Raw genomic sequence first — 230,686 nt, forward strand, 5'->3', positions numbered from 1 at the left:
TTTACAGCATCTACTAACCTTTGGATGTCATGTTTAATTGTTGCATAGTTTTCTTCACTTGTTATATATTCTTCAGATCGATTTTTAATCTGTCTTTCTTGTGAATCAATTTCTCGATCTTTATATTGAATAGCATCTCCCAAATCCTCTATAACTCGGTTTAATTTCTTTTCTTCACGCCGCTTTTCATCCAAGAGAGAACCTAGTTCTTCTAACTGTGAATTTTTATTCTTTTTCTCTTCTTTTAGCTCAGTTAAATAATGCTTCAATTGAGTTGCCTCAATAATTTTTTCCTTTTCTTTTTCATACTGAGTAAAGGTTTCTTGATAATTTCTAAAAGTTTCGACCTTTTGCTTCCAATCAGCACGTTCTTCATTCAACAGATTCCAATCCAACTGAATCTTGTCCCTTTTTTCTTCAAGTTCCATCTTTTCATTAATTAGATTGTCATACTTACTTTTTTGCCACTCTCTCTCATTTTCTTTTATCAAAAAGGCTTCTGCATCTTTTAATGACTCATGTCTGCGAAACAACGTACTGTTTCTACCTGTTAATTCAATTATTTCATTTGATAGATTGCTAATTTTATCCCCAACGCTTTTAAGCTCATTTTCTACTTGTGTTTGATAATTTTTCAAAACTTTTTCACTTAATATAACACGTTTTTCCTCTTGTGGACCTCTTATGCCTTTTGTATCAATAAGCACACCATTTTGTATCAATGGTTTTTCAGTTTCAAAAAAGCTCTTAATCCACCAAAGTGCTTTTACCGCAAATGGATAAAGATTATTGCTTAAATTATCTTTTATCTTTACATGTTTATCTGGAAGGTTTGTAATCGTTTTTTCTGGAACAACATTTGGTAATGGAATATGGTATAAATCATTTGGTGCAAAGAAATCTTTTTTGTTAACAAACAACGTGTATTTTATCGTATCAAACAACTCTTCGTCATTCGGCTTAGCTGTGTCATCTAGTTCTACAAGCTCACGCAAAGGATAGACTTCTATATTTCGCTTTTTAAAATACTGAATAGCCACTTCTTGACGAGGACTATAAACTCGATTGTTTCTTAGATTGTCATATTCCTTATCTAAACTTTCTTTTTTATTTTCAAGACTCCCTTTTTCATCTTTTGCAGCTTCTAATCGTTGTTCATTTAGCTTCATCTCTCTTTGCACAACTTGACTACTACTATATGCTTTAATAAGTTTACGCACTTCTTGTTCCCTAGCACTGTCCTGGTCAATCTTTATTTTTAGTTCAGCAATTTGTTGAGTTAATTCATCTAATTTTTGTTTATTACTTTCTAACGATTGTTGCTGTTCTTCCATTGAAACATTAATGGAAACACATTTTTCCTCCGCATGAATTAAAGCTTCATTTACTTCTTCTTCGGTCATGCCAATCCGTTCTACTTTATTCGTAATTTCCTCTATTTCTTTGGAGATAGCTTCCATTTTGTCTTTATGGCTAGTTATCTCCTCCTGCAAACGTGTTAACTCATCGTCCAACGTGCGTTCGCGTGATTCCATTTGAGAGATTGCCGTCTGAAACTGTTCAAGCTTTTCTCTATGTTCCGCTTGTGAGATTACATCTTGCTGTTTCGCTGTAATTTTCTCTTCTTTGTCTGATTTTAGTGTTTTTATTTGATCTCTTAAAGTATTTATTTTATTAAGGTGATGCTTCTCCAACCATTTCAAAGCTGAAATATACTGTTTAAATCCTTCTTCTAATCGCCTGTTTCGACTATAATACCTGTCTAACTCTGTTTTCTTCTGATTTAAATGAAGTTTGTTAAGACTTTGTTTACTCTCTGCCACTTGCAAGGTCTGTTCCGTATCTCTAACGAGTTCTTTGCTTTCTTCCCAGTTTTTCTGGATTTTATCAATGCCATTCATTTCACTGAATATACGGAATCGTTCTTCTGGATGCATCACTGCAAACTGGTTTACCTCTTTTTGATACCAAATTAAATAGAATTCATCCGGGTCAATAGCATATTTAGAGTGAATCTGATTTTTATATTCAGTAAAGTTAAAATTACGATCGCCAGAAGTATACTTTGTCTCCCGCTCCCATCTATCTATGTTCTCTCCCTCTTGTATATAAAATTCTTTTTTTACTGGGTCACCCGGCTTCTGTTCCAGATCTAACCGAAACTGAACAAACTCTGGCGCATCAACCTTGATTTTCCCATCATTTTTAAAAAGCAATTCAATCTTTGCTCGCCACGTTTGGTCTTTTGGAAGGTTGTTTGACTTTAATCCTTCAAGATCAACCTTACTTGAATAAAGAACACCACCCATACAAAATGTAACCGTTGATTTCCCAGCACCATTTGGTCCAGATATTAGAATATGGTCATCTTTATCAGAAAAATCCATAACTGTCGGCGTGTAATCCCGTACACCTGAAAATTTAAGTCTCCATGGAATCATTATTTGCACTCCCATTCATGTTGTAACGTTTAAAGAACCGCAGGACATCATCCATGTGCAACTGATTTGATTGACTAAACTCGGTGTATCTTCTTAAGAAAGAATCTGAAAACAAATTAGCTCCGATCGATGTAAGTTGATAGGCTTCTTCCTCAGAATTTGTATCATACACTTCAATTGCCCCAATCTTTTTCAGTGGATCCAAGTTAGCTTGAATTTTTCTTGTTACTTGTAATGATTCATGGCCAAAACTATTAATTAATTGGGAAAAGAGTGTATACTCATTCTGCAGTACTTCTTGATGATAAAAAATAAACATGAGAATAGCTAAACTTTCTTTGTTTAATAATGTTTTCGCTTGTTTGGCGGGTACGCGCATGAGTGCTATTACTTGGTTTCTTCGCTCATCATAAATCACTTTCATGTAACGACTAATCGCTTGGTTTACCCGTTTGAGAAAAGAGAAAAAAGCTTGTTCATCATCTGAAATTCCAACTATTTTTTCTACTTCCTTACGTGAAAGGCCAAAATTCCCACTTCGAATGGTAGCTGATGATGAAAAAAGGATTTGCATAAATGCAAGCTCTTCCTCTGTAGTCAAAAAACCTTTGATTGATTGTAGGGCTGCTAGTGGATTAACGTTCGCGCTTTCTTCCTCGTTTTCTAATTCCATATGTTCCTTGTTCATCCTCACTCCACCTCCAGTCGCGCTGATCTTTGTTATCGTACATTTCCTTGTTCGCATGTTCATCAATGGCTGCTTTTTTATTAGCTACCAATGCTGAAACGCCAATTAATCCGTTGGCTATGTCACTCCATCTAGATGATCCAGAACGAATAATTAGCTCATCAAGTCCCGCTTCTTCTACTTCCTCTAGATAGGCTTCAATACGCTCTGTGTGTATCATTTGTTTCGTTATTTGCCATTTTGAATCGCCCATTATTTCTTCCAACTGTTCTTCCATTATTTCTTCTGTATCCGGAATTTCTTCATCCACTTTTTCCTCTATCTCTTCTGTAATAGGTTCATAGTTTTCAATATAGTTAATCCCCTCATCAATTGCCATCGGTGATATCGGACTAGCGAATTTCACTGGTGCCCATAGACCATCTATTTCTTCGTCCTTGTATTGCCCTTGTTCCATAAAACTTAAAATTTGATGTGCATTCGGAATTTCAGAACCAAGGGGAGGATCAAATGATTTTACGATGAACGTTCGAAACGCTTCCGGTTGAATTCTATGGTTAAAATCCGTTTCTTGCAGGTGAGCAAACTTAAGAATTTTATTAATTGTCCCAAGGCTGATTTTTGTTCCATCACTAATAGCTGCTGTCCCTCGTTGTTTAATGTCGGAAAACACAAGCTCTTGATCAACTGTTTCAAACTTATCCATACGTTCTGCCATCTTACCTTCAAGTTCTGTCATAAGATGATGAATCACTTCTACTTGTGTTAATGCATTTCGGTCTGCTAAATACTCAAGCTGTCTTTCATGGAGGAGCAATACAGCTTCTTCTACATTTTTAATCATACTAGCAAGCTTATTACCACCAGAGATGCCTTTATCATCATAAGCTTCACTTAATTCTGCATCTCTTTTTGCTTGAAACAGGGACCTTGCCACATCATCATTAAGATAATATGCAAGCGAATCATTAGCTAAACGAATAAGTACATCCATCATTCGTTTTCCTACATCACGCATTTTTATTCTTTTTGTTGTTTTTGCCACCCAATTAAATTTCCCCAAAACGAACACGAGGTGTTTCATATAACTTTGCGTAATTACTTCGTCATAGCCATACATATTACGATAGCGATAAAATAACGTCTCCTCACTTTCAATAGGTTCTGCAATACCGAGTGCTTCTTGATTAATAATATGTAACACTCGGAGGAAACGTAGTACGTGGATTGGTGACTGAAAATACTCCTTATCACTTAATTCTGTTAACACACCTGATAGTTGGGCAATATCACGCATCGATTGTAGTAGCTCAGGTTTATCATCTGTAACGTCAAAGATCGAAATTAATGATTGATCCACTTTTTCCACAGCTCTACTCCTCCAATTTCTTGTTCTTGCTCTTCTTTACTCCTTTGTATCGATTGTTGGTATTTGCTTGCAAAAGTTCCCCATTCAGTTTCCACGGTTAATGGCGGTACAATCCATTTTATTAAGACTTGTTCATCTTGTATTAGCTCATATAATTGCTCTGCGATCGTGTAACCTGCTTCATCAACATCCGTCCAAATAATAACTTGACTGACACAGGTTGTTAGTTGCGAAATTAATTGCCTATGTGCAGACCGTACTTGTCCATCCACACCTAATACGAAACTTTTCGTATCTCTTAAAAACTTTTCTTCGTAAGCCACCCGTGTTAACACACCTCTGTTTTCCACTAACCATAACACATCTGCTTTCGTAGTAAACTTTTCTAAAAAAACAGCTAGATCAGTCGTTGCGTGAACAGTACCATAACTATACTCCACGTGATTCCCTTTCATTGGTCCAGTGAAAAATAGTGGTGTAATTGTCCCCATACTTGCTAGACCTAACAACTGTATTGGACGATGAAGTTGTTTTTCTGTTTCTTCAATAAAATCCTTTTTATAAGCATCAAATTTTTTTGACCCACCGATTGTCCGATAATAGGTAGCACCAATCTGTTTCCAATCAAAATATTTTTCCGTGCATGCTAGTTGATATAAAGCAATCAAAAAATGGAGGAATACTACTTGTTTCCTCAAACGCCAAGTCGGATGAATACGTTCTATTAATTTAGTTTCTCCAGTTAAGACTTTATCTGTCTCACTTGCTATTTTATCTAATTGGATTGCTAATAACGAAACAACGTCTGCACGCTGGTCTTGTTTAATGCGTAAAATAGTGCTGTGCTTCGCAACATCCCAACACTTTTTCCAATCAAGTATCCAATTTCTGGTTTCTTTTGCTGCTTCTGCTTGTATCTTTAAACTTAGCTGATAAAGCACGAAGCCCATACGATATCGTTCTGTTTTTACAGTTCTTTCATCTTTTTCTAAACGAATTTCACGAATAATCCAGCCATAACGAATCCATTCATAAGTTTCATCGGAAAGATCTATCTGCTTCTTCGTTTTTGGACTATTGAAACCATTAGTTAGTTTGGTTGGAATGGTATCTATATGGTGTAGATCCGGATCCGTAGCTTTTCCTACCATTAGCCTTGCTACTATCTTTCTTGTTCGTGTCGTTCGCTTTATTATTGGTATATGGATAATGTCATTCTGCTCATACGCATCATTGACATGTATGCTTTCATTTTTTAATGCGATATGGTGCTGCAAGTAATAATGTAACGCTTCAGAAACCAAGGTACAAACCTCCCTATGATTCTTTTATTTTACCATAGGAAAAGATAATAATACGATTGGGATGGACAGGGAAATTCAAGGAATTACTGATGAAGGTAAGTGGTACCTTTTTATTTTATTTGTGCATATGTAATATGCCTAAGCTTAATGAAAGCTTTTAAGCATTTTTTTATAGAAAATTAGAGAAATGAAGGAGTAAAAATAGTTCTCCAAGTTAACAAACAGGAGATTTAATAAAACCAGAACATTTAAACAATCAAAATTAAGTCTTCTGATTCCTAGTCTCCTGTTATTACTTTTCACTTCACTTTATAGAAATAAGCGCCAATATCCAATATCTTTTTCAAGCTATCTGTCATTCAAACCGCTCATATTCAAACACCGCTTGCACAGTGGCAGTGACCTTTACGTGGCCTTCTTGCACAGGTGTGGTTACGGCATCCGTCGTTGCACTTAGCACTTCAGCAGTATAACGCGGACGTTGGAGTTGAACGTTTTCTTCAGTGAGGCGTAATGGAATGCGGTTGATTGATAAACCTAGCGAGTGCGCCATATTCTCTGCTTTTTTCCGTGCATTCAAGGTCGCGTCTTGGAGCGCTTCTTGATAGATAACCGTTGAATTAGCCAGTTCGTATTCCACTTCATTAATCACATTAGCCCCATTCTGTGTTGCAACATCAAGAACCTCGCCCACTTTCGTCAGATCATTTACCACAACCGTAAACAGATGGCTAACCTGATACCCCCGAAACACTTTTTGGTTATCTGGGTAATCATACATCGGCTGGATCGTATATGCAGCAGTCTCAATTTGATCGTTAGCAATCCCAATCGCTGCAAGCGCGTCAATAACTTGATTAGCAAGGATCGCATTTTGTTGTTGGGCAGTTTGGACTTGCTTATCTTCGGTTACCACACCAAAAGATACACGCGCTTGGTCAGGCCTCGCCAACACCTCACTTTTCCCCACTACACTTACGGTATAATCTTGCATACGGGTGGACGATTTGAATGAGCGATTTGGATAACCATACGGATAGGAATACAGTTGATTTGCCTGATTAGGAACGTACATTGGGTGCATCAATGCCGAACATCCTTTCTTAAATCGTTTTGATATACATCAGAACATCAGTTAAATTAGCATATTCTTGCATGATGCAACGCGTGCCTAATTTGTATTGTAATAATTATCTACAAGTTCTCAAAAATAACTAGCATTAAAAAAAACAATTATATATTCTTAATTTTGTTCAATAGCAGCACCTATAACTGAACTACGAATAAAAGGAACATTCTTGTATTTTTCTAATTCCTTTGGTGTGCCTGTAACAATAGCGCCATTCAGTGTAATTTCACCGTTTTTCATATTATGCTTTGTAGTTTCAAATATTTTTTCTAATTCCTTCTCATCTTTTTTGTAAATCAAGTAATTTGAGAACTCACCTAAATGAATATCACTTATTTCCTCTGAATATGGATATGTTGGAAAATTTACTCTAACTCCGTAAGCATCTGTTGCTGAAACAGTCTTCGAATCTCCACCATTATTACCTTCCTCTAATTGCTTTAATTCTGAATTTGATACATTATTGACCCATAGCCATTTTACGGTTTTATTTTGTTCACCAAATGCTTCGATTAATTTTGTTATTGTAATTGGACGATTAAATGATAAGGCCACTTCAATAATTTTATTAGGATCCATTTTCACAGCCTTATCTAAGTCTTTTGGTAGTGTTTCATAAGAAATGTTAGGATAATAGAAACTAGCAACTTTTTGATTACTAAAGTTATTATGTTTAATGTTTCGTTTTTCACTAGTTTTCGCATCTATATTTATTAATCCACTTTCATTATCGATCATCTTAATTTCTCCAACCGCTGGAATACTTGTTGTTGTTTTATCCCAAACAATATATTGATCACCCAGTTGTTTATGATAAGTTGTTATAACATCAATGCTAAACAAATTATAATTGTATCTTTCTGAATAACTAGTAACATTTGCTCCCTGAACAACTCCATACATTTCTTTATAATTGTCTCTTTTTTCTTCGATAATAAAACGACTTCCTGTGATAATAGAATAAATTAATAATGCTGCACTGAATAATGAAAGTAAGATAGTAATAATGATATATTTTCTTCTTGACCGCTTTATCATTTGTTGAAACGGCGTATTATGATTTTCGTTAGGTAGTTGTGTCATCTGTAGTTACCTCCTTATATATTTTCAACAACTTCTTTCTGGCACGAAATAAATTAGTCTTCACGTAACTTATTTTTTTCCCTATTATGTGCGAGATTTCTTCATAAGATAATTCCGAATAATACTTTAGTAGTAATAACTCCTGGTATAATGGCTTTAACTTCCCTAAAGCGTATTTTAAATCTTGAGCACGTTCTTTTTGAAGAAATTCTAATTCTGGTTCCTCTTTCGTATCGGATTGTATTACTGCCTCGTCTATAATAAAATCTAATTTATTTTGCTTTCGGCATTGATCCAGATGATAATTTAAAGCTACACGGATTAGCCAACTTCGTATTTTTGTTGATTTAATGGTAGGATAGTAGATTAAAAATTTACAGGCTGTTTCTTGGACTGCATCTTCTGCATCAACTTTATGTATTCCTTTTTTTATTAGATATTTATAAACGATATCAAGCTCTTTCTGTAACTCTTTATTAAAATCATCATGCAATAACCTCTCCTCCTATATACAAGACGATTACATACATAAAAAGTTTACATTTTTTTTATTTTTTTCTTACAGTATTATGTGTAAAAGTATTTATCCTTTATTTAGAAACCACATCCTCTAAACAACAAAAAGAAGGGTTATAGACAAGTTTACCAATCCATGAATAGTCCCATACTTTGCTTTAACATTATTTATAGTAAGGTTTATATGGCCAAAATCAAAGCGCAGAAACATTTTTACAACATGTATCTAGCGTGATTGAACAGCAACTTCAGGAATTGGATGAAAGCGATGTAGTTGTATTAACTAAATTAGAAGACTATACACTTTCTGTACAGGGGAACAATCTTACAACAGATATAACCATTTCAAATTCTCAGATATTAAACTCACCATACGCGTTAGACAAATATATATGGACAGAACTGAGGAAAAAAGGTGTAGAAAGTAAAGAAGCAAATGGAAACTATTTAGGATACGTATTTATGTGAGTGGAGGAGCTTCCCCCACTCTTTTTTGAATTAATTAAATGTTTTTCAAATACAGCAAAACATTACTTACTGCTTTTTCTGCTTGATCAATACAATCTGGAATACCTAAACCTTCAAATGAGCCACCTGCAAGATAAACACCAGGTAATTGTTTTTCCATTTCTAGCTTTATTGTTTTCATTCGTTGCTTATGCCCTACTGTATATTGTGGCATTGCATTTTTCCAGCGTGACACAACTGTAAAATATGGCTCAGCATCGATGGCCATTGTTTTATATAAATCTTTTAAAACGACTTGCTTGATTGTTTCATCTGATTCATCTACAATTTCTTCCTTTCCTGCTTTACCAACATAACAACGAAGCAATGCATAACCTTCTGGTACAGTATGTGGCCATTTTTTATGTGTCCACGTACAAGCGGTTATCGTATAATCGTTGTTTCTTGAAACGACAAATCCAGTACCATCAATATCCTTTATAATTGATGATTTCGGAAATGCCATCGCAACTGTCGCAACTGATGTTGAAGGCATCACTTTAAAATCATCAAAAAGTGTGTAATTTAAAAACATCTTAGGTAAAGAAGCGTGAGGAGTTGATACAATAACACTATCCGCTTCTATTTTTTCACCGTTACTTAATGTTAACGTATAAGAGTCTTCCTCATTTTTATTAATGTTTTCTACTTTTAAACCCTTTAAAACCTTTATAACATCTAGTTTTTCTTCGATAGCCTCAACCAACGATTCGAGTCCGGTTGTTAAGGTTTGGAACATCCCTGTACGTTTAGCCATTTTTTGTTGTTTAGGTTGTTTTGGCATTGTCTTTTTTATGCCGAAAATTAAACTGCGGTATTTTTGTTCAATCGTATAAAATTGTGGGAAAGTTGACATTAAGCTTAACTGATCAATATCTCCAGCATAAATCCCTGATAGCAGAGGCTCAATTAAGTTTTCAACAACTTCACTTCCAAGCCGTCTTCTAAAAAATTGCCCTAATGATTGATCACCAGTTGTCTTAGATTTTGGTAAAAGAATATCCATTGCTGCCCTAGCCTTTCCAGATGGACTAAATAGCTCTGAAAAAGCAAATGGTACCATTTTCGTAGGAACGCCCATAATCGCACCACCAGGCATTGGGTGCAGTTTTCCATTTACTAATACGAACGATTGACCAGAGCTATTATAAACGAGCTTGTCATCAAGCGCGACTTCCTTAGCTAAGCGTGATGCACTCTTTTTTCTACCTAAAAAGGAATCGGGACCTGCTTCAATTAGAAAGCCATCTTTTTTGATCGTTTTGATTTTTCCACCCAGACGATCACTAGCCTCAATCAGTTCTACCTCAATAGGGAGTTTCTTTTCTTTTATTTGTTTTTGGAGGTAATAGGCAGAGCTTAAACCTGCAATTCCACCTCCAATTATGACTACTTTTTTCTTAATAATTATCGCCTTCCTTTTATTCGTTTCCTAGCTAAATACTTCTAAATGATTATATTTTATCTAGTAAATAAAGTTTATAGACAAAAAAAGAGCCGTTCAGTGACATAAAACACATCAATAAAAGAATTAACTTATATGAAACTTGCAACTAATTATTATGATGAAAATCACAATAAATAACTATTACACCCCATAAAATAGAATCGTAGACTAGAAGGAGGACTAGTGATGTACAATAGAGACTTTAATGAAAATCCATTTATTGTTATATGGGAGTTAACAAGAGCGTGTGAATTAAAATGTTTACACTGTAGAGCAGAAGCACAATATCATCGCGATCCACGAGAATTATCATTTGAAGAAGGAAAAAAATTAATTGATCAAATTTATGAACTGGACAGTCCAATGCTTGTATTTACTGGGGGAGATCCATTAATGAGAGCAGACGTATATGATATTGCTGACTATGCCATAAAAAAGGGAATCAGAGTTTCTATGACCCCTAGTGCTACACCAAATGTGACCAAAAAAGCGATACAGAAAGCAAAAGAAGTAGGTTTATCAAGGTGGGCATTTAGTTTAGATGGTCCGACTGCAGAAGTGCATGATCATTTTAGAGGAACGACTGGTTCATTTGACTTAACGACAAATGCTATTAACTACTTACATGAATTAGAAATTCCTGTTCAGATTAATACAGTTATATCAAGATATAATTATGATATGCTTGACGATATGGCACAACTAGTTGAAAAACTAAACTGTGTCCTTTGGAGCGTGTTCTTCCTAGTACCAACTGGCCGTGGGAAAGTAGATGATATGATTACTCCAGTTGAACACGAAAAAGTATTCCGATGGTTATATGATTTAAGCAAACGTGTATCGTTTGATATCAAAACGACGGCTGCACAACACTACAGAAGAGTAGTCATTCAATCAAAAATGAGAGAAAATAAAAATCCTGAACAAGATATTCGTTATAAGGATGCTTTGATGCAGGGAACAACAGGGGGAATAGACGGATTAGGTCGCGCTCCAAAAGGGGTTAATGATGGTAATGGCTTTGTATTTATCTCTCATATAGGCGATGTGTATCCAAGTGGATTACTACCGATAAAAGCTGGAAATGTAAGAGAGACACCCTTAGGTGAAATTTATAGAGAATCAGAGATTTTTAAAAATTTAAGAAATCCAAATAAATTTAAAGGAAAATGCGGGGTTTGCGAATTTAGATTTGTTTGTGGGGGCTCTAGGTCAAGAGCGTATGCCCTGACGGGAGATTACATGGAAAGCGAACCGTTTTGTGTGTATATTCCTAAAGTGTTAAGAAATAAGAAGAAAATGCATCGAAAAACATGAAATTTAACTGATTGAAAAATTTAGAGATCCATGTATTTGAATATGGTTGCACCTATCAAGGTCCGTCAAATGATTTGGATGGTTTAAATTGAGCAATCATTAAAATTTGCATTAAGATAGAAACCGACCTTTTTTATTTGAAAAAGGTCGGTTTAAACTAAGCTTTATTTAAGAGATTTCTTTAACAATCTGAGTAATCCCTTCACTTATTGGTGTAGATGAGCGGCCAAGTAATTTTTCGAAGTCATTGCTTTCGACTTCAAGCGTACCGTCTCTAATCCCTTTTTGGATTTTAACAAGAAAATGAATAAGGGAATCTGGTAGATCTATACTCTTCATAATATCTGCATAAGTATTGTCATCAACTTGTTGTACAGCTACTTCTTTACCCAGTACATTACTAAGAGCTGATACAAACTCTTCCTGTGTGTATAATTGTCCGGAAAGCTCGTAGATAGTGTTTTCATGCCCATTACCAGTCAACACCTCAGCTGCAGCCTCTGCATAATCTTGTTGTAATGCCCAACCTACCTTACCGCTTCCTGCTGATGTTACCCAAGGAGCACCTGCTAGAACACTTTGAATACTTGATATTTCATTTTCCAAGTACCAATTATTTCTTAAAAAAGAATAAGGAATACCTGTTTTCAGGATAGCTTCTTCTGTTGCTTTATGCGTTGGAGCAAGGAAGTTCTTACTCTCTGTTGCATTCGCTATACTAGTATAAGCAATAAATTTAACTCCAGCACGGCTAGCCGCAGCTACTGCATTCGAGTGTTGTCGTATTCTTGTTTCATTATCTCCATCCGCAGAAATAATAAGCAAACGATCAACGCCCGTAAAAGCCGCATCAAGTGTTTCTGGATGATCAAAATCACCCTGTCTTACCTCTATTCCTCGATCCTGTAATCTAGCAGCCTTCTCTGGATTACGAATCACTAACAGTTAATTGGTTTACAGATACCTTTTTTAATAAACCCTCCACAATTTTCGAACCTAATTTTCCTGTCGCTCCTGTAACTAATAATTTCATAATTCATTCTTCCTTATTTTAATAGTCTAGCCATATCCACTGTAAATAGTTTGCTACCACTAACAACAAGCTACAGCATCCATGACTATTAAAGTATAATTACAATTTCATAGTTTCTAAGTTTGTCCTTTATCTTAAGGTTTTTAAAGCACCACTCCACGCAACAACTTCCTCAAGCATGGTCGTAACATTGTTTAGATGTAAATCTTGTGGTCTAAAATCTGTCCCATTTTCAAAGTCTGTAAATAAACTTAAGGTTGGATGTGTGCGGACATCCGCAACTTTTTGTTCTGCAAGAATTCCTCGAAGATGTTCAGCTGCACGCACTCCACCAGTTGAACCATAACTTACGATGCCTGCAGCTTTGTTATACCAGGCTTCACGTGCAGAATCAATTGCGTTTTTCAATGCACCAGTAATACTGTGATTGTATTCTTGAACAATAAAAACAAATCCATCTAAGTTAGACAATTTTTCATTCCAAGCTACAATCCCTTGTTCTGAACCATCGGTTGTTCCTAAAAACGGTAAATGATAATCTGCAATATCAACTATTTCATAGTTTACATCTCCACGTTGATCAGCAATTTTTTTCACCCATTCTCCTACTTTTGGACTTACTCGCCCTTGACGTGTGCTTCCTAAAATAATACCAATGTTTAATTTTTCATTTCCCATTGTTATTTCCTCCTTATTTTGATTTCCGAAAAATTTATCTAATAATCCCATTATTTGCACCACCTAAATTTATATTGTCTACTTCTTGTTGTTAACATGTCCTTCATTCTTTACCCAAGACTAATTGTTTCCGATAAAGAGAACACACCTAAATATCCTTCAGTTATTTTTTAACTGTTAACCAAATACGATTTCCTGAAGGATCTGAAGTTACGATAGAACCATTTTCTTCTGTAAAGGTTGCTCCAATATCCTTCAACTGTGAAATAATTTTATTTTTCTTTTCCTCACTTGAAAGTATTAGGGTAAATGATTCTAGTCCGACACTGTTAGAAGGAGGTGTAGGTGCACCTACGCCATTCCAAGTATTTAATCCAATATGGTGATGGTATTTACCATCCGAAATAAAAATTGCCTGAGTACCAAATCGGTTTACTACTTCAAATCCAAGTCCCTTACAATAAAACTCTTCTGTCTTTTTTAATTCCGAGACATGCAAATGGATATGTCCCATGACCGTTTCATTCGGTAGACCTTTCCATAACTGCTGTTTCTGGGTAGATAAGAGGTCAGGTAAATTCAATGGATCAACTGTCATTTCTACCTCTCCATTACTCCAATTCCATTCAGAAGGATCCCGATCCACATAGATTTCTATTCCGTTTCCATCTGGATCAGATAAATAAAGTGCTTCACTCACAAGATGATCAGAGGAACCTAACTGAATGCCATTTTCCACAAAATGCTGCACCATGCTGGATAAATCGGCTCGCTTAGGCAAAAGGAGAGCAAAGTGATATAATCCTGTCGTCCTTCCTTGTTTTGGAATTATATAATCTGGTTGTTCTACTGATAATAATGCTGTCTTTCCATCCGCACTAAATATAGCAGACTTTGACGTTTGTTCCAGCACCTTAAAGCCAATAACTTCTTTATAGAAAGCGATAGAACGTTCTAAATGTTGTATCTTTAGGTTTACTTGACCTACAAATGTATTAGGTTCACGATGGAAATTCATTTTAGTTACCTCCAGATAATTTTTAAGGTTTATTAAAATGTTTTATCAGTTAGTTACTTTATGTAAGTAAGTATATTATTATAATAAAGTATAGTCAAGTAAATTTTTAATAAAAAATAATTTAATTATTTGTCTAAGCAAGTTATAATATATAGTAAGGAGTTGATTTAGATTGGATAAGTCGATTTGTCCTAGATTTGAAAAAGCTATGGGGCTTTTAAGCCAAAGATGGACAGGGTTAATCATTTACCAGCTTTTATCTGGTCCGCAGCGATTTTGCAATATAGAATCATCAATCGGTGTAAGTGGTAGGGTCCTTTCAGAAAGGTTAAAGGATCTTGAGAACGAAGGAATTGTAAAACGAGAAGTTTTCCCCGAAACTCCAGTTCGAATCGAGTATTCATTAACTGAAAAGGGCATTGCCCTTGAACCGCTTATGCAAGAGATGGAAAAGTGGTCAAAAAACTGGTTAGAAGCATAAGATATATTTCATAGGATACATTTGCGTGGAATTTCTCCCCCTTTTGTATCCTTTTCAATTTAGCATTATTATTCCTTCCTTGATTCTCCATGATATCTCCTCTTTCCTACAATTAGTAAAAATGCCTAACTCTCGTGTAGACTTATGCAAACCCAGATCAAGTTCTTTCATAACCTTATTGATTTTTCTGGATTTTCCTCCCACAAGCGTTGTGCTTCCTCTAGGTAACTAATCGTTGAATTTATGATATCTACTAACGGCTTATAGGATGCATTCGTATATCCTTTAGTTCGATATAAATCTCTTAACGTTCTATATCTGCTACAATTCAATTATAGATATCAAAAACGACTAAACAGAATTAGCTTAGTCGATAATTTAGCTAATTCTAATTAGTCGTTTTACCAATTGTACTATTCACCTAAAAATATTCTTATTTTGTGAAAATTTTTTCTATGCATTGTGGTTAAACATATTAGGTCGTTAATATTTTTAGTTTACTTTTATATTTAAACCTTTAATGATAGTTCCCTTTAAATTATCCTTTTCTCCATCCCAGTGTAAAACTACTAATAAACGTTTGACTCCTTCTCCATGAAGCGAAAATGAGTTACCATTTATGGTCTTATCCTAAAGAATTGCACCTATCCCTTTTTCTTCATACACTAGGTAATAAATACTTTTAGGTTGATTACCTTCTATTTTTATGGATATCGATTCATTGGATTGAATCTCAGCTTTTGGTATACCCTTAGTAAACTTGTTAACATTTATATTCTCACTACTTAACAGTGTATCGCTGGAACAATTATTAACGGCAAGACACTCTTTAATTAATTTAGATGAAAGTTCTTCTCCATCAACTAAAAAGGTTATATTTTCACTTTCAATTTATTTTCCAGCAATATACCATCATACTCTTAATTATCATCTCTAGTTTCAATCTTTGTTGCTCTCATTTTAGATAATCCGCACATAGAAGAAAGTAGTTTACTTATAAAGTATAAGAATCCCTGAATCATTCGGAAAGGGATTTACCTTCTTATGTAATTCATTATTTTCAATATCAATTTCTGTTTGGTCATCTGATTATTTTTCTTCATGGGTTGGTTGACAATAGCTGTAGTAATTATATCTATGCTATGTCTGCACTTTCGGCTGTAGCAGGTACTATAGCAGCTTTCACCACCTTCGCATTAGGAATATCTGGTATTACATCTTAATTTAATGTGTTCCAAGAATGTAGATCTCTCTCTACATTCTTATTATGTTTAAACCTGCATCGTCAATACCTTTACGGATTTTTACGTTATAATCTTTTATTTCTTTTTCATTTAATTTTAAAGGATATTTTTTAAGAACAAAAAGTTTTCGTGGATATTCAGAAATAAATAGAAAATATCTTCGCTCATCTTCTTTCACCATTTTAATATCAGACCATTTATTTTTTGTTACTAAATCACTAAACTCTCTTGTAAAACCTTCATCCGAAATGGTAATTTTACAAACTGTATTGTTATATTGATTTTTAGATTGTTTTATTTTTTCAATATTCATTAAATTTCTATTATATAAATAACGATAACAGATGACATAAGTGGCTATGAAAAGTGGGGTATCATATAGCAGGTAATATAGTTCATAACCCATAAAAAATATAATCGTTTCACAAACAAAAATCGTAAATAATGTAATTAGAAAGCAAGTACCTACTTTTTCTTTTTTATAAGAAGAAAAGTCCTCTAAAAATGCTTTATAAATCATTAACGAATCTTCTAATTCAAGTTTAAATTGAGCAATGATATTATCATATCCTTTCTTTTTTAGATACTTTATATAATACTAAAAAGTAGATTATATTGATGAAGAGTATGATGATATGTCAACTCTGATTGAGCGTGTTTCCAACTACTGATTCATTGCACGAGATTTGGACGGTTTAAATTGAGCGACTATATATTTTGAAACAAGTCCTTGTTCTTTCATAATTCGTCCAATTCGACGTCGTGAAACAGTCCAACCATGATAATTCTTCTTATCGAATTCCTCCTCTTAATAACTTTTCAATTATATTTCATACTGTTTATTCCATTAATTTATTCGTTAGCAAAACAAATACGATGCTTTTTGAAAAAGTTTTCGTTTAAGTACCATTTAGAATTATCTTTTAAAAATTAATAGATCATTCATAGCTAAAATTAATATTGATCAATAATGGAATTAGCAATATTAATGGCATCTTGTTTTGTTAATGTGTTGTTGGTTTTGTGATACGTATTTTTTTTAAACGTTACCATTCCTATTTTGTAAATTATACTTGTTTCAACAAAATTAGGATGTCTCCAAATTAAAGACTTCTCCTCTAATAATTCGTTATTGTGGTAATAACCAGTAATATTGTTATCTAATTTTACGGCTTGGTTTCCATCTACTATATCATGTGAGTACTCGTATACCGCTACTTTTACATGCTTATCTTCACCAAAATATGCTAATGATACCTCACCAAGTGTATCATTAATATGCATGGACACTTCTTCAACATTAAAAGGAATAGCATTTACAGAAGGGGCTATTACATATTCTCTTATATCATCAGAAGTTGATCGATATACTTTCTTGATATCCGGAATTTCCCTAACAAGTGTTTCAAGGGGTGAATCGCCGTATTTTTCTTCAAGTCTTAAAGTGTTATCGCAAGCACTTAGCACAAATAAAACTAATAATGAATAGATAAAAAATTGTTTTTTCATTATTTCTCTCCTCTCTGAGCAGACGTAAGAAACTTCCAGTTCATTTCATTTTTTTATAACTTTTTTCAAAAAGAAGCCTTAGACATAGCTTCTTTACTATATTTAAAGCTATTATTGAATTGGGCTGCTGCACCCACGCTCCCATCAATCTTACTTCATAAAAAATTTGCGCTTTTTACCATAATTTGAATTTAATATTGATCAATAATGGAATTAGCAATATTAATGGCATCTTGTTTTGTTAATGCGTTGTCGGTGTTGTGATAGGTATTTTTTTTAAACGTTACCAAACCTATTTTGTAAAATACACCAGTTACAACAAAGTTAGGGTGCCTCCAACGTAAAGACTTTATCTTTAATAATTCGTCATTGTTGTAATAACCAGTAATATTGTTATCTAATTTTACAGCTTGGTTTCCATCGGCTATATCTCCTCTGTACTCGTATACCGCTACTTTTACATGCTTATCTTCACCAAAATATGCTAACGATACCGCATCAATTGTATCATTAATATGCATGGACACTTCTTCAACATTAAAAGGAATAGCATTTACAGAAGGGGCTATTATATATTCTCTTATATCATTAGAAGTTGATCGATACACTTTCTTGATATCCGGAATTTCCCTAACTAGGGTTTCAATGGGTGAACCTCCGGGTTTTTCTTCAAGTCTTAAAGTGTTATCGCAAGCACTTAGCACAAATAAAACTAACAATGAATAGATAAAAAAATGTTTTTTCATTATTTCTCTCCTCACTAAACATTCACCATCATACCAAAAGCCTTTTTTATATTCTTATTCTCTGACTTTCGATTATTGAATTGGCTATTTTAATAGTATCTCCCTTGATTCTTCATGATACCTCTTCTCTTTCCTACAATTAGTGAAAATTTATAAAAATTCCTAACTCTCGTGTAGCCTTATTATGCAAACCCAGACCCAAGTTCTTTCATGAATTGAACTACATTATTCATAGCCTGATCATATAATCTTATTGATTTTTCTGGATTTTCCTCCCACAAGCGTTGTGCTTCCTCTAAGTAACTAATCGTTGAATTTATAAAATCTACTAACGGCTTACAGGAAGCATTCGTATATCCTTTAGTTCGATATAGAACGCTTAACTTTTGTTCTATGTCTGCGGGATAATCAATTTTATAATCCTTTCCTTTTGTTATGGGTCCGCCGTTTTTCAAACCTTCAATACTTGCTTTTATCGCAGCTAATTCTTGATATGGTTCAGGTTCGTTTGGAATAGTGGGATCATCTCCCCAAGGCCAAATAGCTATCGATTTACCTTCTTGAAAAATGCCGATACCATTTACATAATAGATAACTCCATATTTATCATCAATATAATCTACTTCCACGCCATCCGTAACTAGTTCGTAATTGTCATATATCTCTACAATCTCTTGGTAACGTGACTCATCAAATGGAATGATTTTGCCTTCTTCTGGTGATTCTGTTGTTTTTTCTGATTCCTTTTCGTCTTCTTCGTTCGTTGTTACCTGCTGATTTTCTTCAATTGGATGGTTATCTGTATCTAATGTATTTTGTTTGTTAAGCCCACCCAGAGATAGATACAACATTCCAAATAAAAGCACCACTCCAACTGCAACTTCTGAAAAAACAATTGTCCATCCTTTTCTCCTAACATCTTTACGTCTTTTACTGTCTTGTTCTCTTGCAACTTTCATAAGGTTTTCATGTATTTCTTCTTGCTTTTTTGTACTAAAGTCTTTTTCATAATCAGGTTCGGGAAAAGAACGGATTTCATCAATTAACTCTTTAAAATGCTTGTTCTCTGTCATCCTGTAGCTCCTCCTTTTTTTCCTTCAATACTTTTAAAGCACGGTGTGGTATGTCAACACTAAATTGGACACATTTTTAAAGGTTAACCGACTTGTATTCAGTAGGTGTTAAGTAATCTAGGGATCCATGAATTCGAATATGATTAAACCAATGAACATAATCAAACAGTTCAAGGTCAAGTTCGTGTTGGTCAGTAAAATAAGCCCCTTTGACAAACTCTGTTTTGATAGTCTTGAATGTAGCTTCTGCAACGGCATTGTCATACGGCGTTCCTTTCTCGCTCAAAGAACGCTCAATACCAAACGTTTCTAACGCTTGGTCAATCAGCTGGTTTTTAAATTCGCTACCTCTATCCGTGTGGAACAATTCAAGGTGATGAAGATTGTACGGAACGGATGCAAAGGCGCGTTGAACTAAAGCAGCACTTTTATGAGGTCCTGCACTGTGACCAATAATTTCACGATTATATAAATCTACTAAAACGCAAATATAATGCCATTTCTGCCCAACCTTCACGTAGGTTAAATCGCTTACAATTACTTTTAATTCTTCATCTTGGTCAAATGCTCGATTGAGCGTGTTTCCAACTACTGATTCATTGCACGATGATTTGGACGGTTTAAATTGAGCGACTGTATATTTTGAGACAAGTCCTTGTTCTTTCATGATTCGTCCAATTCGACGTCGTGACACAACCCAGCCAAGTTTTTTTAACTCAACCTTAATCTTTCGTTGACCATAGTTATGACGACTTTTCTTAAAAATAGCAACAATCAGATCTGTTAATTCTTGATTCTGATCATCACGAATTTTTGCTTCGTAATAATACGTACTTCGGGCAATTTGCAGGACGTCGCACATTGCTGATACCGAGTATTTGTGACGGTTATTTCGGATCACATCTACTTTCGTCCCATGATCAGCGCGGCCTGCTTTAAAATATCATTTTCCATGGCCAACTTTTGATTTTCTTTACGAAGTTTGATTAATTCTTCTTGTTCCGGTGTGCGATTATCTTTTTCCTGAAACGATCCACTATCATGATACTGACGAACCCACTTATCAAAGGATGAAGGGGTTAATTCATAGTCTTTAATTATTTCGGCACGGGGTTTACCAGATGCATGCAATTGTACCATCTGTTCTTTGAATTCTTTAGAAAAGCTTCGTCTCATTCTTCTGGTCATTTTTAAAAACTCCTTGGCTTTTATTTGAACCAAGTCTAACTGACCTTAACTAACTTGTCCAATTAAGTGTAACCGATTCAGTGATAAGTAATACGAACTTTGCTTTGGGGCCAATGAAGAACATCTGACGTTTCAGCAATCGTCAATTCTTTAATCGCACGAAGAATAATTACATCTCGATAGGATGGTTTTAAGGAATGGATCACTTGGTATAAATGCTGTTTTCTTTCGTCTAAGTATAAGAATATATCAGGTGTTTTTTCATCTTTCATCTCATAATATTCTTGTGCTATTTGCTGTTTTAAACGTTCTCTTTTTCGTTTCCTTAGTTCATCAATACCTACGTTTCTAGCAATTGATAGAAGCCATGTTTTAGGACTAGACTGTTCCTTATAGGTATCTACTCCTTTAATTGCTTTAATGAATACCTCTTGAACAAGATCATCTATATCTCCAGATCCGATATAATAAAGTAAAAAATGGTAGATATCTTTATTGTAGGCATAAAACCATTCAGATATTTTACTACTGGTCGTCATGCATTTTTCCTCCCTTATTAATAAGACGGAAGAAACTTTCATTTATTTCACTTTTTTATAATTTTTCTCATAAAAAAAGCCTTAGACATAGTTTTTTATACTATATCTAAGAGAGGATTATTAAAATTGGTGTTGCTATACCTAAAACTCTGCGCCTTGCAATTTGTTCTTATGTCAAACAAATACAAAAAAGCTTCTTCCTTTTAATTAGGAAAGAGGCGTATAAGTTGCTCGTATGGTTCCACAACTATTTCACGCAAAAAAAGCGACATCCCAACGATTTAACTCGCTAGTATTCGCTATATCAAAATACCGGTGGTCGGGGTCGAACCGACACTCCAGAAGGAACACGATTTTGAGTCGTGCGCGTCTGCCAATTCCGCCACACCGGCATAATATTATGGAGGCGGTAACCGGATTTGAACCGGTGATAAAGGTTTTGCAGACCTCTGCCTTACCACTTGGCTATACCGCCATAATTAAAAAAATGGAGCGAAAGACGGGATTCGAACCCGCGACCCCCACCTTGGCAAGGTGGTGTTCTACCACTGAACTACTTTCGCTTAAAATGGCTGGGCTAGCTGGATTCGAACCAGCGCATGACGGTACCAAAAACCGTTGCCTTACCGCTTGGCTATAGCCCAATATGGGGCGACCGGTGGGGATTGAACCCACGTATGCCGGAACCACAATCCGGTGCGTTAACCACTTCGCCACGACCGCCATAATTAGAAAAGCAGGGGTAGTAGGAATCGAACCCACACCGGAGGTTTTGGAGACCTCTGTTCTACCGTTAAACTATACCCCTATATGTTATAAAATTATTAAAATGAAATTAAAATGGTGGAGGGAGTAGGACTCGAACCTACGAACCCGATGGGAGCGGATTTACAGTCCGCCGCGTTTGGCCAACTTCGCTATCCCTCCAAATAAGTGGTGGCTCGGGACGGAATCGAACCGCCGACACACGGATTTTCAGTCCGTTGCTCTACCGACTGAGCTACCGAGCCATCAAGGATAAGTATAATGTATATTAGTGGCGGTCCGGACGGGACTCGAACCCGCGACCTCCTGCGTGACAGGCAGGCATTCTAACCAACTGAACTACCGGACCAATTTTTGGTTGCGGGGATAGGATTTGAACCTATGACCTTCGGGTTATGAGCCCGACGAGCTACCAGACTGCTCCACCCCGCGGTGATGTAGAATATGATATTCTACTAAATAGTATTTAGATTACTTCATGGTGGAGGATGCAGGGCTCGAACCTGCGACCCCCTGCTTGTAAGGCAGGTGCTCTCCCAGCTGAGCTAATCCTCCAAAGTGGTGACCCGTACGGGATTCGAACCCGTGTTACCGCCGTGAAAGGGCGGTGTCTTAACCACTTGACCAACGGGCCTATACAAATAATATATGTATAAGTGGCGGAGAGCGAGGGATTCGAACCCTCGAAACCGCGGTAGCGGTTTACACGATTTCCAATCGTGCTCCTTCGACCACTCGGACAGCTCTCCATTATGGCTCCACAGGTAGGATTCGAACCTACGACCGATCGGTTAACAGCCGATTGCTCTACCACTGAGCTACTGTGGAATGGAAACATGCCTGGCGATGTCCTACTCTTGCAGGGGCAAGGCCCCAACTACCATCGGCGTTGAAGAGCTTAACTACTGTGTTCGGCATGGGAACAGGTGTGACCTCTTCGCTATTATCACCAGATCTTTTGCTTTTATCCAAGTGCGATATAATAATTTTAATGACACAGAATATTATACCTGTTTTTTTAAAAAAAGCAAGAGGTAAATTAAAATTTATACCTTCAAAACTAGATAAGACAGACAAGTATTCATATCATATATAATCTAGCTACAACTCCCAGCAACTAGCGTAACTTCCTTCACCTCCGTACGATAAGTTAACATCAATTCGCTATGCTCATTGTGTTTCCTTTATCTCCTACGGTTCAGTCCAGTTTGTACGTTGCTAAACGGTCGTTTTCGCTTTTTAAATATAGTTAAGTCCTCGATCGATTAGTATTCGTCAGCTACACGTGTCACCACGCTTCCACCTCGAACCTATCTACCTCATCGTCTCTGAGGGATCTTACTCTAAAAGATGGGAAGTCTCATCTTGAGGGGGGCTTCATCATTGGTTCATGCAAACCAATGTTTTATCCGGTATTAGCCCCGGTTTCCCGGAGTTATCCCAGTCTTACAGGTAGGTTGCCCACGTGTTACTCACCCGTCCGCCGCTCATTCCACAAGCGCACACCCCCGAAGGGTGATTGCTTGCTTCCTGCGCTCGACTTGCATGTATTAGGCACGCCGCCAGCGTTCGTCCTGAGCCAAGATCAAACTCTCCATAAAATTGCTTGCACATGGATGTGCTGATGCTGATGTTGCAACACGGATGTTGCGAACCTATTCAGCGATCATTGAGTTTGCTTACTCATTACTTGACTAGCATGTTACTTCTTAACATATTGGTTGTTTTGTTCAGTTTTCAAAGATCAAATACTCACCGTCTGTTTGCGACAGCTTTTATATTATATAACTTTCAAAATTAAAAGTCAAGAACTTTTTTCAAAAACTTTTCTTTTAATTTTGTTTGTTTCGCGTTAAAGCGACCAATTTAATATAGCATGATAGACTAATTCGTGTCAACAACTATTTTTTTAAGCACCCGCTTTAAGCGACAGGAATTAATATACCATGCAAACCTATCATTGGTCAATACTTTTTTTCATATTTTCAAATAAACAATTTACACGAAACACTATATCATTCTTTGACACGGTATTTGCGATGAAAAATAGACTTCCCTTTTGTTTCTACATGCACTACCTCTATTAAATCCTTATCTACTAAGTAATCAATCATTGTACTCAAATCCAATTCATATAATTGTATAGATGGATGAACCTTTAATTCACCAAAGCTCCACGCTTCATCAGAAGATCGCATAACATCTAATAAATGAGATGCAGATAATTTCGCATGCTTCCATAATGAAAAATCAATAGCGATAAGCATTAACTCAACACGCTTTTCGATTGTTTCCTTGCTCTGAATAAGTTCAAGATATAATTTATGGACTCCAGGATTAATCTGTTTAATTTGATTCCAGACAATCACTTCTGGATGATAACCATGTTCAATAATAGATAGTCTTCCCAGACTGTGCAAAGAACTTAACACCTTACTATAAGCATCGAAGTAATGCTTTGATGAAAATAGATCTTTTGCTTCACTATAATTCCTTGTTAGCTTGGCAAATTCCATCGCTAATTTCAACTGTCTTTTTTCAGTTGGGAAATCTTCTAATTGTTCTTTCAATTGAGCAATATATTCATTACGATCAAATAAAACTTTTCCATCCATTATCCACTCTAGTGCACGTCGATAAGAACTGGTATCAATCCAATGGTTTAAAAGCTTTTCTTCTACAATATGCATGGCTGCTGTTTTTTCTCCAAATTGATAATGCTTTACATACCAAGGATCCGTTGCTTCTGTAACAACAATTAATAGAATAACATCAAAGTTATCTGTTACTGGACTAATTCGCTTTTTCTTTTCATATATAAGTACACCAAGTGTATGGGCATTGCTTGCTCGTTCTTGATAAATGGGACGTAATACATCATCCATCCGATTATCCCCCAGTCCATAATTTTATAACAATATTAATTTCATCATTGATTTCAACAAATCCTAGTTACATTCCTGTTTATTTTTTTAAAAACAAAACGACTAAGTTTTGTATAAGAAGTTTAGCCTTTTATATTCATGCATTTTATTCATTCGAAGAAAATTACTTTTAATACTATACAAGAGGTTAAGGTCCTTGACAAGTATATCGAAGAAAGAATATAGAGGAAAAATTTATCATGCAAATAAAAAACCCTTTCTTGCCTGTTGGCTTAGAAAGGGTAAAATATTAATGTTTAGTTTTACAATCTGGACAGGTTCCGTATATCTCCATTCTATGGTGACTAACATCAAAACCAGTTACCTGCTCTGCAAGTGATTCTACTTCATCTAACGTTGGATAATGAAAGTCCATAATCTTCCCGCATGTTTCACAAATAATATGATAATGTTTAGCGGTATTATAATCAAAACGACTGGAAGCATCACCATAAGTCAGCTCTTGTACAAGTCCAATTTCACGAAAAACTCGCAGATTATTGTACACGGTAGCTACACTCATATTCGGAAACTTTCCTTCAAGTGCTTTATAAATATCATCTGCGGTTGGGTGAATTTCTGCATTTATTAGATATTCTAGTACCGCATGACGTTGTGGTGTAATCCGTACGCCAGATTCTTTTAATCTGTCTACCGCTTCTTGAAGCTTCATCTCACTCATCGTCATGCACCTCACTTTCAAAAAGTTAATTGTATACTTTTTTGTTCTACTACAATTATCACTTTATAATTCTTATAATTAGTGTAACCGCTATGTAAACATTCTGTCAATAAAAGTATTATATCTTTATACAAAAAACTTTCACTCCATTGTTTCAAATAATACCTCATTCTCTTTACTAATCTGATTAATATATCTTGCTACAACAAATAAATAATCAGATAATCGATTTAAATAAGTCAAAACAATAGGAGAGATCTCTTCCTTTAAAGCAACTACCATTCGTTCTACTCTTCGAATAATCGTACGAGCTTGATGAAACCCTGCCGCTGCAGGGTGCCCACCAGGTAAGATAAATTGACGAATGGGGGGAAGCTTTTCTTGCCAGGTATCGATTTGTTTTTCTAGGATAGCTACATGCCTGGATTGCAGTTGCCAAACGACTTCCTTGCCCTTTGGTGTAGCAAGTTCGGAACCAACATGAAATAACAGCTGCTGTACTTGCTGCATTTCTTCACGAAAATGCCGTGCAACAGCATTAGACCAACTTAATTCTTCATCATTCAGCTGACTAATTGCAAAACCAATGACAGCATTTGCCTCGTCACAAGTTCCGTATGCTTCCACTCGTATATCATTTTTCGGTACTCGTTTTCCATATATAAGAGAGGTTGTCCCATTATCTCCAGTTCTTGTGTAAATCCGCATGATCTAATAGCCCCTATCTGGATCAATCACATTGATACATAGTTCTCTATTATTTAGATACGAACGTAAATTTTGCTCAAAAATATCAATTGCTCGCGGAATATAATTAGGTGATTTTCCTGATACATGTGGCGTCATGGTCACTTTTGGATGCTCCCAAAGTGGGTGATCACTTGGTAACGGCTCCTGTTCAAAAACATCTAAAATGGCATGTGCAATTTGTTCTTGATCTAATGCCATAATTAATGTTTCACTCTGTACAGCATCACCTCTACCCATATTCAAAAATATTGCATTTGGTTTCATTGCTTTAAAGTGATCCTGTTTATAAAAATAGAGCGTATCAGCTGTACTAGGTAAAATGGATACAACGAAATCAGCTTGTTTTAAAGCAAGTTCTAAGTGATCGGTTGTGTAGACTTCATCAAATTGAGCTTTCTCTTCTCCACTTCGAGATACACCAATTGTTTTCATACGGAATGCTTTCGCAATTCGAGCCAGCTCTTCCCCGATGACACCAGAACCCACAATCGTCATTGTCCGATTTGATATTTCTTTAAATGGAACGGTTTGATCCCACTTTTGTGCAAGTTGGTTACGCCTAAATGTTTCATTCTGTCTATATACATGCAATAGCATGGAAATCGCATATTCTGCCATTTGTATTTTATGGATACCTTTTGCATTTGTAACTTTAATACCTCGTGCTTTAATATGTCGAAAAGGCATTTCATCCATTCCAGCAGATATAACCATAATCCACTTCAACTGCTCAGCTTGTTCGATATGAAAAGCAATCAAATCTTCCCCATAAGTTACGATTATATCTGCTTTAGGTAAATCCACTTCTGCTTGCTCTATATTTTCATAAAATACAAAGGTCGCACTTGGAAAATTCGCTTTTAACCTCTCACGCATTTCTTCTGTTAAAATAGTCGTTGATACAATATACATAAAAAACCTCCTCAGCTATTGTTTAAATTAATGATAATCTTTTCCCTTTATTTTTAAAAGCATAACACGTTTTAACCATTTGAAAACAGATTGTAAAAAGATAAAAAGCGCAAGGATGATGCCCCTGCGCTTTTTTGGAAGGAAAGAGAAGGTTTTGTTCTTCCCTTTTAGTATATTCCATTGTTTCTAAACGGTATAGCCGCTTCACCTAAATTCATTTATTTAATCGAGATTTTCTTTAATAAATTGTAATGCTTCTTCTGTGTGGCCATCTACCTTCACATCACGAAATATTTTTTGAACGATGCCATTTTTATCGATAATAAAGGTAGAGCGCTCATTCCCCCAGTATTGTTTATCTGGTTTTTTCTTCAGTTTCCATACACCAAAGCTTTCTGCTAATTGATGGTCTTCATCAACAATTAAGGTGAATGGCAAGTCGTGTTTTTCTTTAAAGGTTTGATGACTTTCCGCTGAATCTGGACTTACTCCAATAATGGTTGCATTTAAGTCTTTGAAGCTTTTATGATTATCTCTAAAATCGCATGCTTCTGTTGTACAGCCTGGTGTACTATCCTTAGGATAAAAATAAAGCACTACATTTTCCCCTTGATAGTCACTTAATTTGACGCTTTCCCCTTCGCTTGTCTTACACTGCATCTCTGGTACAGATTGTCCCACTTCAATAGTCAATGCTATCGCCTCCTCATCTAGCTTTCTTATGTTTAGGGTAACCAAAAACGACTGAACTTACAAATCATTCATCTTGTCTGTTGGCTATCTTTTTATTTGCTTGTACAAATTCTTTATGCTGTCCAATTTTAAAAATAAAGGCTGCAGGAAGAATATAACCGATCAACGCTTCGATCAAGGCAATGATTCTCCCCCAACCGATTGGTGTAATATCCCCATACCCTACCGTCATTAATGTTACACCACTAAAGTAAAAAGCGTGTGCAAATGCTTCAATTAAACTAAATTCCTCTGGCGGATTACTAAACTCAATTAATAAAATATCATGTATCGATAACCAAAAATAAATAAAGCCAAAGCCGATTAATACAACTACATACACAAGTAACAATGAAACAAAGATTTGATAAGAAAAATAACTACTTTGATAGGTTTTACTAGTAACAAATGAATAGACACTCATCACAATGAGAGCGAACATCATCATTACTGCAACCGTGGCTACTGTCATATTGTCCTCCTACTTTGTTATTCCACATTATTTTCTACTTTTAGTTTACGATAAAGAAAAAGCGGTAATGACTAAAGCCATGAATTTATTCACTCATAGCTAAGCGTAATATCTTCTCTCCTCTTTTTTTCTTTTTTTACACGGATGCTATAATAGAATAGATTAAAACATTGGAGGGTAAGACATGAATATTTCAACATCAAAAAGCTTACATACTGAAGCGCAACAGCATATCGTTGGTGGAGTGAACTCCCCATCCCGCGCGTATAAAGGTGTTGGTGGTGGCACACCTGTTTATATGGAAAAAGGAGAAGGAGCATACTTTTGGGATGTGGATGGCAATAAGTATATTGACTATTTAGCTGCATATGGTCCAATTATTACTGGACATGCTCATCCACATATTACAGGCGCCATTACACAAGCAGCACAAAAAGGTGTACTATATGGTACTCCTACAGCACTAGAAAATAAGTTTGCAAAAATGTTAAAAGAAGCAATTCCTTCATTAGATAAAGTGCGTTTCGTTAATTCAGGTACCGAAGCAGTCATGACAACTATCCGTGTTGCACGTGCTTACACCAATAGAGAAAAAATCATTAAATTTGCAGGATGTTATCATGGCCATTCAGATATAGTACTTGTCCAAGCGGGATCCGGTCCATCTACACTAGGAAATCCAGACTCTGCTGGCGTAACAAAAGGAACAGCACAAGAAGTGATCACAGTTCCATTCAATGACATCGAGGCATATAAGGAAGCTTTAAATCGTTGGGGAGATCAAGTAGCAGCTGTACTTGTTGAACCAATTGTAGGGAATTTTGGAATCGTCGAACCTAACCCTGGTTTTTTACAAGAGGTCAATCGTCTTACACATGAAGCGGGGGCACTTGTTATTTATGACGAAGTAATTACAGCATTCCGCTTTACTTATGGTAGTGCGCAACAAATCGTAGGTGTAGAACCAGACATGACAGCAATGGGTAAAATTATCGGTGGTGGTTTACCAATCGGTGCTTATGGCGGTAAAAAAGAAATCATGGAACAAGTTGCACCTCTAGGACCTGCCTATCAAGCAGGTACGATGGCTGGTAATCCAGCTTCTATGTCTGCAGGTATTGCTTGCTTAGAAGTTTTACAAAAAGAAAACACGTACGAAAAATTAGATCAATTAGGAGAAATGCTTGAAACAGGTATTTTGGAACGGGCGCAAAAACATGGGATTACATTAACGATTAACCGCTTAAAAGGCGCAATGACTGTCTACTTCACAGATGAAAAGGTTGAAAATTATACGCAAGCAGAAGCAAGTGATAGCGAGATGTTCGGTAAGTTCTTCCATCTCATGCTACAACAAGGGATTAATCTTGCTCCATCAAAATTTGAAGCATGGTTCCTAACGATCGCCCATACAGAAGGAGATATCAGACAAACACTTGACGCTGTCGACCATGCTTTTTCACAACTAGCAACAGACTAATAATTATACATGAATAGCGGTTTAAATATCTTTTCTTCTATTAAATTCGATTATTTATACAAAATTATGAATATTTATTTAATTTTGAATTGATTATTTCACAAATCTATGCTACTATTGTTCTGAAAATTATTATTTTCGTTTCATGCTTTTATAATTGTCAATTTGTATGACTTCCCTTCAAAGCATGAAGACTTGGCCTTTACACATTTAGTGTAAAGGTCCTTTTTTCATTCAAAAAATAAAAAAGGATTTAACCTTCCTTCTATTTATCTTTTTATTTAAAATAAAATTCACATAGTATAATCGCTTCTTTTGGTATATTTGTATATAATAGTTTATATAATGATAGAACGGCTAGAATTGATATAACTATTATTTAAAGGAGGAAACGGCAGTTCTGCCATTTTGCTTATGAAATTAGGAGCTAGAATGTTAAAATCAGGATTAGCTATTGCTATTGCCTTGTATGCTGCTGAATTAATTGGTTTTCCATCATCTGTTTTTGCTGGAATAGCAGCATTATTCGCCATTCAACCGTCGATTTATCAATCCTTTCAAACAATCATTGAACAATTACAAGCAAATATTATTGGTGTTAGTATAGCAACCTTAATGGCCTACACGTTAGGTATTGATCCATTTGTTATTGGTTTTACAGCTATTGTTGTTATTGGAGCTTGTCGTTATTTTAAGATGGGAGAAGGAACAGTATCTATTGCATTAATTGCAGTTATTGCAGTAATGGATACAACAGATATGGCTGTTTATCAATTTGCACTTTTACGTTTTTCATCTTTATTATTAGGAATTTTTTCTGCATTTATTGTGAACTTAGTTTTCTTACCACCTAAGTATGAAACAAATCTGTTTAAACAAATTGATCGAATTACCTCAGATATATTACAGTGGTTACGTATTACAACAAGACATTTATCAGATGATCCATCATTAAAAGGGGAAATTGCTCGAATTCAACAAGAAGTACGCCGTATGGATCAAACCTATCTACTATTTTCTGAAGAGCGAATTTACCTGAAGAAAAACAGATTAGCAAAGGCAAGAAAATTAATCGTTTTTCGACAGCTAATCGCTACTACACGTAAAAGTTTTGATGTTTTAAAAGCATTTCATCATTTAGATGAACAGATTAAATCTATTCCTACAAATTTTCAAAATGCAGTTGTTCAGGAGCTAGATCGCGTCATTCATTCACATGAACGTCTTCTACTAAGTTTTATGGGGAGAATTAAACGTAAAAATAGACAGTCGCTTCAGGATATAACAGATCCTGACATTCCTCATTTAGTGGAGACATTGATTCAAATGTATGAAGACAAAGGGGAAAATCGGTTAATCTTTTTACCACTCGCCTCACAGCTTATGGAGTATCACTATCATTTACAGCATTTACAAACATTGCTGCATAGTTATGAGAAATATCATCATAATGAAAAAATTGATATTTTTGAAACCAGATGGCGTAGAAGCAATTAATAACAACAAAGTACACAGTTGCCTCAGCTATCAATCTATATTTTCTAACTAAAAACAAGCCTGGGACAAAACAACATTTTTCAAGAGATATTCGAACATTTATTTTAATGTATCAGAACAAACACCGCTGTGGAAATTCACTCCCTTTCCGCAGGCACGGCTTCAGCTAACTCCTTAAAGCGAAAAACGCTTTAAGGAGTGGATCTTCAGCTCGTGCTGTTCCTGCAGGAGTGTCGTGTATTTCCACAGCTAAATTATTACCTCTACCGAAAAAAACGAACTTTAAATTTGAAGTGACCCTAAAAGTTCGAAACGGTTTGCAACTTGAGTAAAATGGGTTCGGTATTGCACAGGACTCATTTCTTTCTTTTAAACTTTTGTCTAAACTTCTTTATTATTGCTACCTATTTAGATGTGAGTTGATTTGGATCATCTAACTGCTGTACTTGATAAAGGTTATAGTAATTACCTTGTTGTTTCATTAACACATCATGTGTTCCTTCTTCTATTACCTGTCCATCTTCAATTAACACGATCCTATCCGCATGTGTAATTGTCGATAAACGATGAGCAACAATAAAGGTTGTACGATTAGATGCTAATTTTTCCAAAGCTTCTTGGATAAGGTACTCACTTTCTAAGTCCAATGCAGAAGTCGCTTCATCTAAAATAAGAATTGGTGGGTTTTTTAAAAACACACGTGCAATGGCAATTCGTTGTTTCTGTCCGCCTGATAATTTCACGCCTCTTTCCCCTACTAAGGTATCATAACCATTAACAAGCTGTTTAATAAATTCGTGTGCATTTGCCATTTTAGCCGCTGCAATAACTTCTTCATCCGTTGCATCTGGTTTACCCATTCGAATATTCATGGCAATGGATTCACTAAATAAAATATTATCTTGCAGTACCATTCCTATTTTATCTCGTAATGAACGTGCTTGAACATCACGGATATCTGTTCCATCGATTCGAATCGCACCGCTTGTAACATCATAAAAGCGAGGTATTAAACTAATAATGGTTGATTTACCACCACCGCTCATACCAACAAGAGCAATTGTTTCTCCCTGTTTAACATCTAGTGATACATCCTTTAAGACGATTTCTTCCTCTTCTTCATATTGAAAAGAAACATGATCGAACGTGATATCCCCTTTTATACTAGTTATTTCTTTTGCATTCGGTTTATCTTTAATATCATATGTTTCATCTAATAACTCATACACACGATCCATAGAAGCAATCGATTGCACCAATACCGTTGAGGAACTAATTAATCGTCGTAATGGGCTATACACACGATCCATATACCCAACGAAGGCAGCAATTGTACCGACAGTTAGATTACCTGTAATGGCAAAATAACCAGCAAATGCAATAACTAACAATGGTGCTAGATCAGTGATTGTATTCATTACTGCAAACGTTTTTGCATTCCAAATCGTATGATCTATGGCTCGATCTAAGAAATTTCGATTCTGTTTATCAAATTGTTGCTCTTCATACCCTTCTAATGCAAAGCTTCTGGTGACAGGAATACCTTGCACACGTTCATGTAAATGACCTTGTACTTGAGCAAGTGCTTGAGACCGATCACGTGTAAGGTTTCTTAATTTACCATAAAATATCTTAACCGACAGTCCATATAATGGAAATAAAGCAATAGCAACAATGGTTAGTCGTATATCCATAGAAAGCATAATGCCAATTGCGATCAAAATCGTTACCATATCTAGCCATATATTCATTAATCCAGTCATGACAAAATTCTTCGTTTGTTCCACATCATGGATTACACGGGAGATGATTTCTCCGGTTTTTGTTTGTGAATAGAATTTAAGACTAAGTTTTTGAATATGATCAAAAAGTTTTTCTCTAATATCATATAAAATTTTATTTCCTGTCCATTGTGCTAGGTATTGTCGATAATATTCAATAGGCGGGCGCAGGACAACAAAAATAAGAAACGCGCCTCCCACAATAATAAATAACTGTTCTAGCTTTTCTGCTTGTGTTAAAGTATTTGCAACAACTATATTATCTATCACATACTTAACAATTAACGGCATCAATAGTGGAATGCCGAATTTAACTACTCCTATTAAAATTGTCACCATAATTCGCCATTTATACGGCTTTACAAATTCAAAATAACGCTTAATACTATCCAAAAAAACACCCCTCACTCTTGCTTCCATATAAAAACCTTGTCCAATACAGACAAGGATAGTTGCCATACATATTTATGAACGATAGGTTAAAAACCGTTCATACCATTGATCAATTACTTCATGGGAAAATGGACCTTTTCGCTGGCGAATCCAATATTGCAAATAACCAACATTATTTTTTAAAATACGATTTAATACTTCTGGGTAATGCATTTGTTCCTTATGTACAGCATATTCATCTTCATCTAATAACTTATACGTCATGTCTGGAAAAACCTTTATATCTAAATCATAATCAATATACTTAACTGCTTGTTCTTCAAATACGAATGGTGAACTAATATTACAGTAATAATGAATACCATCTTGACGAAGCATACCAATGATATTAAACCAATGTTTTGTATAAAAAAAACATATGGCTGGTTCTCTAGTAATCCAAGAACGTCCATTACTTTCTGTAACTAATGTTTTGTCATTTGCTCCTATGATCATATTACTTGTTGATTTCAAAACAGTGGTATCCTTCCATACACGATGGAGCTGACCATTATGTTTATAGCTCTTTATTTGTATGGATGTACCTGGTTCTTGGCCAGTCATCCTATCTTCCTTCCTGTACTTGTTATCATTTTATTATATATTATAACTTTTCTTATAGCTAAAAGGAAATAATAAATACTAAAGTTTTTACAACAAACATTTTTTATTTCTATAAAAAGAAGCATCCTACCATTTAAGGTGGATGCTTCTTCTCTTTAGGTCCTGATTTTGCAGTATGGGATGTGCCTATACCGCTATTTAGTCCTTGTCAGACTAAAGGTGTATTACTTGTTTTGTTGAGACTTTTGGTTTTGTCTGCTTACTTCTTGTGCATCAGTTTCTGCAGCAAACTCAGTTCCATATTGTCCTTGAGCTTGTTTCGCTTGTTGGTTTTGTTGCTTCACTTTAGAAATGTTTGTTCCTGCAGTTGTTTTGTTTGGCATTTTGTTTTGTTTTTTAGCCATCTCATATCACCTCCGCAACATTTAATTTGTCCAATTTCAAAAAGCTTATCCAAATAAATTAAAGGAAATTAACGGGAATGTTTTTTTAAGTAGTCCATTAACTTTTGAAATGGCACTGGAAAAGGATACGTTGTCAATGCATCAAGCGAAAGAAATAATTGATCGTTTATCGATCCTTTTGCATTCTCCACACGAAAAAAACGCACATCTAATTCCCAAATGACATGAGAGAAAACATGTTTTATTTTCGGTAATGTTTCTTGTTTGTGAATGGTTAAGTGATATTTCTGTTCTACCCAGGTTGCAAGATGTTCCTCATCAACATCTTGTTTTAAAACCATAGGAAATTGCCACATATTAGCCAACAATCCTTCATTTGGTCGTTGTTCAATGAAAAATCGACCTTTTTCGTCTTGTAATACACACGTGTAATAAGAAAGTTTTTTTTGCTTTTTGGCTTTTGATTTAACAGGATAAGCTTGTTCAACCCCATTGTGAAAGGCTTGACAATGTGTCTGTACTGGACAAAGCAAACAGGATGGTGATTTTGGTGTACATACTAACGCGCCTAATTCCATTAAACCTTGGTTAAAGCCTGAAGGATCTTTATCAGAAATTAGATCACGCACTGCCTCTTCAAAAATGCGTCTTGTACGAGCTTTTGCAATGTCATCATCAATCATTAAAATGCGGGACAGCACACGCATTACATTTCCATCTACTGCGGGTTGAGGTATATCATAAGCAATACTTAAAATTGCTCCTGTTGTATATGGGCCAACGCCTTTCAATTCACTTAAGCGTTTCGGATCATTCGGGATGATGCCATTATACGTTGTCGATACTTCTCTGACAGCTTGTTGTAAATTCCGAGCTCGGGAATAATAACCGAGACCTTCCCAAGCCTTTAATACTTCTTGTTCATCAGCATTAGCCAAAGCTTCTACAGACGGAAATTTTTCTATAAAGTGGTTGAAGTATGGAATAACTGTATCAACTTTTGTTTGTTGAAGCATTATTTCAGAAACCCACACTTTGTATGGATCTTGATCTTCTCTCCAAGGCAGTATTCGTTTTTGGTTGTGAAACCAATTAATTAAGTCTTCTTGAAATGTATCTTTATCAATTTTTTGTAACTTTTTAGTTAAATTACTATCTTTCACTTTCTATTCCCCTTCGTGTTACACTAATATTAAAACTAGGATTTTTTAATACAATGTGTAGTTATTAATTTAAAAAGGTATATGTTTATTCTATCCAATCCAAACTAAAAGTTAAATAAAGGAGGACACCAAAGATGGATACTGGTACCCATATTGCTATGGGCATTGCCCTAGGCGGAATTGCCACTATAGATCCAGCAGTACAACAAGATCCAATGTTGTATCAAACAGTTATGATTGGAACAATTGTTGGCTCACATGCTCCTGACTTTGATACAGTATTAAAACTTAAGAACAATGCAGTATATATTCGACATCATCGTGGAATAACACATTCTATCCCCTCTGTGATCCTATTAGGATTACTTATTTCTGGAATAATTCATCTGTTTGTTCCATCCGTCTCCTTTCTTCATCTTTGGTTATGGACATTTTTAGCTGTTTTTCTTCATGTATTTGTTGATATTTTTAATGCATATGGTACACAGGCATACCGACCATTTACTCACCGATGGGTGGCTTATGGATTTATCAATACGTTCGATCCGTTTATTTTTGCTATGCATGTTATTGGTATTGCTGCTTGGGTGCTAGGTGCTGATCCGATCCCAACTTGGTTACTTATATATAGTATATTGATTGGCTATTATATACAACGTTATTTATATAAAAAAGCATTAATAAAAAAGATCACACAATACTATGGAAAAGTCGAAGGTATTGCAACATCACCAACGATCCGTCAAAATATTTGGCGTCTTGCAATCACAACAGAAGATAGCTTCTACGTTGCACGGGCTGTTGATGGTAACATTCAAATTGTTGATCGATTCCATCGAATTCCTTTACCAAATAATAAATTAATTGCAACAGCAAAACAAGATAAAAACGTTGCAGCGTTTTTATCCTTTTCCCCCGTTTATCGTTGGGAAATAAATATGTATGATGATTTTAAAGAGGTTCGCTTTGTTGATCTTAGGTATCGTTCTAAAGGTCACTACCCTTTTGTAGCCGTAGTAAAGATCGATGACAATTTAAAAATTATCAGTTCCTATACTGGTTGGGTATTTTCTGAAGAGAAATTACAAAACAAATTAGTTACAGACGATAATTCAAGTTTATCTTAGTAAAAACTGACTATTGTTTTCTTGTATAGATAAACAGCTTTCTGCGGAAACTAGTTAATGCACAATTAAAAGTGCAAATTAACTCTAAACGGAGAGATAATCATGCGTAATAAGCAAAAAGATTTTCCGATTAGAAAGCAAACTAATTTGAACCCTAGGGCTAAAGCTGATAATCACGCCCTTCGTCCAAATGGATCAATTAATACGACACCACAAGAACGTATGGGTAGAGGTGAAGATAATCATGTATCGTCTTAACCGTAACGAATCTAATCCATTTCAATCACCACGTGCAAATCCTAAGCATGCTTCTCGTCAAGTGAATGGAGAAACAGAGCCTAGCCAATTGCAAAAAATCATAAAAGTCCAAACAAGAAAAAGGACCTAATTTAAAAGCATGTCGTCATTATCTAATGATGGCATGCTTTTTCCAATTATCTGAAGTAATCAATGGACGGCATCTCCTTATCTATAGTACACTATACTTTGATAATCATTAGGGGGCTATAGGTATGATAAAATTATTCGCTACCGATTTGGATGGTACACTTTTACAAAATTACAGCACCATTTTAGAAGAGGATAAACAGGCAATACAACTATTACATGATCACAATGTAGAATTAGCAATAGCAACAGGTCGAGCAGATAATGAGATACAAGAAATTTATCGACAATTAGCTTTAAATGGCCATCGCGTTAGTCAAAATGGTAGCTTCGTACATAATAGTAACAATCACTTGCTACTTGAACAGACTTTTCCCAATCATATAAGCCAAGCTCTTTTTCATGCAATAGAAGAAAACGGGATTAACTATCTTATTTCCACTGCTGAACAGACATTATTAAAAGAAAAGACTCCTTTTTTCAAAAAATATGAAGACGTGTTTTTCTTTCCTTTGGTAGAACATCGTGAATTTGATACTGAAATTGGAAACAGTATTATTCCTTCTAAATTTATGATTGTTGGTGAAACACATGAAATCACTACTGTTCAGAAGCAATTAGATCAACAATTTAATGGTGAAGTAGAAAGTTATTTATCTGATCCCGGTTGTGTTGATATTGTACCTAAAGGGATAAATAAAGGGAATGCTTTAACGCAATTATTAGAAACCATAGAAATTAAACCTGAAGAAATCGCTGTTATTGGTGACTCTTTTAATGACATTTCGATGTTGCAAATGACACCACATAGCTATGCGATTTCTACTGCTGATCCAGAGGTAAAGCAACATGCCGCTCATATCGTTGACCATGTACATCAAGCAGTATCAGATTTACAAGCAAAAGAATTGCTCTAATAAATAGAAATGTGGAGTTAAGTATCTCTTTACTCCACATTTCTTAAATAAATTTCTATAAATTTTTCAATAATCTCAAAGGAAAAACCTTTTTGATAAAGCGAAGCCTTTACTTTATGTTGTAATTCAAATCCATCCCATTTTCGTTGATGTTTTCTCAAAATCTTTTCTCCTTGGTAAACAACTGCTTGCCATTCTTGATCCTCATCTTTATTATTGTTAGATTGTCCAATTGCTTCGGTAATTACGTCTTGCGTAAAACCTTTCTGTAATAAGCTTTGTTTTATTTTATTCAACTGTTGCTTAAAAGAAGCTTTATTGCTCTGACTTTGTTTCTTTGTAATTAATTTACTCGCCTTTTCTACTTGTTGATCAAATGAATAATGCATAAGTCCCGTTTCAGCAGCCTGTACAGGAACACCCTTTTCTATTAATTCCTTTTTTATTAATAAAGGGCCTTTACTTGTTGTTTGAACTTTTGTTCGCACAAAAGCCTCGGCAAATAACTGATCATCAAGCCATTTTTCTTCTTTCAATCGCTTAAGAATCACTTGAATTTGTTCTTCGTCCAACTCTTTTTTTAGTAAATAATCATACATTTCTTTTGAAGATCGCATTCTGTAGCTTAGAAATTGTAAAGCAAGGGAATACCCTTTATGTAAATTATCTTTTTTAATGAGTGTATCGATTACTGTTTGATCCATTTCCATTCCTTTATGGATATGTTCAGCAATCAATGTATCTTCCTCCACACTGAAGGCATAGGACTCCTTACCATTTTGTTCTAAGAAAACATTAAAACGATGATTATTCTTTTTTTGTGTCGTAATTCGAGATATTTTTTGCATATACGTCACCTCATTAATAAGTTTAACATGAATTCTGTTATAGGAGGATTATAATGAAAATAGTAATTGCAGGCGGAACTGGTTTTGTGGGATCACAATTAACAGCATTACTTACAGATCAAGGGCATCAAGTTTTTATACTCACTCGTTCACCGGAGAATTTTACAAACAAACCTTCTGTTACTTATGTTGGCTGGTTAAATGAAAAGGATAAACCTGAAGAAGTACTAAAGGATTGTAAAGCAATTATTAATCTGGCAGGTGAATCCTTGTTTGGTTATTGGACAGAAGAAAAGAAAAAACGTATTCTTGATAGCCGGATAAATGCCACAAAAAACATTATTCATTTAATTAAATCCATGGAAAAACAACCAGAAGTATTGGTAAACGCCTCTGCTGTAGGTTATTATGGGACATCGGATGAACAGATTTTCACTGAGAAAACTACCCATCCTGGTGACGATTTCTTAGCTTATGTGACAAACGAATGGGAAAAGACTGCTCAACACGCAGAAGTACTTGGTATTCGTGTTGTCTATGCACGATTAGGAATTGTTTTAGGTGATAATGGGACACTGCCGTTAATGGAATTGCCATACAAATACTTTGTCGGAGGACCAATTGGCCCTGGTGAACAATGGCTATCATGGGTTCATATCAATGATGTTGTTCGATTACTTTTATTTGCAATTGAGAAAAAGCAGATAAAAGGACCATTAAATATTACTGCTCCAACTCCCGTCCGTAATAAAGATTTTAGTGTGCAATTAGCTAAGCTATTACATCGTCCAAACATTATAAGAATACCTTCTTTTGTTATTCGAACCGTTCTTGGGGAAATGAGTATGTTAGTTGTTCGAGGACAAGCAGTATTACCTAATAAAGCATTATCATATGGCTATTCATTTCAATATCCGAACTTACAGACGGCTTTAGCGTCCATATTGATAAAGCATGATTAATTCATTTGCTATAACGATAAAAGGTATGAAACGATCTTACTGTTGCATACCTTTTATTCATATTATTGAATATTTTTTACGACATGCCGTAAACTATTGGAAGCAGCTTTACGAAAGTAGCAATAAATATGTCGATTGTTCTAGACCATCTCTTCTCGCTAATAGTTCAGATACATCTTCTTTTGCTTCTTCAATAGTGGAACCAAACCCATAACCTACTATTTCCCCGTCTAGTTCTAATTCTAAAGCCGCTTGCCAGATATTTATCTTATTATCCTGATGATAGTTGTATGTAACAATCCAATCTTGTCTCTTACAGATGTAATCAGGTTTTATCATCTTAATTACCTTGTCTATAACTACTTCTTTATGTAGTCCCGAATATATCATCAAGCAGCCAATCATACACTACCCTCCCTCGTTGTTCTTATACAGAATATTTTACTATAAGTTCCATAACAGAACAACAGATACCCCACTTTTCTTTTTCATCATGATAGGATTACGACATAGAAATAGATAGCGAGTGATACTATGATATTAAATCAATTACCGGCAAACATTAAATATTATCGAAATAGAAATAATTGGACACAACAACAACTTGCTAATGAATTAAACATTTCACGATCAGTAATTGCCAAATGGGAAAATGGCGATGTTACACCTGACTTACACGCTGTTGTTAAATTAAGTATACTTTTTAATCAACCGATTGATTATTTAATTGGAATAGGCTCAAAAACAGCGCATCAATTAAGTGAATTTCAACAGTTATACCAAGCGAAAGCAGAAGAACCAGATGTCTATAATAACGAATTGGCGGAAATTTTAGATTATCTTACAAAGCATCCAATGCTAAAAGAGCAAATACAAGAGATGCAACATATACCAATAAAAAAACAAAAGGCAATACATCGTATGCTTAAAAGTATCATCGCTGAATCCAAACGTCTTTAGTTCTATTTAAATGAATCTCCTTTTTTCAAAAACAAAACTCCCTTTTTAAAATAAAGGGAGTTTTTATGTTATATACTATATATAAGTGCTTTTACTAACCGCTTTACCCTTACTTTTCTTTCACCAAATACTTACAGCTTTTTCCGCCTTTTGCAATACATTCAACACGTTCTACTTGATCTGTACCGAGTACTTCTTTAAATAACTTTAATTCACACTCACATGGTTTATCGTATCGATCAGCAATAGCAATTATTGGACAATTGTATTGAGCAAAACTGAATTCTTCATCATTTTTAGTATCAATGTATTCAGCCATATAGCCACTTTCGTTTTGTACATCAACTAAATCTTTTACTTTTTCTTTTAAAGTATCTTCATCATATATTCGACGAACATACTTTTTTCTCATTCGATTTTCACGATTTTCAAATAATTTATCTATTGCGTCTGTTCCCATACTTTCTTGAATATCTCGTAGAATTTCCACTGCTATTTTGTCATAACTATTCGGAAATATCTTTTCACCTTCATTAGTCAATGAATAGAAAATAACTGGACGACCCATAGGCTGTCTTACCGTACGAGAACTAATTAAATGCTCACCCTCAAGCTTTACTAGATGCTTTCTGACAGCCATTTCTGTAATATCTAAATGTTTTTTTAAGCCACTAACAGAAAGTTCCTTCTTTTTTTTCAATAATTCTAATATTGCTTGTCGAGTTGACACTTCCTTTGACATATCCAACACCTACCCTTACTTACTATATTACCTAAAAAAGATTGTGAAGTAAATAACAAACTATGGGTTTTTATATTAAAAAGTTGACAAAGTTGTGAATAGACGTTACTTTTATTACGCAAATTAGAAAAGTTGATAGAAAAAGAAGGTGTTTCTTATCGGTATCGTAGTTGTCGAAATATGCGAGAGTAATTTACTCCAAACAATAAATGCTGAGAACCTGTTTGAATCAGAGTATCCTGAAGTTGCTGTTCTAGTAAGTGACTGTCTAAATTTCTGTGGATTATGTCGCTTAAAACCATATGCACTGGTTAATGGTAAACGTATTCGCGGGAAAGATGTTGACGATTGTATTCAAAAAATAAGACAAGCTATTGAAGAGGAACTGGCTCTCTATCAGTAAAAACCTTCTATTTTCAGATTAATACAGCGGAACTTTGGAAGCTGCGGCGTTCTACCTCCGCAGCTTTTTTAAAACCTAACTTATTCATTTCCATCTTTAACAATACGTCCTCAAGAATCTTCTTCTTTTTTTTCATTCAAATGGAGTTTTTTTAATATATCAATGATTTCTTGTTCCTTTTCTTCACTTTCTAACCCTTCAATTCCATAATAGTAACCACTGATTCGCTTTTTTTTCCATACGATAGTACCTGTCATTTTCACTTTTTCTTGCCCAAGCATGAAAGAAATTTCTAACAAATAGTTTTTCTTATCTAATGGTAAATCTAGATCTGTCCCTATTTTCATTCCACCTGGACTCAAGTCAATAATTTGTAAATTTCCTGCATCTGATCTATGTAATTTATCTTGTTCTATATTATCTATTAAAATGACAAAGGTACCATTAATCGGTTTGGGGAACTGATAGCGTAATGATTCCTGACGTCTGTATCGCATGTAATTCATCCTTTTATATAAATCTTCTTTAATAACTAGATAAGTATTCGGCTACCATTCGTTTAACTAACTTAACAATAAACACGACTATAATTTAACATATCAAATAAGTCCGTTATAGCTAATTACTTGTTTCATACTTCTTTACTAATTTATAACACATTGATGATTTATTGGAAACCTATTTAATTTTATTATTACTAATAAAAAAACATCATTCCCAGTACAAACCCATACTTCAAATGATGTTTTTTATATTTTCTACAATTTAAATTCTTTTACTAGTTTGTTTAATTCTTCTGCCGTTTGTGCCAATTGATTAGACCCGTCTACAATACCTTCCATTACACTTGATGCCTGTTCGGCTGATGCAGAGGTTTCTTCTACACCGGCTGCTGATTCCTCTGATATGGAAGCAATCTCATGGATGGAAGTATTCATTTGATCACTGTCTTTTGCCATTTGAATTAAATTAGTTGTCATCATTTGAATATTTGTTGTAACTGTGTTTATTGCATCTTTGATCGACTTAAAGGTAGTTCCCGTATCTCGTATTTGTCGTGTGCCTTGCTCCACTTCTTGATAGCCTGTTTCTAGCGTTGTTGTTACGATGGACGATTCCTTTTGTATATTCGCTGCAATTGCCGTAATATCCTCAACTGAATGACTTACCTGTTCTGCTAATTTACGTACTTCATCAGCAACAACTGCAAAACCTTTTCCATGTTCTCCTGCTCTAGCTGCCTCTATCGCTGCATTTAATGAAAGTAGATTGGTTTGATCTGCAATCTTCTTGATTACAGAAACAAGTTTAGTAATTTCCCTAGATTGTAAATCTAGATCACGCACTTTTTCTACTGCCTCTTTTACAATGGAATCAATATTTGTCATTTGCTCCACTGATGCTTCCATTAATTTATTACCATCTTCCGTTTCTTTTTCCACTTCAACAGTAGTTTGACTGATTTTTTTACCACTTTGACTGGCTTCTGTTATTTGGGTTGTAAACTTCTTCATTGTATGTGCAAGATCTCCTGCATTGTCAGCTTGTGTTTCTGTACCTGAAGCTAATTCTTCCATGGTAGCTGCAATTTGTTCCGAACCGTTCTTTACCTCACTAGAAGATTGTGCTAAAGCTTTACTTTGTTCACTAACCGTACTTGCTGTTTTATTAATTCGTTGAACGATGTGCTTAAGATTGGTTTGCATCACATTCATCGAATCTCCTAATTTGCTGATTTCATCTTTCCCATGATATGCTAATGGATCTGTTGTTAAATTACCATTAGCAATATCGTTGCTCATCTTTACTACTTCTCCCATTTTTTTAGAAACAAATCGGCTGACAAAGAATAACATTATGCTACCAATTATAAAAGAAAGTATCATAGAAATAGCCAAGGTCATAGAAACAGACTGTTGACTATCTAATACATTCGTAACTGCTTCCTCTCTCTCATCATTGACCGTATTCCTTAATACATCTAAATACGTCAAAGATTCATTTGTTAAATCCCTAAATTTATTTGTGTAAAAAGCGAATGCGTTTCCTTCAGTTACATATGCACCAGCTATGTCATTTAAAAATAAGTTGTCTATTTTGTCATTAACCTTCTCTACACTCTCCATTAACAATCTTTGTTGACTCGTATCAAGTCTTTCTCGTATATGATTAAATAACGTATCTACCTTTTCTTGATTTTTTTTATATTCTTTTATGTACGTGTCACTTCCATTTTGAGCATAGCTAAGTGCAGACATAGATTTAGCTCTAATTTCTGATCCTATCTCTGTAATAGCAATCGCTCTACTCCCCCGTCGATCCAAAGCGTTTACTTCATCCCCAACAGTAGATACTGATTTTCCTATAAATCCTGCAGAAATCATTAATAATATCAAAATAATAGAAAAAATAATTCCGAACTTCCCGCCAATTGATTTATTTCTCATACCGATAAAAGGGATATATCCTAATTTACTTAACCATTTTGACTTTTTCTTTTTGTTTGTTTTCTTATTAGATGATTTTTTTCTATGTAGTTTAAGTCGTTTCATTTAATTTGCCTCCCTATTACTAATAAATATCATAAAAAAAGCCCACCAAAAGAATGGTGAACTTTTACGTAAATAGAATTTTCCTTTTTACGCTCATTCAATTCTTTTCGGTAGCCCGGCGATCTTAGTTAAATCAACAGTAGACCCGTGGCTTTGCGTCCTTATTTTTCAATAAGTTTGCCTTTTTCATTATATTTTGCTAATTGTATTACACATTTTTATTATAGTTAAAAATAACTAATTTCACAATTGAATTTTGTTAAATAAACGAAGTATAGGAGTAATTTCCTATACCATTTTTCGTTTAATATTGCCATAATGTATTTATACTTTTTTAACTAAAAATTAATATATATCAATTGCTAAATTTAATGTTATACGTTAATATACAATATATAGGCTCAACGGAGATAAGAATGCCTATATATTGTATTTTTAGTATGGGATGATTACAAAAACTATTAAAACACCTGAGAACTTGGCTATTAGTCAAGTTTTTCTAATCATTTATACATATTATCAATTTGTACAGGAGGATATATGATGACAACTGTAATGAACCATGATATCCAACATGTATTGGAACAACTTTCTCAGTTATCCAACACATACAACATGGATACTACTCAAATCGAAGAACAGATTAAGCAACTACCCAACACCTCTAAAGACCCTAGTCAAGAGGCGCTTTTTTATGCACTAAATCGCATCTCTATGGATCAACCTAATTGGACATTTGTAGCTGCACACTTCTATTTAGCACAAATCTACCAAGAGGTAGCTCAAAATCGAAACTATGATTCAATCAATAAATACGGTAACTTATACAACCTGATTACCATATTAACAGATAAAGGAATCTATGCCCCTTCTATTTTAGAAACATATACAAAAGAAGAAATTAATGTGCTTGAACGTGAAATAGATTCAGAGCGTGATAAGCTGTTTAACTATATTGGTTTATTTTTACTAACAGATCGTTATTTAGCACGTGACCATAATCGTCACTTATATGAGCTTCCACAGGAACGATTTATGATTATTGCGATGACGCTAATGCAAAATGAAGTTGCTGACAAACGAATTGAACTTGTAAAAGAAGCGTATTGGGCATTGAGCAACTTATATATGACGGTAGCTACACCAACACTAGCGAATGCTGGTAAAAACTATGGACAATTATCCTCCTGTTTCATTGATACAGTTGATGATTCACTAGATGGTATTTATTTAAATAACTGGGATATTGCTAGATTAAGCAAAGATGGTGGCGGAATTGGTATTTACTACGGTAAAGTACGTGCACTAGGATCTGATATTAAAAAGTTTAAAGGGAACTCCTCAGGAGTTGTACCATGGATTCGTCTATTAAATGATACTGCTGTCAGTGTAGACCAATTAGGCCAGCGTCAAGGTGCGGTAGCTATCTATTTAGACGTTTTTCATAAGGATATTATGAATGGTTTCCTTGATTTAAAAACAAATAATGGGGATGAAAGACGAAAAGCCCATGATATTTTCACAGGTGTGTCTATTCCTGACCTATTTATGGAACAACTAAAGGTTACGGATGAGAGCGGAAAAAGCATTGGAGAATGGCACACATTCTGCCCACATCAAGTAAAGCAAATAATGGGTTGGAAAGATGAACACGGTAATGCACTTGGTTTAGAAGATTTCTATGATGAAACAGATCAGAAATATTTTACTGAAAAATATAATGAAGCTGTGAATCATCCTTTATTACCAAGAAAAACATATCGTGCAATGGACATCATGGCCCGCATTATGGTTGCTCAACTTGAAACAGGAACACCATATATGTTCTATCGTGATGAAGTAAACCGTCAAAATCCGAATAAACATAACCGTGGTATTGGAAGAACATCTATTTATTCTAGTAATCTATGTACTGAAATCGCACAGAATATGTCAACAACAACGATTGTACGTGAATACCAAGATGAAGATGAAAACATCGTTATTGTACGTAAGCCAGGTGAATTTGTCGTTTGTAACCTATCTTCTGTAAACCTACCTAATGCTGTACGTGCAAATGTATTAGAGCGTCTGATCCGTATCCAAGTACGAATGCTTGATAATGTGATTGACCTTAATACGATTAGTGTCGGGCAAGCGCAAGTAACGAATAGAAAGTATCGTGCAGTTGGTCTAGGAACCTTTGGATGGCATCACCTGCTTGCATTAGAGCATATCCATTGGGAGTCCAATGAAGCAGTATCATTTGCTGATAAAGTATATGAGGATATTGCCTACTATACGATTCAAGCTTCCATGGAATTAGCGAAAGAAAAAGGCACCTATCGTGCATTCTCTGGATCTGAATGGGAAACAGGTCGCTACTTTGAGCGAAAGGGCTATGATAATGAACGCTGGGAATCACTAAAAACAGCTGTAGCTAAAAATGGTATTCGTAATGGTTGGTTAATGGCTGTTGCACCAAACTCATCAACAGCAAAAATTGGTGGATCTACTGATGGAATTGATCCGTTATACGCAGTGGAGTTTGCAGAAGAAAAGAAAAATTTCAAATTTAAGGTCACTGCACCAGACTTAGACCATGTCACCTATAATTACTACCGTCGTGCACGTCATGATCTTGATCAAACCTGGAGCATTAAACAGAACGCAGCAAGACAACGTCATATTGACCAAGGGATTAGCTTTAACCTTTACGTACGACATGATATAAAAGCAAGAGATCTATTGAATTTACATCTTTCTGCTTGGGAAAACGGCTTAAAAACAACTTATTATGTACGAAGCACCTCTCAAACAGAAATTGATGAATGTGAAGCTTGTCATAGCTAACTTATTGATAATATTAAATCAAAAATGTGGAGTTGTTATACAGACAGCTCCTATCCTTATTTTAATAGGAGGAAGATAGTATGGTACAAATTGATCAACCATTAACGAAGATAAAATTACTTAATCCTACTTACCCAAACAAATCTACTGGAATAATCAATGGAGAATCTTCCGGGTTATTAAATTGGAATGATATCGCTTATCCACAAATGTATGATCTTTATCAAACATTATTATCAAATTTTTGGAAAGCGCAAGAAATTAATATGCAAGATGACATTAAACAATGGGATTATCTAACAGAAACAGAGAAAGATGTCTTCCTACGTATTAATACCCAACTTGCATCATTAGATAGTCTACAAACACCTACTATGTCACACGTAATGGATTATGTAACAGACTCAAGTTTTAAGGCTATATTTGCAGTTATTTCCCAACAAGAAGCTGTTCATAATGAATCTTATTCTTATATCTTGAGTTCGCTTGTTCCACTACGAGAGCAAAACGAGCGTTTTGATCAAGCAAAAGATGACCCGATTGTGCAAAAACGAAACCAATTAATTTTAGATAGTTATGATGCTTTTCGTGAAAAGCCAACACCACAACGATTATTTGAATTAGCGATTAATTCCATTAACTTAGAAGGTATTTATTTTTATGCTGGATTTGCTTTCTTTTATCACTTAGCTCGTCAACAAAAAATGTTAAAGACAAGTACAATGATCAGCTACATTCAGCGTGATGAAATGCAACATGCTTACTTCATTTCACAGTTTATCCGCATTTTACTAACAGAAAATCCGGAATTAAACACCGAAGAAAATATTCAATACGCTTATCAAACAATTGATAAAGCTGTTCAAAATGAAAAGGAATGGGCAAATTATATCCTGAAAGACATCGATGGAATTGATCTAGATGAATTCCATGGCTATGTGGAATACCTTGCAAACAAGCGTCTTCGCCAAATTGGTTTAGACAATTATTACAAAGAACGTGAGAATCCAATGGCATGGATCCACGTATTTAGTGATGAAATGTTAAACGAAACAAAATCAGACTTTTTCGAGCAAAAATCTCGTACGTATACAAAAGTATCTTCTTCTAATGGGTTTGATGAATTGTAAGGGAGGCCATGAGTATGAAAGCTGCCATCATTTATACATCAGTAACTGGTAATACAGAGGTGCTAGCGGAGAGCATTTATCTCGGCATGCGGAAGCAACAAATCATTCCTGACTTTATTGCTATTGATGAATTAGATTATGATACACTTCCTACCTACGATCTTATCGCGATAGGAACGTATACATGGGACAATGGGGATCTTCCAATGGAAATGGAAGACTTATTCATTGCCTTTGAAGATAAAGACATGAAGCATGTTACTACTGGAGTATTCGGTACTGGTGATAGTTTCTATCCTTATTATTGTGGGGCAGTAGATTTATTCCGTGATATGCTTTATGTGCATACCAACTTAGCTGTTACGTTAAAAGTTGAGTTAACCCCTCAGCAAGATGACATCATTCGTTGCGAGAAATTTTGTGACCGACTCGCAAGACCATTAGTTGCTGTGTAATCAATAATAAACAGTTACGTTAATGATAACGTAACTGTTTATTATATTTATAGTTATTTAATCAAAATTAATAGGCAAAAATGTTATAAATATTAATAAACAATATAGCCAAAATAGCTATATTAAATATTTTTTCCACTTGTTTATTGGTTATTTTATGAACAAAGTGCGTACCAATAAGTCCACCAACAATCCCGCCAATAATCATATAAGGTAACATGGATAAATCATAATTACCGATCTCGGTTGTCACACCCGCTAACACTAGGGCAGATAATTGCGAGAAAAAGATAATAAATATAGAATTACATGCTGCATTTTTTGCATCCATCGAAAATAAAAGACTTAATATAGCCACATTTAAAGGTCCACCACCAATACCTAAAAAAGAGGAAAGTAATCCAAGTAAAATACCAATAGATAAAATAACAGCCCTATTCGTCACTGTGTATCTTCTTATGACATGCTTATATTTGAAATAGATAAAGATCAATAATAATAATATTGCTAGTAATATGGATTGAAAAATTCCGATCCCTTTTGAAATCCCAAGACTCATGACAAAATAATTAAAGACTGCTTTTCCTATAAAACCACCTAAGATTGATCCACCAGCAATCAACGCACTATTCATTTTATCAATGGTTACATCCATTTTCCTCATCTTAATTAAAGATACAGTAGCCATCGAAAATACAGTAGCGGCGGAAAGAATTCCGATCGTTGACAAGTCATAATGCCCAAAGAAATCTAGCAAAGGCTTAATAATAACACCGCCACCTAAACCTGCTATAGCTCCAAGTGTTGTGGCGAATAATCCAATAATAAAATACAAAACAAACATACGATCATCCCCTAAAAAACAATTCCATTAAAAAATTAAAAGATATTTTTTTACAAACACGTTGTTATACATCAGCCACACACCTAAAGCCTAGATTTCCAGAAGAGCTATCTGGTGTGTTTGATGACCGGGCTGCAACTCGATACCTGTTACAATAGGAATAATGACACAGATAAGAACCACCTCGAATCGAACGCGTTTGACCAGATAGTGGGCCTTTTGGATCCATTGTTTGGCTATAATCGTACGTTGCATCAAACCAATCAGCACACCATTCCCACACGTTTCCTGACACATTGTATAGGCCATACTCATTTGGTGGATAGCTATCGACTGGAGCAGTACCAAAAAAACCATCCTTTTTATTATTATATGTAGGAAAGGTTCCTTGCCAAATATTACATCGATGCTCTCCATTTGGCGTTAATTCATTTCCCCAAGCATATCTTTTTTTAACTAACCCACCACGTGCCGCGTATTCCCACTCTGCTTCTGTCGGTAAACGCTTGCCTGCCCAATTACAATACGCAACTGCATCATTCCATGTAACATGTGTGACTGGGTGGTCCATACGATCTTCAATGGAAGAACCTTTTCCTTCTGGTTGATACCAGTAAGCATCTTTAACTGGTAACCACCATTGTTGTGGCGGTGCAATTAACTCCACTTTCTCTATATCTACAAATTGATAAAATACAAATGACCAACCATATTTTTCTGTTTCTGTAACATAATTCGTCTCTTTAATAAACGCATCAAATGCTTTATTTGTAACAGCATAAGGATCCATATAAAAAGGAGACACTTCGACCTGTTTTACAGGCTGTTCTCCATCTTGTACAAACCCTTCATTAAAGGCATCTCCCATCAAGAAATGACCACCTGATAGCAAAATCATATCGCTCTTATTTCTAATTGAGTTGCGTTTACATTGCTGTTCTAAGGTATATTCTACCTTTTTATCGCTCTCTCTCCTCGCTGAACAACATGGCTTTTGACTTCTAGTATCCATATAAAACACCTTCATTTAATCAATATTCATTTCACACAAAATGTTTCATCCTTTTATTATATACTACTTATTTAGCGGTTTCATTAAAAAATCAGTCATTTAACTCATATATATTACATTTACTTTTATACAAGTAAATTGTGATTTCTATCATAGAATCTATTTATCTTTCCGATCATAATTAATTAGCAACAGAATTAAACTTTTTTCATACATTTCATAGCTTTTCCAAGGACTATATCCCAGTTTATTGTAAAATCTAACAAGAGTGGTCCAGTCAATAACAATTTCATTAATATCACGTTGTCGTAAAAAAGCAATTCCGTATTAAAGTTAAGGCTCTTATTTTTAAAACTTCACCAGTAAATTTAAGTGAATTTACTGGTGAAGTTTAGTTATTAGTTCAATTAAATATAAATTTAAAATATAAAGTGTACAACGTTCATTTTTTTAATATTACTTTTATAATTTTGCCATTTAATGAATTTTGTAGGCTACCGATTCTTTGTAACGGTAAAATGAATGTATTATAAGGTTTATTTGTATCATCCGTAAGTGAAACTTCCTTATCATCTATAAACAAACGTGTTTTATGGAGAGTAGTTATTATTTTTAAATTTATTTTTTTGTTGGCCTCAAGCTTATGATTAAAAGCATATCTATTATTCTCATACTTATAACCAATAAACCCCTCTTCATCTACAGCGTATATTGTTCCATAGTTATCAGTTTCCATTAAAATTTGAATTTGTTTTGTATCCGTTAACTCAAACTCCACTTCTAGATGAGCAACAGGTCCAATCAGACTTAATGGCAACTCAAAAAAACTATTGTTACCATTAAATTGAGCGCCATTCTTTAACAATATATTATTTGTTTTTTTAATATGATAATCGTTGCCGCTATAATCTGCAAGACCTTCTAAAAAGTTGTAATGCAGTATCGTGTTTGTTTTTGATCTTATCTTAAAACGGGGATTTGTACTTGGTGCATACATCGTTTTTAAGCTCAATGCTTGAAACGCCTCAAATGATCTTGAAAGTTCAGTGCCCCAATTTTTTTGTGCGAGGATAGGTAGTGCACTAAATATTCTATCAAACATATCATAACTTGTTATTCCATTTTCAACTGTATCTATCTGATCATTCCAAAGCCCAAATGCACCTCCAAGAAGTTGAGGATGAGATTCATTTATTACAGTTCCATTATTAAACCTATTCGGTTGATATTGGAAGTATAAATTTTCTAAATTTAAGTAGTCATGATAATAATCAGCGCCTGGGACTATATAAGTTTGTTCATCATCTATATTTATAATATTAAATCCTTGTTCAAGCATCATTTCGGGATTTGCCCAATCGGTATTCCACACATTCATTTGAATATTTTTTGAGGTAACAGGTGTTTTTCCTGTTTTACTGGTTAAGCTTCCCCATATTCTTGGTATTCTTTTTTTATCATCTCGTATAAAACGAAGCATCTCATCTACATATCTTCTATAAACTTCCGTTTCACCATAATATTCATCACTTCCAATATGAATAGGAACATAACCAATAACCGGGTTCTTTCCATCAAGATATTCATTGTACATTGATTGAATAAAAGAAACAGTTTCCTCATGGTCGAGATCTAGCATTGCAGCTCTTTCCATTTCACCCTTACCATTAACAACCTTCCCCTTATACATCAACTCCGGCCTGACTTTAACGAAGGAAAGAGCGTGCCCAGGTGTATCAAACTCAGGGACAATTGTTACCCCATATTTTCTCGAATCTTCAATTAAATTTTTAAACTCTTTTTTTGTGTAATAACCATCTTTTGCAGTGAGTGTGCTATCATTTCCCTCTATATCCGACTCCAATCTGAAGCCTGTGTATGCATTTTTAATAACATCTGTAATGTTCATATAATCATCTAGAAATATAGCATTGTCATTAAGATGAATCTGAAAATCATTCATTTTATAATAACTCATTGTTTTCATTAGATAATATATATAATCCAATTTTACAAATTTCCGCCCGACATCCAGCATAAATCCTCTGATTGAATACTTTGGATAGTCTCGAATATATCCGTTGTTCACCTTATAATTACAACTGGTTTTCAGCATTTGATGCAGTGTACGGGTTGCATAAAAAGCACCGGTATAATTCTCAGCATATATTGTAATGGTGTTATTCTCTATTACAATGCCATAACCTTCCTTATTATAATTATTCTGATCATCGTATTCAAAATTAATTAAGCTCTTTACGTTTTTATTTTTCGTTTTTAAATTAATACCAATCTCTTTAACATCATTTATAAGCATCTGTGCAGCAACTTTAAAACGTTCATCTTTTACAACAACACAGGTTTCATCGTTTACATGTGTTGTTCCTTCCAAACCGTACCATTCGGCCAACTCAGGAATGACCCTAGGTGGGGGATTGCTCCCTTGATTTTTATATTTCCCCTCAATCAAAACACTGTATTCCTTTTGAATTACCTGCACGCCAGTCATTAATTCCAATGTGATTTTCACACATTTATCATGCAAAGGTTGATAAACATTACCCTTAAGGTCAATAACTGGAAGGGCAGTACTCCCTACTATTTGTAATTCTCCATTAACGGGATCAGGTATATTCAATTTCATTTTTTCACAATTATACTCTATCTTGTCTATATCATTTAATGAGTTAATTTTATTACCACGAGTATATTTTTTGGACATTTTAATCACCCTTTAACCTGTAATAACCTCTTACTCTTTTCACTCATAATCTTCAACTTCATCTTTAAGTCTATATAACTCCTTTTTCAGCTCTTTCACTATCTCTGAATAAGCTGGATCATTATAAACGTTATTGAGTTCATAGTAATCTTGTTCCAGATCAAATAATTCCCATGTAGGCGTTCTGGGTTCATCCATTGCATCCGTAACTCCCAAAGATTCTCCATAATAGTAAATAAGCTTGTAACGATGAGTGCGTAATCCATAATGAGCACCAACTCGATGTTCAATACTTAAGTGTTCCCAGTAACGATAATACATAGAAGTTTGCCACTCACGCGGTGTATTGCCTTCTAAAATTGGCCGCAGGCTTGTACCTTGCATATCATCAGGTATATCAATACCTGCATAATCCAGAAATGTTTCCGGGAAATCAACATTCAAAGCAAAATCTTTCGTTACAGATCCGGGTTTTATAGCCCGTGGGTAACGAACAATAAAAGGCATTCGCAAGGATTCTTCATACATAAAACGCTTGTCATACCATCCATGATCACCGAGAAAAAATCCTTGATCTGATGTATACACAACAATGGTATCATTTGTTAATTCTTCTTCATCAAGGTAATTAAGGAGGCGGCCTACATTATCGTCAATAGACGCTACACATCGCAAATAATCCTTAATGTAGCGTTGATAATACCAACTCTTTAATTCTGCAGCTGATAAATTTTCCGGAGGTTTATCCTTCACATCACGTTCCGTCAGATCTCGCTCAATCCGCATTCTTGCCTCTTTGGCAGCTTCAGCTCTGTTCTCATAATCATCATGAAATGTCGGAGGTTCAGGTATATTAATGTCCTCATACATATGCGCATGTTTCTCATCCGGGTCCCACGGTCGATGCGGAGCTTTGTGATGGCACATTAGCATGAACGGCTTTTCCTTGTCTCGCTGCTTCAACCACTCAATAGACATATCGGTTACAAGATCTGTCGCATAACCTTTAAAGACTTTTTCCTCACCCATTTCATACATGACCGGGTCAAAGTATTCCCCTTGATTAGGAAATACATTCCAATAGTCGAATCCAATTGGATCAGCATTACCACCAGCACCAAGATGCCATTTACCAATGATGGCTGTTTGATAACCACTCGATTTCATTAATTTTTGAACAGTTGTTTGACGCCCGTCAATTTCATCTCCAAGTGTTTTAACGCCATTTTTATGGTTATATAATCCCGTTAAAATACTTGCTCTACTTGGTGTGCATATCGCATTGGTACAGAAGCAATTGTCAAATCTTATTCCTTCATTTGCTATGCGGTCTAAATGGGGTGTCTTGTTAATCTTACTGTCATAACAACTCATCGCATGAGATGCGTGATCGTCACTCATAATGAATAAAATATTGGGTCTCTTTTTTTCGCTCATTTTTACACTCCTAACATTCTATTTCAAATAACCAGGTCACTTATTTGACTGATGATTGAACATCAACTTTTTTAAAGGCTTTGTATGATGACCACATAATAATATAAGCAGGAACGCTTAATCCAAAAAACAGAATTAATCCAGGTATAAAAAGCATTAATAAACAGGCACTCATTAGTACTAGAACAGTTATTAAAAAAATGACTGGATGAGATACAATAATTAAAAATGTATATTTAAAATAACTCATTATTTTCAAATCATAATGTACAAGGACTGGAAACAGGAACAAACCCGTTATTCCATAAATAAACAAGATAATTAAAACCGTATACGAAAGTGTTAGAAACATAATATTGTCTTGTGTGTGAAAGAATTTAAAATCAACATAAGTGATCACCCCTACGGTCAGGTAAAAATAACCAATAATATTGGATTTTACAAATTCTTTTTTAAAAGTACTATGATAAACATTCCAAACGGAAGTTATATGTTTATGCTTTAACCACTGGCGTATAACTGAAAACAGACTAACAGTAGCTGGAAACATCCCCAATATAAATAATCCCATTGTAGAATATGCTACCCATAACAAATTGATATAAGCCAAGCTCACAATCCAATTTCCAATATTACTAATAAAAGTGTATAATCTTTTATCTTCCATAATCCGCTCTTCCACACCTTTCAAACCAAAACAATTACACTTAATACTACACAACCAAACATTTACAGATGATTATCCCTTTACTGCTCCAGACAAACCGTCTATGAAATATCGTTGGAAGAATACGAATAAAATAATAACAGGAATAATTGCAATGGATGATCCAGCTGCAATACCTGTCCAATCTACAATATTTTCTCCTCGCAATGTATACAATCCAACTGCCAGTGGTCGTAGTGAAGCGTTACTTAAAGTTAATACCAAAGGTAATAAAAATGAATTCCATGTCCAAACAAATTGCATTATAACAACACTACCAATTATTGGAGATGACAACGGCAACATAACACGCGTGAATATTTGTATAAAGCTACTTCCATCTATAATTGCTGCTTCTTCCATTTCTTTAGGGACACTTCTAAAGAAACTGGCAAATAACAAAACAAAAATAACATGTCCACCACCTGCTTCAGCGAGAATAATACCTAACAAAGAATCCATCAGACCTAAACTTTTAATTAATTGAAAAATAGGTATCATGGAGAACTCAAGTGGTATAAAAATACTTGCTCCCAATATAGCAATAAAGATTTTTTTACCTGGGAAAGAATATCTTCCAAGAGCATAACCACACGTTGAAGTAATTACTAAAATGATTAATATAGCCGATGCAGTTATGATAACAGAGTTTAAAAAGTACTGGCTGAAGTTTGCTTCATTCCATGCACGTATAAAGTTTGAAAAGTCTAGAGAATTAGGTATTAAACTCAATCCACTTTCAAAAAATTCACTCTTACTCTTGAAAGAGGCGGATAACATCCAAACAAAAGGATAAATCCAAATAAATGAAAATACGATTAAAATCAAATGTTTTAATATTTTACTCAAATTGTTCATTTACTCACCCTCCTCTGTGTATTATTGGACCTTCTGATCAGCGTTGTAGTAATAGCTATAATTGCAATTGTCAAAGCAAAAAGTGTTGCTGCTGCGGATGCATACCCTAATCTTGGCAAACCCATTTCACTAGAAAAAGCAAATCTATAAATATAAGTAGAAATTACATCTGTTGAATAAGAAGGGCCACCGTTAGTCATCGTCTTTATTAAATCAAAAGCTCTTAAAGTAGATGATATATTCACCAACAAGATAACAGCACCTATTGGAATTATTTGTGGTAAAGTAACATAAAAAAACTTTTGTAAAACACCAGCCCCATCAATTTCTGCAGCTTCAAGCAATTGCCTTGGGACTCCTTGTAATGCAGCCAACCAATAAATCATATTCATCCCAAGATTTTTCCATACAAAAACTGCAATAACTGCAAACATAGCCCATTTTGAACTTCCTAACCAATTAATAGTACTCTCAACAAAAGGCAAGTTTGATAAAGCAGCATTGACTGCTCCATCTGAACCCCAAATATATACCATAATTATTCCCACAATTGATGCAGTTGTTATAACAGGTATAAATATAATTGTTCGATATGCAGTAGCAAACTTTAATTTAGGATTATTTACAATTAGTGCTGCTATTAGCGAAAATATCATTAATGGGGGGACAGAACCGGCCATGAAAACAAAACTATTACCATAAGATTTCCAAAAATAACTATCTGTAACTAATTCCTTGAAATTATCCAATCCAATAAACGTAGCATTACCTAAACCTGACCAATCCATCATTGAATTATATATATTCATAACAATAGGCCATCCTTGAAATGCAGCGTAAAAAATTAGATTAGGAGTAATAAATAACCAACACCAAAATACTAGATTTTTTTTATTTTTTAATTTTGACTTATTAACTGCGACATATGTGTCACTCATAATTATCTTCTACTCCTTTCAAAAGGGAGTGACGGGTGCCAAACCCGTCACCATTATTATCTAATTCAACTTATCATATTCTTCGATCGTATAATCCTCCATCAGATTCCAGTTTGTAAATTCAAAATCTGATTTTGATACATCATTCCCTTTATCTTGAGCTTTTTTAATTGCTTCTGACAACGCATCATCAATTTTATTAGAGTAATCCTCTAAAGATTTTTCCGCATCTTCTATCGAGCCCGAAACTAAACTTCCCATAATATCACCGAAATTAGGGAAAACATCATTATATTCGGCAAAAACTGCTGAAGTATCTGGATTACGAACAATAGGATCAGGAACCAGAGCACCATATTCATCCACAATTGCTTTAAAGTCAAGCAGTTCTTGGATTTCTATATACTCTTCGTCAATTCCTTTTACAACAGAAAAAGAATCACCTTTCTTAGCCCTGGCTTTTTGAAAGTAATCTCCACCGTAAAGTTCTTCTAAATACAAAGCTGCTTCTTCAGGATGCTCTGAGTTGCTATAAATACCTAACCAAGGTTTAGGATTTTTAATTGGTAATGATCCTTTACGACCGGATTCAGGTAGTGGTGGTGACATTACTCCGAAATCAAGATCGGGATTTTCATTTTTCCATACACCTATAGACCAAGCTCCTTGAACTAGAAACCCTGCTTGTCCTTGCGCAAACAGATCTCTTGCTTCAGGTGCACTTATACTCATCGTTTTAGGATGAAAGCTTCCGTCATCTACTAAACTATCAATTAAGTTATATACTCCAGTGACTGGCTCTGCATCATATCCCGGTTCTCCAGTTGCCATATTTATAGGGGATGTTTTGTTAATACCACTTCCAGCAAGCGATGCCCAGTTCCGAACAATTTGCTGCCACCTGATTGTTTGTTTGCCACCTTCAATCATCCCATAGAAATCCCCATTACCTTCTTCAGTAATTTTTTTCGCAGCCTCACGAAACTCAGCGTACGTCTTCGGTGGATTTTCAGGATCTAATCCAACTTTTTCAAACAATTCCTTGTTATAGAAAACCAATCCATCAGGCATTTCTTTTGCTTCAGGAACTGCATATAATTTGCCATCAATTGTTGTTTTGCGTAAGGCACCATCAACAAAGAGATCTTTAAAATCATCACCTATATAAGGATCAATTGACTGGTACCAACCATCTTCAACCACTGTCGAGAGTTCCATACCATTTGGAACAGGAAATAAATCAGGTGCTTCTCCAGATTGTATAGATGTTAAGATTGTATTTTTAAATTGATCTGCGGTTAACTGTGTGTATTCAATTTCAATATTTGGGTGTTTTTCCATGAATTTTTTATGAAACTCTTCTCTTATATCCTTAACACTATCACTCCAATCCGAGATCTTTAGGGTTACCTTTCCATCAGAGTCAGTCTCATCCTTGTCCCCCCCACAAGCTGTTATAACTAACAACACAAAAATCAATACAAAAAAAGTAATAAACTTTACTCCACTCCGCAAATTGATTCCTCCTCATGAATTATTACGTGTTACTTATAAATATTCTAAAATGTACACACTTATGTAAGTTGTCTAAGATCTCTTGTTTTTTTTTATATATTTAAAGCGACAAATTACGTAATTGCCCATTTCCAATTTAAAATGAATAGGTTTAACCTCAGAATTACAAATAATTTGATATCTTATTTGGTTTATAGTTCATTCTTTTAATTATGTTAACTGGTATATTGTGATTTCTATCATAGAATCTATTTGTCTTTCCGATCATAATTAATCTTACATTCATACATTAAGGAGTTATTTTGATGAGCAATGATAAAGCTACTTTACAGAGCAATCGTATAACAGGAATTATGTGGAAAACTGTTTCGGAATCATGTAATCTTGCGTGTGATTATTGTTATTATAGTCGTTGCAACGGTAGAGCAGGTAAAATTAAACGAATTGATGATTCATTGTTAGAAAAAGTAATTAAAGAATATATGGAAATGTCAAGCGGATTGGTTACCTTTGCATGGCAAGGGGGAGAACCATTATTAGCTGGTATAGATTTTTTCAAAAAAGTTGTCTATCTACAATCAAAATATGCACCAAAAAATACGATTATTAGTAATTCAATTCAGACGAATGGAACGTTAATCAATAAAGAATGGGCTACGTTTTTTAAGCAATATAATTTTTTAGTTGGAGTCAGTTTGGACGGCCCAGAACATATTAATGATGCTAGAAGGGTAACGAGCTCTGGAAAGGGCAGTTTTAAAGCAATTATGAAGGGTATTCAACATTTAAAAAATGAACAAGTTCCTTTTAATATCTTGACGGTTTTACACGAAAACAATATTTCTAAAGCAACTGAATTAATGCATTTCTACCAAGAACAAGGATTTGAATATATACAATTCATTCCTTGTATGGATTTCCAGTCTCAAAATATTGAACAACCTGGGGATTTCTTGATTACTCCTAAACAGTACGGTGATTTCTTATGTGAAGCATTTGATATATGGTATAACAATGGTGATCCTAAAATCTCCATTCGATTCTTTGATAATATTTTAGCTGTTAATTTGCATCAACCAGCGGAAATGTGTATGCATTTAGAAGCTTGTCCTAAAACACTTATATTAGAACAAAATGGTGATGCTTATCCTTGTGACTTCTATATTCATGACGAGTATCGTTTAGGTAATATTGGGGATGATTCCTTAGAAACTATCCTGCAAAATGAACGTTGGGATAAGTTCTCTGCAATGAAACCTTCACTTCCAGAAAAATGCAAAAACTGTGAGTTTCTAAACCTATGTCATGGTGGTTGCCCAAGAAATCGTCAAAAGGATAACAATACAATGAGTGTAGAATATTTTTGTGAAAGTTATAAGCAGATTTATCGTTATGCTCAAGACCGTATTCAAGAAGTAGCGAAAAATGTAAAGAGAATGAGTATAAAGGATTACTACCATTCTGGACGGAAGTTACCAGGAAGGAATGATACTTGTATTTGTGGGAGTGGTAAAAAGTTCAAAAAATGTTGTCATCAACTGTTGTCATAGAATCGCTTCTTTGAAACAAAAACATCAATGAAGTTGCTTTTAGTATTAAAAACTACATAAAGAACGAGTATGAGTAACACCACGTTACTACATACTCGTTTTTTAATTAAATCAATTATTTAGCTATCTTGTCTTCTTTTACGGATATAATAGAATGCCACAAAAGCACCCATTACTACAAAGACAAAACCGAGAAGCATCCAATTATACATTGGTGTTGCTGTATTTGGAAGTTCTTCATCTGTATCTTCTGATCCATTACCTTCTGAATCTTGATCAGCTTTTTCCAATTCATCCATCGCTGTCTGTAATGCATTTATTGCAGTATCCAATTCTTCTTCTGTTTCAATTGTATCGATATCTGCATCTGCTTTTGCTATGGCTGTCTGTAATGCTTCATAAGAATCACTTGTGTATGTGCCATCATCTGAGATTTCTTTTGCTTTTTTAAGCAATGCTTCTAGTGCGGACACATCCACTTCTGGATCTGGGTCTGGTTCAACAACTTCCTCTAAGCCATCCATTGCTGCTTGTAATGCATCTACAGCTGTATCTACATCTGCTTCTGTTTCAACAGCTTCTAATGCTGCTTTCGCATCTGCAATTGCTGTTTGTAATGCACTAAATGATGCTTCCGTGTAAACTTCATCATCATTTGAGATTGCTTCCGCTGTTTCGATTAAGTCTTCTAGTTCTTTCGTATTCACTTCTGGTTCACTTACTTCTTCTAAATCATCCATTGCTGCTTGCAATGCATCTACAGCTGTCTCTACATCTGCTTCCGTTTCAACTGTTTCTAATGCATCTTTCGCATCTGTAATCGCTGTTTGTAATGCGTCAAATGATGCCTCTGTGTAAACCTCATCGTCATTAGAAATTGCTTCGGCTGTAGTAATTAGATCTTCTAGTTCCTTCGTATCTACTTCTGAATCTGCTGTTACTTTTTCAATACGAAGATTATCTAAGATAAAGGTACCCTCACCAGTATGCATGTTTACACTAGTTCCATCGTTAAAGATCCCAATGTATGTTTGACCATTATCTGAACCGGTTACTGTAATTTCCGCAGTCTTCGTTTCAGTTGATGCTGGTAATAATTCATTCACGTTGACACCTGCTGCACTATCTATATTCTTCACATCAATTTCTTGATCTCCAGAGATAACACGATAAGATCCAGCAGTTGTTTGATAATCAAATGATACGTTGTACTCGACACCTGGTTCAAAACGGAAATGTTGTGGAATAGTACGGTACACTAAGCCATTGTTTCCATTATTCACTTTCACAGACCAGTTTCCTTCAATAACATCATCGACTACTTTCGCATCAGCCCAGCCTTTTTGTGTATATGGTGCATGTTTTTCAGATAAGTGTATTCGATTGTCTGTAACCCCTTGTATATTTCCAATAACAAACGGGTAGATACCTTGTACGACCGTTTCAAAATCTTGTTCAAATACATCATCAGAAACGAAATTGTTTAATGATTTCTGTACAATACGGATATCATCAAACTTCGTATCTCCATCACCAGCTTCACGGCTAAGTGTCAATGCCGCAGTGTCACTTTCCGCAGTAAAGCTTACATGCATGCGTTGCATCTTACTATTGTAACCATCATTAGTTGCATGTGAATCTGCTTTGACATAGTTCTTTTGTAAGCTGCGCAATGCATAATTACTTACATCTTCTTCTCCACCAGTTACCTCAATAGAAGCTTTCACATCACTACTGTTTTCTACATATACTTCAGCTACATAGTCTTTACCTGGTACTAGATCCGTTAATGTACGTGTAACTGATGTGCCCTCAGATGGACTATCGAAATTTAGGTAGTAATCTCCACTACTTAAATTACGCGCATCACCTGTTTGACTTGTGCGAACCACACTAACAGCTTCTTCATCACCAGAAACAGTTGTGTGCTCGTCATCAATGGTACCAGTATTAAATCCAGAATCATGTACGTGATTACCGGTACTCCATTCATCAATTTGGACTTCTTCTACTTCACCAGCTACGACAATATAAGGAGTCGCTGCTTCAGCTGTTAAAGTAACTTGATTGTCTACTACATCTACTTCTTGCTTATTTTGTCTACCTTGATCAGTTAATTGGTATACTTCCACCGTAGATACATTGTTATATTCATCTGGAAGTGTCCAAGTAGACTCTCCACCTTCTAAATTCCAGTGATATAATTTTTCAGAATCTGGGGTTGGTGTTTCGAAATCTTGTTCTACCCAAGGTAACAAATACGTATCACCATTAAGAATAACATTATCATTAAGTGTAATGATACGCTCTCTTGAGTCATCTTTTCTCCTTACAACTACAACATCCTCATTGCTTGGGTCTTCTAACCTAATTTCTTTTTCCAAGTTCGTTGCGTTTCTATCTCCCTCAACGGTTTCCCAGTTCATTACATAGTATTTCTGTAAAAATTTCGTTGGTACATTTGTCTTAAATGTACGACGAATGAAATTGTCAAAGTTCTTATCAGATTGCCAGCCTTCAAATCCTCCAAGTTCAAAGCCACCGAGTAATGGATGATCAGCAGTACCACCTTTTTCTGGCCAATTTAATACCCAGGAATCTTTTTGATGGTTACTGATAAAGCGAAGCACTTCAGAGTTAATTCCTTTACTAGCCGCTCCACCGTAGTTTTTATCCGTAGCCCAGTGTTGCCACGTAGAATGATTTGGAATAGCCGTACCAAACTCTGTAGTAACACGTAAGCCTCGTTCTACAAATTGTTCAACTACTCGATTAGATTCCCATTGATCTTGATACCAAACATCTAAATAAACAAAATCAAGATCTGGAGCAACCGCTTCTAATTCATCTAGTCTTTCTGCACGACTACCTGAATATAGATCATATAATTTATTAATCGTATAAGATTGGTCTAACCAACCCCATCCTTTGGAATTTGGACCATTGATTAAGTCATCATTAAAGGCATCTGCTTCTGGATAAGTTTCTTGTGCATTAATATGGACACCTAATTCTGCATTGTATTTATGCCCTTCTTCAATTAATGTACTTAAATCAGCTTCGCCACCCATACGTTCACCTACGTCACCGTAATCAGGGTGCGCACTATCATGCCCTTCATTTCCATAACCTTTCAATAGCACAGCTTGACCTAAACCATCTGTTGCAAGAGCAACCTTTTTAATATTATCCAACGTTTTAAGGAAAGGCTGTTGTGCTTGAGAACCGAAGTTCATCGCGATACGTGTTGTTACATTGTCATTAACATTTTCCCAATCAGGGATCTCTTGCATAATGTCACGATAAGCAATTGCACCATCTTGCCAATCTACCGTACTATCATTATTTAAATCTTCCGCAATGGTAATTTTAATCGTCTGTGGATTAGACGAAGGCTCCGGCATAAACTCTCGGTGATAGAATAGTTTACTAGAACCGATTCCCATTGCTTTTTCACCAGCTTCATTCTCATAGCGATTAGCAACTAAATTACGATAACCATTCACTTCAGAACTTGACCAAATAGTTGCACTTAATTCATCATTAGATAGAATAGCTGTATAATACTTACTTGTAGATCCGATTCGTTCCATTTCAGAATCGACAGTAACATCAACGTCACCTGGTTTGGTAACATCACTACTTAAATTAGTAAGCTTAGCTTTAGCACTTGCTTCACTAGCATTTACTGAAATGAAATTCATATCTGCAAATTCAATTGTTTCAATGATGGTATCACCAGCATTATTAATTTCCTCAAAGTGATAAATAACATCATTTCCATCCACTTTTAATGAAAGTTTAAATGTAGCATCAAGGCCATTGGTAGAGCTTTCAACAGATAATGTGTATATTGCTTCATTTTCGCTGACCTTTTCAAATTGTACTTCTGGATAGTATAGAATGTCATTTATTCTTAAACCATAAGCAGGCGTTTCTTGACCATTCATTACTTTGTCGTCTACTTGATATTGAATTACACGTGGAAATATCTCATCTATAACCACATCCATGTAATTTGAGCTTATTACATTCTCCACTGGTGGTGTGTCAGGTTCATCCGGGGCTGAATTTGATTCTCCGATTTCAAAGAGAATTTGACTGTTTTGATTCCCAAATTGCCCCAACTTGATTGCTTCTTTAGCATCTACTAAACTTTCAGCGGATTCATCCAAGTTTACTGTACCGAATAAGTCTTCACCATTTAATGTTACATCCAAAGTCGCTCCACTATAGTCAATTTTAATCGTGTATTCGTTTCCGGGTACCGGTAAAGGAACATCAGGTCTGTTCCTTAGATAATCTCCTTCTCCATCAACTTTGTATTGATGAAACCACCCACCAGCATCATATCCTACAAATACAAAATTGTTTGCATCTTTATAATGCGGCATAAAACCAAATCTCGTTGATGAACCCTCTGTTTCAGGAACAAAAGTATATTCCATTGTTCCTGTTTCTTTTGCTTGTGCATCTTTTTCTCTAAATATAGCAGCATCTGCTCCATTATCGTTTCCTTCACCTGTTCCAAGTCTAGTATAAATGCTTGAACCTTGTTCAACAATTTCATTTACTTCATTTCCTACTGTTGAAGCGGTTTCCCAAGGATTCACTACTCCTAGCTCAATAAGTACTTGACTATCCTGACTACCAAACTTTCCTAATTTAAGTGCTTCTTTAGCATCAACTAAACTTTCAACGGACTCATCTAAATTTACCGTACCAAACAAATCTTCTCCATTTAAAGTAACATTCAAACTAGAACCACTATAATCAATTTGAATGCTATATTCCTTACCAGGTTCAGGTAAAGCCGTGTCTGGTCTATCTCTTAAATAATCCCCTTCTCCATCAACTTTATATTGATGGAACCATCCTCCAGCGTCATACCCTACAAACACATAGTTGTTTGCATCTTCAAAGTGTGGATAAAATCCAAATCTTGTTGATGAACCTTCTGTTTCAGGAATAAACGTATATTCCATTGTTCCTGATTCTTTTGCTTGTGCATCTTCTTCTCTAAATACAGCGGCATTTGCGCCATTATCGTTTCCTTCTCCAGTTCCAAGCCTTACGTATCTTCTTCCATTTTGTTCAACTATTTCATTTACTTCATTTCCTCCAGTTGAGACAGTAATCCATGGATTAGATACACTTTCCGCGTTTACATTTAAAGAATTGAAATTAGTTAAGTAATACGGAAAGATTAATAACATAACGAGAATTAAATTTAGTGACTTTTTGATGCGCTTATTTTTCAATTTAGTTCCTCCTTTAATCGATCTTTCCTTAGTCTTACTGCTGTTCCCCCCTTTTTTAATTTATTTATATATAATTAACCTTTAATTAGTAAGCGCTACCAATAAGGTTAATAACCGATAATTAGTATTTACAAAATGAATTGGTCTTGTCCATATAGAACTTATCTTCGTAGATTTGAAAATTTGTGATGTTTTTCTTAGCGGATTTTTGAAATATATAAATGTCTACTTATACATCTCTTGGTGATTTTATAATAAATATATGTATGTGGTTTTAATTTGATATCTAGCATTTTTTATAAATCATAGTAATATCAATGAGGAAGAACACTAATGTCAACTAGGTGTTTAAAAAAACACCTAGTTATTTCATTAGTTTAAGTTATTGTTTTACAAGATATGATTGAGACATGTCTTCGGCTGTTTTCCAACAATGAGTTGTTTTCCGTCCGTATATCCTTCTTCACGTCCTGTTAATTGTTTAATTAGAAATTGCCTTAATACATTAATTCGACTTTCATATCTCAGATTATCAATCTCATTTTTTAATTCATAAGGATCCTCTTCAAGATTAAAGTATTGTTCATTACCAGTTTGTGAAAACCAAATATATTTTTCTTTTCCATTCGTGACATAATGGTAAGAATCTATCCCATAAGCGTGTTCTCCATGCAAAAACTCACGTAATGTAGAAGGTTGGTCATTTAATATTGGTATTAAACTTTTTCCATCTACACTTTTAGGAATATCTGCACCAGCTATATCAAGTAGTGTTGGCATAATATCTCTTAGTTCTACCACTTGGTCAACAGTACTACCCTGCTTAAATCCTAATAAATTGCCTGGGTCATTTAAGATAAACGGAACATGTGCACTACCTTCATATGGAAGTGCTTTAGCAAAGCGATTATGATCGCCTAGCAATTCTCCATGATCAGAGGTAAATAAGATAATCGTATTATCTAACACACCATATTCCTGCATTGCATTGATCAATCTACCTATCTCATAATCAATATGACTAATTAATGCATAATAAGCAGCTCTAGCTCTTCTCAAACGAGAGCTAGGGACATTGCCTTTTTTAGCTGTTGGCATTAACCCATCGTTTGTCGGATCCTCTGTATTTGCCCACTCTCCAATATATGGATCATCAATATCACTATTCAAATATTGATCAAAGAAGAACTTCGGTGGATCAAATGGTGGGTGAGGACGCACAAAGGATGTCTTTAAGAAGAACGGTTTTGAAGGGTCACGCTTCCTTAAAAAATCAATCGATTGTTGAACAGTCCAATTTGTTGGGTGATACTTTTCTTCCAATTCCCATGGTCTTGCCATTGTGGAGGAATTACAATCTAGGCCCAAATCTGTAATATCATATTCATAACCCTTTTTATCTCTAAACCAATTTAAATAATCATCGCAATATTCAAATGTCTCTGTTGTTTTCACTTCATTTTTAAATCGATTATAATGCATATAGCCATCATGCAATGTAATGTTATGAAAGCCCATTAACTTTCTAGTTGGATATACATGCATTTTACCTACGCATTGCGTATGATATCCTGCTTTAGCTAATTCTCCTGGTAAAGTATGCTCATAATTCCAAGGAATCCTATCTTCATATCCCACTCTTCCATGTGATTCCTGACTCATCCCTGTTAGCACGGCTGCTCTTGCTGGAACACAAGTAGGTGTTGCTGAATAAGCATTTGAGAAAACAACCCCTTTTTGAGCAAGCTCGTCTAGGTTAGGCGTTTCAATAACAGGGTGGTTAAGCATACTTAAACAATCATAACGCATCTGGTCAACCATCAATAACATAATATTAGGTTTCATTGTCTCACCTTTCAAACATAAAATTTAAACTATTATCAATTAAAAGAATAATATAATTGCATCCTTACTAAATACTCAAATGAATTTTCTGTTGTAATTCCATAGTAAGAATAAAAGTCCTGATAAACCAAATAATTGGATAAATAATTCCGCTCTTCCTACTGTTTTTTGCCCGTAAATAACTAAAAATAAGCAAAAGAGAAAGAAGAAGATTTTAATAATACGTATTACTTTATCTTTCATCTCAATTTACCCCCTAATAGTTCGGTTAGAATCCAAAATTATTTTAAGGTGGTTATTTACAATAATAAATAGGCATTACTTATACGTCTGTTAGATATTAAAATAATAAATTTGTATGCGTACACACTAACTTCACAGTATACTATTGTCAAGAATTTTAAAAATAATCCTTTTAGCTAATTTTATTTACTTACTATAACTAATTCTAGATACTATCCCTTTAATCCTCCAACAGTCATTCCTTGTGTTAATCTTTTTTGTACAATGATATATAAGATAATCGTTGGCAACATGGCAATAACCATTCCCGCATACATCGGACCATAGTTAACTGCGGCACGTTCTGCTGCCATCAAATTCAATAATCCAACTGGTAATGTCTTATTATCCCCTGGCATTAAGGTCAATGCTAAGATATATTCATTCCAGAATAATAAGAAGTTGAATAAAATAACAATAATGATACTAGGCTTGGCCATCGGAAACATAACCGAGATCATCGTACGGAAATAGCCCGCCCCATCGATACTTGCAGCTTCCTCAAAATCAGAAGGCAACGTTTGGAAATAACTCGATAATAAAAAGATGGTAAACGGTAACGCCGTTGATGCATAAATCACCGCAAGAATAAATCGATTGTTTAAAAAGAATGGATCGCCAATGATCATCTTAATGGCGCTATCCCAATCTAGTAACATTAAGAAGATTGGAACCGCGATATAACTTACATTAATGAATAATCCTGCTTTTACGACTGAATTTAAAACATTACTTCCTCTAAACCTAAATCTTGACAACACATACGCTGCCGGTAAGGCTACCACTAGTAGAATTCCTAATGATAACGCGGTTACAATGACAGAGTTTAAAAGATACTCCCCCATCTGTGCTTCCACAAATGCCTCGACAAAGTTCTGGATATAAACGCCATCTGGTAAAGACCATGGATTCTCATAAAACTCAGCGTTCTGTTTAATTGAAGCGAAAAACACCCACGCTACTGGTACAATAATGGTAACGGCCAATGTGATTAAAGCTACATAGTTAAATAGTCTAAAAAGTGTATCGGTGCTTAGACCTTTTGTTTTTTTCATCTCTGTTTTTACCTCCTTAATACTCTAGCACATCGCGTTTTGTAATTCTGCTGACGATGGCAGCGAGGGCAAATGAAAAGGTAAAGACGACAACGCCAATCGCCATACCATAACCAAATGTGGAATTTGTATACGCTTGGTCATACATATATGATAGGAAAACTTCAGTGGATCCGTTTGGTCCGCCACCTGTCATTGCTTTTACTAATAGAAAACTTAAGTTAATCGTACTAATAATAAAGAATGTTAAAGTGGTTCGAATATTATTCCAAATTAATGGAAGCGTAATGCTAAAGAATTGAGTAATTCCGTTCGCACCTTCTAGCGAAGCAGCCTCATAATAACTAGCTGGAATACTTGCCATACCCGACATGTACATTACCATGTAATAACCAATGGCTTGCCACACTAAGGCACCTGCAATACTGTAAATAACAATTTCCTGATCGCCTAACCATAGTTGTTCAAAGCTATCTAAGCTTAAAACGCCAAATATACTATTTAATAACCCACTCTTTGGATCATAGATTGCGGAAAATATCCCTGCAATAACAACAATCGATAGAATATTAGGAATATAGAAAATGATTCGGAAGAAATTTCCTCCCTTTACTTGTTCTTTTGTTAAAACAGCTGCAAAGAACACAGCAAATATCAATGTAATAATAGCCACAAGTACAATTAATAGAATGGAATTCTGAAAGGATTGAATAAAATCCATATCATTCCATAAGACTTTAAAGTTTTCTAAACCTACAAATTCTCTTGTGTTCGAAAATCCTCCCCATCGATACATGGACATTCGAAAGACTTCAATGGTTGGTGTGATCATAAATGTTGCGAGTAAAATCAATGCTGGTGCTACACAAACCGTAATAAATATGTTTCTTGACCCTTTTTTGTTCAAAGCTTACACCTCTTTGTAAAATAAATAAAACGGTGAGTATAATACTCACCGTTTTACTTATATAATTATGCATCATTTAGGACGCAAACGGCTTAGTTCATTGCATCTCTTAACTTATCACTAGTTTCTTCAATATTTGATTGCCATTCTTCTAGAGAAACTTGGCCAGATATTACGCCATCAATAGATTTATAAAGTGAATCGTGCATATTCACACCAGGTACTGGTTCTGTTGAAGCAAAACCACCCATAGCAGGAAGCGCACCTTGCTCATCATAAATGCTATAGAATAATTTTTTATTACCTTCTAATTGATCTGTAATACCATTAATTGGTTGTACCGCACCAGCTTCTAAGAAAATAGAAGCGGCTTTATCAGAATACATGAAAGTAAGAAATTCTTTCGCAGCATCTTTGTTTTCAGCAGCTTTTGGAATCCACATTTGCTCAAAGAAAGTAAACGCATAACGGTCGCCACCTTCACTAAATGCTGGAGCTGGCATCATACCCCAATCAAATCCTTCTGCTCTTGGTGCTTCAGACATTTCACCTACTACCCATGTACCATTTGGCATGAATAGTGCTTCATTGTCTAAAATCATTTGTTGGTTTTTCGTAAAGTCGTTAGGGTTTGCATTCGCTACTGTATTTGGATGTGTGTAATCACCCAAGTTAGCAATTGTTTTTAATACTTGTTTTGCTTCTTCTGTTTCCCAAATACCATCTTCATAAGTCATAGCTGAGTTATAAAAATCAGGTCCACCCGCAGCATACATTAAAGATGGAATTAATGAATCAAAATAACCTGCAACTGGGTAAGTGAATAATGAAATATCTTCATCTTTAGCTTTATCACCTAAAGCAAACATTTCATCCCAAGTAGCTGGTGTGTCCCAACCTTTTTCTTCTAATAGATTTGCATCGTAGAATAATCCAGTTGGACTATAGAACATTGGAGCTAAGTAAGTTTTACCATCAGCGTATGGATTAGTAGCTAGTGTATCAGTAAAACCATCAAGTAGTTTTTCTTCTACTGTTACATCTTCCCCAGCAACTGTCATACCAAAAACATCAGTAATTTCTTCTAAACCATTTTCTTTAATTAGAGTATCAGTTAAACCTTCTTCTCTACCTGTTGCTAATAAGAACACATCAGGATATTCACCTGCTTGTAAGTTTGGACGAACTACTTCTTCAAGATTCTTCTCAACTGTCAATTCAACAGTCACATTTTCATTTAATTCTTCATATGCTTCTTTAATTTTTTCCCACATTTCTGCACCATATGCAGATTCTAATGCAGCAACTTTTAGTGTTACTTCTTCTGTTTCTGTTTCTCCATTATCTGTTGGTGTTTCTGCTTCCTCATTATCGTCCGTATTCCCACAAGCTGCTAAAACTAGTGAAAAAACGATTAGCCCGATAGTGAGTAGAAAATTTTTAAGTTTCAAAATAAGACCCCTCCTAAAATTTTTTTCTTTACACTCATATATTACCTCTAATTAAGCGCTTCCACAATAAACATCTTGTTATTTTTTTTAAATATATTGCTGTTTATAGAATAAAAATACGTTTTTTTTATCATTTTAAGCTTGAAAACCTAAATTCACAAAGAGGTGATAGAATCAAAGTGACCCTAACACCTTTTACATATATACATTTACCTATATTGTGTTTTAAATTTCAAACCACTTATAGCCCATAGGTTCTAGTGTCACATCAACTTTTGAACCATTATCCTTCCATACAGTCGTTTGCTGTGTATCATACGAATTATTAATTACAACAAATGAACCTACTTCTGGGAAAGCCACACACTCTATTTGAACATTTGAAGTATACCATTTTTTTAATAAATTCTCCTGTGAAGCAACCCAGTACATTGATCTTAGTAGTAATCGTGTATTTTCTGGACTAAAAGGTAAACCTGCGATGTAAACAGAGCGTCCTGATCCAAATTGATTAACTGCTAATGTTACATCAGAATCATCCATATCAAGTACCACAGCTTCTGAATTAGCTTGGTATACATTTTTCATTCCTTCTCCAAAATTAATTGGCGTATGTTGTTCTTCTAAAATGAAATGATTTTTATCATAAAGTGTATTATATTTATTTGTATTTAAACTATAGCCAGTTTCTTTTTGAACTCCCAAAACATCTGACAATTGAAAGAATCTACCTTGGCTTTGATATGCTGTTGGCTCCCCAACACCAATGAATCCTCCACCATTATATACCCACTCTTTTATAGTAGATACAACTTCCTCATCTACCCAAGCTTTGCCGCCACTCCAAGCAGTATTTGCATCACCAGCATTGATAATGACACCAATTTCATCAGGTATGCCATGTTTTTTTATATCATCAAAACTAATGAAGTCTACATCAAATGGCATACCGCTTAGGCTTTCAAGGATTCCATAGTAAGAATAACATTGTTTATACCAAATCGCATGATGTACATGGTGACTCATCCACTTTCTAATTCCTCCCCAACTATTGAGAATGGCTACCTTAAATGGAGCTTTGTAAGCATTTGTTCCTTTAGAATTGGAATGAATTTCTCTAAATTCATCTGTTATCTCTTCTACACGATCTACAAAATCAGGAAACTTTAGTGCTAGACTTAAATAACCCCCGTACCCCATTCTTTGTATTGGGCTTTGTAAAATAGCTCTTCTTGCTTGCAGCCAATTTTGGTTTGCTTCACCAACTGGGTCGCCGCCTTCTTTAAAGGTATCTGGAAAGAAATAAGGCAAAAACCTTCCTTCTGTATACGTAACATGGGGAATGTCTGAAATCATCCTTAATGTTACACCGTCACCTACTGATCCAACGACAGCATCAAGCCCTATGTCTTTGAAGTATTTACCATAAGGTTCTGTACCGGCCCAATGATCACCAAGAAACATCATTGCTTCTTTACCGTAATCATGTATAATATCTACACATTCTTTTGCAAGTTCACTAATGAAGCGTTGCTGGAAATCAATCCAATCTAAAAATTGTTTAGAAGGGGTTCGAAATGGAGAGTTATAATAACCTTCATCAACAAAATCTTCTGGACGAAGTTTATATCCCTTTTCTTTTTCAAATGCTTGTAATGCAAGTGGACTAACCGTTGCGCCATACCCAAACCAATCAACATACTTTTGTTCTGCAGCATCATTAAATACTAGCGTGAAATTATAAAAAAATGTAGTAATTCTTACGACATCTGTATCTTCATGATCATCTAACCATGTTTTTAAGTTGTCTAATATATGTTTTCGTGTCTTAGGATATCGTGGATCATAAGGAATGTGATGTTCACTATCCCATTGATTTGTTACATGATTATACAAATGTACAGGATCCCATAGCTGATATGCTAAGAAATTCACTGTGTAAATGTGCCATTTTTTCACCCGATAAATGGCTACTTCTTTCGTTTCTTCATTGTAAGTCCAGTGTTCAGTTGGTATTACTTCACCCGTAGTCCTATCAATTACTTCCCACCATTTTTTTATATCATGATCGGTATCAGGAATAACTTGTTCATCAAAGTACCCTTTCATAATAGGAATAAGTACCTTTTCTGAATGTGCTGTTATCGGTTCAGACATTAAATAAAAGTGCTGTCTTTCATCCGGATTTGCTTTTGCCCATTCTTGATCTCCTCTAGTAAAAAAATATTTAGAATAAACTTTACTCGCCATATGTTTTACTTCTGGAGTAAGCTTGGTACCATCAGAATCACGAACCGCATCTGCTCCCCATCTATCAATAATATTAGCTATTTTAGTTTCTAAGCCTTCTTCAGCAGGTAATGTAACTCGACCTTTATCAATCATTGTTTCTTTCCTCCTAATAAAAATTTAGACAATATATTATCATTTAAGTTAAATGAACGGTATAAAAGACATATGTACAGACTATGCTATTTTTAATCTTATATCATTAACATATTTGTCATCTTTAACAACTTTTTTGTTATAATGAACTAAACTTGTTTTATTTATATTAAATCATGCTATCTTAATCTATAGAGGCTTTGTATTCTGCATGATTACACCGTTATCCTATATGTTTTTTAAAAAATTCGGATACGTGTAAATGCTACGGTATTCAAAGGTAATTTAAATATACTATGCACTAACTCCATTAGGGAGGAATTATTAAATGACAACGCACCGCTATTCAATTATAGAGGCCAACAAACAAGATAATTTCACTCTTTTATTTGCATCTAAGTTAAAATATAGCCCGGAATGGGCAGGTATCATGCATACACATCCATTTACTGAAATATTTTATATTATTAAAGGAAAAGGAATCATTACTACAAATCAGCATCAGTTTGAAGTAAGTGAGAATAATGTTGTCATTGTTAATCCAAATGTAGAGCATATGGAAGCTTCTTCTTCAAAAGATCCACTTGAATTTATTATCATTGGAATTGAAGGGCTAAACTTTACAGACTTATCTGAAGACGGTGATTCTTTTAGTTTTCATAAATTATCTAATCAACAAAATGATGTAAAATTTTATTTTCAATCCATATATAATGAAGCACAAGAGCAATTGACAAATTACGAGAATGTTTGTCACTATTTATTAGGTGCATTAATCATGAAGTTAAAACGACAATTAAAACTTAAAATAGAAGCAGAAAATCAGACAAAATTAAGAAAAGAAATCGCCCAAGCAAAACAGTATATCTACCAACATTTCAAAGAAAACATTACATTAGATATACTATCTAAACTTACTCATTTAAATAAATTTTATTTGTCACATACTTTTAAAAATGAAATTGGACGTACACCTATCGAATATTTGAACTATTGTCGTATTGAGGAAGCTAAAGTGCTTTTATCAACAACGAACTATAGTATTTCACAAATTGCTACAGTCATAGGGTACTCATCTCAATCTTATTTTTCAGAAGTATTTAAAAAGTATGAGTCAACATCCCCATCAGAATTTCGTAAAAATCTTTTACAGACAAATGATAGGACAAGGAGTTAACTCCTTGTCCTTTATTTTTTAGTTTGATAGATTTTTATATTTTCTTACCGGAAAAAGTGCAGCTAAACCAATGATTACTAAAGCAATACCTAAAAGCATCCAATTATACATTGGTGTTGCTGTGTTAGGAAGTTCTTCATCGGTATCCTCTGAACCATTGCCTTCTGAATCCTCATCGGCCTTTTCCAGTTCATCCATTGCTGCTTGTAATGCATTAATTGCAGTATCTAATTCTGCTTCTGTTTCAATCGTATCAATATCTGCATCCGCTTTTGCTATGGCTGTCTGTAATGCTTCATATGAATCACTTGTGTATGTGCCATCATCATTGGAGATAGCTTTTACTTTTTTAAGCAATGCTTCTAATGCTGTCACATCCACTTCTGGGTCTGGGTCTGGGTCTGGGTCTGGGTCTGGGTCTGGATTTGGATTTGGATCTACAACAACTTCCTCTAATTGATCCATTGCTGCTTGTAATGCATCTACAGCTGTATCTACATCTGATTCCGTTTCAACCGCTTCTAATGCATCCTTCGCATCTGCAATTGCTGTTTGTAAGACGTCAAATGATGCTTTCGTATATATTTCATCATCATTTGTGATTGCTTCTGCTGTTGTAATTAAATTTTGTAATTCAGTAGTATCTACTTCTGGTTGACTCATATTGACATCCTTATAGGCAATCAATGGAGTAATATGAGCTGATGGGCTTGTTGGCGACCCTTCATTGACCAATTCTATTCTTAAGAAATCTCCTTTTTCTACTTCTACTTCGATTGGTTCAACATCAGCTGGTGTACCATCATTTGGTAGAATATAAGAATCACTAATTGGTTCACCATTTAAGGTAAAAGTAAGCACTACATCGCCACCACTATTTGGTGCCATCCGTAAATATGGTTCTCCATCCTTTAACGACAGTTTGATTACCCCAGTTTTAGGAACATTATAAGCCATCGAGTGACCTTGTTCATCATTAGATTTTGTTAATGAATCAACTAATAAACCATGTGTTTCTTCCGTGATTGGATCATTGATACCACCTTGAAGTCCTACTGCCGCCCAATTCTTTCCGTCCCATGTAGCATACTGTGAACTAAATGATGTCATATTAATGTACTCACCATTTACCTTCTTCTGTGCATACCAAACATTTCCTTGTTGTCCATTGACAAAATCAAATGCATAATGGTAATGATTTTTAACTGTAATTGTATAAGTATTTTCCTTACCATTTTGTGCGGTGATTTTCATCAACATTCCGTCAGAAAGGACACCTTCAGTAACCTCATTATTTCCATCAAATACTTTTACGTCTGCTGCTGAGTCGACACTGATGCCATTTTTGAATTCTTCTACATCTGTTGGGTTATTTTCTAGTATTGGAACAAATATTTTTTTACTTTCTTCATCAACCATATAAACAGAATTCATTAATTGATTATTAAAGTTAGTGAATACGGTATATGTTTTTTCAGTATCACCGTGAGAAAACCTAAATGCAAATCCTGGTTTTACTACGTCATTTGAATCCATCACATTCCCATCTTTATCTAATACCTCAACTTCTAACGCTGTGTCATATGAAATGGCATTTAGGAAGTCTTCAACTGTTACATCATTTCCGATTCCTATGATATCTGTACCATCAATTGTGTATTTATCGGAATAAATTTTAACCGACACAACATCTGATTCATAAGCACCGATATCTGGTGTTCCAGTTACTTCATAACCGAAGAAATCTTCTCCACCATTGTTAGCAATATATTTCCCATTATTTATTGCTGGAGAAGTGTCTTTCAATTGATACCCGCTAAAAGCTGATCTATCATGTGTTAGCGTTACACCAGGACCATTCCCTGTTGTAGCGGTTGGTGCGGAACCTGGATCAACCAATTGAGGATCTGCGGTAATTGCAAATTCATCAGATTCAGGTGTGTTCGTATAATTATAGTAAATATTATTACTATATGTTATATTCGAATTCTTCGTCCAATTCTCTTCTTTTGGATCACCCGCATTGTAAATAATATTATTTTCAACAACGGCGATACCACCTGTCATACCATCCCGAATAAATGGTACTCCTTCTTTTATATAGAAAGTGTTGTTGTAAAAATGAGCTAATGCATTTGAAGGAAGGTTCAATACTCCACTCAAATCATTTTGACTAATATTATAACGGAAAACACTGTTGACGACATAATCTCTACCACAACAAATCATTATTGCGCCACCAGCATTGTTATAACTATAGTTATACTGATAAATTGTACCGTCTCCCCAGTCAGCATCCCACGCTTGACCATCTTGATTATAATTGGTATCAAATGCTTCATTGTATTGAAAAACTGCATTTTTAGATTTCCAAGGCCAAATACCTGCTGCAACCTTACCAAATGATGTTTCCGAATACACTTCATCATTTATCTCCCTAGCAGCACCATCTGAAACATTATATTCTACCAATGGTCGATCAAGGTACATGGTTGTAATCGCGTCCCCACCAGGATCCTTGATATAGTTGTTTCGAATAACAACGTTACTTGATCCGTATTTCTCCATGAGATCGTCAGGAAGTTCACCAATACCTTTAAAATGAGAGGAATATGCAGTATACCCTACGGCAATTCCCCATCGACTTGTATTTTTAACAACATTGTTCTCAATCCGAACATCATTATATCTGGGTATACCTGTTTCTGCTTCATTGGTTGGCTTAAATATAGTGAAGTAAATCCCACCGTTATTCATATGTTTATCATAAACATTACCATGAACATCATGGATATTTAAATCGTTTAAATAAATGTGATTCAATGTCCCTTTATTTTGGGCTACTGCAGCAACACCCGTACGATTCATCTTATCTAAATCACTGTATCCTTCATCTAAATTTGACGCATTTGAAATGTCTAAGTTGTTAATCTCAATGTATTCCACATCGTATAGTAAGATAGAAGAAGAGACATACCCTTTATATTTATGACCCGGATTATCCAACACAGTACCATAATTTTGATACCAAATTCCTTGGCCATTTGTTTGTATTTGGGGATTTTCACCTTCTCCATATTTGTCTATAACAATTGGTGATCCCTCTGCTCCACTTCCTTGAATGTGTAAATAACCATCATTAAAAACGGAACCTGCTTCTAAAAGCACCTTATCACCTGGCTGTAATTCCAATTCATTAATTTTCCTCAGGCTATAAAAAGCACTGTCCTCGGATTTACCATCATTGCTATCACGTCCATTAAGTGTACTAACATAATATGTTGTACCACTCTCTTCCCCTGACGCCGCATGTACTTCCAATACAGGTGCATAGTTGGTTAAGACTAAAAGCATGATTAATAAAATATTTATTATTCGTTTTAGCATATTATTCCACCCCCTCAGAAGAGTCTTCATATCCTACTCTTATTTCAGCTGCACTACCAAACAACGTTGGTTCTTGCTGTGTTGCGCTCTCTATTGCTTGTAATTTGATGTATCTTGCTTGAACTGTATCAAAATACGCATACTTGGTTTTATTATTTACTTCCCAAGAATCAGTATATGTTGATACTTTGTTCCACTCATCTGTCTCATTTTCTTTTACGAAAACAGCGTACTTTGTAAATATCCCATTTATTCCACCTGATTGGCGAGGCACATATCTTAACATAGCAATTGGCTTAACTTCCTGTAAATCAAGACTTACCCAGATGTTATCTTGACTAGTACCGGACCATGCAGTATGCCATATTGTGGATGTATCCCCATCAAGAGCAAGAGCTGGTCCTTCACCGGATTGCTGACTTCCTGCACTTGCAACCACGCCATCTGTGGCATATTCTGTATAATTTTTCTTTAAATGAATCGTATAATGTTTCTCTGATCCATTAAAGAATGTTGCAGTTAAAACATCACCATCTTGGATTACATCCTCATTGTTTAATGACGTATCACCATTTTTAACTTGAAGAGATGTACTTGTAGATTTTTTTATATTACCTATAAACTCAGCTAATGTAGTATTGTCAGGTACATCAACTATTTTATCTTCTAAAATCGTGTACGCATCTGATAAAATCTTTTCAACATTTTCTTCTGATCCATCCACTTCATGAATACCAATATCCGGAATCAAACCTATCGGATTATTAAAATAGTCTACTGTTGTATTATTTGAGATATACGTTCCTTGATTGACTACAGGAGAATTCTCAGAAACTTTATATCCAGCAAAAGCATCAATTGGATGAATAACCCCAGCAGTTGTTTCTGGTGCGGAACCAGGATTTAAAAATTGAGGATCATCTGTGATGGCATATTCATCATTACTAGGTGTTGTTTCATAACCAAAATATAAATTGTTAGTGAATTGCTTGTTATTATTTGGATTCCATTCATCATTAGGGTTATTCGTACTAACATTGTAAAAAATATTATTTGCTAGATAACCTTCTCCAGTCCTTTTTCCAGCACTTGGATGATGTATCCTTGTGGCACGATCACCATCAATATAGAAAATATTATTATATATTTTTGCCATAGGATTACTTTGGAATGTAATAAAAGATTTTAAATCATTCTGACTAATATTGTATCTGAATGTTCCATTTATTGATTGGTACAAGCAAACAAGTAGTGCGCCACCACCATTATTATGGCTGTAATTATATTGATAAATCGTGCCATCGGAGTAGTCAATATCCCAGGCTTGTCCATCTCCATTCCCTTCACCTACCGTATCAAATACTTCATTATATTCGAATACAGCATCTTTTGTCTTCCATGGCCAAATTCCAGCACTAAATGACTGCCAATAACCGGAGTATCCATCATCTAGATCAGCTCCAGTAGTATCGGCTACATTATTCTTAATCAATGGTTGATACGCATACATTGCTACAATCCCATCATTACCGATATCTTGCACATAATTTCCTTGTATTAAGATATCTGTATGTCCATACTTTTGAGCATTCTGATCACTGATTTCAGCATTGGTGAATTTATCAAATTGATAGGTGTAACCTACAACGATTCCCGCTCTATGCACATCTTTGACATGGTTATTCGTAATCTTAATATCTTGATATCTTGCAATACCAGTGGTTTCTTCATTTTCAGGTTGTAAAACATTAAATTGTATCCCGCCATTATTCATATGTTTATTTTCCAAATTACCAGCTACATCATGAATGAATAAATTATCCAAATAAATATGTTCCATCGTTCCATCATTTTGTGCAATGCCAGCTACTCCTGTACGATCCATCCTATCATTTAGTTGCTCTTCTTTAGACAACATATACTCCCAATCATCAGATTGATTGGTAATCTCTATATTACTCACTTCAATGAAGTCTGAATCATAGAATAATAGAGTAGATGAGACGTATCCTTTATATTTGTGGCCAGGGTTATCTAGCTGCTTGCCATAATCTTGATACCAAACACCTTCACCATTTCCATTAATGATTGGTCTATCTCCCTCACCGTAACTACTTAAGACTATTGGATTGTCTACAGTTCCATGCACATCTTTAAAATGGATAAACCCATTAAAAACGGAACCAGATTCAAGTAAAATTCGATCTCCTGGCTGTAGTGTTATTTCTTTTAACTTATCTAATGTCTCCCATGCTGTCTCAGGAGTCGATGCATCATGTTGATTATCTCCATTCACACTACTAATGTAATAATCTCTGCCATTGTTGTTTGCTGCTTGAGTTATATTTGAAGATACAAATACATGCCCTTGCGAAAAAAACAATAATAGTGTTAAAAAACAGACAACTATTTTTTTCATTTTCATCCTATCTGTCCTCCTTATTCTAGTTACTACAGGTGTGATTATTTGAAATCATAATTTAACTATTACTATTGATTAAGTTGTTCTTTTGTAAATGCATATATTTCATCCATATTTCCTTGTACATTTAGTTGCTTTACTTTCTCTTTTACTATTTGGTTATACTTTTCTTCGCGCAATATTTTAAGGACATTGTCTCTTACTAAGTCATATGGTGTGTAATCGTAATCTACTCTATCCTTACAGCGAATCAAGTATAAACTACCATTTTGATCTATCACCTGCGTTGAATTCCCAATTGCTAAACCTTCAGCTAATTGTAAAACATCTCCCATTTCTTTTGCTCTCGCTGACACCTCCCCAGATAATATTTCTATGTCTTTATAATAAGACTCTAAGCTTGGATAGTTTGGTAAAAGTGATTGAATGGTTTTATTGTCTGTTAGATTTTTAGAAAGGTTCATTAAATCACTTTTCAACATATCTACCTCACTTTGTCCAAGTTCTAGAGCGGCATAGTATATCTTAATAAATTCAATGGTGATATCATCATGTTTAACAAACATTTTATCTTTATTTGCGTGGTAATAACTCTTTGCCTCTTCTTCTGGAATGGTCATCCCCTCATTATCCAAATCATTTGTATACATTTTCTGAAGGCCATCCATTTCATATTCAAGATATAAATCAAGCGTAAATTCTGCTAGACCATAAACAGGCTCACCATTTTTAATTTTTTCTGCTCTCATCTGATTTTCTTGCTCAAATCTTTGTATTAAATCATTATAATTAATTGCCTCCACATAACCTTTTTCCTTAGCGATTCCGTACGTAGCATGTATATATTTAAGTGAATCTATCGCATTTTCCGTTACCATCTTATAAGGTAATTCACCGTCATATTGTTGCTCCCAGAAATCGCTGTCTACCTCAGCTCCGTAATTTTTATAAAAGTGTTGTGTAACACCATATTTTTCTTTGCTTACTGCTTGAAGAAATTCTTCCTTTTGTATCTTTTCATCACCAATGACTAAATCTAGCTTTTTATTTCCATTCATGATAAATACAATAAGAATTACCCCAACTATAATCACAGATAAACTAGTGATAACCATTATTTTCTTTTTCATGATTATCTCCTTTCATATTACAAGAATGACTTGTTTAGAAATTTTTTCTATAAAACATTGCCTTGACTATAAGTTTAGTTTTATTAAAACGCTTTCACAATAACTTTTTTGTTCTATTTATCTATTTTTTTGCTATATATATCCATGGATAAATTTAAGTGAAAAATAAAATAATATAAAAAAGATACTATCCAGCGATGTGTTGGATAGTATCATCTTGATTTTCTGTATTATATTTGCTTTAATTCTTAGTCTCTTTTCACTTTTCTTGTTGAACGCAATGCAATAATCGCTCCCAAGATTGTAATCAATAATCCTAAAACAATCCAATTATAAGTTGCTGTTGCTGTATTCGGTAATTTTTCATCACCATCTTGAGTAGAATCTGCATTATCCTCTGGAGTTGATTCTTGTTCATTGTCAGATGAATCATCGCCTGAAGTATCTTCTTCCGTGTCTTCCTCTACTAAACGATCGATTGCTGCTTGTAACGCTTTAACTGCTTTTTCTAGTGCTGTTTCGGTTTCAATATTTTCTAATGCTGTTTCTGCATCTTTGATTGCTTTTACTAATGCATCGTAGGAAGACACTGTGTATACTTCATTATCATTTGAAATTGCTTTGGCATGTTTAAGCAATTTTTCTAATGCAGTAACATCAATTTCTGTATCTGGTTTTGAATCTGTTACCTCATTTAACTCATCGATTGCTGTTTGCAATTTATTCATTGCATCAGATAATGCTTCTTCTGTTTCTATATTAGGCAACGTTGTTTCTGCTAAAGTTATTGCTTCTTGCAATGCCTGATAAGAATTCTCGGTATATACATTATCAGCATTTGATATTGCTTTAGCTGTTTTGATTAGATCTTCTAATGCTGCTACATCTACTTCCGGTTCAGCGTTTTCTGGAATCTCAGAATCATTATACGCTTCTATCGCACTGTTCATCTCTTCTACTGCATTACTTACATCCTGTAACGTTACTAAATCATTAGCAAGCACAGCTTCTGCCCAATTGATCTTATTTACTAAAGTATTGCGTGCATCTGTTGGGTACTGACCTGGTTTAGTACCTTCGACCGTATCATTCAGACGGGTTTTTGCTTCCGCAACAGTAGTTTTTAACTTAGAAGTATCTAAATTAAATTGGATATTGTATGTTATCGTATCTGTACCGTCTTCCGATGTTGCTATAACTTTAGCTGTAGCAGGAGCTGTCACACTAGGAACAACAGTAACACTAGTGTTATTTGCACTAGTTGCAGAGACCTGCGGTAAATCAGCCAAGCTGCTTACCTCTACATCATATTCATATGTTTCATCCGTTTTATTGAATTTATCAAGAATACTTTCACCATCTAATTCAATATCAGAAACATTTACTTTATTACTAGTTTTTGGTGTTTTAGAAAATATTTTTAACTCTGTAATTGCTAATCCCATATTATCTTGAGCTGTCATGTCTACTCTTATAGCAGAAGTTTTCACCATATCAAACGTGTAAGTGTTCGCTTCTCCTGTCGTTGGTGAAGTAGGATCACTTTGTAAGTTAGTTACATCGACCCAGTTATCACCTGACTTATATTGAATATTCAAGGATTCTGGATAAGATGTACCGTGGTCTTTAAACCAATGAATTTCTACATTATCCACGTTATATTCTTCTGGTGCATAATCACCAAAAGTTATAGACACCCAATCACCTAAGCGTGCTTCATTTTGCCAATTTGTCCATCTGTTATGTGGCTGTGCTTCATAAGAAATAACATCATCATTAATTGCTTCAATTCTATCACTTGATCCAGGTCCTGTGTTTGTAAATGAAGCTTCAGCTTTCGGATATTCATAACCGTTTTTTGCTCGACTGATATTTTTTTCATTTTCAATTTCATCTGTTACGCTTATTTGGGCTTTTGCTTTTAGATTAGTACCTTTTATCGCACCCTCTAGTTCAAACACCCCAACATCATTCAGCTTATTAGATGGAATATCTCCCCACGAAACTTCTTTCTTTTCTTCCGTGCCATCGCTGAAATACACAGTTACTTTATCTGGTAACTCTGGTATTTGATTTTTCAATATAGCTGTAGTAACGTTCTCAACAGCTATTTCCCCTTTAACAACTATTTTAGCTCTTGCCTGAATAGTTGTTCCTTGGACATTACCGAAAACAGTAAATGAACCTAAGTTAGCGTATTGGTCCTCTTCAACAGCTTGCCAGTCTACCTCTACTTCTCTTGGAAGACCAATATCATATTGTGCTTTAACTGTTTTTGGCAAAGTAGGAGATTTGCCTTTTTCAGTGATAACAGTAACTGGTTCTAAACTTTCAATGTGTTTTTCAGCAGTATTCTTTGCAATCTTAAACGTTAAAGCAGAAGAAGTAATTGTCTCACCTTTATAATCTATTGTTGCAGTAACACTTACTTCTCCGTCTTGAAGCGCATAAAGTTTGTTGTCTTCAATCTTAATTATATCTTTATCAAATTGGTAAGTTGGGTTTAAGTTTGTTAGATCAATAACTTCTTCACTTTCCAGCATACCTGTTACTTGAAGATCAATCAGATCATCTTCTGTTATTTCGGTTTTGTCTACTTGAATTTCTACAGATTCTAGTTTAGGCTCTCCAGTTTCTACTTCAATAACATATTCTGCATCAACTAAACCATTTTCTGAAGTTACATAAACTTTAGCAACACCTGGCATATGAAACACAGGTAGTATCGTAACTGTAGCGTTGTCTGCTCCTTCAGCGTTTATCTCTGGAATGTCACTACCATATGGTAAAGTTAACTCATAATTATGCTTTTTCGGATCAAAATTAGATAATGCTTGTCCATTAACAGTTAAATTACTAAGTTCTGCTGTATCACCCATAGGAATTTTATTCACATAAACCTCAACTTCAGTTAATGCAACAAAATTATCCTTCTCGGATGGTGTCATATGAAACTTAAGTTTATCTGTTGAAACAGGATCAAATCTTATTTCGTTTTTTTTCACTACATATGGTGATGGATTTGTCTGATTTTTCACGTCCTGCCATTCAGCCCCATCCCAAAATTGCACATCGACACTACTTGGAATAACAGTCGCTCGATCTGTAAAAACAAACAAATCTAAATTATCAATATTATATGATTGTCCAAAGTCAACTGTAATAGCATCCCCTTGATCACGTGGAGTCCTTGACCAACTTGACCATCTATTCTTTGGTGAATCATCATAACTTTTAATACCATCGTTTATTTGATTTACATCGTCGCCTGAACTTGTATAGGTTGCCTCAAGTTTGGGATAAGTTGTCCCATTTTCAGGCAACATTATATTTACTAATTCTCCATCACTTGTTACTCTAACATGTGCCTTTGCCTTAAGGGGAGTTTCAGCAATGCTACCTTCAACAACAAATTTACCTTCTGTATTTAAACTTTCATTTGGTATCTCATCCCATGTAACATTTACTGTTTTAGTTGTATCATCACTATATAATAGAGTAACTTTATTAGGTAGTACTGGTTCAACACCAACATTTGTTGCTGTTGAATATGGTTTTACCGCCACCACATCTTTAACAGTAACAACTGCTTTAGCTTTTTTCGAAATTCCTTCTACGTTTCCTTCTACAGTAAACTTGCCTATTTCATTATAAAGAGACGAGTCAATATCTTCCCATGTAACATTTCTTGTATCAACGGAAGAATCACTGTAATAAACCGAAATGGTAGAAGGTAATTCAGGTGCAACATCTACATTAGTCGTTACATTTACCATGTCTACTCCGACTACCGTTTTATCATCGTCTTTATTCTTGGCTACTGTAAATACTCGAATAGAGTCTCCAGATAACCCTGATGCTGAAGCATTTAATACAATCTCACCAGACTTTTCATCTGATTGAAGTATAGCTAACGCTTTTCCACTAAATGCTTTACGTTTGTTAGCTTTATATCTTTCAACACTTGCAGCATTACCATTATCTACACCAACCAATGACCCGTTGCCGCTTACATCAAAATGAACTAAATTTTCGGCATTAGGTACAATTGTTCCTTTATCATCAACTACATCCACTGTGATGAAGGATAAATCATTTCCATCTGCATCAATCACTTGTCTATCAGCAGTTAATCTAACTGCAGCAGGTTCACCAGCAGTCACTACTTCATCACGAGCAATAACGTTTCCATTTTCATCCTTTGCTACCGCTTCTAATTCTCCTGCTTCAAATGGTACAGCCCACTCTAAATAGGTATCACCTTCCGCGGTCTCTTTGTATGTTGAACCCCATGACGTCGTTTTTGTTTCATAGGATCGTTCTCCTATTGATTTACCGTTTAAAAACAATTCTACACTGTGAGCATTGGTATACGCCAGAACTCTAACTGTTTCACCTTTCTCCCAGTTCCAATGTGGTAATAAATGTACCATAGGTTCTTCTGTCCATTGACTTTGATAATAATAAAAAATATCTTTAGGGAAACCGGCTGTATCCACTGCACCAAAATAAGAACTCTTAGCCGGATACGTATTATAATACGGTGTAGGCTCACCTATATAGTCAAAGCCTGTCCAGATAAATTGTCCAGCAATGTGTTTTAAATCTCTATCTCTTACCCAAGCATCCTCAGCTGTTCTTCCCCATCCTACATAATCATTGTCATAGGAAGATTGCTGTAAGTCAGCATACTTTGTACTAGAATTATATTCGTATGGATGTGTGTAAATTCCTCTTGAACGTGTTGCCGAAGAAGTCTCAGAACCGTACAGTTTCCATTCTGGATATTGTTCATGATAAGGAGCATAATTGTTTTCACTGTAATTCAAACCAACTACATCAACTATATTAAATATTTCCTTAATATTTTCATTAACTGGTGTAGGGTTAACTTTATCTCCTCTTGTTTTATCCTCACCAATTGTTGTTGGTCTTGTTGTATCAATCTCCTTTACCCAACGAACTAAATCCTTTGCAGTTTGTACCCCTCTATCACTTGTAGAATCATAGATTTCATTACCAATTGACCACATAATAATAGATGGCTCATTCTTTCCTCTGTCAACCATTTCTTTAATATCATGCTCTGCCCATTCAGAGAAGAATCTACCATAATCATATGTTTTCTTTGATTGATTCCATGTGTCAAATGCCTCTTCCACAACAAGTAGACCTAAGAAATTAGCTGCTTCTAAAAGTTCTGGTGAAGCAGGATTATGAGTTACTCTAATTGCATTAACTCCCATATCTTTCATGATCTGCATTTGACGCTCAACCGCACGTGCATTGGTGGCGGCACCTAGAGCACCTAAATCATGGTGCATAGAGGCACCTTTTAACTTCATATATTCCCCATTCAAAGAAAAACCTTCAGCAGAATCAAATTCAAAAAATCTAACCCCAAATTTAGTTTTATAGGTATCCAAAATTTGCTCATTACTAATGACCTCTGTAACAAGTTGATATCTATATGGATTGTCAATATCCCATAGGACAGGGTTGCTAATTGTTGTATTATCTTCGAAATGTGTCGTTGCACCGGCATCAATTGTTTTCGGATCCGATTGAACAGTTGCAACCTCGGTTCCATCTTTATCATAAATAGTTGATTTTACTGTAACTTCTGCATTATCAGCCGTTTCATTGTTTATTTCTGTCTCAATATTCACATTTGCTTTTCCCTGTTTGTAAGCTGTTTCTAAATCTGGTGTTGTAACAAATGTGCCGTACCTTGCAACATGAATCGGTTCTGTTACGGTAAGATGTACATTTCTATAAATACCACTACCTGAATACCATCGACTACTAGGTTGAATATTTTTCACTTTAACTACCAGCACATTTTCCCTGCCATCAGTATGTAGTAGATCAGTGATATCATAAGAGAAAGCATTATATCCATATGGATAATTTCCTACTACTTCGCCATTCAAGTAGGTTGTACTATCCATATAAACACCATCAAAATCAATTGAAATCTGCTTTCCTTCCATAGATGAAGGAAGGGTAAACGTTTTACGATACCAACCAATTCCACCATCTAAAAATCCACCTTCATGTGTAGCTTTAGAGTTTGGATTAAAATCTAATTCAATACTCCAATCATGTGGTAGGTTTAATTGACGCCAAGAAGAATCATCAAAGTCAGGATTTTGAGCCCCTTGAATACTTCCTTCGGTTTCTCTTTTAAATCGCCAATCTTTATTAAAATTAAGTTGCCTTTCACCTGAATAATCTACTTTATTATCCAATGTAGACGACACCATATCATTTGACGTCTCTAGTCCTTGTCCATAAATCGCAGGGGCAAAAATAGATTGTAACAAAACTACAATTAAACTAATATTCACAAACTTACTTTTCATTTCACCATTCCTTTTTTAAAGATTTAATCTTCTGATGTAAATGACTTCCAGAATATAGTCGAGATGATTCAAACAGAAATGTATCATTAAGAATGGCGTGTGCTTGGCCTTCTCTCACATTTCCTAACCTTTCATTGATTTTGAATGACGAAAGTACATACCCCCTTTCAGTAACTACCGAAAAATAAACACCATCAGTGATAACGTTTTCAACTAACGAAAAAATGACAGCAAAAATATCATCAAATCCTTCTCTAATTTCGAGGTACCCATTTGAATATATCTATGCTGTCATTCTCTGACCAAAAAAATTTAGTTTTCTTATGTATTAAGTTTTATTACCAAAATAGTAATCTGCCAATATTTACCCTAAGATTACATAGTTTCTATTAAATTGTCAATATAGCTTTTTTACTATTCCTATTAAACGGATAAAATGACAACAGAAATACTTTGAAATCAATTCTCTAACTCTAGAGAGTTCAAATTTTAGTATAACTGCTGCCACTCTATAAATGGATATTTTTTACTGTTTTATTTTATTACTTTTTACTTAAAAATAACTTTCTTCTATAGAATAGATACCATATGCCACCCATAATTATGGATAGCAATCCAATTACTATCCAGTTGTACATTGGTGTAGCTGTGTTTGGTAATTCATCATCATCTTCTTCACTAGATTGTTTCTGGTTTTCCCCATTTTCGTCTTTTGATGAATCCTCATCTTCGTCTTCGGTATTTGATGAATCTCCACTCTCATTGGTATCGTCATTAGGATCTGACTCGCTTACCTCTTCTAATCCATCCATTGCTGTTTGTAAGGCGGCTACAGCTCCGGCTAATTCTTGTTCTGTTTCAATAGAATCTAGCACAGACTTTGCATCGGTAATCGCTGTTTGTAAGCTTGCAAAGGTTGTTTCCGTATACTTATCATCTTCATTTGAGATGGCTTCGGCTGTTGCAATCAAATCCTCTAATTCTTTCGTGTCCACTTCTGGATCTGGTTCGCTTACGTCTTCTAATCCATCCATTGCTGCTTGTAAGGCGGCTACAGTTTCCGCTAATTCTTGTTCTGTTTCAATAGAATCTAGCACAGACTTTGCATCGGTAATCGCTGTTTGTAAGCTTGCAAAGGTTGTTTCCGTATACTTATCATCTTCGTTTGAGATCGCTTCAGCCGTTACGATTAAATCTTCTAATTCTGTTGTATCTACTTCTGGATCTGGTTCGCTTACCTCTTCTAATCCATCCATTGCTGCTTGTAAGGCGGCTAATGAAGTAGTAACTGCATCGTCTGTTTTGTCACTTTCTAGGATTTCTTCTGCACTTACAATTGCGTTTTGCAACAATTGATAAGACTCTTCTGTATATACACCATTGTCATTCGTTATAGCTTTTGCTGACTTTATTAAATCTTCCAATTCTGTTATTTTTGAATCATTAAAGATTTGCACCTCTTTTATCGATGCCCACCAATTTGAAGGAGCAACTCCTGATATCGTTATTCTCACATATCGAGCATCTTGTGTAGGTAAAGTAACAATTGTGTCTCCTGAATTGTTTGATGATCCCTCTCTAATTACTTTAGTGAACGTCTCATTATCTGTTGACAGTTCAATATCGTATTCATACGTACGACTTAATTGTTCATTAAAGAAAATCTCTATCTTGTTCATTTGTTTCACTGCACCAAGATCAACCTGCCACCACTGTGGTAGGGTTCCATCAGTAGCTGCCCATCGCGTATTACGATCCCCGTCGTTTGCATGGGATGCTAGATTGTTCTCTGGATTTGTTTGCTCACTGCTAAATGATACCGGTTGATTTAGTGCGAGATTTGGTGAATTTGGTTTGACATTGATTACATAAGTGTTTCTCTTTACATTCCCAACTTTATCAACTGCAACAACTACAAGCTGATGTTCTCCAATTTTATTATCTAAATCAATGACTGTATCTTCTTTATATGCTTCACCATCAAATGTAGCTAATACATAAGCAAGACCACTTTCTAGATCATTGGCTTCCCATGTAAACTGAGCTTTTTCAGTTTCAGTCAACGTTATCTCATCTTCAAAATCAACACCATTGACTTTCGTGATGATAGTTGGTGCTGTTTGATCACCTGCGCCTTCATCTGCAATTAATTTTGCATTTGCCCAGTTAGCATGGTCACTTCCTACTCCATTTCCACCACCTGTAACAATCAATTTCAACTCATTAACACCTTCAACATTGACATCTACAAACTTTGCATCATCTTCATAGGTTATTAACTCGCTATTAAAAAGTTTTTCTCCATCTCCCCAAATTTCAAAACCTACACTACCTGTGCTGGTTATTTCATCATCAACTCCAATTTCTGAGGTGAATCTTGAGTAATTTCCACCAATGTTATAAACGATTTCAGATGGAGCATGTACACCCAAGCCTTTTTGATAAGTGATTCCATTAATAGTTAGAGGATTTCCATCGCCGGCTAAATCTTCACCAACACTACTGTCTTTTTCAACCGGACCCCAGCCATTATCTGCACTTTCCCATTCTAAATCACTTAACCACTTTGCTCCGTCAGGTAAAGGTGGGACTACTTTTATATTAGTTCTTGCATTTATAGCATGTGATTCGTCCTCCATCGTGAAATCCGCTCGAGCTATGAATGTGTGATCTCCCATTGAAACTTGCTCGTTCGCTGTCACTGTAAATGTTGCTGTTATTTTTTCATTACTATCCACTTTTTCAAATAATATAGGTGTATCTTCTTCTACTGTAAATCCTTCAGGTAAATTCAATGTAAGATTCACATCTTCCATCATAACCTTTCCTGCATTCTCTAAAGTAGCTGTGACTTTTACTGGTTTACCTGGTATTACAGTAGTAAGGTCTTCAACAGTCATTTTCGCCTGTGGTAAAGATACTCCTACATCGTTGGCAGTGATTTGAATAGTATCTGATACCAATCCATCCGAAGAAGCAGTAACCTCTATGGTTCCCGGAGCTCCTGTTGATTTGACTAAAATCATATTTGCTCCATTTACAGCTTTGATACTAGGTCCTCCAATTAATTCACCTGGACCAGATATTTGAAAATCCACCTCGTTTGTTGAGTATGGAACAACCGTACCGTTTTCATCTTTAATATAAAATTCAATGCTAGTAATATCGCTTCCATTACCATCAATGGTTGACGCATCCGTTTTTAACTCTAATGCTGATGGATTTTCAGGTTCTTCAACGACATGAGTTGCGACAACTTTGCCATCAATAAGCCCTTCAGCCTTAATTTTTGATGTATTGTGTGCATTTAGATTAAATTCAAAATGCGGATGTGCCACATTAATATCTTCTGGATCTTTAGTTGCAAATTCAGTCCATTTTGTTCCATTCCAGGTGGAAAAACGAACCTGGTCCGTATTACTAAAGACAGTTACATTTGTAGGCGAATCAGGAGTCCAGTAATTCGCTATAAATACCATCGGATTCACTGAACCATCATAATTCACATCAGCTGATTGACTTTTACTCCAGTAATAAGCGAATTTTGGAATTCTCCCTGCATCTGTTAATCCATGTGGTCTAACAACAGAAATTTGGTGATGATGGTCATGCATTTCCCAAACCAAACTACCATGCACATAACTCTCATCACGACCAAGCTCGGTCATCTTCTGTATAGCTAGGGCATGATTAATTAACCGTTCCTCATCTGCATCTCTCCACGTTTCATACATATGTCCTGTATGCTCCGTATTTATTAAACCATAACTATCCGGATCTGGAGAACCATTGTGCAATCCTTGGTTTTTCCACTGTTCTTCCGTATAAGCGTTACGTCCATATACATCAAAAATATTGTTATCCGTATTATAATTCCTTCCCATGGATGTAGCACGCGTTGGATCTTCTTGATGCGCGATATTGTTAAGTTCTGTTTCTAACGCAACATCCTGCTGCATTTCATTAATACCCGCTCCCCAAATTACAATACTTGGATGATTACGCGCAACACGTATCGTTGCATATAATGCATCTTTGTTACTTTGTCGCCACTCTTCACCAAAAGAAGCAGGGTTTATATTCCCCCAACCAGCAATTTCAACCCATTGCATCACACCAAGCTCATCCGCAGCATCCATAAAAGCATCATCATATAAATAATGAGCATCTCTAACAAAGTTTGCCCCTGCATCTTTCACACGCTTTACGTCCAGATAATGCTGATTATTTGGAACTGCGTCACCAATATAAGGCCAATCTTGATGTTGGTTTACTCCATAAATTTTTACATGTTGATCATTTAAAAAGAACCCATCCGACTTTGTCCATTCTGTTTTTCGAATGCCAAAAGTCGTTTCATAGTTATCTACAATTGTTTCCCCTTGGTACACTTCTGTTTTAACTTGATACAAATATGGATTCCAAGGTGACCATAAATTTGGGTTATTTACGTTCATTTCATGAGTAAATTCTTTCACTTCATTTTTGCCTATTGTTATGGCACTTTCCACTGTTTCAATTATTTGATCGTTTGCATCAACAATCGTTGATACCACAGTCGTTTCAATTGATGATGCATTAGAATTATTCACCCAAGTTTGAACCTTTACATCAGCTGACTGTTCGCTTATGTTTGAACTAGTAACAAATACACCACCATTCTCTTCCCAATTGTTGTTCCAAGAATGAATGGCTTCTGGTACATGAAGCTTATCTGTTTTAATTAAATAAACATCACGGAAAATCCCACCAAACATATTAAACCCTATATAAGAACCATCTGGTTTTTCTGGTGCGACTTGCTCTTGGTAAGTATTATCAACTTTTACAGCAATAATATTTTTCTCACCAAAATCAACGTAATCTGTAATATCATAATTAAATGGCGTATAGCCACCATAATGTGTATCTAGTTTCTTTCCATTAATATATACTTCCGTTGTTGTTTTGGCACCTTCAAAATATACATTTATTTTTTTTGACTGATCATTTTCACTTAAGGTTATTTCCTTACGATACCAACCAATTCCTCGATACCATGTACTAGCCATATAATCTGTTTGCTTAAACGTATGTGGAAGCACAACTGAATCCCATGACGAATCATCAAAGTCAACTGCCTCTGCCCCTTGAATATCGCCTCTATGAAACTTCCATCCAATATTAATGTTTTCTTTTACTCTATTCGTGTCTTTTGATACATATTGCTCAGCATTTGTTACATTCACAAAGAATAGTTGTAAAAATAAAATAAATAGAAAGGATATAAAAATTGGCCGTTTATTCATATTTAAAAATTCTCCTTTAAATTACATAATCAAAAATCGAACTATTTTATTACTTATTTTTCCTATTCATTACTAAAAAAAGTGACAGTAGAAATACTTTCAAATCAAATTCTCTGTCTACTGAGATGTTTTATTTGAGTATATCTGCTGCCACACGATGATGGATTTATTCTGTTTATTAGTTTCTATTTAATAATGTTTTTCTTCTATAAAGCAGTAACCCGCTAGCTATCGTTATTAAAAGTAATCCAATTAACATCCAATTGTACATTGGTGTCGCGGTGTTCGGTAATTCATTATCGTCTCCATTACTAGATTGTTCTTGATTTTCACCATTTTCGTCTTCCGTATTTGATGAATTCTCATTCTCATCTTCGGTATTTGATGAATCACCATTCTCATCGGTGTTATCATCGGAATCTTGTTCACTCGCTTCTTCTAGGCCATCAATTGCTCCTTGTAATGCGGCAACTGCATTTGTTACATCTTCTTCCGTTTCAATGGATTCTACCGCTGATTTTGCATCAGCAATTGCTGTTTGCAACGCTTGGAATGATTCCTCGGTATAAGATCCATCTGCATTGGAGATATTCTCTGCTGTTGTGATGATTGTTTCCAAAGCTGTAACATCCAATGCTTCAACTGTTACGGTAATTTCATCTGTGAATTCCCCATTTGCAGTTACTTTAATGGTTGCAGTTCCTGGATTTACTGAAGTTACTATTCCATCTTCATCAACAGTAGCTACATCCGTGTTAGTACTTTCCCATTGTAGATCCAAAATAGTTGCATCTATAGGATTTACTGAAGTTGACAGTTGAATCGTTTTTCCACCTTCAACTAAATTTACATTACTTTGATCGATTTCCACGCTATTAGGAGATACTCCAATTCCAATTGTAGTATCAATTGTGGAAGACTCAGAATCTTTTTCAAAAGATTCTCCTTTCACACTATATATATCTAGTTGATTAGCAAAAGCTACGTTCATGTCATATTGATTATCCTCTAACTCTGGTACAGTACCTTCAAACACAAAACTACCATTTTGTTCTACTAAGTCAAATGCTATTGTTTTATCTCCAATTGTGCCTACTAATTGTTTTTCACCCATAAGCATGACATAATCATCAAATTGCGCTTCTACCTTTATCGTATCACCAGATTTATAAAGCGATTTATCGTTGTCCGTTACTTCAAATGAAACTAAATTTGGCTTTTCATTGTCTTTGTATTTCTTCCACTTTAAAAACTCCGGATTGAATTTTATAAAGTCCATATTGGTATTACCCGTCGCTTCATAAAATAGTCCAATCTCACCGTTTTCTAAGTTAGTTAGACTTGAATAACCATAGTGACCCTCTTTAACAAGTTGTTCATATTTCCAATCAAATGCATATTTTGTTTCACCATTTTCATAGGTTCCATCTTCTTCAATTAATCCAACTCTTACTTTTCCATTAATTCGTTGCGAAGAATTACCTGCACTTGAGAAAATTACTGCTTCTTTCCCATCAATTTGACCATTGTAACGAATGGCTGACATTTGACTATACGGTGCTACCAAATCTTCTTCTACAACAACTTCAGAATGCCACGTTTCTCCACCATCAAAGCTTGTTGCAATACGTGCATAGCCTGAGAAGTTTCTCATAAACATTTTAAGCTGACCATCTGGCATTTCTACTACTTGAGCTTCTGTAATTTCATAGGATGAATTACTAAAATCCTTTTCATTAATTGTCTGACCATTACCAACATCTCTACCTTCATTCGGAGATTCTCCTCGGTGCCAAGTTTCACCATGGTCATCACTATATACAACTGCACTCGCTTGCTTTCCAGCATCATTTAAAAAGTATACAGGCATTACGAGTCTACCTTTGTTAGGCCCTTGTGTAAGTTGTATTCCATTTCCTGGTCCAGTTCCTAAGAAACTCATCCACTCTTCTTTCACTTCATCATTTAGATCAATTGGGCCTGTCCAAGTCTCTCCTTCATCATCACTATAGTAAAGCTCAAGATATGATGTTAGATAAGCTTTTAACGGTGTAGTCGCACTAAATACATTATCAATTTTTTCATCATTTAAATATAGATTTCTCTTTTGATCAACTGAATAATCTGTTGGATTATTACTAGCATCGTATACAACACCATTATCTCTTATTGTAAACTCATTTCCATCTTCATCAGTGAGAAGCATATATTTCTCACCATCAATTGTCTTAAAACCAGACCCTTTTTTAGCAGACCAGAATCCTCCACCTTGAGGAAAACCATCCACAAGCGCGAAAATTCTCTCATTTGTTTTATCTTGTAACAGTGTTAAATCAATATTAGATGCCTGATCAGGATAATTGTTTACAATAATCCCATCTTCTTCCCATGTATCCCCTTGGTCAAAACTTCTTCGAACAGCAGCATCAATATTGGCTGGTGAATCTCCTCCATGATTTACTCTGCGGTCAATACCAGCAATTAAAGTATTATCTTCTGTATATAGTAATGCCGGTATACGATAATTATTCGAATCCATAAAACCTGGGTAGAACACACTATCAGGTTCTGTTATTAAAGCATCTTCAGGTAACGGATTTAATTTTTTCTCTTGATCTGTTTCCCCTGTAATATCAAGTAAAACTTGATCATTAAGTGGTTGATTATAAACTTCTGCAAAATCTATATCTCCACTAAAAGGATATTCATTCGATCCAGCAGCTCTGTCTGTACGACCTAACTGGGCACTGTCAGGTTGATAAATATTACTTAAAAACTTCACCGGTGATTGGGTATCTTCCATAATTAATTCGCCATCTACGAAATATTTATAGCCTTTATCTTTGTCTACTACCATTGCAACAGTATGCACCGCACCAACTTCAAGTTTTGCATTTGAATGAACATGGATATTTTCCTTGGCGGTATCAGGTTTTTCTAATCGATTTTCACTACCTAGTGTTGTCGGTGTGACATACATATGGAAATGCCCATCACGTACATCACTATTACTTAGTGAAAATAGTGACATAATTGATGAACCAGTATTTCGGAATCTAACAATAATTGTACCTTCATCTAAACTTTTCAAATCATCAACATTCTCGTTTAAATTTGTAAAATATCCATCACCAATCCTTTCATTCTCAACTCTTAAGATAGGCTCTGGTAAATCACTGTCTTCAACCGCAAGCGCTTCCATTGAAGGTGATAGATTAACTAACACTACTGCAATGGAACAAATAATCATAAATAAATTTTTAATCTTGTACATCCTTTGACCTCCTTGAAGTTTAAATTTCGAGTCTTTGTGTAACTTTTTTGTTTAAAAAATATTCAGAAAGTTCTTGCTATCACCTCCTCAAATTATTAAATGAGATTATTTTATAAAAAATTATAATTAATATAATTGACAACGGATACAAATAAACACAAGTTTTTTTATTACGAAAGACGGTTAACGGGCATGATTTTTCATGCCCGTTATTCATCTTTCCATTACACTTTTACATTTGCTTTAATTACTTCATATACCTTGTTCTGATGGAGATAGAAACCGCCGCTCCCATAACAATAAGTATGAAACCAATCATCAACAAATTGTACGTAGAAGTTGCTGTATCAGGAAGTTCACTGTCTTCATTTTCTTGACTTTGTTCTCCATCATCAGCTCCATCTTCATCATCAGAAGGTTTATCAGTTGGATCTCCTTCAGATGGTTGTTCATCAGCTTCCTCTAGGCCATTTATTGCATGTTGTAATGCTTCTATGCTATTGGCTAGTTCTTCTTCTGATTTAATCGTTGTCAATGCAATTTCTGCAGTTGCAATGGCATCTTGTAATGCTTGATATGATGCTTCCGTGTAATCTTCGAGTGAGTAGTCTTTTGCTGTTTTAATTAAATCTTTTAGTTCTTTCGTTTCCACTTCTGGCTCTGGCTTTTCTACTTGTTTCAAACCTTCTATAGCTGCTTGTAAATTATTCACTGCTGTATTTAGATCCTCTTCTGACTCAATTGTCTCTAATGATGCTTCAGCAGCTACGATCGCATCTTGTAAAGCTTGGAAAGATGGTGTTGTATAGGTGCCATCTTCATTCGAATAACCATTTGCTTCCACTATTAACTGTTCTAATTCTGTTGTATCAACTACTTTATCGATTCCGTCATCTGATACGGCTAAGATTTCATGAATTTTCGGAACAACAGGTTCATCCCATTCTAATCGAACTTCAAGAACATGATCAAAATCTGATGTATCAATAACATTAAATGATTTTGATAACTTACCTGCATGCTTCCAGCCATCCAAATCCCTAATTGAAACAGTAGCATTAGAGATACCTGTTGGATTCTGTAAGATAATAAGTTGCTCTAAATCCGTCTTTGTTGTAAGTTTATAGTTTAAATAACCGGAATCTGCCTTATCTTCTGGCATATAAAAAGTAGATAATTTTTTATCAATTACATAGTTAGCACTATTGTCATTTTTTCCTTTAGGTTCAACTTGGAGCTCTAAACTCTCATTTTCACTTCCATTTATCCCATTATTAATAATAATCTCATTTAAAGCTAACCATTTACTATTCTCTTCTGTTGATATTAGTCTTACGTATCTAGCATCAATAGAATCAACTTCTGTACGTAAATATCGATATGGCGCTTCATGATCAGGGAAGTTTTGATCACGATCGTTTGGATTGCTAAATGTATGGATAGTCTTCCATTCTTCTCCATCCATAGACAACTGTAATTCACCTTGTCTAAAATAATCGTTTTCACCGTCATTAATCGCTACAGCAGCATGTTTTACATTTATAACTCTTCCCAAATCAATTTGTACATATTTCCCTTTACTTTGCGCACTATTAAACCAAACTTTGGATTCTAGTTCTCCATCATAGACGTTTTCTATGTCTCCTGCGTATGTGCCTCCATAATTATGACTAGCTGAAGGAGCTTCTACAATACTTGGCTTAACAGATAACTTATTTAAATTAAATGAAACAGGTGTATCATTTTTATTGATGACTCGAATATAAGCCGCATTCGGATAAGGAGATTCTAAAGAGATTTCCTCCCATTCGACGCCATTCTCTGATGTCTCAATTACTACACCATCATTGCTGCTACTTTCTAATCCAATATCTTCGATTCGTTCAATCGCTGGTAATTTTATACCAATATAATCTGATGGTTCCAATGTAATATCATCCACATTTGTGATTTCAATAGATGAATTAGTTTTATTGATTTCTTCCTCTTGTAAATCTATTACATTTGTATAGATTGATGGTTTGTTTTGGTCACCATTAACCGTAAATTCTCTGACTGACGTCCAAAGATCTGGTTTTCCACCTGGGATTCCAGCATGAGTCAGTTTATATCGTACATATCTAGCTTCAATATCCAAATTGTTTTCTTTAATATGGTAGCCGGATTTTTCTTCTGTAATAGAATTCCAATCTTCTCCATCATTTGAATACTCTAGCATACCTCTTTGGAAGATATCATGATCCTCATCGTTTCTTCCTTGAATAATTTCAATACTATTTACGGTTACTTTATTTCCTAAATCAACTCCATACCAATCGCCATTTTCCTGTAATGTTTTAAAGTACACTAGTGTATCTTTGTCGCCATCAATCATATTATTTATATCTGGATGAGAACCGTAAGATGTCATCGGTACGGGAACAATCACATCCGAATTTATCGACTTATAAATTTCCGAGTCTAATTTCCGAATTAATTCATTAGCAAATGGAACAAGTCGCTTTGCTCCAGATTCAACAATTTGATCTTCTGCATTGATTACTGGTCTAGTAAATTTTTTTGATTCCGCCATGGCACTTGATGCCTTAGATAGCGATTCCCATGCTGCACTAATATCCCCTTTTTCTAAAGCAAAAGCGGCATTTATAGCATGCTTATCAGCCTGTACAACATAGTCAAGACTATTTAACCAAGGCGTAATTTCTTCTACCATATTTTCATTTTTATTTTTCTCTTTAAATACAGAGATGGCGTTTAATATTTTGTCAAATTCATCTATTAATTGTGTACCTACCGTATCTATTGATTTTGATTTTGAAAAATTATCTAAAAATAGATTTAGTTCTTCTTTTATATTTTCTGATTCTCCTACAGTAACACCTCGGCTATTTGGAGAAGGATCACTTAAGTGATGGGCAATTGTTCTGAATTCATCTGCAACTTCAGGCTGAATATATTTAAATGAATCTAACCAACTTTGCTCATCATTGAATTCATCAACATTCCATGTGTAATCAGCTACTCCAAACAAAGCAACCTTTGATAATTCCGCTTGTTCTAATGGATTTGATACAATACCAGAGAAATTATGTGTATTAGGTTCTAACATTCCTACTTTACCTAAAAGTAATCGATTCTTTTTATATCCATTAACTGGCCAATTAAACCAAATATATGGATCTCTACCTATTATATCTTTTACCCATTGATTATCTTCTGTATTAACACCACCGATAACGTCACGACCTGTCCACATGACTTCGACGTTATCTGGAACATTTCTTAGTGCTTGCAGATACGGTTTTCCACTTTCACCTGTCCATGCTTGATTATAGAAAGGAGGACAGTAAACTAATGATTTTACATCACCTTTAGAATCTACCCAATCCGCAACATCAGTAATAAGCTGTACATGTTCATCTGTATCGTTTAATGCTTGGTTTAAACTAATGTCATCAAGGAATAACCCAAACTGTCGAACGCCTACATCATACAATTGTTCAAGCTTTGTTAATAAGGTGTCCAATTCGTTATCATAATCATCCCAATCAATCATACTAAAACCAGGGTGGATCGCCCAAATAAACTGAGTTTTTGATTCGTGTCCGACATCTACTAATTCTTTTACCTTAGCTAACTCATCTTCTGGATAAAGCGTTCTCCACTTTCTGTTATGATATGGATCATCTTTTGGCGCAAAAATATAGGAGTTCATTTTAAATTGACCACCATATCTCATTAGGCTTATCCGATCTTCATGAGACCATGGGAAGCCATAAAACCCTTCAATAAATCCTCGCCATTTTGAATCTGCATAATCTTCGAACATGACTGATTCAATTTCTTTCCCAGGCATTTGATTGAAAATCATTTGTAACGTTGCTAGTCCGTAATAAGATGCATCGGTTGTGTCACCTAGAATTGCAATGGTTCCATTTTCCTCAAGATTTTTATCAGCTCTTAAGATATAGGCATCTATCTCATGATATAAGGATGCATTATAATCAATATCAGAAGAAAAATAGCTGTCTACATACTCTCCAGACCCTTTTGTACCAATAATTATATTCGTTTTATTGGATACGGTTTCATTAGATTCAGTAAAAGTAATCGACTTAGATGCTAGTATTTTTTTCACAAAATTCTCAGTTGATTCATCTATAGTTGACTCAATCACAAGATTTACCTGATTTGTTATCGTAAAGCTTTCTCCAAGATATTCTTCCTTTTGTGGCAATGGATAAATTTCATATGAGCCACTTTCTTCTGCTTGAGCATTTTCTATAGCAGCAATATAAGTTAAATTTGAAAAGTTACTTACTACTAGTAAAAATACTGTTAGGAGAATGAATAATTTTTTTTGCATCTTTGACATCCTTTCTAGTATTAAAGAAATTCTACTCCCGATAATTCTTCTCCTGCATAATTTTAAATTTTTGCATCATTTTCTTTTTTTTAATAATTAAAGGATTTATTTACTATTTTATGTAAGCTCTTTCAATAAAATAGATGGATAACGGGAATGATATTCATCATACCCGTTATCCTATTTTACTACTGATTTAGTATTTATTATTTAACAGCTCTTCTCCTTCTGATAACAATAAATACCATCGCTCCCAAAGTAACTAGAAGTAAACCAAGGCTTATCCAGTTATAGATAGATGTGGCAGTATCAGGAAGTTCACTATCTTCATTTTCTTGACTTTGTTCTCCCTCATCATCTTCTTCATCAGAAGGTTTATCTGTTGGATCCCCTTCAGATGGTTGTTCATCAGCTTCCTCTAGATCATTTATTGCATGTTGTAATGCTTCTATGCTATTGGCTAGTTCTTCTTCTGATGCAATCGTTGTCAATGCATTTTCTGCAATTGCAATGGCATCTTGTAATGCTTGATATGATGCTTCCGTGTAATCTTCGAGTGAGTAGTCTTTTGCTGTTTTAATTAAATCTTTTAGTTCTTTCGTTTCCACTTCTGGCTCTGGCTTTTCTACTTGTTTCAAACCTTCTATAGCTGCTTGTAAATTATTCACTGCTGTATTTAGATCCTCTTCTGACTCAATTGTCTCTAATGACGCATCAGCAGCTACGATCGCATCTTGTAGTGCTTGGAAAGATGCTGTTGTATAGGAGCCATCTTCATTAGAATAACCATTCGCTTCCGTTATTAACTGTTCCAATTCTGTTGTATCAACTGGCTGCTGTATTTCGCCAACTGGGCTAAGCTTATAACTATAAGAATACTCTTGGTCAGCATAAAGTGTAAATTCAGGGTGCGGTCTAGCTCCCCAACTATTATCTCCGCCTACTCCCATTTGCTTGTAGTTTAATCTTAAGGTAATATCATCACGTCTTGTTAGCTTATATGGATGTGAGGCACTATCCAAATCATGCGGTGTATAGTGTAGTGCATTGACTTCCAGTAATGGTAAACCTTCTGCTTTTAACCCCACACCATTTTCATTTGTTAATGTGACCCAACGAACATCCGTTTTATTCCCTGTTTCTTGTGGTTCAATCTGTGAAACAAACTGTTCGTCAACAGTACCACTATATTGACCAACAAAAGCACCTTTCTTTCTATCCCAGTAGTTTGACTGTGGCCCGCGGCCATACCATGTCATGGTTTCAAACCCTTCAGGGATTGTTAACATCATACCTACCTCTGGAATTTCTGGAAGATTATTACCCGGGTTTAATGTTGTATCAACAACTACTTCTCCACTTCCATAAATAGTATAAGTTACACTATATTGCGACACATTTGAGGTTGGCAAGCTCGCTTCAACAACAAGTTCGATAGCTTTTGAATTTAATTCATTTACGGACACATTTTGTATTTCCCAATTTTGCCCAGCTGTTCTCCATGTTCCTGTGCGACCTGGCATACCATTACCTTGATCGTTATCATTAGGTGCTCTCCAGAAATTCGGGGTTGGACCATCTTTAATAATTTCTACCCCATTGTAATGATAGTTGGAAATTGTCCCCTGTTCTTTATCAAATACAATATCAAAATAGTCACCCTTAACGGTTAACAAATTACCATCTTCAGTTACTTCCATTGGATTCATATTCGTTTCATCAATGGATTCTGTTTCTCTATCTGAAAGCTTCATTTGTCCTCTAGCAATTTCATGTCCTTTATCTGCCCAATTAGTTGATTCTGATAGATAGAAGCTAACATTAACAAAATATTCTGCACCTGATTCGAATTCATTTTGATTGAAAGGTATTGTTACAACTTCACTTTCACCTGGTGCAATATCCATATTCGATAGTTGCTTTGTTTCTACAACTTTTCCGTCTTTTTGTAAGCTCCACTCTGCGTTAAACTCATTTAAATTGGTAAATAGATAATCATTTTTGATTTCCACAGTACCTTGGTCTAAATCAACTGGGTTTACTTTAATGTTTTGGTATACTTTTTTAACTTCCCATAACTCTGGCTGAACTGTCCGATCAGGGAACACTGCACCATTGGCACTGAAGTTTCCATCATTTGGATTATCACCCCAATCGCCTCCGGTTGCGTAGAATTCATCTTGTGTAAATTCAACTTCATTAAATTTGTCTAGGTCCATCCACAATACCGTATGCTCATCTGGTTGACGTTGATCATCATTCAGTTCATTCAATGACAACGCTTTATCATAAATTCTAACTTGATCAATTGAGCCACTTAGCAAGCGACCTTTATGTTGCGAGTTTCTACCTATATTTATAGGATAACCATTGTTATTTAATTCTCCAGAAACCTGCATTTCACCCTTAAGCTCACCATCTACATATAACTTAATGGCACTTTGATCATAGACTCCTGCAACATGGTGCCAATTACCGTCATACCAGTCACTAGGTATTTGTGCAGATACTGTTTTCCAATAATCGGTATAAACAAAGAACTCTAGTTTTTCACCATTTTGTTTTATGGCAAATTGTGTATCACCTTTTCCAACAAACGGACTATGTGTATCTGTTGAATCAGGCTTTACCCATGCCTCTACAGTTAATTCATCTCGTAAATTCAATTTTGGTGTATTTGGAAGTGTTATATATCCGTCTACACCTTTTCCATTTACACCATCAACCATATCTCCGTGAAGATCACCAGTTATATTATTTTGACTGGCATCGGTTGTTGTAAATTGTTTAGGAACCGGCCACGTTAACGCCTGATCTACCCAATCCCAAATAAAACCACCTTGTAAATTTGGATATTTCTCAAAGACATCCATATACTGATATAGATTTCCAATACTATTACCCATCGCATGTGCATATTCAACAAGGATAAATGGTTTATCACTACCTGATTTCCCGTAGCTTTCTACATATTCAACACTTGAGTACATCTGACTTTGAACATCTGTCCATCGGTTATCACCTTCATAGTTTACTAACCTAGTAGGGTCATTCTCTCTTGTCCAGTCTGCCATATGTTTAAAGTTGTCACCTGATCCTGCTTCATTCCCTAGAGACCAGATCAGTACAGATGGATGATTTTTATCCCTTTCAACCATATTTCTCATTCTATCAATGGAAGCTTCTTTCCATCTTGAATCACTTGCTGGAAGTTGACCTCTAGCACCGTGTGATTCAAGGTTTGCTTCATCCATAATATATAAACCATATTCATCGGCAAGTTCATAAAATCTTACATCGTTTGGATAATGTGACGTTCTTACCGCATTTACATTAAATTGTTTCATTAACTTAATATCTTCAATCATGGTCTCTTCGCTGAGCGTTCTACCTGTATCCGGGTCAATTTCGTGCCTGTCAAACCCTTTAAACATGATTGGCTCACCATTTATTTTCATTTGACCATCTATAATTTCAAATTCACGGAAACCTACTCTAGTACTTTCGGTTTCAATTAATTCTCCTGATGCGTCTTTTAAACTTAATACAAGCGTATATAAGTTAGGCTTTTCTGCAGACCATTTTAGTGGGTCTTGTACAAGCTGATCTTTTGTAACGGTAACCTCTTGTTTTCCGTCAAAGGTAGCATCCATTGTAATTGGATCATCTAATACAGGATTTTCACCTTCATCATATAACATTGCTTCGACTGTATGATCTTCAGCATTACTTGTAGCATAATTTGTTACATCTACTTCCACTCCAAGTGTTGCATCTTTATACGCTTCGTCTAAATCTGTTGTCACCGTAAAATCACGCATATGCGTTTTTGGTGTGGAATATAGATAAACATCTCTGAAAATACCGCTTAAGCGAATAAAGTCTTGGTCTTCCATCCAGCTAGCATCAGACCAACGATAAACTTCTATGGCTAATGTATTTTCACCTTCTTGTAAGTATTCAGTTAAATCAAATTCATCCACCGTAAAGCTGTCTTCGGCATAACCTACTTTTTCACCATTTACCCAAATATAAAATGCTGATTCAACACCTTGTAGTGAAATGAACACTTGGCGTTCATCCCAGTCTTTAGGAACTGTGAATGTCGTTCGGTATGAACCAACTGGATTATACTTTGTTGGTGCTTCTGGTGGATCGGGATTTTCTACACCAGTCCAAGGATAAGTTACATTTGTATAAATAGGTGAACCATAACCTTCTAGTTGCCAGCTACTAGGCACCTTAATTTTATCCCAATCGCTAATGTCATAATCTATTTCATAGAAATTAGCAGGTCGAGACGCAGGGTTTTTTGACCAATTAAAGTCCCATTCGCCATTAAGTGATTTGTAATAAGGCGATTGTTCACGCTCTCCCTCAAGTGCTAAATCAACAGTATCATAAGGCATTAATGTAGCATGAGCTGGCTCTCTATTTACTTCGAATATTTCTGGATTATTGTTCCATTCTGGGTTGTCGGTTGAAGATTTAAATACATTTGGTGCTAAGAGGAATAACATGAAACTACATAAAATTAAACTGAAAAGATATCTCCTTTTCACTCTTAAAACACTCCTTTGTTTTTAAGTAGCATGTATATTAAATTAAACTATTTATGAAGAGTGCAATATCTGTTTTGATAGAGGTAGATGTACTAGTGCATGTAAAGTATAATCTAAAATTTAGAAATAACGAGCATGTATAAGACTTAATCTATATCATGCTCGTTATTCTTCACTTAATTAATGCTACATTATTTTACTTAAACCTGTCTTTGTTTACGGATATAATAGAATGCCACAAAAGCACCCATTACTACAAAGACAAAACCGATAAGCATCCAATTATACATTGGTGTTGCTGTGTTAGGAAGTTCTTCATCAGTATCTTCTGATCCATTATCTTCTGAATCTTGATCAGCTTTTTCCAATTCATCCATCGCTGTCTGTAATGCATTTATTGCAGTATCCAATTCTTCTTCTGTTTCAATTGTATCGATATCTGCATCTGCTTTTGCTATGGCTGTCTGTAATGCTTCATAAGAATCACTTGTGTATGTGCCATCATCTGAGATTTCTTTTGCTTCTTTAAGCAATGCTTCTAGTACGGACACATCCACTTCTGGATCTGGGTCTGGCTCAACAACTTCCTCTAAGCCATCTATTGCTACTTGTAATGCATCTACAGCTGTATCTACATCTGCTTCTGTTTCAACAGCTTCTAATGCCGCTTTCGCATCTGCAATTGCTGCTTGCAATGCTTCAAACGATGCTTCCGTGTAAGCTTCATCATCATTTGAGATTGCTTCTGCTGTTTCGATTAAGTCTTCTAGTTCTTTCGTATCCACTTCTGGTTCACTTACTTCTTCTAAATCATCCATTGCTGCTTGCAATGCATCTACAGCTGCCTCTACATCTGCTTCCGTTTCAACTGTTTCTAATGCATCATTCGCATCTGCAATCGCTGTTTGTAATGCGTCAAATGATGCCTCTGTGTAAACGTCATCGTCATTAGAAATTGCTTCTGCTGTAGTAATTAAATCTTCTAGTTCCTTCGTATCTACTTCTGGATCTGCTGTTACTTTTTCAATGCGAAGATTATCTAGGATAAAGGTACCTTCACCAGTATGCATGTTTAAAGCAGTTCCATCGTTAAAAATTCCAATGTATGTTTGGCCATTGTCTGAACCGGTTACTGTAATTTCAGCAGTTTTCGTTTCAGTTGATGCAGGCAGTACTTCGTTTACACTTAAGCCAGATACATTAGTAATGTTCTTCTCATCAATCGCTTGATCTCCCGATATGATGCGATAAGATCCAGCAGTTGTTTGATAATCAAATGCTACGTTGTATTCTACGCCTGGTTCAAAATGGAAGTGTTGTGGAATGGTGCGATACACTAAGCCACTATTTCCAGTATTCACTTTCACAGACCAGTTTCCTTCGATAACATCATCGACTACTTTCGCGTCAGCCCAGCCTTTTTGTGTATATGGTGCGTGCTTTTCAGCTAAGTGAATTCTGTTATCTTGTACATTTTCTGTATTACCAATAACAAACGGGTAGATACCTTGTACGACTGTTTCAAAATCTTGTTCAAATACATCATCAGAAACGAAATTGTTTAATGATTTCTGTACAATACGGATATCATCAAACTTCGTATCTCCGTTACCTGCTTCACGGCTAAGTGTCAATGCCGCAGTGTCACTTTCCGCAGTAAAGCTTACATGCATGCGTTGCATCTTACTATTGTAACCATCATTAGTTGCATGAGAGTCAGCTTTAATGTAGTTCTTTTGTAAGCTGCGAAGAGTGTAATTGCTTACATCTTCTGTGCCACCAGTTACCTCAATAGAAGCTTTGACATCACTACTATTTTCTACATATACCTCAGCTACATAGTCTTTACCTGGTACTAGATCCGTTAGCGTACGTGTAACCGTTGTGTCTTCAGATGGACTAGCAAAGTTTAGATAGTAATCTCCACTACTTAAACTACGTCCATCACCTGTTTGACTTGTACGAACCACGCTTACTGCTTCCTCATCACCAGAAACGGTTGTGTGCTCGTCATTAACCGTACCAGTATTAAATCCTGTATCATGTACATGAGCACCCGTACTCCACTCATCTACTTGTACTTCTTCAACCTCACCAGCTACGACAATATAAGGAGTCGCTGCTTCAGCTGTTAAAGTAACTTGATTATCTACTACATCTACTTCTTGCTTACCTTGTCTACCTTGATCGGTTAATTGGTATACTTCCACTGTAGATACATTGTTATATTCATCTGGAAGTGTCCAAGTAGACTCTCCACCTTCTAAATTCCAGTGATATAATTTTTCAGAATCTGGTGTTGGTGTTTCGAAATCTTGTTCTACCCATGGGATTAAGTATTTGTCACCATCAAGCACGACATTATCATTGAGTGTAATGGTACGCTCTCTTGAGTCGTCTTTTCTAGTTACAACTACAACATCCCCATTGTTTGGATCTTCTAATTTAATTTCTTTTTCCAAGTTCGTTGCGTTTCTATCACCCTCAACCGTTTCCCAATTCATTACATAGTACTTTTGTAAGAATTTCGTTGGTACATTTGTTTTGAATGTACGACGGATGAAATGATCGAAGTTTTTGTCGGACTGCCATCCTTCAAATCCACCCAGTTCAAAACCGCCAAGTAATGGATGATCCGCAGTACCACCTTTTTCCGGCCAATTTAGTACCCAAGAATCTTTTTGATGGTTACTGATAAAGCGAAGCACCTCAGAGTTAATTCCTTTACTAGCCGCTCCACCATAGTTCTTATCAGTAGCCCAGTGTTGCCACGTAGAATGGTTCGGTATAGCCGTACCAAACTCTGTAGTAACACGTAAGCCTCGTTCTACAAATTGTTCAACTACTCGATTAGATTCCCATTGATCTTGATACCAAACATCTAAATAAACAAAATCAAGATCTGGAGCAACCGCTTCCAATTGATCTAATCGTTTAGCACGTGCGCCTGAAGCTAAATCATTAATCTTATCAATAACATAACCTTGGTCAATCCAACCCCATCCTCTCGATCCTGGTCCATGGATTAAATCTTCACTAAAGGCATCTGCTTCTGGATAAGATTCTTGTGCATTAATATGAACACCTAATTCAGCATTGAATTTATGCCCTTCTTCAATTAATGTACTTAAATCAGCTTCGCCACCCATACGCTCACCTACGTCACCGTAATCTGGGTGTGCACTATCGTGTCCTTCATTTCCGTAACCTTTCAATAGTACAGCTTGGCCTAAACCATCTGTAGCAAGAGCAACCTTTTTAATATTATCCAATGTTTTAAGGAAAGGTTGTTGTGCTTGAGAACCAAAGTTCATCGCGATACGTGTTGTTACATTGTCATTAACATTTTCCCAATCAGGAATATCATGCATAATATCACGATAAGCAATCGCACCATCTTGCCAATCTACCTTACTATCACTATTCAGATCTTCAGCGATGGTAATTTTAATTGTCTGTGGATTAGACGAAGGCTCCGGCATAAACTCTCGGTGATAGAATAGTTTACTAGAACCGATCCCCATTGCTTTTTCGCCAGCTTCGTTTTCATAGCGATTAGCAACTAAATTACGGTGTCCGTTCACTTCAGAACTTGACCATACGCCAGCACTCAAATCACCATTAGTTAAAAATGCAGTGTAGTATGTATTAGATGATCCAATGTTCTCCATAGAATCATTAACAGCTACATCTACATCACCAGGCTTTGTTACGTCACTACTTAGATTAGTAAGTCTTGCTTTAGCATTTGCTTCACTAGCATTTACTGAAATGAAATTCATATCTGCAAATTCAATTGTTTCAATGATGGTATCACCAGCATTATTAATTTCCTCAAAGTGATAAATAACATCATTGTCTTTTACTTCTAAAGAAACCTTAAATAATGCATCAAGACCTTCAAATTCATCTTTTACTGTTAATGTATATAGCGCTTTGCTATCATTAATTTTTTCATAACTAACTTCTGGATAGTAAAGCATACCATTTACCTTCAGCCCATAAGCAGAAGACTCTTGACCATTCATTACTTTGTCACCGACTTGGTATTCGATAACACGAGGGAATATTTGATCAATTGTTACATCCATATATTCCGAACTTAATGTATCTTCAACTGACGGTGTAGTAGGAGGTTCAGGTGGTAAATACTCGGTAATTTCAATATTACCTATAGTAATGTTAGCGCTACCACGACTCTTTTCAAAACCTATTTTACCAGCTGCATCAACGCCTCCTGGTTGCGACCAAGAATCAATTTTCTCTCCATCGATGTAAAGTGTTGCTAAGTCATCAATGAATTTTACACTTAATCGATACGTTTGATCAGCTTCAAGTGCCACCCCAGTTGTCATAGATGTCCATGCATTTGAAGGACCAAAAATTTCACTGAAATACTGATCATTTGAATCGCCTGTACCAACGTACTTATAGGCAGATGAGCTTTGCACACGATAAATAATACCAAAACGATTTAAATCAGTATCTGGTGTTATATCAGCTTCAAACACACCATCTCTAATATCTTCTACCTGATCATAGACAATTTTGTTTTTACCAGTAGATGTAACACCAAAAGTTACTGTTCCATCTTCATTATAAGTTAAGCTAGAATCACCTTGTATGGACTTAAAGTCACCTTCTACAAGATCATTGTCTGTAATATCTACAAGGTCACCATTGTCTGGGTCTGTAGGTGGATCTGTTGGATCTGTTGGATCTGTTGGTTCAGAAGTTTCACCTAATTGGATAAGCATCTGAGTATTATCTGACCCATATCTTCCTAATTTTAATGCTTCAGGAAAATCAACAAGATTAGTAACATCCTCATTTAAGTCTACAGGTCCAAATAAATCTTCATCATTAAGAGAAACGTTTAATGATGTTCCGCTGTAGTCAACTTTAAGTGTATACTCATTTCCTGGTTCTGGCAACGACACATCTGGTCTATCTCCCAAATAATCACCATTCCCATTTAATTTATACTCATAAAACCAACCTCCAGCATCATAGCCTACAAATACAAAGTTATCTGTATCTTTATAATGGGGGAAGAATCCAAATCTTGATTTTGAACCTTCTGTTTCTGGAATAAATGTGTATTCCATTGTTCCGGTTTCTTGTGCTTCTGTGCCATCCTCTTGAAAGACAGCTACATTTTCTCCATTATCATTTCCTTCTCCCGTACCTAACCTTACATAAGTATTTCCATCTTTCTCCACTACTTCATTCACTTCATTTCCACCATTTGAAATGGTCGTCCAAGGTGAAGTAGTTTCTGCAGCATAAGCTACAAGATTTGCAAAATTGGCTAAGTAAGTCGGTGCAACTATCATAATAGCCAGAAATACTATTGAAGCCTTCTTAAAAACCTGTTTCATTGTTAACCTCCTTTTTATTTTAAAACTTCATACAGTTTGAGGTTACTATCACCTTAAAATTATCACAATAAATATATTGTTATTTTTTTTAGCTATATTGTCATTTTTGTATGCGTTTACATAGTTCGACATAAAGCGACATTTTTATGATCTAAAAAACAGATATAAATGGATAAATCTTGACAAATAAGGTATAAAAAAAATAAATTAAATTGATAGATAAGCAATGTTAAAATAATGTAAAACAGGACGTGCTAAAATAGCACATCCTGTATCACACATTAATTATATTTCTTCTTAAACATGAAAACCAAAGACCCAATAACAAGTAATAACATTCCTACTAATAAAAAGTTAAAGATATCGCTCGCTGTGTCTGGTAATTCCTTATCTTCATCTAAATCATTGACATTATCTGATACATTAGTTAATGCAGATAGTGCTTGATTTAAATGACTTGTTGCTTGATCTACTTCTTCTTGAGAAACCTCATCTTTACCTAATATTTCATTTGCTGCTAATAAAGCTGTAGCAAAGCCATTCCAACTATCTACCGTATAGTCTGACTCTACCTTTTCTTGTGCAACAGATATGGCTTTTTCTAATTCGGATTTATCTACGTCAACTTCTTCGGCCTTTTTTTCTAATTGTTTAATCGCCTTCTCCAAAGTTGACACCGCATCGTCTACGGCTTCTTGAGTAGCCTTGTCCTTGTCTAATAGCTCGTTCGCTTCTGCCAAAGCAGTGGCAAACGTTTTCCAACTATCTACAGTAAAATCTGACTCTACTTTTTCCTTTGCAATAGATACGGTTTTTTCTAACTTAGACTTATCTACCTCAACTTCTTCAGGCTTTTCTTCTAATTGTTTGATTGCTTCATCTAAGTATCTTACGGCTTTATCTATTTCTTCTTGTGATGCAGTGTCATTCGCTAACACTACCTCAGCATCTGTAATTGCTTCTTCTAAAACCTGAACCGATGCTTCCGTCTTGTTTGTTGTATCTATAGACGTCGCTTCTTGCACTTTGTTTGTAAGAGCACTTTTATCCACTACATTCTTTTTGTACAGATTAAACTCTGCACCAGATCCAAGTTCCTGATCTACATCAGCTCCAGCTGAAACAATTCTAAAATTAATGTAGGATGCTTCAACTGGTTCTTCGAAATTAACGTATTTGACCGTATTATCAAAGTCATCTCCGTCATTCCAATCCATTTCAGCTCTCATGACTAATACAGCATCTTCTGAACTATTACCAGCGTAAAGCTCAAACACATTTACTCTTCCATTGTATTGATTTTTACCTGTATAGCTTTTATCTTGTCTTGGTAGATAGGAGAACCCTTCCAAGGTTAGTTTTTCACCTAAATCAACCTCTACGTCATACGGCCATTCCATAGGTGTATCCCCCGTCCAATCGGAATGCCAGTGGGTAGATTGGTCTCCATCAAACATTTGCTCAATTGGTGATTGGGCATAACTACTGCTTGCTGTATAGCTCCAATCGTTTCTGTCATAAGCTTTCACATTCTCTGGGATTTCTCCACCAACAAGAGGTATCTCTTGTTCATCTTCGTTATCTTTTTTGATTTTTTCTACTTTTATTTCATGAATCGTAGGTGCTTTTCCATCTTCCCACTCTATCTTTATATCAAGAATATTTTCAATGTCGCTAGTATCATAGTAGCTATAACCAGAATCAACTGTGCCAAGCTCGGTCCAACCATCAGTTGTACGAACAGAAACAGTACCATTAGATAGTTTGGTTGGATCCTCTAATAGTGTAATACCTGTAATTTCTTTTTCTACCTCACCAACGTGATACAAAACCTCACCAGCATCTTCATTTGTTGGTTTGAATTTTGTCGTTAGTTTTCCATCAATGATATTCTCTACACCACGACCAATAGAAGCATCTGATTCAGTTGTAATGGTAGGGTCATTTATTTCTGGAAACAGTTCGCCATCATTAATTACAATCTCTTGCATTTTAAGCCAATTACCTGTTCCAACTTTTGTCCGAGTAATTTTAAAGCGTAAAAACTTTGCATTTTTGTCTAAGTTTCTCACTTCTTTATAACGATATGGCACTTCTAGATTGGTGAATACATCTGCTACACCATCTTCATCGGTTTCTTCCCCTGCATTAGGTCCATCTTGGTTTCCGATAGTCATTACAGTATCCCATTTTTCTCCATCCAATGATGCTTCTATCACAGCATGTCGTGGGAAATCCCCTTCTCCTTCTCCGACATATAGCTTTAGGCTTTCCAATGGGATAACTTGACCTAAATCATAAGTAATATGCTGCCCTTTCGATTGGGCACTATCTGTCCATGTATAGGTCGATAAATCTCCATCTAATAAATTTAACGGAGATGACTCCCAAAAACCAAGGTTTGTTTCAAGTACTGATTTTTCTTCCACCTCATAAGATAACACCTTAAAGTTATCCAAACTAAAGGTAATGGATTCTGATCCTTTATTGATTAATCTCACATACCTTGCATCCTGCGTTTCAGTTGCATCTTTAACTGTGTTCCACTCCATACCATTTAGGGAGGACTGTAGTGTTATCCCCTCTATTGATGGTGCTTCAATGCTTGTTACATCCTTAATTCTACTTAATTTAACTCCAACATACTCATTTGAATCTAATGTAACCTTATTGGTTCCATCAATAGTGGTCATTGCAAGCTCTTCCGTAAGTGGTAAATCTTTATATTCTTCCACGTTTGTGAATATACTTGCTGCATTTTTCTTTTTTTGCATATCCATTGCTTCTTCAAATTGTGTTGCAATTTGGTTCTCTAAATTATTGGTAAATGGTTGAAGTCTTTTAGCTGCTGGTTTTGCCTTCATTGTTCCATCTATCAAAGGACGATCATAGTTAAGGCTTTGAGCACGCAATGCTGATGCTCTAGAATAACTGTTCCACACCGCTTCTTTATCACCATCTTCAACACCAATTGAAGCATCCAAGTATTCTATATCAGCAAGAACCATATCTCGTAATGCTTTTACAAATGGCTCTAACTCCTCTTTTAAATCCTCATTCTTAGTTGTTGCTAAAAATTCATCACCAGCATCTGCAATCTCTTGTAACTCTTCAATTAATAAAGGAGCTTCATCTTTTATAGAATCGCCGTCATTAATTTTTGTTGTTATCGTATTTAACAAATCTTTAATGTCTTCACTTTCTTCAAGTTGTATGACACTATCAGCTTCTGACATATGTTTTGCTAGTGTATGGAATGCTTCAGTAGCATTTGGTTCCACATACTTCATACTGTCATTCCAACTTTTCTCGTCATTAAATGATTCTGTATTCCATGTGTAGTCTGCTACGGCAAAAATTGATACCTTTGATGCTTCCGCCTCTTGCATTGGATTTGTTACTACTCCAGCAAGATTTTCAATACCTGGCTCTAGCATTTCACCTTTACCTAAAAACACTTGAGACATTTCATAATCATTTACAGGCCAATTCAACCAGAATAAAGGGTCTCTTCTTTCTACGCCGTTATTATCTCTTGTTTTAAAACGATCAATTGTATATTGTGAAACGTCCCCCATGGTACTTTCACCAGTCCAAAAAATCTGGATGTTATCAGGAAATCCTGCTTCTAATTTATTTAACTCTCTTCCACCATCCCATGCCCAACCAGAATTATATGCTGCTGGACAATACAAGATATCATAGACATCTCCTTTTTCATCTGCCCACTTAGCAACAGCATCCATTAATTCAACGACATAATCTAGGGGAAGGGCACCAACATCATCACCTAAAACACCAAATTGCCTAACACCCACATCATATAATTGATCAAATTTATAAAGTAATTTCTCCGTATTTTCTTCAAGTAAATCCATTGCCGCTTGTTTCCCTTGGGTACGAGCAATATGTGCAACTTCACCTAATGGAGAGATCGTCCATACAAATCTAGTTTTTGTTTCATTTCCTACTTTAGCTAATTCTCTAAGCTCTTCCAATTTTTCTTCTGGATATGGCTCATCCCATTTTGCCCGATGATATGGGTCATCTTTAGGAGCAAATATATAAGAATTCATTTTAAATTGACCACCGAACTGCATTAAAGATTCCCTATCTTCATTACTCCATGGAATACCATAAAAGCCTTCTATAAAACCTCTGATTTTTGTATTTGCATAGTCTTTGATACTTAAGTTTCGAACGATTTTATCCGGACTCTGTGACAAAATGGCCCCTAAAGAAACCACACCATAAAAACTAGCATCTGTATCTTTACCAAGAATGGTAATCATGTTATCCTTTATCTCTAATTGATAGGCATCTATTTTGCTATAGTCCATACCTTCTTTATCAATATTTTCTTTAGCATACGTATCAACCGGTCCATCTGAACCTTCCGTTCCAACTAACAGATTAATCTTATTATCTGATATTTCAGTTCCAACTGTTGGTGCTTCGAGGCCATTATTTTGAAATATATTAACAACCTTTTGTTTAGTAGCATCATCAATGGTTTGATCATAAATCACTTGAATCTCACTATCCAATGTAACGGTTCCCTCATTGTAAGATAAATGATGTGGGCTAGGATAAATCTCATATTCCGTTAAATCAGTCTCAGCTACACCTATTAATGGTGCTTGTATTCCTGATAGTAAACTTAGTATTAAGGTGCATATGATTGTTAAATTAAACCAACGTTTTTTCTTCATACGTTTCACCACTTCCTCTCCTTAATTAAACATTCTTGGAGTATTCACTACTTTTTACCAACAATAAATTGTATTATTTTAAACCTCCTTTTCATTTTTAATTGCACATACACTTCCGAGGCTACTATTACCAAAAATTTCACACAATAAAGATATTGCTATTTTTTTTAGTGTGGTTGCTATTTTGTATGCGCTTACATATTTCGATTTTATATAACACTTTTTTTAGTCAAAAAGGTACAAAACATATTAAATTTTATATAATGAGCAAGTGTCTTCTTCCTTTTTCACAAACTAAATAAGGGTGGTAAGAAATACATACCGCCCTTAAAAAATAAGATTAGTTAATACAACAAATAAATGATTACATCTCTATTAGTATACCCGTTTTATCATCCTGTTGTTTTAAACGTGGATAAATGATACATTCTTTGTCTTCCTTTTCCTTCTTTTGTACCTCTGTTAATAACGCATCTAATCCTGATGAAAATGCTATGTTGGCACTTTGTTCCCAACCATTCTCTTTCTCGCTTTGTGTAGGAAGAAGTAATCCGTCACTTAACAATAGTAGTCCCTTCACTTTATTAAGTTGAATGGTTCCACATTCTAACTGGTCAACGCTTTCTTGACTACCGTCTAATATCCTATACCCCTGAGAAGTATTATACTTCTCACGGTTTTCCAATAAAATTGGATTTACCAATTCTCTGAGTTTGCTAAGTTCAACTTCTTGTCCGAATTCTTTACGAAGTTCAGTAATTTTATTTATTGCGATCTGATCAAAGAAATGAACCATATCGTAGGTAACCATTCTAATTTCATCATTATCAAATTTCAAAAACAACATACAGTCCCCTGCATGAACATAATCAAAACAGGAATGATCCTCATTAAATTGAATACCAATGATTCCAGTTGTACTTCTTTTACGCTTTGGAATATATTCAATTTTTGGCATATGTAACTGTTCTATTTTGTTTTGATAATAAGATATCACTTTTTTATTTAATTCTTTGTTTGCTCTCTTGATACATTCAGATAAAGAGCGCTGTTCTTTTTCTTCTAATAAAAACGATTGAAAAGTTTCTGATGCCAATTTACCAGGGATTCCTCCATCTAACCCTGTTGCACCATCAATTGCTGCATAAATATTTGCATGTTCATTTATAACAAAACAATCTTCATTAATTGCTCTTGACCCTTTCTGATAAACCTTCGTTATATTCATAAAGAATTTCTCCTTTTTATATTAAATGTTACATTCATTATTCGTAAGAGGTAAAAAAATCTCCTTATAGTAGAGAGCGTATTATACTTTAGAATCTCTGTCTACTTATAAGAAGATGAATGTTTATTTTTTTTGTTATTTTTCCATCACTGTCTGGTTTGTTGAAGATTGAAATGGTGTTTTATTTTCATTATTTAGTTGTTTTTTACTTTTAACAAAAAAGGCTAATATCAAACCAACTACAGAAATGACGCCAGCTACAATAAAGGAAACATTTACTCCATGTATAACCCCGTTAATGCCTTGGGAAGGATTCGCACTATTGGTCATCACTGAGACTAATAAAGCCGTTCCCATCGCTCCAGCTATTTGACGCATTGTATTATTCATTGCTGTACCGTGTGGAATGAGGTGAGGTGGTAATTGATTTAAACCTGCTGTAGTAACTGGCATCATTACCATTGAAATTCCAAACATTCGACAAGCATGCATGATGGTTAAGTAAGTTATGGTAGTTTCAGTTGATAGATCTGAAAAAGCAAATGTAGATAACGTAACAATTGTTAAACCAATGATTGCCAGCCACCTTGCTCCAAACTTATCAAATAATCGCCCAGTAATAGGATTCATTAAGCCCATAATAATTGCACCTGGCATTAACATTAATCCAGATTGAGTAGCAGTATAGCCTAACATATCTTGTGTTAATAATGGTAAAATGACTGCCCCACCAATCATTGCAATAAATACAACCATTCCTAATACAGTAGTAATAGTGAATACTTTATTTTTAAATACTTGAAAATTAAGAATGGGTTGCTCCAATTTAGATTGGCGCAGAATAAATGTTGACAAACTTATAGCACCAACAATTAACGAGATAACTACTGGCCAACTACTCCAACCCGTATTACCAGCTATACTAAATCCATATAACAAGCCACCAAATCCAAACGTAGATAAAATAATTGACAAACTATCCAGTTTTGGAAATTTACGCTCTGTTACATTTTTCAAGATGAAATAAGCAACAATGATATCAATAATCACAATTGGTAAAATGACAAAAAACAAGCTTCTCCATGGGAATTGATCAATTAACCACCCAGATAAGGTTGGACCAATTGCTGGTGCAAAAGCAATAACCAAACCAAACATCCCCATTGCTCTTCCACGTTTTTCTATAGGAAAAATCAAAAATAAAATTGTCTGCATCAAAGGCATCATAATACCAGCTCCTGATGCTTGTAAAATACGCCCCACCATTAAGTAAGAAAAACCTGGAGCAACCGCACACACCAATGTCCCTAATCCAAATAACCCCATTGCTGATAAGAATAATCTTCTTGTTGTGAATTTTTCAATTAAAAATGCTGTAATTGGTATCATGATCCCATTGATAAGCATAAAAATAGATTGCAGCCATTGGACTGTATTTGGTTCTAATTGTAAATCCGTCATGATTTTTGGTAATGCTGTTGCGAGTAACGTTTGATTTAAAATTGCTACAAACGCACCAGAAATTAATACAATCAATAACGGCACTTTGTTAATTGATTTCATGTCATCTGTTTGATCTATATTGTTAGTCATTCATCATCCTTCTTTCTACTATATACTTTACTGCTTTAACAGCAAGTTGTGTGATTCATTGACTTGTATGAAAGATTTATATATTCATTTATTAAAAATAGTTGCATAATACAACTAAATAATTGTATTATACAACTATAACCTTGTCAATTTATTTTATTTAGTGTAAAACTAAAATGAAGGATACAGTATGTAATAAAAATAGTAAAGAAAACAAATAAGGTGATGTAAAAGATGAGTAAAGACTCTATTGAATCGATTGAAGTCGAAATGGCCGTTTTAACTAGAAGAATAACCATGCTTACAGCTGAAAGAAAAAAAGCTTTTGATCGCTCCGCCTATTTACTTTTACAAGCATTAGCTAATCACGGAGAAACGGGAGTGAAAAAATTAGCCACTATCTTACAATTAGATATTTCTACTGTAAGTAGGCAGGCCGCTATATTAGAACAAAAACAATTCATCACAAAAATTGCTAATCCAGAAGATAAAAGATCTTATTATTATCAAATTAACAATAATGGTAAACGGACATTGCACGCTTACAAACAAAAAAGAATGACCTTTTTCTCAGAGTTGTTAGCAAATTGGTCAGAAAAAGACCGTGAAAATTTCAGTGAATTATTAGAAAAGTTCAATAAAACAGCACATGCTTATTATCATAAAAAGAAATAAAATTACAATAGAAACATATAAGTAGAATGAGGTGATAAGATGTTCGGTGTTAATATTTTAGGCTTTTTAATCCTTCTAATAACCTATATTGGTATTCCAGTTGCTATTATATTATTATTAAAATGGATATATCAAATTAAAAAGAATAGCGATTATCAAGTAGAACAAAACAATCGAATTATACAGTTATTAAAAAGAATGGATAATGAATCATAATTTAAATGGGATAGTAGTGTGATGGTATATCATTTATATAGCATTCTATCCAAAGGAAATTGTTCAAACCAGAATCTATATTTTCAAGAAAACTAGCCTAATAGAATAATCTTGATCTATTAGACTAGTTTTTTATTTAATATTATTCTATAAAATTATGAATATAACTTAGAAAATATCCTTAGATATATTCACAAACCCCTTTGTTCTCCCTCAAACAATTATTTGAGGATTTTATAATGAATAAGAAATATTTTATTTAGCTGTAACTCCACCATCAACAGGTAATTCAATACCAGTAATGTGACTTGCTTCATCTGATGCTAAAAATAAAACTGCATTTGCTACTTCTTCAGCATTACCTAGGTTTGGAAGTGCCACCTGGGATAAGAAATATTCTTTATATTTTGGATCCTCCATAGATGCGGCACTCATTGGTGTAACGATATATCCAGGATGCACAGAATTCACACGAATATTTTTCTTTCCAAAGTCAACTGCTGCTGCTTTTGAAATGGAGCGAACTGCACCTTTAGAAGCTGTATACGCTCCAGCACCAGCCATACCAATTAAAGCTGAAATGGATGAAATATTAACAATTGATCCTCCATTATTTTTTTCCATATATGGAACAGCTAATTGCATGCCAAACATCACACTATTAACATTAATTTGATATGCTTTAGCCCAATCTTGTTCTGTTTGTTCCATAAAAGGTTTAGGTAATGAAATTCCAGCGTTATTTACTAAAATATCCAAATTAGTAAATGCATCGATTGTTTTTGTAAATACTTGCTCCCAATCTTCTTTTGAAGAAACATCATGTTTTAAAGCAAGCGCTTTCCCGCCATTCGCTTTAATCTGCTCTTCTACTGACTTTACAGCTTCATAATCAATGTCTGTTGCTACTACGATCGCACCTTCTTTTGCAAATCGAACGGCTTCTTCTTTACCCATGCCACTTCCTGCTCCAGTTATTACTGCAATTTTGTTTTCTAACCTCATTACAACCACCCCAAAAAATTAAATTATGATAGTTAAACTATCATAATTTAATTTTACACATCCCTTATTCAATTTGCAAACTTTAACAATTTAAAAGTATAATAAATGAGCAAAGGGGGAGTACGAATGGCAAAAGGTACACGAGCACATAATAAATGGCAACGATATCAAACCATTGTCTCAGCAGCAGAGGAATTATTTATCAAACATGGATTAGATACGGTTCAAATGAAAGATGTAGCAAGCGCAGCCGGAATTGGAATTGCTACATTATTTCGCTATTTTCCAAAAAAAGATCAATTGATTGTAGCTGTTGCAACAAAGAACTTAAAACGTACAATGGATGACTTATCAGTAATCGTTCAAGCAAATAAAACTGCCTATCAGCGACTAGAAGATGTGCTAGATTATTTGTTTAAGAAACAAACAACAAACAAACATGCCGCTATTAAATTCCGAGAAGCCTTTGAAAGTTATGCATCATTTACAAAAGAACCAATTGCAGACATACATGATTATATTGATATCCAAAAACAGATCATACAAATCCTTCAACCCGTTATAGAGGATGGAGAAAATGATGGTACTATCAGAAAGGACATACCAATAAAGGACACGATCACAACAATCATTAATGCATATGGTACTTTTGCAAGCAATATTATACTAAAAGAATCGATAACCTATACAGAGGCTCATTTTACACCAGAACGACAACAACAGATTTTAAAGGATATACTTCTTAGCTATGTGCGCCCTTCAAATTAATACATCTTTATTTATTTCATAGTAGTGCAAAAGTGGCTTAAACCATAAACACAAAATAGACTACACCTCATTCTGTAGTCTACATCATTTACTCAATCTATTTTTTAGCACAATAAAATGGAGCATAGGGGGCTCGAACCCCTGACCTCTTGCATGCCATGCAAGCGCTCTCCCAGCTGAGCTAATGCCCCAGATATACATTTAGATCGTAGAACAATCCAATAGGTAAAAACTTGACTTCATTATAGCTATTTTTTAGAAAAAAAACAATTATTAATGAATCCTTTTTTTCCTTTTTATCGTATACTTATTATAGTCATTTGGAGGTGGTAGGGTATGGCAGAAACTTTTTCATTGTTGGCACCATTAATTGCCTTAGAATTAATTCTTGCAATTGTAGCGGTTATAGCTTGGTTTAAAACAGAAAAAACAAATGGCCCACGTTGGCTATGGTTAATTATTATTTTATTATTACAAATAATCGGGCCTATTCTATTCTTTGTGATTGGAAGGAGGCAACAGTAATCTTATGTTTAATGTACAACATGTAACAAAGAAATTTAATGACACCCCTGTTGTAAATGATATTTCTTTTCGTTTGGAATCCGGAAAATGTGTTGCATTACTCGGAGCAAATGGGGCTGGGAAAACAACCACATTACGCATGTTATCTGGATTATTGAAACCCAGTAATGGAACGATTGAATTTGAAGGAATGAAACTAGGTGCTGACATTCGTGAACATATTGGTTATCTACCACAGCATCCTGTTTTTCACGCTTGGATGACTGGAAAAGAATTTTTAATATTTGTTGGTCAGCTTGCTAATTTAACCAAAGTAAAAGCGACGGAACTTGCTGATTATTATTTAGAACGTGTTGGCATTTCAGAAGCAAAAAATCAACGTATTAGCAAATATTCTGGCGGAATGAAACAAAGGTTAGGAATTGCTCAGGCATTGATTCACAGGCCAAAAATGATCATGTTAGATGAACCTGTCTCTTCTCTAGATCCAATTGGTCGTAGAGAGGTTCTAACACTGATGCAAGAGTTGAAAGAACAAACTACTATTTTATTCTCGACACATATTCTAAGTGATGCAGAAGAAGTTAGTGATGATTTATTACTCATGCACCACGGCCAAATTGTTGAAGCAGGTAGCTTAAACGAATTACGTCATAAACATCAAACATCGAAAATTCACCTGTCTTTTAAAGTAAAAAATGAAAACTACCTCACGGATATTTCGAAGTTACCTGGTGTTACAAAGTGTTTTATAGATGGGGATAACATTATTTGTATTGTTAAAGATATGGAATTAGCACGACAAGCTTTATTGGCAAGAGTATCAGCAAAAGAATGGCCACTTACTAAATTTGAAGTCAGTCGAACATCACTAGAAGACTTATTTATGAAGGTGGTGAAGGATTAATGCAATGGCGTACAATTTTCCGAAAAGAAATGCTAGAATATTGGCGGAATTTTAGTTGGGTATGGGTACCAATTGTTTTTATCATTCTTGCTATTATGGATCCTTTAACTACTTATTATATGCCTATTATTTTAGATAAAGTTGGCGGTCTTCCTGAAGGTGCCGTATTTGAAATGCCAGACATCACCGCAGTTGATGCATTTATGATGAGCTTAAGTGAATATAGTATGTTTGGAGTGCTTGTTATTGTGTTGATTACTATGGGGACGATTGCAGGTGAAAGAAAAAGTGGTGTAGTCGAGCTAATTTTAGTAAAACCTGTACACTACGCAACATATATCACAAGTAAATGGGCTGCTAAATTAACCGTTATATTAGCTTCCACTTGCATTGGGCTACTAACTAGCTGGTACTATATTAATTTATTATTTGGGGATATTTCCTTTATCTCAGTAATAGAAGCTATTGCTTTTTATAGCCTATGGTTCATGCTTGTTGTAACAATTACTATGTTCTTTAATTGTTTATTTAAATCATCTGGGATTGTTTTTGGTGCATCAATTGGAACATTGTTAAGTTTGTCTGCCATTTATCGTGTTTTCTCACATAAACTTACTTGGTTCCCAAATAGCTTAAGTGGTCATATTGGTGAAATGCTGCAGACCGATACGATCTCGAATACACTGTGGGGTGCATCATTTGTAACAATCCTGTGTATTATAGTTATCCTTTTTATTTCTGTTCTCATTTTCAGAAAAAAAGAATTAGCATAAAAAGAGGAAGCTTCTGGTATAAGAAGCTTCCTCTTTAATAAAACAAGCAAATTAATTTAACTTTTTATCATGAGGTTTATCATGTTGCTCTTCTGTCACTTCTGAAAATAAACTACCTGATTTATTAGTTAGAGAAGGTGTGTCTGTAAAGGTCATTCCCATTAATTTTTTAAACTCCCCAACTGTTAAAGGTTTCGCATCAGGCATTAACTCATAACCAATTCTTCCATTTGGTTCAATTGTTGCGTTCTTAATATCAGAAATATTAGCTATACCTTGTTGGCGTAATTGCATTTCTAATTTATCAACTGTAATTCGTAGCTTTTTTAAATTATTTATATTTAATTGACCTTGTTCTATTACAGAGATTGATTTACCAGTAATAAACTTTTCAACCGTATTGGATTTAACTTGGAGATACTCAATTAATACAAGAACCGTAATGAAAATAGTAATTGTAATAATGGTTTTCAACACACTATCTTCAATAATTGGTTGAACAATAATTGATCCAATGGAAATCATTACAATTGTTGTTGTAACTGACATTTGCGCTATAGATTTTCTGCCTGCTAATCGTAATATTAAAAATCCAGAAAGAACCATGATTATCGCTTTCCATACAAAACCCATACGTTGTTCTCCTTCAATCTTTTGTTATGCTTACTATTTTCATTATAAACTTGACTATTCGAGGAAAATATTTCTTTTTAGTAAAAACAGTGTATGATTACTTAAGTTAGTAAGGAACAATCTCCCTTTTTTAAAGCCTATTTGTCTCTGCGCATTGGCAAGGTACAGCAACGAAATGACCCGCCTGATTTAATAATTTCACTAAAAGGTACTTCAATAACTGAAAAGCCATGTGTCTGAAGTGCATGATTGACAACTTTATTTTCTGGTAAGCTAATAACGGTATTATTTCCAATCGATAATACATTTGTACCTAATGTAAATTGCTCATCTTTAGATACCTCAATGATAACATCATAATGCTGTTTGATTTTTTCTAAATCTTTTTCCGTGAATGCATGAGGATAAATAAGTACGGTATTTGATGAAATACAGTTAAATGCACAATCTAAATGTAAAATTTGATCTGAAATTGTTAATGGTATAATTTGATGGTTAGGTAATTCTTTTTCTAACATGTTGATTGCTTCTATGGTTGTTCGTTCACTTACACCTATCCAAATGGTTTGTCCATCAATAATCACATCTCCTCCTTCTATGGAAGAGATATCAATTGATTGAAACGGAGTCTTTTGATGATCTAATTGCTTCTTTAATTCGTTAACTTCAGGAACTCTAATTTGACGTTGCATACTTGATGTATAAAATGTTTCCCCAATACAAAAACCAATATCACGTGTGAAAACTTGTTCATATAAATCAGGGTTTGGACTAAGTTCTAATACCTGAATGTGTTGATTTTTTAATGTTTGTACAAATGCCTCATGTTGTGCCATGGCTATACTTACATCAATGTTCTCAGACTCATAATGCTTTTGTGTTTCATTTATAATTTTCCCTATTTTCATATAAGCCGGTGAACAAACAATGACTTTTTGTAACTGATCATACTCTGTTTCACAACTCACCTTTTCTGTCCATATCTTTGAATTTGTTTGCAAAAACATGACCTCCCTTTTTTGTCTATATCTCTTTATCTTCTTTTAGTATAACAAATATTATCGGAATGGTTTGATAAGTAAACGTTCTAAACCCGAATTCGTAACGTTATAATTGTCTCCATCTGTTGTTATGACTATATCTCCCGCTTTAGCAGTAGAATATATAGTAGCACCAACTGCTAATAAATGATCAACAGTGACGCGAACTGGATGACCATAGGTGTTATCCTTCCCATATGATAAAATAGCGATTTCTGGATCAACCGCTTGCAAAAAGGCAAATGAACTAGAAGTATCTGAACCATGGTGTGCAACTTTAAGAATTTCGGCATCAACATCTGTTCGTTGCATTATTTTCAATTCTTGTTTTTTTTCTACGTCACTCATTAATAAAAAATCGATGTTATCCATTGTCAATTGTAAAGCTAAAGAAGACTGATTGTTTGTTTTTAATATCGAATTTGCATTTAATACAATTAATGAAGTATTATCTGATAATGCCTTTACAGTATTCAATTTGACAATATGTAATGGTATATTCTTTTTCTTAATATTACGGAAATAACGATGATAAGTCCTTGTATAATAAAATTTCCCACTATCCCATATTTCTTTAATTGGAAATTGATTAATAATTGGTAGTAGGCCCCCGATATGGTCAATGTCTGGATGGGTTGCAATTAATAAATCTAATTCTTGTACCTTTTGTTCTTCTAAATAATCAAGTACCTTTGCACTTGCCTCAGGTGGCCCACCATCAATTAAAATATGTTCTTGTTCTGGTGTTTGTATTAAGATACTGTCCCCCTGACCAACATTAATAAAATGGACTTCCATTACACCTTCACTTGCTTGAACAGTCTCTATTTGTAATTGTAAAAGTAAAACAATTATAAACAGAATCTTAAAATGCGTTTTTCTCACAAATTTTTCCCTCCTATCATTAGAAAACATCGTATCATTCATAGCATAAGTAAATTTTTAATTTTTATGAATCCATGAGGTTCTATCTATTAGGGGAATTAGCACGCATTGTTTGTTTAACATTAATTAATAAAAAAAGAATGCCACAACAAGGTGACATTCTTTTTACTATTTATGCTTTTTTTACTTGAATCTGATTATCGACTAATTCAACTTGGATATCAATCACTTGTTCGTCTTCTAATAATAGATCTGTAATGCCATCTTCTACTATATCCTGGATCACACGGCGTAGTGGGCGTGCACCGAATCTTGGATCATAACCTTTCGTTGCAAGATATTGTTTTGCTTCATCTGAAACAGTAATTGAATATCCTTGTTCTTGAACATTCTCTTCTAATTCAGCTAGCATAATATCCACAATTTGAATAAGATCTCGTTCATGCAACTCATTAAATGGAATGATTGCATCAAAACGATTTAAGAATTCTGGTTTAAAGTAATCATTTAGTGATTCTAGCGTAGATACTGCTTCATTACGATCACTATTAAAACCAACTGTAATGTTTTTGACACCACTTCCAGCATTACTTGTCATAATAATTACCGTATCTTTAAAACTAACTTTTCTACCATGACTATCTGTTAAATGACCGTCTTCCATAATTTGAAGGAACATATGCTGTACATCTGGATGAGCTTTTTCGATTTCATCTAATAAAATCAAACTATACGGATTACGACGTACCCTTTCTGTTAACTGCCCAGCTTCTTCATGTCCAACGTATCCTGGTGGTGAACCGATTATTTTTGATACCGCATGTTTTTCCATGTATTCACTCATATCAAGACGAATGAGCGCATCTTTTGTACCAAATAGTTCCTCTGCTAAAGCTTTCGTTAATTCTGTTTTTCCGACACCAGTTGGACCTATAAATAAGAACGAACCAATTGGACGATACTTAGATTTTAATCCAGCACGGCTTCTACGAACTGCTTTTGCTACTTTTTCAACAGCGTTATGCTGTCCAATTACTTTCTTACCTAAGTTCTCAGCAAGATGTTGCATTTTTGATTGTTCATCCGCTTGAATTTTTCGTACGGGAATTCCTGTTTTTTCTTCAACAATAAGTTGAATATCTTCAACTGTAACAGCTACTTGTTTCTCTTCTGTTGACTCGTTTAATTTTTTCTCTAGTAACAACTCTTGATGTCTTAGGTTGGCAGCACGTTCATAATCTTCTTTTTCTGCTGCTTCTTGTTTCTCTTTTGCAATATTATCTAGCTGTTTCTGTATTGTTTCTTTATCCGAACCAGCATAGGTAAGATTCTGACGAGAACCAGCCTCATCAATAAGATCAATTGCTTTATCAGGTAAGAATCGATCTTGTAAATAACGTTTTGATAAGGTAACTGCTCCTTCAATAGCTTCATCTGTATAAGATACATGATGATACGATTCATAACGTTCTTGTAAACCTTGTAATATTTGAATAGCTTCTTCCATACTTGGCTCTTTCACCATAATCGGTTGAAAACGACGTTCTAGAGCGGCATCTTTTTCAATTTGACGATACTCTTTCAAGGTTGTTGCACCTATTAATTGCAATTCGCCACGTGCTAGCGCAGGTTTTAAAATATTTCCTGCGTCCATTTGTGAGCTTTCTGCTGTACCAGCCCCAACTAATAGATGGATTTCATCAACAAATAAAATAACATTTTTACGTGTTTGTAGTTCAGAAACTAATTGTTTCATGCGCTCTTCAAATTGTCCTCGAACCCCTGTATTAGCAACTAATGAGGCTACATCTAGTAAATAAATTTCTTTATTCAATAATTTTGATGGTACATTCCCTTCCGCAATCTTCAATGCAAGTCCTTCTGCAATTGCTGTTTTACCTACACCAGGTTCCCCTATTAATACTGGATTATTTTTGTTTCTTCTATTTAGAGTTTCCATCACACGTTTGATTTCTTTATCGCGACCAATAACAGGATCAATAATACCTGCTTTTGCTGCGTGAGATAAATTACTTCCTAGTTCATCCAATAATCCCGATTGATTGGAACCATTTTGCGCTTCTTCATTTGTAGCTGAGCCCGTAAAAAAGTCTTGAAAACCTGGTTGTCCTTGTCCTTGTCCACCAAAGAAACCTGATGGATTTTTCGCATTTTGTTGTATTTCTTTAAAGCAAGTTTCACAAACATGCATTTGTTGTGTTTGACTATTAAATCGAAGGGTTACATTAATATTAGCTGGACGAATGCCACAATGTTGACATTTCATAAGATTCTCCTCCTTCAACTAAAAGCTTAATTAGATCAAAATTTGATCTGACTATCTTTGACCTTTGATCCTATTATAATCTGACCTATTTTGACTTTCAAGTATTTTGCTTTTATTTTTCTTCTTATCTGTCCAAAAATAAGTTTAAGACAATGGATACGTCATTAATATTCACCTCGAAGAATACATATATTGTAATCATTTTTATAATTTAAAGGAATAAATAATCTATTAATATACCATACTGATAACAAGGAGGAGATTATTATGTTTATAGCATATAGCCTATATATAGTGACTTTTATTGTTACGTTTTTAGTTAGTTATTATTATATTAATTATGCAACGGTAACTACTACCATTCGACTTCATATTAATATTGTTGTTGCTAGTGTAATGCAACTATCTATTTATTCACTTTCCATATTTGGTTGGTTTTTATACACATTCCCTAATAGTGAATCGCATGTATTTATTGGACTTCAACTAGGATATTGTTTTTTCCTAATTAGTGAAGTTTGTTTAATTGGATTAGCCTTGTACAAGTTTAAAAGGACAGAAATGATTCATCTAGCAAAGCATACTTGGCGTATTTGCAAAAAAAATTACTTAAAAATTTATAAAAGCATTCGATCATAAAATCACAGGTTCATTAATAAGGAGTTTTCGAAAAAAAAGAAGAGGCGCTTAGTAGCGCCTCTTCTTTTTTATAAAAGTTTGTATTATTTTAGTACTTATACACATCTGTGAAAGGTTTTATACCGTTTGTTTTTCCCGTTGACGTAATTCAACTCGACGGATTTTACCAGAAGTGGTTTTTGGTAATTCATTAATAAATTCAATTTTTCTAGGATATTTATATGGTGCTGTCATTTGCTTCACATGATTTTGTAATGTTTTTACTAATGTTGGATCATTTTGATCGACATTATCTTGCAATACAATATATGCTTTAACTACATTTCCTCTAATCTCATCGGGACTAGCAACTACTGCACATTCTTTTACAGACGGATGCTTAACTAATGAATCCTCTACTTCAAATGGTCCAATTGTATAACCAGAACTTACAATAATATCATCGCTTCTACCTTCAAACCAGAAATATCCCTCATCATCAAGCATTGCTTGATCACCCGTCACAAAATAATTACCACGTCCTGCCTTCTTCGAACGTTCTTCATCTTTATAATAACCTTTGAATAAAGCAGGTGTATCTAAAGGAATAGCAATATCGCCAACTGTACCAACTGGGACTGGATTAGCATCTTCATTAATTAATACAACCTCATTTCCGGGTGTAGGTTTACCCATTGAACCTGGCTTTACTTTCATACCTTTAAGAAAACCTAAAAGTAACGTACTTTCCGTCTGCCCATATCCGTCACGAACCGTAACATTGAAATATCGTTGGAAAATATCTATTACTTCTCTGTTTAAAGGTTCACCAGCCGAAACTGCACTATGCAAAGCTGGAAGTTGATATTCAGTTAAGTTATCTACTTTTGCCATCAAACGATATTCCGTTGGCGTACAACACAATACATTAATTTGTTGTTCTTGCAACAATTGCAAATATTTTTTCGGATTAAACTTTCCATTATAAACAAAACCCGTTGCCCCTGATCCTAGTACAGATAAGAGCGGGCTCCAAACCCATTTTTGCCAACCTGGAGCTGCTGTTGCCCAAACAATATCATCTTCCTTGATACATAACCAATTAACAGATGCAGTCTTCAAATGAGCAAACCCCCATGCATGTGTATGCATGACTCCTTTTGGATTGCCTGTTGTACCAGATGTATATGGCAAAAAGGCAAGATCATCCCGTGACGTATCTGCCATTACTAACTCTTCTGAAGCTTCTTCTTTCCACTCATCGATTGGAATCCAGTCCTTCACTCTTGCTCCAACTGTAAATTTTTCCAATACATTTATTTGATCAATTTCACTAAATTGATCAACAAATGGATAATAACTAACAATTGCCTTAACCTCACCATGAGTAATGCGGTATTGCAGATCCTTCGTTCTAAGCATTTCAGAACTTGGTATAATCACAATCCCTGTCTTCAATGCTGCAAGATAGACTTCATATGTCTCAATTAAACGTGGCATCATTACAAGAATCTTATCACCTTTTTGTAGTCCTCTTTCCAAAAATATGTTTCCAATTTTATTTGCATTATATAGTAATTGTTGATAAGTTACATGTTTTTCTAATCCATTATCGTCCTGCCATATAATTGCAGTACGATTTGGATCCTGTGCGTATTTCTCCATTTCCATTGCAATATTGTACTTTTCTGGAGCTATTAAATCTTGTTTTTTCATTATTCACCCTTCTTTATTTGTATGACGGAAGAAACAATCATACAATTTAGTAGTAGGTACTAATTGTATGTCATTATATCAGATTTTAATCCTTGTTTTCAATATAAAACAAAAATATCTTATTTGATTTATATAAGATAACCAGATAAAGTTAGATAATTATTCCTCATTTTCACTTTGGTATGTTATGATGAGAAGTAATTAAAAGGGAGGTTTTTCTATGCAACTTACCATTATGTCTAATAAAAAATCAAAAGCGGTCGAAACATTAAACATGTATGTATACAAACAAAGTAAAGTGATCGAAACAGTTGATAAAAATAACAACTATTATTACCTTGTTTTTTATCATAATGACTTTATTAATGGTGTAAAAACAACAAAAATAAAGCTTGGCTCTCATATTCATCGCACCTTCACGAATGGAATACAATTACAAGGTGACCACCCTTTTATTAATGAACTGATAGAAAAAGAAACATTTTCTTGTCTTCGATTTAACCAACTGTACAAAAAATTACAACAACATTATTCTCCAATTGAAACTGCATTAATCTTATCTTTTTTTGATACGTATACTTCTCCCGATTCTATACAAAAACTACTTAAAAAAACCTTTTACACTTACAGAAGAAATGGAAAAATGCGTAAAGCATTACAAGTGTTATATGTGCTAAAACAAGTTGATCCCACTGATACTTTCGCATTGGATATGATTGGAAAATTAGAGTTTCAAACATACAAAGAAGCCTATCAACAACTAGACACTTTAGAAAAGTACGATCCTATTAACTTTGAGTCCTTTTGTTTTGATCAACTAGATCAGCCCGATGCACAAAGCATGTTAATTAATTTTTATAGTAAAAATAACCGTAAATTAGACGCTAATGTAATTAGCATATTTCTATTAAAACAACAATTTGATCAAACGCTTTTGAATGAACTAAAGGCTTCAATCAGCCAGTGGAGTATTGAATCACAAATAAATTTGTTATTCGATTTAAACCAGCACCATTCCCATCCTTCTTTCATAAAAGAACTTACATCAAAATTACTAGGATCTTCTTATCACAAAGAAGTCACGTCTTTTCTGATTGAACATGACTATCTACCAACAGCAGAAGAGGTAGAACAAGTTATCCACCATTTAAATCATACAGATTCAAATCAACTGGCAAATTATTTCCATCAATCAAGAAAAAAACTATTACAACTACGCCAACAATTATCCAAAAAACAATTAGAACAAATCATTACACCCTTTATCAAATCATTCTTACCAAAGTATAGCCTTTCAGAAATACATGAATGGATTAAAGTTTTTCAACAAGAAAATGAACAATTTCTTATTGAAAAAACAATAAATGACATGGAGCAACTTCAAGATGATCCAGATCATCAATATAAACTCGGAGAATTATATGCTTCATTTGATCAGCCTGATAAAGCTATTGAATGTTTTAAGTGGGAAGTAGAGCTTGATCCACTCAATACAAAAGCAATTAAAGGCATTGTAAAGCTCTCAAAAAAGATTGGTAATAATGCCGAAGCCGCTGTCTATCAAGATTTATTAATCCAAACTCAAAAATATGTATAATCTGTAAAATAAAAATCCGAACTGTGATTCGAATATTATTTCGAATTCGTTCGGATTTTTATGCCTTTACATACCATAAATCGCTTTTGGTAATTTATCTTTCATTACTAAATCATCCAATGATCGAAAAGTGTAGCCTTGCTTTCTTAAATCATCAATAAAATATTCTAATGCTTCAGCGTTATCAGCCGATACTGTATGCAATAAAATAACTGCACCAGGATGAATTTGATCCATTATTTGTTGATAAGAAGCCTTCCACCCTTTTTGCTTATCTGTTTGCCAATCAACAAAGGCTAACGACCAAAATACATGTGTATAACCAAGCTCATTTGCCCATTGAATTGTTTGAGCATTGAAGGTTCCTTTTGGTGGACGCACATATTGTAGTGTCTCTAAATTAGTAATGGAAGCAACCGCTCTATCTAATAGAGATAGCTCCTCTTTCATTTTTTCTTTTGAGATGGAGGTGAAATCAGCGTGATGATTCGAATGGTTGCCAATTATATGCCCATCTTTCACCATGCGTTTAATTAGATCTGGTGCACTTCGAACATAGTGACCAGTAACAAAAAATGTTGCCGGTACTTCTTTCTCATTTAACACATCTAATACATGTTCAGTATAGCCTTCTTCATAACCATTATCAAAAGTTAAATAAACGACTTTATCACCTGATTGATCCATATAATATCCACCATTGTCTTCTAAAATATCCCCATATTTACCTACTTCTGGCGGCTGGTGATTTGTTCCTTTTTTATACCCCCACCCAAAACTTTCAGCGGTCACAAAACCAGGACTTGAAGCCACTAACATAACTATTGCACTTATAATAATCATCCGTTTTTTAAGCATAACAATCACCCGTTTTTTCTTTTAGTGTACCAATTAACGAGTAATTTATTCTTTAGATTTAGAATGCTTACAACCAGGTAGAGATGGCGAAATCTATATGGATCAATGGCCAGTACATAGAGTTTGTTTTCATAAAAAAGAGTCACCAAAGATGCGCACTGATCATTTATTAACTTTTTAAAGTATTAATGCAGCAATCCAACCGAAAATAAATAGTGGTATATTAAAATGTAAAAAGGTTGGTACACAAGTATCCCAAATATGATGATGTCTACCATCAGCATTCAAGCCTGATGTCGGCCCCAACGTACTTTCACTAGCAGGTGAACCAGCATCACCTAGCGCACCAGAAGTGCCTATTAAAGCAGCTGTTGCCAAAGGTGAGAAGCCAGTTGCTATACAAATCGGAACATATAAAGCTGCAATAATCGGAATTGTTCCAAATGATGAGCCAATTCCCATTGTAATAACAAGACCAACAGATAGCAGAACAAATGCAATCAAAGCTTTGTTACTACTTAAGAAGCCAGAACTTGCATCAATTAAAGCGGTAATTGCTTCTGTTTCTTCTAAAATATGTCCAAACCCAGAGGCAATTAACATGACAAAAGCAATTGTACCCATCATGGTAACTCCTTCAGTAATCACCTTATCTCCTTGATTAAATGGAATAACTAAAAATACAAACATCAATACAAGTCCTGTCAGCGCACCAAGAATCAAATTCCCTGTAACAAGTTGAACAGTCAATGCACCAATAATCGCAAGTATAGTTAAAAGATGATCACGGTTAAACGTAATTATATTATTTTCTTCCTCTATTTCGTTTTCTAGATCATTAATCGGTTGTTTTACAGGTTTTCGATACGTAATAAACACAGCAATGAATAAGCCGATAATCATTCCAGAACCGGGAATAAGAAGAGATAAATTAACTTGATTCATTGAAATCATCATACCATTCGTTCTCATACCTTCAACAATCGTTTCATGAAACAACAGACCATATCCGGCAGGAATCATGATATATGGTGCTTTTAAACCAAAAGTTAAAGCAGTAGCTATTGCACGTCTATCCACTTGCATTTGATTAAATAATTTTAATAATGGCGGTATTAATATAGGAATGAATGCGATATGAACAGGTACAACATTTTGTGATAATGAAGCTATTGCAGCAATTGCCAATACAATCATTGTTCGTTTGCCAGTTAATACACGAACTAAATAACGAACGAGAACATTGGTAATGCCTGTATAACTTATCGCTACGGCAAATGCACCAAGTAAAATATAGCTTAAAGCAGTTTTCGCCTGTCCACCCATCCCTTCAATAAGTAGGTTCATGCTTTCTACTAAGGTTAAACCAGACATTAATCCAGCAACAAGTCCAGCAGCTAATATGGCAATAATGACATGCACTCTAGCTAGACTCAAGATGATCATCACTAATACAGATATAACAACTACCCAAGACATTTTATATCCTCCAAACATTTTATCAATCTAACGCTTTACCATAATAAAGCATGAAGTCAAAAAAAGCAATCCTAAAATTTTAGGAATTGCTTTTTGATGAGGTTATTTTTCTTGTAATGCTTGCTCCATTTTTTCGATTAATTCAAGTAATTGATCAACATCTTCAACAGATGTGTTCGTAGGATCAAGTTGATCTAATTGATCTAAAAATGTTTGTAATTGTGTTTTTAATTGAATTATTTTTGCATCTTGTACCATTATATACTCCTTTTTCTCAGGGTTCTTGTAACATTATACCCGGTTATCAGACAAAATGAAATGCTGGCTCAAGAATTAGATGTTCATTTATGCTATAATGAATCCGATCCGTGTTAATGGAGGGAAAGATAATGAACACAAAAGAAATACTAGCATTCATTAAAAGTGTATTAGAAACCAATACTGCTCAAATTATCATTGGCGGAATAACTATTTTTGCCTTGGTTATTGTTTTACGACGAATTATTCGTTCTTTCTTTAAACGAACAAGATTTATTGATGATAAAAAAGAAAAGACGATTGAATCTATGCTAAATTCTGTCATCAAGTATGTTGCAACGATCGGGTTTATTTTCTATATTTTATCTGTCTTTGAAATTGAAGTAGGTAGTATGTTGGCCGGTGCTGGTGTACTTGGTATTGTTATTGGTTTTGGTGCACAAAGTCTCATGAAAGATCTCTTTGCTGGTATTTTTCTATTATATGAAAAACAATTACAGCAAGGTGATTGGATCAAGGTCAATCATACATTTGAAGGTCTAGTAGAGGAAATTGGTTTTCGCGTTATCAAAGTTAGACAGTGGTCTGGTACATTAGTGACAATTAGTAGTGGCCAAATACAAACGATAGAAAATTACAATATGAATAAAATGCGCGTCATTGAAAGTGTAACAGTAAGTTTCTATGAGGACCCGAAAAAAATATTTTTAATCCTTGAACAAACATGTGAGCGATTAAATCAAGAGTTAGGCTCTTACTTAAAAAAAGATTTAACTGGTAGCCCAATCGAACCCTTTACACTTTATGGAATGGGTTCATTAAATGATAATTATCGTGGATACCAATATACAATAACAGGACTGTGTGAAGACTTAGTCTACTTTACAGCAGCAAAAGAAACACGTCGTATGATGGCTGAAGCCATGTTCGAACATGGCATTCAGATGGCTGAACAACATATTGATATGCGTACAAATGATGGGAATAAGGAGTAGTCCTAATATTAGGCCTACTCCTTATTTTAATTCAAATGAAAAGGATACATAGTCTTGAATAGGAATCCAAGCGCCAACACCTTGTTTCGTAACATTTTTAATAACTATTCTTTTCTTTGAACCTTTTAATTCAATATATATCTCTCCATAAGTAATAAAACCCTTCTCACTTACAGCTGGAGCAAATGCATGTAATTTACCTGTTTTATTAACAGGTACCGAATAAGTATTTGCCTTTTTTGTATCTTTTCCTATGATCGTATGAAAAGATAACGGTAATTTCGTGTTCTGTTTCGCCTTTAATAATATTAGCTTTTTTATTTGGTCCTGTTTATCTATTTTAGTAGTTAATGCTCCTTTAATATGGGCTTCCTTTAATTGATTATAGCTTATTGTCTTATTGACATCATTTCCAGTATTCGTCAATTTATTCGTATTTATTTGTTGATATTCCCAGTTGATTTGTGTTTTATCAGAGGTGTAATTTAATGGCCAATGTCCCATATAAATACTTCCACGATACCCGAAAGCAAAGGGAGAAGTTTTAATTGAAGTTTCATTTAGCATTTGTATTAAATCTGGATTTTCAATTGCTATATCTGACTCTTCTATTAGTTCTTTTACAAATTCACTTGGTTCTAATATGATCTCATCTTCCGTTGAATTCGAATACGTATTTTCATTAGTAATCGATAATACATGATTCGGTATTTCTAAATCCTTTTCTTGCGCAGTAACTGGCGTAGAAAAAAAGGATAATACGATGAAACTGACTATTAATGTTATTATTTTAGAATGCTGCATATTCCTCTATCCCTTCCTACAAAGTCGTACTCCGTTGTATTATTCGTTGTAAATAGAAAAATATACAAACCTTTAACTAAACAATCATTCGTTGATCTAGACGAGTAGCTATTTTTTTCGCGGTTGGTTCAAATAATTGAATAGATGGTCCTATACCAAACAAGATAATAAATGTCCCTATACCTATCGGACCTTCGATAGTAAATGCAATAACAAATGCGAGTGCTTCTGTTAATGTCTTTGCTATTGTGGTGCTTAAATGAAACCTTTGTTGTAGTGACACCATTAATCCATCTACTGGATTAAGAGGAAATTTAGGCTGCAAATATAATGAAACACCCAGACCTAGTATCAATACACCTGTAAGTAAAAAGAGCAACTGAACAAAGAAACCACTGATCTCCCATGAATCCATAACAATCAAAAGCCAGAAATCAATCATAAAACCAATGATAAGAACAGTAACTATTGCAAAATAATCTGGTTTCATTTTTACAATACCAGCATTAACTAACATTAAGATCAATCCAATAATAATAACCCAATTACCTACTGTAAAACCTGTTATTCCTGCCAACCCAACATTTAATGCATCCCAGGCACCTGCTCCAAGATCAGCCTTAATTGTCATTGAAACTCCAAACGAGAGCACAACCAATCCTAGAATAAAAAATAATATCCTTGCTTGTGTATTCCTCAATAAAGCACCCTCCTCTTTACAATCAAAGCCTAAATAAATCCATCTTACTATGTAATAAAATCAAGTTAAACTAATTATACCATTAAAAATAAAGAGCCTAAGAATAAGGCTCTTTATTTTTATATACTTAATTGTATTGTTTCGAGGCTCTCTTCGATCTCGATACTATCTTCAACGGAGCGAACCATCGAACAATTTTTCCGTGCGATAGCTAAATTTTTATAAAGTTTTTCGTTACTTAAATTTTTCCCTTTTATAATATAATGTAATTTTATTTTTTCAATTTTATTTGCTTCATCTGGATTTCTAGTTACATCTGTTTGAATAACAAAATCCTCAATCTTCACATGTTGTTTTTCTAAGATTTTCATAAATACAGATGCACTACACCCCGCAATGGATGCTACCATTAATTGATATGGACGATAACCATAATCTTCATTACCCGAAATATCTAACACTCCGTATGGAAGATCTACCCTTACACCAGCTTCTTTAAATTGAAATTCCATCAATACCAACTCCTTTGATAAATCTATATTTATGCTTCCCGTTATTATTTACTATAACACATTCTAGAACATAAATTTGAATTGATCTTTTTTATTTTATAAATTAAAGTGGTTTTAGGTTAGAGTGAATTGGAGTGTTATATATGTTCTCAGAAAAAGTACGCTTTTGGGTATTGATTAGTTTTGTTACCGTATCAGGATTTTCTCAAGGAATGCTATTACCTTTGCTAGCAATTATTTTAGAACAGATGGGTGTTCCTTCCTCAGTAAATGGTCTACATGCAACAGGACTATATATCGGTGTACTTATTGCATCTCCATTTATGGAAAAACCGTTACAAAAACTAGGATACAAGCCTATTATTCTTATAGGAGGATTCCTCGTACTTGGTTCTTTATTCGTTTTTCCTATTTGGCAAGCACTTTGGTTTTGGTTCATTTTACGACTTTTAATCGGTATTGGAGATCATATGCTTCACTTTGCTACCCAAACATGGATTACTTCTACAGCAGCACCAGAAAAAAGAGGAAAAATCATTGCTTTTTATGGATTATTTTTCAGTCTAGGGTTCTCAATTGGCCCTTTAATGACAAGACTACTTGTCATTCATCAAAGTTTACCCTTCGTCGTATCTGCTATTTTTTGCCTTGTGATCTGGCTATTAATGCTATTTATTCGTAATGAGTATGTCAATACGAACGATGGTGTGGAGATGGTTGAAGTCTCGTCGTCAATTGGACGCTTTATCAAAACAGGTAAATTAGCATGGGTAGCATTATTAGCACCATTTGTTTATGGATTACTCGAATCCACATTGCATGGTATATTTCCTGTGTATGGTTTGCGCATTGGACATGATGTGGATATATTATCAGTTGTAATTCCTTTATTCTCCTTTGCTAGTTTACTCACTCAAATTCCGCTTGGCATATTGAGCGATAAAATTGGACGAAAAAAAATGTTATTAGCTATTATTAGCTTAGGTATTGGTATATTTGTTATTGGTGCACAAATAGAACATTCTATTATTGGATTATTCTTTACCTTTGCTTTTGCCGGCATGTTATTAGGATCCCTTTATTCACTTGGCGTTTCCTTTATGGCTGATTTACTTCCTAAAACATTACTTCCGGCAGGAAACATTATGTGTGGGATCGCTTTTAGTATTGGTAGTATTACAGGCCCGTATCTTGGTGGTCTATTTATTGATCTGTTCCCTAACATTTCTTTCTTCTACGTTATTGTTATTTTATTAGTTCTTGTTGTTGTAGCTATCGGTGCTAAAAAAGAAACAGGAGACACGATGACTGCTTAGTCATTACATCTCCTGTTCTTTTTTACATTTACCACGTTGTCAACAATTGAACTTCCATTGGTTTACACTTCACTTTCATGTCCTCATTCCACATAGCGACTAAAACGTTTTTCTAGCATTTCCTGAAAGGCAGAAATAAAAATACATAGTGGCCAATAAATCAGTGCAACAGTAATATACATCGTAAGTGAATCAAAAGATCTACCACTAACAATCTGTGCTTTTTGAAACATTTCAGGTACTGTTATAACTGCAGCTAGTGAAGTAGCCTTTACTAAATCTAGAAAGACATTGGTTAATGGTGGAATAGCTATTCTAGCAGCTTGAGGCAAGATAATTCCACCCAACGTTCGCCAGTACGGAATACCTAATGTTGTAGCTGCTTCCCATTGACCTGAATCAATGCTGTTTAAAGATGCACGATTGATTTCTGCGATATATGCAGCACTATTCAAACCAAAACCTATTACTGCAGCTTGAAAAGCCGTCAGTTCAATTCCCACTTCTGGGAGCCCCAAATATAGAACATATAAAAATACAAGGATTGGGGTCCCTCTCATAAACGAAATATACACTCTTGCTGGCCAACGTAATAAACGACGATTAGCATTTCTTCCTAAAGCTAAGAACAGCCCCAACAATAATCCTAATCCCATGGAAAGAAATGCAACAGCAATTGTCATTGGTAACCCACTAAGAACAAAAGGTAAATTATCAATTGCTAATTTCACATCAAAAACATTTGCTACCTTATCCATCGAAACTATCCCCCTTTACACATATAAGTTTCGTCCTACATTTCTTTAAGCTCATTTATAAAATGAAAATTATTTTATTATTCAGAATAATAACTACATTTTTTTAACCTGTTTGTCATTTGATTTTATTAGTAGCCAGTAACCAATCGATTAAACAATTTGTTATACCAATTTATAAAACTGAATATAACAGTTAATCTTCTTTATTTCAACAATTATGTAACTGTTACAAAAAAATATTTCACCTGTTTAATATTTTTTATCTATTTTGATTGTAATTATCATTGTCAATATCTATTAAATTGTCATACATTCTTTATTAAAATGTGATCTAACACACTTGCGTTTTTTTCTTAATAGAATATGCTAGTATTATAGATTTTTTTATAATAATTTTAATTTAACTAAATAAAGTTTAAATGAAAAACATTATCAAAAAGGGGTTTGAACGATTGTGCACATCCATTCTATTATCAATTACAAAACAAGGTGGTTCTCATGAAGGAGTTTTTTATAATTATTATTAATAATATAACGTCTGTAGCATTTTTAAAAAGGCATTATGAATTAATTGCAGCAGTCTTTAGTGGTTTACTTATACTAGTAGCATGGCTAACAAAGCATAACATCCCACATACTTTATGGATCATTTTAATGTTAACAGCTTTTATTGTTGGTGGTTACGCTAAAGCAAAGGAAGGTATATATGATACCTTTCAACATCGAACCTTGAACGTGGAACTGCTAATGATTTTAGCAGCTATTGGATCAGCTTCGATTGGTTATTGGGAAGAAGGCGCCATTCTTATTTTTATTTTTTCTTTATCAGGCGCACTAGAAACATATACAATGCAAAAAAGCGAAAAAGAATTATCGTCTTTAATAAAGTTACAACCAAAGCAAGCACTCATGATTAGAAATGGTGTTGAACAACTCGTCCCTGTGAATGAACTACGTATTGATGATACGATATTAATAAAACCTGGTGAGCGTGTTCCAGCAGACGGTAAAATTGAAAAAGGAACTTCTTCGCTTGATGAAAGTCCATTAACTGGGGAGCCCTTCCCTGTTACAAAAGGAAAAAATGAAGAAGTTTATGCAGGTACAGTAAACTTAAACGGAAGCTTATATATAAAAATCACAAAACAATCAAAAGATTCCTTCGTCCAACAAATTATTGAATTAGTACAAACAGCCCAACAACAGAAATCACCATCACAATTATTTATTGAACGTTTTGAAAGTACGTATGTCAAAGTCGTATTAATTAGCGTTGGTATCATGCTCTTTTTACCTCATTACTTAGTTGGATGGAGTTGGGTAGACACCTTTTACCGAGCAATGGTTTTACTTGTTGTAGCATCACCGTGCGCACTAGTTGCATCCATTATGCCCGCAAGCTTGTCTGCTATCTCAAATGGAGCAAGAAATGGTATTTTATTTAAAGGCGGTGTACACATTGAGCAGTTAAGTAAAATCAACGCTATTGCATTTGATAAAACAGGGACACTCACAAATGGAAAACCTACTGTAACAGACACTTTTTTTGATCCATCTGTAAATACAGAAGAAGTACTTTCAATTATTGCAACAATTGAAAAAGAATCGAATCATCCTTTAGCAGAAGCTATCGTTACCTATTGCAGAACGTATAATATTAAATCAGATCTACCTCTTGATCATATGCGCGAAGAATCAGGGAAGGGTGTATATGCTACTTACGGAGATAATCGCTGGGTAATAGGTAGTGAAAAATTATTTACCAAGAATGATCAGTCTTTATCTTTTATTGAACAAGGGGAAGCATTTGCAAAGCAAGCCAAATCTATTGTTTACATTGGTAAGGATGAAAAAATAATTGGATTAATTGCACTAAAGGATGAAGTAAGACAAGATACGAAACAAGCAATTCAAGCCTTTAAAAAAGCGGGTATTTATACGGTTATGTTAACAGGAGATAATGATAGTACCGCTCAAGCAATAGCACAAGAAACAACTATTGATTCTTTTATTGCTTTGTGCATGCCAAAGGATAAACAAGAACACATTAACAAATTAAGACAGACACACGATTCGATCGCCATGATTGGTGATGGAATAAATGACGCACCAGCATTAGCAACAGCAGATGTGGGAATTGCAATGGGAGCAGGTACGGATGTTTCAATCGAAGCAGCTGATATCATTTTAATGAAAAACCAATTGAATAAAATTGTTCATGCTAGACAACTTTCCAAGCGAATGAATCGAATTGTAAAGCAAAATATCTTTTTTTCTATTAGTGTGATTCTTACCCTTATTCTCGCAAACTTCACACAGTGGATAGATTTACCACTAGGTGTAATAGGTCATGAAGGAAGTACCATTCTTGTTATTTTAAACGGTTTGCGTCTGTTAAAATAACCATTATCTATAACTATTAAACCAAAAAAACGCCACTTTTCCGTTTTAAGTGGCGTTTCATTTAATTTTTTTATTTATATTACTTCGCTCTTTTAATATCGCGTTTATTTCTCCACCAGTAATAATAATCATACCAGAGATAAAGAACCAAATCATCAATACAATCACACTACCAAGACTACCGTATGTGGCAGAATAGTTCCCAAGTGTAGTAACATAATAAGAAAATGCTAGTGAAACAAGCTGCCATCCAATTGTTGCAAAAATCGCTCCTACAGTCACATTTCTTAAATGCACTCGCTTGTTAGGTGCAAGCATATATAGAGCTAAAAGTACAACGAATAGAACAAATGAGGATATCACCCAACGTAAGGTATTCCATATTTCAATAAATCCCTCAGATAAACCAAAAAATGAAAACAGATAAACACCAATTTGGCGTCCAAAGATCGGCAGAAGAAAAGCCATAATAATAACCAGTAACATCGCAACGGTTAAAACAACTGCTATCAATCTAGAAACAATAAAAGACCGATTTTCCTCTACATCATACGCTTTATTGAATGCTCGCATAATTGCATTAATCCCATTTGACGCCGACCAAAGCGCACCAATGATACCAATAGACAACAATCCACCATTTCGCTGATTTGCAATATGATCAATGTTACCTTCAATTAATTCCAATATTTCAGAAGGTGCATATGCAGAAAAAAAACTTATAATATCCACATTATCAACTGGTATATATCCAATTAATGTGACTAGAAATATCAGAAAGGGGAATAGAGATAACAATAAAAAGTAAGCTAACTGTGCAGATAGTCCAGGTACATCATCTTGACTAATCCGCTTAAACAGTTGTTTAAGAAATACAATTATCTGTTGCATACCCATCCCCCTTTATCCTACATTATAATCTTAATAATCTTTATTTACTGTTTCATATGCTTAGTATATCTAATCGTTACTACCTTTTATGTCTGTTTGGTCCATTATTTTTTGAAATTCATTTATAAAATACACCGATGTATCAAAACCTCTTATTATTGATGTAGAAACAGATTGATATTGATTTCTAATTTCAGCAATAAAATCCGATGGATGGTGCATGAAATATGTTGTTTTTCGATTAACTTTCTTCAACTTCTGATTAACCATCATACGCGTATCTGGATCAAATAGTGTGAGTGCACCACCGACTACAGCACCAACAATAATCCCTTTGGCTAATAGGTTTTTTTTCAAAATTACACACCTCGTTCTTTTTTTATTTCCGCCAACAATGCTCTACATCCTCTGTCTATGAGTTGATAGGTATAATCAAAATTTTTAGTGAAATAAGGATCTGGAACATTTTCTTCATTTGCTTTCTCCACATAATCCATTAATTTTGCGACTTTTACACCATCAACCTCTTTGCGAATTACTTCAAGGTCATGCATATTTTGCTCATCCATCGCAATAATATAATCAAATTCATCCCAATCCTTTTTATCTACCTGTCTGGCTTTCATTCCTTCATAAGCAATATTTTTTTGATCAAGTATTTTTCTTGTTCCTTCATGAGGAGGTAAACCGACATGCCAATTTCCAATCCCTGCTGAATCCACATTGAATTGCTCCTGAATCCCTTCTTCTTCTAATAATCGGCGAAACATCGCTTCTGCCATCGGAGATCTACAAATATTTCCTAAACAAATAAATAATACATTTATCATATCTATACCACCTATTCCATTAAATTACCCCTATTATACTGAAAAAAACACTTTTTTAAAAATTTATCCTTCAAAAGTTTAGATAGTAATCAATTAAGAACCATATTTTTTTATTAACATTAAATATAATTAAGATGCTTCACTCGTTGGTTAATAGCTATTTCGATTGATAGTTGAATTTGTTTAGATATTGTATTGTGCTTCATATTGTTGTATTGCTCTGGTGTTAATAGATCACATATGGGAATACATACATGCGCGTTTTTAACTTTATTTTGATTTTCCTCTAAAATGTTATATGTTCCATCAATGGCGATAGGAACAATCGGAACATTTGCTTTTGTAGCTAGGCGAAGACTTCATGATTTAAATGAATGAATGGTTGACTAAAAGGGACATGTGCAAAAATACGTTTTACCGTTAGCAAATTCGAAATACTTTTTATAACTAAGAAACCTGCATATATATAAATACCGATTGTTTTAAAACCTATACACCTCTTTAATTCATTCCTTTAAATTTTATATTCTTTTCTTTGTAAATTAATTTTTAAAGAGATGGAAAGCATGAAGGTTTTCGTACAAATATACAGATGTTACAATGGCTCCAAGAAATACTATGAAAGGATGATCAATGTGCACATAGGAAGTAAAGGATGGTATGTAGAGCAATTAAAAAGCATTGGCGTTCGCCGTTTAGAAGGTAGAAAAATTGAGAAATTTAAATTACCTGTACTCGCAAACTTGTTAGAGGAAAAACAAAATTAAATTTACCAAAGAGGTCAGCTGTATAGCTACCTCTTTTTTGCTAAAACTAGAACAATAAAAAGGAATTACCGTATGATTTTTTGTTCAAAGTTAAGATACCTTCGACATAACCTGCTGTAATACCCCCATAAAATAAATGCAATTTAAGAATAATTATGTATGAAATATGAACACCATTGGAGGAAACATCATGTTTTCAAATGCTGAAATCGGAATAGACTTAGGAACTGCAAACATTCTTGTATATACAAAATCAAAAGGAATTGTATTAAATGAACCTTCAGTCGTTGCAATTAATTCTCAAAATAATCAAGTAGTTGCTGTTGGTAAAGAAGCAAAAGAAATGGTTGGAAAAACTCCACGACACATCATCCCAATTCGTCCTTTAAAAGATGGCGTAATTGCTGATTATGATATCACTGCACAAATGTTAAAAGAGATTTTAAAAAAAGTAAGTAAAAAAGCAGGCATATCTATGCGTAAGCCTACGGTAGTTGTATGTACACCATCCGGAAGTACTTCAGTGGAACGCAGAGCAATTCATAACGCAGTAAAAAGTTATGGCGCGAAAGAAGTACATTTAATCGAGGAACCAATTGCAGCAGCGATCGGCTCTGACCTTCCTGTGGATGAACCAATCGCCAGTGTTATTGTCGATATTGGTGGTGGAACTAGTGAAGTGGCTATTATATCATTCGGAGGAGTTGTATCTTGTAAATCAGTAAGAACCGGTGGCGATAAAATGGACGAAGAAATTATTCAGTACATTCGTCGACATTTTAATATATTAATTGGTGAAAGTACTGCTGAACATATTAAGATGGAAATTGGCTATGCATTAATTGATCACCCCGAAGAATCTATGGAAGTAAGAGGGCGTGATCTTGTTACTGGTTTACCTCGAGTTATTACTGTCACATCAACACAAGTACAAGACGCAATTCAAGAATCGCTACTATCTATTTTAGAAACGGTTCATGCAACATTAGAAAGTTGTCCACCAGAATTAAGTGGGGACATTGTGGATCATGGCATAACTATTACCGGTGGTGGTTCCCTAATAAAAGGAATGCAGGAATGGCTAGCTAATAAGATTCATGTCCCTGTTCATCTAGCGCCTAATCCATTAGAATCAGTTGCAATCGGAACAGGAAAATCATTAAAAATGATTCAAAAACTACAAAAAGCTAAAAAGTAAAAAAAGAAAAAAATACACAACTAAATATATCTATTTATAAAAAATATCCGAACGATTTTTTCAAATCTGGTTCGGATATTTTTTATTTACTATATAGTTGTGTCGCTTCTTATTTTGTTTGAACAGTAATCACTGTTGTTTCACCCATTGTAACAGATTTAGATTCTTCTTTATCAATAGATGCTGTTTCATTGGTGATTACAAGCGGTGTAATGGTAGAAGCAGCCTTTTCTGCGATAAAATCCAAATCAACAGTAATTAATTTATCTCCTGCTTGAACTTTATCACCTTGTTTTACATGTGCTTCAAATCCTTCTCCCTCTAAAGTAACTGTTTCTAAACCAATGTGTAATAAATATTCCACACCAGCTTCAGACAAAATTCCTACCGCATGCTTTGTTGGAAATAAATTAACAACTTCACCTGAAACAGGTGCAACAAATGTACCATCTGTAGGCTTAATCGCAATACCATCACCCATCATTTTTTCTGAAAATGTTGGGTCTGGTACTTCCTCTAATGAAACAAGCTCACCTGTCGCTGGAGCAAGTACAATTTCTTTATTGGCTGTTTCTTCTTTTTTTCCAAACATTTTTTTAAACATCAAAATCTCTCCTCTAAATAAATTAGTAATACTTATCAGTAATATTTTCACCTTTTATAATCTATACCCCATATCAGAATATTACAAGCCTATTTTTTCTGCAAGTCAGTTAAATGATGATAATAAAGCTTTTAATTGTGTAACTTCCTCACGGGATAACGTAACCCCTTTTCCCATTTTTTCATGATCTGGAGCCCAATCTCTTAAATCATATTTCGGATCACGATCATTCCAAGAAATCAAATTTAATTCTTTACGCCAACCTGTATTTGATTCAGAAAGAACACCAATAGTTTTAACAATTTCATATTTTATATTCGCCATTCTAATCCACCTTTACCTTTGATATACTATATAAAAATACATAAGGAGTAATAAAATGTCCAAAATCATTTCATTAGACAGTGAAACGAAGCAAGAATTAATAAAAAGAATACAGTATCATTTTGAAATGACACAAGATCAAGAAATCAGTGAATTATTTGCTTCCTTTATGCTTGATTTCATCTTAAAAGAGATTGCACCATTTATATACAATCAGGCGATTGAAGATGCATATGCACACGTAACAGAGAAGCTTGAAGACCTATTTGAAATTCAAAAAGATACAAAGCTATAAAAAACTAAATTTCATGTTAAACATAATAACAATCAATACGTAAAAATTTAAATTATTCGATTGTCCATTCTGCCAAGCTGTCAATCGTATATGTTGGTTGCGTATCAATTGTCTCTAACTCCGCTTTTGTTGTTACACCAGAATGGACAAGTAACGAATCAATCCCAGCGTTAATACCTGCAAGTATGTCGGTATGATAGTTATCACCAATCATAATTGTCTCATCTTTATTTGTACCTAACACTTCTAAAGCTTGTTCTACAATAATTGATTCTGGTTTTCCGATAAATTTTGGTTCTACACCTGTTGTTACCGATAAAACAGAAATTAATGATCCTGCTCCTGGTAAGAAACCACGCTCAGTTGGCAACGCCACATCGCCATTTGTTGCTACAAAGTTAGCTCCTTTGCGTATCTCTAATGCCCCAATTTCTAGTTTTTCATATGAAATTGACCGATCTAACCCCATCACAACAAAATCTACATTACTATCTGTTATTATTAATCCTTTTTCCTCTAATGCCTGATACAGTCCCTCTTCACCAATTGGATAAACACGTGCTTTAGGCTTTTGTTCAGCAATATATGCAGCTGTTGCCATACTTGTCGTAAATACATGGTCTTCTGTCGCTGGTACATCCATCTTTTGTAGCTTTTCAGCCACATCTTTTGGATGTTTTGTTGAATTATTGGTTAAAAATAAATATGGTAACTTTCGCTTATTTAATTCTTTAACAAATGTAATAGCCTCATCAATCTTTTCCGTCCCTTTATAAACTGTTCCATCTAAATCAATCAAAAAACCTTTGTACTGCTTCATTGTAAACCTCCGCATAAATTTTATAAAATATTTGTTATTTTCAGAATACATGGTACTATAGTACATAACTAAAAAAATTATAAACGTTTTGGTGATACAATGTAAAATAGTTTATCTAGATTTATTTACATGATATTGTATAATAAGGTGTTAAATTTCGTTTTTCGTTTTACTTATGCTATCTTTTAATAATAAATAATTTTTAAAAGATGGTATTTCAATTGATTTAATTATATAAAAAAAGTGAGGTAGTAATAGGCAATGACATTTCACACGCCAAAAGCAGTAATTGTTATTTTCGGAGCAACAGGGGATTTAGCTAATCGCAAATTATATCCCTCTTTATACCGCTTATACCGAAATGGTAAGCTTTCGGAGAACTTCGCAGTGATTGGTGTAGCAAGAAGACCACTTACAAATGAAGATTTTCGTAATAATATAAAAAAATCTATTGAGGATTTTGATGATCCTCAAATTAATCCGGATGATTTCGCTTCACATTTCCACTATAATCCATTCGATGTTCAAGATCTTACACATTATCAAAAATTAAATGCATTTATTAATGAGTTGGATCAAAAGCACGAAACAAACGGAAATCGATTATTTTATCTAGCAATGGCACCAAACTTCTTTGGAACGATCGCAGCTAATTTAAAATCACAGGGAGTTACGAATAATACTGGTTGGACACGCCTTATTATCGAAAAGCCATTTGGTCACAATTTCGAAACAGCTCAACAGTTAAACAATCAAATTCGTCATGCATTTGATGAGGATCAAATTTATCGTATTGATCACTATTTAGGCAAAGATATGATTCAAAATATTGAAGTGGTTCGATTCGCCAATGCTTTATTTGAACCTTTATGGAACAATCAATACATCTCTAATATTCAAGTAACTTCTAGTGAAACACTTGGTGTAGAAGAACGCGGACGTTATTATGATGAATCTGGTGCTCTACGAGACATGGTTCAAAATCATATGCTTCAAATGGTTTCTCTGCTAGCAATGGAACCACCTGCCAGACTAAACCCTGACGACATACGCTATGAAAAAGTAAAAGTATTACGCAGCTTAAAACCAATTAGTGAGAATGATGTCGATCAATACTTCGTTCGCGGACAATACGATCGTGGCGAAATTAACGGACAAGAACTAAATGCATATCGTGAAAGTAACGGTGTTGATCCGGAATCTAATACAGAAACTTATGTAGCAGCTAAATTTATGGTAGACAATTTCCGTTGGGCCGGCGTTCCATTTTATGTAAGAACAGGTAAGCGTATGGCTAAAAAAGCAACTGAAATCGTTGTACAATTTAAAGATTTACCTATTAATTTATATAAAGAAAAAGGGGATACGATTGATCCTAATCTTCTAGTTATTCAAGCACACCCAAATGAAGGAATTACACTACACTTGAATGCTAAAAAAGGGGATTATGATACAACAAGTAAGCCTATAACAATGCATTATGATAAAAACAATGCGAAAGATAGCTATACACCAGAAGCGTATGAAGTATTATTAAATGATTGCTTGCATGGCGATTCAACCAACTTCGTACACTGGGATGAAGTGGCTCTTTCTTGGAAATATATAGATATTGTTACAAAGGCATGGGAAGAGACAAAAGCACCTTTCCCAAACTATACTTCAGGAATGAACGGGCCAAAAGCAGCTGATGAATTATTAGGAGCTGCCGGGCATCATTGGTGGGATATTTAAGTACTACTAAAAATGACGTTGGTGAGTAAACGCACCAACGTCATTTCTTGATTTTGATCCATTAAGACTGCATTTCAATCATTTCTATTTTCTACCAAAATTATTCAATAAATATTATTCCGGAAAAAAAGTAGAAGCTATTAAGTATAGCTTCTACTTTTTATGGACAATAACTTTATATAACTTTCCTAACTCTTGCTAGGATTAATCTAGCCATTCTGTATGAAAAATACCTTCTTTATCAAGACGTTGATACGTATGAGCTCCAAAGTAATCACGTTGTGCTTGTAATAAGTTTGCAGGAAGCGTTTCGGTACGATAGCTATCATAATAAGCTAATGCACTTGCAAACCCTGGAACTGGGATACCACGTTCCATCGCGATAGCAAGTACCTTACGAAGAGATGACTGATATGTTTCAACAATCTCTTTAAAGTATGGATCAAGTAAAAGATTTGCCAATGCCGGATCACGATCATAAGCTTCTTTAATTTTCTGTAAGAATTGCGCACGGATAATACATCCACCACGGAAAATCATTGCAATATCTCCGTAACGTAAATTCCAATCATTCTCCTCAGACGCTGCACGCATTTGCGCGAAGCCTTGCGCGTAAGAAACGATCTTACTCATATAAAGAGCTTTACGAATTGCTTCTACTAATTCATCTTCATCTCCCTCATACGCCTTATCTTGAGCGGATGGCCCTTGAAGAATTTTACTTGCTTTTACACGTTCTTCTTTCATTGCTGAAATAAAACGAGCAAACACAGATTCTGTAATTACAGGTAATGGAACTCCTAAATCTAATGAACTTTGACTTGTCCATTTCCCTGTTCCTTTTTGACCAGCAGTATCTAGAATCACATCTACCATTGGCTTTCCTGTTTCATCGTCTTTCTTCGTAAAGATATCTGCAGTAATCTCAATCAGATAACTATCTAACTCTCCTTTATTCCAATCCGCAAACACTTGATGTAATTTCTCTGCATCATAACCTAGAACATGCTTCATAATAAAATATGCTTCACCAATTAATTGCATATCACCATATTCAATTCCATTGTGTACCATTTTCACATAATGTCCCGCTCCGTTTGGACCAATATAAGTAACACAAGGTTCACCTTCTACTTTAGCAGAAATAGCTTCTAGAATCGGCGCTACAAAATCATAAGCTTCTTTTTGTCCTCCTGGCATAATGGAAGGTCCTTTTAACGCTCCTTCTTCTCCACCAGATACACCTGTTCCAATAAAATGGATACCAGATTGATCTAATTCCTTATTTCTTCTAATAGTATCTTGATAGAATGTATTACCACCATCAATGATAATATCTCCTTCATCTAATAATGGTTTTAAGGATTCAATCGTAGCATCTGTTGCAGGTCCTGCTTTCACCATTAGCATAATTTTACGAGGTTTTTCTAATGAATTTACAAATTCCTCAATTGTTTCAGCGCCTACAAAATTTTTATCTTTTGCTTCATTATTCAAGAATTCTTCTGTTTTTTGATATGTTCTGTTGAATACGGCAACACCGTATCCTCTGCTTTCTACGTTTAATGCGAGGTTTTTCCCCATGACAGCTAGGCCAATTACCCCAAATTGCTGTTTTGCCATTTTGTTCGCTCCTTTATTATGTATTCCTTTTTCTATCATACGTGGAAATGCGTCTCCATGCAACTCATACCCCACTTACTAACTTATACTAAAACATAGTATCATGCAATATTGAATTTTTTGAAAAGTTCAATTATTTCATTAACCATTTATTAATTGCTTGAGCAACACCATCTTTTGTATGATGTGTAGTAACCCAATCTGCTACTTTCTTCACTTCATCTTGCGCATTCTCCATTGCTATACCAAGTCCTGCTTCTTCAATCATCTTAATATCATTTAAACTATCGCCCATTGCCATTACTTGGTTCATCTTGATATCTAATTTTTTGCAAAGCTTCTCAATTGCTCGGGCTTTATTAATACCCATTGCATTGACTTCAATATTTGTCGGGCTTGAATTACTTAACTCTATATCAGTTTCACTCGAAAGTTCTTCAATAATCTCATCCCTATCAATGCTCTCCTTTATATCAAAACCATACTTTAACCAAGTATATTCGTTAAAATTTTGCGGTTGTTCATTTCTCCACACTTTATCAGTAGAAACTAACCAAGTCCACGGACTGTAAGCTTGATGAATTTGTTGATATTTATTTAGCGCCTCTATCGGTAAAGGATTTCGATCTAACAGTTCACCATCTGTTGACCAAATTTCTGCACCATTTACTGTAATAAGATACTTAACACCTAATGTTGACGCATAGTTGCAACACGTACTATAATGTCTCCCTGTTGCAAAAACAACCTCTATGCCCTTTTCTATCGCTCGTTTGATTGCTTGCTCATTTTCTTTTGAGACTGTATGATCCGTATGTAAGACAGTACCATCCATATCTAATGCAATTAAACGAATATCCATTTTTTCCATAAATACTCCTCCTTCATTACTACTATAGCAACTATACCATGAATGGACAGTTTATATGTAAACATACACTTGACAAAATTAAATACATATCAGATAATGAAATGTAAAGCTTCGCCAAGTACTATGAAGCAAGTTAAAAATTATGGCATCTGCCAATGTTTTTTAGTGTATATAAAATGGAACATTATATACAAATAGCAAGACTTATTCACACTGGATCGACTTCGGAGTCGTAAGAATATAAGAGAGGTAGGGCTTATATTGTTTAGGTTAAAAGCATCCAGGTGGAACATACCGCGGCAATTTAATCAATAAATAATTAAATTAGAATTTTTTATACTTGTGAAATTGGTAAGTTAATCTATAAGGGATACGCAATTGCGTATCCCTTTTCCATTTCTCTTCATTATCTATTGACGATCATATCTGAAACTGTTAATATTCTTTTATTGATTAAAAAATTATATAATGCTATGAATATTATGGGTTACACTATAATAGGAGCAACTTCTGGAGAGTTCGTTCAAACGACGCCGAAGGATTCACAATCTCAGGCAACCGGACAGAAGACATAACACAATTATATGAATTCTGTTATTGTCACTGTGATTGAAGAACATTCTTCAATCTTTTTTTATTGACAACAATTAATAATGAGGTGAAAAAACAAATGGAAAAACGTGCTGTAGTAAGTGTTCTTGGGAAGGATCAAGTTGGCATTATTGCAAAAGTTACAAACGTGTTAGCTAATAATCAAATGAATATCCTTGATATTAGTCAGACGATATTACAAGATTTCTTTACGATGATTATGCTTGTAGATATTAGAAATACAGACGATTTGGACAACTTGTTAAAAGATTTTAAAGTAATTGAAAAAGAACTTGAAGTTACAATCAGTATTCAGCTTGAAGACGTATTTAATGCAATGCATCGTGTATAAAGGAGTGGATTAAAATGACAGTAGCCTTTACAGAAATACAAGAAACCATTCGCATGGTACAAATGGAAAGTCTAGATATCCGTACAGTAACAATGGGCATAAGTCTCAGAGATTGTGCAGATTCAGATTTTAAAAAAGTTCAGGAAAACGTTTATAACAAAATTACATCCTATGCAGCAAATTTAAGACCTATTGCTGAGCAAGTAGAAAAAGAATATGGTATTCCAATTATTAATAAGCGTATTGCGATCACACCAATAGCCGAAATTCTAGGTAACCATTCACGAGAAGAAGCAATTGAACTAGCAAAAACATTAGATCAAGCAGCAAAAAAACTTGAAGTTGACTTTATTGGTGGTTTTTCTGCGCTCGTACATAAAGGCATTGGTAAAGGAGACCAAACTTTACTCGACGCCCTACCTGAAGCATTAAGCGTAACAGAACGGGTTTGTGCTTCTGTTTCGATTGGTACCACCCGAACTGGTATTAATATGGATGCCGTAAAGCAGTTGGGAACAATCATTAAACAAACGGCTGAAAATACAAAAGATAACAGTAGTATTGGCTGCGCAAAATTTGTTGCCTTCTGTAATCCAGTTGAAGACAACCCATTTATGGCTGGTGCTTTTCATGGCGCTGGAGAAGGGGAAGCCGTATTAAGCGTTGGCGTAAGTGGCCCAGGGGTTGTTCTTAACGCATTAAAACGTTATCCAAATGTTGATCTAGGTGAAGTATCAGATATTATTAAGAAAACCGCATTTAAAATCACACGAGCTGGTGAACTACTTGGTCGTGAAGTTGCAAAACGGTTAGATGTTTCATTTGGTATTATGGATTTATCCTTAGCACCAACCAATGCAATGAATGATAGTGTTGCAGAAATATTGGAAGAAATTGGTCTAGAACGTGTTGGTACACACGGTACGATCGCTGCACTAGCTTTAATGAATGATGCTGTCAAAAAAGGCGGAGCAATGGCTAGCTCTTATGTTGGTGGGTTGAGTGGTGCATTCATCCCTGTTAGTGAAGATAATGGAATGATCAAAGGAATAGAAGATAATGCTCTTTCCTTATCAAAACTAGAAGCAATGACATGCGTATGTTCAGTCGGATTGGATATGATTGCACTAACTGGTGACGCAACACCAGAAACATTATCAGCAATTATAGCGGATGAAGCTGCAATTGGTATGATCAATAAGAAAACCACAGCTGTACGTGTTATTCCTGTAATAGGAAAAACAGAAGGAGATACGGTAGAATTTGGTGGATTATTAGGTCGTGCTCCAGTAATGGGTGTTAATCCATATAGTTCAGCAAAAATGATTCAAAGAGGCGGACGCATTCCTGCCCCATTACAAGCTTTAATTAACTAATTAAGATAGTAGCAATATCTGCTTTATACTTTTTCTTTTTCAAAAAACAGTTAGCTTTTAACAAGCTAACTGTTTTTTAAACTTATTTTATTTCTTCTAACAATTCATATGCTTCTTCTTTTGATTGCACCTTTAATAATTTGTTACGAAAGGTATCATCCATTAACTTACGTGATAACATTTGTAATATCTTTAAATGCGCATCGCCTTCTGCATGTGTTGGAACAGCAATCATAAAGATGAGCTTAGCCATTGATCCATCCAAACTAAACCAATCTACACCTTCCGATTTCATTCCAAAAACAACACGAGGCTTTGTAACAGCATCAGATTTTGCATGTGGAATGGCAACATTCATTCCAATCCCAGTAGTGCTCTCTTCTTCACGACCTAGAATAGCTTTTTTATAAATCTGTTCTGATGTTACAGCTCCATTCTTTTGAAGCTTTTCAATCATTTCATCAATAACGTCATCTCTGGTATCAGCTTTTAATTCCGTATCAATTAAATCTAATGTTAAAATATCTGTTAGTTTGTTAATTTCAACTGGTTGATCTTTCTCATTCCCATTTTTAACCTCTTGTACTTCATCAGTATTTCTATTTGATTCTATCTCACTTCTTTTATTCCCGTTTGCTACAAAGTTAGTGTTAGGAGAACCGACATCTTTTTTTAGTAATTTAATCATAAATGCAGCAACAAATGAACCAATGGTAATAGCTACGAAGAACATCAGTACATTATCAACCGCACCTAAGATGCCAACAATCGGTCCACCATGTGCAACTCTATCTCCTACACTGCTTAACATTGCTATAACTGATCCTGTCATTGAACCAACCATTATACTTGGGATGACACGTAATGGATCCTGCGCCGCAAATGGAATCGCACCTTCCGTTATGCCGAAAAAACCCATTGTTAGTGAGGCTTTCCCTGCTTCGCGTTGACCCACTTCAAATTTTTCTTTGAACATTAGCGTTGCGATACCAAGACCAATTGGTGGAACCGCGATAGCAACTGCAATCGGCCCCATAATTTCATAATTCCCTTCGGCGATCATTGCAGAACCAAATAAGAAAGCAACCTTATTTACTGGTCCACCCATATCAAAGGAAATCATCGCACCCAAAATCAGTGCTAATAATATAGAACTTGTACCTTGCATGCCCGCTAACCAATTTGTTAAGGATTCAAATACTTGTGCTACTGGCGCACCAATTAAAAGGACAAATGCTAAACCTACAATAATAGACGATAAGACCGGTATAATAATGATCGGCATGATAGGTTGTACCATTTTTGGTACTTTTATTTTCTTAATCCATAAAGCAATATAACCAGCTAAGAAACCAGCAATGATACCTCCCAAGAAGCCTGCACCTGCCTCACTCCCGTAAAAACTACCGTTTGCAGCAATAAAACCACCAATCATACCTGGCGCTAGACCTGGTCGATCAGCAATACTATAGGCAATATAACCAGCTAAAATCGGCACCATAAAACTAAAGGAAGCTGCACCTATCTGTTCAATTGTCTTCCAAATAGAGTCTTCTGGTATTTTAATACCACCTTCACCAGGTACACCACCCACGGTTAGTGCGATTGCAATCAGTAAACCACCTACCACAATAAAAGGGATCATAAATGATACACCATTCATCAAATGACGATAAATTGGATTTTGTTTATCATTATCAGCACGAGTTGGCATTTTTGCTGCTTTTTTATCAGCATTTGAATCACCTTGATAAACATGGGCTTGGCCATCACTAATTTGTTTAATTAATTTTTCTGGATTACGTATTCCTTCTTGTACGCCTACCGCAACAAGCTTTTTGCCAATAAATCGATCCTTATTTACTGTTTTATCCGCTGCGATAATGACACCGTCTGCTTCCTCAATGTCTTTAGCGGATAATTCATTTTCTACACCAATAGATCCTTGTGTCTCTATTATCATATCAATATTTAAATCAGCTGCAGCTTTTTGTAAGTTTTCAGCAGCCATATAGGTATGAGCAATACCATTCGGACACGAAGTAATCGCTACCATTTTCATAACTAATCCTCCTAATCATTTAATTCATATTACATCATTATTTTATCCTATAATAGATAGAATAAAGAGATATTCTATTTCCGTTTAATGTGGCAAAAATAATTATTTGATTATTCAGTATTTTTATTTCAAAAAAATTTATATATTAGTTAAGAACTGTTCTTTATTTTTTTCTTTTACTAATTTTTGCACAAGTGACGGTTGTTCAGCGAGAAGCGTAAGTCTTTGAAATAGCGCCCTTCGATTGATATCATTTTCATTTTTTACCGCTAACATGAACACTAATGATACATTTTCTCCATCCCATTCAATTGGTTGTTTCAATGTAGCCACAGCAATAGTGGACTGTTTAACTAAACCGGGATCACCATGCGGAATTGCAATACCACCACCTATAGTAGTTGCAGAAGTTCTTTCTCTTAACAGCGCTTGGTGAGCGTAGTCCGCTTCGACAAATCCATTCGTATACAATTGGTTAGCAAGGTGTTCAATTAACTCAAAACGGTGTGTACTATCCATTTGTAAAAAAACAAAAGCAGGATCGATAAAGGTTCGAAGACGTGATCCTTTCTTTTGTCTTCGTGATTGTTCATTTCTTTCTAACATCTTCATTACTTTGTTCTCATCAGATTGATTAAATAATGGTGACACAACGACGTTATCTTGCTTTACTGACTCTATTGGACTAGTAGTTATAATTAAATCTACATTATTCTTTTTCATAAACGAGTGTAGTTCTCTTTTCGCTAAAGTAGCTAGAATCTCTACATCAGTAAATCTACTTTCAATTTTAGAACGAAGAATTTCAGCAACACCAATTCCCATATGACAGACAATCACAATCTTTGTTTTGGCTCGTTTTTTATGTTGAATTCGTTCAATTGCTGCTTGATAATGTAAAGTTAAGTAAGCAATTTCATCTTCAGGTATATCAGATATTAATGGATGCTTCATATCTTGTAAAACAAAGACAAGCATATCAAACATATATGCATACATCTTCTTAATATCTTGAATTAAGGGATTTTGAACGAGTAAACCAAACTTCAAGCGGTTTAATGTCGTATATAAATGAATGCGCAATCCTTCCATTAATGTGTGGTCTTGTTCAAACGGTATTAATGAAATAATCGTTAATCGTTTAGTTAATTCATCCGCAATATTAATTGCTTGTTCTTCCGTTTTCCTATCAAGAGAATGTGGTGAGTTTTCTTGATGTGCATATATTTTTGCCCCTAGAATATGAATTGTAAAGTAAAGGATCTCATCATCAGAAAATGTTAACTGAAACGTATCTGAGATTTTTAAAAGTAATTGTTCAACCCATTTATACTCTTGTTTTGACTTCATATAAATCTTTTCTTTATCCGTTAGTATCACAGGCTTTTTCATTTTTGTCCTTTTAATCATCAATAATAAATGAATGGTGATATCCTCAAGGCTTTCATCTGTGAAGAACAATATGTTTTTTTCTTGAAATTTTTTTAACTCTTTTCTAATAATCTCTAATTCATACGCTAGAAAATATCGATAAATAAAAGGTGGGGAAGCTTTTGTTTCCGTTCGTAATTGGTCTAAAGTAGCTAAAGCCTCCCGTTTATTTTGTTCTGATCCTTTTAGAAAAATCCCAATTCGTTGCTTAGTTACTAACTGGATGCCTTTTTCAGCAAACCATTTATCAAGAGTATGTAGTACTTTTTTTATGGTTGTCTTTGTAACATAAAAATCCTTAGCCAAATGTTGAATCGAAGCGTTGGATATCTCCATCAATAATTGATAGGCTAAATATAATAGGTCTTCATCCGTTAAGTCTTTCTGAACAGCCTGTTCATTGTTTATTTGTAAAAAATGATGTAATTGAGCTATTTCTTCTTGCTTTATTGCTAATCCGATTCCTACACCAGGTTTACGAATTAGCCTTGCTTCATATTTACTTTCTAAAAAAGCTTCAATCGCATTACAATCATTTCTAACCGTTTTTTCCGAACACGCTAACCACTTTGCCATTTCTCTTATCAAGATATACTTTTTTTCGAATGATAAAAGAATTCGCAACATTTCCTTTTGTCTTACATTCAAATGCTTCACCTACTCTGTTTCCCATTTTCATCTTCAATTACCTTATCATATAGCATTTAGAATGAGAAATTTAAAATTTTCCAAATACAAAGGAAACATTCTTTTTTAACATATGTAATTTTCTTTAGTTAGTCATGCTATACTTATATTAGTAAGCGAGGGATCATTAATGAAAAGAATGAATAAAAGTATGTTGTTTATTACTGTTTTTGTTTTCACTGGTTGTACTATCATGGCGTGGGTGGACGCCGTCTGGATGCCAGATTACGAAATAAAATCTGCGATTAAAGTCGTTTTATTTTTACTTTTGCCTATTAGCTACGCTTTAATGGATAAGGATACATCATTCATCCAATTGTTTGTTTTTAAAAAAAAGACCATATTATTCCCGATTCTTCTAGGATTAGGGGTCTATGTGTTCATTGTAAGTGCGTACTTTTTAATCGGACCTTTCTTTGATTTATCTAATATTACTTCATCACTTGAATCTAATATCGGCGTTTCTAGTAGTAATTTTGTTTTTGTTGCTTTATATATTTCTTTTATTAACTCACTTTTAGAAGAATTTTTCTTCCGTGGATTTGCTTTTTTATCTTTAAAACAGGTTACTAGTCGAAAATTTGCTTATTTGTTTAGTGCAAGTCTTTTTTCTATTTATCATGTTGCGCTTATGCTACGTTGGTTTAATATTGGATTATTTATACTGTTAATTATAAGTTTATTTATGGCTGGTTTATTATTTAATTGGCTAAATGAGAAGCATGAGAACATTTATACCTCTTGGTTTGTTCATATGGCCGCTAATTTTGCTATTAATACAATTGGATTTATTCTATTTGATATCATTTAATTATTGTCTCTTAATGATTTTTTCGTAAAAAAATGCAAATTGTTGAAATTAAGTTTAAAAAAAGTATCGAATTTGAGAAATAGTTCACATAATGTTCATTCTATCTTTTTTTATAATCTGGTATATTATTGTAGAGAAATATACTAACATTTATATTGGAGGTTACTATGAAAAAAAATCGTTGGCTTATCGCATTATCAGCTATTGCGATTCATCTATCAATTGGTTCAGTCTACGCATATAGTGTATTTAAAAACCCTATGTCTGATGCGCTAGGTTGGAACAGTAAAGAAGTTACGCTTTCCTTTACAATTGCTATCGCTTTTTTAGGTCTTTCTGCAGCAACATTGGGAAAACTTGTAGAGAAGTGGGGCCCAAGAAAGTCTGCCATGATTGCAGCTATTTTATTTTCCTCTGGACTAATTGGAGCAAGCTTTGCTATTAGTCAAGAGTCACTTACACTTTATTATTTAACGTATGGTGTACTAGGAGGAATTGGTTTAGGTGTTGGATACATCGCTCCCGTTTCTACATTAGTTAAATGGTTCCCTGATCGACGTGGTCTTGCAACAGGTATGGCAGTTATGGGATTCGGTGCAGGTTCATTAATTGCTAGTCCAGTTGCAGCGGAATTAATTTCAGTAGTTGGTTTATCTAAAACTTTTCTTATTCTAGGGCTTACCTATCTTGTATTGATGGTAGCTGGTGCATCTTATATTGTTCGTCCACCTGAAGGTTATTTACCAAAAGGAATGGAAGAAGGGGCACAAACAAACAAAAAGAAAAAAATCAAAACAGATTTGTCTCAATTGACAGCAAATGAAGCAATTAAAACAAATCGATTCTGGCTTCTTTGGGTTATGATGTTTATCAATATTTCTTCCGGAATTATGCTTATTTCAATCGCTTCACCACTTGGACAAGAAAAAGTTGGTATGTCTGTTGTTGCAGCTGCTTCAATGGTAGGTATCATGGGATTTTTTAATGGACTTGGAAGAATTGGTTGGTCATCTATTTCCGATTACTTAGGTCGAAGTAATGTATTTACCCTGTTCTTTAGCGTACAATTTATTTTGTTCCTATTACTACCTAATATTACAAATCCAATATTATTCCAGCTATTTATCTTTATCATTCTTTCTATGTATGGTGGTGGCTTTGCTTGCTTACCTGCATTTATTGGTGATTTGTTTGGTACAAAGCAACTTGGCGCTATTCATGGTTATTTACTAACTGCATGGTCATGCGCAGGCATATTTGGTCCAATGCTTGTTGCTACTATTAACGATGCTACACAAAGCTATAATGTGACTTTCTATATATTTGCCATCTTACTTGTGGTAGCACTTGCAACATCTGTTGTTATGCGTCTTAGTATCAATAGTGAGAAAAAGAAAAATGCAGAAGTAACACAATCTGCTTAAAAGAAAACAGGTACCTATTAAAGGTGCCTGTTTTTTTATCTTGATGCACATACTCTTTCCTTAGTCCTCATATATTCTGCAATAATTACCGGTCGGTATTTTTCAGAAAATAAATGACACTAAAAAAATTAAAAGGGAGCAAATCTATGCTCCCTTTTAAAATATTATTTAATGATTTTTCTCTGCCTCCATTGCAATTTCTTTTGTTTGATGGATCGTACCAAAGGGATGCTCAGGTGGGGCATAAATGGAGTAAAGTTTTAATGGCGTTTTACCTGTATTAACTAGATTATGCCACGCACCGGCTGGAACCATAATCGCATCGTCATCTGTTACATAACGTCTAAAATCCAGCTGATTTGGCCCATTGCCCATTAAAACAAGACCTTGCCCTTCCTCTATTCGTAAAAATTGATCTGTATTTGGATGTGTTTCTAAACCAATATCTTCGCCTACCCCGATACACATTAAAGTAACTTGCAGATGTGTCCCTGTCCATATAGCACTGCGAAATGTTTTATTCCTTTTAGTAGCTTCATCGATATTTAACACGTAAGGACGTCCACCATAATCTTTACCCATCGATTGCATTGTATAAGGGTTAGCTTGTTGATAGGGTTGATTCGAATTAGCATAGTTAACGTATGGGTTCATCACAGGTACCCATTGTGTTTGATACATAAATGGATTATAATACACCTTTTTTCCTCCTCATTTCAGCATTTCCATTTATTCTATGCAAATGCCTAACAAAATGGAAATAGATAAAACAAGAATGGGCGAAAAATGAGCCGTCTTTAAAATTAGTTTCCCTACATCATCACTACTCTCTAAATAAAAAAAATACAAGTGGGAAATCCACTTGTATTTTCTAATAGATATTAAATTGCTTCAGCATTTCTTTCACGATAAATAACTGTTCCTGTTTTCCCAAGTATAGCATCTTTTGCTCGTTCTAAAGAAGAGATAATAGCTTTACGTTCTTTCTTAGATTCAACAAACTTAAGTGCTGCTTCTACTTTAGGTAACATACTTCCTGGAGGAAACTGTCCTTCTTCAATATATTGTCTTGCTTCTTCAATAGACATAGAATCTAAGGATTGTTGATTTGGTTTACCAAAATTAATAGCTACTTGATCAACCGCTGTTAAAATGAATAAGAAATCTACATCTAATGCTTCTGCAAGGCACTCACTAGCAAAGTCCTTATCGATTACTGCTTCAATACCTACTAAACGATCATTATCTCTGATAACAGGAATACCTCCTCCACCAGCACCAATAACAATATGACCAGAAGCTACTAAATCTTTCATCACGTCTTTTTCAACTACTTCAATAGGTGCTGGAGATGGAATTACTTTTCGGTAACCACGTCCAGAGTCTTCAATATAGGTATCGCCTGTTTCATTCATTAATCGCTCTGCATCTTCTTTTGAATAAAATGGTCCAATTGGCTTGGTTGGATTTTCAAAAGCTGGATCTTTTGGATCAACGACTACTTGACTAACGATAGATGCTACTGATTTTACCATACCACGATTAGCAAGCTCTTCTCTTAATGCATTTTGCAAATGGAAACCAATATACCCCTGACTCATGGCTCCTGACTCAGCAAAAGGCATTTTTGTTTCTTCGCCTTTTTCTTCAGCATATTTTCCAAAAGCTAAGTTGATCGCACCTACTTGAGGTCCATTTCCATGTGAGATAATAACATCATGGCCTTGTTCAATCATATCAACAATAGGTTTTGCAGCATTTCCTGCTAATTCTCGTTGCTCTTTTGCATTTTCTCCTAACGCATTACCACCCAATGCGATTAATATCTTACTCATGATGTTCACCTCGATATTCTTTTGCAAATTCAAGTAGTGCTTTTTCAAAGCAACCCATTGGTGGATGTACAATTCCTGCACCTACTTGTCCAACGCCTGCTTCCTTATGTGCCATACCTGTATTGATAACGGGGAGTACATTTGTATCAATAACTTTTCTGATATCAATACCATATGCTCCACCACGGAAGTTTAATGTTGGGATAGAATAATTTGTATTTTCGCCAACCGTAATATCGTACATTTGTTCACTGTATGCAATAGCATCTTCTACTTGTCCACCAACAAATTGTACAATTGCTGGTGATCCACCCATAGCAAATCCACCAATACCCATTGTTTCGGTAATTGTACTGTCTCCTAAGTCTGGAGCAGCATCACCTTCTGCATAACCAGGGAAGAATAATCCTTTAACGAAATTAGCTGGTGCAGTAAACCATGTTTTCTCACCAAGTCCACTTACACGAATTCCAAAATCAACACCATTTCGACTCATGGTTGTAACAACTGTTGAATGAGGAATACCGTGTGCTGCATCTAACGCTGATTTACAAGCTGGCATAGACAAGTTTAAGAAATAATGTTCATTTTCTTTAATGAAGCGAATAACTTGTCGTAATTCCTCTTGATTAACATCTGTTTGTAAGAAATAATCAATAATTTCACGATAGAACAGGCTAGTTGATGCTTTGTTTCTATTATGACACTCATCACCCATGTGTAAGGATTGGGAAGTTATTGTTTTTAGATCAATTCCATCTACTAATGCAAGTGCCTTTTTCAATACAGGCGCAAATACAGTTTCGATCCATTTTAATCGATCTAATACTTCTTTAGAATTAGCGCCAAAACGTAGTACTTTACCTAACCCTTCGTTAACTGTACAATATGCTCGATTTCCATGTACTCGATTTTCAATAACATGTACAGGCATAGAAGGAGATATAATACCAGCCATTGGTCCAACAGCAGCATGTTCATTTGCAGGTGCAAATTCTATTTCACCAGATGCGGCTAGTTTTTCTGCTTCTGATTCATCATTCGCTAACCCTTCATATATTAAAGCACCAATAATTGCACCTTTGGCCGGTCCACACATACGATCCCAAGTAATTGGTGGTCCAGAATGAAGAATTTTTTTCGGATGCATACCTGGAATAACATTTACTGCTTGATCAATATCTATCAAAAATGGATGTGCATCTTTAATTCGTTTAATAGCCTCTTGATTGGCTTCCTCTACTTTTTCATTATCTTGTAGATAATCAAGCGCTTCGATCAATTCCACGTTTCCACCAGCGGGTGGTCTCCAATCTAATTGAACAGATTCTACATTCTGTAAATCTAAATCTTCTTTAAACTTCGATGTACCGATATTTATTACTTTAAGTGACTGGTTAAAAATTTCTCCTATTTGACTCATTTACATAACCTCCTTTTTAGCAATCACACATGCAAGCTTACTTGCCATTTCGTTTGAGCTTGCAACAAACACACCTGCATCTCTCAATTTTTCCTCTTGGCTTTGATATCCTTGCTTATCTGTAAATGTTCCGCAGATATAAGCAACGACTGATAAATGACGTCCTGCATCTTCTGCTGTTTTTATTGCTTCTTTAATTGTTTCTATCGATTCTCCTACAGGGTCTTCATGTGATCCATAACCTAGTTCGAAATCTAACAGTAGTACAGCTGTTTCAGGATCTTTTGCTTCCTGTAAGATGCGATCATTTCTTAAAGAAGGCTCTATCATTGGGTGTGGTTTACCTTTTGTGAAATCATCATCACCCATATCAAGCAAGCTATGTCCTTCACTAATATCTATATCTGCAATCTTTTCTTCCGCTTTTTTAGCAACATTACTTTTTACTTTTTCACCCATTGAGCGAAGAATAGAAAGTGCTTCTGAAGTTAACGTTCCACCACAGAATAATCCTCTAACATAGCTTTGTTCTTTCGTTAATTTACTTATTTCATTGTTGGTCCAATTAATACTCTCTTGATCCAATGCAGCAGTGATTTCTGCTTCTGGTTTTAGTAATTTAACTGATTGACGTGCAGCTTCAATTAAAGTAGCTGCAAACGTTGCGCCTACTGATTCAACAGCTTCACGATCACCATCAAGGAATCCCACTACAACTGGTTTGGAAATATTTTTTATTTCCGCTAAAATCTTATCTTGGACCGCTTTTGCTGGCGGTTTTGAAATCAATGTAATTACTTTTGTTTGTTCGTCTTCATCCAGAGCTTTTAATCCTTCTAACATCATGATACCGCCGATATCCTCATGTAAATCACGTCCACCAGTTCCAATTGCCTGAGTAATGCCATAACCCATACGATCAATTTGTACAGACACTTCTTGTAAACCAGTACCCGATGCAGCGACTAAACCAATACCACCTTGTTTAACTTGGTTTGCAAAGCATAATCCAGCGTGATTAACAATTGCAGTACCACAATCTGGCCCCATAACAAATAGTCCTTTTTGACGACCAAGTTCTTTTAGACTTTTTTCATCCTCAATGGAAACATTATCACTAAACAACATAACGTGTAGTCCATTATTTAAGGCCTGGCGGGCTTCTCTTGCAGCATATTCTCCTGGTACTGATATAATTGCCATGTTTGCATCTGGAACAGCATTCATTGCTCCATTAAATGTTTTAACTGGTTCATTACCATTTTTAGATTTTTTCTGTTTTTTCGCATTTAATGCTTCATCAATATATGCAATTGTTTCTTCCACCACATCATCTGACTCTGCTTTAACAGCGATAATTAAATCATTTTCAGTTGCATCTGAAACTTCATCTGTCATAAGTCCAATATTCTCTAATAACTCTTTGTTCATTTGAGTTGCCATAGATACAACCGCTTCTTCTACGCCTTCTTTATTTAAAATCTTACCTGATAGCGACATTAAAGTAACCGAATCATGATAAGCATTTTTTTCAATGATAACTTTCGATGCCATCTTCTTTTCCTCCTAGTAAATACAAATTTCTGATCATTCGATAACCGGTTACAACACCAACCAACATGTCTGTTCCTGATGTAGAACCAATACTTAATACTTGCTCCATATCTTTTTTACTTACATTCTCAGCTTTTATTATTATTTGTCTTAAGCCTTCATTGGTAGAGCCCTGTAAACAATGCTTTAACATATAATAACTAACCGTTGTTGTTCTACTTTTAATAAGATCTAACCATGCTTGCCTTTCACTCATAATCTCAGATATGGGATATCCATCATAAGCTTGCAACACAGTTAATAAACCAGTTAAAAAGTCATCACCGGAAGGAGTTAAACCAATTCCTAACCCGATGAAACCTTTTAATTGTTTTGGATCGTATGATCGTTGAAATAAGATCAAGCAATCCATCAGTGCACGTTGATGAATTGTAAGTTTACTGTTTACGTTCGCTTTCTGCTGATTAAATAGATATTGATAAGCATTTAAAATGCCTGCTTGTTTTCCATCCAAAGCTAAAAACATATCTATCTTATCTATTACTTTTCCGAATTTGTTTGGAGAGTAGGAGAGCTTTTCTATCTTAACTCTCCTACTTATTGCCTTTTCAAAATCAATGATGTGCTCTCCGACTGATAGTTGATAATTTCCGATTAAAAATACCTTTTTACTCTGTTTTAAAGATACATTCCATGCTTTGAAATTTACATCATTGGTTGTTTTCATCATATCGGGTGACTGCACAATATCCTTTGATGCTACCGAAATAAGTCGATCTTCTGTCTCTGTATGAATATTGATTACGCGATCAAATACACTGTGAACTTCTCCAACTAACTCATCTTTTTTCTTAGAAGATAAATAATGTTTTAATTCATCGTCAATTTGATTCACATATAGATACATAAAATAACCTTCTCTAGTTATTGGTTAATTGATCTTTTTCATCTGGGTGGTTATAGAAATGGAATGCTAATAAACCAATTGCCATAGAGATATAACCTAGTGCAGCAGTAGAACCTGTACCTAATCCTATTTCGGCTGCATGAATGAAACCAAAGTAGGAAAGAACGGCTGTAATTAAACTATACACAGCTGCAACTTTAAAGTTTCTATCGATTAGATAAATAACTATTGTAATTAACATCATAGATACCAAAATATCTGAGGAACCTAATGTACTCCAACCTTCATAATACACACCATTGTTTTTCAATACGTTAAATCCAATTTCAGAAGCACTCGTTCCTGCTGCTGTTAAGGCATTGTCTACTTGTAAGATGACATAACTTGCTATAAATGGCATTAAACCTAATATCATAGCAGGTATATGTTTTGGATCTGCAGTTGAATATGCTTGAGCACCAATTGTCATGGAAATGTAAACTAAAATTGGTAGTAATGCTACTAATGGAATAACAGACATAACGAGTGGTAACAAGCCAACAAATGCAATAGCAATAATTCCAATACCAGTTGCTAATGAATAACCAACACGTGCGCCAGCTTTTTTCCATCCAGGGTGTCCAATATAAATAATTGTTGGGTATGGACTTCCTAATCCAGCACCAAGTAAAGTCAATAATCCTGGTACAAGTAATGTTTTACCAGTTGGATAATTGTCTCCTCCTACTTCAGCACTTTCAATATTGTCAAGACTTTCTAAGAAATCATAAATTGCTAATGGAATAGCTGCTGCTAAGAATGGTGATAAATATGCAAACCCTTCAACTAAATGACTAATTGCTACTGAAGGTAGTGAAATGGAAAAGCCACTTGCTGCTTCTTTTACAGCTGCAAAATCCATATAACCAGTAACCCAAGCTAGTGTCATACCAATAATAATTGCTAGTAAACCCGCTGGAATATTACCTGGTAATTTTTTATGTGCAATCCAGCCACCTAGTACAATAACTAATGTTAATAAACCAATATATGGTGTACTAAAGATTTCTCCCATTGGATTCATTGCAATAAATGTTAGCGCAATACCTGCTAATGACCCTAACAGTGCTGCTCGTGGAACATACTTTTGAATATATGGTCCAACAAGTGCTCCGATTGTCATAATAATCCCTTGAACAAGGTTCCATGCAATACCAGTTGACCAAGCAATCACCCAATCTTGCGTTTGTGCATAGACAGGTAACATGACACCAAATGCTACGATGAAATAGTGTGGTACACTTAATCCGTAAGGTAATGCTGTCACACTATCTTTACCATTCTCAAGCGATTTTCTTCTTGCTTGGATAGCAAAGATAATTCCTCCTAAACCAATTGCAACGGCTGTACCTGGTACGATATTTCCATAAATAATATCTCCAGGCATATTAATTGCCGCCAATAAACCAATAGCAGCTAAAAAGTTTGTTAATACATTACTAAATAAGCCAAAAAAACCATTAACGTCACCTTTGACAAACCAAGGTGTTCCATGTGACTTTGTCGTCATGTCAATTCCTCCTTATTTTAAGACCTCTAATACGTTAGTAGATGGAGCAGTCCATCCAAAAATACCACCTTGTTGATTAATCATACGAATAGAATCTTCATGATCCTTTGCATCAAAAGCTGCACAACAATCTTCTAACATAAGACATTCATACCCACGATCATTTGCCTCACGAATCGTTGTTTGAACACAAACATGTGTAGTTACTCCGGCAACTAGTAATGTTTCAATATTTTTATTTTTCAAAATAAGGTCTAAATCAGTTTGATAAAATGCACCTTTTCCTGGTTTATCAAGAACAACTTCACCTTCAACTGGTTGTAATTCATCGACAATATCATGTCCATACTCTCCACGTACCAAAATTCTTCCCATTGGTCCCTGTTTACCAATGTTTCCACCACGTGCTTGTTTACTTGGTGGTACATCTGAAAGATCTGGACGATGTCCTTCACGTGTATGAATAACAAGCATATCCTTTTCACGTGCTGTTTCTAACATTTTTTTCACATCTGGAATAATAACATTTGTAGTTGATACATCATTTCCTAATTGTTCACCGAAACCGCCAGGAGATAAGAAATCACGTTGCATATCAATGATTACCAATGCTGTTTTGTCCAAATCAAATTCAAAATTATAAGGTTTTGCTTCTACTGAATATTGTTTACTCATTCTTTATTCCTCCATTACTGTTTTTTTATATTTAAAATACATACTAAGCAAAATAAGACTAACTACGGCATAACTTATTGCCATTTCAGATCCTACACCGAATCCTACTGTCTCATAGTGAATTACCCCAAAGAAAGATAGTATTACACCAACAAGTGCCACAATTGCTGCAAAGTTAAATTTCTGATCAATAATGAATGCCAAAATACTAGACCAAATCATCCCTATGACGATGGCACCCGATCCTAAGGTAACTAAGCCACTAAATTCTAAGCCTGCTTCGGCAATCGTACCATAGCCGACTGTCGCGGCATCAGTTCCTGCAGCAGTTAAAGCATTACTAATAATATTCTTCCCCCAATCCGCTAACCACGGAATCAGTGCTAAAATAACAGCTGGGGCATACTTTGATTCAACTTGCTGAAATGCTTGTGCACCAATAACTAAACCAACATAAATAAGAATAGGTAATATAGCTTCTAACGGTATAATTGTTAATAAGAAGGAGATAAGTCCAAACCATGTAATAAACAGAATCGTGGTTCCTGTTAACCATGTATAGCCAATTCTTGCTCCAGCTTCTTTCCAACCTGCATGTCCAATAAATACAGCCGTAGGAAATGGACTACCAAATAAGCTGGCTAATATACTTGTTGATCCGTCAGCAATCATTGCTGCTCTCGTGTTATAATAATCTCCCGCTACCTCAGCACTTTCAATATTGTCAATCGTCTCAAACATGTTGTAAATACCTAATGGTATAGCTGCTACAATAAACGGAGCGGCCTCAGAGAAACCGTTAACAATCCTTTCAATTGAAAACGTCGGGATTCCTATTTGGATGTCACTTGCGGAACTTATCATTGTTGAGAAATCCATATAACCTGTTATCCACCCAATAGTAGTACCAATAATAATTGCTACTAAACCAACTGGTAGTCTAAATGGAAACGTCACCTTACCAAACCAACCTAATAGAATAATTGCTAATGAGACAAATCCAATATAAGATAAGTCAAATGTTTGCATTGCAGGGGTCATAACGATAAATGTAATCGAAGCACCTGCAAGAGAGCCTAACATAGCCGCACGAGGTAAAATATTTCTTATTTTTGGTCCAATAATGGAACCTAGTAACTCAATCATTCCTTCAATTATTCCCCACGCTAGACCTGCAAACCAAGCAATATAAGGATCGCCCGTCTCTCTGAAAACAGGACCCATAATTAAGTAAACAATTAAAAACATGTGTGGGACACTTGTTCCCGAAGGTAGTGCAGTTACAGTGTTTCTTTGTTCTTTTTTGGCTAATCCATAAGCCATCCAACTATAAATCATACTGCTAGCAAAAATAGATAAGCCAACAGCCGGTAGGATAGATCCGAATGTAATATCAGCAGGAATGCCAACACCTACTAGTAGTCCTGCCATTACAAGTAAATTCGTTAGGTTATTGGTGAATAATCCAAAAAAACCATCAATATCTGATCTTTGCCATAATTTAATCTTGTTATTAAACGCTTTCATTGCCTCCCTCCTTCAACAAGCTCTAAAAACATGATAGGATTCAATTCCCTTCTCTATCATTGCAGTTTGATTATAACAAGTTAATAACCAATAAACATTGTTACTTTTAAACAAAAAAATAAATGTTCTTTGTCACTTTTTGTCGATCACAACTGTTTTAAACCTTTAATTTTCCAACAAGATAAAAATAATCCGTTATTAACACGGATTACTTTTGTCCTTATTAAATTTTTTTGAGTAAAAAGGCTTACACATCGTGCACCTTTAAACATTTAAATATTGATATAATTTACAGGCTACAGCTATCTCCGTAAAAGCATGGCCATCATCTAATGTCAACCCAAGTTCTTTCAGTTTGTTTACACGGTAACGCAATGAATTGTAGTGAATATACATGTCATCTGCAGTTTTTTGAAGATTCCCTTTATGCTTAACTAAATAAAAAAGTGTACCTAATAAATCCATATCACGCTGCTGATCATAATCAATCACTATACCTATTTTATCGTTCATATAATCTTTTAGACTGTTTTGGTCATTGACCAGATGAAATAATTTATACAAGCCTAAATCTCTATAAAATTCAACAAAAGACCCTGACCGTTGTGTTGAATAGTAGATATGATGGACAAGCAACGCATGATCATAGGCTACCTTTACTTGATTCATTTGGTATATAGGATCAGAAATACTAACCCCCATTTCACCATAATCTTTAAGTGAAGCAATAATCTCGTTTCCAGCTCTTTTTAATCTTTCAGTTAGCCTTGTTTCAAATGCCACACTTATAAAGCATAATAGCTCATCATTGTAATAAATCACTTTACAATTCTGAATAGGTACATCAAAAATGCTAGAGATAATTCGAGGTATCCTTTCAGAATCTAAAATTTTGTAATAGCTAGAAAGTCGTTTACTACTGTCATCAATATTAGATTTAATAAGCATGATCACATTCGGAAAATTAAAACTCCATCGAAAAACCTTTGCCTTTTCTATAATCTCTGCTTGTGACTGATATCGACCATTCATTATGTCTCGCACGAAGCTATCTAAATAATTTCTTTCTTTTTCTATTATAGTTTGCTCCGTTTGTAGTAAAAATGCTAATAAAATAATTGCCTGTTCAATAATAATCTCTATATGTTCCGTTGTCTCTTTATTTTGATCAAATAATACAACTAAATAACCTAATTTTTTTCTACCTGCTGCAATAGATTGAATATACAACTGATTTGTTTGGTAAACTTTTTCATCAATTTTTAAGATATCCTGTGTTTCATTATTTGAGTGTGGCGCGTCTATAACACGGTAGAAATTCTCTTTATTAATAGCAAGTGAATCATAATTAAACGGAATAGAAGAAGCGACACAGTTTAGGCTATTATCCAAAATAACAATAGATCCACCAGTAATTTTCGAGACATATTCAACAAACTTCTCCATATTTGCACCTTGTAAAAGTAATGTATGTAACTGATGTGAAATGTTCTCGCGGAATTCAAGCATATTTGTTTTCATACCAAGCAAGGTGGTTAAAATGTGATTGGTTAATGTAGATAAATTCGCTTTTTCAGGTAATATTATAATTGGGAGATGATAATGATTGGCTTGTTCTATCATATATTCTGGTACTTTTTTTATATATCGCCCTAATTTAATTGCTACACCAGCTAATCCTTTTTCTGCTAACTTAGGGATAAAAGACCTCATTGCTTCCTCATCATTTACTATTGGATAAAGTGTAGTAAATAATAAACCCTCACGATCAATATACGGAAATATATCAGGAACTTCCATAACGTATACGTTTTGAATTTTTCGATTTATTCCTTTATGACCAGCTATCATTTTTACATCAGAAAATGCTTTCATATGAAGTACACTATCAATGGATACAGACATTGCCGTTCCCCCAGTCTCTTTTGTTTTTTAAACCATTATTCAGTTCATTTTCTTTCGGTTTGGATACCTTTCACTTTGCTAATTATTTTATTATGATTAAATATAATTCCCAAAATATTCTTTGTTAAAATTATCACTTGTTATTTAATATTTTCTAATGTACCATATACTATTAGTAAAGTGAAAGAGAGGGATATAAGATGAAAAAAGTACATATTTTCAACCATTCTTTAATTCAACATAAGCTTGGTATTGTACGTGATAAAAATACAGGTCCTAAAGAATTTCGTGAGTTAGTCGAAGAAATCTCTAAACTAATGGCATATGAAATTACACTGGATTTGCCATTAATGGATGTTGAAATTGAAACACCCGTTTGCTCTACAACAGTTAAACGTTTAAGTGGTAAGAAGTTGGGTATTGTACCAATTATGCGTGCAGGACTAGGAATGGTGGACGGTATCCTTAGTTTAATACCTGTTGCAAAAGTAGGGCATATCGGATTATACCGTGACCCTGAAACACTAGAAGCTATAGAATATTATGCTAAATTACCTGAAGATATTGGCGAGCGTGAACTTATTGTAGTTGATCCAATGCTAGCTACAGGTGGTTCAGCAGCTGCCGCTATTAGCGCAATTAAAAAAAGAGGTGCAAAAAACATCAAGTTCATTTGCCTTATTGCTGCGCAAGAAGGTATTGACAAAATACATGAGGAGCACCCAGAAATTCCAATCTATACAGGTTCTATCGATAACGGATTAAATGAAAAAAGCTACATCACACCAGGATTTGGTGACGCTGGCGACCGTTTATATGGTACAAAATAAGGAACTATATTAAATTTAAAATGAAATGAGATTTATCATGAACATAAATGATAAATCTCATTTTTCATTTTAAGTGAACAATTATTCTTGGATGTAGACTAATTTAATTATTTAATTGTTCGAATATGAAAAACAAAATAATAATGCTTATACAAGGCAATTAGGATTAACAACATTTTTAACCAAATATACTCTACAATGAAGATAGAAATAAGAATCATTGAATCAGCCATAATGTTGATCCAAATCTTTTTTTTAAGTGTAAGTGCCCGTTCTCTTAAAAATGGTTCGACTTGATTTTGGTATAAGCGCGTTCCTTTAAACCAACTATCTAAACGATCAGATCCTCTAAAAAAGCAGACGGATGCTAAAATTAAAAAAGGAATACTGGGCAGTAATGGTAATACAACTCCTAAAAACCCTATAATCATAAAGATAAATCCAAATAATATGTAAATAGCCTTCTTTACAAACTGAATCATTTCTATACCCCTTATTACATGTATCCATTTACCCTTAGTATAATGAATTAATACAAACAATGCTACTTAAGTTATCTAATAAAAGATTGTTACAGGTATTATCTGCGAAATTTCTATCTAGTCACTTGTATTATATAATTAAAAACATTTAATAGACATAAAAACAAAAATCTCCCCCTATTAGCATTTACTAAGGAGGAGATTTATTTAACAAAGTAATAATATATTATTTCACGGTTAATTCAAAAGGTTCCTTATATACAGCACTTACGTATTATAATACACCATCATTTTTCATTTCTGCTAAAAGTTCCTCAGCAAGACGAAGGTAATTATCCCACGCTGTATTACGTGTCGTATAGCCACTCTTAGCATAGTCACCTGATTCACCAATTGCAGGCATATCAGAGATATCTAATAGATCTTGTGATTCTACAACACCTTCATTCAACGCATCCATTTGAACATTAAATCCAATACGTGAAGGTTCGTGGTATTCTACACTTTGATATTTAGATTGTCGATAGAAAGGTTTCAAAGCTGGATCTTCAATTTCATCTGGTGAATCCGCAAAAATTTCATCATATTTTACAGAAACGATTTTCTTATCACTTACAACTACTTTTAATAAACCTGTAAGTCCACCATCGAGTTTTTCAGCAATACTATAATACTTTTGATCAGATGGTTGATCTAATGTAGGCTCAATCTTCTCTGCAAGTGGAATCATCGCTTGATTGATACTGTTTGATGCACCGGATACTACATCAAATTCACCTGTAATTCGTTGCTCTTCAAGCATTTGTTCTTCAACTTTCACAACACTTTGAATCCAAGCTGCACCTTTCTTTTCACCCATAGAAAAGTTGTATTCAGACATACGTTTTGGTACATCTTGGAAATAACGGTGGTAATAATTTGGACGTGTTTTTTCATTAAACTCTACATGAACAATTTCTCCATCGTTCTTAACAACTTCTAGTTGACCCAAGTGTCCTTGTCTAAAACGTTCTTCTGTATAATAGTAATCACCTTTTGTGATTCCTAACTCAGGTTGAACGCTCCACTCTAGGTCCGTTTCTTGAACTCCTGTTGATGTTTCTTCTTCCGCTGAACAAGCTGCCATTAAAGCAACTAAAACCACAATACTGAATAATTTTGCTATTTTTGATTTTGTAATAGCCATGTATACATCTCTCCTTTTTTTAATTTTAAAAGTTTGTGATGTATTTAACATACTTGATTATAAAGAAAAGCTCAATGTACGAATTAAGGATTATCCCCCCAAAAAACACTGATGCTACTTTTTACCTGTCTTTTTCAATTTTCTTGTATGCTACTGGCGTATATCCAGTATACTTTTTAAACACCTTTGAGAAATATTCTACATTTTTATAACCTAATTGATGAGCTATCTCATAGTTTTTTAAATGATCATTTACTAAAAGTTGCTTTGCCTTTTCTATTTTTGTTAACATGATATAGTTTTTTACCGTTATACCTGTTTGTTTCTTAAATAAATCTCCAATATAGTTTTTTGTAAGGAATAGCTCCTGTGCAATACTGTCCATACTAATTTCTTTATCCATATTTTTTAGCACATAATTACAAACTTGTTTTACAATTGGACTGGAATTAGATTGAAAAATAAGGTGATTAATGATCGAAACACAGTGATCTATTCTGTTTATTAATTTTTCTTTCATCATCTCAATCGTATCGCAATCCGTTAAGCTTATGCTGACATAAGATTCAACATTTAAAAATTGACCTAACCAACCATAAGTTGCTATTAACTCTGTAAAAAGATCATTATAAAACTTTTCTAATAAAAGTGCTGTTTTCATCTTATCATTGTCCAAAGCTGTAAACGTGTCTTCAACTGTACATTTCATCAAATCTAATGCTTCTTCACTTCCGTCTTTAATTAATTTAATCATTGAATGGAATTGTGTAGTAGGATAGAATAAAGTTGCTTGTTCTGTTAATTTATTCTCTAAATTTACAATGTGCGTTTGTACTTGCCTTTTCTCTTCAATCTTACTTCTAGCTTTTTTTAACAGTTTTTTTAATCCTTCCTCACTTACGGGCTTTACTAGATAATCAAATATACCAAATTCAATTGCCTGCTTTGCAAAATGAAACTCACTATGTTCACTCAGAAATACAATACATGTAGCCAAATCTTTTTGTTGCACCTCTTTTAATAGTTCAACACCATTTATTCGAGGCATTCCTATGTCGGTTATAAGTAAATCAACCGAATTTTGTTGTAGTTTCTCTAGGGCATCTTGTCCATCTTCAGCTTCAGCTACAATACTAAAATTGGAATGTTCTCCCCATAAAGGGAGCCTTTTTATTTGTCGTCTTACAATTTCCATATCATCTACAATCATTACCTTAAGCATTGTTGTCACCCTCTTTATGCACATCTTTGTTGAAAGGTATTGTGAAATATAGGATTGCCCCTTGATCTTGAACTCCCTCTATCCAAACTCTCCCTCCATGTTTTTGAATAACTTTTCTGATCGTAGCAAGTCCGATACCTGTTCCTTCAAAATCCTCTGTTCGGTGTAATCGTTGAAATACATGGAAAAGCTTATCAGCATATTTCATATTAAATCCGACACCATTATCTTTAATAAAAAAGATATATTCTCTACAGGTTTTCTTACAACCTGCTGTAATTTGAATGATTTCTTTATTTCTTGAAAATTTAATTGCATTGGAGATTCCATTTGAAATCGCTTGTTTAAAAAGCACTTTATCTACATAAATAGTTGGTAATTCACCTTCAAATGCTAATTGCATCGTTAATGTTGGGTTTGCAATTTCATGCTCATAAAAAACAGATTCCACCACGTTTTTTACAAATACCGGTTCTTTTTTCAACTTAGCCTTTGATGTCACAGCGTAATCCAATAGTCTGTCAATTAAATGAATCATATTATTACTAATATCTTTAACATTTCCTATCATTTCATTTGCATCATTATTCAGAGCATCGGCATAATCTTCTTGTATGATTGTACTATAGCCTTCAATTGCTCTAAGCGGAGATTTAAGGTCGTGAGAGATGGTATACGCAAATCCCTCTAACTCACAAACCGCATTTTCTAATTCAGCAGTTCTCTTAGCAATCCGTTGTTCTAAGCTCTCATTTAACGATTCAATTTCTTCCACCGCATTTTCTAGCTGTTTTTCTCTAATTTTCAAATCATCTTGTACTTCAAGCATTCTTTGTACGTAACGAACGGTAATTCCACCCATTATAAAAAATAAGATCGTAGTCAACAAAAAAGTAATTTTTGTCTTTTCATTTGGATGCAACAACCAATATAGTATGTGGTGTTGATCAATAATATAGTTGTGAATTGTAAGAATAACAAGCGCAAAACTTAATCCGAAAAATACAATGGTTATCATAATTTTAGTATTATGTTTTGTAGCATTTGTTGTTTTAAGCCTGAAAATTTTTCTTATAAATGGTAATAAAAGTAGTGCATCACATAGAGCAAGGAAAATGGACTCTACAATGATTCCTTTTATTGCAAACAGTAATAGCAATTCACTATCAATGCTTGTTATAATGTCTGCATTCCAAAAAGGCGGTTGGATATTATTTAAGCGAATCAGTAGTGGAAAAATGAAAACATATATTAGCATACGGATTATAATGTAAATAAACTGTAGAAAATAAATATTAAAATAAATGCTTTTACTTTTCTCCCTATTTTCGGAACCATATCCATGAATAATGATCCATAAACACAACGAAATAGCCGGGACCAAAGATGCCCAACCATTATAGCTTCCTAGAATGAATGGATATACTATTACTAAACCCAAGGTAATGCTTATTATACCGTATTTTATCCCCCACGCCAGAGATACCAATAGCGGTAAAATAAGACTCCATGTAAAGTTAACCGAAAAACCATTAAAATCAAAACTACTTGAGACAAATATGCCTAAAAAACCAATAAACCCCATCATTAATGAAACAATTGTTTTATATAAACTTATATTTTTAAACGGAGAAAAAGATATATTTGAAATCATTGAACGCTCTCCTAGAAGTTATTATTCATTGCAGCTATGGGACAGGGGGTCAGACTCCTTGTCCCACCAGTTAATCTAATTATCATTTTATCGTCATACAAGATAGTAAATCAAGGTGATTGAGTTATATAGCTTAAATAAGGTAGATAATGATACTTTTCGTGCTTGTTTAAGCTTATCCGAATTGTAATAAAATAAAGACTAATATATAATATATAGACTAGTCGGTTTATTAATAGGGAGAGATAGTAATGAAAGAAAAAGAAAACGCTAAAGATAAATTAATAAAAACTGCTTCTAAACTTTTTCAATTACAAGGGTATCATGGGACAGGCTTAAATCAAATTTTAAAAGAAAGTGGTGCGCCCAAAGGATCATTATATTATCACTTTCCAGGTGGTAAAGAGCAACTTGCATTAGAATCGGTGCAATTCACTGCTCAATCTATTATCAAACAAATAAACGAAGGCTTAAATCAATCAACTGATCCAATCCAAGCAATTCAAGGCTTTATCAACGATTTGGCAGAACGCTTTACTAAAGAGAGTGCGGAAGAAGGAATTCCAATTGCAGCTATTGCACTAGAAACGTCTCTTTCAAGTGAAACATTAAGAAAAGCTTGTCAAACAGCTTACGGAAGTTATCAAGATATTTTCAGTCAAAAATTGATTGATGCAGGTTTTAAAGTTGAGAAAGCTAGAGAACTAGGTGTTTTTTTGAATGCATTAATAGAAGGCTCTTTCCTTCTATCCTTTACTACAGGAACCAATCAACCATTACAAATAGCTGCGGAACAAATTCCAACTATTTTAAAAGGGAGTTAAGATTTTAAAAATGTATTTTATGTAGACTGGTCTAATAAATCTTGCTGTGCATTTTCACAAAAATAAGAACGGAAAGAAGGATGATTATGAAAGTACTAGTGACAGGTGCTTCCGGAAATGTCGGCCAATATGTTACGAAAGCATTAATAGAAAAAGGGGATCAAGTTGTTGTAGCAGGAACCAACCTTCAGAAATTAGCAGGTATGTTTAACGATAAAGTTGATTTTGCTTTACTTGATTTCACAAACATAGATACCTTTAACAATGCACTTAAAAACGTTGACCGCGTATTTTTAATGAGACCACCCCATCTTGGAAAACCAGAAGATATGTATCCTTTTATTGATGCCATGAAAGATCATGATATACAATTGGTATCATTCTTATCTTTGATGGGAATTGAGTCTAATCCCATTCCACCTCACTATAAAATTGAAAAATATATTGAAGCATCAGGAATTCCATTTGCACATGTACGTCCTGGTTTTTTTATGCAAAATTTATCAGGCATTCATTCAGTAGAAATAAAAAATAAAAATGAGGTATTTGTTCCTGCTGGAAATAGCAAAACAAGCTTTATAGATGCTAAAGACATTGGTTTAGCGATAGCAACCATCTTAAATAATCCAAAAACTCACAAAAATACAGCGCATACAATAACAGGGGGACAGGCTTTAAACTATCATCAAATTGCAACAATACTAAGTAAAATAACAGAAAGACAAATTGTGTACAATAAACCGGGGTTTTTGAAATATAGAAAGCATTATATTAAAAACAGAGGGCTTCCTAAAGCATATGTAAACGTGACAATTGCGTTGTATTTTATGACAAGAATTGGTACGGCTAGAAAAGTGACAGATGATTTTGTTACATTAACAGGAAAAAAAACTAGAACTTTTGAAGAATTTGCAATCGAGCACTTACACTGTTTTAAGTAAATAAATGGGACATAGGGTCAGACCCTTTGTCCCATTTGTCTATCACGTGCTTTCGTAAAATTGATATCCTCCTTTTCCCTTTTTCTTGATTTTGTACATTGTAAAATCTGCATTACGGAATAATGTACCACTATCATTCCCATCATTAGGAAAAATAGCAATTCCAATAGAAGAATCAATGTTACATTTTAAGTTATCTATATACATAACTTCTTGTATGTTCTTGTGCATTTTTTCTACCATTTTATCCAAAACATTTAGGTCTCTTATGTTTTGAATAATTACCATAAACTCATCTCCACCCATTCTTGCTACAACATCAGATCCTTTAATATTTTCTAAAAGGCGTTTAGCAACAGTAATTAAAACTTTATCACCAACTGCGTGTCCATAATTATCATTAATAGCTTTATAGCCGTCTAAATCTAAAAATAGCATAGCAAACATTTCTTTGTTCTGTTCACTTTCTTTAATTATTTCTTCAAGTTTCTCAAAAAATAAACTTCTATTAGGAATTTCGGTGAGTTTATCATAATTTGCACGATACTTTAATTCTAACTCCAGCTTTTTTTGCTCTGTTACATCAGTTGATGAACCAACGATGTAAGAAGTTCTATTGTCTTCTAGAATAGGAGTTAATGTTGTTGACCAAATACGATTCCCCCCTGGCAAATCTAATTCTTCTTCATAAGTGATACATGTTTTTGTTTCTACACATTTTTGATAATTATCTGATACAACATTCCCTATCTCCCTACCAAGTACTTCATGTGGGGACTTATTCATAAATTCTTGTAAAGATATTTGTGTTTTATGTTGATGTGCAAGATTGTTGCGAATATATCGAAATTTATTATCGCCTGAGACTTTTATGAGAAACATAGCATCCTGTGTGCCATTAAATACTTTCTCATATTCTTCTGACAATCTTGTAATTTCTTTTTCTGCTTTTTTCAAATCAGTAATATCTGTATGTGCTCCTAACATGCGTATCGGCTGTCCATTTTCATCTCTTATCGCCATACCTCGGCATCTTATCCACACAGTAGAATTATTTTTGTGTTTATACCTTACAATTTGATCAAAAGGATGTGTCCGATTCGCAAAATGTTTTTCAAAGTTATCCATTGCCAACTTCAAATCTTCTTGAAAAATAATATCTTGCCACTCGCTTGCAAGGTGTTCCTTTTCTTTTGGATCATACCCCAATGTTTCCCAAAATTTCGAACTCATCCATTCATGTTCGGGGTTTTCTAAATCCCAATACCAAATTCCATCTAGCGAACCTGATTGAATAAAGTCAAATATGCTTGTGTCATGATTAATCAAATTATATAACTCTTTTTTTAAATAATTCTCACTCATAACTAGTACTCCTTTATAAAAATGCATGATAACATTTCATGTTTTTCATATAGAAACAGGATAAATATTTTACCATTCTAGTTTACTATCAATAAAATATATCTTCTAGTTTTTTGTCAAAATAAATCGTAATTTAAATGTAATTATTTTAGTATTAAACGCATTATTTACCTGAGAATGATCTGTTTAAAAAGCGCTCATACATACACAATAGTAGAATAAAAAAATGGGACAGTGGCTCTGACCCCATGTCCCATTTTTAACTATTTAACCAAATTATGTGCGTGTCTTCGGCAAAATTTTTTGTATTGTAAAGAATAATTGTTTCATTTATTTCATGTTGTGCAAGATACATATCTAGGCTCTGTCTAAAATACCGTAAATCAATTACATGAATTTCACGGTAATGATTAGCTAAAAACGGTATAAATGCATGCGCATAGGAGTCTTTGACTACTGCTATTCGCTCATTATTATTTGCAGTTGTCTCAATCGTTGTCAATGCTTGGTTTCCTCCAATAAAAAAGTTATAAGCATTACCACTGTTCAATTTTTCCCAATCATATAGACCATCGTATACTTCACCTGTATCATGTATTTTTCGTTGATATTTAATAGGAAAGTTTGGAAAAAACACTTCCATCCGATCAGATCTAATTACATTTGATACCACTTTCCGATAAAACGAACCATAAAATTCATTTGTTGCAACTTCTAACTTAAAGTCATCCAATTTATAAGCATCTAATTCAGCAGTTTTAGCAAAAGATTGGTATGCATAATACGCTCCACGCATTGTCCAATGGTGATCTGTGCGAAAGTAGAGCTTCTCTTCTCGATTCTCCTTAAGTAAAGGATACATATTAATTAGTTGTGCATCAGAATTCAGATTTGTATTAACGTTAGAATACCAATCTTCTAATGGATAACTAGGAGCAAATGCTGGCAACTTATCTGGATAAATACTTACCGACGTAGGAGCTAGCATAACGTATGTTGTTCTGTCTTGATTATTGGCGAATTTATTAAGATAATGTATATTTTTTTCAAATTGATCGCCTGGCTCCTTAAGAGGATCAAATAAATAACCTTTGTCTCCGAATACAATACCATTGACCTCTTTTTTTAATAACAAACGATCACTATGTCCTTTCAGATTCAACCATGTTGTTTTGGCTAAAAATTGATCTTGTATATACGTTTCTATCTCGTCAACAAATACACCTGAGAATAAACGTTCCCATGAAAATGACGGCCATGTCTGTAATGAACGATTCTCTAATTTAGAAAACGTCTGATCCTCCTTTAGAAGCGTTCCTATTCCGAAAATAAACAAAAACAGAATAAAACTAAGGATAACAAAACGCTGATAAAAGCGCATAAACACTACTCCTTATTTTTACTAGAATCTAAAATAGATGAATGGATTAAATGCATCATTAACTAAATATGCTGTCGATAAAAGCATGAGTAAGGAATAATACAAAAAAGATACACTACTCCTTAAATAAAGTGGCCATCTTTGGAACCACGTTATTCTTACAGGTAAAGACGCGATTAAACATAAAAAAAGAACAACACCGTAGTTACTTACTTGGTACATAAACATCGTATCTATCCACTGATCAACCTTTATACCAGCCATTATCTGCAAATAAGCCATTATTTCATGTACGTCTACGATTGCAAAAAATACCCAACCAATTAAGATAAATACAATGAAATAAACATGTTTAAAGATAGAGGGTATTCTTTGAAACCAAGCTCCCTTCTCAAGATAAATAAGCAATGCAAAATAAAGTCCCCAAATGACAAAATTCCAACTAGCGCCATGCCATAATCCGGTTATGCCCCATACAATAAGCAAATTGCGAATCCAGCGTACATGCCCATTCCGATTCCCGCCCAATGGAATGTATACATAATCACGAAACCATGATCCTAATGTCATATGCCATCTCCGCCAAAATTCACTCATGCTTTTTGAAATAAATGGATAATGAAAGTTCTCAGGAAAATCAAAACCAAACATCTTCCCTAAACCAATTGCCATATCCGAATAACCACTAAAGTCAAAATAAATATGAAAAGCGAAAGCAACCATACCTAACCAAGCCATAGCAACAGATAATTGCTCAATTGGTTGTTGATTAACATTTTCCCATAATAAGCTAATATTATTGGCTAGTAATACTTTCTTAGCTAAACCAATAATAAAAAACTTAATACCACTTACAAACTGTGAACGTGTAAAAGGACGTTGAGATAGTTGTTTTTCAATATGTGTGTATCTTACAATCGGTCCAGCAATTAACTGCGGAAACAAGCTAACATATGTAGCAACATCAATAGGATTATTTTTTGCTGTTGTTTTCCCTTGATAAATGCTGATACAATACGACATCGTTTGAAATGTGTAAAAGGAAATCCCTATCGGTAAAGGAAGTTCTAATAGAGAGAAGGAGCTTCCAAATAGTGCGTTTATATTTTCAATCAAAAAGTCGACATATTTAAAAAATGAAAGTAACGTAACATTTATTATGATAGAGCTGATTAAGAAGCTTTTCGCTCTACGTTGATTAAAATTGCGATATGTAGCAATTTTTTGACCATGCCAATAATCACTTAAAGCGGAAAATAGTAATAGTATAATATAAACTGGTTCTCCCCACGCATAAAAAAATAAACTAACCAATAGCAGGACAACATTGCGTAACTTAGAAGGAGAACTGTAATAAATGAGTAACGCTATAGGTAAAAAGAAAAATAAAAAAGCTAAACTACTAAAAACCATTTACTCACTTCCATTTTGATCAACGCTTAATTTGTATGCTCGCTAAAGACATTAACAATAGTTTCTGGGTCTTCATAAGTCACATATAATAAATATTTTCCATTTGTTTCTATCACATTATTTTTTACTTTTTCATATTGATCTGGTAAATATTGTTCCCATGTTTGTACTTGTGCTTCTAGCGCTTTTTCTAAACTTTCTTGCAATACGGAAACACTCTCTTCGTCTTTTGCTTCCAAAAGAATGATTTGATCCGCATTAACATTCATCATCGCTTGTATAACATAACCTGCTTCTAGCTTGCTTTTATCCAATTCCATAGTTTCAAGTGTCATTCCTACCATTGGATCATCACTTTCTCCAGTTAAATCTGCTTCTATATAATTTTGCAGTTTACCATCTACCATCGAACCTTCGCCTAAATCATTTGCAATCTCTTCTTTAATATCAAGCAACAGTGCGCTTACATCTACCTCTGCCTCATCAACCTTTTCACTTTGATTACTACAACCAATCAACCCCCATACAGATAGAATACTTACTAGAAATAACATTATCTTTCTCATAATTAAGCCTCCAATTTATTTTATTCACATGTTTAGTCGATTCATAAAGACTAAAGGTTACATAATAAATGGACTAGTTCTTAGTATTATTTAAGATATTGTGGAAAATCAATAATCTAGCACAATTTCTTCTAGTGTATTAGTATTACAATTAACTAAGAATTTATACAATAGCGTCTATCCTCCATTAAAAATAAAAGACGATTGAAAAAATGGGACAGAGGGTCTGACCCCATGTCCCACTTCCTTTTAATTATATCTTCTTCTAACAAAGAGTGTTGTACCTAAGCCAACAATTAGTAAAAGTATGCCCGCAATGATCCAATTGTACATTGATGTTGCTGTATTTGGAAGTTCTCCGTTGGTATCATCTGTAGCATCATTGTCTTGATGCTCCTCATTTTCTGAAGCATTGTCTTCTGAATCATTTTCTGTTAAATCATCATCAGCTTTTTTCAATCCATTCATTGCTGCTTGTAATGAATTTAAAGAAGCAACCAATTCCTCTTCTGTTTCAATTTGATCTAAATCCGAATTAGCTTTTACTATTGCTGTCTGCAATGCTTCATACGAACCTTTTGTATAGGTGCCATCTTCATTGGAGACAGCGTTTGCTTTTTCGAGCAATTTTTCTAATTCTGTTGTATCTAATACTGGATCTGGTTCAGTTACTTCTTCTAAATTATCAATAGCACGTTGTAATGCTGCTTTTGCATCTGTTAGGTCAGCTTCTGTTTCAATTGTTTCCAATGCTTCTCTGGCATCAGCAATCGCTGTTTGTAATGCATTGTAAGTGTCCTCTGTGTATGTGCCGTCATCATTAGAGATGGTTGCTGCCTCTTCTAGTAACGTTTCCAAGGATGATAGATCGATTTTTGGTTCTGCAATTAACTTTGCATCAGCCCAAATTGCCCGATCCCACCAATTATTATCTCCACCATCTGTAACAACAAGCTTAAGTTCATTAACACCTTCTACATCAACCACTACATCTTTTGTATTCGTATCTTCACCTTCCATTAGTCCACTATCAAACTGTTTAACACCATCAGTCCATACTTCAAAAGTAATCGTGCCATTTCCAGGGTCTTCTCCCTTATAGTCGTCATTACCGACTATGGCTTTAAACGTTTGATATTTATCTTGAAGATCATAGACAATTTCTGAATTTGAATTTACCCATATTCCTTTTTCATATACAATGCCATTCAAACTTAGATCATAATCACCAAAGCCTTTATCTAAGGTTACTTGGCCCCATCCACTTGTTGCACTTTCCCAAGGTAGATCACTTAAGTAATAAGTATATGGCTCACCATAAATATCGATCTCAAGCTTTTGATTCCAGTTATTAGAAAACTTAATTGTTAAATCATTTTTTCCATCTGGTAGGCTAATGACATATTCACCTTTTAGTATTACTTGGTTATCCTCAACTAAATAATCTTCTCCCTCAACAAGTTGCTGATCACCATTTAATATGGAAACAAATTCATTACCATCACTCTTAAGATCAATAGTAACATCAGCTACTTCACTTCTACTATAAGAGATTTTTTCCTCAAATGGTGCATCTCCTTTGACTTTAAGCATAACAATACCGTGTGCTGGAACTGTAGCAGTGTATGAGTCGGAAAATTCCCCTTTATCTTCATGTTCCCATATATCTCTTACAGAAACGTTTCCTTCCAACCCAATATCATCCCAGTTTACAGTTATTTCAGCCTCTGTATTCGAACGATTAAATAAGGCAACGGCACCACTAGTATAGTTTTCAATCGGTTTTAACCATACTTCTTTTTCACCATTTTTTACTATTCTTTCGCCTTGGATACCTAAAGGATCCTGGTTTACTGCGATCACTTCTTCATTCGTTAAGATAGACAATGTTTCTTCTGACATCTCTCTAAGATCATTGCCCAAAAGTAGAGGTGATGCCATAATAGACCACATACTAAAATGTGATTTATCTTCTTCATAACTCATGCCGTTTCCAACTTGCAGCATATCCATATGATTATAATGCCCAGGTCCTGCATATTCTGCCAGACCAGCATTAAGATCAATAATATGAGTAATTGAACCGAAATTTGGCCTGATATCACCAGAAATTCTCCAGTGAGAAGCAACATCTGTTACCCATTCACCAGGAAATGTCCAATTACACACTTCATATACAACATCCTTGCCTGTAGCTTCTATATTTTCCTTAATACTAGTGTATTCTGTCTGTGGATCGAGATCCATCAGTTCAGCTCCACACCAGTCAACCTTAACAAAATCATAGCCCCAGTCATTAATAAATGTATTAAAATCTAGTTGTCTATAACCATATGATCCCCCACCTTCAGGAAAATAAGGATCATTATCATATATGGGAGCACATCTAGTTATTCCTGCATCTGTATAAATCCCAGCTTTTAAGCCTTTTGAATGAATATAATCGGCTAAGCTTTTCATACCACTTGGAAATTTTTCATTGGCATAGAGTACATCATTTTCATCACGCCCACCAAAATAACCATCGTCAACGTTGACGTACTCATAACCAGCATCTTTAAGTCCACTACTCTCCATAATATCTGCCATTTCTTTTATCAAATCTTCATTAATATCGATATGAAAGGCATTCCAACTAGACCAACCCATCGTTGGTGTGCGATCCGCTGGATAATTCTTATCATTGGTGTTTGTTGAAGTATCAACAGTCTCTGCTGCATGAAGATTTACGTTGGTTAAATAATTAGGTACTAATAACATAAACATTGTAACCAGTAAAAATATTCTCCGTAAATTCAAAATACACCACTCCTTATTTTTATACACGTACTAATGACCTATAAAACTCTGTCCGCTTCGCATAATTAATAGAAACCAACTCACCTCCACCCAAACAAATTTAGTTAATATAAACAAATTATACCTTATTTTAATAAAATGTAAACGTTATCATTATGATTTTAAATAGTATTATGAAAGTCTTTCTTTCACATATATATAATTTTTGTGGTACGTTCACACAAAATGGGACAAGGGTGTCTGTAAAGTTTCCCCTTGTCCCATTCATTATAATTTTCCTGCTACAACATTCCCTCTATACATAACTGCCTTTCTTAGAGGAATTCTTGCTATAGCCTCTGCAGAACAAGAAGCATCGGTAAATACAAAACTAGCCTCGTCCCCTACTCTTGGCCATTGACGATTCCCTTTATTATCTAAAGGATATGTACCATCAGTGATAAAGCCGAGTGCTCTTGTTAACGAATGCTCATCAATCCATCCGAACTTTTCTGCCATTCGACTCGCTCTTTGTAGAAGATCCCCACTACCAAAAGGACTCCAATGATCATTAATATTATCATTAACAATATGAAGTTTTACTCCTTTTTCATAGAGTAACGGAATTGGAGGGCACGGTACATCTATTGGTACTGTTGTAGCTATACTAATCTGTTGTTCTGCCATAGATTCAGCCAATTCACTTACCTCTTCTATCGAACTATTTCCCAAACAATATGCATGACTAATATTAACTCTACCTTGCCATTTTGCTTGCTCTGCCATCTGTATCAGTCGTTTAATTGTATATAGTCCTAACGAGCCTCCATCATGTAAATGTATATCAACGTCTGCATCAAACTCTACTGCGATATCCATCATTTTTTCTAAGGAAGCCTCAATATTATTATCAATTGTTGCAGGGTCCAATCCACCTACTACTTTCACACCATTACGCATCGCATCTTTCATCAAGGAAGCTGCATTACTTCTTAATAACCCATGTTGTGGAAAAGCTACTAACTCATAATTCAATTTATCTTTATCATTCTCCAAAGCAGTCGTTACTCTTTCCATATTACCTAAGCCTATAACAGGATCTACATTACAATGTACTCGGGCAGCGGTCACCCCATTACCTGTAATCAACTGTAATAAGCTTTCTGCCCTTTCCGTCGTGTGTGCAAGAAAGTCAGTAAGAAACCCTTCTTCCTCTTTTATCCGATCAAATACACCACGAAATGGTGTGCTCGCCTTCCAGGGTCCACCATAGTGTCCTTTATCTAAATGAATATGCTTCTCCGTAAACGAAGGTAATACCAATGATTGCTTTGCATCTAAAATAGGTATATCATCCGAAGGTAATTCTCCTTTTTTAATAGCGGCAACTTTACCATCTTTAATTAATAAATGCTCAACCGTTTTTTTTGTAGATGTAATCTCATTGTCTTCATACACAAAACCATTCTCTAGCAGAACATTACTCAACCAAAATTGCTTGTTCATTACGTGACTCCTTTCAAGTTTAATTGGGACAAAGAGTCTGACCCCTTGTCCCATTAATGATGTAATATAAAATTATAATGGATAAAAAGAAGGTTAACAACTCATTTATTTCTCTACTTAATATGCTCCTTTATTTGCTCAAACTCTTCAAAGCTTATTTCACCTCGTGCTAATCTAGTCTTAGCAATTCCCAACGCATCTGAATCAGTTTGTTGCTCGTTTCTATTATTATGATTTGATACTTGTTGTCTATTAACTCCTAAATAAACAAGATAGCCGACTAATAAAATGATAACGATCATCATAAATAACCCACCTCCATAGCCAAACATTCCTGAACCATGTCCAATTCCCATCATTGCTATCTCTCCTTTCATTAATCATATTACTTTTTATTAATGGAGAATTTATGAGCAACTTATGTGAATGTTATGGAGATTTTTAAAATAAATAAGAGGTCAAGGAGGCTGACCCCTTGTCCCATTATTTATTAGGATTTAGGACGATTTTTCTAACAATGCTAGAGAATAAGTCTTCTTTTTGATCAATTATTAGTCCTGCCTTTTTTATGTTATCCATTGTTCTTCGATTGATATTGGCTCCCCACATTTTAACTGTAATAGGATTTAGTACATCCATTAGCTTCCCTACTATTTCATTATCACTTCTCATATGCTCCAATAAAATAATCTTTCCATCCGGTTTACAGACTCTTCGCATTTCCCTAAGTCCTTTTACTGGATCAGGTACCGAGCAATAAACACAGGTAGCAACAACATAATCAAATGTATTATCTAAAAAATCCATTTGTTGCGCATTCATTTCCATAAGTTTAAGTGGATAAGATAGTGTAAGCTTATCTACCTTTTGTTTAGCATGCATTAACATTCCAGAACTAAAGTCGATACCTGTCAAATGTACATGATTAGAATAAAATGGTAAATTAGCACCAGTGCCAATACCCACTTCTAAAACATTCCCCTTTATATTTTCAAGCAGCTCTTTCCGCCAGCTCTCCTTAATCATTACATCCATGGAATCGTATACCTTTGATACCCGATTATAACGTTTCTTAATCGTTTCAGTTAATTTCTGATCCATATTAAAACCTCTCCTCAACATCGAAGATAAAATTTGAAAAGCCCTAACGAATAGATCGTCTTACTTTATCGGAAACTGCACTTTCACCGTTGTTCCAACACCTAATTGGCTTTGTATCTTAATTTTCCCTTGGTGGGCTTCTACAAGTGCCTTAACAATGGATAAACCAATGCCAATTCCTCCTGTTTTACGATCCCGTGATTTATCTCCTCGATAAAATCTTTCATATAAGAAGGGGAGGTCCTCTTTACTAATTCCTTTCCCTTCATCTTTAACGATAAAAGTCATTTCAGTATCTGTTGCTGCTATATCAATAAATACACTTTTTCCTTCTGGAGTGTATTGCAACGCATTGTTAACTAAATTGGTTAAAATTTGTATGACCTTATCACGATCTCCTGAAAACCATCGTTGTTCTTCAGGATAGTTAATTTTTAAATCCACACCTTTTTTCATAAATAAAGAGCTAAATTGATTTTCTATAGAAGTTAAAAGTTTACCAAGTTCAATATTCGTCCGGTCCAGCCTGATCTGGGGATTTTCAGCTGCAATTAATTTCTCTAATTCATTCACTAACCGCACTAATCGCATCAGTTCATCATGACATTGTTCCAATTTTTTAGCATCTGCTTCCCATATGCCATCTTGAAAAGCCTCAATATGACTTCTTAATGTTGCCAGCGGTGTCCTAAGCTCATGAGCAAAATTTGCCGTGAATTGTTTTCGAAGTGTTTCCTCTTTTGCCAACGATTCCGCTAATTGATTAAAAGACTCTCCTAAAGGTCTCATTTCCTCAGTCAATTCTTGAACAGGTACTCTACTTCGCCATTGCGATTTGCGCAACCCTGTAACTGCATGGATTATCTTTCTAAGGCCTGTTGTTAATCGATTAGAGAACAATAAACTAAATAATACCGATAAAATAATTGTTATCAACACTGCAAGGAGAATATTTCTTTTAATTTCATTTAAGAAAATAAAATCCTCTCCTGTTAATTCTTCTGGATAAAAAACAACCAATGTTCCGACTGTTCGTCCATTTTGTTTTAATGGATAAGAATCTGACTGATAATTATCTGATTCCTTTGAGGAAGAACCATGCATCCCATTCATCATACCCATCATCGAGAGAAAGGATGTTGTATCTAATAATAAATCACCGTCACGATCATAAAGCTGATAATATAAATCTTCTGACATAGCATGTCGATGCGTGATATCATCTATTTGCTCATTCATTAATTCTCCATTTCTATCATACTGCAAAAGGGCTATTTCTCTAATTTCTGCTATTTGTTCTTCTCTATTTTTTTTAAGATAATCAGAAAATTGATTTTCAACACCAAAAAAAATAGTAAAGCTAGTAATGAAAACACCACACAAGGAAACGATCAGAAGGTAAATAAATATCCTTGATTTAAAGGTTAGATTCATCCTTTTCTCCCCCAAACTTATATCCCATTCCAAATACAGTCAGGATAAATTCTGGATGACGCGTATCTGTCTCCATTTTTTTACGCAAATTTTTTATATGCGTATCTATGCTTCTCTCGTATCCTTCAAAATAGATGTCATCCTCTTGTATCTTTTCTAATAAATCTGCTCTACTATATACTCTACCTGGATAGCTTGCCATTGTAATTAAAATTTTATATTCATTTGGAGTCAAAGAAAGAATATTAGTATCGAGCTTTACTTCTTTTTTAACATGATCAATTACTAACTGTTGATTATTGAAGCTAAGTTGTTTCGCCTTCGTCATCTGCTGTGTTCTTCTTAATAAGGCTTTTACTCTCACTACCACTTCTCTTGGACTAAATGGTTTTGTCACATAGTCGTCTGCACCAATGACAATTCCATTAATTAAATCGTCCTCAGATGACTTAGCAGTAAGCATGATAATTGGTATATCACTATCTTTTCTTACTAGCCGACAAACCTCTTCACCAGAAATATCAGGTAACATTAAATCTAATATAATAAGATCCGGATGCTTTTCCTTCACTTGTTTTAGTGCTTCAATTCCATTAGAAGCAAAAAGTATTTCCCAGCCTTCTTTTTCAAAATAGGCTTCTAACACCTCAAGTATTACTTTTTCATCATCAACTACAAGTATTTTAGCCATACAATCACCTCTTATATGCATATTATCATCTTCTTTAGAAAAAAAGATAATCTCCACAACTTCCACACAACTTAAACATATAAACGACATATGTAATGGATAAAATGAAAATAACAAAGAAAGGAGATGGTGCACAAATGAAAAAAATTCTAGTTAGTTTGTTAGGTGCTACAATTATTATAGGAGGAGCAGCAACCTATACATTTGCACATTCAAATGAAAGTTTTAATGTGAATGATCATCATCGTTTTAATTATGAAGAAATGAAACCTTATATTCAAGAGATGCATCCTAATTGGTCAAGCCAAGAACAAAGGGAAATGTTTGAGTTCTGTCATTAATTAATGAACGATTACTAAATTTGCTGAGTGGATCTGAGCTTTGCTCCATTCATCAAATGGTACAATAGGTTTTTAGACGGACATGTAAATTAAAACAAATAGCATAAAAGAAGGAGTCTTCAATTTAACGAAGACTCCTTTTCTACCTTAATAGAAGAAAGAATTGATATTGTTTTCATCTCAAAACAACGCTTAAATTTGTTGAATGCTACACTTTTGGTATTTATAAGAAAAACTATCCTTGGCATATTGCACTTCTCCTACTTTACTAAAACCTCTTTTTTCATAAAAAGCATGATTATCCTTTCTAAAATCGGATGCCTGTAATTCAAGTATTTCTAAATCGTTAAATGTTTCCTCTATATAGTTGAGAACCATCGTACCAATCCCCATTCTCTGATAGGCCGGATCTACAAACAATCTAATTAACTCATACTTTCCTGAATCCAATCGCGATAAATAAAACCCACCAATTATTGTATTCTCATCTGTTATTTTATAATACAGGTGACTTTTTATAATCTCCACTTGTCGATCCACTGAATCATAACCTGGTGGACCTTCCCCACAAATAGCCACATCTATTTGAAAGGCTTTAACTTGAACTGCTACTAAATACTCGGCTTCATCTACTGTTGCTTTGGATATGCTAAAAATATCATGCACTCCCTTCTGTTTTGTTACCTTAAATACTTTTGTATTTTACTATAACACACTTACCAATTGTTTCTTCCAAGACCAGTTACTCAAATTTTTCAGTAGTAAAAAAAAGTGTTACTCTAAGTTTGAGTAACACTTTTCCACCTCTCATTTCAATCGCTAATTATTTTGCTAATTTATCCCACATTTCATAAAAGTAATACACTTCTTCTATGATTGCTTTATCATCATTAATTTTTATTCCACCTCTAATGCGAGAAAGTATGCCATTAATCTCAATAATATATTCTTTCTCTACACTATATTGGATTCGTCTGACTATTTTTTTCCATGCATTTTCCGAATAAGTTATATTTTCTTCTGCCTTATCCCAGTTTTTTTCTAAAACGTTTTGTTCTAGTTGAGTAATGGATTCAAATAGTCTATCGTCATCTCCAAATGGCCCTTTTAAAAAATAACCGCTGTTCATAACGACTATAAAAGAAACTAGTGTAAAAATGGGGATAAAATATAACAAAATTTTTTTCACTTTATTCACCTCGTATATTAATAAGGTCCTTTGTAATCACCCATATCTTCTTCTTTACCTATGTGGTCCTCGTATTTATCAATATATAATTGTTCATTTGGTAAAATTAGAGCATATGCTACCTCTTTAACATCTCTTATTCCACGTGCTTGCAATTGTCCGTTTAACCAACCCATATCTTTTTTCCTTTGTGTTAAATTTTGTTCGATAACAATACCATCTTGAATAACCTCTGTTGATAAACCGCTCGGCGTGCTTGGTATGTGTAAATCCTTTGGAGTTACTGGAAGATTGTCTGCTTTTTGTAGCACAGAAAGACCACCATTTATTTCTATAATCGCGTATTCAACCTGTGTAATATCAAAAACTCCTTTATCACGCAATAGCATCATCAATTCGCCCAATTTGATTCGCATCTTCTTTAAATTTTTTTCTAAAATTCTTCCGTTTTCTATAACAACAGTGGGTTCGCCATCTAAAACTTTCCCTAAGTAACGATTTTTAACCGTAACATATTGCAAAACGCCGGTTAAAATCGCGTATCCTGCTAAACCGACCCAATGTGCCCAAACTTTAGAGGAAAGTTCTGTAGCAAGGGTTGCTGCAATCGAACCTATTGTAATGCCATTAATATAATCAAAAAAGGTTAATTGTCCCACTTCTTGCTTTCCAAGAATTCTTGTGAAAATTAAGAGAGAGAAAAATGATATAACTACTCTCACAATGACAATAAGCGCTTCATCTAACATTTTATTCCTCCTGCTATAATTTCCTAATTGCAATAACAATAGAACTCACTAAAAATCTACTCATTTTACAGTTAAAACCTGATCAAGTTATTGTGATTTTTAAAAGTATATTTACAAGAACATACATTGTAGTTAAAACTGTTATTTTAATATACTAATAAAATTTGCAAGATTAGCATTTTTATACAGACATTTTATATAATTGAAATAAAATTATTGTTAAAGACACGGCGTTTGTCTCGATGTAGCTCGATTTACTTTTGTTAGGTCAGTGTAATTAGGTACAATATCTAAGCCAATTGCATAAGATAATTCGAAAAACTAGAAGGGATTGAAATAAATGTACTATGTTCCTTATATCTACCCATATCAACCCTATTATGCGAACATGCCAGTATATAATGACGGAAGACAGTTTGTGTATTCAACTTATCCAAATAGCCTAGCACATCCTAACAGACACGACTTTGTTCGCTCTTCAAATATTAATGGAGAGATTCCGCTAAAAGATTATGGACCAAATCCATTTGTTGTTGATATTAATAAAGCAACAAATCAAAATAATACGTACCGTACTGCACTATGGACGGGACCACACTTACAAGTTACTTTAATGAGTATCGATGTTGGCGATGATATCGGATTGGAAATACACCCTGATGTTGATCAATTCTTACGTATTGAACAAGGTCAGGGAATTGTACAAATGGGAAAAAGCAAAGATAATTTAAATTTTGAAAGAAATGCATATGATGATTTTGCTATAATGATACCGGCTGGAACATGGCATAATGTTACCAACACAGGTAATACACCACTAAAACTTTACTCGATTTATGCCCCGCCTAACCATCCATTTGGTACGGTCCATGTTACCAAAGCAGATGCTGAGGAAGAAGGTCACGCTCATGACAATGAGAGCACAGTTATTTTTGGTAAGGCTCCAGATGGATGGATCAAGCATACTGAATTTTTGGTAAATGAAGGGTTAGAAGATGTTGAAAGAGGTATTAATGCTACGCACATTCTTCAAGAATTTATTCTAATGGGAGTTCTTGTAGGAAAAGGCTATTCACCTGAAAGGGCCTATGAAACAGTAGAGGAATGGGAGCGTACAGGGGAATCCAAGCTTCTTCAACAAAGTAAAAAAATGTAGAAATAGAACGGAAAGCATAAGATAAAATCAAAAGAATTGTAATTGTTAACCTTTTAGACTTAGAGGTATTTCTAAGTCTCTTTTTAATTTTGAAAAGATATGAGAATTATATCTATATTGAGCTACTAAAATCTATTATTCTATTTGTTTCTTCATAAAATAATTTGTTAACAAGACACTTTGTCTATTCACTACCTGTTTTTTGATTACTTTATAGCCTTTTTTATCTATATCTCCAAAACCGACTATTATGTCATTGTCCACAGCAACAAACGTTATATGTTTCATAAAAGAATTATTCCATTCGTTTAAATCAACCGAACCTGTTGCCCAAACATTTAACTGCTCCTGGTTATAGTCCTTTGCATTTATGTGCGAACTGTATCGTAAAATAACTTAGCTAAACATTTGCAATCCTCGTGTTTGTATTTTCTAATAATTATCAAAAGCTACTCCTATAAAAACAAATAATAGTATTCTATTTCACGTAAAAAACCCCTAGAACTAAAGCCGATATCATTTTAATCCATGCTTTTTTCAGACTCGACACTTTCTGATAGTTTCAAGCCAATGTATGCTGCGTCAATATTTTTTATTACTGGTAAGTCTCGAAGATCTTTGTTAAAGAAAAACCAGTAAATCGGTACTACTGCAATTCCAATTGCGATGAAGCCAAACACTATTTGACTTCCAATCCATTCGGTAAGTGTACCACCAATCAACGATCCAATAGGCATAGCGATTGTATTGATGCTCATTAATACAGAAAATACGCGACCTAACAAATTTTCTGGAATAGTTGTTTGAAGTAAAGCCGCAAAAAGTACATTTGTCATCCCAATTGGAATCCAAGCCATACCGAATAAAGCAATACTCACAGCAGTCCAAGGTGCAATCGATGAGAGTACCCATAAGACTGAACCGATACTAAAAGAAACGATAGAGAATATACCTAACGGATATCTTTCAGCCCAGGAAGCAGTTAGTGCACCTAATAAAGACCCAGCTGATAATGCCGCTAAATAATATCCGTAAATAGTAGAACCCCCTAATGTATCTGCCAGAACTGGTAAGACTGCAATAGTCATACCAATTGCAAAATTTGCTACTACACTCCCAAGAATGATTTTCTCAAGTAAACTACCACGTATGGAAGATACACCCTCTTTTATCTCATCTGTATAAGTACGCATTACCTTTTTAAAAGATTTCTTTGATTTTTTGTTTAGCTTTTTCTCTTTTTGCGGAACGTTTAACGATAGAAATAGTAATGCCGCGATAAGAAATGTAATGGAGTCGATAATGTATAAAGAAACAGCACCTACTGCTGCCACAAGTATTCCAGCGATAGCGTTAAATGTTAAATCGACACCTTGGTAAGCAAAAGAAAAAGCAGCGTTTCCTTTAACAAGTTCTTCTTTTGATAATATTTTTGGAAGGCCTGCTGATTGTGCAGGATATGCAATCTGATTGACAAGCGTTGCGAGTGGCATAACTGTAAGGACAACCGATACATTTAGTAACTCTAAATAATAACAAATAGGGATAATAATAATGAGGAAAAATTCAATAAGCTGCGAAATGACTAATGTCCATTTCAATTGCCATCGGTCGACAAGAGGACCAGCAAGAAATTGGAGCGATTGGGGTAATAATGTTAAGAAACCAGCTAGCCCTGTATAAAAAGCGGAACCTCCTAATTCATATACAAGCCACATTGCTGCTACAGCATAAAGGCTATCTCCAGCATTGGAAACCAATCTCCCTAAAAATAAGAATAAAAAATTTCTATTTTTAAATACACTAATCATCAATTTGCACTCCTTATTATTTACCGTGATAACTAAAGTATAGATTTTACTCCTCTCTTATTAAACCATCCAGCACAGTAAATTAACTCCGCCTCCAGACGTAATTACATGCGACATTCATTTTTAAAAAAATATTATCATCATTAATTTTAAGCGATAGTATTTACTTTTTCTAAACTAATTTTTGTGTGAAGATAAGACCATGAGGTAAAAATCCCCCGAACGATTCGTCCGAGGGAACATAGTACACACTTGAATTTTTAGTTAAAAACCATTGCACCTATTGATATCAAGCTATTTTAACTCTATCAACGCCACGCACTCGACATGATTCGTCTGTGGAAACATGTCAACTGGCTGTACTTCCTTTGTCTTATAACCCCCGTCTTCTAGTATCCGTAAATCTCGTGCTAGTGTAGATGGATTACAAGACACATACACAATACGTTCAGGTTTCATTGTAAGCATTGCTTCTAGTAGTGCTTCGTCGCAGCCTTTTCGTGGAGGATCGACAACGATCACATCTGGTTTTAATCCTTGAGCTGTCCACCAAGGCATTACTTTTTCTGCTTGTCCAACAACAAATTCCGCATTCTCCATTTGATTTAATTTGGCATTTTCTTTTGCATCAGCAATCGCTTCACCTACTACCTCAACACCATAGACTTTTTTTGCTTGTTGTGCCAAAAATAATGAAATCGTTCCAATACCACAATACGCATCAATGACGGTTTCTTCCCCTGTTAATTGGGCATATTCTAATGCTTTATTATATAGTTGCTTTGTTTGGGTAGGATTTACTTGATAAAATGATTTTGCGGAAATAGCAAAGGTAATGTCACCAATTTTATCATGGATATATGATTCTCCAGCGAGCAGTCGGGTTTCTTTACCAAGTATCACGTTGGTCCGATCTTTATTAATGTTTTGCATAATGGATGTCACATTCGGATAGGTTTCTTTAATTTCATTCACAAGTGCTTTTTTATTCGGTAATTCTTTTGTTCGGGTAACAATAACGATCATCGTTTCATCGGTCATTTCCCCAGTTCGAACCATAATATGACGAAGCACCCCACGATGGGTTTTTTCATCATATGCAGGAATGCCTAATCGCTCTGCTATACTACGCACAGCTTCGACCATACGATCATTTAATTCCGATGTGATGATACAGCGATCCATCCCCTCAATAATGTCATGGCTTTTCTTTCGATAGAATCCCGTAATTAACTCTCCATTCTTTTCAGCAACAGGAATCTGAACCTTATTGCGATAACGCCATGGATCATCCATTCCAATTGTCGGGTGAACAAGTACTTCTTCTATATGTCCAATCTTTTTCATCACATTTACTACTTGTGCATGTTTCATCTCTTTTTGAAGCTTATAACTCATATGCTGCAGTTGACAGCCACCACATTGATAATAAACATTACATGGCGGTTCTACACGATCAGTGCTTTGGTTGTCTATGTCTATTAATTTCCCTATAGCAAAGTTTTTCTTTACCTTAATAACTTTTACCTTTGCTGTCTCCCCTGGTAACCCATAGGGTACAAAAACTGGATAACCCTTTATTTTACCGACACCATTCCCTTCATGGGTCATATCTTCGAATACTAATGTTATCATTTGGTTTTTTTGTACGGGTGCTTTTTGTTTTTCCATTGTAATCAACGTCCTTCATTATCTAATACTGATCAAAGTTTATCACAAATATACGTTCTAAGAAATATCACGCATTCGTACCTGATTTTTTAGCTATACCGTTTTATTTTATACCCAACCCCCAATGATTCTAATCACCAAAAAAGCAATCCGACATTTCCCGGGAAATATTCGAATATTGACGAATAGAATCAGACAAAAAAATGAAAGAAGAATGCCTTATTTTAGCTTTCTTCTTTCACTTCAAATGATTCGGGGACAAAATATTCAATATGTTTATGCAGATTAACAAATTCACCAGGTAATAGTCCGCCAAATTCACCATCCACATTTAATTGCATTTTTTCATCTGTCTGCACTTTGATTCGATTAGCACGTGTATAGAATATACGATCATCTTCTAAATGATTCCCTTTCAATGCTTGGGTAGCAAGGCGTACAAATTCTGCAAGATTTGTTTTCTTTAATATTAATAAATCAAATAAACCATCATTCATTTCTGCATTAGGTGCTAATTTTTCGAATCCACCAACTGAATTTGTATTAGCTACAAGAAATAACATAATTTCATCTTCGAATATTTTTCCATCATATTCAATTTGGACATTAATTGGTCGCAAAGATGGCAGCATTTCAATTCCTTTTAAATAATAGGCTAATTGACCAAGCATTGTTTTTAACTTACTAGGTACTTCATAGGACAATTCCGTTAATTTACCCCCACCAGCAATATTCATAAAGTAATGATCATTTACTTTTCCGATATCTAAAGCAACTGGATTATTATCTAGAATGACATCAACTGCTTTTTGAATTTGACGTGGAATATATAGTGCACGTGCGAAATCATTTGTCGTACCTACTGGTATAATGCCTAACTTTGGTCTATTGATTTGTTCAGCCATGCCGTTGATGACCTCATTTATTGTTCCATCGCCACCAGCAACTACGATAACATCAAAGTTTCGTTCTACTGCTCGTTTAGCAGCTATCGTTGCATCACCAATACCAGTTGTAGCATGAACAGATGTTTCATACCCTGCTTGTTCAAACCGTTGCAAAACTTCAGGTAACTCTTTCTTAAATATTTCACGTCCAGAAGTTGGGTTATAAATAATTCGAGCGCGTTGCATTAAAAGGCCCTCCCTACTTTCACTTTCCTATCTAACATCATAGCCGTTTTGTTAGAAAAAGAAAAGCTGTTTCATTGTAAAAAGAAGGCTACCAATAGTAGCCCTCTTCAATCCTTATCGCTTTTCCATTTCTGCTAGGATGATTTTATTTACCATAGGCGGATTTGCTTGACCTTTGGTTTCTTTCATTACTTGTCCGACCAAAAATCCTAGTGCTTTATCTTTTCCATTCTTATAATCAATAATAGATTGTTCATTTTTATCTAAGATGGCAGAAATAATCTCTGTTAATTGTCCTTCATCTGAAATTTGAACGAGCCCTTTATCTTTAACAATCTTTTCTGGATCCCCACCTTTTTCTACTAGCTCAGCAAATACTTTTTTCGCAATTTTAGAAGAAATTGTTCCATCTTCTATCAATTGAATCATTTTTGCTAGTGATTGCGGTGTTAAAGCAAGGTCATGTAATTCTTTTTGCTGTTTATTCATATATGCAGATACTTCACCCATTAACCAGTTTGATGCTTGCTTGACATCTGACCCTGCAGCAATCGTTGCTTCGAAAAAGTCTGACATTTCTTTTGTACTAGTCAATACCATCGCATCGTATACTGGTAATTCTAACTCATCAATATAGCGAGCTTTTCTGGCATCAGGAAGTTCTGGAATTTCGGCGCGAATACGTTCTTTCCATGCTTCATCAATATAAAGCGGTACAAGGTCTGGTTCAGGGAAGTAACGATAATCGTCTGATCCTTCTTTGACACGCATTAGAATCGTTTCTTTTGTTTGCTCATCATATCGACGTGTTTCTTGTAGAATCTCGCCACCAGCTAATAATACTTCTTCTTGACGCTTTTCTTCAAACTCTAATCCTTTTTGAACAAAAGAGAAAGAATTTAAGTTTTTCAATTCTGTTTTTACCCCGAATTCTTCTTGACCAATTGGACGAATAGAGATATTTGCATCACAACGCAAAGATCCCTCTTCCATCTTACAGTCAGAAACACCTGTATATTGAATAATATTTTTAAGTTTCTCTAAATATGCATACGCTTCTGCTGGTGAGCGTAAATCAGGCTCTGATACTATTTCTACTAATGGCGTTCCTTGACGGTTATAGTCAACTAAAGAATAACCATCGTCACTGTGTGTTAACTTACCTGCATCCTCTTCCATATGCAGACGTGTAATACCGATGCGTTTTTTCTTTCCTTCTACTTCAATTTCAATCCAACCGTTTTCACCGATTGGCTGATCAAATTGTGAAATTTGATATGCTTTCGGATTATCTGGATAGAAATAATTCTTACGATCAAACTTTGTATCTGAAGCAATGTCACAATTTAAAGCCATTGCTGCTTTCATTGCAAAGTTAACAGCTTCCTCATTTAATACAGGTAATACACCTGGATAACCTAAATCAATTGGATTGATGTTTTCATTCGGTTTTGCACCAAAATGATTAAAGCTTGGACTGAAAATTTTTGAATTTGTTTTTAATTCTACGTGTACTTCTAAACCAATAATTGTTTCAAAATTCATTATTTCGCACCTCCCAATGTTGGGCGTTTTTTATGATGATCCGTTGCTTGTTCAAACGCATATGCAGTGCGATAGATTGTTGTTTCATCAAAGTGTTTTCCGATAATCTGTAATCCGATAGGCAGGCCATTTGTTGAGAAACCACAAGGAACAGATATCCCTGGTACACCTGCTAAGTTAACTGGAATAGTCAAGATATCATTGGCATACATCGTTAATGGATCATCAGTTTTTTCACCAACTTTAAATGCTGGTGTAGGCGTTGTTGGTCCAATAATTACGTCATAATCTTCAAATACTTTTTCAAAATCATTTTTAATTAGTGTACGAACCTTTTGTGCCTTTTTATAATAGGCATCATAATAACCTGAACTTAAAGCAAATGTACCTAACATAATACGGCGCTTTACTTCATCACCAAAGCCTTCACTACGAGATAACTTAAACATATCTAACATATTCGTTGCTTGTTCAGAACGAACTCCATAGCGAACACCATCAAAACGAGCAAGGTTTGCTGAAGCCTCTGATGAAGATAGGAGATAGTATGCTGCAACTGCATATTTTGAATGGGGTAGAGACACTTCCTCCCATGTTGCACCTAAGTCTTCATATACTTTAAGTGCTTGAAGGACAGCTTCTTTTACTTCTGGCGTTACCCCTTCTTGTAAGTATTCTTTTGGTACAGCAATTTTCATTCCTTTAACATTTTCTTTAAATGCTGCACTATAGTCCGGAACGGTAATATTAGCAGATGTGGAATCCATTTCATCGTGTCCGGCAATTGCTTGTAAGACATGCGCATTATCTTCTACTGTTCGTGTGATTGGTCCGATTTGATCTAATGATGAAGCAAATGCCACAAGGCCGAAACGTGAAACAAGTCCATAAGTGGGTTTTAAGCCTACTACACCACAAAACGCTGCTGGCTGACGAATCGATCCACCTGTATCAGAACCAAGTGAAAAGAATACTTCATTCGCTGCTACTGCTGCAGCTGAGCCACCACTTGATCCACCTGGTACATAGTCTGTATTCCATGGATTACGAGTTGCCGTATAGCTAGAGTTTTCATTAGAAGAACCCATTGCAAACTCATCCATATTTAATTTTCCAATCGTAACTGTACGTTCTTTGTTAAGCCTATCTACTACCGTTGCATTATAAAGTGGATCATTAAAGTTATCTAGCAATTGACTAGCACAAGTTGTACGTAAACCTTTTGTTACTAAATTATCTTTAATTCCAGCAGGAATACCAAATAATAGATTTGTATGATCATTTGCTAACTGTTCTAATTCTTTTGCATTCTCACGAGCCCCTTCTTCATTCAAAGTTAAGAATGCATGAACCTGATCATCTACTTCATTAATCCGTTCATAGGATGCATTTACTAAATCAGTAATAGTGATTTCTTTATTATGTAGCTTCTCTTGTAATTCTTTCAATGTATAATCGAATAACGACATGCTGTATTTCCCCTCCTTATTCTAATATGGATGGCACCCGGAACTGACCGTCTTTTTGATCCGGAGCATTTTTTAGTGCATCCTCTTTTTCAATCCATTTTCTTGGCTCATCTTTGCGCATTACGTTTTTTAAATCTAGTACGTGTGTCGTTGGTTTAACATGATCTGTATCTAGTTCATTTAAAAGCTCTGCATAATTAATAATATCACCTAGCTGTTTGGTCATCGTTTCCACTTCTTCATCAGAAATAGCCAACCTTGCTAAATGTGCAACATGTTTTACTTGTTCTTTTGAAATTTCAGACATTCCTGTCACCTCCAGCATTTTTCTACGTAAACCTACAATACTTAAGATAATAGCAAAAAAAGGACTATATTAGCAACCTGTTCTTAATCGTAGATGTGAACGTTTGGTTCCTCATCGCCAGCTTTTCTATAAATTAAGCTTTCTTGTTTATTGTTTGAAGTAATATTGACTTCTAGTTCAAAATGATTTTTGAACCCATCGACAATTAAGCCATAGACATACTGTGTAAATCCAACTACTTCTGCTTTTCCGTTAAATCTAATTGGTATTTCCAATGTCAGTTTCTTTAGTTGATCATTAATATAAAAGCCTTCTCCAATGACACCGACATAGTTAGGGAAATATTCGGATATATCATCTTCAAAATCTTCTAAATTAGCATTGGTATCCGGATCAATTTCGGTTAATTCATGAGAGGGAAATAATACGTATTCTTCATTGATTTCTTCCCAATCTTTGATAGATGAACTGCCGCCTTTGATATTCGTTTTAGCTACAAAGTTTCCTGGAACTAATGAATCGCGAGCCTCCTCTCGATAGATTGCCAACATGATTGGTACATCAGCTAATCCATCCATTTGCCGCATGCGATTTACTACCTCTTTTGCTATTTTATTTGCTTCATCCATCATTTTTTTCATCGAAATATCTTCATAGTAATATGGTCCGCCTACTTCCGTTTGAAAGCGATAATTAGATTTCATTGCAATGGCAATGGAAACTCCACCTAGCTGCACTGCATTTTCACTCGTTTTTATTAAATAATCTTGTTCTAAAATATGGGATAAATATTTAGGATTGTTGCGCTCAGCTTCTATTTTCTCTTCTGTCTTACTTTCATCCACATCCGGAATGGCGGGATTTAGCCCCAATGGATTATCTTTCCCAGTGTCTTCTTTTGCGTATCGTTCTAACCAGTCATAGACAATATCAGAAGTGAGTTTTTGCCCCTCTTGAAAATAATAATCATCCGGATCATATACTTCTGTTGAATGTCGACGCAATCCTTGTTCGATTGCATCAATATCTAATCGATTAGCAATTTGGTTGGTAATTACACCTCTTGACTGGCTTAATTTGTAAGGGAGCAATACCTGATATTCTTCTTCTGAAACACTGTAGCTTGGAATAATCGCTGTTTCCCCATTGTCTTGTTCAGATGTATTATCCTCTACTACTTCCTCTTGATTATCATAAGAAGGTGCACAACTTGTTAACACAACAACCGAAGCGACACATAGTGCTCCTAACTTTTTTTTCACTTAAAGTTCCTCCTCCCTTCAAATTTAATTGGTTTCATTCTTCTCTTTTAATGCATCAATGAGTTGTTGTTCATCCCAGGTTGTTATTCCAAGATTGTTGGCTTTGTCTAGTTTAGAACCTGCATCTTCACCCGCAATAACAAGAGAAGTCTTCTTACTAACACTACCGGTTACTTTACCACCGAGTAATTCAATTTTTTCTTTTGCCTCTGGCCTAGTTAACTCTTTCATCTTTCCAGTTAAAACAATTGTTTTTTCATAAAACGGGGAGTCATTTAATTCCTCTGTCTTTGGTTTTAGTCCAAGATAAGTCATATTTAAGTTTAATGCTTTTAAATCATGAAGCAATTCTTTTACTTCTTCTTCAGAGAAATACCGTACAATCGAATCAGCCATTTTATCTCCAATTTCTTTAACTGCCACTAATTCATCATAACTTGCTTGCTCTAGTTGATCCATTGTTTCAAAATGGATAGCTAGTGTTTTTGCAGCCTTAGAACCGACAAAGCGAATACCTAATCCAAATAATAATCGTTCAAGCGAATTACTTTTTGAGACTTCAATTGCTTGGAGTAAATTATCAACTGATTTTTCACCCATGCGTTCTAGAGGTAGTAATTCATCTCGTTTGAGTTGATATATGTCAGCGATACTTTTAACTAGATTTGCTTCAAACAATTGCTCAATTACCTTTTCTCCTAAACCATCAATATTCATCGCATTGCGAGAAACAAAGTGGGTAAGTCCCTCTTTTACTTGTGCCGGGCAATTTGGATTAATACACCGTAATGCTACTTCTTCTTCCAAACGAACTAATTCACTGCTACAAGCAGGACACTGGCTTGGCATATGATATGGTTTCTCAGTGCCATCCCGTTCATCTATCATTACCCGAACAACCTCTGGAATAATATCACCAGCTTTTTTTATTACAACCGTATCATTCATTCGAATATCTTTTTCATGAATTAAATCCTCATTATGTAACGAAGCACGTTGTACAGTAGTTCCTGCTACTTTAACGGGGTCTAATACAGCAGTTGGTGTCACCACTCCTGTTCGACCAACACTTAATTCAATGTCATGCAATTTAGTTATTGCTTCTTCTGCTGGAAATTTATACGCAATGGCCCAACGCGGACTTTTTGCTGTTGTTCCTAGTTGATCTTGATAAGCTAATTGATCTACTTTAATTACAATACCGTCTATTTCATAATGAAGATTTGTCCGTTTTGTAACCCATTCATTTACATAGTTGATTACTTCATCGATAGTGGCACATTTTTGCCACTCAGGATTCGTCTTAAATCCTAAAGTAGATAGATAATGAAGCCTTTCACTATGTGCAGTTAATGTTCCGCTTTCCCACTGGCCAACTGCGTATAAAAAGATATCCAAATTACGTTTTGCTGCAATTTTTGGATTCAACTGACGTAAAGAACCAGCTGCTGCATTTCGTGGATTTGCAAAGGGGTCTTCCCCGTTTTCTTCTTTAGCCTCATTTAAAGCTAAAAAAGATTTCTGTGGCATGAACGCCTCGCCTCGTACTTCGATCGTATCTGTTTCTTTTATTCGTAATGGAATACTTCGAATCGTCCTTAAATTACTTGTAATGTCTTCACCTGTGGTCCCATCTCCACGTGTAGCACCTTGTGTGAAAAGGCCATTTTCGTAACGAAGAGAAACAGCTAAACCATCTATTTTTAGTTCACAAACATACATAACACGCTCTACACCTAGTCCATCTTTCACACGTCGATCAAAATCCCTAAGATCACTTTCATTAAAAGCATTGGATAGACTAAGCATCGGTACCTGATGTTGTACTTTTTCAAATGCATCAAGGGCTTCACCACCAACTCGTTGGGTCGGTGAATCCGATGTAATAAACTGAGGAAATTGTTCTTCTAACTGACGTAAGCTTTGCATTTTCTGATCATATATTGCATCGGATACACTTGGTTGATCCAATACATAATATTTATAATTGTATTTATTTAAATCTTCTCGTAAGCTGTTTATTTCTTGTTTTGCTTTTGCTTGATCCATGCTTCCATCCACCTCAATTTATTCTTTGGTAATCGGAGCAAATTTCGCTAATAAACGTTTGATTCCAGTTGGCGCAGGAAAAGCAATATCGAGTTCCATTGATTCGCCTTCACCAGTAACTTTTACTACTGTTCCCTGTCCCCATTTTTTGTGATTTGCTTTATCTCCAACTTGCCAAGCTACTTTTTCTCCACCTGTTGTTGTTTTCTTTGCTTTTTTCTTAACTGTATCTTTTGGTGGAGCTGTAAATGCATTTGTACGATTGTCCTGTTTGTTTTGAAAACCAAACATTTTCTCTTTCGCATCCTCCATACCTTCTAATAATTCATCAGGAATTTCATGAATAAAGCGACTGACAGGATTTAGGTTCGTTCGTCCAAATAACGTACGCATCTTAGCATGGGATAAATGAAGAATTTGTTCTGCCCGCGTAATACCCACATAGGCAAGGCGACGTTCTTCTTCCATCTCTTCCTCATCCATAATGGAACGACTGTGTGGAAATACATTCTCTTCCATTCCAATTAGAAATACAACAGGAAACTCTAATCCCTTTGCGGCATGCAATGTCATTAGTGTTACCTTATTATCTGCAAACGGATCCTCGTCCATACGATCAATATCTGCAACTAAAGCAAGATCTGTAAGGAAGGCAACTAACGTTTTATCTTCACTATTTTTTTCAAAATGCTTACTCACCGTTTTAAACTCTTCTATGTTCTCTAGTCGACTTTGAGCTTCAATACTTCGCTCATTTAATAGCATTTGCTCATATCCAGTCTTTTTTAAGACTTCTTCCACCATATCTGTTGCAGTTAAAAACGCTTGTTGTTGTGTCCACTGTTTGATCATTACACCAAAATCAGCTAGCGATTTAGCCGCTTTTCCACTGACACCGGCAAAATCGACTTCCTGTACTGCGGTATATAGAGAAATACCATGCTCAGTTGCATATGCTTGTAGCTTTTCTAATGACGTTTTTCCTACTCCTCGTTTCGGTTCATTAACCACTCGAGCAAAGCTAATATCATCATCAGGATTCGAAATTAAACGCAAATAGGCAAGTATGTCTTTAATCTCTTTACGGTCATAGAATTTTGTTCCGCCAACAATTTGATAAGGAATATTTGCTTTTACAAACGTTTCCTCCACTGAACGTGATTGTGCATTCGTCCGATATAATATAGCAATATCACGATAATTAAATCCTTTTGACCGAATATACTCCTCAATTTTATCAGCAACATAAAGGCCTTCGTATTGTTCTGTAGCTGCTTCGTGATAATATAACTTGGAACCTGACGTATTATCTGTCCATAATTTCTTAGGTTTACGTCCAGAATTATTTACTATTACACTATTTGCTGCTTGTAAAATGGATTGCGTCGAACGATAATTTTGTTCTAGTAGAACAACATGGGCGTTTGGATAATCTTGCTCAAATGACATGATATTTTCAATATCTGCTCCACGCCATCGATAAATAGACTGATCAGAATCACCTACTACACAAAGGTTTTGAAAACGAGCAGCTAATTGCTTCACTAAAAAATATTGTGCATGGTTCGTATCCTGATATTCATCTACGTGGATGTATTGAAAGCGCCTTTGATAATACTCTAATACCTCAGGTACCCGTTCAAATAAACGGATGGTTTGCATAATTAAATCATCAAAATCTAACGATTGATTTTTACGTAAAGTCTTTTGATACCCCTCATAAACCGTTGCAATTTGTTGCTCATAAAAGTTTCCAGTTTCCTCCTTATATTGTTCAGGAGTAATTAAACTATTTTTCGCCGAACTAATCGCCCCGAGCATTGCACGAGGTTCAAACTTTTTCGGATCAATATTTTTCTCTTTTAATACATTTTTTATAACAGATAGTTGATCTCCACTATCTAAAATAGAAAAGTTTCTATTTATACCAATTCGGTCAATATCTCGCCTTAAAATTCGAACACACATGGAGTGAAAAGTCGATACCCAAATTTTATCTGCGTCTGGTCCAACTAATCTAGCTACCCGATCCTTCATTTCTCGAGCCGCTTTATTAGTAAAAGTAATTGCTAAAATACTTCTTGGGGATATTTCCCTCTCATCTAATAAATAGGCAATTCGATGGGTCAATACGCGTGTTTTCCCACTTCCTGCCCCAGCCATAATTAATAATGGACCATCGGTCTTCTTAACTGCTTCTTGTTGTTTATTATTTAAGCCTTTTAATAGAGCTTGCATCGCTTGACTCATAAATGTCACCGCCTTTTACATCTGTTTTACTGCATTAACAGTTTGAATTGCTTGATCAAAATCATCGTACAAACTGTTGCCGACAACAATGACATCAGCATGTTCAGCCATTTCTTTTGCTTGTGCTTTATTTGAGATTCCGCCCCCATAAAAAAGTTGGGTATTGCTTAATTCTTCTTTTACTCGTTTTACTAAGGTAGTATCTCCATATTTTCCACTATATTCTAAATAGAAAATGGGAAGATGAAATAAATGCTCCGCCATTTGTGCATAGGCAATAACATCGTCTTCACTTGGTGTAGCGCAGTTTGCATATGTAAATGCTTTTGCCTCTGGATTAACGATACAATAGCCTTGTGCAATAAGTTCTTCCCACTCTAGCATATGTCCAAAGTCTTTTATTGCTTGATGTTGAATATCCATCATCCACTTTTTATCCTTACTATTTAAAACCATAGGAATATAGTAAAAATCAAAACCTGGCGTTACCGCCTCCATAGTGGATACTTCCAGGATACAAGGAACAGTATATCTGCGAATTTGACTAAGAAGTTGTAAGACACCGTCAAGTGTTACATCGTCCGTTCCACCAACGATTACTGCATCCGTCCCTGATTCACAGATTTTTGTTATTTTTTCATTTGATATTTCTTTATTTGGATCTAATTTAAATACATGCTTCCATTCTTTCCAATTATACAAAATTCTAGCCTCCATCCACTACTAGTACATTGTTTCATTATATCAAAAATATCGTTTTTTTCACCCCTAGAGAGGGATGAAATTTTTACTCTTATTAATGAAAAAACTGTATCTATGATTGCTATGTACAATCATAGATACAGTTTTTATTTTGTATCTGCTGGAAATGTTAATCCGAACTGTTTTCTGGCTTCTTCTAAAATAGCTGCCGTTGTGTAAGATTTTTCAAATGTATTGACTGATGACTCGTTTTGTCCTGCATGTATTGCATCAATAAATCCTTTTGCTTCATAATACATGGAATTCTCTTTTTGAGGGCGAGTGATATCTTCTACTGTTCCATCCTTATAATGAATCTCCACTTTTGTTGGTCGACTGATTTTATTTATCAATATCGAACCATGTTCTCCCTGGATTTCAGATTGCAAATATGAATTTGTGATTTTTGAATACATGACTGCTCCATTCATCTCATCATAATCAAACATCACACTCCCTTGGCCATCAACACCTGATTCCAGCATATACGCATTTGCATATAGCCTTTTCGGTTCCCCAAATAGAGCGACCATTGGATAAATACAGTATATCCCTATATCCATTAACGAACCATTTGATAATTCAGGTTTAAATGCATTAAGTAAGGTACCATCTTTATAAGCATCGTAGCGTGAAGAATATTGACAGAAACTTGAAAAATAACGACGAACAGTTCCAATTTTATGTAGATTATCTTGTATAGATTGGAAATTTGGTAAGAAAGTAGTTTTAAGAGCTTCCATTAACACAACATTATTTGCCTTAGCTGTATCAAACATTTCTTTTACTTCTCTTGTATTAGAGGCCATTGGTTTTTCGACAATGACATGTTTCCCATGTTCCATTGCAAGAATAGCTTGCTCTGCATGTAATGCATTTGGACTTGCTATATAGACAGCATCCATCATATCATTTTCAAAAAAAGATTGAAGATCTGTAAAAATAGTAGTAGATTCATTAAATTTACTTGCGAACTGCTCTGCTTTCTCCATTGTTCGGGAATAAACAGCTGTTAGTTGAAAATCTTCTATTTCCATAGCTGCCTGTATAAAACTTTCTGTAATCCAGTTTGTACCGATAACGCCAAAACGAACCATTCCATTACCCCCTTGGTATATTTAATCATTCTTCCTCTTTTTTTGCTTCTTGTAAACGTCCTAAAACCATTTGATAACCTTCATTTCCATAAGTTAAGCACCGTTTCACACGAGAAATTGTAGTTGTAGAAGCACTAGACTCTTCCACAATTGCGTGATAAGTACGACCTTCTTCTAACATTTTTGCTACCTGAAGTCGTTGTGCAAATGATTGTACTTCACTCATTGTTGCGATATCATCAAAAAATTGATAGCATTCTTCTCTATTTTTCAGTGTCAAGATCGCATCAAATAGTTGATCCAACTGTTCACCTCGTAATTTATCAATTTGCATCTATCATTTTCCTACCTTTCTTCATTCAATAATGTTCACACCATCTAAACCCGGTCTGTTTGGAATAACATTAATCCAAGTTTTACCTGGAACAAATCCAACAGGTTCACCCTCTTTAACTGGAATAATTCTTCCCTCACGATTTTCCCACTGGATTTTTTGTATTTTACCTTTTTGTAACAAGTATGCATCTCCACCTGATGTAAGGTCAACTTCTCTCCTACCAGCATCATCAATAACGTCATGATCAGTTTCTAAAATAAACACATTATCTAATTGAATAGGCTCTTCTGTGTTTAATTCAACTGTTTGTTCTTGTCCATTATAACGCAAATAACTTTCTGTTGCTTCATCATAGACATAGCGCACTGGGGTTGCATTATAATTAAAGGACACCTCTGTTGCTACATTACCATTGATAGTTGAAATTTGTTCTTTATCAAGAAAGGTTAAGGCTTCATAATTTGCAGTCACATTATACCCTTTTTGCTTTGCTACGTCATAAACTGCATCAAACTGCAAATATGAATTATGTGGAGCTACACGGAAATTGGCACGTTCAAACAAGTGGCCATCATCGTCATAATATGCTCCATTAATATAATCTGCCGCTCCACCTGCTAACATATCTTCAATAAAATTAGCTGCACCATGATAAACATATAATGCATCATAATCATCTGCTGTATTAAAATAATATGGACGAGCACTTCTCACTGGACCAACTTCCTCCGGTTGTTCACTTTGGAAAAGTGCCATAAATCGGGTAATATTTCCTTCAGCTAAAATTTCAAAAACCATATCTGCTTTTGATAACCCTGTTTGCGGTCTTGCTTTATAATGATTATTTACCATAACTGCAACTATTCGATTGTCTACAGATTGATCCGTTCTTTCACCAGTTAACGGATAAACATTTGATAATTTCAATTCCTCTGGATCCTCGGGTTCTAACACTGGTTCTGGCCTCTGTTTTGAATTTTTCCCTATCTTCTCATCATTTGAGCATCCTATTACTATAAAAAGAAGAACAAGAAAAAAAGAAAAAATGACATATCGTTTCCTCACTATGTACACACCCTTTATTGGTTATCTGTTGTTTATCTATTACCAGGCTGTTACTTTCTTTGATTATAACAAACTTAATCGCAACTATCATCGCTTTTAGACTAAGAATCACGTATTTCTTTTTCGCAAAAATATTAGCATTAAAAAAGAAATTATGATAATTGCAATAACCCAGCTCCAAGCTAATGCAAGATGATTAGATTCAAAAGCAACATAAATTGCTAGCGGTATCGTCTGTGTCTTACCAGGTATATTTCCAGCAAACATCATCGTCGCACCAAACTCCCCCAGCGCACGTGCAAAACTTAACACAGCTCCCGTTACGATCGATGGGAAGCAAAGTGGTAAAGATATGTATCGAAAAACACGCCATTCATTCGCACCATCCACACGCGCAGCGCCTTCAATGGATTGATCTATGCTCGAAAAACCTATTTTCACAGATTGATACATAAGTGGGAACGCAACTACAACAGCTGCAAGAATAGCTCCCCATATAGTAAACATCAACGATTGCCCAAATAATAAATCGATTAGTTGACCAGCTACCCCATTTTTTCCAAAGATCATAATTAACAAAAATCCAGTCACTGTTGGAGGTAAAACAATCGGTAATAATAGGATAACTTCAACGATCAATTTTCCGATAAATTGTTTTTTCACCATAAGCCACGCTACTATTATTCCAGCAACAATAACAAAAATAGTTGCACTTAAAGCTACTATGAATGAAAGTTGTATTGGTTCCCAAAAGTTATCATTCACTTTTTTCGCTCCTTACTAAAGTAAATCCAAATGCTTCAAAAATATTTTTCGCTTTTTTTCCATGCAGGAAATTGTAAAAAATAATCGCTTCATCCTTATGTTCTGTTTCTTTGATAATTCCAATTGGATAATTTATTGGATCATGCCATGATGAATCCACCATTTCTACTGTTTCTACTTGATTTGATTTCATCTTGTCAGTTAAGTAAACAAAACCAAGATCTACACTACCAGTTTCTACATAATGTAATACTTGCCGTACATCTTTAGCATAAATAAATTTGTTATCAAGTAGTTGAAATAAACTTACATGCTCCAATGCTTGTTTGGCATACATACCAGCTGGCACACTTTCAGGTGTACCAAGTGCAATTCTTCTTACATTATCATCAATCAAATCTTCCAAGTGTTTTATTTGATTGGGAGAATCTTTCTTTTTAATTAATACTAGTTTGTTGTTTAACAATAAATCTTGATATGTATTATCAATAAAATTATTTTTATTCAAATAATTAAATTGGTCCTCAGCAGCAGATAAAAAAAGGTCTATTGGTGCTCCTTGACTAATTTGCTGTTGTAAAGCACCAGAAGACCCTAAATTAAGTGAAATATCTATTTCTGGATATTTCGCTTCAAATGCATGGACAATATCTTCCATTGCACCTGTTAAACTAGCTGCTGCGGATACAGTCAACTCAACACTTTGATCCTCTTGTTTAATTGAACAACCGGTTAATAAAACTAAAATACTACAAATAAAAAGTACAAATTTGTTCTTACACATAAACATACCTTCTTTATTTCTTATATTCTAACATAGACTAAAGACGCTTGTTCTATCTTTTGTTATACTACGTTTAAGGAGTGATGATAGTGACAGAATTCACACATTTCAATCAACAAGGTAGAGCCAAAATGGTAGATATAACAGAAAAGCACCAGACATTTCGTACTGCTTTAAGCCAGTCTAGTATTACAGTTAATCAGACAATTTATGAAAAAATAACAAATAATCAATTTGCAAAAGGAGATGTACTTGCTGTTGCGCAAGTAGCTGGAATTATGGGAGCAAAACAAACAGCATCCATTATCCCCATGTGCCATCCCCTATCATTGAGTGGAGTGGATATACAATTTGAATGGAAACAAAATAAAGAAAATTGGGATCTGATCATTCAAGTAGAAGTTAAAACAACTGGCAGTACCGGTGTGGAAATGGAAGCACTAACAGCAGCATCTGTTACCAGCTTAACGATATATGATATGTGCAAAGCAGTTGATAAAGGAATGATTATTGGCCCAACATTTTTAATCAAAAAAACAGGCGGTAAAAGCGGAGATTATCAATTAAAAGAATAATAAAATTCATTAAGATTCTTTTTATTACAAACGAACAGGACTAAAAAGTCCTGTTCGTTTTATTTCATTATTTCGGATACAACATGTTTTAACTCAGGTATAATTAATCGCTCCATTGCGAGCATTACAGCACCTGTTGAACCTGGCATAGCAAAAATAGCAGTATCCTGAACAACTCCGGCCATGGCTCGCGAAAGAATGGCAGATGAACCGATATCATATTGATAACTCAAATAACGGAATAATTCACCAAATCCAGGTAATTCTTTTTCTACTTGTTGTTCCACCACTTCAATGGTGACATCACGCTTGGCAATCCCTGTTCCACCATTCAATAAAATCACCTGCACATCCGGATGATTCAATCCTGCTTCTATTGCCTTTTGTATTTGTTCTTGTTCGTCTTTAACAAGCTGATAATTTATTACCTGATGGTTATTGTCTCTTAAGAACTGCATAATCTTTTTTCCACTTTTATCTGTATCCTTTGTTCTTGTATCTGTAACAGTAATTATATTACACGCTATAGTCTTTTGGTTTATTGGATGTAATGGGTTACGCATAGTTTGACACCTTCTTCCTGCTAATTTAGCACGTTCAGATAAATAGTAGTCTCAACAAACGTTTAGCTAAAAACCTTTTTCCAACTAATCCAATTACTAATGAATAATACGATAATATAAAAATAAACCCCAAATGAAGTAAGACTTACGAGAAAATGAACGAACGCAAATCCACCAATAACAAACATCGTGACAATCATCATTGCAGTGTTTGTATTTTGAGCAAATGAAAATGGTTGGGAAAAGGGATAGTGCTGGTTGTTGATTAAACGATAACAAATGACAATATACCATATTCCTACTAATATTATAGCTATCATATCAGGTAATAAAGAAATATCAGAGAAAATTGTTAAGAAAATTGTACAGATCAACAAAATAATTGGCAAATATAATTTTACGATAAATGCTTTTAAAGTTGCTCGATAAATGCTTTTACGATTAGCTATTGGTAACACACCGTAAATCCAGCTACCTTTATATTTACTAGAAAATTTAAGCATATGTATGACATTAGGAATCATTAAATTACAAAAATAAATTGCCAAATATGCATATGGAGCATTACTATCCGTTTGAATGACATTAAAAAGCAGAATAAATGGCATTATAATCGAAAAACCTAAAGAAGGATATACCTTTAATTTAAATTCTCTTTCCTGGCTAATCATTTTATAAGCAAATTGAAAGAGTGTTTTTTCATGATTTGTTCTACAAATCAATTTAGCCATCGTTTGCTCCCATCGATGTTTTCTTATCTTGGTTGAACCACTTGTTTGCATCATTTTTTGCAAGTTTCGTTCAAATGAAGGGATGAATTTAATATAAACAAAAATGGATCCAATTGGTATAAGAGCAGCCAGGGCTGTAAATAACATAATATACCACTCTTGGTTTCCTAATAAAAGCCACTCAAATGGTGCAGCAAACCATATTGGCGGAATAAGAACATGCCACCACTGCCAATCAAACGAAACCACATAATCAACAAATTGAAATGAATGCGCAATGAACTGGTATCCGACTATGATGGATACAGATAGAAAAATTTGCACATAATTAATTAAATCTTTTAACCGTTCTCCATCAAAATAACGCAAAATCAACATATAAATTAATGCGGTAAGTACGATAATAAATAACGCGACAAATATAATTTCTACTAACAGTAGCAAGCTAAAAGTAATACCCTTTACAAAGAGGGAAACAGCGAGTGGAATAAGAATAAAAGCTCCGGTTAATTGTGTCATATAAATAACCACATGTATCATCTTTGCTGCGGAAATAGTTTTTTGATCTACTGGTTTTGTGTTTAAAATTGCTTTATCACGCACATCTAATAAAACAGTTGAAAAATCTGCGATCATCGAAGTCATTAAAATAAACATAACCATCCCAAAAACAATACTCATTTGAAATAAATAATTGTCGCCCATAATCAAAAATGGAATAAGAACTAGCCCATATAAAGCATAAAGAAGTAATGACTTTAAAAAAGCGTTACTATTTTCTTTTTGTTTGACATCTTGAAAGATCGTTGGGACACGCCGCTGATCCATTGTTAGTTTAATTGCCAAGATTTGACGCATGGTAATATAATTGATTCCAAGCAGATGAAACAAACGACTAAACTTGTCTAATATTTTTAATGAGATAGCGTTCATCATGACTTATGCCCTTCGTGCACGATTGATACAATTTCTGAAGCAATTTTTTCATGCTCATTAAAACCTGTTAACTCATTAAAAATTTGTTCTAATGTTCCCTCGTTCTTTTCTTTTAACTGTTCAAACGTTCCATCTGCAATGACTTTTCCGTCAGCCAATAAAATGATACGATTGCTAATTTTCTCAACTACATCCATAATGTGAGAGGAATAGAAAATTGTCTTCCCTTCTGCTGCTAGCTGTGCCATTAGTTCTTTAACAATCATTACACTATTTGCATCAAGGCCACTTAATGGTTCATCAAAAAACAATAATTCCGGGTCATGCAGAATACTAGAAATGATTAGCAATTTCTGTTTCATCCCTTTTGAAAAAGAAGAAATACGACTCGTGAAACTTTCATAAATTCCGAATTTATCCATTAAGCGTTTTGCCTTATAATCTATCGCATTTTCTGTCATACCATACATCTTACCAACAAAAGTTAAATACTCTTGAGCGGTTAAATCATCATATACTTCACCATTTTCAGGTACATAGCCAATTTTCGCCTTATATGATACATCCGCATTAGCAATATCCTGTCCGAAAATTTCCACTTTTCCATTATATTTATCAATTAGTCCTAACATAATCTTTACGGTTGTACTTTTACCTGCACCATTTGGGCCTATGTAACCTATAATCTGTCCACGATAAACTTCGAAATCAACACCTACTAGTACAGGTTTACCATTAAAGCTCTTTGTTAAATTTTCTATTTTTAAAACACTGGTTTGTGATGTTTTGATCGGTCTCACCTTCCCTTACTTTATCCTTTCCTTACTTTAACATATTTATCTTAATTTTCATTTATTCTTATAGAAGAAAAACCCCCTAACTTAGCACATGACGTGTGCAAATTAGAGGGTAGATTATTTTTACTTATTCTTATTTTTTATCCCGAGAAATAATATTTTGTTCTATTGCCAATTTTTTCGCTACTTGGAAAACACCCCAAAGCGTAGGTAACATAATAAAGGAAACAGGTACAGCAGTTACAACAATTGCATTTTGAATAGCATTAATACTATTTTCACCAATTGTTAATAGGACGATGGATAACATCCCAAACATAAGTACCCAAAATACCCGCATAAGTCTACTTGGATGATCATTCCCTGTTAATGTAACAGAAACCGTATAGGAAATAGAATCAACTGTCGTAGCAACGAAAATTAAGGTAACGATTAAGAAACCTATTGCTAATAAGTAACCAAATGGTAATTGATCCATTATTGCCATCACTCCTGCCGGCATCCCACCTGCATCTAGTGGACCCGAAATAGAGCCTGGAGAATCCAATTCCGCTTTAATTCCAGTACCCCCAACAACGGCGAACCAAAAGTTTGTCACGAGTGGAGCTAGGACGGAAACAGCAATGACTAATTCACGAATCGTTCTTCCACGTGAGATTCTAGCAATAAAAATAGCCATCATTGGACCATATCCTAAAAACCAACCCCAGAAAAAGACAGTCCACCAACTAAGCCAAGTTTTATCGCCTTGATACAGAGCCATCGTTATCATGTTTTGTAGATGGAATCCCTCAGCCGAAATAAACTGATTAAAGATAAATAATGTAGGACCAACAATTAACATACAAATAGCTAAAAAAACTGTTAAACCAACATTGATTTTACTTAAAAATTGAATCCCTCGATCAACACCTGAAGCGACTGAAATTGCAGCCATTACTATAAGTACACTAACTACAATAATATTTGTAATTAATGTATTTGGAATACCGAATAAAGAATGCAATCCGTAACCCAATTGTAGACCTAGAAAACCAATAGGACCCATTGTACCACCTGATACGGCAACAATAGAAATTATATCCGTGGCATTTCCTATAATACTTTTTTTACGGAAAATCTTCTCTCCAAATAAAGGATATAGCATCCCTCTTGGCTTCATCGGGTATCCCTTATGATAGTGAACATACATCAACACAACCGTCGACAGTGTTCCTAAAATTGCCCAAGCAAGAAATCCCCAATGTAGAAAACTTTGTGCCAAAGCAGGATTAACACCCGCCATTGTTCCAGAATGATCTTTAAATAAAGGTGGATTGCTAATGAAATGCATCATTGGCTCCGAAGCAGCCCAAAAAACACCACCACTAGCAAGTAATGTACATAAAATCATTGCTATCCAACGATAATAACCGTTTTCTGGTTTATTCATTTTACCTAATCTAATTTTTCCATATTTTGATATTGCTAAAGCAATGCCGATTACGAAATTTGCTAACAACAATAATTCCCAATACGAGCCAAAGTATTTAGCTGCGAAATTAAATGAATCATTAATCCATCCTTGTACCATCTTCAAATCAATAATTGCTAAAACTACAAATAAGATTAATAACCCGCCACTAATAAAGAATACGGTCTTATCCATCGTACCTTTGGCTGTATTACTTTCATCTTTTCCCACTTTTTTCCTCCTAAGTATGTTAGAGGCAAGTGCCAACAACTTAACTTTATATACTTTATATAATTAAGTTTAGGCAATTGGTTGTAAATTCATTCAGCAATAATTAATTAAAATATTATATTGTTCATACACCACCCTAATTTCATCATTTTCATTTAAAAATTACTTTGATTTTTAGAGTAGATTAAATAATTATACTTGTCTGATAACAAACCACTTGCACACTAAAATTTCATTCACTTGTCTGAAATAAACCTTGATTATTTCAAGACGCACGAAAAACGATTATATATTTTTAGCTAAAATTAGTCAATTATTTTTCTTCTATCTTAAAAGTTAATCATTATACGCATAGTCCATACATTTTAAAAAAAGAAGTGTGTAAATTTTTTTTACACACTTCTTTTTTTATGTTTATTTTCCAATATCACTCCGAAAGAAGAAGTCATTTGTCTGTTCAAATGGTCTTAAAAAGTTATAGACTGCCTGATGGGCTTGTTCAATTGTTTGTTGAACAGAGCCAACTAATAAAACTCGACCACCAATTGCTTGATAGGTACCATTATTTTCAACTTTTGTACCCGCATGTACAACATAGCTCTCATCATTTTCTACAAAGTATGGTAAAGGTACTTGTTTAGCATACTTCCCTGGATATCCCTTCGAGGCAACAACAGCACCTATTGCGTACCCCTCTTTCCAATTTAATTTTGGATCTTTACCTTTGGATACATCTTCGATCACTTGTATGAAATCATTTTCTAGTAATGGTAATACAACTTGTGTCTCCGGATCACCAAAACGCGCGTTAAATTCAATTACTTTTGGTCCACTTGATGTTTCAATGATTCCACCATAGAGAATACCTGTAAACGGTCGTCCTTCTAGCACCATTCCTTTTGCTGCTTTTTCCAAAATATGTTCTACAGTATAACGAATTACCGACTGATCTAAATCAGGAACAGGTGCAAAGGCGCCCATCCCTCCAGTATTTGGACCTTTATCATTATCAAAAGCACGTTTATGATCTCTAGCCGATAGTAATGGATAAACATTTTCACCATTAACAAACGCCATTAGCGTAAATTCTTCCCCGTCAAGAAATTCTTCAATAACCACACGATTACCAGCACCACCAAATTGATTATCTAATAACATAGATTCTACTGCTTCTATCGCTTGCTCAACAGTTGTAGCAACAAAAACACCTTTTCCTGCCGCTAATCCATCCGCTTTAATCACAATTGGTGCTCCATTTTCCTTAATATATGCTTTGGCTTTGTCACAGTCAGTAAAAGTCTCATAATTAGCAGTTGGAATGTGATGACGCTTCATAAAGGATTTAGCAAAGTCCTTACTTCCTTCAATAATTGCAGCCTCTTTCGTTGGGCCAAAAGCCTTTAAACCTGCTATTTGAAAAGCATCAACAATGCCATTCATCAAGGGAACTTCTGGACCAACAATTGTCCAATCAATTGCGGATTCTTTAGCAAAAGCAACTAAATCATCTATTTCAGTTTCATTTATAGGTACACATGTCGCATCAGCATTCATTCCACCATTTCCGGGAGCAACATAGATATTTGCTACTTGGTTACTTTCTACTAACTTTTTTACAATGCTATGTTCTCTGCCACCACTTCCGACAACTAATACGTTCACTGCTCTAACCCCCATTATTGTTTTGACTACACATGACATACATTTTTTTAATGTTTAAAGTGGCGCATCCCTGTAAATACCATTGCAATACCGTATTGATTACATACATCAATGGAATCTTGGTCACGCTTCGAACCACCCGGTTGAATAATCGCCTTTACACCTGCTTTCGCTGCAGTTTCCACTGTATCAGGCATTGGGAAAAATGCATCAGATGCTAAGACAGACCCATTTGCTTTTTCAGCGGCTTGTTCTAGCGCAATACCTGCTGCTCCAACTCGATTCATTTGTCCTGCACCAATACCAAGTGTTTGCTTCTTATCAGCGACAACAATTGCATTTGATTTCACATGTTTTACAACTTTCCAAGCAAATAGTAAGGATGCTAATTCTTGCTCATCTGGTTTTCGTTCTGTTGCAACTGTTAAATCATCAGCGTTTATTTCACCAAGATCACGATCTTGAACTAACAACCCGCCTACAACACTAACAACTTTCTTTTTATCATTTTCATTCATTTCTATTGGCGTTTCTAGTAAACGGATATTCGGTTTTACAGTTAAAATATCTAGTGCTTCTTTCGAAAAGCCAGGCGCAATGACAATTTCTAAAAAAATCTCTTTTAGCTGATTGGCAGTAGCCGCATCTACTTCACGATTTAAGGCAACAATCCCACCAAAAATAGAAATAGAATCTGCAGCATATGCTTTGGCAAAGGCATTAGAAATAGTAGACCCCATTCCAACCCCACAAGGGTTCATATGTTTCACTGCGACAGCTGCTGGATGTTCACCAAATTCTAATACAATTTCTAATGCAGCATTTGCATCTTGTATATTATTATAGGAAAGCTCTTTACCATGCAGTTGTTTTGCATTAGCTATCGAGGCTCCCTTACTGTTTGGATCTCGGTAAAAAGCTGCCTGTTGATGTGGATTCTCCCCATATCGAAGCGCTTGTACTTTTTCATATGTTCTCGTATATGTTTCGGGATTATCTTCTTCCGTAATTTCATTAAAATAATTTGCAATAAGAGCATCATAGTTAGCTGTATGTCGGAAAACTTTTGCTGCTAACTGTTTACGAAACTCAATCGTTTTCTCCTTATCTGTTTTCAATTGGCTAAGTACTGCTTGATAGTCAGAGGGATCAACAACTACTGTTACATCATGGAAATTTTTCGCAGCAGCACGTAACATGGTTGGCCCACCAATATCAATATTTTCAATTGCATCTGCTTGTGTGACGTCTTCCTTTGCAATCGTTTCTTTAAACGGATATAAATTAACAACGACAACATCAATCGGAGCAATTGCTCTTTCTTCTAATTGCTTTTGATGTGCAGGATCATCACGTCGAGCTAATAAACCCGCATGAATATAAGGATGTAGTGTTTTTACTCGTCCGTCTAAAATCTCTTCAAAATTAGTAACTGATGAAACGGATTGTGCAGCAATCTTTGCATCTTGTAGTATGCTTAACGTTCCACCAGTTGAGATAATTTCATATCCCATCTGTTCTAATTCCTGTGCAAAAGAAACAATTTCTCTTTTATCCGATACACTAATTAACGCGCGTTTTTTCATTACTCCCTACGCCCCCCTAGTCTATTGATTGTGTAATAACTTCCTGAATGATCGTTGGATAGAGTTGATGCTCTACTAATTGGATTTTTTTTTGCAAACTTTGTTCATCCATATCTTTTAATACTTTTACCGCTTCTTGTGCAATAATCTCACCCGTATCCATCCCTTCGTCGACATAGTGAATGGTCACACCAGTTATCTTCACACCTGCTTTAAAAGCCTGGCCAATAGCATCTAAACCTGGAAAAGAAGGGAGCAGTGATGGATGTATATTTAGAATCTTACCTTCATACGCTTGAAGTAACGTAGGGCCAATTAACCGCATATATCCAGCTAATATAATCCAGTCTACTTTATGTATGCGCAGTTGATCTAATATTTCCGATTCAAAAGCGTCTTTGGACGAATACTCCTTTGGTTGAAAGGCAAAATACGGTGTGTTATGCTCTTTTGCTTTTTCTATAACTTTTGATGTCGGTTGATCTGAAACAAGTAAGGCTAGATCACAAGTCAACTCTTTTTTTTGAATGGCTTTATAAACAGCATGATAATTACTCCCTGTTCCAGATGCAAAAACAGCAATCGTTGGCTTAGTCATGAATAATTCTCACCCCAGATTTCTCTGTTACTTCTCCAATAATAGATGCTTTCTCACCACAATCATTTAGTACGTTTAACGCTTGATCTACTTGTTCTTTATTTATAACTGTCGCCATACCAATCCCCATATTAAAGACACCAAACATATCATGATCAGACAAGTTAGCTTGCTCTTTGAGAAATGGAAAGATCGCTGGTACATTCCAGCTTCCTTGATAGATAGTAACACCCAAATGATTAGGTAGAGCTCTTGGTATATTTTCATAAAATCCACCACCAGTGAGGTGGCTAATTCCTTTGATTTCAACAGCTTGTTTTAATTGTTTTACTGCTTTTGCATAAATTCGTGTCGGGGTAAGTAAAGCTTCTCCTAAAGTCATACCTAGTGCATCTATATAATCATGATAAGTCAATGATTGATCAGCGATAATTTTTCTTACTAACGAGAAACCATTCGCATGCACACCACTCGATTCAATACCAATAATTTGATCTCCCGGTTGAATTTGTTCTCCTGTAATAATATTATTTTTTTCTGCAATTCCAACAACAAAACCCGCTAAATCATATTCACCTTGTTGATACATACCAGGCATTTCCGCGGTTTCGCCACCAATTAATGCACAGCCACTGTCTACACACCCTGCACTAATGCCTTTAACAATTTGTTCAATTTGTTCCGGATCATTTTTCCCGCAAGCAATATAATCTAGAAAAAAAAGTGGATCTGCACCTTGTGCGACAATATCATTTACACACATGGCAACTAAATCAATGCCTACTGTATCATGTTTATCCATGGAAAAGGCTAGCTTAAGTTTGGTTCCAACCCCATCTGTACCCGAGACCAAAACAGGCTCTTGATAAGTAAAGCCACTCAAATCAAATAACCCTGCAAATGCGCCTACCCCACCAATGACTTCATTTCTATTGGTTTTTTTTATATGCTTTTTCATTAAATCTACTGCTTTATAACCCGCATGAACATCGACACCGGCTTCTTTATACCTATCACTCATTTGCTTCGCTCCTTTTGCAAGATTACTCTTTATAGGCTGGTAAGACTGTATTCGGATAAATTTCAGTTGGATAATTACCTGTAAAACAAGCTTTACATATACCATGTTCATGTGAATTTGACTCATTAACAATTGATTTTTCTAATCCTTCTGTTGTTAGGAATGCTAAGCTATCAGCACCAATGATCTCACACATGTCATCAACTGCATGATTGGCTGCAATTAATTCCCCTTTTGTTGAGGTATCAATTCCATAATAGCAAGGATTTTCAATCGGAGGTGAGGCAATACGGACATGAACCTCTTTTGCACCTGCTTCTTTTAATAACCGAACAATACGTCTGCTTGTTGTCCCACGTACTATTGAGTCATCAACCATAATAACCCTTTTTCCATTGACAATTCCTCGTACAGGTGATAATTTCATCTTCACCCCTTGCTCCCGAAGTTCTTGAGAAGGCTGAATAAACGTACGACCAACATAACGATTCTTGATTAAACCAAGTTCATATGGAATACCGCTAGCTTCCGAAAAACCAATTGCGGCTGAGATACTAGAATCAGGAACACCGGTAACTACATCTGCTTCAACTGGAGATTCATATGCAAGTTGTTTTCCCATCGTCTTTCTACTTGCATGAACATTCAAACCATCTAAATTACTATCCGGACGAGAGAAGTAGACATATTCCATCGAACAAAGTGTGCGTTGCATCTGTGATGAGAATGATGTTGTCGTAAGTCCTGTATCGTCAATTGTAATCAATTCGCCTGGCTTTACTTCCCGCTCATACGTTGCACCAATTAAATCAAATGCACATGTCTCTGATGCCACGACATAAGCATCCCCTAACTTCCCAATAGAAAGTGGACGCAAACCTCTTGGATCTAGAGCAACATAAAGTTTATCTTCGGTTAAAATGGAAAAAGCGTAAGCCCCTTTAATCATTCCAAGTGCTTGTTTTATTGCTTCCTCCATTGCTAAATGACCACTGCGCTTTATTAGATGTGCAATAACTTCGGTATCAGAAGTTGTTTGTAGAATGCTGCCCTGTGCCTCTAATTGATTTTTTAAAGCATAAGCATTCACTAAATTTCCATTATGTGCTAATGCCATACTATTTCTTTGTGAACGAAACAGTAGCGGTTGGACGTTTTCATATCCACCACCACCTTGCGTAGCATAACGCACATGCCCTAATGCCGCTGATCCTCTTAAACGATTGAATTCACCTTCTTGAAATACTTCATTTATTAGGCCATTCCCTTTATGCAGATAAAGCATCTCTTTATCACTCGTGACAATTCCAGCGCCTTCTTGTCCTCGATGTTGCATAGCATGCAAGCCATAATAGGTCATCTCTGCAGCTTTCTCATGCCCCCATATCGCAAACACACCACATTCTTCGTTTAAGCCTTTGATTTCAGCAAGCATGGAATAGCTCCTTTCCACAATGCACTTAGATTTTCTACTTGTTCTTTAATTACGGATTGATGATGGTGATTAATAATCAGTTCCTTACTATTCGTAACTTTACCGATATACTTTGTATCTTCTACCGCTGCTTCAAATGCTAACTGATTTTCTTGCTTTACTGATACTAGAAAACGAGATTGTGTTTCACTAAATAATGCTGTGGTAACATCACCTGCAACCGTTACCTCACAACCTAGTTGTTTTTGTGCAAATAAACTTTCTGCAAGTGCTACCGCAAGACCACCTTCAGCCAAATCATGCGCAGATGCCACTAAACCGTCTTGAATTGCTTGAAGAAGTGTTGCTTGACGCTTTGCTTCAATAGTTAAATCAATCGCCGGTGCTTTTCCAAAATATTTCCCTTCTAAAATGTTTTGTAATTCGCTACCACCAAATTCCGCTTTCGTCTCGCCAATTATATAAATCAAGTCACCATTTTCTTGAAAGAAGGATGGTGTAATATCTTTAACTGAACGATGTAAACCTACCATTCCTACGACCGGTGTTGGAAAAATGCCCTGACCATTTGATTCGTTATACAAAGAAACATTTCCGCTAATAACTGGTGTATGCAACGCAAGACTTGCTTCACTCATACCTTCTACACTTTTTTCCATTTGCCAAAAAATTTCTGGCTTATCCGGATTACCAAAATTTAAGCCATCTGTAAGTGCCAAAGGCTTCGCACCTGAACAAACAATGTTTCGTGCTGCTTCTGCAACAGCGATTTTACCACCTGTCTCAGGATCTAAATAAAGGTACCGAGAGTTACAATCCGTTGTCATTGCTAGGGCTTTATCAAACCCGCGAACACGGACAACCGCAGCAGAAGAACCAGGGGCATGTACTGTGTTCGCCTGCACCATTGAATCATATTGATCATACACATATGCTTTACTTGCAATCGTTGGTTGTTGTAATAGTTGCTTCAAAATCTCTTGGTGCTCTGTCACTTTTGGCAAATATTCCGTCATTGACTGAAATTCCTCATAATACCTCGGTACTTTGGAAGGCTTATGATAAACCGGCGCATCTTCTGCTAATGCATCCACCGGTATATCTGTTACTACTTCACCTTTGTGAAGTAAACGGAACTGCTTATCATCAGTGACTTTTCCAACAGCAACAGCTTCTAAGTCATATTTAGCAAACACATCTTGGATTTCTTTTTCACGACCTTGTTTCACAACGAGTAGCATACGTTCTTGTGATTCAGAAAGCATCATCTCATAGGCAGTCATATTTTCTTCTCGTTGAGGGATATAGTCAAGATTCATCTCCATACCTGTCCCAGCTTTACTCGCCATTTCGCTGGCTGAAGAAGTTAATCCAGCTGCTCCCATATCTTGCATGCCTACAAGTGCATCGGAATGGATTACTTCTAAACAAGCTTCGATTAAAAGTTTCTCCATAAATGGATCACCGACCTGTACGGAGGAACGTTTACTTTCCGAATCTTCAGTTAAATCCTCTGATGCAAAGGTTGCCCCATGGATACCATCCCTACCTGTTTTGGAGCCAACGTACAGTACCGTATTGCCAATACCAGATGCTATTCCTTTTTGCATATCTTTTTGATCAATCAAGCCCACACACATGGCATTCACCAATGGGTTTCCCTCATAGCTATCATCAAATTGAATTTCTCCACCTACTGTTGGGACACCTACACAGTTTCCATATCCTGCGATACCGTGAACAACTTCTTCAAATAAATATTTCACTCGGCCATTCGTAAGATTACCAAAGCGCAGTGAATTTAGCGTTGCAATCGGTCGAGCGCCCATCGAGAATACATCTCTGATAATTCCACCGACACCAGTAGCAGCGCCTTGATAAGGCTCAACTGCGGAAGGATGATTGTGGCTTTCTATTTTAAAAACAACCGCTTGCTCGTCTCCAATATCTACAACCCCAGCTCCTTCTCCAGGTCCTTGAAGCACGTGCGGAGCCTTTGTCGGGAACTTTTTTAATAAGGGTTTTGAGGTTTTATAACTGCAATGCTCTGACCACATCACAGAAAAAATACCGATTTCTGTGAAATTAGGAAGACGACCTAAGATTTTTTTTATTGTAGAAAATTCTCCATCGGTAAGACCCATATCTTGATATACACGATTCTCTTCAATTGCCTCTGGTGTAAGCTCAGGCGCCTGTAACATATGCTTTCCTCCAATTTTCTACTATTGATTGAAATAACTTTAACCCATCAGCTGAACCTAATAGCGTCTCTGCGGCACGCTCAGGATGTGGCATCATCCCTAATACATTTCCTTCTTTATTAATGATACCTGCAATATCTTGCACAGATCCATTTGGATTATTTTCATATTTAAAAATAATTTGATTATTTTTCTCTAGCTTTTCTAGTGTTTCAGCATCACAATAATAGTTTCCTTCACCATGTGCGATAGGAATGGAAATTATCTCATCATCGGCATAGGCAGTGGTAAACATAGAGTGACTATTTACAACTCGTAGATCTTCATGATGACACATAAATTTTAAGTTTTTATTACGCAACATCGCACCTGGTAAGAGGCCCGATTCAAGTAAGATTTGAAATCCATTACACACCCCTAATACAGGCTTTCCTTTACTTGCTTGTTCTTTTAACTGCAGGACAATGTCAGAAGTTGACGCAATCGCACCAGAGCGCAAATAGTCACCGTACGAAAAACCGCCTGGTAATAGAATAGCATCATAGTCTGCTAGATTTGCATGTTGATACCAAACTAATTCTGCTTCCTCTCCTAAAGCATCTGTAACTGCATGGTACATATCACGATCACAATTAGAGCCTGGGAACACAACTACAGCAAACTTCACAGTGTGACAACCTCCTCTATCGTATAGGTATAGTTTTCAATCACTGGATTCGCCAATAGCTTTTCACACATTTCTTCTACTTGGGATTCAATGGAGGCATCATCTTCCATTAAAAGCTCCATATATTTACCAACACGTACCTCTCTAACTGTTTCATACCCTAATGTATTTAGTGAATGCTGTACTGTTTTCCCTTGAGGATCAAGCACACCTTCTTTTAATGTAATGTAAATTAATACTTTCTTCATTTGACAGCCTCCAGTCGTTTTAAGATTGCATCGTACACCCCTACTAAATCGCCTAACCCTTCACGAAACACATCTTTGTCCATTTTTTCACCGGTTGCGGTATCCCAAAGCCTACATGTATCTGGTGATATTTCATCAGATAAGACAATCACTCCAGTGTGATTTCTACCAAATTCAAGTTTAAAATCTATTAATTCCAAGCCAATGTCATTAAAGAAGGCGTGCAGTTTGTTATTTACCTGCAATGCCAACTGCTTCATTTGTATTATCTCTTCCTCTGTCACATCCGAAAGTAATAAGGCGTGTGCATCATTAATTAACGGATCTCCAAGTTGATCATCTTTATAATAAAATTCTACAAGGGGGGACGGAAAACGTATCTTTTCTTTAATTCCTAATCTTCTTGTAATACTTCCAGCAGCAATATTTCTAACAACTACTTCAAATGGAATAATGGTTGTCTTTTCTACCAACTGTTCCGTATCATTTAATACCTTTTTAAAATGACTAGATATGCCATGCTCTTCCAAATAAGTAAAAATAGCAGCAGAAATGAGATTGTTATACCTTCCTTTTCCTTCAAACACTGCTTTTTTTTCTCCATTAAATGCTGTTGCATCATTTTTGTAAGATAAAACAAGTGAGTAATCATTATCTTGTACACGGAAGACTTTTTTCGCTTTTCCTTCGTATAATAAATCTGCTTTCACGCTCCGTCACCCCTTCTGATTTTTAAGTTATGCTAATTCTATTTTTTTAAAAATCTGATCAACATTTTTTAAATGGTACGTATAATCAAAACAATCATCTAATTGTTCCTTTGATAATGTGTTTGTTATTTTTTCTTCTTGTTCAATTAATTGACGGAATGGTGTCGCTGTCTCCCATGCCTTCATTGCATTAGGTTGTACAATGTCATATGCTTCTTCACGACTCATACCCTTATCAATCAAAGATAACAACACGCGTTGAGAGAAAATAACGCCATATGTTCGATCGATATTTCGCTTCATATTCTCTGGAAATACGGTTAGGTTTTTCACGATATTACTAAAACGATTTAACATGTAATCTAATGCAATCGTTGCATCTGGCAAAATCACACGTTCTGCTGAGGAATGTGAAATATCTCGCTCATGCCAAAGGGATACATTTTCATAAGCTGTCATCATATATCCTCTTATCACTCGAGCCATCCCTGTCATGTTCTCAGAACCAATTGGATTTCGTTTGTGTGGCATTGCCGATGAGCCTTTTTGGCCCTTCGCAAAAAATTCCTCAACTTCTCGCGTTTCTGTTTTTTGTAGCCCTCTAATTTCTGTAGCAAATTTTTCAATGGAAGTAGCGATTAAAGCTAGAGCTGACATATATTGCGCGTGACGATCCCGTTGTAACGTCTGGGTCGATACAGGCGCTGGCGCCAATCCTAATTTTTCACAAACAAAGGATTCTACAAACGGATCAATGTTTGCGTACGTACCAACTGCGCCAGATAATTTGCCTGTCTCAATCACCTTTGCTGCTGCATCAAATCGTTCCAGGTTTCGTTTCATCTCTTCATACCATAGCGCCATCTTCAATCCAAATGTCGTCGGTTCTGCATGAACACCATGTGTTCTACCCATCATTACGGTATGTTTATAGGCAATTGCTTTATCTTTTAAAATAGCAATAAAACGTTCAATATCCTTTCGAATAATATCGTTTGCTTGTTTAAGCAGATAAGATAACGCTGTATCTACCACGTCAGTAGAGGTAAGTCCATAATGTACCCATTTCTTTTCTTCTCCTAAACTCTCTGATACCGCACGTGTAAATGCAACGACATCATGACGTGTCTCTTGTTCGATTTCCAAAATACGATCGATATCAAAAGATGCTCGTTCACGAATTTTTTCTACGTCTTCCTTTGGAATAATACCTAGTTCGCTCCAAGCTTCACAAGCTAAAATCTCTACTTCTAGCCAAGCTTGATATTTATTTTCGTCTGTCCAAATTGCGCCCATTTCTTCTTTTGTATAACGTTCAATCATATGCTGCCTCCTAGATCTTTATCAATTCTTTATTTACTAATGTATCATATAATGTGTTTATATCCTCACCTATATAAGTAATATGCCCCATTTTCCGCTTTGGCTTATTAGCTGCTTTTCCATACATATGGAAATGAGTTGGATAATCGTCCATTTGTTTTAAATAAGGAGCAACATCCTCCCCCAACAAATTGATCATTATTGATGCACCATGAAAATAT

At 34.9% G+C, this 230,686-nt stretch carries 178 protein-coding genes, 15 tRNA genes, 1 rRNA gene, 4 pseudogenes, 2 riboswitches and 1 other annotated feature (2 of these 201 only partly in view); of the genes and pseudogenes, 42 read left to right on the forward strand and 156 right to left on the reverse strand.

Annotated elements, in window-relative coordinates; translation table 11 throughout:
- The 7 genes from BN1058_RS07060 to BN1058_RS07090 form a co-directional block, all read right to left on the reverse strand.
- Window positions 1–2,441: the 5' portion of an AAA family ATPase gene (locus BN1058_RS07060; protein ID WP_090854889.1), read on the reverse strand. 760 nt of this gene lie to the left of the window's left edge; the window shows 2,441 of its 3,201 coding nt (coding positions 1–2,441); it begins with the start codon at window positions 2,439–2,441; its stop codon lies beyond the left edge, outside the window.
- Complete coding sequence (locus BN1058_RS07065) at window positions 2,422–3,129, reverse strand: hypothetical protein (RefSeq protein WP_090854892.1); 708 nt, start codon at window positions 3,127–3,129, stop codon at window positions 2,422–2,424. Before BN1058_RS07065 ends, BN1058_RS07060 begins: the two co-directional genes overlap by 20 nt.
- Window positions 3,077–4,498, reverse strand: coding sequence for a hypothetical protein (locus BN1058_RS07070; RefSeq protein ID WP_090854895.1), 1,422 nt, complete (start codon window positions 4,496–4,498; stop codon window positions 3,077–3,079). Before BN1058_RS07070 ends, BN1058_RS07065 begins: the two co-directional genes overlap by 53 nt.
- Complete coding sequence (locus BN1058_RS07075; RefSeq protein WP_090854898.1) at window positions 4,474–5,802, reverse strand: DUF2399 domain-containing protein; 1,329 nt, start codon at window positions 5,800–5,802, stop codon at window positions 4,474–4,476. Before BN1058_RS07075 ends, BN1058_RS07070 begins: the two co-directional genes overlap by 25 nt.
- Window positions 5,803–6,157: 355 nt before the next feature.
- Window positions 6,158–6,886, reverse strand: coding sequence for an SIMPL domain-containing protein (locus BN1058_RS07080; RefSeq protein ID WP_090854901.1), 729 nt, complete (start codon window positions 6,884–6,886; stop codon window positions 6,158–6,160).
- A 159-nt stretch (window positions 6,887–7,045) separates the two neighbouring features.
- The gene (locus BN1058_RS07085) at window positions 7,046–8,014 is read right to left on the reverse strand and encodes an anti sigma factor C-terminal domain-containing protein (protein WP_090854903.1); all 969 of its coding nucleotides are present in this window, start codon (window positions 8,012–8,014) and stop codon (window positions 7,046–7,048) included.
- Window positions 7,998–8,507 (reverse strand): RNA polymerase sigma factor, encoded by a 510-nt coding sequence (locus tag BN1058_RS07090; protein ID WP_090854906.1) that lies wholly within the window; start codon window positions 8,505–8,507, stop codon window positions 7,998–8,000. Before BN1058_RS07090 ends, BN1058_RS07085 begins: the two co-directional genes overlap by 17 nt.
- A 254-nt stretch (window positions 8,508–8,761) precedes the next feature.
- On the opposite strand from BN1058_RS07090, the gene BN1058_RS07095 reads away from it, so the two are divergent.
- Complete coding sequence (locus BN1058_RS07095) at window positions 8,762–8,998, forward strand: hypothetical protein (RefSeq protein ID WP_090854909.1); 237 nt, start codon at window positions 8,762–8,764, stop codon at window positions 8,996–8,998.
- Between the two features lie 34 nt (window positions 8,999–9,032).
- Here BN1058_RS07095 and hemY read toward each other — a convergent pair whose 3' ends face one another.
- Entirely contained in the window at window positions 9,033–10,442 is a 1,410-nt protein-coding gene (hemY, locus tag BN1058_RS07100; protein ID WP_090854912.1) for a protoporphyrinogen oxidase, read from the reverse strand.
- Between the two features lie 228 nt (window positions 10,443–10,670).
- On the opposite strand from hemY, the gene BN1058_RS07105 reads away from it, so the two are divergent.
- The gene (locus tag BN1058_RS07105; protein ID WP_090854916.1) at window positions 10,671–11,801 is read left to right on the forward strand and encodes a TIGR04053 family radical SAM/SPASM domain-containing protein; all 1,131 of its coding nucleotides are present in this window, start codon (window positions 10,671–10,673) and stop codon (window positions 11,799–11,801) included.
- A gap of 168 nt (window positions 11,802–11,969) precedes the next feature.
- Here BN1058_RS07105 and BN1058_RS07110 read toward each other — a convergent pair.
- From BN1058_RS07110 to BN1058_RS07120, 3 genes and pseudogenes are all read right to left on the reverse strand, one after another.
- Window positions 11,970–12,834: pseudogene (locus BN1058_RS07110) on the reverse strand (SDR family oxidoreductase).
- Window positions 12,835–12,963: 129 nt separating this feature from the next.
- Window positions 12,964–13,563 carry an NADPH-dependent FMN reductase gene (locus tag BN1058_RS07115; RefSeq protein ID WP_090854919.1) on the reverse strand — a complete coding sequence of 200 codons (600 nt, stop codon included), beginning with the start codon at window positions 13,561–13,563 and terminating at the stop codon, window positions 12,964–12,966.
- A gap of 112 nt (window positions 13,564–13,675) precedes the next feature.
- On the reverse strand, window positions 13,676–14,530 hold the full coding sequence (locus tag BN1058_RS07120) for a VOC family protein (RefSeq protein WP_090854922.1): 855 nt from the start codon (window positions 14,528–14,530) through the stop codon (window positions 13,676–13,678).
- A 172-nt stretch (window positions 14,531–14,702) separates the two neighbouring features.
- Between BN1058_RS07120 and BN1058_RS07125 the strand changes: the two genes are divergently transcribed.
- Entirely contained in the window at window positions 14,703–15,011 is a 309-nt protein-coding gene (locus tag BN1058_RS07125; RefSeq protein WP_090854925.1) for a winged helix-turn-helix transcriptional regulator, read from the forward strand.
- Window positions 15,012–16,265: 1,254 nt separating this feature from the next.
- Here BN1058_RS07125 and BN1058_RS07130 read toward each other — a convergent pair.
- The 28 genes and pseudogenes from BN1058_RS07130 to BN1058_RS07260 form a co-directional block, all read right to left on the reverse strand.
- Window positions 16,266–16,775, reverse strand: coding sequence for a hypothetical protein (locus BN1058_RS07130; protein ID WP_090854928.1), 510 nt, complete (start codon window positions 16,773–16,775; stop codon window positions 16,266–16,268).
- 124 nt (window positions 16,776–16,899) lie between these two features.
- A pseudogene (locus tag BN1058_RS14170) lies at window positions 16,900–17,033 on the reverse strand (IS3 family transposase); the annotation flags it as partial.
- A gap of 176 nt (window positions 17,034–17,209) precedes the next feature.
- Entirely contained in the window at window positions 17,210–17,764 is a 555-nt protein-coding gene (locus BN1058_RS07135; RefSeq protein WP_090854931.1) for a hypothetical protein, read from the reverse strand.
- Window positions 17,765–17,955: 191 nt separating this feature from the next.
- On the reverse strand, window positions 17,956–18,510 hold the full coding sequence (locus BN1058_RS07140) for a hypothetical protein (RefSeq protein WP_090854934.1): 555 nt from the start codon (window positions 18,508–18,510) through the stop codon (window positions 17,956–17,958).
- A 182-nt stretch (window positions 18,511–18,692) separates the two neighbouring features.
- On the reverse strand, window positions 18,693–19,583 hold the full coding sequence (locus BN1058_RS07145) for a hypothetical protein (RefSeq protein WP_090854937.1): 891 nt from the start codon (window positions 19,581–19,583) through the stop codon (window positions 18,693–18,695).
- 76 nt (window positions 19,584–19,659) lie between these two features.
- Window positions 19,660–20,771, reverse strand: a protein-coding gene (locus BN1058_RS07150; RefSeq protein ID WP_090851334.1) for an IS3 family transposase whose coding sequence is annotated in 2 segments (ribosomal slippage) — window positions 19,660–20,522 and window positions 20,522–20,771 — 1,113 coding nt in all. Because the reading frame shifts where the segments join, the coding sequence is not laid out codon by codon here.
- Between the two features lie 77 nt (window positions 20,772–20,848).
- The gene (locus BN1058_RS07155) at window positions 20,849–21,310 is read right to left on the reverse strand and encodes an RNA polymerase sigma factor (RefSeq protein ID WP_090854939.1); all 462 of its coding nucleotides are present in this window, start codon (window positions 21,308–21,310) and stop codon (window positions 20,849–20,851) included.
- Window positions 21,311–21,620: 310 nt separating this feature from the next.
- Window positions 21,621–21,702, reverse strand: a tRNA-Leu gene (locus BN1058_RS07160).
- Window positions 21,703–21,711: 9 nt separating this feature from the next.
- Window positions 21,712–21,785, reverse strand: a tRNA-Cys gene (locus BN1058_RS07165).
- Window positions 21,786–21,798: 13 nt separating this feature from the next.
- Window positions 21,799–21,873: transfer RNA gene (locus tag BN1058_RS07170), tRNA-Gly, on the reverse strand.
- 6 nt (window positions 21,874–21,879) lie between these two features.
- Window positions 21,880–21,954: transfer RNA gene (locus BN1058_RS07175), tRNA-Gln, on the reverse strand.
- A gap of 3 nt (window positions 21,955–21,957) precedes the next feature.
- Window positions 21,958–22,033, reverse strand: a tRNA-His gene (locus tag BN1058_RS07180).
- Between the two features lie 14 nt (window positions 22,034–22,047).
- A tRNA-Trp gene (locus tag BN1058_RS07185) sits at window positions 22,048–22,118 on the reverse strand.
- 33 nt (window positions 22,119–22,151) lie between these two features.
- Window positions 22,152–22,237, reverse strand: a tRNA-Tyr gene (locus BN1058_RS07190).
- Between the two features lie 7 nt (window positions 22,238–22,244).
- A tRNA-Phe gene (locus BN1058_RS07195) sits at window positions 22,245–22,320 on the reverse strand.
- Window positions 22,321–22,347: 27 nt separating this feature from the next.
- Window positions 22,348–22,424: transfer RNA gene (locus BN1058_RS07200), tRNA-Asp, on the reverse strand.
- A gap of 6 nt (window positions 22,425–22,430) precedes the next feature.
- Window positions 22,431–22,507 (reverse strand) — tRNA-Met (locus BN1058_RS07205).
- 47 nt (window positions 22,508–22,554) lie between these two features.
- Window positions 22,555–22,630: transfer RNA gene (locus BN1058_RS07210), tRNA-Val, on the reverse strand.
- A gap of 4 nt (window positions 22,631–22,634) precedes the next feature.
- Window positions 22,635–22,709 (reverse strand) — tRNA-Glu (locus BN1058_RS07215).
- Between the two features lie 23 nt (window positions 22,710–22,732).
- Window positions 22,733–22,824 (reverse strand) — tRNA-Ser (locus BN1058_RS07220).
- Between the two features lie 4 nt (window positions 22,825–22,828).
- A tRNA-Asn gene (locus BN1058_RS07225) sits at window positions 22,829–22,903 on the reverse strand.
- 10 nt (window positions 22,904–22,913) lie between these two features.
- A 5S ribosomal RNA gene (gene rrf, locus BN1058_RS07230) occupies window positions 22,914–23,029 on the reverse strand.
- A gap of 259 nt (window positions 23,030–23,288) precedes the next feature.
- Window positions 23,289–23,634 (reverse strand) — a sequence feature (most likely nonfunctional fraction of RNA operon).
- A 456-nt stretch (window positions 23,635–24,090) separates the two neighbouring features.
- Entirely contained in the window at window positions 24,091–24,960 is an 870-nt protein-coding gene (locus BN1058_RS07235) for a nucleotidyltransferase-like protein (protein ID WP_090854942.1), read from the reverse strand.
- 289 nt (window positions 24,961–25,249) lie between these two features.
- Complete coding sequence (perR, locus tag BN1058_RS07240) at window positions 25,250–25,681, reverse strand: peroxide-responsive transcriptional repressor PerR (RefSeq protein WP_176694458.1); 432 nt, start codon at window positions 25,679–25,681, stop codon at window positions 25,250–25,252.
- 141 nt (window positions 25,682–25,822) lie between these two features.
- Window positions 25,823–26,389 carry a cob(I)yrinic acid a,c-diamide adenosyltransferase gene (locus BN1058_RS07245; protein ID WP_090854947.1) on the reverse strand — a complete coding sequence of 189 codons (567 nt, stop codon included), beginning with the start codon at window positions 26,387–26,389 and terminating at the stop codon, window positions 25,823–25,825.
- A 3-nt stretch (window positions 26,390–26,392) separates the two neighbouring features.
- Window positions 26,393–27,343 carry a D-2-hydroxyacid dehydrogenase gene (locus BN1058_RS07250; RefSeq protein ID WP_090854950.1) on the reverse strand — a complete coding sequence of 317 codons (951 nt, stop codon included), beginning with the start codon at window positions 27,341–27,343 and terminating at the stop codon, window positions 26,393–26,395.
- Window positions 27,344–27,565: 222 nt separating this feature from the next.
- Entirely contained in the window at window positions 27,566–28,036 is a 471-nt protein-coding gene (bcp, locus tag BN1058_RS07255; RefSeq protein WP_090854953.1) for a thioredoxin-dependent thiol peroxidase, read from the reverse strand.
- A gap of 64 nt (window positions 28,037–28,100) precedes the next feature.
- Window positions 28,101–28,547, reverse strand: a complete 447-nt coding sequence (locus tag BN1058_RS07260) for a potassium channel family protein (RefSeq protein WP_090854957.1) — start codon at window positions 28,545–28,547, stop codon at window positions 28,101–28,103.
- Window positions 28,548–28,731: 184 nt separating this feature from the next.
- Here BN1058_RS07260 and BN1058_RS07265 point away from each other — a divergent pair, with 184 nt between their 5' ends.
- Together BN1058_RS07265 and BN1058_RS07270 are read left to right on the forward strand one after the other, a co-directional pair.
- Window positions 28,732–30,027: a glutamate-1-semialdehyde 2,1-aminomutase gene (locus tag BN1058_RS07265; protein ID WP_090854960.1), complete on the forward strand. Its 1,296-nt coding sequence runs from the start codon at window positions 28,732–28,734 to the stop codon at window positions 30,025–30,027.
- Window positions 30,028–30,441: 414 nt separating this feature from the next.
- The gene (locus tag BN1058_RS07270; protein WP_090854963.1) at window positions 30,442–31,524 is read left to right on the forward strand and encodes an FUSC family protein; all 1,083 of its coding nucleotides are present in this window, start codon (window positions 30,442–30,444) and stop codon (window positions 31,522–31,524) included.
- A 404-nt stretch (window positions 31,525–31,928) separates the two neighbouring features.
- Here BN1058_RS07270 and BN1058_RS07275 read toward each other — a convergent pair whose 3' ends face one another.
- The 4 genes from BN1058_RS07275 to mutY all read right to left on the reverse strand — a co-directional run bounded on the left by BN1058_RS07275 (window position 31,929) and on the right by mutY (window position 35,868).
- Window positions 31,929–33,698 carry an ABC transporter ATP-binding protein gene (locus BN1058_RS07275; protein WP_090854966.1) on the reverse strand — a complete coding sequence of 590 codons (1,770 nt, stop codon included), beginning with the start codon at window positions 33,696–33,698 and terminating at the stop codon, window positions 31,929–31,931.
- A gap of 72 nt (window positions 33,699–33,770) precedes the next feature.
- Window positions 33,771–34,301, reverse strand: coding sequence for a nucleoside tri-diphosphate phosphatase (locus tag BN1058_RS07280; protein WP_090854969.1), 531 nt, complete (start codon window positions 34,299–34,301; stop codon window positions 33,771–33,773).
- A 224-nt stretch (window positions 34,302–34,525) separates the two neighbouring features.
- Window positions 34,526–34,705: a gamma-type small acid-soluble spore protein gene (locus tag BN1058_RS07285; RefSeq protein WP_090854972.1), complete on the reverse strand. Its 180-nt coding sequence runs from the start codon at window positions 34,703–34,705 to the stop codon at window positions 34,526–34,528.
- A gap of 68 nt (window positions 34,706–34,773) precedes the next feature.
- The gene (gene mutY / locus BN1058_RS07290; protein WP_090854975.1) at window positions 34,774–35,868 is read right to left on the reverse strand and encodes an A/G-specific adenine glycosylase; all 1,095 of its coding nucleotides are present in this window, start codon (window positions 35,866–35,868) and stop codon (window positions 34,774–34,776) included.
- Between the two features lie 134 nt (window positions 35,869–36,002).
- On the opposite strand from mutY, the gene BN1058_RS07295 reads away from it, so the two are divergent.
- From BN1058_RS07295 to BN1058_RS07310, 4 genes are all read left to right on the forward strand, one after another.
- A complete protein-coding gene (locus tag BN1058_RS07295) occupies window positions 36,003–36,995 on the forward strand; it encodes a metal-dependent hydrolase (protein WP_090854978.1) in 993 nt (330 codons plus the stop codon).
- A gap of 102 nt (window positions 36,996–37,097) precedes the next feature.
- Complete coding sequence (gene sspK, locus BN1058_RS07300) at window positions 37,098–37,253, forward strand: small acid-soluble spore protein K (protein ID WP_090854981.1); 156 nt, start codon at window positions 37,098–37,100, stop codon at window positions 37,251–37,253.
- Complete coding sequence (locus BN1058_RS07305; protein WP_090854983.1) at window positions 37,240–37,383, forward strand: YpzG family protein; 144 nt, start codon at window positions 37,240–37,242, stop codon at window positions 37,381–37,383. The genes sspK and BN1058_RS07305 overlap by 14 nt, the downstream gene beginning before the upstream one ends.
- Window positions 37,384–37,507: 124 nt before the next feature.
- Window positions 37,508–38,299, forward strand: a complete 792-nt coding sequence (locus BN1058_RS07310) for an HAD family hydrolase (protein WP_090854986.1) — start codon at window positions 37,508–37,510, stop codon at window positions 38,297–38,299.
- 29 nt (window positions 38,300–38,328) lie between these two features.
- Here the strand turns inward: BN1058_RS07310 and recX are convergent, their stop codons facing one another.
- Window positions 38,329–39,147, reverse strand: coding sequence for a recombination regulator RecX (gene recX, locus BN1058_RS07315; RefSeq protein ID WP_090854989.1), 819 nt, complete (start codon window positions 39,145–39,147; stop codon window positions 38,329–38,331).
- A gap of 53 nt (window positions 39,148–39,200) precedes the next feature.
- Between recX and BN1058_RS07320 the strand changes: the two genes are divergently transcribed.
- Entirely contained in the window at window positions 39,201–40,109 is a 909-nt protein-coding gene (locus BN1058_RS07320; protein WP_090854991.1) for a TIGR01777 family oxidoreductase, read from the forward strand.
- Window positions 40,110–40,217: 108 nt separating this feature from the next.
- On the opposite strand, the gene BN1058_RS07325 is transcribed toward BN1058_RS07320, so the two are convergent.
- Entirely contained in the window at window positions 40,218–40,514 is a 297-nt protein-coding gene (locus tag BN1058_RS07325; RefSeq protein WP_090854995.1) for a hypothetical protein, read from the reverse strand.
- 129 nt (window positions 40,515–40,643) lie between these two features.
- Between BN1058_RS07325 and BN1058_RS07330 the strand changes: the two genes are divergently transcribed.
- Window positions 40,644–41,069 (forward strand): helix-turn-helix domain-containing protein, encoded by a 426-nt coding sequence (locus BN1058_RS07330; RefSeq protein WP_090854998.1) that lies wholly within the window; start codon window positions 40,644–40,646, stop codon window positions 41,067–41,069.
- A 109-nt stretch (window positions 41,070–41,178) separates the two neighbouring features.
- Here the strand turns inward: BN1058_RS07330 and BN1058_RS07335 are convergent, their stop codons facing one another.
- Window positions 41,179–41,811: a helix-turn-helix transcriptional regulator gene (locus BN1058_RS07335; protein ID WP_090855002.1), complete on the reverse strand. Its 633-nt coding sequence runs from the start codon at window positions 41,809–41,811 to the stop codon at window positions 41,179–41,181.
- A 157-nt stretch (window positions 41,812–41,968) separates the two neighbouring features.
- Between BN1058_RS07335 and BN1058_RS07340 the strand changes: the two genes are divergently transcribed.
- A complete protein-coding gene (locus BN1058_RS07340) occupies window positions 41,969–42,214 on the forward strand; it encodes a YuzB family protein (protein ID WP_176694481.1) in 246 nt (81 codons plus the stop codon).
- 110 nt (window positions 42,215–42,324) lie between these two features.
- Here BN1058_RS07340 and BN1058_RS07345 read toward each other — a convergent pair whose 3' ends face one another.
- Together BN1058_RS07345 and BN1058_RS07350 are read right to left on the reverse strand one after the other, a co-directional pair.
- A complete protein-coding gene (locus tag BN1058_RS07345) occupies window positions 42,325–42,711 on the reverse strand; it encodes a PilZ domain-containing protein (RefSeq protein ID WP_176694460.1) in 387 nt (128 codons plus the stop codon).
- A gap of 261 nt (window positions 42,712–42,972) precedes the next feature.
- Window positions 42,973–44,766, reverse strand: a complete 1,794-nt coding sequence (locus BN1058_RS07350) for a methyl-accepting chemotaxis protein (protein ID WP_090855011.1) — start codon at window positions 44,764–44,766, stop codon at window positions 42,973–42,975.
- A 106-nt stretch (window positions 44,767–44,872) separates the two neighbouring features.
- A riboswitch (cyclic di-GMP riboswitch) is annotated at window positions 44,873–44,958 on the reverse strand.
- Between the two features lie 363 nt (window positions 44,959–45,321).
- Here BN1058_RS07350 and BN1058_RS07355 point away from each other — a divergent pair.
- The 3 genes from BN1058_RS07355 to BN1058_RS07365 all read left to right on the forward strand — a co-directional run bounded on the left by BN1058_RS07355 (window position 45,322) and on the right by BN1058_RS07365 (window position 49,183).
- Entirely contained in the window at window positions 45,322–47,598 is a 2,277-nt protein-coding gene (locus BN1058_RS07355; protein ID WP_255307046.1) for a ribonucleoside-diphosphate reductase subunit alpha, read from the forward strand.
- 80 nt (window positions 47,599–47,678) lie between these two features.
- Window positions 47,679–48,728 (forward strand): ribonucleotide-diphosphate reductase subunit beta, encoded by a 1,050-nt coding sequence (locus BN1058_RS07360; protein WP_090855017.1) that lies wholly within the window; start codon window positions 47,679–47,681, stop codon window positions 48,726–48,728.
- Window positions 48,729–48,742: 14 nt separating this feature from the next.
- Window positions 48,743–49,183, forward strand: coding sequence for a flavodoxin domain-containing protein (locus tag BN1058_RS07365; RefSeq protein ID WP_090855021.1), 441 nt, complete (start codon window positions 48,743–48,745; stop codon window positions 49,181–49,183).
- Window positions 49,184–49,250: 67 nt separating this feature from the next.
- On the opposite strand, the gene BN1058_RS07370 is transcribed toward BN1058_RS07365, so the two are convergent.
- The 8 genes from BN1058_RS07370 to BN1058_RS07405 all read right to left on the reverse strand — a co-directional run bounded on the left by BN1058_RS07370 (window position 49,251) and on the right by BN1058_RS07405 (window position 59,215).
- Window positions 49,251–50,027, reverse strand: a complete 777-nt coding sequence (locus BN1058_RS07370) for a TSUP family transporter (protein ID WP_090855025.1) — start codon at window positions 50,025–50,027, stop codon at window positions 49,251–49,253.
- A gap of 64 nt (window positions 50,028–50,091) precedes the next feature.
- Window positions 50,092–51,039: a formylglycine-generating enzyme family protein gene (locus BN1058_RS07375; protein ID WP_090855028.1), complete on the reverse strand. Its 948-nt coding sequence runs from the start codon at window positions 51,037–51,039 to the stop codon at window positions 50,092–50,094.
- 442 nt (window positions 51,040–51,481) lie between these two features.
- Window positions 51,482–53,761, reverse strand: coding sequence for a family 20 glycosylhydrolase (locus BN1058_RS07380; RefSeq protein ID WP_090855031.1), 2,280 nt, complete (start codon window positions 53,759–53,761; stop codon window positions 51,482–51,484).
- A gap of 39 nt (window positions 53,762–53,800) precedes the next feature.
- A complete protein-coding gene (locus BN1058_RS07385) occupies window positions 53,801–55,198 on the reverse strand; it encodes a sulfatase family protein (RefSeq protein WP_090855034.1) in 1,398 nt (465 codons plus the stop codon).
- 40 nt (window positions 55,199–55,238) lie between these two features.
- Window positions 55,239–55,865 (reverse strand): YesL family protein, encoded by a 627-nt coding sequence (locus tag BN1058_RS07390; protein ID WP_090855037.1) that lies wholly within the window; start codon window positions 55,863–55,865, stop codon window positions 55,239–55,241.
- 72 nt (window positions 55,866–55,937) lie between these two features.
- Window positions 55,938–56,762 (reverse strand): carbohydrate ABC transporter permease, encoded by an 825-nt coding sequence (locus BN1058_RS07395; RefSeq protein ID WP_090855040.1) that lies wholly within the window; start codon window positions 56,760–56,762, stop codon window positions 55,938–55,940.
- A complete protein-coding gene (locus BN1058_RS07400; RefSeq protein WP_090855044.1) occupies window positions 56,759–57,700 on the reverse strand; it encodes a carbohydrate ABC transporter permease in 942 nt (313 codons plus the stop codon). Before BN1058_RS07400 ends, BN1058_RS07395 begins: the two co-directional genes overlap by 4 nt.
- 60 nt (window positions 57,701–57,760) lie before the next feature.
- Entirely contained in the window at window positions 57,761–59,215 is a 1,455-nt protein-coding gene (locus BN1058_RS07405; RefSeq protein ID WP_090855047.1) for an ABC transporter substrate-binding protein, read from the reverse strand.
- A gap of 305 nt (window positions 59,216–59,520) precedes the next feature.
- Between BN1058_RS07405 and BN1058_RS07410 the strand changes: the two genes are divergently transcribed.
- On the forward strand, window positions 59,521–60,765 hold the full coding sequence (locus BN1058_RS07410; RefSeq protein WP_090855050.1) for an anaerobic sulfatase maturase: 1,245 nt from the start codon (window positions 59,521–59,523) through the stop codon (window positions 60,763–60,765).
- A 935-nt stretch (window positions 60,766–61,700) separates the two neighbouring features.
- On the opposite strand, the pseudogene BN1058_RS07415 reads toward BN1058_RS07410, so the two are convergent.
- The 7 genes and pseudogenes from BN1058_RS07415 to gnpA all read right to left on the reverse strand — a co-directional run.
- Window positions 61,701–66,026: pseudogene (locus BN1058_RS07415) on the reverse strand (endo-alpha-N-acetylgalactosaminidase family protein); the annotation flags it as partial.
- Between the two features lie 390 nt (window positions 66,027–66,416).
- Entirely contained in the window at window positions 66,417–67,871 is a 1,455-nt protein-coding gene (locus tag BN1058_RS07420; RefSeq protein ID WP_090855057.1) for an arylsulfatase, read from the reverse strand.
- A gap of 75 nt (window positions 67,872–67,946) precedes the next feature.
- Entirely contained in the window at window positions 67,947–68,114 is a 168-nt protein-coding gene (locus tag BN1058_RS14305; protein ID WP_176694461.1) for a DUF6903 family protein, read from the reverse strand.
- Window positions 68,115–68,326: 212 nt separating this feature from the next.
- Entirely contained in the window at window positions 68,327–69,208 is an 882-nt protein-coding gene (locus BN1058_RS07425) for a carbohydrate ABC transporter permease (protein ID WP_090854792.1), read from the reverse strand.
- A gap of 16 nt (window positions 69,209–69,224) precedes the next feature.
- On the reverse strand, window positions 69,225–70,115 hold the full coding sequence (locus BN1058_RS07430; RefSeq protein WP_090854795.1) for a carbohydrate ABC transporter permease: 891 nt from the start codon (window positions 70,113–70,115) through the stop codon (window positions 69,225–69,227).
- Window positions 70,116–70,207: 92 nt separating this feature from the next.
- Entirely contained in the window at window positions 70,208–71,566 is a 1,359-nt protein-coding gene (locus tag BN1058_RS07435; RefSeq protein WP_090855061.1) for a carbohydrate ABC transporter substrate-binding protein, read from the reverse strand.
- A 225-nt stretch (window positions 71,567–71,791) separates the two neighbouring features.
- A complete protein-coding gene (gene gnpA / locus BN1058_RS07440) occupies window positions 71,792–73,951 on the reverse strand; it encodes a 1,3-beta-galactosyl-N-acetylhexosamine phosphorylase (protein ID WP_090855064.1) in 2,160 nt (719 codons plus the stop codon).
- A 328-nt stretch (window positions 73,952–74,279) separates the two neighbouring features.
- Here gnpA and BN1058_RS07445 point away from each other — a divergent pair, with 328 nt between their 5' ends.
- Entirely contained in the window at window positions 74,280–75,128 is an 849-nt protein-coding gene (locus BN1058_RS07445; protein ID WP_090855067.1) for a helix-turn-helix transcriptional regulator, read from the forward strand.
- Window positions 75,129–75,146: 18 nt separating this feature from the next.
- Here BN1058_RS07445 and BN1058_RS07450 read toward each other — a convergent pair whose 3' ends face one another.
- The 12 genes and pseudogenes from BN1058_RS07450 to BN1058_RS07505 form a co-directional block, all read right to left on the reverse strand.
- The gene (locus BN1058_RS07450) at window positions 75,147–78,515 is read right to left on the reverse strand and encodes a hypothetical protein (protein WP_090855070.1); all 3,369 of its coding nucleotides are present in this window, start codon (window positions 78,513–78,515) and stop codon (window positions 75,147–75,149) included.
- 1 nt (window position 78,516) lies between these two features.
- The gene (locus BN1058_RS07455; protein WP_090855073.1) at window positions 78,517–80,940 is read right to left on the reverse strand and encodes a discoidin domain-containing protein; all 2,424 of its coding nucleotides are present in this window, start codon (window positions 80,938–80,940) and stop codon (window positions 78,517–78,519) included.
- A 65-nt stretch (window positions 80,941–81,005) separates the two neighbouring features.
- Window positions 81,006–82,067, reverse strand: a complete 1,062-nt coding sequence (locus BN1058_RS07460) for a hypothetical protein (RefSeq protein WP_090855076.1) — start codon at window positions 82,065–82,067, stop codon at window positions 81,006–81,008.
- A gap of 248 nt (window positions 82,068–82,315) precedes the next feature.
- Window positions 82,316–88,432: an Ig-like domain-containing protein gene (locus tag BN1058_RS07465; RefSeq protein ID WP_090855079.1), complete on the reverse strand. Its 6,117-nt coding sequence runs from the start codon at window positions 88,430–88,432 to the stop codon at window positions 82,316–82,318.
- Window positions 88,433–88,974: 542 nt separating this feature from the next.
- Complete coding sequence (locus BN1058_RS07470; protein WP_090855082.1) at window positions 88,975–93,720, reverse strand: NPCBM/NEW2 domain-containing protein; 4,746 nt, start codon at window positions 93,718–93,720, stop codon at window positions 88,975–88,977.
- A 178-nt stretch (window positions 93,721–93,898) separates the two neighbouring features.
- Window positions 93,899–96,994 carry a sialidase domain-containing protein gene (locus BN1058_RS07475; RefSeq protein WP_090855085.1) on the reverse strand — a complete coding sequence of 1,032 codons (3,096 nt, stop codon included), beginning with the start codon at window positions 96,992–96,994 and terminating at the stop codon, window positions 93,899–93,901.
- A gap of 247 nt (window positions 96,995–97,241) precedes the next feature.
- Window positions 97,242–101,360 carry a beta-N-acetylglucosaminidase domain-containing protein gene (locus tag BN1058_RS07480; protein ID WP_176694462.1) on the reverse strand — a complete coding sequence of 1,373 codons (4,119 nt, stop codon included), beginning with the start codon at window positions 101,358–101,360 and terminating at the stop codon, window positions 97,242–97,244.
- 206 nt (window positions 101,361–101,566) lie between these two features.
- On the reverse strand, window positions 101,567–105,922 hold the full coding sequence (locus BN1058_RS07485; protein ID WP_176694463.1) for a glycoside hydrolase family 2 TIM barrel-domain containing protein: 4,356 nt from the start codon (window positions 105,920–105,922) through the stop codon (window positions 101,567–101,569).
- Window positions 105,923–106,932: 1,010 nt separating this feature from the next.
- Window positions 106,933–111,258: pseudogene (locus BN1058_RS07490) on the reverse strand (endo-alpha-N-acetylgalactosaminidase family protein); the annotation flags it as partial.
- Between the two features lie 326 nt (window positions 111,259–111,584).
- Window positions 111,585–116,015 (reverse strand): beta-N-acetylglucosaminidase domain-containing protein, encoded by a 4,431-nt coding sequence (locus BN1058_RS07495; RefSeq protein ID WP_255307049.1) that lies wholly within the window; start codon window positions 116,013–116,015, stop codon window positions 111,585–111,587.
- Window positions 116,016–116,379: 364 nt separating this feature from the next.
- A complete protein-coding gene (locus BN1058_RS07500; protein WP_090855099.1) occupies window positions 116,380–117,243 on the reverse strand; it encodes a hypothetical protein in 864 nt (287 codons plus the stop codon).
- A 135-nt stretch (window positions 117,244–117,378) separates the two neighbouring features.
- Window positions 117,379–118,836 (reverse strand): MDR family MFS transporter, encoded by a 1,458-nt coding sequence (locus BN1058_RS07505; RefSeq protein ID WP_090855101.1) that lies wholly within the window; start codon window positions 118,834–118,836, stop codon window positions 117,379–117,381.
- 234 nt (window positions 118,837–119,070) lie between these two features.
- On the opposite strand from BN1058_RS07505, the gene BN1058_RS07510 reads away from it, so the two are divergent.
- Window positions 119,071–119,511 (forward strand): MarR family winged helix-turn-helix transcriptional regulator, encoded by a 441-nt coding sequence (locus BN1058_RS07510; protein WP_090855104.1) that lies wholly within the window; start codon window positions 119,071–119,073, stop codon window positions 119,509–119,511.
- A 39-nt stretch (window positions 119,512–119,550) separates the two neighbouring features.
- Complete coding sequence (locus BN1058_RS14310) at window positions 119,551–119,727, forward strand: hypothetical protein (RefSeq protein WP_176694464.1); 177 nt, start codon at window positions 119,551–119,553, stop codon at window positions 119,725–119,727.
- A 255-nt stretch (window positions 119,728–119,982) separates the two neighbouring features.
- On the opposite strand, the gene BN1058_RS07515 is transcribed toward BN1058_RS14310, so the two are convergent.
- Window positions 119,983–120,732, reverse strand: coding sequence for an SDR family NAD(P)-dependent oxidoreductase (locus BN1058_RS07515; protein ID WP_090855107.1), 750 nt, complete (start codon window positions 120,730–120,732; stop codon window positions 119,983–119,985).
- Between the two features lie 126 nt (window positions 120,733–120,858).
- On the opposite strand from BN1058_RS07515, the gene BN1058_RS07520 reads away from it, so the two are divergent.
- Window positions 120,859–121,500, forward strand: a complete 642-nt coding sequence (locus tag BN1058_RS07520; RefSeq protein ID WP_090855110.1) for a TetR/AcrR family transcriptional regulator — start codon at window positions 120,859–120,861, stop codon at window positions 121,498–121,500.
- A gap of 118 nt (window positions 121,501–121,618) precedes the next feature.
- Here BN1058_RS07520 and BN1058_RS07525 read toward each other — a convergent pair.
- A tRNA-Ala gene (locus BN1058_RS07525) sits at window positions 121,619–121,691 on the reverse strand.
- A 145-nt stretch (window positions 121,692–121,836) separates the two neighbouring features.
- On the opposite strand from BN1058_RS07525, the gene BN1058_RS07530 reads away from it, so the two are divergent.
- From BN1058_RS07530 to BN1058_RS07540, 3 genes are read left to right on the forward strand one after another with little or no spacing between them, the layout of a single operon-like run.
- Window positions 121,837–122,025 (forward strand): PLDc N-terminal domain-containing protein, encoded by a 189-nt coding sequence (locus BN1058_RS07530; protein WP_090855113.1) that lies wholly within the window; start codon window positions 121,837–121,839, stop codon window positions 122,023–122,025.
- A 4-nt stretch (window positions 122,026–122,029) separates the two neighbouring features.
- The gene (locus BN1058_RS07535) at window positions 122,030–122,932 is read left to right on the forward strand and encodes an ABC transporter ATP-binding protein (protein ID WP_090855116.1); all 903 of its coding nucleotides are present in this window, start codon (window positions 122,030–122,032) and stop codon (window positions 122,930–122,932) included.
- A complete protein-coding gene (locus tag BN1058_RS07540) occupies window positions 122,932–123,705 on the forward strand; it encodes an ABC transporter permease (protein WP_090855119.1) in 774 nt (257 codons plus the stop codon). The genes BN1058_RS07535 and BN1058_RS07540 overlap by 1 nt, the downstream gene beginning before the upstream one ends.
- Before the next feature lie 51 nt (window positions 123,706–123,756).
- Here the strand turns inward: BN1058_RS07540 and BN1058_RS07545 are convergent, their stop codons facing one another.
- The 4 genes from BN1058_RS07545 to BN1058_RS07560 all read right to left on the reverse strand — a co-directional run bounded on the left by BN1058_RS07545 (window position 123,757) and on the right by BN1058_RS07560 (window position 128,550).
- Entirely contained in the window at window positions 123,757–124,338 is a 582-nt protein-coding gene (locus tag BN1058_RS07545) for a DUF421 domain-containing protein (protein ID WP_090855122.1), read from the reverse strand.
- A 137-nt stretch (window positions 124,339–124,475) separates the two neighbouring features.
- Complete coding sequence (locus BN1058_RS07550; protein WP_255307019.1) at window positions 124,476–125,339, reverse strand: dimethylarginine dimethylaminohydrolase family protein; 864 nt, start codon at window positions 125,337–125,339, stop codon at window positions 124,476–124,478.
- Between the two features lie 57 nt (window positions 125,340–125,396).
- On the reverse strand, window positions 125,397–126,263 hold the full coding sequence (locus tag BN1058_RS07555; RefSeq protein WP_255307020.1) for a ComEC/Rec2 family competence protein: 867 nt from the start codon (window positions 126,261–126,263) through the stop codon (window positions 125,397–125,399).
- Between the two features lie 172 nt (window positions 126,264–126,435).
- Window positions 126,436–128,550: an ATP-dependent Clp protease ATP-binding subunit gene (locus BN1058_RS07560; protein WP_090855127.1), complete on the reverse strand. Its 2,115-nt coding sequence runs from the start codon at window positions 128,548–128,550 to the stop codon at window positions 126,436–126,438.
- A 267-nt stretch (window positions 128,551–128,817) separates the two neighbouring features.
- On the opposite strand from BN1058_RS07560, the gene BN1058_RS07565 reads away from it, so the two are divergent.
- Entirely contained in the window at window positions 128,818–129,189 is a 372-nt protein-coding gene (locus BN1058_RS07565) for a hypothetical protein (RefSeq protein ID WP_090855130.1), read from the forward strand.
- A 117-nt stretch (window positions 129,190–129,306) separates the two neighbouring features.
- Here the strand turns inward: BN1058_RS07565 and BN1058_RS07570 are convergent, their stop codons facing one another.
- Window positions 129,307–130,884 carry an acyl-CoA synthetase MbcS gene (locus tag BN1058_RS07570; protein WP_090855132.1) on the reverse strand — a complete coding sequence of 526 codons (1,578 nt, stop codon included), beginning with the start codon at window positions 130,882–130,884 and terminating at the stop codon, window positions 129,307–129,309.
- A 220-nt stretch (window positions 130,885–131,104) separates the two neighbouring features.
- Between BN1058_RS07570 and BN1058_RS07575 the strand changes: the two genes are divergently transcribed.
- Window positions 131,105–132,481, forward strand: coding sequence for a tetratricopeptide repeat protein (locus BN1058_RS07575; protein ID WP_090855135.1), 1,377 nt, complete (start codon window positions 131,105–131,107; stop codon window positions 132,479–132,481).
- Between the two features lie 66 nt (window positions 132,482–132,547).
- Here BN1058_RS07575 and pdaA read toward each other — a convergent pair whose 3' ends face one another.
- The 3 genes from pdaA to BN1058_RS14315 all read right to left on the reverse strand — a co-directional run bounded on the left by pdaA (window position 132,548) and on the right by BN1058_RS14315 (window position 135,076).
- Window positions 132,548–133,339: a delta-lactam-biosynthetic de-N-acetylase gene (gene pdaA / locus BN1058_RS07580; protein WP_090855138.1), complete on the reverse strand. Its 792-nt coding sequence runs from the start codon at window positions 133,337–133,339 to the stop codon at window positions 132,548–132,550.
- A 177-nt stretch (window positions 133,340–133,516) separates the two neighbouring features.
- On the reverse strand, window positions 133,517–134,818 hold the full coding sequence (locus tag BN1058_RS07585) for a Na+/H+ antiporter family protein (protein WP_090855141.1): 1,302 nt from the start codon (window positions 134,816–134,818) through the stop codon (window positions 133,517–133,519).
- A 102-nt stretch (window positions 134,819–134,920) separates the two neighbouring features.
- A complete protein-coding gene (locus BN1058_RS14315; protein ID WP_176694465.1) occupies window positions 134,921–135,076 on the reverse strand; it encodes an SE1561 family protein in 156 nt (51 codons plus the stop codon).
- A 131-nt stretch (window positions 135,077–135,207) separates the two neighbouring features.
- On the opposite strand from BN1058_RS14315, the gene BN1058_RS07590 reads away from it, so the two are divergent.
- Window positions 135,208–136,071, forward strand: coding sequence for a mechanosensitive ion channel family protein (locus BN1058_RS07590; RefSeq protein ID WP_090855143.1), 864 nt, complete (start codon window positions 135,208–135,210; stop codon window positions 136,069–136,071).
- 21 nt (window positions 136,072–136,092) lie between these two features.
- Here the strand turns inward: BN1058_RS07590 and BN1058_RS07595 are convergent, their stop codons facing one another.
- The 3 genes from BN1058_RS07595 to BN1058_RS07605 all read right to left on the reverse strand — a co-directional run bounded on the left by BN1058_RS07595 (window position 136,093) and on the right by BN1058_RS07605 (window position 138,087).
- Window positions 136,093–136,875 carry a YfkD family protein gene (locus tag BN1058_RS07595; protein WP_090855146.1) on the reverse strand — a complete coding sequence of 261 codons (783 nt, stop codon included), beginning with the start codon at window positions 136,873–136,875 and terminating at the stop codon, window positions 136,093–136,095.
- A 76-nt stretch (window positions 136,876–136,951) separates the two neighbouring features.
- The gene (locus tag BN1058_RS07600; RefSeq protein WP_090855149.1) at window positions 136,952–137,575 is read right to left on the reverse strand and encodes a YczE/YyaS/YitT family protein; all 624 of its coding nucleotides are present in this window, start codon (window positions 137,573–137,575) and stop codon (window positions 136,952–136,954) included.
- 119 nt (window positions 137,576–137,694) lie between these two features.
- On the reverse strand, window positions 137,695–138,087 hold the full coding sequence (locus BN1058_RS07605; protein WP_090855152.1) for an OsmC family protein: 393 nt from the start codon (window positions 138,085–138,087) through the stop codon (window positions 137,695–137,697).
- Window positions 138,088–138,230: 143 nt separating this feature from the next.
- Here BN1058_RS07605 and BN1058_RS07610 point away from each other — a divergent pair, with 143 nt between their 5' ends.
- Complete coding sequence (locus BN1058_RS07610) at window positions 138,231–139,403, forward strand: MFS transporter (protein WP_090855158.1); 1,173 nt, start codon at window positions 138,231–138,233, stop codon at window positions 139,401–139,403.
- Window positions 139,404–139,486: 83 nt separating this feature from the next.
- Here the strand turns inward: BN1058_RS07610 and BN1058_RS07615 are convergent, their stop codons facing one another.
- Window positions 139,487–140,161 (reverse strand): amino acid ABC transporter permease, encoded by a 675-nt coding sequence (locus BN1058_RS07615; RefSeq protein ID WP_090855161.1) that lies wholly within the window; start codon window positions 140,159–140,161, stop codon window positions 139,487–139,489.
- A 498-nt stretch (window positions 140,162–140,659) separates the two neighbouring features.
- On the opposite strand from BN1058_RS07615, the gene BN1058_RS07620 reads away from it, so the two are divergent.
- Window positions 140,660–142,564: a heavy metal translocating P-type ATPase gene (locus BN1058_RS07620; protein WP_090855164.1), complete on the forward strand. Its 1,905-nt coding sequence runs from the start codon at window positions 140,660–140,662 to the stop codon at window positions 142,562–142,564.
- Between the two features lie 57 nt (window positions 142,565–142,621).
- On the opposite strand, the gene BN1058_RS07625 is transcribed toward BN1058_RS07620, so the two are convergent.
- The 3 genes from BN1058_RS07625 to BN1058_RS07635 form a co-directional block, all read right to left on the reverse strand.
- Window positions 142,622–143,455, reverse strand: a complete 834-nt coding sequence (locus BN1058_RS07625; protein ID WP_090855167.1) for a YihY/virulence factor BrkB family protein — start codon at window positions 143,453–143,455, stop codon at window positions 142,622–142,624.
- A gap of 69 nt (window positions 143,456–143,524) precedes the next feature.
- Window positions 143,525–143,812: a YtxH domain-containing protein gene (locus BN1058_RS07630; protein WP_090855170.1), complete on the reverse strand. Its 288-nt coding sequence runs from the start codon at window positions 143,810–143,812 to the stop codon at window positions 143,525–143,527.
- A 2-nt stretch (window positions 143,813–143,814) separates the two neighbouring features.
- Window positions 143,815–144,285 carry a low molecular weight protein-tyrosine-phosphatase gene (locus tag BN1058_RS07635; protein ID WP_090855173.1) on the reverse strand — a complete coding sequence of 157 codons (471 nt, stop codon included), beginning with the start codon at window positions 144,283–144,285 and terminating at the stop codon, window positions 143,815–143,817.
- 635 nt (window positions 144,286–144,920) lie between these two features.
- On the opposite strand from BN1058_RS07635, the gene BN1058_RS07640 reads away from it, so the two are divergent.
- A complete protein-coding gene (locus BN1058_RS07640) occupies window positions 144,921–145,052 on the forward strand; it encodes a YflJ family protein (RefSeq protein WP_090855177.1) in 132 nt (43 codons plus the stop codon).
- Between the two features lie 190 nt (window positions 145,053–145,242).
- Entirely contained in the window at window positions 145,243–146,250 is a 1,008-nt protein-coding gene (gene mreBH, locus BN1058_RS07645; RefSeq protein ID WP_090855180.1) for a rod-share determining protein MreBH, read from the forward strand.
- Between the two features lie 109 nt (window positions 146,251–146,359).
- Here the strand turns inward: mreBH and BN1058_RS07650 are convergent, their stop codons facing one another.
- The gene (locus BN1058_RS07650) at window positions 146,360–146,854 is read right to left on the reverse strand and encodes a PTS sugar transporter subunit IIA (protein WP_176694466.1); all 495 of its coding nucleotides are present in this window, start codon (window positions 146,852–146,854) and stop codon (window positions 146,360–146,362) included.
- A gap of 105 nt (window positions 146,855–146,959) precedes the next feature.
- The gene (locus BN1058_RS07655; RefSeq protein WP_090855186.1) at window positions 146,960–147,178 is read right to left on the reverse strand and encodes a YdbC family protein; all 219 of its coding nucleotides are present in this window, start codon (window positions 147,176–147,178) and stop codon (window positions 146,960–146,962) included.
- 55 nt (window positions 147,179–147,233) lie between these two features.
- Between BN1058_RS07655 and BN1058_RS07660 the strand changes: the two genes are divergently transcribed.
- Window positions 147,234–147,473 (forward strand): DUF2164 domain-containing protein, encoded by a 240-nt coding sequence (locus tag BN1058_RS07660; RefSeq protein WP_090855189.1) that lies wholly within the window; start codon window positions 147,234–147,236, stop codon window positions 147,471–147,473.
- Between the two features lie 52 nt (window positions 147,474–147,525).
- Here BN1058_RS07660 and BN1058_RS07665 read toward each other — a convergent pair whose 3' ends face one another.
- Complete coding sequence (locus BN1058_RS07665; protein ID WP_090855192.1) at window positions 147,526–148,293, reverse strand: TIGR01457 family HAD-type hydrolase; 768 nt, start codon at window positions 148,291–148,293, stop codon at window positions 147,526–147,528.
- 261 nt (window positions 148,294–148,554) lie between these two features.
- On the opposite strand from BN1058_RS07665, the gene zwf reads away from it, so the two are divergent.
- Window positions 148,555–150,027 carry a glucose-6-phosphate dehydrogenase gene (gene zwf, locus BN1058_RS07670; RefSeq protein WP_090855195.1) on the forward strand — a complete coding sequence of 491 codons (1,473 nt, stop codon included), beginning with the start codon at window positions 148,555–148,557 and terminating at the stop codon, window positions 150,025–150,027.
- Between the two features lie 204 nt (window positions 150,028–150,231).
- Here zwf and gndA read toward each other — a convergent pair whose 3' ends face one another.
- Both gndA and BN1058_RS07680 read right to left on the reverse strand, forming a co-directional pair.
- Entirely contained in the window at window positions 150,232–151,650 is a 1,419-nt protein-coding gene (gene gndA / locus BN1058_RS07675; protein ID WP_090856077.1) for an NADP-dependent phosphogluconate dehydrogenase, read from the reverse strand.
- Between the two features lie 133 nt (window positions 151,651–151,783).
- The gene (locus BN1058_RS07680) at window positions 151,784–152,521 is read right to left on the reverse strand and encodes a Cof-type HAD-IIB family hydrolase (protein ID WP_090855198.1); all 738 of its coding nucleotides are present in this window, start codon (window positions 152,519–152,521) and stop codon (window positions 151,784–151,786) included.
- Between the two features lie 500 nt (window positions 152,522–153,021).
- Window positions 153,022–153,097: riboswitch (glycine riboswitch) on the forward strand.
- 94 nt (window positions 153,098–153,191) lie between these two features.
- Between BN1058_RS07680 and BN1058_RS07685 the strand changes: the two genes are divergently transcribed.
- A complete protein-coding gene (locus BN1058_RS07685) occupies window positions 153,192–153,464 on the forward strand; it encodes an ACT domain-containing protein (RefSeq protein ID WP_090855201.1) in 273 nt (90 codons plus the stop codon).
- Window positions 153,465–153,478: 14 nt separating this feature from the next.
- Complete coding sequence (locus BN1058_RS07690) at window positions 153,479–154,840, forward strand: PFL family protein (RefSeq protein WP_090855204.1); 1,362 nt, start codon at window positions 153,479–153,481, stop codon at window positions 154,838–154,840.
- Between the two features lie 82 nt (window positions 154,841–154,922).
- Here the strand turns inward: BN1058_RS07690 and BN1058_RS07695 are convergent, their stop codons facing one another.
- Entirely contained in the window at window positions 154,923–156,902 is a 1,980-nt protein-coding gene (locus tag BN1058_RS07695) for a PTS fructose transporter subunit IIABC (RefSeq protein WP_090855207.1), read from the reverse strand.
- 138 nt (window positions 156,903–157,040) lie between these two features.
- Window positions 157,041–158,981: a BglG family transcription antiterminator gene (locus BN1058_RS07700; protein ID WP_090855210.1), complete on the reverse strand. Its 1,941-nt coding sequence runs from the start codon at window positions 158,979–158,981 to the stop codon at window positions 157,041–157,043.
- A 169-nt stretch (window positions 158,982–159,150) separates the two neighbouring features.
- On the opposite strand from BN1058_RS07700, the gene BN1058_RS07705 reads away from it, so the two are divergent.
- The gene (locus BN1058_RS07705) at window positions 159,151–159,831 is read left to right on the forward strand and encodes a CPBP family intramembrane glutamic endopeptidase (RefSeq protein WP_090855213.1); all 681 of its coding nucleotides are present in this window, start codon (window positions 159,151–159,153) and stop codon (window positions 159,829–159,831) included.
- Window positions 159,832–159,998: 167 nt separating this feature from the next.
- Window positions 159,999–161,255 carry an L-lactate MFS transporter gene (locus BN1058_RS07710; protein WP_090855216.1) on the forward strand — a complete coding sequence of 419 codons (1,257 nt, stop codon included), beginning with the start codon at window positions 159,999–160,001 and terminating at the stop codon, window positions 161,253–161,255.
- A 168-nt stretch (window positions 161,256–161,423) separates the two neighbouring features.
- Here the strand turns inward: BN1058_RS07710 and BN1058_RS07715 are convergent, their stop codons facing one another.
- The 9 genes from BN1058_RS07715 to BN1058_RS07755 form a co-directional block, all read right to left on the reverse strand.
- The gene (locus BN1058_RS07715; protein WP_255307021.1) at window positions 161,424–161,954 is read right to left on the reverse strand and encodes a cupin domain-containing protein; all 531 of its coding nucleotides are present in this window, start codon (window positions 161,952–161,954) and stop codon (window positions 161,424–161,426) included.
- A 182-nt stretch (window positions 161,955–162,136) separates the two neighbouring features.
- On the reverse strand, window positions 162,137–163,090 hold the full coding sequence (gene arcC / locus BN1058_RS07720; protein ID WP_090855219.1) for a carbamate kinase: 954 nt from the start codon (window positions 163,088–163,090) through the stop codon (window positions 162,137–162,139).
- Complete coding sequence (locus BN1058_RS07725; RefSeq protein ID WP_090855222.1) at window positions 163,083–164,513, reverse strand: YlbE family protein; 1,431 nt, start codon at window positions 164,511–164,513, stop codon at window positions 163,083–163,085. The genes arcC and BN1058_RS07725 overlap by 8 nt, the downstream gene beginning before the upstream one ends.
- The gene (fdrA, locus tag BN1058_RS07730; RefSeq protein WP_090855225.1) at window positions 164,514–166,067 is read right to left on the reverse strand and encodes an acyl-CoA synthetase FdrA; all 1,554 of its coding nucleotides are present in this window, start codon (window positions 166,065–166,067) and stop codon (window positions 164,514–164,516) included.
- Window positions 166,045–166,974, reverse strand: a complete 930-nt coding sequence (locus tag BN1058_RS07735; RefSeq protein ID WP_090855227.1) for an oxamate carbamoyltransferase subunit AllH family protein — start codon at window positions 166,972–166,974, stop codon at window positions 166,045–166,047. Before BN1058_RS07735 ends, fdrA begins: the two co-directional genes overlap by 23 nt.
- Window positions 166,975–166,987: 13 nt before the next feature.
- Window positions 166,988–168,523, reverse strand: coding sequence for a xanthine permease (locus BN1058_RS07740; protein WP_090855229.1), 1,536 nt, complete (start codon window positions 168,521–168,523; stop codon window positions 166,988–166,990).
- 12 nt (window positions 168,524–168,535) lie between these two features.
- Window positions 168,536–169,198, reverse strand: a complete 663-nt coding sequence (locus BN1058_RS07745; RefSeq protein ID WP_090855232.1) for a cysteine hydrolase family protein — start codon at window positions 169,196–169,198, stop codon at window positions 168,536–168,538.
- Between the two features lie 3 nt (window positions 169,199–169,201).
- Window positions 169,202–170,725 carry a xanthine permease gene (locus tag BN1058_RS07750; protein WP_176694467.1) on the reverse strand — a complete coding sequence of 508 codons (1,524 nt, stop codon included), beginning with the start codon at window positions 170,723–170,725 and terminating at the stop codon, window positions 169,202–169,204.
- 264 nt (window positions 170,726–170,989) lie between these two features.
- The gene (locus BN1058_RS07755; protein WP_090855235.1) at window positions 170,990–172,630 is read right to left on the reverse strand and encodes a PucR family transcriptional regulator; all 1,641 of its coding nucleotides are present in this window, start codon (window positions 172,628–172,630) and stop codon (window positions 170,990–170,992) included.
- 200 nt (window positions 172,631–172,830) lie between these two features.
- On the opposite strand from BN1058_RS07755, the gene upp reads away from it, so the two are divergent.
- Window positions 172,831–173,460 carry a uracil phosphoribosyltransferase gene (gene upp / locus BN1058_RS07760; RefSeq protein WP_090855237.1) on the forward strand — a complete coding sequence of 210 codons (630 nt, stop codon included), beginning with the start codon at window positions 172,831–172,833 and terminating at the stop codon, window positions 173,458–173,460.
- 107 nt (window positions 173,461–173,567) lie between these two features.
- On the opposite strand, the gene BN1058_RS07765 is transcribed toward upp, so the two are convergent.
- The 4 genes from BN1058_RS07765 to BN1058_RS07780 all read right to left on the reverse strand — a co-directional run bounded on the left by BN1058_RS07765 (window position 173,568) and on the right by BN1058_RS07780 (window position 178,004).
- Window positions 173,568–173,942: a YbaN family protein gene (locus BN1058_RS07765; RefSeq protein ID WP_090855240.1), complete on the reverse strand. Its 375-nt coding sequence runs from the start codon at window positions 173,940–173,942 to the stop codon at window positions 173,568–173,570.
- 274 nt (window positions 173,943–174,216) lie between these two features.
- Window positions 174,217–175,128 (reverse strand): FMN-binding protein, encoded by a 912-nt coding sequence (locus tag BN1058_RS07770; protein ID WP_090855242.1) that lies wholly within the window; start codon window positions 175,126–175,128, stop codon window positions 174,217–174,219.
- 121 nt (window positions 175,129–175,249) lie between these two features.
- Window positions 175,250–176,350, reverse strand: coding sequence for a response regulator transcription factor (locus BN1058_RS07775; RefSeq protein WP_176694468.1), 1,101 nt, complete (start codon window positions 176,348–176,350; stop codon window positions 175,250–175,252).
- Window positions 176,343–178,004 (reverse strand): sensor histidine kinase, encoded by a 1,662-nt coding sequence (locus tag BN1058_RS07780; protein ID WP_090855249.1) that lies wholly within the window; start codon window positions 178,002–178,004, stop codon window positions 176,343–176,345. The genes BN1058_RS07775 and BN1058_RS07780 overlap by 8 nt, the downstream gene beginning before the upstream one ends.
- Before the next feature lie 251 nt (window positions 178,005–178,255).
- Between BN1058_RS07780 and BN1058_RS07785 the strand changes: the two genes are divergently transcribed.
- Both BN1058_RS07785 and BN1058_RS07790 read left to right on the forward strand, forming a co-directional pair.
- Complete coding sequence (locus BN1058_RS07785) at window positions 178,256–178,828, forward strand: TetR/AcrR family transcriptional regulator (RefSeq protein WP_090855252.1); 573 nt, start codon at window positions 178,256–178,258, stop codon at window positions 178,826–178,828.
- Between the two features lie 86 nt (window positions 178,829–178,914).
- On the forward strand, window positions 178,915–179,769 hold the full coding sequence (locus BN1058_RS07790) for an SDR family oxidoreductase (protein ID WP_090855256.1): 855 nt from the start codon (window positions 178,915–178,917) through the stop codon (window positions 179,767–179,769).
- Between the two features lie 42 nt (window positions 179,770–179,811).
- On the opposite strand, the gene BN1058_RS07795 is transcribed toward BN1058_RS07790, so the two are convergent.
- The 10 genes from BN1058_RS07795 to BN1058_RS07840 form a co-directional block, all read right to left on the reverse strand.
- Entirely contained in the window at window positions 179,812–181,134 is a 1,323-nt protein-coding gene (locus BN1058_RS07795; protein WP_090855259.1) for a sensor domain-containing diguanylate cyclase, read from the reverse strand.
- A gap of 259 nt (window positions 181,135–181,393) precedes the next feature.
- The gene (locus BN1058_RS07800) at window positions 181,394–182,515 is read right to left on the reverse strand and encodes a DHHW family protein (RefSeq protein ID WP_090855261.1); all 1,122 of its coding nucleotides are present in this window, start codon (window positions 182,513–182,515) and stop codon (window positions 181,394–181,396) included.
- A 21-nt stretch (window positions 182,516–182,536) separates the two neighbouring features.
- Complete coding sequence (locus BN1058_RS07805; protein ID WP_090855265.1) at window positions 182,537–183,928, reverse strand: MBOAT family O-acyltransferase; 1,392 nt, start codon at window positions 183,926–183,928, stop codon at window positions 182,537–182,539.
- A gap of 26 nt (window positions 183,929–183,954) precedes the next feature.
- Window positions 183,955–184,494: a DUF4358 domain-containing protein gene (locus tag BN1058_RS07810; RefSeq protein ID WP_090855268.1), complete on the reverse strand. Its 540-nt coding sequence runs from the start codon at window positions 184,492–184,494 to the stop codon at window positions 183,955–183,957.
- A 249-nt stretch (window positions 184,495–184,743) separates the two neighbouring features.
- Window positions 184,744–187,293 (reverse strand): NPCBM/NEW2 domain-containing protein, encoded by a 2,550-nt coding sequence (locus BN1058_RS07815; RefSeq protein ID WP_090855271.1) that lies wholly within the window; start codon window positions 187,291–187,293, stop codon window positions 184,744–184,746.
- A 267-nt stretch (window positions 187,294–187,560) separates the two neighbouring features.
- Window positions 187,561–188,778 carry an amidohydrolase gene (locus BN1058_RS07820; protein ID WP_090855275.1) on the reverse strand — a complete coding sequence of 406 codons (1,218 nt, stop codon included), beginning with the start codon at window positions 188,776–188,778 and terminating at the stop codon, window positions 187,561–187,563.
- 113 nt (window positions 188,779–188,891) lie between these two features.
- Complete coding sequence (locus BN1058_RS07825; protein WP_090855278.1) at window positions 188,892–189,137, reverse strand: SHOCT domain-containing protein; 246 nt, start codon at window positions 189,135–189,137, stop codon at window positions 188,892–188,894.
- 124 nt (window positions 189,138–189,261) lie between these two features.
- A complete protein-coding gene (locus tag BN1058_RS07830; RefSeq protein WP_090855281.1) occupies window positions 189,262–189,879 on the reverse strand; it encodes a class I SAM-dependent methyltransferase in 618 nt (205 codons plus the stop codon).
- Window positions 189,880–189,939: 60 nt separating this feature from the next.
- A complete protein-coding gene (locus tag BN1058_RS07835; protein WP_090855285.1) occupies window positions 189,940–191,313 on the reverse strand; it encodes a sensor histidine kinase in 1,374 nt (457 codons plus the stop codon).
- A complete protein-coding gene (locus tag BN1058_RS07840) occupies window positions 191,297–192,004 on the reverse strand; it encodes a response regulator transcription factor (RefSeq protein WP_090855288.1) in 708 nt (235 codons plus the stop codon). Before BN1058_RS07840 ends, BN1058_RS07835 begins: the two co-directional genes overlap by 17 nt.
- Window positions 192,005–192,141: 137 nt before the next feature.
- Here BN1058_RS07840 and BN1058_RS07845 point away from each other — a divergent pair, with 137 nt between their 5' ends.
- Entirely contained in the window at window positions 192,142–192,345 is a 204-nt protein-coding gene (locus BN1058_RS07845) for a hypothetical protein (protein WP_090855291.1), read from the forward strand.
- Window positions 192,346–192,537: 192 nt separating this feature from the next.
- Here the strand turns inward: BN1058_RS07845 and BN1058_RS07850 are convergent, their stop codons facing one another.
- From BN1058_RS07850 to BN1058_RS07860, 3 genes are all read right to left on the reverse strand, one after another.
- The gene (locus tag BN1058_RS07850; protein ID WP_090855294.1) at window positions 192,538–193,011 is read right to left on the reverse strand and encodes a GNAT family N-acetyltransferase; all 474 of its coding nucleotides are present in this window, start codon (window positions 193,009–193,011) and stop codon (window positions 192,538–192,540) included.
- 157 nt (window positions 193,012–193,168) lie between these two features.
- Window positions 193,169–193,534 (reverse strand): DUF4363 family protein, encoded by a 366-nt coding sequence (locus BN1058_RS07855; RefSeq protein ID WP_255307022.1) that lies wholly within the window; start codon window positions 193,532–193,534, stop codon window positions 193,169–193,171.
- 17 nt (window positions 193,535–193,551) lie between these two features.
- On the reverse strand, window positions 193,552–194,283 hold the full coding sequence (locus BN1058_RS07860; RefSeq protein WP_090855299.1) for a YetF domain-containing protein: 732 nt from the start codon (window positions 194,281–194,283) through the stop codon (window positions 193,552–193,554).
- Between the two features lie 340 nt (window positions 194,284–194,623).
- Here BN1058_RS07860 and BN1058_RS07865 point away from each other — a divergent pair, with 340 nt between their 5' ends.
- Window positions 194,624–195,439 carry a cupin domain-containing protein gene (locus BN1058_RS07865; protein ID WP_090855302.1) on the forward strand — a complete coding sequence of 272 codons (816 nt, stop codon included), beginning with the start codon at window positions 194,624–194,626 and terminating at the stop codon, window positions 195,437–195,439.
- A gap of 135 nt (window positions 195,440–195,574) precedes the next feature.
- Here BN1058_RS07865 and BN1058_RS14390 read toward each other — a convergent pair whose 3' ends face one another.
- The 16 genes from BN1058_RS14390 to modA form a co-directional block, all read right to left on the reverse strand.
- The gene (locus tag BN1058_RS14390) at window positions 195,575–195,727 is read right to left on the reverse strand and encodes a hypothetical protein (protein WP_218054209.1); all 153 of its coding nucleotides are present in this window, start codon (window positions 195,725–195,727) and stop codon (window positions 195,575–195,577) included.
- 233 nt (window positions 195,728–195,960) lie between these two features.
- Window positions 195,961–197,250 (reverse strand): MFS transporter, encoded by a 1,290-nt coding sequence (locus BN1058_RS07875; protein ID WP_090855305.1) that lies wholly within the window; start codon window positions 197,248–197,250, stop codon window positions 195,961–195,963.
- Window positions 197,251–197,544: 294 nt separating this feature from the next.
- Entirely contained in the window at window positions 197,545–198,921 is a 1,377-nt protein-coding gene (rlmD, locus tag BN1058_RS07880; protein ID WP_090855307.1) for a 23S rRNA (uracil(1939)-C(5))-methyltransferase RlmD, read from the reverse strand.
- Between the two features lie 224 nt (window positions 198,922–199,145).
- Window positions 199,146–200,054, reverse strand: a complete 909-nt coding sequence (locus BN1058_RS07885; protein WP_090855310.1) for a diacylglycerol kinase — start codon at window positions 200,052–200,054, stop codon at window positions 199,146–199,148.
- A gap of 114 nt (window positions 200,055–200,168) precedes the next feature.
- Window positions 200,169–201,599, reverse strand: a complete 1,431-nt coding sequence (gatB, locus tag BN1058_RS07890) for an Asp-tRNA(Asn)/Glu-tRNA(Gln) amidotransferase subunit GatB (protein WP_090855313.1) — start codon at window positions 201,597–201,599, stop codon at window positions 200,169–200,171.
- Window positions 201,599–203,068 (reverse strand): Asp-tRNA(Asn)/Glu-tRNA(Gln) amidotransferase subunit GatA, encoded by a 1,470-nt coding sequence (gene gatA, locus BN1058_RS07895; RefSeq protein WP_090855317.1) that lies wholly within the window; start codon window positions 203,066–203,068, stop codon window positions 201,599–201,601. The genes gatB and gatA overlap by 1 nt, the downstream gene beginning before the upstream one ends.
- Before the next feature lie 16 nt (window positions 203,069–203,084).
- Complete coding sequence (gene gatC, locus BN1058_RS07900) at window positions 203,085–203,375, reverse strand: Asp-tRNA(Asn)/Glu-tRNA(Gln) amidotransferase subunit GatC (protein WP_090855320.1); 291 nt, start codon at window positions 203,373–203,375, stop codon at window positions 203,085–203,087.
- An 83-nt stretch (window positions 203,376–203,458) separates the two neighbouring features.
- Window positions 203,459–204,637 (reverse strand): CamS family sex pheromone protein, encoded by a 1,179-nt coding sequence (locus tag BN1058_RS07905; protein ID WP_090855323.1) that lies wholly within the window; start codon window positions 204,635–204,637, stop codon window positions 203,459–203,461.
- 24 nt (window positions 204,638–204,661) lie between these two features.
- On the reverse strand, window positions 204,662–206,686 hold the full coding sequence (gene ligA, locus BN1058_RS07910; protein ID WP_090855326.1) for an NAD-dependent DNA ligase LigA: 2,025 nt from the start codon (window positions 206,684–206,686) through the stop codon (window positions 204,662–204,664).
- Window positions 206,687–206,704: 18 nt separating this feature from the next.
- The gene (gene pcrA / locus BN1058_RS07915; protein WP_090855329.1) at window positions 206,705–208,936 is read right to left on the reverse strand and encodes a DNA helicase PcrA; all 2,232 of its coding nucleotides are present in this window, start codon (window positions 208,934–208,936) and stop codon (window positions 206,705–206,707) included.
- Between the two features lie 15 nt (window positions 208,937–208,951).
- Complete coding sequence (locus BN1058_RS07920; RefSeq protein ID WP_090855332.1) at window positions 208,952–209,638, reverse strand: heptaprenylglyceryl phosphate synthase; 687 nt, start codon at window positions 209,636–209,638, stop codon at window positions 208,952–208,954.
- 146 nt (window positions 209,639–209,784) lie between these two features.
- On the reverse strand, window positions 209,785–210,774 hold the full coding sequence (locus BN1058_RS07925; RefSeq protein WP_090855338.1) for a Gfo/Idh/MocA family protein: 990 nt from the start codon (window positions 210,772–210,774) through the stop codon (window positions 209,785–209,787).
- A gap of 25 nt (window positions 210,775–210,799) precedes the next feature.
- The gene (locus BN1058_RS07930) at window positions 210,800–211,108 is read right to left on the reverse strand and encodes a YerC/YecD family TrpR-related protein (RefSeq protein ID WP_090855341.1); all 309 of its coding nucleotides are present in this window, start codon (window positions 211,106–211,108) and stop codon (window positions 210,800–210,802) included.
- 21 nt (window positions 211,109–211,129) lie between these two features.
- Window positions 211,130–212,065, reverse strand: a complete 936-nt coding sequence (locus BN1058_RS07935) for a DUF3048 domain-containing protein (RefSeq protein ID WP_255307023.1) — start codon at window positions 212,063–212,065, stop codon at window positions 211,130–211,132.
- 219 nt (window positions 212,066–212,284) lie between these two features.
- Entirely contained in the window at window positions 212,285–212,941 is a 657-nt protein-coding gene (gene modB / locus BN1058_RS07940; protein WP_090855345.1) for a molybdate ABC transporter permease subunit, read from the reverse strand.
- Window positions 212,934–213,725, reverse strand: coding sequence for a molybdate ABC transporter substrate-binding protein (modA, locus tag BN1058_RS07945; RefSeq protein ID WP_090855348.1), 792 nt, complete (start codon window positions 213,723–213,725; stop codon window positions 212,934–212,936). The genes modB and modA overlap by 8 nt, the downstream gene beginning before the upstream one ends.
- 89 nt (window positions 213,726–213,814) lie before the next feature.
- Here modA and moaC point away from each other — a divergent pair, with 89 nt between their 5' ends.
- Window positions 213,815–214,300 (forward strand): cyclic pyranopterin monophosphate synthase MoaC, encoded by a 486-nt coding sequence (moaC, locus tag BN1058_RS07950; RefSeq protein ID WP_090855351.1) that lies wholly within the window; start codon window positions 213,815–213,817, stop codon window positions 214,298–214,300.
- 59 nt (window positions 214,301–214,359) lie between these two features.
- Here the strand turns inward: moaC and BN1058_RS07955 are convergent, their stop codons facing one another.
- From BN1058_RS07955 to purK, 15 genes are all read right to left on the reverse strand, one after another.
- Entirely contained in the window at window positions 214,360–214,863 is a 504-nt protein-coding gene (locus BN1058_RS07955) for a MogA/MoaB family molybdenum cofactor biosynthesis protein (protein ID WP_090855355.1), read from the reverse strand.
- A 62-nt stretch (window positions 214,864–214,925) separates the two neighbouring features.
- Window positions 214,926–216,530 (reverse strand): hypothetical protein, encoded by a 1,605-nt coding sequence (locus BN1058_RS07960; RefSeq protein ID WP_090855358.1) that lies wholly within the window; start codon window positions 216,528–216,530, stop codon window positions 214,926–214,928.
- Window positions 216,527–217,321, reverse strand: a complete 795-nt coding sequence (locus BN1058_RS07965) for an ABC transporter ATP-binding protein (protein WP_090856086.1) — start codon at window positions 217,319–217,321, stop codon at window positions 216,527–216,529. The genes BN1058_RS07960 and BN1058_RS07965 overlap by 4 nt, the downstream gene beginning before the upstream one ends.
- Before the next feature lie 139 nt (window positions 217,322–217,460).
- Window positions 217,461–218,975: a BCCT family transporter gene (locus BN1058_RS07970; protein WP_090856089.1), complete on the reverse strand. Its 1,515-nt coding sequence runs from the start codon at window positions 218,973–218,975 to the stop codon at window positions 217,461–217,463.
- Window positions 218,976–219,425: 450 nt separating this feature from the next.
- Window positions 219,426–220,673, reverse strand: a complete 1,248-nt coding sequence (gene purD, locus BN1058_RS07975) for a phosphoribosylamine--glycine ligase (RefSeq protein WP_090855361.1) — start codon at window positions 220,671–220,673, stop codon at window positions 219,426–219,428.
- 47 nt (window positions 220,674–220,720) lie between these two features.
- Window positions 220,721–222,259: a bifunctional phosphoribosylaminoimidazolecarboxamide formyltransferase/IMP cyclohydrolase gene (gene purH, locus BN1058_RS07980; RefSeq protein WP_090855366.1), complete on the reverse strand. Its 1,539-nt coding sequence runs from the start codon at window positions 222,257–222,259 to the stop codon at window positions 220,721–220,723.
- Window positions 222,260–222,275: 16 nt separating this feature from the next.
- Window positions 222,276–222,857 carry a phosphoribosylglycinamide formyltransferase gene (purN, locus tag BN1058_RS07985; protein ID WP_090855369.1) on the reverse strand — a complete coding sequence of 194 codons (582 nt, stop codon included), beginning with the start codon at window positions 222,855–222,857 and terminating at the stop codon, window positions 222,276–222,278.
- Window positions 222,850–223,878, reverse strand: a complete 1,029-nt coding sequence (gene purM / locus BN1058_RS07990) for a phosphoribosylformylglycinamidine cyclo-ligase (RefSeq protein WP_090855372.1) — start codon at window positions 223,876–223,878, stop codon at window positions 222,850–222,852. The genes purN and purM overlap by 8 nt, the downstream gene beginning before the upstream one ends.
- Window positions 223,879–223,900: 22 nt before the next feature.
- The gene (purF, locus tag BN1058_RS07995) at window positions 223,901–225,313 is read right to left on the reverse strand and encodes an amidophosphoribosyltransferase (RefSeq protein WP_090855375.1); all 1,413 of its coding nucleotides are present in this window, start codon (window positions 225,311–225,313) and stop codon (window positions 223,901–223,903) included.
- Entirely contained in the window at window positions 225,289–227,517 is a 2,229-nt protein-coding gene (purL, locus tag BN1058_RS08000; protein WP_090855377.1) for a phosphoribosylformylglycinamidine synthase subunit PurL, read from the reverse strand. The genes purF and purL overlap by 25 nt, the downstream gene beginning before the upstream one ends.
- The gene (purQ, locus tag BN1058_RS08005; protein ID WP_090855379.1) at window positions 227,501–228,184 is read right to left on the reverse strand and encodes a phosphoribosylformylglycinamidine synthase subunit PurQ; all 684 of its coding nucleotides are present in this window, start codon (window positions 228,182–228,184) and stop codon (window positions 227,501–227,503) included. The genes purL and purQ overlap by 17 nt, the downstream gene beginning before the upstream one ends.
- Entirely contained in the window at window positions 228,181–228,432 is a 252-nt protein-coding gene (purS, locus tag BN1058_RS08010; RefSeq protein ID WP_090855384.1) for a phosphoribosylformylglycinamidine synthase subunit PurS, read from the reverse strand. Before purS ends, purQ begins: the two co-directional genes overlap by 4 nt.
- Window positions 228,429–229,142 (reverse strand): phosphoribosylaminoimidazolesuccinocarboxamide synthase, encoded by a 714-nt coding sequence (purC, locus tag BN1058_RS08015; protein ID WP_090855387.1) that lies wholly within the window; start codon window positions 229,140–229,142, stop codon window positions 228,429–228,431. Before purC ends, purS begins: the two co-directional genes overlap by 4 nt.
- 27 nt (window positions 229,143–229,169) lie before the next feature.
- Window positions 229,170–230,465 carry an adenylosuccinate lyase gene (purB, locus tag BN1058_RS08020; RefSeq protein ID WP_090855390.1) on the reverse strand — a complete coding sequence of 432 codons (1,296 nt, stop codon included), beginning with the start codon at window positions 230,463–230,465 and terminating at the stop codon, window positions 229,170–229,172.
- Between the two features lie 10 nt (window positions 230,466–230,475).
- Window positions 230,476–230,686, reverse strand: the final stretch of a protein-coding gene (gene purK / locus BN1058_RS08025; RefSeq protein ID WP_090855393.1) for a 5-(carboxyamino)imidazole ribonucleotide synthase. The gene runs 914 nt beyond the window's last position; only the last 211 of its 1,125 coding nucleotides appear in the window; the start codon falls outside the window, past its right edge — the gene reads right to left on this strand; its stop codon occupies window positions 230,476–230,478.

It is taken from the genome of Paraliobacillus sp. PM-2 (assembly GCF_001368815.1).
Lineage (GTDB): Bacteria > Bacillota > Bacilli > Bacillales > Amphibacillaceae > Paraliobacillus.

What these genes read in the sequence shown, in the direction of transcription:
- BN1058_RS07065 (WP_090854892.1), bottom strand. Translation starts at nt 3,129, where the DNA reads ATGAACAAGGAACATATGGAATTAGAAAACGAGGAAGAAAGCGCGAAC.
- BN1058_RS07080 (WP_090854901.1), bottom strand. Translation starts at nt 6,886, where the DNA reads ATGCACCCAATGTACGTTCCTAATCAGGCAAATCAACTGTATTCCTAT.
- BN1058_RS07085 (WP_090854903.1), bottom strand. Translation starts at nt 8,014, where the DNA reads ATGACACAACTACCTAACGAAAATCATAATACGCCGTTTCAACAAATG.
- BN1058_RS07105 (WP_090854916.1), top strand. Translation starts at nt 10,671, where the DNA reads ATGTACAATAGAGACTTTAATGAAAATCCATTTATTGTTATATGGGAG.
- BN1058_RS07115 (WP_090854919.1), bottom strand. Translation starts at nt 13,563, where the DNA reads ATGGGATTATTAGATAAATTTTTCGGAAATCAAAATAAGGAGGAAATA.
- BN1058_RS07120 (WP_090854922.1), bottom strand. Translation starts at nt 14,530, where the DNA reads ATGAATTTCCATCGTGAACCTAATACATTTGTAGGTCAAGTAAACCTA.
- BN1058_RS07130 (WP_090854928.1), bottom strand. Translation starts at nt 16,775, where the DNA reads ATGATTTATAAAGCATTTTTAGAGGACTTTTCTTCTTATAAAAAAGAA.
- BN1058_RS07135 (WP_090854931.1), bottom strand. Translation starts at nt 17,764, where the DNA reads ATGAAAAAACAATTTTTTATCTATTCATTATTAGTTTTATTTGTGCTA.
- BN1058_RS07140 (WP_090854934.1), bottom strand. Translation starts at nt 18,510, where the DNA reads ATGAAAAAACATTTTTTTATCTATTCATTGTTAGTTTTATTTGTGCTA.
- BN1058_RS07145 (WP_090854937.1), bottom strand. Translation starts at nt 19,583, where the DNA reads ATGACAGAGAACAAGCATTTTAAAGAGTTAATTGATGAAATCCGTTCT.
- BN1058_RS07155 (WP_090854939.1), bottom strand. Translation starts at nt 21,310, where the DNA reads ATGACGACCAGTAGTAAAATATCTGAATGGTTTTATGCCTACAATAAA.
- BN1058_RS07235 (WP_090854942.1), bottom strand. Translation starts at nt 24,960, where the DNA reads ATGGATGATGTATTACGTCCCATTTATCAAGAACGAGCAAGCAATGCC.
- perR (WP_176694458.1), bottom strand. Translation starts at nt 25,681, where the DNA reads ATGAGTGAGATGAAGCTTCAAGAAGCGGTAGACAGATTAAAAGAATCT.
- BN1058_RS07245 (WP_090854947.1), bottom strand. Translation starts at nt 26,389, where the DNA reads ATGCGGATTTACACAAGAACTGGAGATAATGGGACAACCTCTCTTATA.
- BN1058_RS07250 (WP_090854950.1), bottom strand. Translation starts at nt 27,343, where the DNA reads ATGTATATTGTATCAACGACTATTTTAACAGAAGAAATGCGTGAGAGG.
- BN1058_RS07260 (WP_090854957.1), bottom strand. Translation starts at nt 28,547, where the DNA reads ATGACAGTAGCCACGGTTGCAGTAATGATGATGTTCGCTCTCATTGTG.
- BN1058_RS07265 (WP_090854960.1), top strand. Translation starts at nt 28,732, where the DNA reads ATGAATATTTCAACATCAAAAAGCTTACATACTGAAGCGCAACAGCAT.
- BN1058_RS07270 (WP_090854963.1), top strand. Translation starts at nt 30,442, where the DNA reads ATGAAATTAGGAGCTAGAATGTTAAAATCAGGATTAGCTATTGCTATT.
- BN1058_RS07280 (WP_090854969.1), bottom strand. Translation starts at nt 34,301, where the DNA reads ATGACTGGCCAAGAACCAGGTACATCCATACAAATAAAGAGCTATAAA.
- BN1058_RS07285 (WP_090854972.1), bottom strand. Translation starts at nt 34,705, where the DNA reads ATGGCTAAAAAACAAAACAAAATGCCAAACAAAACAACTGCAGGAACA.
- BN1058_RS07295 (WP_090854978.1), top strand. Translation starts at nt 36,003, where the DNA reads ATGGATACTGGTACCCATATTGCTATGGGCATTGCCCTAGGCGGAATT.
- sspK (WP_090854981.1), top strand. Translation starts at nt 37,098, where the DNA reads ATGCGTAATAAGCAAAAAGATTTTCCGATTAGAAAGCAAACTAATTTG.
- BN1058_RS07305 (WP_090854983.1), top strand. Translation starts at nt 37,240, where the DNA reads ATGTATCGTCTTAACCGTAACGAATCTAATCCATTTCAATCACCACGT.
- BN1058_RS07310 (WP_090854986.1), top strand. Translation starts at nt 37,508, where the DNA reads ATGATAAAATTATTCGCTACCGATTTGGATGGTACACTTTTACAAAAT.
- recX (WP_090854989.1), bottom strand. Translation starts at nt 39,147, where the DNA reads ATGCAAAAAATATCTCGAATTACGACACAAAAAAAGAATAATCATCGT.
- BN1058_RS07320 (WP_090854991.1), top strand. Translation starts at nt 39,201, where the DNA reads ATGAAAATAGTAATTGCAGGCGGAACTGGTTTTGTGGGATCACAATTA.
- BN1058_RS07325 (WP_090854995.1), bottom strand. Translation starts at nt 40,514, where the DNA reads ATGATTGGCTGCTTGATGATATATTCGGGACTACATAAAGAAGTAGTT.
- BN1058_RS07330 (WP_090854998.1), top strand. Translation starts at nt 40,644, where the DNA reads ATGATATTAAATCAATTACCGGCAAACATTAAATATTATCGAAATAGA.
- BN1058_RS07335 (WP_090855002.1), bottom strand. Translation starts at nt 41,811, where the DNA reads ATGTCAAAGGAAGTGTCAACTCGACAAGCAATATTAGAATTATTGAAA.
- BN1058_RS07345 (WP_176694460.1), bottom strand. Translation starts at nt 42,711, where the DNA reads ATGCGATACAGACGTCAGGAATCATTACGCTATCAGTTCCCCAAACCG.
- BN1058_RS07350 (WP_090855011.1), bottom strand. Translation starts at nt 44,766, where the DNA reads ATGAAACGACTTAAACTACATAGAAAAAAATCATCTAATAAGAAAACA.
- BN1058_RS07355 (WP_255307046.1), top strand. Translation starts at nt 45,322, where the DNA reads ATGAACCATGATATCCAACATGTATTGGAACAACTTTCTCAGTTATCC.
- BN1058_RS07360 (WP_090855017.1), top strand. Translation starts at nt 47,679, where the DNA reads ATGGTACAAATTGATCAACCATTAACGAAGATAAAATTACTTAATCCT.
- BN1058_RS07365 (WP_090855021.1), top strand. Translation starts at nt 48,743, where the DNA reads ATGAAAGCTGCCATCATTTATACATCAGTAACTGGTAATACAGAGGTG.
- BN1058_RS07370 (WP_090855025.1), bottom strand. Translation starts at nt 50,027, where the DNA reads ATGTTTGTTTTGTATTTTATTATTGGATTATTCGCCACAACACTTGGA.
- BN1058_RS07375 (WP_090855028.1), bottom strand. Translation starts at nt 51,039, where the DNA reads ATGGATACTAGAAGTCAAAAGCCATGTTGTTCAGCGAGGAGAGAGAGC.
- BN1058_RS07380 (WP_090855031.1), bottom strand. Translation starts at nt 53,761, where the DNA reads ATGTCCAAAAAATATACTCGTGGTAATAAAATTAACTCATTAAATGAT.
- BN1058_RS07385 (WP_090855034.1), bottom strand. Translation starts at nt 55,198, where the DNA reads ATGAGCGAAAAAAAGAGACCCAATATTTTATTCATTATGAGTGACGAT.
- BN1058_RS07390 (WP_090855037.1), bottom strand. Translation starts at nt 55,865, where the DNA reads ATGGAAGATAAAAGATTATACACTTTTATTAGTAATATTGGAAATTGG.
- BN1058_RS07395 (WP_090855040.1), bottom strand. Translation starts at nt 56,762, where the DNA reads ATGAACAATTTGAGTAAAATATTAAAACATTTGATTTTAATCGTATTT.
- BN1058_RS07400 (WP_090855044.1), bottom strand. Translation starts at nt 57,700, where the DNA reads ATGAGTGACACATATGTCGCAGTTAATAAGTCAAAATTAAAAAATAAA.
- BN1058_RS07410 (WP_090855050.1), top strand. Translation starts at nt 59,521, where the DNA reads ATGAGCAATGATAAAGCTACTTTACAGAGCAATCGTATAACAGGAATT.
- BN1058_RS07420 (WP_090855057.1), bottom strand. Translation starts at nt 67,871, where the DNA reads ATGAAACCTAATATTATGTTATTGATGGTTGACCAGATGCGTTATGAT.
- BN1058_RS14305 (WP_176694461.1), bottom strand. Translation starts at nt 68,114, where the DNA reads ATGAAAGATAAAGTAATACGTATTATTAAAATCTTCTTCTTTCTCTTT.
- BN1058_RS07425 (WP_090854792.1), bottom strand. Translation starts at nt 69,208, where the DNA reads ATGAAAAAAACAAAAGGTCTAAGCACCGATACACTTTTTAGACTATTT.
- gnpA (WP_090855064.1), bottom strand. Translation starts at nt 73,951, where the DNA reads ATGATTGATAAAGGTCGAGTTACATTACCTGCTGAAGAAGGCTTAGAA.
- BN1058_RS07445 (WP_090855067.1), top strand. Translation starts at nt 74,280, where the DNA reads ATGACAACGCACCGCTATTCAATTATAGAGGCCAACAAACAAGATAAT.
- BN1058_RS07450 (WP_090855070.1), bottom strand. Translation starts at nt 78,515, where the DNA reads ATGCTAAAACGAATAATAAATATTTTATTAATCATGCTTTTAGTCTTA.
- BN1058_RS07455 (WP_090855073.1), bottom strand. Translation starts at nt 80,940, where the DNA reads ATGAAAATGAAAAAAATAGTTGTCTGTTTTTTAACACTATTATTGTTT.
- BN1058_RS07460 (WP_090855076.1), bottom strand. Translation starts at nt 82,067, where the DNA reads ATGAAAAAGAAAATAATGGTTATCACTAGTTTATCTGTGATTATAGTT.
- BN1058_RS07465 (WP_090855079.1), bottom strand. Translation starts at nt 88,432, where the DNA reads ATGAAAAGTAAGTTTGTGAATATTAGTTTAATTGTAGTTTTGTTACAA.
- BN1058_RS07470 (WP_090855082.1), bottom strand. Translation starts at nt 93,720, where the DNA reads ATGAATAAACGGCCAATTTTTATATCCTTTCTATTTATTTTATTTTTA.
- BN1058_RS07475 (WP_090855085.1), bottom strand. Translation starts at nt 96,994, where the DNA reads ATGTACAAGATTAAAAATTTATTTATGATTATTTGTTCCATTGCAGTA.
- BN1058_RS07480 (WP_176694462.1), bottom strand. Translation starts at nt 101,360, where the DNA reads ATGCAAAAAAAATTATTCATTCTCCTAACAGTATTTTTACTAGTAGTA.
- BN1058_RS07495 (WP_255307049.1), bottom strand. Translation starts at nt 116,015, where the DNA reads ATGAAGAAAAAACGTTGGTTTAATTTAACAATCATATGCACCTTAATA.
- BN1058_RS07500 (WP_090855099.1), bottom strand. Translation starts at nt 117,243, where the DNA reads ATGAATATAACGAAGGTTTATCAGAAAGGGTCAAGAGCAATTAATGAA.
- BN1058_RS07505 (WP_090855101.1), bottom strand. Translation starts at nt 118,836, where the DNA reads ATGACTAACAATATAGATCAAACAGATGACATGAAATCAATTAACAAA.
- BN1058_RS07510 (WP_090855104.1), top strand. Translation starts at nt 119,071, where the DNA reads ATGAGTAAAGACTCTATTGAATCGATTGAAGTCGAAATGGCCGTTTTA.
- BN1058_RS14310 (WP_176694464.1), top strand. Translation starts at nt 119,551, where the DNA reads ATGTTCGGTGTTAATATTTTAGGCTTTTTAATCCTTCTAATAACCTAT.
- BN1058_RS07515 (WP_090855107.1), bottom strand. Translation starts at nt 120,732, where the DNA reads ATGAGGTTAGAAAACAAAATTGCAGTAATAACTGGAGCAGGAAGTGGC.
- BN1058_RS07520 (WP_090855110.1), top strand. Translation starts at nt 120,859, where the DNA reads ATGGCAAAAGGTACACGAGCACATAATAAATGGCAACGATATCAAACC.
- BN1058_RS07530 (WP_090855113.1), top strand. Translation starts at nt 121,837, where the DNA reads ATGGCAGAAACTTTTTCATTGTTGGCACCATTAATTGCCTTAGAATTA.
- BN1058_RS07535 (WP_090855116.1), top strand. Translation starts at nt 122,030, where the DNA reads ATGTTTAATGTACAACATGTAACAAAGAAATTTAATGACACCCCTGTT.
- BN1058_RS07540 (WP_090855119.1), top strand. Translation starts at nt 122,932, where the DNA reads ATGCAATGGCGTACAATTTTCCGAAAAGAAATGCTAGAATATTGGCGG.
- BN1058_RS07545 (WP_090855122.1), bottom strand. Translation starts at nt 124,338, where the DNA reads ATGGGTTTTGTATGGAAAGCGATAATCATGGTTCTTTCTGGATTTTTA.
- BN1058_RS07560 (WP_090855127.1), bottom strand. Translation starts at nt 128,550, where the DNA reads ATGAAATGTCAACATTGTGGCATTCGTCCAGCTAATATTAATGTAACC.
- BN1058_RS07565 (WP_090855130.1), top strand. Translation starts at nt 128,818, where the DNA reads ATGTTTATAGCATATAGCCTATATATAGTGACTTTTATTGTTACGTTT.
- BN1058_RS07570 (WP_090855132.1), bottom strand. Translation starts at nt 130,884, where the DNA reads ATGAAAAAACAAGATTTAATAGCTCCAGAAAAGTACAATATTGCAATG.
- BN1058_RS07575 (WP_090855135.1), top strand. Translation starts at nt 131,105, where the DNA reads ATGCAACTTACCATTATGTCTAATAAAAAATCAAAAGCGGTCGAAACA.
- pdaA (WP_090855138.1), bottom strand. Translation starts at nt 133,339, where the DNA reads ATGCTTAAAAAACGGATGATTATTATAAGTGCAATAGTTATGTTAGTG.
- BN1058_RS07585 (WP_090855141.1), bottom strand. Translation starts at nt 134,818, where the DNA reads ATGTCTTGGGTAGTTGTTATATCTGTATTAGTGATGATCATCTTGAGT.
- BN1058_RS14315 (WP_176694465.1), bottom strand. Translation starts at nt 135,076, where the DNA reads ATGGTACAAGATGCAAAAATAATTCAATTAAAAACACAATTACAAACA.
- BN1058_RS07590 (WP_090855143.1), top strand. Translation starts at nt 135,208, where the DNA reads ATGAACACAAAAGAAATACTAGCATTCATTAAAAGTGTATTAGAAACC.
- BN1058_RS07595 (WP_090855146.1), bottom strand. Translation starts at nt 136,875, where the DNA reads ATGCAGCATTCTAAAATAATAACATTAATAGTCAGTTTCATCGTATTA.
- BN1058_RS07605 (WP_090855152.1), bottom strand. Translation starts at nt 138,087, where the DNA reads ATGGAATTTCAATTTAAAGAAGCTGGTGTAAGGGTAGATCTTCCATAC.
- BN1058_RS07610 (WP_090855158.1), top strand. Translation starts at nt 138,231, where the DNA reads ATGTTCTCAGAAAAAGTACGCTTTTGGGTATTGATTAGTTTTGTTACC.
- BN1058_RS07615 (WP_090855161.1), bottom strand. Translation starts at nt 140,161, where the DNA reads ATGGATAAGGTAGCAAATGTTTTTGATGTGAAATTAGCAATTGATAAT.
- BN1058_RS07620 (WP_090855164.1), top strand. Translation starts at nt 140,660, where the DNA reads ATGAAGGAGTTTTTTATAATTATTATTAATAATATAACGTCTGTAGCA.
- BN1058_RS07625 (WP_090855167.1), bottom strand. Translation starts at nt 143,455, where the DNA reads ATGCAACAGATAATTGTATTTCTTAAACAACTGTTTAAGCGGATTAGT.
- BN1058_RS07635 (WP_090855173.1), bottom strand. Translation starts at nt 144,285, where the DNA reads ATGATAAATGTATTATTTATTTGTTTAGGAAATATTTGTAGATCTCCG.
- mreBH (WP_090855180.1), top strand. Translation starts at nt 145,243, where the DNA reads ATGTTTTCAAATGCTGAAATCGGAATAGACTTAGGAACTGCAAACATT.
- BN1058_RS07650 (WP_176694466.1), bottom strand. Translation starts at nt 146,854, where the DNA reads ATGTTTAAAAAAATGTTTGGAAAAAAAGAAGAAACAGCCAATAAAGAA.
- BN1058_RS07655 (WP_090855186.1), bottom strand. Translation starts at nt 147,178, where the DNA reads ATGGCGAATATAAAATATGAAATTGTTAAAACTATTGGTGTTCTTTCT.
- BN1058_RS07660 (WP_090855189.1), top strand. Translation starts at nt 147,234, where the DNA reads ATGTCCAAAATCATTTCATTAGACAGTGAAACGAAGCAAGAATTAATA.
- BN1058_RS07665 (WP_090855192.1), bottom strand. Translation starts at nt 148,293, where the DNA reads ATGAAGCAGTACAAAGGTTTTTTGATTGATTTAGATGGAACAGTTTAT.
- zwf (WP_090855195.1), top strand. Translation starts at nt 148,555, where the DNA reads ATGACATTTCACACGCCAAAAGCAGTAATTGTTATTTTCGGAGCAACA.
- gndA (WP_090856077.1), bottom strand. Translation starts at nt 151,650, where the DNA reads ATGGCAAAACAGCAATTTGGGGTAATTGGCCTAGCTGTCATGGGGAAA.
- BN1058_RS07680 (WP_090855198.1), bottom strand. Translation starts at nt 152,521, where the DNA reads ATGGAAAAAATGGATATTCGTTTAATTGCATTAGATATGGATGGTACT.
- BN1058_RS07685 (WP_090855201.1), top strand. Translation starts at nt 153,192, where the DNA reads ATGGAAAAACGTGCTGTAGTAAGTGTTCTTGGGAAGGATCAAGTTGGC.
- BN1058_RS07690 (WP_090855204.1), top strand. Translation starts at nt 153,479, where the DNA reads ATGACAGTAGCCTTTACAGAAATACAAGAAACCATTCGCATGGTACAA.
- BN1058_RS07695 (WP_090855207.1), bottom strand. Translation starts at nt 156,902, where the DNA reads ATGAAAATGGTAGCGATTACTTCGTGTCCGAATGGTATTGCTCATACC.
- BN1058_RS07705 (WP_090855213.1), top strand. Translation starts at nt 159,151, where the DNA reads ATGAAAAGAATGAATAAAAGTATGTTGTTTATTACTGTTTTTGTTTTC.
- BN1058_RS07710 (WP_090855216.1), top strand. Translation starts at nt 159,999, where the DNA reads ATGAAAAAAAATCGTTGGCTTATCGCATTATCAGCTATTGCGATTCAT.
- arcC (WP_090855219.1), bottom strand. Translation starts at nt 163,090, where the DNA reads ATGAGTAAGATATTAATCGCATTGGGTGGTAATGCGTTAGGAGAAAAT.
- BN1058_RS07725 (WP_090855222.1), bottom strand. Translation starts at nt 164,513, where the DNA reads ATGAGTCAAATAGGAGAAATTTTTAACCAGTCACTTAAAGTAATAAAT.
- fdrA (WP_090855225.1), bottom strand. Translation starts at nt 166,067, where the DNA reads ATGGCATCGAAAGTTATCATTGAAAAAAATGCTTATCATGATTCGGTT.
- BN1058_RS07735 (WP_090855227.1), bottom strand. Translation starts at nt 166,974, where the DNA reads ATGTATCTATATGTGAATCAAATTGACGATGAATTAAAACATTATTTA.
- BN1058_RS07740 (WP_090855229.1), bottom strand. Translation starts at nt 168,523, where the DNA reads ATGACGACAAAGTCACATGGAACACCTTGGTTTGTCAAAGGTGACGTT.
- BN1058_RS07745 (WP_090855232.1), bottom strand. Translation starts at nt 169,198, where the DNA reads ATGAGTAAACAATATTCAGTAGAAGCAAAACCTTATAATTTTGAATTT.
- BN1058_RS07750 (WP_176694467.1), bottom strand. Translation starts at nt 170,725, where the DNA reads ATGAAAGCGTTTAATAACAAGATTAAATTATGGCAAAGATCAGATATT.
- BN1058_RS07755 (WP_090855235.1), bottom strand. Translation starts at nt 172,630, where the DNA reads ATGTCTGTATCCATTGATAGTGTACTTCATATGAAAGCATTTTCTGAT.
- upp (WP_090855237.1), top strand. Translation starts at nt 172,831, where the DNA reads ATGAAAAAAGTACATATTTTCAACCATTCTTTAATTCAACATAAGCTT.
- BN1058_RS07765 (WP_090855240.1), bottom strand. Translation starts at nt 173,942, where the DNA reads ATGATTCAGTTTGTAAAGAAGGCTATTTACATATTATTTGGATTTATC.
- BN1058_RS07770 (WP_090855242.1), bottom strand. Translation starts at nt 175,128, where the DNA reads ATGGCTATTACAAAATCAAAAATAGCAAAATTATTCAGTATTGTGGTT.
- BN1058_RS07775 (WP_176694468.1), bottom strand. Translation starts at nt 176,350, where the DNA reads ATGCTTAAGGTAATGATTGTAGATGATATGGAAATTGTAAGACGACAA.
- BN1058_RS07780 (WP_090855249.1), bottom strand. Translation starts at nt 178,004, where the DNA reads ATGATTTCAAATATATCTTTTTCTCCGTTTAAAAATATAAGTTTATAT.
- BN1058_RS07785 (WP_090855252.1), top strand. Translation starts at nt 178,256, where the DNA reads ATGAAAGAAAAAGAAAACGCTAAAGATAAATTAATAAAAACTGCTTCT.
- BN1058_RS07790 (WP_090855256.1), top strand. Translation starts at nt 178,915, where the DNA reads ATGAAAGTACTAGTGACAGGTGCTTCCGGAAATGTCGGCCAATATGTT.
- BN1058_RS07795 (WP_090855259.1), bottom strand. Translation starts at nt 181,134, where the DNA reads ATGAGTGAGAATTATTTAAAAAAAGAGTTATATAATTTGATTAATCAT.
- BN1058_RS07800 (WP_090855261.1), bottom strand. Translation starts at nt 182,515, where the DNA reads ATGCGCTTTTATCAGCGTTTTGTTATCCTTAGTTTTATTCTGTTTTTG.
- BN1058_RS07805 (WP_090855265.1), bottom strand. Translation starts at nt 183,928, where the DNA reads ATGGTTTTTAGTAGTTTAGCTTTTTTATTTTTCTTTTTACCTATAGCG.
- BN1058_RS07810 (WP_090855268.1), bottom strand. Translation starts at nt 184,494, where the DNA reads ATGAGAAAGATAATGTTATTTCTAGTAAGTATTCTATCTGTATGGGGG.
- BN1058_RS07820 (WP_090855275.1), bottom strand. Translation starts at nt 188,778, where the DNA reads ATGAACAAGCAATTTTGGTTGAGTAATGTTCTGCTAGAGAATGGTTTT.
- BN1058_RS07825 (WP_090855278.1), bottom strand. Translation starts at nt 189,137, where the DNA reads ATGATGGGAATTGGACATGGTTCAGGAATGTTTGGCTATGGAGGTGGG.
- BN1058_RS07830 (WP_090855281.1), bottom strand. Translation starts at nt 189,879, where the DNA reads ATGGATCAGAAATTAACTGAAACGATTAAGAAACGTTATAATCGGGTA.
- BN1058_RS07835 (WP_090855285.1), bottom strand. Translation starts at nt 191,313, where the DNA reads ATGAATCTAACCTTTAAATCAAGGATATTTATTTACCTTCTGATCGTT.
- BN1058_RS07840 (WP_090855288.1), bottom strand. Translation starts at nt 192,004, where the DNA reads ATGGCTAAAATACTTGTAGTTGATGATGAAAAAGTAATACTTGAGGTG.
- BN1058_RS07845 (WP_090855291.1), top strand. Translation starts at nt 192,142, where the DNA reads ATGAAAAAAATTCTAGTTAGTTTGTTAGGTGCTACAATTATTATAGGA.
- BN1058_RS07860 (WP_090855299.1), bottom strand. Translation starts at nt 194,283, where the DNA reads ATGTTAGATGAAGCGCTTATTGTCATTGTGAGAGTAGTTATATCATTT.
- BN1058_RS07865 (WP_090855302.1), top strand. Translation starts at nt 194,624, where the DNA reads ATGTACTATGTTCCTTATATCTACCCATATCAACCCTATTATGCGAAC.
- BN1058_RS14390 (WP_218054209.1), bottom strand. Translation starts at nt 195,727, where the DNA reads ATGAAACATATAACGTTTGTTGCTGTGGACAATGACATAATAGTCGGT.
- BN1058_RS07875 (WP_090855305.1), bottom strand. Translation starts at nt 197,250, where the DNA reads ATGATTAGTGTATTTAAAAATAGAAATTTTTTATTCTTATTTTTAGGG.
- rlmD (WP_090855307.1), bottom strand. Translation starts at nt 198,921, where the DNA reads ATGGAAAAACAAAAAGCACCCGTACAAAAAAACCAAATGATAACATTA.
- BN1058_RS07885 (WP_090855310.1), bottom strand. Translation starts at nt 200,054, where the DNA reads ATGCAACGCGCTCGAATTATTTATAACCCAACTTCTGGACGTGAAATA.
- gatB (WP_090855313.1), bottom strand. Translation starts at nt 201,599, where the DNA reads ATGAATTTTGAAACAATTATTGGTTTAGAAGTACACGTAGAATTAAAA.
- gatA (WP_090855317.1), bottom strand. Translation starts at nt 203,068, where the DNA reads ATGTCGTTATTCGATTATACATTGAAAGAATTACAAGAGAAGCTACAT.
- gatC (WP_090855320.1), bottom strand. Translation starts at nt 203,375, where the DNA reads ATGTCTGAAATTTCAAAAGAACAAGTAAAACATGTTGCACATTTAGCA.
- ligA (WP_090855326.1), bottom strand. Translation starts at nt 206,686, where the DNA reads ATGGATCAAGCAAAAGCAAAACAAGAAATAAACAGCTTACGAGAAGAT.
- pcrA (WP_090855329.1), bottom strand. Translation starts at nt 208,936, where the DNA reads ATGAGTCAAGCGATGCAAGCTCTATTAAAAGGCTTAAATAATAAACAA.
- BN1058_RS07925 (WP_090855338.1), bottom strand. Translation starts at nt 210,774, where the DNA reads ATGGTTCGTTTTGGCGTTATCGGTACAAACTGGATTACAGAAAGTTTT.
- BN1058_RS07930 (WP_090855341.1), bottom strand. Translation starts at nt 211,108, where the DNA reads ATGCAAATTGATAAATTACGAGGTGAACAGTTGGATCAACTATTTGAT.
- modA (WP_090855348.1), bottom strand. Translation starts at nt 213,725, where the DNA reads ATGTGTAAGAACAAATTTGTACTTTTTATTTGTAGTATTTTAGTTTTA.
- BN1058_RS07955 (WP_090855355.1), bottom strand. Translation starts at nt 214,863, where the DNA reads ATGCGTAACCCATTACATCCAATAAACCAAAAGACTATAGCGTGTAAT.
- BN1058_RS07960 (WP_090855358.1), bottom strand. Translation starts at nt 216,530, where the DNA reads ATGATGAACGCTATCTCATTAAAAATATTAGACAAGTTTAGTCGTTTG.
- BN1058_RS07970 (WP_090856089.1), bottom strand. Translation starts at nt 218,975, where the DNA reads ATGGATAAGACCGTATTCTTTATTAGTGGCGGGTTATTAATCTTATTT.
- purH (WP_090855366.1), bottom strand. Translation starts at nt 222,259, where the DNA reads ATGAAAAAACGCGCGTTAATTAGTGTATCGGATAAAAGAGAAATTGTT.
- purN (WP_090855369.1), bottom strand. Translation starts at nt 222,857, where the DNA reads ATGACTAAGCCAACGATTGCTGTTTTTGCATCTGGAACAGGGAGTAAT.
- purM (WP_090855372.1), bottom strand. Translation starts at nt 223,878, where the DNA reads ATGAGTGATAGGTATAAAGAAGCCGGTGTCGATGTTCATGCGGGTTAT.
- purF (WP_090855375.1), bottom strand. Translation starts at nt 225,313, where the DNA reads ATGCTTGCTGAAATCAAAGGCTTAAACGAAGAATGTGGTGTGTTTGCG.
- purL (WP_090855377.1), bottom strand. Translation starts at nt 227,517, where the DNA reads ATGTTACAGGCGCCTGAGCTTACACCAGAGGCAATTGAAGAGAATCGT.
- purS (WP_090855384.1), bottom strand. Translation starts at nt 228,432, where the DNA reads ATGAAGAAAGTATTAATTTACATTACATTAAAAGAAGGTGTGCTTGAT.
- purB (WP_090855390.1), bottom strand. Translation starts at nt 230,465, where the DNA reads ATGATTGAACGTTATACAAAAGAAGAAATGGGCGCAATTTGGACAGAC.